222 protein-coding genes, 3 tRNA genes, 1 pseudogene and 1 riboswitch (1 of these 227 cut by a window edge) are annotated in these 224,614 nt (G+C 63.4%); of the genes and pseudogenes, 114 read left to right on the plus strand and 112 right to left on the minus strand.

Annotated features, from left to right (window positions below; translation table 11 throughout):
- Positions 1–208: 208 nt before the first annotated feature.
- Positions 209–1,087: a VOC family protein gene (locus XB14_RS12925; RefSeq protein WP_077962028.1), complete on the plus strand. Its 879-nt coding sequence runs from the start codon at positions 209–211 to the stop codon at positions 1,085–1,087.
- 62 nt (positions 1,088–1,149) lie between these two features.
- Here the strand turns inward: XB14_RS12925 and XB14_RS12930 are convergent, their stop codons facing one another.
- The gene (locus tag XB14_RS12930) at positions 1,150–1,506 is read right to left on the minus strand and encodes a winged helix-turn-helix transcriptional regulator (RefSeq protein WP_077962029.1); all 357 of its coding nucleotides are present in this window, start codon (positions 1,504–1,506) and stop codon (positions 1,150–1,152) included.
- 131 nt (positions 1,507–1,637) lie between these two features.
- Here XB14_RS12930 and XB14_RS12935 point away from each other — a divergent pair, with 131 nt between their 5' ends.
- Positions 1,638–2,477, plus strand: a complete 840-nt coding sequence (locus XB14_RS12935; protein WP_077962030.1) for an SDR family oxidoreductase — start codon at positions 1,638–1,640, stop codon at positions 2,475–2,477.
- A gap of 214 nt (positions 2,478–2,691) precedes the next feature.
- Positions 2,692–4,851: an inverse autotransporter beta domain-containing protein gene (locus XB14_RS12940; RefSeq protein WP_179119582.1), complete on the plus strand. Its 2,160-nt coding sequence runs from the start codon at positions 2,692–2,694 to the stop codon at positions 4,849–4,851.
- A gap of 64 nt (positions 4,852–4,915) precedes the next feature.
- Here the strand turns inward: XB14_RS12940 and XB14_RS12945 are convergent, their stop codons facing one another.
- The 3 genes from XB14_RS12945 to XB14_RS12955 all read right to left on the minus strand — a co-directional run bounded on the left by XB14_RS12945 (position 4,916) and on the right by XB14_RS12955 (position 6,590).
- The gene (locus tag XB14_RS12945; protein WP_077962032.1) at positions 4,916–5,674 is read right to left on the minus strand and encodes a class I SAM-dependent methyltransferase; all 759 of its coding nucleotides are present in this window, start codon (positions 5,672–5,674) and stop codon (positions 4,916–4,918) included.
- 110 nt (positions 5,675–5,784) lie between these two features.
- The gene (locus tag XB14_RS12950; protein WP_143348373.1) at positions 5,785–6,150 is read right to left on the minus strand and encodes an SH3 domain-containing protein; all 366 of its coding nucleotides are present in this window, start codon (positions 6,148–6,150) and stop codon (positions 5,785–5,787) included.
- 167 nt (positions 6,151–6,317) lie between these two features.
- Positions 6,318–6,590 carry a DUF2798 domain-containing protein gene (locus XB14_RS12955; RefSeq protein ID WP_077962033.1) on the minus strand — a complete coding sequence of 91 codons (273 nt, stop codon included), beginning with the start codon at positions 6,588–6,590 and terminating at the stop codon, positions 6,318–6,320.
- A gap of 148 nt (positions 6,591–6,738) precedes the next feature.
- Between XB14_RS12955 and XB14_RS12960 the strand changes: the two genes are divergently transcribed.
- The 3 genes from XB14_RS12960 to XB14_RS12970 all read left to right on the plus strand — a co-directional run bounded on the left by XB14_RS12960 (position 6,739) and on the right by XB14_RS12970 (position 10,478).
- Entirely contained in the window at positions 6,739–7,659 is a 921-nt protein-coding gene (locus XB14_RS12960) for a LysR family transcriptional regulator (RefSeq protein ID WP_077962903.1), read from the plus strand.
- A gap of 122 nt (positions 7,660–7,781) precedes the next feature.
- A complete protein-coding gene (locus tag XB14_RS12965; protein ID WP_077962034.1) occupies positions 7,782–9,890 on the plus strand; it encodes a S9 family peptidase in 2,109 nt (702 codons plus the stop codon).
- Positions 9,891–9,959: 69 nt separating this feature from the next.
- Positions 9,960–10,478, plus strand: a complete 519-nt coding sequence (locus tag XB14_RS12970; RefSeq protein ID WP_077962035.1) for a DUF1697 domain-containing protein — start codon at positions 9,960–9,962, stop codon at positions 10,476–10,478.
- Between the two features lie 114 nt (positions 10,479–10,592).
- Here the strand turns inward: XB14_RS12970 and XB14_RS12975 are convergent, their stop codons facing one another.
- Entirely contained in the window at positions 10,593–11,210 is a 618-nt protein-coding gene (locus XB14_RS12975) for a TetR/AcrR family transcriptional regulator (protein WP_077962036.1), read from the minus strand.
- A gap of 236 nt (positions 11,211–11,446) precedes the next feature.
- Here XB14_RS12975 and XB14_RS12980 point away from each other — a divergent pair, with 236 nt between their 5' ends.
- The 8 genes from XB14_RS12980 to XB14_RS13015 all read left to right on the plus strand — a co-directional run bounded on the left by XB14_RS12980 (position 11,447) and on the right by XB14_RS13015 (position 20,403).
- Entirely contained in the window at positions 11,447–12,403 is a 957-nt protein-coding gene (locus XB14_RS12980; protein ID WP_077962037.1) for a homocysteine S-methyltransferase family protein, read from the plus strand.
- A gap of 153 nt (positions 12,404–12,556) precedes the next feature.
- On the plus strand, positions 12,557–14,062 hold the full coding sequence (locus tag XB14_RS12985; RefSeq protein WP_077962038.1) for a protein adenylyltransferase SelO: 1,506 nt from the start codon (positions 12,557–12,559) through the stop codon (positions 14,060–14,062).
- A gap of 434 nt (positions 14,063–14,496) precedes the next feature.
- Positions 14,497–16,830, plus strand: a complete 2,334-nt coding sequence (locus XB14_RS12990; protein ID WP_077962039.1) for a glucose/quinate/shikimate family membrane-bound PQQ-dependent dehydrogenase — start codon at positions 14,497–14,499, stop codon at positions 16,828–16,830.
- Between the two features lie 104 nt (positions 16,831–16,934).
- Positions 16,935–17,402, plus strand: coding sequence for a hypothetical protein (locus tag XB14_RS12995; RefSeq protein WP_077962040.1), 468 nt, complete (start codon positions 16,935–16,937; stop codon positions 17,400–17,402).
- 255 nt (positions 17,403–17,657) lie between these two features.
- Entirely contained in the window at positions 17,658–18,533 is an 876-nt protein-coding gene (locus tag XB14_RS13000) for an alpha/beta fold hydrolase (protein ID WP_077962041.1), read from the plus strand.
- A 127-nt stretch (positions 18,534–18,660) separates the two neighbouring features.
- A complete protein-coding gene (locus XB14_RS13005; protein WP_077962042.1) occupies positions 18,661–19,074 on the plus strand; it encodes a MerR family transcriptional regulator in 414 nt (137 codons plus the stop codon).
- 227 nt (positions 19,075–19,301) lie between these two features.
- A complete protein-coding gene (locus tag XB14_RS13010) occupies positions 19,302–19,805 on the plus strand; it encodes a GNAT family N-acetyltransferase (RefSeq protein WP_077962043.1) in 504 nt (167 codons plus the stop codon).
- A 10-nt stretch (positions 19,806–19,815) separates the two neighbouring features.
- Positions 19,816–20,403 (plus strand): DJ-1/PfpI family protein, encoded by a 588-nt coding sequence (locus XB14_RS13015; protein WP_077962044.1) that lies wholly within the window; start codon positions 19,816–19,818, stop codon positions 20,401–20,403.
- A 57-nt stretch (positions 20,404–20,460) separates the two neighbouring features.
- On the opposite strand, the gene XB14_RS13020 is transcribed toward XB14_RS13015, so the two are convergent.
- The 4 genes from XB14_RS13020 to XB14_RS13035 all read right to left on the minus strand — a co-directional run bounded on the left by XB14_RS13020 (position 20,461) and on the right by XB14_RS13035 (position 23,530).
- Positions 20,461–21,135 (minus strand): nitroreductase family protein, encoded by a 675-nt coding sequence (locus tag XB14_RS13020; RefSeq protein WP_077962045.1) that lies wholly within the window; start codon positions 21,133–21,135, stop codon positions 20,461–20,463.
- Between the two features lie 59 nt (positions 21,136–21,194).
- Positions 21,195–22,109 carry a c-type cytochrome gene (locus XB14_RS13025; RefSeq protein ID WP_077962046.1) on the minus strand — a complete coding sequence of 305 codons (915 nt, stop codon included), beginning with the start codon at positions 22,107–22,109 and terminating at the stop codon, positions 21,195–21,197.
- Between the two features lie 108 nt (positions 22,110–22,217).
- Positions 22,218–22,664: a c-type cytochrome gene (locus tag XB14_RS13030; protein WP_077962047.1), complete on the minus strand. Its 447-nt coding sequence runs from the start codon at positions 22,662–22,664 to the stop codon at positions 22,218–22,220.
- 230 nt (positions 22,665–22,894) lie between these two features.
- Positions 22,895–23,530, minus strand: a complete 636-nt coding sequence (locus XB14_RS13035; protein ID WP_077962048.1) for a LysE family translocator — start codon at positions 23,528–23,530, stop codon at positions 22,895–22,897.
- 131 nt (positions 23,531–23,661) lie between these two features.
- Here XB14_RS13035 and XB14_RS13040 point away from each other — a divergent pair, with 131 nt between their 5' ends.
- On the plus strand, positions 23,662–24,357 hold the full coding sequence (locus tag XB14_RS13040) for a helix-turn-helix transcriptional regulator (RefSeq protein ID WP_077962049.1): 696 nt from the start codon (positions 23,662–23,664) through the stop codon (positions 24,355–24,357).
- Positions 24,358–24,441: 84 nt separating this feature from the next.
- On the opposite strand, the gene XB14_RS13045 is transcribed toward XB14_RS13040, so the two are convergent.
- A complete protein-coding gene (locus XB14_RS13045; protein ID WP_077962050.1) occupies positions 24,442–25,044 on the minus strand; it encodes a superoxide dismutase in 603 nt (200 codons plus the stop codon).
- Between the two features lie 218 nt (positions 25,045–25,262).
- Here XB14_RS13045 and XB14_RS13050 point away from each other — a divergent pair, with 218 nt between their 5' ends.
- Genes XB14_RS13050 through XB14_RS13060 form a run of 3 tightly spaced genes read left to right on the plus strand, consistent with a single transcriptional unit; the run spans position 25,263 to position 26,763 of the window.
- Positions 25,263–25,601 carry a hypothetical protein gene (locus XB14_RS13050; protein WP_077962904.1) on the plus strand — a complete coding sequence of 113 codons (339 nt, stop codon included), beginning with the start codon at positions 25,263–25,265 and terminating at the stop codon, positions 25,599–25,601.
- A 3-nt stretch (positions 25,602–25,604) separates the two neighbouring features.
- Positions 25,605–25,853, plus strand: a complete 249-nt coding sequence (locus tag XB14_RS13055) for a YdeI/OmpD-associated family protein (protein WP_077962051.1) — start codon at positions 25,605–25,607, stop codon at positions 25,851–25,853.
- A gap of 28 nt (positions 25,854–25,881) precedes the next feature.
- Positions 25,882–26,763, plus strand: coding sequence for a phosphotransferase family protein (locus XB14_RS13060; RefSeq protein WP_077962052.1), 882 nt, complete (start codon positions 25,882–25,884; stop codon positions 26,761–26,763).
- Positions 26,764–26,881: 118 nt separating this feature from the next.
- Here the strand turns inward: XB14_RS13060 and XB14_RS13065 are convergent, their stop codons facing one another.
- A complete protein-coding gene (locus XB14_RS13065; RefSeq protein WP_077962053.1) occupies positions 26,882–27,763 on the minus strand; it encodes a branched-chain amino acid aminotransferase in 882 nt (293 codons plus the stop codon).
- 153 nt (positions 27,764–27,916) lie between these two features.
- Here XB14_RS13065 and XB14_RS13070 point away from each other — a divergent pair, with 153 nt between their 5' ends.
- The 6 genes from XB14_RS13070 to tam all read left to right on the plus strand — a co-directional run bounded on the left by XB14_RS13070 (position 27,917) and on the right by tam (position 32,577).
- Complete coding sequence (locus tag XB14_RS13070; protein ID WP_077962054.1) at positions 27,917–28,444, plus strand: GNAT family N-acetyltransferase; 528 nt, start codon at positions 27,917–27,919, stop codon at positions 28,442–28,444.
- Positions 28,441–29,481: a zinc-dependent alcohol dehydrogenase family protein gene (locus tag XB14_RS13075; RefSeq protein WP_077962055.1), complete on the plus strand. Its 1,041-nt coding sequence runs from the start codon at positions 28,441–28,443 to the stop codon at positions 29,479–29,481. Before XB14_RS13070 ends, XB14_RS13075 begins: the two co-directional genes overlap by 4 nt.
- 109 nt (positions 29,482–29,590) lie before the next feature.
- Entirely contained in the window at positions 29,591–30,274 is a 684-nt protein-coding gene (locus XB14_RS13080) for a YoaK family protein (protein WP_077962056.1), read from the plus strand.
- Positions 30,275–30,380: 106 nt separating this feature from the next.
- Positions 30,381–30,941, plus strand: coding sequence for a phosphatase (locus XB14_RS13085; protein WP_077962057.1), 561 nt, complete (start codon positions 30,381–30,383; stop codon positions 30,939–30,941).
- A gap of 191 nt (positions 30,942–31,132) precedes the next feature.
- Complete coding sequence (locus XB14_RS13090) at positions 31,133–31,795, plus strand: haloacid dehalogenase type II (RefSeq protein WP_077962058.1); 663 nt, start codon at positions 31,133–31,135, stop codon at positions 31,793–31,795.
- 11 nt (positions 31,796–31,806) lie between these two features.
- Entirely contained in the window at positions 31,807–32,577 is a 771-nt protein-coding gene (tam, locus tag XB14_RS13095) for a trans-aconitate 2-methyltransferase (RefSeq protein ID WP_077962059.1), read from the plus strand.
- 12 nt (positions 32,578–32,589) lie between these two features.
- Here tam and XB14_RS13100 read toward each other — a convergent pair whose 3' ends face one another.
- Complete coding sequence (locus XB14_RS13100) at positions 32,590–33,483, minus strand: LysR family transcriptional regulator (RefSeq protein ID WP_077962060.1); 894 nt, start codon at positions 33,481–33,483, stop codon at positions 32,590–32,592.
- A gap of 139 nt (positions 33,484–33,622) precedes the next feature.
- Between XB14_RS13100 and XB14_RS13105 the strand changes: the two genes are divergently transcribed.
- From XB14_RS13105 to XB14_RS13115, 3 genes are all read left to right on the plus strand, one after another.
- Entirely contained in the window at positions 33,623–34,804 is a 1,182-nt protein-coding gene (locus XB14_RS13105) for an MFS transporter (RefSeq protein WP_077962061.1), read from the plus strand.
- Between the two features lie 101 nt (positions 34,805–34,905).
- Positions 34,906–35,742, plus strand: coding sequence for an aldo/keto reductase (locus tag XB14_RS13110; protein ID WP_077962062.1), 837 nt, complete (start codon positions 34,906–34,908; stop codon positions 35,740–35,742).
- A 208-nt stretch (positions 35,743–35,950) separates the two neighbouring features.
- Positions 35,951–37,111, plus strand: coding sequence for an MFS transporter (locus tag XB14_RS13115; RefSeq protein WP_077962063.1), 1,161 nt, complete (start codon positions 35,951–35,953; stop codon positions 37,109–37,111).
- Here XB14_RS13115 and XB14_RS13120 read toward each other — a convergent pair.
- Positions 37,108–38,019, minus strand: coding sequence for a LysR family transcriptional regulator (locus tag XB14_RS13120; RefSeq protein WP_077962905.1), 912 nt, complete (start codon positions 38,017–38,019; stop codon positions 37,108–37,110). The genes XB14_RS13115 and XB14_RS13120 overlap by 4 nt on opposite strands.
- A 101-nt stretch (positions 38,020–38,120) precedes the next feature.
- Here XB14_RS13120 and wrbA point away from each other — a divergent pair, with 101 nt between their 5' ends.
- Positions 38,121–38,753: an NAD(P)H:quinone oxidoreductase gene (wrbA, locus tag XB14_RS13125; RefSeq protein WP_077962064.1), complete on the plus strand. Its 633-nt coding sequence runs from the start codon at positions 38,121–38,123 to the stop codon at positions 38,751–38,753.
- Complete coding sequence (locus XB14_RS13130; protein WP_077962065.1) at positions 38,753–39,955, plus strand: CynX/NimT family MFS transporter; 1,203 nt, start codon at positions 38,753–38,755, stop codon at positions 39,953–39,955. Before wrbA ends, XB14_RS13130 begins: the two co-directional genes overlap by 1 nt.
- A gap of 73 nt (positions 39,956–40,028) precedes the next feature.
- Here XB14_RS13130 and XB14_RS13135 read toward each other — a convergent pair whose 3' ends face one another.
- Entirely contained in the window at positions 40,029–40,421 is a 393-nt protein-coding gene (locus XB14_RS13135) for a hypothetical protein (protein WP_034789243.1), read from the minus strand.
- A gap of 248 nt (positions 40,422–40,669) precedes the next feature.
- On the opposite strand from XB14_RS13135, the gene XB14_RS13140 reads away from it, so the two are divergent.
- Both XB14_RS13140 and XB14_RS13145 read left to right on the plus strand, forming a co-directional pair.
- On the plus strand, positions 40,670–42,244 hold the full coding sequence (locus XB14_RS13140) for a helicase HerA-like C-terminal domain-containing protein (RefSeq protein WP_077962066.1): 1,575 nt from the start codon (positions 40,670–40,672) through the stop codon (positions 42,242–42,244).
- Between the two features lie 86 nt (positions 42,245–42,330).
- A complete protein-coding gene (locus tag XB14_RS13145; protein ID WP_057250526.1) occupies positions 42,331–42,543 on the plus strand; it encodes an alkylphosphonate utilization protein in 213 nt (70 codons plus the stop codon).
- A 59-nt stretch (positions 42,544–42,602) separates the two neighbouring features.
- Here XB14_RS13145 and XB14_RS13150 read toward each other — a convergent pair whose 3' ends face one another.
- Complete coding sequence (locus XB14_RS13150; RefSeq protein ID WP_077962067.1) at positions 42,603–42,845, minus strand: hypothetical protein; 243 nt, start codon at positions 42,843–42,845, stop codon at positions 42,603–42,605.
- Between the two features lie 109 nt (positions 42,846–42,954).
- Here XB14_RS13150 and XB14_RS13155 point away from each other — a divergent pair, with 109 nt between their 5' ends.
- Complete coding sequence (locus XB14_RS13155; protein WP_077962068.1) at positions 42,955–43,242, plus strand: DUF1236 domain-containing protein; 288 nt, start codon at positions 42,955–42,957, stop codon at positions 43,240–43,242.
- Positions 43,243–43,321: 79 nt separating this feature from the next.
- On the opposite strand, the gene XB14_RS13160 is transcribed toward XB14_RS13155, so the two are convergent.
- Positions 43,322–43,744 carry an organic hydroperoxide resistance protein gene (locus tag XB14_RS13160; protein WP_077962069.1) on the minus strand — a complete coding sequence of 141 codons (423 nt, stop codon included), beginning with the start codon at positions 43,742–43,744 and terminating at the stop codon, positions 43,322–43,324.
- Between the two features lie 116 nt (positions 43,745–43,860).
- On the opposite strand from XB14_RS13160, the gene XB14_RS13165 reads away from it, so the two are divergent.
- A complete protein-coding gene (locus XB14_RS13165) occupies positions 43,861–44,337 on the plus strand; it encodes a MarR family winged helix-turn-helix transcriptional regulator (RefSeq protein WP_077962070.1) in 477 nt (158 codons plus the stop codon).
- Positions 44,338–44,410: 73 nt separating this feature from the next.
- Here the strand turns inward: XB14_RS13165 and XB14_RS13170 are convergent, their stop codons facing one another.
- The 4 genes from XB14_RS13170 to XB14_RS13185 form a co-directional block, all read right to left on the minus strand.
- A complete protein-coding gene (locus tag XB14_RS13170; RefSeq protein WP_077962071.1) occupies positions 44,411–45,199 on the minus strand; it encodes a L,D-transpeptidase family protein in 789 nt (262 codons plus the stop codon).
- A 140-nt stretch (positions 45,200–45,339) separates the two neighbouring features.
- The gene (locus XB14_RS13175; RefSeq protein WP_077962072.1) at positions 45,340–47,673 is read right to left on the minus strand and encodes a putative bifunctional diguanylate cyclase/phosphodiesterase; all 2,334 of its coding nucleotides are present in this window, start codon (positions 47,671–47,673) and stop codon (positions 45,340–45,342) included.
- A 175-nt stretch (positions 47,674–47,848) separates the two neighbouring features.
- The gene (locus XB14_RS13180; RefSeq protein ID WP_077962073.1) at positions 47,849–49,219 is read right to left on the minus strand and encodes a PepSY-associated TM helix domain-containing protein; all 1,371 of its coding nucleotides are present in this window, start codon (positions 49,217–49,219) and stop codon (positions 47,849–47,851) included.
- Positions 49,220–49,346: 127 nt separating this feature from the next.
- Positions 49,347–49,742 carry a hypothetical protein gene (locus tag XB14_RS13185; protein ID WP_143348376.1) on the minus strand — a complete coding sequence of 132 codons (396 nt, stop codon included), beginning with the start codon at positions 49,740–49,742 and terminating at the stop codon, positions 49,347–49,349.
- A gap of 173 nt (positions 49,743–49,915) precedes the next feature.
- Here XB14_RS13185 and XB14_RS13190 point away from each other — a divergent pair, with 173 nt between their 5' ends.
- Positions 49,916–50,578 carry a glutathione S-transferase family protein gene (locus XB14_RS13190; protein WP_077962075.1) on the plus strand — a complete coding sequence of 221 codons (663 nt, stop codon included), beginning with the start codon at positions 49,916–49,918 and terminating at the stop codon, positions 50,576–50,578.
- A 25-nt stretch (positions 50,579–50,603) separates the two neighbouring features.
- Here the strand turns inward: XB14_RS13190 and XB14_RS13195 are convergent, their stop codons facing one another.
- Positions 50,604–51,542: a LysR substrate-binding domain-containing protein gene (locus XB14_RS13195; RefSeq protein ID WP_077962076.1), complete on the minus strand. Its 939-nt coding sequence runs from the start codon at positions 51,540–51,542 to the stop codon at positions 50,604–50,606.
- Between the two features lie 89 nt (positions 51,543–51,631).
- On the opposite strand from XB14_RS13195, the gene XB14_RS13200 reads away from it, so the two are divergent.
- Positions 51,632–51,826 (plus strand): hypothetical protein, encoded by a 195-nt coding sequence (locus XB14_RS13200; protein ID WP_077962077.1) that lies wholly within the window; start codon positions 51,632–51,634, stop codon positions 51,824–51,826.
- A gap of 38 nt (positions 51,827–51,864) precedes the next feature.
- On the plus strand, positions 51,865–52,245 hold the full coding sequence (locus XB14_RS13205; RefSeq protein WP_077962078.1) for an MmcQ/YjbR family DNA-binding protein: 381 nt from the start codon (positions 51,865–51,867) through the stop codon (positions 52,243–52,245).
- Here the strand turns inward: XB14_RS13205 and XB14_RS13210 are convergent.
- Positions 52,221–52,805: a dihydrofolate reductase family protein gene (locus XB14_RS13210; protein WP_077962079.1), complete on the minus strand. Its 585-nt coding sequence runs from the start codon at positions 52,803–52,805 to the stop codon at positions 52,221–52,223. The two genes, XB14_RS13205 and XB14_RS13210, sit on opposite strands and share 25 nt — an antisense overlap.
- Positions 52,806–52,977: 172 nt before the next feature.
- On the opposite strand from XB14_RS13210, the gene XB14_RS13215 reads away from it, so the two are divergent.
- The gene (locus XB14_RS13215; protein WP_077962080.1) at positions 52,978–53,904 is read left to right on the plus strand and encodes a bestrophin family protein; all 927 of its coding nucleotides are present in this window, start codon (positions 52,978–52,980) and stop codon (positions 53,902–53,904) included.
- A gap of 16 nt (positions 53,905–53,920) precedes the next feature.
- On the opposite strand, the gene XB14_RS13220 is transcribed toward XB14_RS13215, so the two are convergent.
- Positions 53,921–54,541 (minus strand): glutathione S-transferase family protein, encoded by a 621-nt coding sequence (locus XB14_RS13220; RefSeq protein WP_077962081.1) that lies wholly within the window; start codon positions 54,539–54,541, stop codon positions 53,921–53,923.
- A 265-nt stretch (positions 54,542–54,806) separates the two neighbouring features.
- A complete protein-coding gene (locus tag XB14_RS13225; protein WP_077962082.1) occupies positions 54,807–55,178 on the minus strand; it encodes a DUF4406 domain-containing protein in 372 nt (123 codons plus the stop codon).
- 92 nt (positions 55,179–55,270) lie between these two features.
- On the opposite strand from XB14_RS13225, the gene XB14_RS13230 reads away from it, so the two are divergent.
- Entirely contained in the window at positions 55,271–56,023 is a 753-nt protein-coding gene (locus XB14_RS13230; RefSeq protein WP_077962083.1) for a DeoR/GlpR family DNA-binding transcription regulator, read from the plus strand.
- A gap of 53 nt (positions 56,024–56,076) precedes the next feature.
- Here the strand turns inward: XB14_RS13230 and XB14_RS13235 are convergent, their stop codons facing one another.
- Positions 56,077–57,084: an asparaginase gene (locus XB14_RS13235; RefSeq protein ID WP_077962084.1), complete on the minus strand. Its 1,008-nt coding sequence runs from the start codon at positions 57,082–57,084 to the stop codon at positions 56,077–56,079.
- Positions 57,085–57,155: 71 nt separating this feature from the next.
- Between XB14_RS13235 and XB14_RS13240 the strand changes: the two genes are divergently transcribed.
- The 3 genes from XB14_RS13240 (at position 57,156) to XB14_RS13250 (ending at position 58,801) form a co-directional block, all read left to right on the plus strand.
- On the plus strand, positions 57,156–57,893 hold the full coding sequence (locus tag XB14_RS13240; protein WP_077962085.1) for a DUF3750 domain-containing protein: 738 nt from the start codon (positions 57,156–57,158) through the stop codon (positions 57,891–57,893).
- 87 nt (positions 57,894–57,980) lie between these two features.
- Positions 57,981–58,466 (plus strand): NUDIX hydrolase, encoded by a 486-nt coding sequence (locus tag XB14_RS13245; RefSeq protein ID WP_077962086.1) that lies wholly within the window; start codon positions 57,981–57,983, stop codon positions 58,464–58,466.
- Positions 58,467–58,528: 62 nt separating this feature from the next.
- Positions 58,529–58,801 (plus strand): hypothetical protein, encoded by a 273-nt coding sequence (locus XB14_RS13250; RefSeq protein ID WP_077962087.1) that lies wholly within the window; start codon positions 58,529–58,531, stop codon positions 58,799–58,801.
- Positions 58,802–58,813: 12 nt separating this feature from the next.
- Here XB14_RS13250 and XB14_RS13255 read toward each other — a convergent pair whose 3' ends face one another.
- The 4 genes from XB14_RS13255 to XB14_RS33225 form a co-directional block, all read right to left on the minus strand.
- Entirely contained in the window at positions 58,814–59,812 is a 999-nt protein-coding gene (locus XB14_RS13255; RefSeq protein WP_077962088.1) for an NAD(P)H-quinone oxidoreductase, read from the minus strand.
- Positions 59,813–59,940: 128 nt separating this feature from the next.
- Complete coding sequence (locus tag XB14_RS13260) at positions 59,941–61,737, minus strand: GGDEF domain-containing protein (protein ID WP_077962906.1); 1,797 nt, start codon at positions 61,735–61,737, stop codon at positions 59,941–59,943.
- A gap of 215 nt (positions 61,738–61,952) precedes the next feature.
- Positions 61,953–62,387 (minus strand): DUF3995 domain-containing protein, encoded by a 435-nt coding sequence (locus XB14_RS13265; protein WP_179119583.1) that lies wholly within the window; start codon positions 62,385–62,387, stop codon positions 61,953–61,955.
- 28 nt (positions 62,388–62,415) lie between these two features.
- A complete protein-coding gene (locus XB14_RS33225; RefSeq protein WP_179119584.1) occupies positions 62,416–62,817 on the minus strand; it encodes a hypothetical protein in 402 nt (133 codons plus the stop codon).
- 82 nt (positions 62,818–62,899) lie between these two features.
- Between XB14_RS33225 and XB14_RS13270 the strand changes: the two genes are divergently transcribed.
- Entirely contained in the window at positions 62,900–63,475 is a 576-nt protein-coding gene (locus XB14_RS13270; protein WP_179119585.1) for a TetR/AcrR family transcriptional regulator, read from the plus strand.
- Between the two features lies 1 nt (position 63,476).
- On the opposite strand, the gene XB14_RS13275 is transcribed toward XB14_RS13270, so the two are convergent.
- Positions 63,477–64,025, minus strand: a complete 549-nt coding sequence (locus XB14_RS13275; protein ID WP_077962091.1) for an HdeD family acid-resistance protein — start codon at positions 64,023–64,025, stop codon at positions 63,477–63,479.
- 147 nt (positions 64,026–64,172) lie between these two features.
- Here XB14_RS13275 and betI point away from each other — a divergent pair, with 147 nt between their 5' ends.
- The 4 genes from betI to betA all read left to right on the plus strand — a co-directional run bounded on the left by betI (position 64,173) and on the right by betA (position 69,696).
- On the plus strand, positions 64,173–64,775 hold the full coding sequence (gene betI / locus XB14_RS13280) for a transcriptional regulator BetI (protein ID WP_077962092.1): 603 nt from the start codon (positions 64,173–64,175) through the stop codon (positions 64,773–64,775).
- Positions 64,772–66,307: a choline-sulfatase gene (gene betC / locus XB14_RS13285; RefSeq protein WP_077962093.1), complete on the plus strand. Its 1,536-nt coding sequence runs from the start codon at positions 64,772–64,774 to the stop codon at positions 66,305–66,307. Before betI ends, betC begins: the two co-directional genes overlap by 4 nt.
- A gap of 1 nt (position 66,308) precedes the next feature.
- Positions 66,309–67,772 (plus strand): betaine-aldehyde dehydrogenase, encoded by a 1,464-nt coding sequence (gene betB, locus XB14_RS13290; RefSeq protein ID WP_077962094.1) that lies wholly within the window; start codon positions 66,309–66,311, stop codon positions 67,770–67,772.
- Between the two features lie 274 nt (positions 67,773–68,046).
- On the plus strand, positions 68,047–69,696 hold the full coding sequence (gene betA / locus XB14_RS13295; protein ID WP_077962095.1) for a choline dehydrogenase: 1,650 nt from the start codon (positions 68,047–68,049) through the stop codon (positions 69,694–69,696).
- A 10-nt stretch (positions 69,697–69,706) separates the two neighbouring features.
- Here betA and XB14_RS13300 read toward each other — a convergent pair whose 3' ends face one another.
- Together XB14_RS13300 and XB14_RS13305 are read right to left on the minus strand one after the other, a co-directional pair.
- Positions 69,707–70,189, minus strand: a complete 483-nt coding sequence (locus XB14_RS13300; protein ID WP_077962096.1) for a DUF6644 family protein — start codon at positions 70,187–70,189, stop codon at positions 69,707–69,709.
- On the minus strand, positions 70,186–70,575 hold the full coding sequence (locus XB14_RS13305; RefSeq protein ID WP_077962097.1) for a DUF6152 family protein: 390 nt from the start codon (positions 70,573–70,575) through the stop codon (positions 70,186–70,188). Before XB14_RS13305 ends, XB14_RS13300 begins: the two co-directional genes overlap by 4 nt.
- A gap of 382 nt (positions 70,576–70,957) precedes the next feature.
- On the opposite strand from XB14_RS13305, the gene XB14_RS13310 reads away from it, so the two are divergent.
- The 5 genes from XB14_RS13310 (at position 70,958) to XB14_RS13330 (ending at position 76,708) form a co-directional block, all read left to right on the plus strand.
- The gene (locus XB14_RS13310) at positions 70,958–72,871 is read left to right on the plus strand and encodes a HAMP domain-containing methyl-accepting chemotaxis protein (protein ID WP_077962098.1); all 1,914 of its coding nucleotides are present in this window, start codon (positions 70,958–70,960) and stop codon (positions 72,869–72,871) included.
- A gap of 198 nt (positions 72,872–73,069) precedes the next feature.
- A complete protein-coding gene (locus XB14_RS13315; RefSeq protein ID WP_419178586.1) occupies positions 73,070–73,870 on the plus strand; it encodes a phosphoadenylyl-sulfate reductase in 801 nt (266 codons plus the stop codon).
- A gap of 43 nt (positions 73,871–73,913) precedes the next feature.
- On the plus strand, positions 73,914–74,867 hold the full coding sequence (gene cysD / locus XB14_RS13320; protein ID WP_077962100.1) for a sulfate adenylyltransferase subunit CysD: 954 nt from the start codon (positions 73,914–73,916) through the stop codon (positions 74,865–74,867).
- Complete coding sequence (cysN, locus tag XB14_RS13325; protein ID WP_077962101.1) at positions 74,867–76,372, plus strand: sulfate adenylyltransferase subunit CysN; 1,506 nt, start codon at positions 74,867–74,869, stop codon at positions 76,370–76,372. Before cysD ends, cysN begins: the two co-directional genes overlap by 1 nt.
- A gap of 141 nt (positions 76,373–76,513) precedes the next feature.
- A complete protein-coding gene (locus tag XB14_RS13330; protein ID WP_077962102.1) occupies positions 76,514–76,708 on the plus strand; it encodes a hypothetical protein in 195 nt (64 codons plus the stop codon).
- Between the two features lie 21 nt (positions 76,709–76,729).
- Here the strand turns inward: XB14_RS13330 and XB14_RS33230 are convergent, their stop codons facing one another.
- A complete protein-coding gene (locus tag XB14_RS33230; RefSeq protein WP_179119586.1) occupies positions 76,730–76,873 on the minus strand; it encodes a hypothetical protein in 144 nt (47 codons plus the stop codon).
- Positions 76,874–77,260: 387 nt separating this feature from the next.
- Entirely contained in the window at positions 77,261–78,220 is a 960-nt protein-coding gene (locus tag XB14_RS13335) for a bile acid:sodium symporter family protein (protein WP_077962103.1), read from the minus strand.
- A gap of 208 nt (positions 78,221–78,428) precedes the next feature.
- On the opposite strand from XB14_RS13335, the gene XB14_RS13340 reads away from it, so the two are divergent.
- Positions 78,429–78,608, plus strand: a complete 180-nt coding sequence (locus XB14_RS13340) for a hypothetical protein (RefSeq protein WP_077962104.1) — start codon at positions 78,429–78,431, stop codon at positions 78,606–78,608.
- 62 nt (positions 78,609–78,670) lie between these two features.
- Here the strand turns inward: XB14_RS13340 and XB14_RS13345 are convergent, their stop codons facing one another.
- The 3 genes from XB14_RS13345 to XB14_RS13355 all read right to left on the minus strand — a co-directional run bounded on the left by XB14_RS13345 (position 78,671) and on the right by XB14_RS13355 (position 80,607).
- The gene (locus tag XB14_RS13345) at positions 78,671–79,507 is read right to left on the minus strand and encodes a glycosyltransferase family 8 protein (protein WP_077962105.1); all 837 of its coding nucleotides are present in this window, start codon (positions 79,505–79,507) and stop codon (positions 78,671–78,673) included.
- 360 nt (positions 79,508–79,867) lie between these two features.
- Positions 79,868–80,281, minus strand: a complete 414-nt coding sequence (locus tag XB14_RS13350; RefSeq protein WP_077962907.1) for a hypothetical protein — start codon at positions 80,279–80,281, stop codon at positions 79,868–79,870.
- 249 nt (positions 80,282–80,530) lie between these two features.
- A tRNA-Pro gene (locus tag XB14_RS13355) sits at positions 80,531–80,607 on the minus strand.
- Between the two features lie 319 nt (positions 80,608–80,926).
- Here XB14_RS13355 and XB14_RS13360 point away from each other — a divergent pair.
- Positions 80,927–81,364 (plus strand): hypothetical protein, encoded by a 438-nt coding sequence (locus XB14_RS13360; RefSeq protein ID WP_077962106.1) that lies wholly within the window; start codon positions 80,927–80,929, stop codon positions 81,362–81,364.
- A 65-nt stretch (positions 81,365–81,429) separates the two neighbouring features.
- Here the strand turns inward: XB14_RS13360 and XB14_RS13365 are convergent, their stop codons facing one another.
- Both XB14_RS13365 and XB14_RS13370 read right to left on the minus strand, forming a co-directional pair.
- Positions 81,430–81,612 carry a YegP family protein gene (locus XB14_RS13365; RefSeq protein ID WP_034801332.1) on the minus strand — a complete coding sequence of 61 codons (183 nt, stop codon included), beginning with the start codon at positions 81,610–81,612 and terminating at the stop codon, positions 81,430–81,432.
- 119 nt (positions 81,613–81,731) lie between these two features.
- Positions 81,732–81,806: transfer RNA gene (locus XB14_RS13370), tRNA-Gln, on the minus strand.
- A 214-nt stretch (positions 81,807–82,020) separates the two neighbouring features.
- On the opposite strand from XB14_RS13370, the gene XB14_RS13375 reads away from it, so the two are divergent.
- From XB14_RS13375 to XB14_RS13385, 3 genes are read left to right on the plus strand one after another with little or no spacing between them, the layout of a single operon-like run.
- Positions 82,021–82,317 carry a cupin domain-containing protein gene (locus tag XB14_RS13375; protein ID WP_077962107.1) on the plus strand — a complete coding sequence of 99 codons (297 nt, stop codon included), beginning with the start codon at positions 82,021–82,023 and terminating at the stop codon, positions 82,315–82,317.
- A 17-nt stretch (positions 82,318–82,334) separates the two neighbouring features.
- On the plus strand, positions 82,335–83,258 hold the full coding sequence (locus XB14_RS13380; RefSeq protein ID WP_077962108.1) for an MBL fold metallo-hydrolase: 924 nt from the start codon (positions 82,335–82,337) through the stop codon (positions 83,256–83,258).
- A 2-nt stretch (positions 83,259–83,260) separates the two neighbouring features.
- A complete protein-coding gene (locus XB14_RS13385; RefSeq protein ID WP_077962109.1) occupies positions 83,261–83,713 on the plus strand; it encodes a thiol-disulfide oxidoreductase DCC family protein in 453 nt (150 codons plus the stop codon).
- Positions 83,714–83,725: 12 nt separating this feature from the next.
- On the opposite strand, the gene XB14_RS13390 is transcribed toward XB14_RS13385, so the two are convergent.
- Positions 83,726–84,634, minus strand: coding sequence for a DUF1499 domain-containing protein (locus XB14_RS13390; RefSeq protein ID WP_077962110.1), 909 nt, complete (start codon positions 84,632–84,634; stop codon positions 83,726–83,728).
- 267 nt (positions 84,635–84,901) lie between these two features.
- On the opposite strand from XB14_RS13390, the gene XB14_RS13395 reads away from it, so the two are divergent.
- Both XB14_RS13395 and XB14_RS13400 read left to right on the plus strand, forming a co-directional pair.
- Positions 84,902–85,285: a hypothetical protein gene (locus XB14_RS13395; protein WP_077962111.1), complete on the plus strand. Its 384-nt coding sequence runs from the start codon at positions 84,902–84,904 to the stop codon at positions 85,283–85,285.
- A gap of 299 nt (positions 85,286–85,584) precedes the next feature.
- Complete coding sequence (locus XB14_RS13400) at positions 85,585–85,857, plus strand: hypothetical protein (protein ID WP_077962112.1); 273 nt, start codon at positions 85,585–85,587, stop codon at positions 85,855–85,857.
- A 54-nt stretch (positions 85,858–85,911) separates the two neighbouring features.
- Here the strand turns inward: XB14_RS13400 and ppdK are convergent, their stop codons facing one another.
- On the minus strand, positions 85,912–88,578 hold the full coding sequence (ppdK, locus tag XB14_RS13405; RefSeq protein WP_077962113.1) for a pyruvate, phosphate dikinase: 2,667 nt from the start codon (positions 88,576–88,578) through the stop codon (positions 85,912–85,914).
- Positions 88,579–88,896: 318 nt separating this feature from the next.
- Between ppdK and XB14_RS13410 the strand changes: the two genes are divergently transcribed.
- Positions 88,897–90,726 carry a caspase family protein gene (locus XB14_RS13410; protein ID WP_179119587.1) on the plus strand — a complete coding sequence of 610 codons (1,830 nt, stop codon included), beginning with the start codon at positions 88,897–88,899 and terminating at the stop codon, positions 90,724–90,726.
- A 1-nt stretch (position 90,727) separates the two neighbouring features.
- Here XB14_RS13410 and XB14_RS13415 read toward each other — a convergent pair whose 3' ends face one another.
- The 4 genes from XB14_RS13415 to XB14_RS13435 form a co-directional block, all read right to left on the minus strand.
- Entirely contained in the window at positions 90,728–94,189 is a 3,462-nt protein-coding gene (locus tag XB14_RS13415; RefSeq protein WP_077962115.1) for a chromosome segregation SMC family protein, read from the minus strand.
- A gap of 232 nt (positions 94,190–94,421) precedes the next feature.
- Complete coding sequence (locus tag XB14_RS13425; protein ID WP_077962116.1) at positions 94,422–94,793, minus strand: endonuclease domain-containing protein; 372 nt, start codon at positions 94,791–94,793, stop codon at positions 94,422–94,424.
- Positions 94,794–94,876: 83 nt separating this feature from the next.
- Positions 94,877–95,713, minus strand: a complete 837-nt coding sequence (locus XB14_RS13430; RefSeq protein ID WP_077962117.1) for a DsbA family protein — start codon at positions 95,711–95,713, stop codon at positions 94,877–94,879.
- Positions 95,714–95,932: 219 nt separating this feature from the next.
- Positions 95,933–96,439 (minus strand): DUF721 domain-containing protein, encoded by a 507-nt coding sequence (locus XB14_RS13435; protein ID WP_077962118.1) that lies wholly within the window; start codon positions 96,437–96,439, stop codon positions 95,933–95,935.
- 92 nt (positions 96,440–96,531) lie between these two features.
- Between XB14_RS13435 and mutY the strand changes: the two genes are divergently transcribed.
- The 3 genes from mutY (at position 96,532) to XB14_RS13450 (ending at position 99,332) form a co-directional block, all read left to right on the plus strand.
- On the plus strand, positions 96,532–97,620 hold the full coding sequence (mutY, locus tag XB14_RS13440; RefSeq protein WP_077962119.1) for an A/G-specific adenine glycosylase: 1,089 nt from the start codon (positions 96,532–96,534) through the stop codon (positions 97,618–97,620).
- Between the two features lie 57 nt (positions 97,621–97,677).
- Positions 97,678–98,295, plus strand: coding sequence for an HAD family hydrolase (locus XB14_RS13445; protein WP_077962120.1), 618 nt, complete (start codon positions 97,678–97,680; stop codon positions 98,293–98,295).
- A 98-nt stretch (positions 98,296–98,393) separates the two neighbouring features.
- Positions 98,394–99,332 (plus strand): hypothetical protein, encoded by a 939-nt coding sequence (locus tag XB14_RS13450; protein WP_077962121.1) that lies wholly within the window; start codon positions 98,394–98,396, stop codon positions 99,330–99,332.
- 124 nt (positions 99,333–99,456) lie between these two features.
- Here the strand turns inward: XB14_RS13450 and XB14_RS13455 are convergent, their stop codons facing one another.
- From XB14_RS13455 to XB14_RS13465, 3 genes are all read right to left on the minus strand, one after another.
- A complete protein-coding gene (locus tag XB14_RS13455; RefSeq protein WP_077962122.1) occupies positions 99,457–100,587 on the minus strand; it encodes a site-specific DNA-methyltransferase in 1,131 nt (376 codons plus the stop codon).
- A 191-nt stretch (positions 100,588–100,778) separates the two neighbouring features.
- The gene (locus tag XB14_RS13460; RefSeq protein WP_077962123.1) at positions 100,779–101,129 is read right to left on the minus strand and encodes an antibiotic biosynthesis monooxygenase family protein; all 351 of its coding nucleotides are present in this window, start codon (positions 101,127–101,129) and stop codon (positions 100,779–100,781) included.
- A gap of 3 nt (positions 101,130–101,132) precedes the next feature.
- Positions 101,133–101,453, minus strand: coding sequence for an NIPSNAP family protein (locus XB14_RS13465; RefSeq protein ID WP_077962124.1), 321 nt, complete (start codon positions 101,451–101,453; stop codon positions 101,133–101,135).
- Between the two features lie 95 nt (positions 101,454–101,548).
- Between XB14_RS13465 and XB14_RS13470 the strand changes: the two genes are divergently transcribed.
- Complete coding sequence (locus tag XB14_RS13470) at positions 101,549–102,229, plus strand: ArsR/SmtB family transcription factor (protein WP_077962125.1); 681 nt, start codon at positions 101,549–101,551, stop codon at positions 102,227–102,229.
- A gap of 24 nt (positions 102,230–102,253) precedes the next feature.
- Here the strand turns inward: XB14_RS13470 and XB14_RS13475 are convergent, their stop codons facing one another.
- Positions 102,254–102,922, minus strand: a complete 669-nt coding sequence (locus tag XB14_RS13475) for a GntR family transcriptional regulator (RefSeq protein WP_077962126.1) — start codon at positions 102,920–102,922, stop codon at positions 102,254–102,256.
- 180 nt (positions 102,923–103,102) lie between these two features.
- Here XB14_RS13475 and XB14_RS13480 point away from each other — a divergent pair, with 180 nt between their 5' ends.
- Entirely contained in the window at positions 103,103–103,798 is a 696-nt protein-coding gene (locus XB14_RS13480) for an HAD family hydrolase (RefSeq protein WP_077962127.1), read from the plus strand.
- Between the two features lie 230 nt (positions 103,799–104,028).
- Complete coding sequence (locus tag XB14_RS13485) at positions 104,029–105,135, plus strand: ABC transporter substrate-binding protein (protein ID WP_077962128.1); 1,107 nt, start codon at positions 104,029–104,031, stop codon at positions 105,133–105,135.
- Between the two features lie 69 nt (positions 105,136–105,204).
- Here the strand turns inward: XB14_RS13485 and XB14_RS13490 are convergent, their stop codons facing one another.
- Positions 105,205–105,756, minus strand: a complete 552-nt coding sequence (locus XB14_RS13490) for a hypothetical protein (protein WP_077962908.1) — start codon at positions 105,754–105,756, stop codon at positions 105,205–105,207.
- A gap of 281 nt (positions 105,757–106,037) precedes the next feature.
- Here XB14_RS13490 and thrC point away from each other — a divergent pair, with 281 nt between their 5' ends.
- From thrC to XB14_RS13510, 4 genes are all read left to right on the plus strand, one after another.
- Positions 106,038–107,438 carry a threonine synthase gene (gene thrC / locus XB14_RS13495; RefSeq protein WP_077962129.1) on the plus strand — a complete coding sequence of 467 codons (1,401 nt, stop codon included), beginning with the start codon at positions 106,038–106,040 and terminating at the stop codon, positions 107,436–107,438.
- A gap of 16 nt (positions 107,439–107,454) precedes the next feature.
- Entirely contained in the window at positions 107,455–108,756 is a 1,302-nt protein-coding gene (locus XB14_RS13500; RefSeq protein ID WP_077962130.1) for a M16 family metallopeptidase, read from the plus strand.
- A 305-nt stretch (positions 108,757–109,061) separates the two neighbouring features.
- Entirely contained in the window at positions 109,062–109,673 is a 612-nt protein-coding gene (locus XB14_RS13505; RefSeq protein ID WP_077962131.1) for a GNAT family N-acetyltransferase, read from the plus strand.
- Positions 109,673–112,582, plus strand: coding sequence for an EAL domain-containing protein (locus tag XB14_RS13510; RefSeq protein ID WP_077962132.1), 2,910 nt, complete (start codon positions 109,673–109,675; stop codon positions 112,580–112,582). Before XB14_RS13505 ends, XB14_RS13510 begins: the two co-directional genes overlap by 1 nt.
- A gap of 117 nt (positions 112,583–112,699) precedes the next feature.
- Here XB14_RS13510 and XB14_RS13515 read toward each other — a convergent pair whose 3' ends face one another.
- Positions 112,700–113,305 carry a YqgE/AlgH family protein gene (locus XB14_RS13515; RefSeq protein WP_077962909.1) on the minus strand — a complete coding sequence of 202 codons (606 nt, stop codon included), beginning with the start codon at positions 113,303–113,305 and terminating at the stop codon, positions 112,700–112,702.
- Positions 113,306–113,474: 169 nt separating this feature from the next.
- On the opposite strand from XB14_RS13515, the gene XB14_RS13520 reads away from it, so the two are divergent.
- Positions 113,475–114,317, plus strand: a complete 843-nt coding sequence (locus XB14_RS13520; RefSeq protein ID WP_077962133.1) for a protein-disulfide reductase DsbD domain-containing protein — start codon at positions 113,475–113,477, stop codon at positions 114,315–114,317.
- A gap of 73 nt (positions 114,318–114,390) precedes the next feature.
- A complete protein-coding gene (locus XB14_RS13525) occupies positions 114,391–114,876 on the plus strand; it encodes a peroxiredoxin (RefSeq protein WP_077962134.1) in 486 nt (161 codons plus the stop codon).
- 46 nt (positions 114,877–114,922) lie between these two features.
- Here XB14_RS13525 and rnhA read toward each other — a convergent pair whose 3' ends face one another.
- The 13 genes from rnhA to coxB all read right to left on the minus strand — a co-directional run bounded on the left by rnhA (position 114,923) and on the right by coxB (position 124,877).
- Positions 114,923–115,390: a ribonuclease HI gene (gene rnhA / locus XB14_RS13530; protein ID WP_077962135.1), complete on the minus strand. Its 468-nt coding sequence runs from the start codon at positions 115,388–115,390 to the stop codon at positions 114,923–114,925.
- The gene (locus tag XB14_RS13535) at positions 115,387–116,367 is read right to left on the minus strand and encodes a homoserine kinase (RefSeq protein WP_077962136.1); all 981 of its coding nucleotides are present in this window, start codon (positions 116,365–116,367) and stop codon (positions 115,387–115,389) included. Before XB14_RS13535 ends, rnhA begins: the two co-directional genes overlap by 4 nt.
- 40 nt (positions 116,368–116,407) lie before the next feature.
- On the minus strand, positions 116,408–117,418 hold the full coding sequence (ispH, locus tag XB14_RS13540; RefSeq protein WP_077962137.1) for a 4-hydroxy-3-methylbut-2-enyl diphosphate reductase: 1,011 nt from the start codon (positions 117,416–117,418) through the stop codon (positions 116,408–116,410).
- Between the two features lie 3 nt (positions 117,419–117,421).
- Positions 117,422–117,787: a DUF1304 domain-containing protein gene (locus tag XB14_RS13545; RefSeq protein WP_077962138.1), complete on the minus strand. Its 366-nt coding sequence runs from the start codon at positions 117,785–117,787 to the stop codon at positions 117,422–117,424.
- A gap of 51 nt (positions 117,788–117,838) precedes the next feature.
- Positions 117,839–118,606, minus strand: coding sequence for an SURF1 family protein (locus XB14_RS13550; protein WP_077962139.1), 768 nt, complete (start codon positions 118,604–118,606; stop codon positions 117,839–117,841).
- Positions 118,575–118,958, minus strand: a complete 384-nt coding sequence (locus tag XB14_RS13555; protein WP_077962140.1) for a DUF983 domain-containing protein — start codon at positions 118,956–118,958, stop codon at positions 118,575–118,577. Before XB14_RS13555 ends, XB14_RS13550 begins: the two co-directional genes overlap by 32 nt.
- A complete protein-coding gene (locus XB14_RS13560; protein WP_077962141.1) occupies positions 118,955–119,443 on the minus strand; it encodes a L,D-transpeptidase family protein in 489 nt (162 codons plus the stop codon). The genes XB14_RS13555 and XB14_RS13560 overlap by 4 nt, the downstream gene beginning before the upstream one ends.
- A 100-nt stretch (positions 119,444–119,543) precedes the next feature.
- Positions 119,544–120,422, minus strand: coding sequence for a cytochrome c oxidase subunit 3 (locus XB14_RS13565; RefSeq protein ID WP_077962142.1), 879 nt, complete (start codon positions 120,420–120,422; stop codon positions 119,544–119,546).
- A gap of 64 nt (positions 120,423–120,486) precedes the next feature.
- Positions 120,487–121,080, minus strand: a complete 594-nt coding sequence (locus XB14_RS13570) for a cytochrome c oxidase assembly protein (protein ID WP_077962143.1) — start codon at positions 121,078–121,080, stop codon at positions 120,487–120,489.
- 11 nt (positions 121,081–121,091) lie between these two features.
- Positions 121,092–121,232, minus strand: coding sequence for a hypothetical protein (locus XB14_RS32665; RefSeq protein WP_043619862.1), 141 nt, complete (start codon positions 121,230–121,232; stop codon positions 121,092–121,094).
- On the minus strand, positions 121,232–122,188 hold the full coding sequence (locus XB14_RS13575; protein ID WP_077962144.1) for a heme o synthase: 957 nt from the start codon (positions 122,186–122,188) through the stop codon (positions 121,232–121,234). The genes XB14_RS32665 and XB14_RS13575 overlap by 1 nt, the downstream gene beginning before the upstream one ends.
- Before the next feature lie 98 nt (positions 122,189–122,286).
- Positions 122,287–123,975 carry a cytochrome c oxidase subunit I gene (gene ctaD, locus XB14_RS13580; RefSeq protein ID WP_034801224.1) on the minus strand — a complete coding sequence of 563 codons (1,689 nt, stop codon included), beginning with the start codon at positions 123,973–123,975 and terminating at the stop codon, positions 122,287–122,289.
- Positions 123,976–123,995: 20 nt separating this feature from the next.
- Positions 123,996–124,877: a cytochrome c oxidase subunit II gene (gene coxB, locus XB14_RS13585; RefSeq protein WP_077962145.1), complete on the minus strand. Its 882-nt coding sequence runs from the start codon at positions 124,875–124,877 to the stop codon at positions 123,996–123,998.
- 366 nt (positions 124,878–125,243) lie between these two features.
- Here coxB and XB14_RS13590 point away from each other — a divergent pair, with 366 nt between their 5' ends.
- Positions 125,244–125,774 (plus strand): invasion associated locus B family protein, encoded by a 531-nt coding sequence (locus tag XB14_RS13590; protein ID WP_077962146.1) that lies wholly within the window; start codon positions 125,244–125,246, stop codon positions 125,772–125,774.
- 133 nt (positions 125,775–125,907) lie between these two features.
- On the opposite strand, the gene ribB is transcribed toward XB14_RS13590, so the two are convergent.
- The 3 genes from ribB to XB14_RS13605 form a co-directional block, all read right to left on the minus strand.
- Positions 125,908–127,008, minus strand: a complete 1,101-nt coding sequence (ribB, locus tag XB14_RS13595; RefSeq protein ID WP_077962147.1) for a 3,4-dihydroxy-2-butanone-4-phosphate synthase — start codon at positions 127,006–127,008, stop codon at positions 125,908–125,910.
- Between the two features lie 35 nt (positions 127,009–127,043).
- Positions 127,044–128,141, minus strand: a complete 1,098-nt coding sequence (gene aroC, locus XB14_RS13600; protein WP_077962148.1) for a chorismate synthase — start codon at positions 128,139–128,141, stop codon at positions 127,044–127,046.
- A gap of 114 nt (positions 128,142–128,255) precedes the next feature.
- Positions 128,256–131,435 (minus strand): EAL domain-containing protein, encoded by a 3,180-nt coding sequence (locus tag XB14_RS13605; protein WP_077962149.1) that lies wholly within the window; start codon positions 131,433–131,435, stop codon positions 128,256–128,258.
- A gap of 295 nt (positions 131,436–131,730) precedes the next feature.
- Between XB14_RS13605 and XB14_RS13610 the strand changes: the two genes are divergently transcribed.
- Positions 131,731–131,991, plus strand: a complete 261-nt coding sequence (locus XB14_RS13610; RefSeq protein WP_034801209.1) for a DUF1344 domain-containing protein — start codon at positions 131,731–131,733, stop codon at positions 131,989–131,991.
- Positions 131,992–132,219: 228 nt separating this feature from the next.
- On the opposite strand, the gene XB14_RS13615 is transcribed toward XB14_RS13610, so the two are convergent.
- The 4 genes from XB14_RS13615 to XB14_RS13630 all read right to left on the minus strand — a co-directional run bounded on the left by XB14_RS13615 (position 132,220) and on the right by XB14_RS13630 (position 135,630).
- Complete coding sequence (locus tag XB14_RS13615) at positions 132,220–132,804, minus strand: histidine phosphatase family protein (RefSeq protein ID WP_077962150.1); 585 nt, start codon at positions 132,802–132,804, stop codon at positions 132,220–132,222.
- 47 nt (positions 132,805–132,851) lie between these two features.
- Positions 132,852–133,670 carry an enoyl-ACP reductase FabI gene (fabI, locus tag XB14_RS13620; RefSeq protein WP_077962151.1) on the minus strand — a complete coding sequence of 273 codons (819 nt, stop codon included), beginning with the start codon at positions 133,668–133,670 and terminating at the stop codon, positions 132,852–132,854.
- 208 nt (positions 133,671–133,878) lie between these two features.
- Positions 133,879–134,970: a J domain-containing protein gene (locus XB14_RS13625; RefSeq protein ID WP_077962152.1), complete on the minus strand. Its 1,092-nt coding sequence runs from the start codon at positions 134,968–134,970 to the stop codon at positions 133,879–133,881.
- A 207-nt stretch (positions 134,971–135,177) separates the two neighbouring features.
- A complete protein-coding gene (locus XB14_RS13630; RefSeq protein WP_077962153.1) occupies positions 135,178–135,630 on the minus strand; it encodes an RT0821/Lpp0805 family surface protein in 453 nt (150 codons plus the stop codon).
- 71 nt (positions 135,631–135,701) lie between these two features.
- On the opposite strand from XB14_RS13630, the gene pdxH reads away from it, so the two are divergent.
- On the plus strand, positions 135,702–136,391 hold the full coding sequence (gene pdxH, locus XB14_RS13635) for a pyridoxamine 5'-phosphate oxidase (RefSeq protein WP_077962154.1): 690 nt from the start codon (positions 135,702–135,704) through the stop codon (positions 136,389–136,391).
- Positions 136,392–136,453: 62 nt separating this feature from the next.
- Here pdxH and XB14_RS13640 read toward each other — a convergent pair whose 3' ends face one another.
- On the minus strand, positions 136,454–137,485 hold the full coding sequence (locus XB14_RS13640; RefSeq protein ID WP_077962910.1) for a polysaccharide deacetylase family protein: 1,032 nt from the start codon (positions 137,483–137,485) through the stop codon (positions 136,454–136,456).
- A gap of 247 nt (positions 137,486–137,732) precedes the next feature.
- On the opposite strand from XB14_RS13640, the gene XB14_RS13645 reads away from it, so the two are divergent.
- Positions 137,733–139,010 (plus strand): D-alanyl-D-alanine carboxypeptidase family protein, encoded by a 1,278-nt coding sequence (locus XB14_RS13645; RefSeq protein WP_077962155.1) that lies wholly within the window; start codon positions 137,733–137,735, stop codon positions 139,008–139,010.
- 128 nt (positions 139,011–139,138) lie between these two features.
- Here XB14_RS13645 and tldD read toward each other — a convergent pair whose 3' ends face one another.
- Both tldD and XB14_RS13655 read right to left on the minus strand, forming a co-directional pair.
- Positions 139,139–140,554 (minus strand): metalloprotease TldD, encoded by a 1,416-nt coding sequence (tldD, locus tag XB14_RS13650; protein ID WP_077962156.1) that lies wholly within the window; start codon positions 140,552–140,554, stop codon positions 139,139–139,141.
- A 158-nt stretch (positions 140,555–140,712) separates the two neighbouring features.
- Positions 140,713–141,915 carry a winged helix-turn-helix domain-containing protein gene (locus XB14_RS13655; RefSeq protein WP_077962157.1) on the minus strand — a complete coding sequence of 401 codons (1,203 nt, stop codon included), beginning with the start codon at positions 141,913–141,915 and terminating at the stop codon, positions 140,713–140,715.
- Positions 141,916–142,047: 132 nt separating this feature from the next.
- On the opposite strand from XB14_RS13655, the gene XB14_RS13660 reads away from it, so the two are divergent.
- The 5 genes from XB14_RS13660 to XB14_RS13680 are packed head-to-tail and all read left to right on the plus strand — an operon-like array spanning position 142,048 to position 146,605.
- Positions 142,048–142,728, plus strand: coding sequence for an energy-coupling factor ABC transporter ATP-binding protein (locus XB14_RS13660; protein WP_077962158.1), 681 nt, complete (start codon positions 142,048–142,050; stop codon positions 142,726–142,728).
- The gene (locus tag XB14_RS13665) at positions 142,722–143,327 is read left to right on the plus strand and encodes an energy-coupling factor transporter transmembrane component T family protein (protein ID WP_077962159.1); all 606 of its coding nucleotides are present in this window, start codon (positions 142,722–142,724) and stop codon (positions 143,325–143,327) included. Before XB14_RS13660 ends, XB14_RS13665 begins: the two co-directional genes overlap by 7 nt.
- Before the next feature lie 36 nt (positions 143,328–143,363).
- Positions 143,364–143,927: a biotin transporter BioY gene (locus tag XB14_RS13670; RefSeq protein ID WP_077962160.1), complete on the plus strand. Its 564-nt coding sequence runs from the start codon at positions 143,364–143,366 to the stop codon at positions 143,925–143,927.
- A gap of 4 nt (positions 143,928–143,931) precedes the next feature.
- Positions 143,932–145,434, plus strand: coding sequence for a class I adenylate-forming enzyme family protein (locus XB14_RS13675; RefSeq protein WP_077962161.1), 1,503 nt, complete (start codon positions 143,932–143,934; stop codon positions 145,432–145,434).
- A complete protein-coding gene (locus tag XB14_RS13680) occupies positions 145,412–146,605 on the plus strand; it encodes a thiolase family protein (protein ID WP_077962911.1) in 1,194 nt (397 codons plus the stop codon). Before XB14_RS13675 ends, XB14_RS13680 begins: the two co-directional genes overlap by 23 nt.
- Here the strand turns inward: XB14_RS13680 and XB14_RS13685 are convergent.
- Positions 146,602–147,003 (minus strand): acyl-CoA thioesterase, encoded by a 402-nt coding sequence (locus tag XB14_RS13685; protein WP_077962162.1) that lies wholly within the window; start codon positions 147,001–147,003, stop codon positions 146,602–146,604. The genes XB14_RS13680 and XB14_RS13685 overlap by 4 nt on opposite strands.
- Positions 147,004–147,019: 16 nt before the next feature.
- Here XB14_RS13685 and XB14_RS13690 point away from each other — a divergent pair, with 16 nt between their 5' ends.
- The 5 genes from XB14_RS13690 (at position 147,020) to dxs (ending at position 152,484) form a co-directional block, all read left to right on the plus strand.
- Complete coding sequence (locus XB14_RS13690) at positions 147,020–147,991, plus strand: zinc-dependent alcohol dehydrogenase family protein (RefSeq protein WP_077962163.1); 972 nt, start codon at positions 147,020–147,022, stop codon at positions 147,989–147,991.
- Between the two features lie 62 nt (positions 147,992–148,053).
- Positions 148,054–148,983 carry a histone deacetylase family protein gene (locus tag XB14_RS13695; RefSeq protein WP_077962164.1) on the plus strand — a complete coding sequence of 310 codons (930 nt, stop codon included), beginning with the start codon at positions 148,054–148,056 and terminating at the stop codon, positions 148,981–148,983.
- 2 nt (positions 148,984–148,985) lie between these two features.
- Positions 148,986–149,237, plus strand: coding sequence for an exodeoxyribonuclease VII small subunit (locus XB14_RS13700; protein WP_077962165.1), 252 nt, complete (start codon positions 148,986–148,988; stop codon positions 149,235–149,237).
- A gap of 163 nt (positions 149,238–149,400) precedes the next feature.
- Positions 149,401–150,324 (plus strand): pirin family protein, encoded by a 924-nt coding sequence (locus XB14_RS13705; RefSeq protein ID WP_077962166.1) that lies wholly within the window; start codon positions 149,401–149,403, stop codon positions 150,322–150,324.
- 246 nt (positions 150,325–150,570) lie between these two features.
- Entirely contained in the window at positions 150,571–152,484 is a 1,914-nt protein-coding gene (gene dxs, locus XB14_RS13710) for a 1-deoxy-D-xylulose-5-phosphate synthase (protein WP_077962167.1), read from the plus strand.
- A gap of 71 nt (positions 152,485–152,555) precedes the next feature.
- On the opposite strand, the gene XB14_RS13715 is transcribed toward dxs, so the two are convergent.
- Positions 152,556–154,763 carry a methyl-accepting chemotaxis protein gene (locus XB14_RS13715; protein WP_077962168.1) on the minus strand — a complete coding sequence of 736 codons (2,208 nt, stop codon included), beginning with the start codon at positions 154,761–154,763 and terminating at the stop codon, positions 152,556–152,558.
- A gap of 247 nt (positions 154,764–155,010) precedes the next feature.
- Between XB14_RS13715 and XB14_RS13720 the strand changes: the two genes are divergently transcribed.
- Positions 155,011–155,793 carry a TlyA family RNA methyltransferase gene (locus XB14_RS13720; RefSeq protein ID WP_077962169.1) on the plus strand — a complete coding sequence of 261 codons (783 nt, stop codon included), beginning with the start codon at positions 155,011–155,013 and terminating at the stop codon, positions 155,791–155,793.
- The gene (locus tag XB14_RS13725; protein ID WP_077962170.1) at positions 155,790–157,040 is read left to right on the plus strand and encodes a class I SAM-dependent RNA methyltransferase; all 1,251 of its coding nucleotides are present in this window, start codon (positions 155,790–155,792) and stop codon (positions 157,038–157,040) included. The genes XB14_RS13720 and XB14_RS13725 overlap by 4 nt, the downstream gene beginning before the upstream one ends.
- A 267-nt stretch (positions 157,041–157,307) precedes the next feature.
- Here the strand turns inward: XB14_RS13725 and mcpU are convergent, their stop codons facing one another.
- The 3 genes from mcpU to XB14_RS13740 all read right to left on the minus strand — a co-directional run bounded on the left by mcpU (position 157,308) and on the right by XB14_RS13740 (position 162,303).
- Complete coding sequence (gene mcpU, locus XB14_RS13730) at positions 157,308–159,374, minus strand: methyl-accepting chemotaxis protein McpU (protein ID WP_234804067.1); 2,067 nt, start codon at positions 159,372–159,374, stop codon at positions 157,308–157,310.
- 383 nt (positions 159,375–159,757) lie between these two features.
- Positions 159,758–160,510, minus strand: coding sequence for a crotonase/enoyl-CoA hydratase family protein (locus XB14_RS13735; RefSeq protein ID WP_077962172.1), 753 nt, complete (start codon positions 160,508–160,510; stop codon positions 159,758–159,760).
- 11 nt (positions 160,511–160,521) lie between these two features.
- Positions 160,522–162,303: an acyl-CoA dehydrogenase gene (locus XB14_RS13740; protein ID WP_077962173.1), complete on the minus strand. Its 1,782-nt coding sequence runs from the start codon at positions 162,301–162,303 to the stop codon at positions 160,522–160,524.
- Positions 162,304–162,587: 284 nt separating this feature from the next.
- Between XB14_RS13740 and XB14_RS13745 the strand changes: the two genes are divergently transcribed.
- Together XB14_RS13745 and XB14_RS13750 are read left to right on the plus strand one after the other, a co-directional pair.
- Positions 162,588–163,577 (plus strand): transporter, encoded by a 990-nt coding sequence (locus XB14_RS13745; RefSeq protein WP_077962174.1) that lies wholly within the window; start codon positions 162,588–162,590, stop codon positions 163,575–163,577.
- Positions 163,578–163,685: 108 nt separating this feature from the next.
- Positions 163,686–164,120 carry a VOC family protein gene (locus XB14_RS13750; protein ID WP_077962175.1) on the plus strand — a complete coding sequence of 145 codons (435 nt, stop codon included), beginning with the start codon at positions 163,686–163,688 and terminating at the stop codon, positions 164,118–164,120.
- Positions 164,121–164,229: 109 nt separating this feature from the next.
- Here the strand turns inward: XB14_RS13750 and XB14_RS13755 are convergent, their stop codons facing one another.
- Entirely contained in the window at positions 164,230–164,682 is a 453-nt protein-coding gene (locus XB14_RS13755; RefSeq protein WP_419178589.1) for a BA14K family protein, read from the minus strand.
- A 394-nt stretch (positions 164,683–165,076) separates the two neighbouring features.
- Here XB14_RS13755 and XB14_RS13760 point away from each other — a divergent pair.
- Positions 165,077–166,114 (plus strand): annotated as a pseudogene (locus XB14_RS13760) (glycoside hydrolase family 25 protein); the annotation flags it as partial.
- Positions 166,115–166,321: 207 nt separating this feature from the next.
- On the opposite strand, the gene XB14_RS13765 reads toward XB14_RS13760, so the two are convergent.
- Positions 166,322–167,416, minus strand: coding sequence for a hybrid-cluster NAD(P)-dependent oxidoreductase (locus tag XB14_RS13765; protein ID WP_077962177.1), 1,095 nt, complete (start codon positions 167,414–167,416; stop codon positions 166,322–166,324).
- Between the two features lies 1 nt (position 167,417).
- The gene (locus tag XB14_RS13770) at positions 167,418–168,662 is read right to left on the minus strand and encodes an aromatic ring-hydroxylating oxygenase subunit alpha (RefSeq protein WP_077962178.1); all 1,245 of its coding nucleotides are present in this window, start codon (positions 168,660–168,662) and stop codon (positions 167,418–167,420) included.
- A 103-nt stretch (positions 168,663–168,765) separates the two neighbouring features.
- Positions 168,766–168,966: riboswitch (cobalamin riboswitch) on the minus strand.
- 317 nt (positions 168,967–169,283) lie between these two features.
- Between XB14_RS13770 and XB14_RS13775 the strand changes: the two genes are divergently transcribed.
- The 3 genes from XB14_RS13775 to XB14_RS13785 all read left to right on the plus strand — a co-directional run bounded on the left by XB14_RS13775 (position 169,284) and on the right by XB14_RS13785 (position 172,514).
- On the plus strand, positions 169,284–169,883 hold the full coding sequence (locus XB14_RS13775; RefSeq protein WP_077962179.1) for a DUF6656 family protein: 600 nt from the start codon (positions 169,284–169,286) through the stop codon (positions 169,881–169,883).
- Positions 169,884–169,960: 77 nt separating this feature from the next.
- Positions 169,961–170,935: an L-threonylcarbamoyladenylate synthase gene (locus tag XB14_RS13780; protein WP_077962180.1), complete on the plus strand. Its 975-nt coding sequence runs from the start codon at positions 169,961–169,963 to the stop codon at positions 170,933–170,935.
- A 145-nt stretch (positions 170,936–171,080) separates the two neighbouring features.
- Positions 171,081–172,514: an FAD-binding oxidoreductase gene (locus XB14_RS13785; protein WP_077962181.1), complete on the plus strand. Its 1,434-nt coding sequence runs from the start codon at positions 171,081–171,083 to the stop codon at positions 172,512–172,514.
- Between the two features lie 72 nt (positions 172,515–172,586).
- Here XB14_RS13785 and XB14_RS13790 read toward each other — a convergent pair whose 3' ends face one another.
- Positions 172,587–175,061: a DUF1217 domain-containing protein gene (locus tag XB14_RS13790; RefSeq protein WP_077962182.1), complete on the minus strand. Its 2,475-nt coding sequence runs from the start codon at positions 175,059–175,061 to the stop codon at positions 172,587–172,589.
- Between the two features lie 343 nt (positions 175,062–175,404).
- Between XB14_RS13790 and XB14_RS13795 the strand changes: the two genes are divergently transcribed.
- Positions 175,405–175,971: a DUF6101 family protein gene (locus XB14_RS13795; protein ID WP_034801118.1), complete on the plus strand. Its 567-nt coding sequence runs from the start codon at positions 175,405–175,407 to the stop codon at positions 175,969–175,971.
- Between the two features lie 425 nt (positions 175,972–176,396).
- Here XB14_RS13795 and ubiA read toward each other — a convergent pair whose 3' ends face one another.
- From ubiA to XB14_RS13810, 3 genes are all read right to left on the minus strand, one after another.
- Complete coding sequence (gene ubiA / locus XB14_RS13800; protein WP_077962183.1) at positions 176,397–177,356, minus strand: 4-hydroxybenzoate octaprenyltransferase; 960 nt, start codon at positions 177,354–177,356, stop codon at positions 176,397–176,399.
- 74 nt (positions 177,357–177,430) lie between these two features.
- Positions 177,431–178,237: a MipA/OmpV family protein gene (locus tag XB14_RS13805; RefSeq protein WP_077962184.1), complete on the minus strand. Its 807-nt coding sequence runs from the start codon at positions 178,235–178,237 to the stop codon at positions 177,431–177,433.
- Positions 178,238–178,409: 172 nt separating this feature from the next.
- On the minus strand, positions 178,410–179,225 hold the full coding sequence (locus tag XB14_RS13810) for an AraC family transcriptional regulator (protein ID WP_077962185.1): 816 nt from the start codon (positions 179,223–179,225) through the stop codon (positions 178,410–178,412).
- 108 nt (positions 179,226–179,333) lie between these two features.
- On the opposite strand from XB14_RS13810, the gene XB14_RS13815 reads away from it, so the two are divergent.
- The 5 genes from XB14_RS13815 (at position 179,334) to XB14_RS13835 (ending at position 186,116) form a co-directional block, all read left to right on the plus strand.
- Positions 179,334–180,530: an MFS transporter gene (locus XB14_RS13815; protein ID WP_077962186.1), complete on the plus strand. Its 1,197-nt coding sequence runs from the start codon at positions 179,334–179,336 to the stop codon at positions 180,528–180,530.
- Positions 180,531–180,703: 173 nt separating this feature from the next.
- On the plus strand, positions 180,704–181,744 hold the full coding sequence (locus XB14_RS13820) for an ABC transporter substrate-binding protein (protein WP_077962187.1): 1,041 nt from the start codon (positions 180,704–180,706) through the stop codon (positions 181,742–181,744).
- Positions 181,741–184,110 (plus strand): putative bifunctional diguanylate cyclase/phosphodiesterase, encoded by a 2,370-nt coding sequence (locus XB14_RS13825; RefSeq protein WP_077962188.1) that lies wholly within the window; start codon positions 181,741–181,743, stop codon positions 184,108–184,110. The genes XB14_RS13820 and XB14_RS13825 overlap by 4 nt, the downstream gene beginning before the upstream one ends.
- A gap of 107 nt (positions 184,111–184,217) precedes the next feature.
- Positions 184,218–185,489, plus strand: a complete 1,272-nt coding sequence (gene purD / locus XB14_RS13830; RefSeq protein ID WP_077962189.1) for a phosphoribosylamine--glycine ligase — start codon at positions 184,218–184,220, stop codon at positions 185,487–185,489.
- Between the two features lie 105 nt (positions 185,490–185,594).
- Positions 185,595–186,116, plus strand: a complete 522-nt coding sequence (locus XB14_RS13835) for a plant virulence effector HPE1-like domain-containing protein (protein WP_077962190.1) — start codon at positions 185,595–185,597, stop codon at positions 186,114–186,116.
- Positions 186,117–186,145: 29 nt separating this feature from the next.
- Here the strand turns inward: XB14_RS13835 and XB14_RS13840 are convergent, their stop codons facing one another.
- The 6 genes from XB14_RS13840 to XB14_RS13865 form a co-directional block, all read right to left on the minus strand.
- Entirely contained in the window at positions 186,146–186,736 is a 591-nt protein-coding gene (locus tag XB14_RS13840) for a DUF523 domain-containing protein (protein ID WP_077962191.1), read from the minus strand.
- A gap of 65 nt (positions 186,737–186,801) precedes the next feature.
- Positions 186,802–187,182 carry a cupin domain-containing protein gene (locus XB14_RS13845; RefSeq protein ID WP_077962192.1) on the minus strand — a complete coding sequence of 127 codons (381 nt, stop codon included), beginning with the start codon at positions 187,180–187,182 and terminating at the stop codon, positions 186,802–186,804.
- Between the two features lie 119 nt (positions 187,183–187,301).
- Positions 187,302–189,467: a glycine--tRNA ligase subunit beta gene (gene glyS, locus XB14_RS13850; protein ID WP_077962193.1), complete on the minus strand. Its 2,166-nt coding sequence runs from the start codon at positions 189,465–189,467 to the stop codon at positions 187,302–187,304.
- A gap of 111 nt (positions 189,468–189,578) precedes the next feature.
- Entirely contained in the window at positions 189,579–191,519 is a 1,941-nt protein-coding gene (locus XB14_RS13855) for a DUF2207 domain-containing protein (RefSeq protein WP_077962194.1), read from the minus strand.
- 48 nt (positions 191,520–191,567) lie between these two features.
- Positions 191,568–192,839: a 3-phosphoshikimate 1-carboxyvinyltransferase gene (locus XB14_RS13860; protein ID WP_077962195.1), complete on the minus strand. Its 1,272-nt coding sequence runs from the start codon at positions 192,837–192,839 to the stop codon at positions 191,568–191,570.
- An 80-nt stretch (positions 192,840–192,919) separates the two neighbouring features.
- On the minus strand, positions 192,920–193,468 hold the full coding sequence (locus tag XB14_RS13865) for a LemA family protein (protein ID WP_057250782.1): 549 nt from the start codon (positions 193,466–193,468) through the stop codon (positions 192,920–192,922).
- 246 nt (positions 193,469–193,714) lie between these two features.
- On the opposite strand from XB14_RS13865, the gene XB14_RS13870 reads away from it, so the two are divergent.
- Complete coding sequence (locus XB14_RS13870) at positions 193,715–193,912, plus strand: hypothetical protein (protein ID WP_077962913.1); 198 nt, start codon at positions 193,715–193,717, stop codon at positions 193,910–193,912.
- On the opposite strand, the gene XB14_RS13875 is transcribed toward XB14_RS13870, so the two are convergent.
- The 6 genes from XB14_RS13875 to XB14_RS13900 all read right to left on the minus strand — a co-directional run bounded on the left by XB14_RS13875 (position 193,905) and on the right by XB14_RS13900 (position 197,831).
- Positions 193,905–194,468, minus strand: a complete 564-nt coding sequence (locus XB14_RS13875) for an AAA family ATPase (RefSeq protein ID WP_077962196.1) — start codon at positions 194,466–194,468, stop codon at positions 193,905–193,907. The genes XB14_RS13870 and XB14_RS13875 overlap by 8 nt on opposite strands.
- Positions 194,465–195,421 carry a glycine--tRNA ligase subunit alpha gene (locus tag XB14_RS13880; RefSeq protein WP_060516372.1) on the minus strand — a complete coding sequence of 319 codons (957 nt, stop codon included), beginning with the start codon at positions 195,419–195,421 and terminating at the stop codon, positions 194,465–194,467. Before XB14_RS13880 ends, XB14_RS13875 begins: the two co-directional genes overlap by 4 nt.
- 126 nt (positions 195,422–195,547) lie before the next feature.
- Complete coding sequence (locus XB14_RS13885) at positions 195,548–195,739, minus strand: hypothetical protein (protein WP_077962197.1); 192 nt, start codon at positions 195,737–195,739, stop codon at positions 195,548–195,550.
- Between the two features lie 35 nt (positions 195,740–195,774).
- On the minus strand, positions 195,775–196,641 hold the full coding sequence (locus XB14_RS13890; RefSeq protein WP_077962198.1) for a S49 family peptidase: 867 nt from the start codon (positions 196,639–196,641) through the stop codon (positions 195,775–195,777).
- Between the two features lie 183 nt (positions 196,642–196,824).
- Positions 196,825–197,613 carry a tRNA1(Val) (adenine(37)-N6)-methyltransferase gene (locus tag XB14_RS13895; protein WP_077962199.1) on the minus strand — a complete coding sequence of 263 codons (789 nt, stop codon included), beginning with the start codon at positions 197,611–197,613 and terminating at the stop codon, positions 196,825–196,827.
- Positions 197,610–197,831: a DUF2007 domain-containing protein gene (locus XB14_RS13900; protein ID WP_077962200.1), complete on the minus strand. Its 222-nt coding sequence runs from the start codon at positions 197,829–197,831 to the stop codon at positions 197,610–197,612. The genes XB14_RS13895 and XB14_RS13900 overlap by 4 nt, the downstream gene beginning before the upstream one ends.
- A 107-nt stretch (positions 197,832–197,938) precedes the next feature.
- Between XB14_RS13900 and XB14_RS13905 the strand changes: the two genes are divergently transcribed.
- From XB14_RS13905 to moaB, 4 genes are all read left to right on the plus strand, one after another.
- Entirely contained in the window at positions 197,939–198,955 is a 1,017-nt protein-coding gene (locus XB14_RS13905; RefSeq protein WP_077962201.1) for a polyprenyl synthetase family protein, read from the plus strand.
- Positions 198,956–199,114: 159 nt separating this feature from the next.
- Complete coding sequence (locus tag XB14_RS13910; RefSeq protein WP_077962202.1) at positions 199,115–200,950, plus strand: tetratricopeptide repeat protein; 1,836 nt, start codon at positions 199,115–199,117, stop codon at positions 200,948–200,950.
- A gap of 7 nt (positions 200,951–200,957) precedes the next feature.
- Entirely contained in the window at positions 200,958–201,872 is a 915-nt protein-coding gene (locus tag XB14_RS13915) for a 4-(cytidine 5'-diphospho)-2-C-methyl-D-erythritol kinase (RefSeq protein WP_077962203.1), read from the plus strand.
- A 1-nt stretch (position 201,873) separates the two neighbouring features.
- Complete coding sequence (gene moaB, locus XB14_RS13920; RefSeq protein ID WP_077962204.1) at positions 201,874–202,416, plus strand: molybdenum cofactor biosynthesis protein B; 543 nt, start codon at positions 201,874–201,876, stop codon at positions 202,414–202,416.
- A 291-nt stretch (positions 202,417–202,707) separates the two neighbouring features.
- On the opposite strand, the gene XB14_RS13925 is transcribed toward moaB, so the two are convergent.
- Positions 202,708–203,229, minus strand: coding sequence for a glycosyl transferase (locus XB14_RS13925; protein ID WP_077962205.1), 522 nt, complete (start codon positions 203,227–203,229; stop codon positions 202,708–202,710).
- 172 nt (positions 203,230–203,401) lie between these two features.
- Here XB14_RS13925 and XB14_RS13930 point away from each other — a divergent pair, with 172 nt between their 5' ends.
- Both XB14_RS13930 and XB14_RS13935 read left to right on the plus strand, forming a co-directional pair.
- Complete coding sequence (locus XB14_RS13930; protein WP_077962206.1) at positions 203,402–204,559, plus strand: PA0069 family radical SAM protein; 1,158 nt, start codon at positions 203,402–203,404, stop codon at positions 204,557–204,559.
- A 212-nt stretch (positions 204,560–204,771) separates the two neighbouring features.
- On the plus strand, positions 204,772–205,422 hold the full coding sequence (locus XB14_RS13935) for a ribonuclease HII (protein WP_077962207.1): 651 nt from the start codon (positions 204,772–204,774) through the stop codon (positions 205,420–205,422).
- A gap of 281 nt (positions 205,423–205,703) precedes the next feature.
- On the opposite strand, the gene XB14_RS13940 is transcribed toward XB14_RS13935, so the two are convergent.
- From XB14_RS13940 to XB14_RS13995, 12 genes are all read right to left on the minus strand, one after another.
- Complete coding sequence (locus XB14_RS13940) at positions 205,704–206,189, minus strand: F0F1 ATP synthase subunit B (protein ID WP_077962208.1); 486 nt, start codon at positions 206,187–206,189, stop codon at positions 205,704–205,706.
- A 13-nt stretch (positions 206,190–206,202) separates the two neighbouring features.
- Positions 206,203–206,820 (minus strand): F0F1 ATP synthase subunit B, encoded by a 618-nt coding sequence (locus XB14_RS13945; RefSeq protein ID WP_077962209.1) that lies wholly within the window; start codon positions 206,818–206,820, stop codon positions 206,203–206,205.
- 76 nt (positions 206,821–206,896) lie between these two features.
- Entirely contained in the window at positions 206,897–207,124 is a 228-nt protein-coding gene (locus XB14_RS13950; RefSeq protein ID WP_025426100.1) for a F0F1 ATP synthase subunit C, read from the minus strand.
- Positions 207,125–207,206: 82 nt separating this feature from the next.
- Positions 207,207–207,959, minus strand: a complete 753-nt coding sequence (locus tag XB14_RS13955; RefSeq protein ID WP_077962210.1) for a F0F1 ATP synthase subunit A — start codon at positions 207,957–207,959, stop codon at positions 207,207–207,209.
- Positions 207,960–208,019: 60 nt separating this feature from the next.
- Entirely contained in the window at positions 208,020–208,379 is a 360-nt protein-coding gene (locus XB14_RS13960; protein ID WP_077962211.1) for an AtpZ/AtpI family protein, read from the minus strand.
- A gap of 302 nt (positions 208,380–208,681) precedes the next feature.
- The gene (locus tag XB14_RS13965; RefSeq protein ID WP_077962212.1) at positions 208,682–209,803 is read right to left on the minus strand and encodes a cell wall hydrolase; all 1,122 of its coding nucleotides are present in this window, start codon (positions 209,801–209,803) and stop codon (positions 208,682–208,684) included.
- Positions 209,804–210,145: 342 nt separating this feature from the next.
- Positions 210,146–212,047 carry a potassium transporter Kup gene (locus XB14_RS13970; protein WP_077962213.1) on the minus strand — a complete coding sequence of 634 codons (1,902 nt, stop codon included), beginning with the start codon at positions 212,045–212,047 and terminating at the stop codon, positions 210,146–210,148.
- A gap of 16 nt (positions 212,048–212,063) precedes the next feature.
- Positions 212,064–213,041, minus strand: coding sequence for a magnesium transporter CorA family protein (locus XB14_RS13975; RefSeq protein WP_077962214.1), 978 nt, complete (start codon positions 213,039–213,041; stop codon positions 212,064–212,066).
- Positions 213,042–213,436: 395 nt separating this feature from the next.
- Positions 213,437–214,600 carry an Mrp/NBP35 family ATP-binding protein gene (locus tag XB14_RS13980; RefSeq protein ID WP_077962215.1) on the minus strand — a complete coding sequence of 388 codons (1,164 nt, stop codon included), beginning with the start codon at positions 214,598–214,600 and terminating at the stop codon, positions 213,437–213,439.
- 474 nt (positions 214,601–215,074) lie between these two features.
- Positions 215,075–215,848, minus strand: a complete 774-nt coding sequence (locus XB14_RS13985) for a LuxR family transcriptional regulator (RefSeq protein ID WP_143348379.1) — start codon at positions 215,846–215,848, stop codon at positions 215,075–215,077.
- Between the two features lie 143 nt (positions 215,849–215,991).
- Positions 215,992–216,732, minus strand: coding sequence for a LuxR family transcriptional regulator (locus XB14_RS13990; protein ID WP_077962217.1), 741 nt, complete (start codon positions 216,730–216,732; stop codon positions 215,992–215,994).
- A gap of 194 nt (positions 216,733–216,926) precedes the next feature.
- Entirely contained in the window at positions 216,927–217,712 is a 786-nt protein-coding gene (locus XB14_RS13995) for an IclR family transcriptional regulator (RefSeq protein WP_234804044.1), read from the minus strand.
- 185 nt (positions 217,713–217,897) lie between these two features.
- On the opposite strand from XB14_RS13995, the gene XB14_RS14000 reads away from it, so the two are divergent.
- The 5 genes from XB14_RS14000 to XB14_RS14020 all read left to right on the plus strand — a co-directional run bounded on the left by XB14_RS14000 (position 217,898) and on the right by XB14_RS14020 (position 222,927).
- Positions 217,898–218,668: an SDR family NAD(P)-dependent oxidoreductase gene (locus XB14_RS14000; RefSeq protein ID WP_077962219.1), complete on the plus strand. Its 771-nt coding sequence runs from the start codon at positions 217,898–217,900 to the stop codon at positions 218,666–218,668.
- A complete protein-coding gene (locus XB14_RS14005) occupies positions 218,665–219,585 on the plus strand; it encodes a 2-dehydro-3-deoxygalactonokinase (protein WP_179119588.1) in 921 nt (306 codons plus the stop codon). Before XB14_RS14000 ends, XB14_RS14005 begins: the two co-directional genes overlap by 4 nt.
- Positions 219,586–219,600: 15 nt before the next feature.
- Entirely contained in the window at positions 219,601–220,239 is a 639-nt protein-coding gene (locus tag XB14_RS14010; protein WP_077962221.1) for a 2-dehydro-3-deoxy-6-phosphogalactonate aldolase, read from the plus strand.
- Positions 220,236–221,120: an SMP-30/gluconolactonase/LRE family protein gene (locus XB14_RS14015; RefSeq protein WP_077962222.1), complete on the plus strand. Its 885-nt coding sequence runs from the start codon at positions 220,236–220,238 to the stop codon at positions 221,118–221,120. Before XB14_RS14010 ends, XB14_RS14015 begins: the two co-directional genes overlap by 4 nt.
- An 82-nt stretch (positions 221,121–221,202) precedes the next feature.
- The gene (locus XB14_RS14020; RefSeq protein ID WP_077962223.1) at positions 221,203–222,927 is read left to right on the plus strand and encodes an IlvD/Edd family dehydratase; all 1,725 of its coding nucleotides are present in this window, start codon (positions 221,203–221,205) and stop codon (positions 222,925–222,927) included.
- A gap of 63 nt (positions 222,928–222,990) precedes the next feature.
- On the opposite strand, the gene XB14_RS33235 is transcribed toward XB14_RS14020, so the two are convergent.
- Complete coding sequence (locus XB14_RS33235; protein WP_210190021.1) at positions 222,991–223,347, minus strand: hypothetical protein; 357 nt, start codon at positions 223,345–223,347, stop codon at positions 222,991–222,993.
- 73 nt (positions 223,348–223,420) lie between these two features.
- Between XB14_RS33235 and XB14_RS33240 the strand changes: the two genes are divergently transcribed.
- The 3 genes from XB14_RS33240 to XB14_RS14030 all read left to right on the plus strand — a co-directional run.
- Positions 223,421–223,512, plus strand: a tRNA-OTHER gene (locus tag XB14_RS33240).
- Positions 223,486–224,049 carry a hypothetical protein gene (locus XB14_RS33245; protein ID WP_179119590.1) on the plus strand — a complete coding sequence of 188 codons (564 nt, stop codon included), beginning with the start codon at positions 223,486–223,488 and terminating at the stop codon, positions 224,047–224,049. The genes XB14_RS33240 and XB14_RS33245 overlap by 27 nt, the downstream gene beginning before the upstream one ends.
- 391 nt (positions 224,050–224,440) lie before the next feature.
- Positions 224,441–224,614: the 5' end (the start) of a PRC-barrel domain-containing protein gene (locus XB14_RS14030; protein WP_077962914.1), read on the plus strand. It continues 432 nt past the right edge of the window; the window shows 174 of its 606 coding nt (coding positions 1–174); it begins with the start codon at positions 224,441–224,443; the stop codon falls past the right edge of the window.

Below are 224,614 nucleotides of genomic sequence, written 5' to 3' on the forward strand. Positions count from 1 at the left end.
TTGATTGAAATCAAATCGAAAGCGTTGCGCGCGCATGCCCCACTCGAAATGAGGTAGGGCGAAGACAATCACTGTCAACGCGTGTCGAACACAACATCAAGTGACTGACAGGCTTCCGTGAACGAACGAGGCGGCCCATATTCCCAAGCAGTTTCGACGAAACTGAAACGGCGGACCGGCCGCGGATTCGATGCCAAGGAGACAGTTTATGACGTCGCACGAGACCTTCGACATGCCGACCGACCATGCGCTGGCCATGCCCGCGCATGTCGAGCATGCGCATCTGGTCGTCCAGGATCTGCCGGTTGTTTCCGCCTGGTATCAGAAGATCATGGGCCTGAGCCCGATCGAGAGCAGCCGAAGCGGCGAGACGCTCGGCGTCAATGGCCGCCCGCTGCTAACGCTGACGACCGAGGGCAACGCCGCCCGGGCGCCGCGCAATGCGCCGGGCCTCTTTCACAACGCCTTTCTCGTGCCGAACCGCGGGGAACTCGGCCACTGGCTCGCCCATGTGGCGCACAACAATGTCAGGCTGCAGGGCGCGTCCGACCATCTGGTCAGCGAGGCGATCTACCTTGCCGACCCCGAAGGCAACGGCATCGAAGTTTATCGCGACCGGCCGCGGACCGAATGGAGCTTCATGCCCGACGGCACCGTCGGCATGGATACGCTGCCGTTCGATCTGCAGGCGCTCTACGACGAAGCGCCCAAGGACAATTGGGCCGGCATGGCGGACGGAACGGCCATCGGCCATATCCATCTGCAGGTTTCCAATATTCCCGAAGCGGACGCGTTCTTCCGCGACGTGCTGGGGCTCGGGCTGATGGCGCGCTATCCCGGTGCCAGCTTCTTCGGCGCCGGCAAGTACCACCATCACGTCGCCGCCAATATCTGGAACTCGCGCGGCGCTCCGAAGCGCGAGGGCCACATGACCGGACTTTCGGATTACACGATCGAGTACAAGGCGCCGGCCGAACTCACCGCCGCGCTCGCAAAGCTCGATGCGCTCAACATCGCCGTCAGCCGCAACGGCAATGGCCACAGCCTCGTCGATCCCTGGGGCATCGGCCTCAAGCTGGTCGCCTGAACCCTCTCTCCCGGGCCACGGACATGTTCACGTCCGTGGCAAACTTGCCGGCCGCGGCCGCCTCAGGCGCTGCGGTCGTATTTTTGCTGGGCCGCAAGCACGGCCTCGATATTGTCCTCCGCCCAGCGCGTCAGCGCCGCGACCGTCGAGGTCAGGGTGCGACCGAGCGGCGTGATCGCATATTCGACGGTCACCGGCACGGTCGCAAAGACACTGCGGCTGACGAGACCGTCGCGCTCCAGCTTCTTCAAAATCTGGGACAGCACCTTCTGCGAAATGCCGTCGATCTCGCGCTTCAGCTGGTTGAAGCGCACCGGCTGCCCGTCGAGCTTTCCAAGCACCAGCACGGCCCATTTGTCGGCAAGCCTGTCCAGCACCAGACGGGTCGGGCAGGTCTGGACATAGACGTCGTACTCCATGGGACACCCCACTCGCGGTTTCCCGACGGAAACCATGTCACCAAAAACTGCCTCCTTTACAGCATTTTCAGGGACCAATATCTAGTACCTATTAGCAACATGGTTTCATTTGGATACTAAGGAGAAAAGCGATGGCAGGCAAGATTCTGGTTCTTGGATCGAACGGAACGATCGGCAGCAAGGTGGTACGGGCGTTGGTCGCCCGTGGCGAGGCGGTAAAGGCCGCATCCCGCAAAGCGACGGCCGTCGATGGTGCGGAAGCCGTCGCTTTCGACTACGAGGATGCCGCAACGTTCGGCCCGGCGCTTGATGGCGTCGACCGCCTGTTCGTTCTGACACCGGCGGGATACCTCGACCCGGTCGGGCTGGTCGGACCGATCGTCACTGCCGCTGCCGCGCGCGGCATCAAGATCGTGCTGATGACCGTCATCGGCGTCGATGCGGACGACAGGATCCCCTATCGCCAGCTCGAGCTGCAGCTCGAGAAAACCGGCGCGCCCTTCGTCATCCTGCGGCCGAACTGGTTCTCCGACAACTTCCAGAGCTACTGGATCGAGGGTATCCGCCACGGCGCAATCTCGGTTCCGGCGGCTGAGGGCAAGACGAGCTTCATCGACACCCGCGACATCGCCGAAAGCGTCGTGGCAGCGCTGACGAGCGAGGCCTTCAACGGCCGCGCCTTCAATCTCACCGGGCCGGAAGCGCTGAGCTATGGCGAGGCGGCAGCGATCCTGTCGCGCGTGACCGGCAAGCCGATCGCCTATACGCCCGTCGATGACGAGAGCTTCATCGGCATGCTGGTCGGCGCCGGGGTGCCCGAGGACTACGCGCGCTTCCTCGCGTCGATCTTCCATCCCGTGCGCGAGGGCTGGGTGGCAAACCCCACCGGCGACGTGAAGACGCTGACCGGCCACGCGCCGCGCAGCCTTGAAACCTATGCCCGGGACAATGTCACCGCGCTCACGGCCTAACCGGACCCGGACAATGGTCGCCCGTCGGCGGGCGGCCTGCAGCTTCCGTTCCAGGCGTCCCCGTGGCAGACCAGCCGCTGCCACGGGCCTGCGTCAACACGCCGCTGGATAGTTCCCCGGCAGCCGATCAATAAACTTGAGTATTATACTCACATATTTTAACCGCATGCCCAATCGGCCTCGCCCAAGGTCGCATACATGCGGAGTTAATAATATGAAAAATAAGAGTTTTCTTGCGGCTGCCCTGGCAAGCAGCGCCCTGCTTTCGAGCTCCGCACTGGCGGTCGAATTTCGTCCGCAGGCGGAAATCGAAGGCGGTTTCTACAGCGGCGGATCGGGCGCCGGCGGCGGCTTCTTCCTCCCCTTCGTGCTCGATTCGGGCAATGCGATTTTCATCGACACACGCGGGACCATCGTCAATGACTCGGTTCGCCAGGGCTCGATCGGCGCGGGCTATCGCTTCCGCGCCAATGACCAATGGGTCATCGGCGGCTACGGCTACTACGACTATCTGAAGAGCGACCACGGCAATTCCTTCAGCCAGCTCTCCTTCGGTCTGGAAGCGCTCAGCGGCGACCTCGAGATGCGCAGCAACTTCTACCTGCCGCTGACCGGTGCAAAGACACTCAGCGCCTTCAACGCCGCCTATGTGCGCGACCACGTGCTCGTCTTCCAGGAAGGCAAGGAACGGGGGCGGCGCGGTATCGACACCGAAATCGGCGGGCGGCTGCCGGTGTTTGAGGACGACTCCAACGTCCAGCTCAAGGTCTTCGGTGGCAGCTACTGGTATGGCGGCCGCAATCTCGGCGACATGTTCGGTGCAAAACTGCGCGCGGAACTGACCTTTGCCGATCTGCCCGGCCTTTCCGAGGGCTCGACCGTCTCGCTCGGTGTCACCGGCACCTATGACAACGAGGACAAGCTGAAGGGCGCCGTCATGGCACGGCTGCGCATCCCCTTCGGCGCGACGGGAGCAGCCACCGATGCCTTCGATCCGATGACCCGACGCGTCGAGCGCGTGACCCGGATCCGCACGCATGCCGGCGCCACCGGCGACGTCGAGGCGGCGCAGCTTGGCGGCAGCGGCCGCAACGCCGGCCGGGTCGTTACCCTATCCTCGGCTTCGGGCAACGCCTCCGACATCAACGCCCTGATCGGCGCTGCCGGCACCGACGCGCTGATCCTGACGGATGGGGACCTCGGTCTCGACCGGACGCTGGCGCTCGGCAACGGCCAGACGCTTCTCGGCGGCGGCGGCGCGATTACTGTCCGCGGCACAAGAAGCGGCGCGACCGCGACCTTCGTCAACCAGGGTGCCGCCACCACGATCACCGGCTACAACCCCGCCCAGGATGTCATCGCCATGGCGTCGGGCAGCACCGTCTCGTCGCTTTCGGTGCGCGGCGGCCTCGCCGGCATTTCGGCCACGAACGCCGCAGACGTTACCGTCGGCAATGTCGACATTGGCGCCACCAACCACGACGGCATCCGCTTCACGCACGTCGATGGCGCGCTGGTTCAGGACAGCCGTATCCACGACCTCTACATTTGCGAGAACAACACCAACTGCGAGTTCTCGATCTACAATCCGAACAGGGCGCCCTTTGCCGCGATCAGTTCGGTCGGCGGCCGCAACATCACCGTTCGCGATACCAGGATCGACAATGTCACCTATGGTGTCTTCGCCGGCGGCGAGTTCAGGAAGATCAGCCGTACCGAACATGAACTGATCAAGGGCACGGAGAACGTGACGCTCGATAACGTCACCATCAGCAACTCGCGACGCGAAGGGGTGCTGCTCGTCGCCGGCAAGAATGTCAAACTCGACCGGGTCACCGTCGATAATTCCAAGCAGGACCGGGACATGGATCTCGTGGCACTGCAGGGCACATCGGACGTGGTGATCAACGACATGCGCCTGACCGGCGGGATCAACGGCCTGATGCTCATTGCCAGCCCCAATCTCAACGTGCAGACCACGAATGTGAACGTAAAGGGACTTCAGGTCGACCGCCCGCTCAAGGCCGGCATTTTCTTCAACCCCGTCTCCGGCATTTCGCTGCAGGACGTTACGGTCACCAATGCCGGCACCTATGGAGCCCACATCTACGGCGACGCCTGGGGATCCTTCGGCGGCCCGGTGAACAACATCGTGCTGAAGAACATGTCGGTCGACAAGGCCGGCATCGCGGGACTGCACTTCTCGGGCCCGGCTGAGGACATCACGGGCAATGTCAGCGTCACCAACACGCCGAACGATTGCACGCTCGACAGCGGCTGGTCGGCCGGGACGATCACCCAGTCGCCGGGTTCGGTTCTGACCGTCAACGGCGCCAAGCTCGACCAGAGCAATGCGGCGACCCGTTGCCGCTGACAATTGAAGCCACGCCCGGGCGACTGGGCGTGGCACTTCTGCCCGAATGCCTCCGGCGTCCGATCTATTCCGGGCGGCGGCACTCGAAGGTGACGACGTGGTCACCATCCTGCGGGGTGCGGCCGAAGGCATAATCGCCGGAAACGACGATATCGGCGAAACCGGCTGCCTGCAGCGTCAGCAGCATTTCCTGAACGCCCCACCAGCGCATGGTGAAGAATTCGAGCTCGCTCGACGCCAGCCGCCCCTCCTGCCAGAGCTCGTAGCGTAGGTGCGAAACCGTCGTCTGGCCGATGATGTCGGTCTTGACCCGCTGGCTGGTCAGGGTCAAGAGGTCGCCAGCCTCCGTCCGCCAGCTCCGAATATTGGGTTGCAGGTCCGCGACCATATCGTTCGGGTAGAGATCGAAGATCAACCGGCCACCCGGCACCAGGTGATCGTGAAAGCGCTTCAGCACGGCCGTTGCCACGGCATGCTCGGCGATCAACTGCAAGGAGCCGGCGGGAACGGCGATCACTTCGAAGCGCTGCGCGTAGGTGAAGGTCTCGAAGGTCTGGCGCGACAGGGCCGGGGCAAGGCCGCGCTCTGTGCAGTGGGCGAGGCAATAGTCGAGCATGTCCTGCGAAGCGTCGAAGCCGGTGACATCGAAGCCGGCCTCCAGCAATGGGATCAGCGCCCGCCCGTTGCCGACGGCCGGCTCGAGGATCGGCCCGTGACAGCCAAGAAGCCTCTCTCGGTAATAATCAATATCGCCGAAGGTCTTTCCAATATACTTGTCTAAATTATAAACATGAGAGGCAAGCCTGCCATAGGTATTGTTCACGATATCCGGCTCCCGGCAAAAAACAAAACAATGCCGCTCTTGTACAAGAGCGCCTGATCGCGCGTTGTTGTTTGCCAGCCACGCTCGTGGTTTATCGTCACTGCCAAATATCAGAAGCGCGCCGGGCGAATGAACCTGCCGTAGACCCAGCCTTCCTGCCAGTTTCCGTTGCGCTGCGGATCGTGCCAGATCTGGCACCAGGTCTCGCGCACGGCCCGGCGCTGGGCGGAAGCCGACCAACGGGCGATACGCTGGAGATCGACCCCGTTCATGCAGCGGCCGGTCATCTGCAGCTTCGTGCCATTGGGGTAGCCGGCGCGAACGGCCGAGGATGATGATGGCCAGGCGCGCGCATTGAGCACGTCGTTCCAGTCGACGCCGGAGACTTCCCAGGCGACAAACGTACTTGCACCGGCGGGAAGTGCCGCGGAGATCGACCCGGCCAGGATGGCCGCCGGCACCAGCTTGTTCAACATGCCCATCTCGAATGCCCCCTCGTTCGGGCCGCCCGTTGCTGCGGCAGAATGCAGAATGCGACCCCTCGGCTGAATTGCAGCTGAATGGATTTCACAAGCGATATGGCGTGCCTCACCATCCGGGGAACATGAAGCCGCCCGTCCCGGTTTTCCGGGACGGTGCTTTGTCAGCCCGGCAGGCGGCAGACGGCGCCGGTGAGCCGCGCGACCACGGGGCGGACCATGAGCACGCAGACGAAGGCGACCGGCATGGCGAGCGCGTAGGAGTTGAGCACGCGGGCCGGGTAGCCGGCGTCGATGCCGGTATTGGCGGCGACGATGACGCAGCACATCAGGAACGCCATGATCGCCGACATGAAGAAGGCGAAGGCGACGGGGGCGGCGCGCGGCGGCAGCTTGCGGCTGCGCGCGAGCCGCGGCGGCGATAGGGTATCTTCCATCAGAAGTCTCCTGGGATTGAGCGCGGGGACCATCCCTTTGCTTCGGGCCGCACTATACGGATCGCATCACGGCCAGGTAGGCCATTGCAGCCACCTTCAGAAATAGGCAAAACTATCGAATGATAGAATTTATTCGATGGATGTCATTATGGACACGTTGCGCGGAGTGGAGAGTTTTGTCCGGAGCGTCGAGGAAGGCAGCATCGCTGCGGCCGCGCGAAGGTTGGGGATCACCCCGGCTGCCGCAAGCCAGAACATCGCGCGGCTGGAACGCACGCTCGGAAGCCGGCTGCTCAGCCGCACCACGCGCCAGCTTGGCCTGACCGAGAGCGGCCGGATTTACTACGAACGCGTACGCGGCGTGGTGCATGAGCTGGAGCTTGCGGCCGCGGCCGTTTCGGCGCTGAGCAGCGAGCCGCGCGGCCCGCTCAAGATCGCCTCGTCCGTCGCCTTCGGCCGCCATGTGGTGGCGTCGCTCGTGCCGTCCTTCGCCGCCCGGTACCCTGATGTCTCAATCGAGCTCGTCGTTACCGACCGGGAGATCGATCACATCGGCGAAGGCATCGACATCAGCGTGCGCTTCGGCCTGCAACTGGAACAGGGGCTGATCGCGCGCAAGCTTGCCTCCGTGCCGATGATCATCTGCGCGGCACCTGGCTATCTCGAGCGACACGGCCGTCCGCAACGGCCGGAAGACCTCGCGCACCATGACTGCCTCGTCTACCGCTATGCCGGCCACGGTCGCATCTTTCGCTGGGCATTCAACCGCGACGGCCTGCGTTTCGAGCCGGAACTGAAGGCGACGATCGTCAGCAATGACATCGACACGCTCGCCGAAATGGCGATCGCCGGCGCCGGCATCACCCGGCTCGGCGCCTTCATCGCGGCACCGCTGATCGAACGGGGACTTGTGGTGCCGCTTTTCGGCGGATTGCCGGAGGCTGGCGTGGCCAACACCGACCACGAACCCTTCGATTTCTACGCCTGCTTTGCCGACCGCCAGGCGCAGACCCCGAAAGTGCGGGCGTTCATCGAGCATGCCGCAGAATCGTTGAAAGGGCGCTGGTAGGCGTCACGCAGCGCTGTGCGCGACCGGATCGCGAACCTGATCGTCGGCTCGTTTGCGCTTGATCCCCATCGGCAGGGTCTCTATCTCATTGTCTCCCGCCGCATTGATCCCGGAGACGCATCTTGTCCGTATTCAGCAACCTCCCCGAAGCTCCCGTCGCCGCCAAGAAGCCGGTCAACGACACCCGGCACGGCATCACCCGCACCGACGACTATGCCTGGCTGCGCGCGGACAATTGGCAGGCGATGTTCAAGGATCCCTCGATCCTCGATCCTGATATCCGCAAGCATCTGGAGGCCGAAAACGCCTACATGAACGCGGCGATGGATGACACCAAGGCACTTCAGAAGACGCTGTTTGCCGAGATGCGCGGCCGGATCAAGGAGGACGACAGCTCGATCCCGGTCAAGGACGGTCCCTTCGCCTACGGCCATGCCTATGTCACCGGCGGCGAGCAGCCGCGTTACTTCCGCATTCCCCGTGACGGCGACCACAAGGACGAGGCGATCCGGCAATTGCTGCTCGACGGCGACAAGGAAGCCGAAGGCAAGGCCTATTTCCGCCTTGGCGGGCTCGACCATTCGACCGACCATAGCCTCGGCATCTGGGGTTATGACGACAAGGGTTCGGAATATTTCACGCTTCGGGTGCGCGACCTCGCAACGGGCGAAGACCTGGCAGACGTGATCGAGAACACCGGCGGCGGCGGCGCCTGGGCGCCCGATGGCAAGAGCTTCTTCTACACAGTACTCGACGACAACCACCGCCCGTCGAAGATCTTCCACCATATCCTCGGCACCGCCCAGGCGGACGATCGGTTGGTCTTCGAGGAGACGGATCCGGGCTTCTTCATGTCGGTCGGCGGTTCGCTGCTCGACGACTTCATCTACATCGACATTCACGATCACGAGACCAGCGAGTACCGGCTGCTTTCGACCAAGGATCTCCTGGCTGAGCCGAAGCTCGTCGCCGAGCGCGTCACCGGCCTCGAATACGCGATGACCGAAGGCGGCGACGTCTTCTACATCCTCACCAATGCCGACGGCGCCAAGGACTTCAAGATCGTCGAAGCGCCGGTCGAAGCACCGGGCAAGGAGAACTGGCGCGAGGTCGTGCCACACAAGCCGGGCACGCTGATCCTCAGCCACATGGCCTATGCCCGCCACCTCGTCTGGCTGCAGCGACGCGAAGGCCTGCCGGAGATCGTCATCCGCGACCGCAAGACCGGCGAAGAGCATGCGATCGCCTTTGCGGAAGAAGCCTATTCGCTCGGGCTTTCGGGTGCCGCCGAATACGACACCGACGTCATCCGCTTCTCCTACTCGTCGATGACGACGCCGTCGCAGCTCTTCGACTACGACATGGCGACGCGCGCGCGCACGCTTCTGAAGACCCAGGAAGTGCCCTCCGGCCACAACCCGGACGACTATGTCACCCGCCGCGTCTTTGCGCCTTCCTTCGACGGCACCGGAGTGCCGGTGACGCTGCTTTACCGCAAGGACACACCGCTCGACGGTTCGGCGCCCTGCCTGCTCTATGGCTATGGCGCCTATGGCATCACCATTCCGGCGGGCTTCAACACCAATTGCCTGTCGCTCGCCGACCGCGGCTTCGTCTACGCCATCGCCCATATCCGCGGCGGCAAGGATCGCGGCTTTGCCTGGTACGAAGACGGCAAGATGGCCAAGAAGACCAATACCTTCAAGGATTTCATCGCCGCCGCTGACTATCTGAATCAACAGAAGTTCACGTCCTACGCAAAGATCGTCGCCGAAGGCGGCTCGGCGGGCGGCATGCTGATGGGCGCGATCGCCAACATTGCACCGGAAAAGTTCGCCGGCATCATCGCCGCGGTGCCCTTCGTCGACGTGCTCAACACCATGCTCGACGACACGCTGCCGCTGACCCCGCCGGAATGGCCGGAGTGGGGCAACCCGATCGAGAGCCGCGCGTTCTACGACATCATCGCCGGCTACTCGCCCTACGACAATGTCGGCGCCAAACCCTATCCGGCGATCCTGGCGCTCGGCGGTCTCACCGATCCGCGCGTCACCTATTGGGAACCGGCGAAATGGGTCGCACGGCTGCGCGAGAAGACAACGGGCGGCGAGCCGATCCTGATGAAGACCAACATGGACGCCGGCCATGGCGGCGCCTCGGGACGCTTCCAGCGGCTCGAAGAGATCGCCTTCGAATATGCCTTCGCCATCAAGGTCGCCGGCAAGATGTAATCGGGTCGGGATGAGGAAGGCTGTTCGGTTTTCCCCATCCTGCTCTCATTTGATCTGTGAAAGCCCGCCATGCCCGTTCACGTCGCCCTGCTGCGTGCCGTCAATGTCGGCGGCACTTCCTCGCTTTCGATGGCCGATCTCAAGGCCATCTGCGAGGGGCTCGGCTTTGCCGGCGTGAAGACCTACATTCAGAGCGGCAACGTCCTGTTCCGCTCGGACCTGGCATCGGCGGAAGCAGCCGCGATGCTGGACGACGCGCTTCAGGACAAACTCGGGAAAGCGCCGGGCGTGATGATCCGGACGGGTGCGCAACTGCGGGCGATCGCCGATCGGGCGCCCTTCCCGGACGCAAAGCCCAACCTTCTGCATGTCGTGTTCCTGCGAGATCCGGCGCCGGCCGACGCGCTCGACAGGCTCATCGCCCCCGATGGGGAAGAAGTGCAGATCGCCGGAAGCGAGATCTACATCCACTTCCCGAACGGCTCCGGACGTTCGAAACTCAAACTGCCGGCCGACAAGCCCGGCACCGCCCGCAATCTCAACACGGTGCGCAAGCTCGCCGACCTGGCGCTTGAGATGGAGAGCTGACGCACGGCAATAGCGCAATCCCGGACGGAAAACCGCTCCGCACTTTTCCTGGGACGAGCTTTTGTACGACGCAATCCCGGACGGAAAACCGCTCCGCACTTTTCCTGGGATTGCTCAAGCGGAGGCCGGCTGGAACAGCAGCCGGACGAAGGACCGGAGCACGAGCAGTTGCTGCGGCAGGCTTTCGGGCTGCTTCAGCGCCTTCGACAGGATGATACCGCCTTCGAGCACGGTCGAAACCATGTCGGCAAGCTGGTCGACATCGAGCGCCTCGCGCGGCCGGTAGATGCGCATGATCTCCTCGAACATCGAGCCGAAGCGCCGGCGCCACATCAGCGCGGCCTGCCGGTTGATTTCCTGGATCTCGCGATCGAAGGCGCGCTCCTGGGTGCACATGACGGCGACGAGGCAGCCGGGATGGCCGTTTGGCAGGTCGGCCAGAATCTCCGACAGCATCTTCAGTCCCAGGAGGAAAGCCTGCAACGGATCGTCGGCCAGTTGATGGGCGCGGCCGAAGATCTCGTCGTAAATGCGCTCGTCGTTCTCGATGTAACGTTCGAGCAAGGCGCGCGCGAGTTCGTTCTTGTCCCGGAAATGGTAGAAAAAACCGCTCTTGGTGATGCCGGTCTCGGCGATCAGTTCGTCGATCGAGGTCGCGCCGAAGCCCTTGGCCAGGACCGCAGCCTCGGCAACATCGAGGATTCTCGCCCGCGTTTCCTCACCCTTTCGCATTAGCCGCTCCCTACCATTGGTACGGTTTCCAGCAACAACACGGCGACCAGCCCATAGCGCAGTGACGAGAACTCGACGGTAAGCTACTGATTTTACGACAGTAATTTAGTATATTAGCAATAGTATACCGCAAGTCGCCTAGTTTAGAAGATGATGATAAGGCAGAAATTTACTTGGCTCTGGGGAAAGGAGGCGTCCCCCAGCCCATCAGCAAGACTGAACCGGTGGAGACCGATATGGCCAAGTACAGACGCAGCCTGCCGCTCTTGAAGGGTGGACTGTTCCTGAGTGACGGCGGCATAGAAACGACGCTGATCTTCCATGAGGGCATCGCCCTTCCGCATTTCGCCGCCTTCGTGCTCATTTCGACGGCGGACGGACGCCGACGCCTGCTCGACTACTACAGGCGATACCTCGCGATCGCGCAGCAACACGGCACAGGCTTCGTGCTCGACACACCCACCTGGCGCGCCAGCGCCGACTGGGGCAAGAAGCTCGGCTATGACGCCGCCGCCCTCGCCGAAGTCAACCAGAACGCCATCTACATGCTGGCGGAACTGCGCGCCGAGTACGAACGCCCGCAAGCGCCGATCGTGCTGAGCGGCGCCATCGGGCCACGCGGCGACGGCTATCGCCTGGGCCGCATGGGTGCCGACGAGGCCGAGGATTATCACGCGCCACAGATTTCCGCCTTTGCCGCCAGCGACGCCGATATCGTCGGCGCCTATACGCTGACCAGCATCGACGAGGCGACCGGCATTGCCCGGGCGGCCCAGAGCCACGGCATGCCCTGCTCGATTGCCTTCACGGTGGAAACCGACGGCCGGCTGCCGGACGGCCGCACACTTCAGACCGCGATCGAAACCGTGGATGCGGCGACCGGCGGCTATCCGCACTATTACATGGTCAACTGCGCTCATCCCGACCATTTCGAGGCGAGCCTCGATGCCGAAAGCGCCTGGGTTCAGCGCATCGCCGGCATCCGCGCCAATGCCTCGACCAAGAGCCATGCCGAACTTGACGACAGTGAAACGCTCGATGCCGGGGACCCCATCGACCTCGGCCGGCGCTATCGAACGCTGACGACGCATTTGCCACGATTGCGCATCCTTGGCGGCTGCTGCGGCACCGACCATCGCCACATCGCGGCAATCTGCGAGGCCTGCCTTCCACCGACGGCGCTCAGCGCCTGAGGCGCGTGGCCCCGCCCTCCCAGCCCTCTCGCAAGCAATTGCGGGAGGGCACCCTGCGGTCCCCGCCCTCGCGAAAGCCACACTGCTCGTGTAGACTTACGTCGAAAGGACGGCAGCCGGACCATCCCGGCAGAAGCCGTTGACCGCCCTGTCATGAATTATGTTCCCCCGTCGCCGACCGGAAATGCCGAGGCCTTTGCCTTCGACAACAGCTATGCGCGCCTGCCGCAACAGTTCTTCGCGCGGGTCGAACCGACCCTTGTCGCGGAGCCCTGGCTGATCAAGCTCAACAGGCCGCTCGCCGAGGAACTGGGGCTCGACGTCGCCACGCTCGAGCGCGAGGGTGCAGCGATCTTCTCGGGAAACCGCCTGCCTGCGGGCGCCGACCCGATTGCCATGGCCTATGCCGGCCACCAGTTCGGCACCTTCGTGCCGCAGCTTGGCGACGGCCGGGCGATCCTTATCGGCGAGGTCATCGATCGCAACGGACTGCGGCGCGACATCCAGCTGAAAGGACCGGGCCAGACCCCCTTCTCTCGGCGTGGCGACGGGCGCGCGGCGCTCGGGCCGGTGCTGCGCGAATACATCGTCAGTGAGGCGATGTTTGCGCTCGGCATTCCGACCACGCGGGCGCTTGCCGCCGTCGTTACCGGACAGCCGGTCTATCGCGAACAGATCCTGCCCGGCGCCATCGTGACGCGGGTCGCGGCAAGCCATATGCGCGTCGGCACCTTCCAGTTCTTTGCCGCGCGCGGCGACATGGCGTCGGTAAAGGTCCTTGCCGACTACGCGATCGAGCGCCACTACCCCGACATCAAGAACGATGAACGGCCTTATCTCGCCTTCTTCAAGGCGGTGACTGCGCGCCAGGCGGAGCTGATCGCCCGCTGGCTGCATGTCGGCTTCATCCATGGCGTGATGAACACCGACAACATGACGATTTCGGGCGAAACGATCGACTTCGGCCCTTGCGCCTTCCTCGACGCTTACGACCCGAAGAAGGTCTTCTCCTCGATCGACCAGATCGGCCGTTACGCCTATGCGAGCCAGCCTGCGATCGGGCAGTGGAACCTGGCGCGTCTGGCAGAAACGCTGGTGCCGCTCTTCGACGACAACCAGGACACGGCAGTCGAACTGGCAAACGATGCGCTCGGCGAGTATGGCGCGATCTTCCAGCGCCATTGGCTGGACGGCATGCGGCGCAAGATCGGGGTGGTCACGAACGAGGAAGGCGATCTCGATCTGGTGCAGGCGCTGCTGACGGCCATGCACCAGGGAGAGGCCGATTTCACGCTCACCTTCCGGCGGCTCTGCGACAGCGCCCGCGACCCGGCGACCGACACCGTGCTTGCCTCGACCTTTGCTTCGGCCGAGGCAATCGCGACGTGGCTTCAGGATTGGCGTGAGCGGCTTGGCCGCGAGACGGCGACGCCTGACGAGCGCTCGACAGTCATGAAGAGCGTCAACCCAGCCTATATCCCGCGCAACCACCGGATCGAAGAAGCGATCGTGGCGGCGACCGAGGATGCGGACTTCTCGCTCTTCGAGGCCCTGGTCGAAGTCACCGCCAATCCCTTCGCCGACCAGCCGCAATTTGCCCGCTACCAGGCTCCACCAAGCCCCGAAGAAGAAGTCCAGCGGACCTTCTGCGGTACGTAGGCGCCATCCAGGAACGCGCCGGCACGCCTGCTGCCGGCGGCTCCTGGCCTTTCCACTGAGACAGATTCACCAAACCGCTCTATCCGCCTGTTTTTACAGATGCGCGAGCCGGAGCCCACCCCGGCACGCCCGCGTCACCGGCCGCACGAGCCTCAGCGGAGCCATCCGCCATCGGCTGGCGCATCGCCTTGAGCGCAACCCTATTGCGGGCCTGCGAAAATTGCCGCGGTGCGGAATGTGGCTATTGAAAGGCAGGTGCGGCGCGTTAGGTGCTAACGGGACAGGCGCTCTGCGCCTCCCCGACCGGGCTGCCGCGACATGGCTCGCGACCGCCACTTCCGAAGCCCACCCTGTCTCACGCGGCCCCGGCGAAGGACCGCCGCAATGGAAAAAACCGTGCCACGGCACCGTTCTTCAATGCGGGAGTTCCCACCATGCTCATTCTGACGGTCATCGTCTTTGCTCTCATCGGCCTTGCGCTTGGCGGCGGCGGCGCCAAGCTGCTGATCCTTGGCGGCAGCCCCTATTACCTCGTGATCGGTATCGGCTTCCTGCTGACGGCCGTGCTTCTGTTCATGCGAAAATCGGCGGCGATCTGGCTTTATGCGGTCATGATCCTGGGCTCGCTCGGCTGGGCGATCTCTGAGGTCGGGTTCGACTGGTGGCAGCTTGGCCCGCGCGGCGGCGTCATCGTGCTTTTGGGGCTCTGGCTGCTGTTGCCGGCCGTGCGCCGGCCGCTCGGCTTCGAAAGCCCGACCGGCGCGCGTTATGCCGTGAGTGGCTGGCCGCTCGCCATTTCCGTGCTCGTCGCGATCGGTGTTGCCGGATATGCGATCATGCAGGATCCGCACGATATCCGCGGCGATCTGCCGAGCGATGTGATCGCCGCCAATCCTCCGCTGGGCGGCTCGGTGCCGCCGGGCGAATGGCACCAGTACGGGCGCACCGCCTTCGGCCAGCGCTATTCGCCGCTCGAACAGATCACGCCTGAAAATGTCGCGGGCTTGAGGATTGCCTGGCAATACCAGACCGGCGACGTCAAGCGCCCCGACGACGTGGGCGAGACGACCTATCAGGTGACGCCGCTCAAGATCAAAGATACGCTCTATGCCTGCACGCCGCACAATTGGGCGATCGCACTCGATGCGGCGACCGGCGAAGAGAAATGGAAGTACGATTCCAACTCGGGCATGAACCCGGACCGCCAGCACCAGACCTGCCGCGGCGTCACCTATTGGGCCGACCCGGCCGCCGCCCCCGGCAGCCCCTGCGCCGAGCGGGTCTATCTGCCGACGTCGGATGCGCGCCTGATCGCGCTCGATGCGGCGACCGGTGCGGTCTGCACCAGCTTTGCCGACAACGGCGTGCTGCACCTCGAAACGGGCATGAAGTACAACCCGGCCGGTTATTATTATTCGACGTCGCCGCCGGTTGCGGTTGCCGGCAAGATCATCATCGGCGGTGCCGTCAACGACAACTACTCCACCCAGGAACAGTCCGGCGTTATCCGCGCCTTCGACATCAACACCGGCGCGCTGATCTGGAACTGGGACAGCGGCAACCCTGACGTGACGACGCCGCTCCCCGAAGGCCAGACCTACACCACCAACTCGCCGAACAGCTGGTCGGTCTTCAGCTACGACGAAGGCCTTGGCCTCGTCTACATCCCCATGGGCAATCAGGTACCCGACCAGCTCGGCATGGGCCGCAGCGAGCACGTCGAGAAGTATTCGTCCTCGATCGTCGCGCTCGACATCAACTCGGGCGCGGTGCGCTGGGTGCGCCAGACCGTGCACCACGACCTCTGGGACATGGACGTGCCGGCGCAGCCGGCGCTGCTCGACATCACCAAGGAGGACGGCACTGTCGTGCCGGCGCTGGTCGGACCGACGAAACAGGGCGACATCTACGTGCTCGACCGCAGGAGCGGCGAACCGATCATTCCCGTCGAGGAAGTCCAGGCACCGGGCGGCGCGATCGCGGAGGATTTCACCGCCCCGACACAACCGGTCTCCGGCCTCACCTTCATGCCGGCGCCGCTGCAGGAAAAGGACATGTGGGGCGTCACGCTGTTCGACCAGCTTGCCTGCCGCATCGCGTTCCGGTCGCTGAAGTACGAGGGTCGCTACACGCCGCCGTCGATCGAAGGGACGCTCGTCTATCCCGGCAACTTCGGCACCTTCAACTGGGGATCGGTCGCGGTGGATCCGGAACGGCAAGTGATGTTCGGCATGCCGACCTATCTCGCCTTCACCTCGCGGCTCGTCCCTCGCGACCAGATCCCTCCGAGGGAACAGGACGAGAAGGGTTCGGAGCAAGGCCTCAACCGCAACGACGGCGCACCCTACGGCGTGTTCATGGGCCCTTTCCTCGGGCCGTTCGGTGTTCCCTGCCAGGCGCCGCCCTGGGGTTATGTCGCCGGCGCCGATCTCAGGACCGGCAAGATCGCCTACAAGCACAAGAACGGCACGGTCGAGGACATGACGCCGCTGCCGCTGCCGTTCAAGGTGGGCGTGCCCGGCATCGGCGGGCCGATGATCACCAAGGGCGGCGTCGCCTTCCTCGGTGCGGCGGTCGACGACTATCTGCGCGCCTACGACCTGACGACCGGCCGTCAGCTCTGGGAAGCGCGCCTTCCGGCCGGCGGGCAATCGACGCCGATGAGCTATGCGGTCGGCGACAAGCAATATGTGCTGATCGTTGCCGGCGGCCATGGCTCGGTCGGGACCAGGCCGGGCGACTACATCATCGCCTACACCCTGCCCTGAGGCGCGCGAGGCATCCCTAATTCTCGCTAGGGAGTTGCAACGGCAAGCTCCGCGCAAGCCCGCGACAGCAGCTTCCCCCGGACGACAGATTCCGGGGGATTCCCATGAAGATCGACAACAGCATTTCGAGCTACTATTTCTCCCAACGCCGCCAGCAGGCGGGCACCATCGCGCCGATCGAAGAAAGCGGCGGTGACGCGCGCCCGCGTCAGGCCCCGACGATCGCTCCGCCCTCGACCTCGAACGCGCTTTCCGGCGCGCTTTGGATGACCGCGACCCGCGAAAGCGAAAGCACTGCTTCCATTTCCGAAAAGCAGGGCCCCGCGGCCTCGGATGGCTCGGTCAGCGACGAGTTTCTGCAGGAAGCCAAGAAGAGCCTCGTCGAGAAGATCCGCGAACAGGTCTTGAAGGCGATGGGCCTGACCGAAGGCGAACTCAAGGAGATGGATCCCGAGCAGCGGCAGGCTGTCGAAGAAGAGATCCGCATGGCTGTCGAACGCGCGATGGGTGTCGAGCAGCAGCGCGACGCGGCGACCGCAGATCTCGCCAACGGCGGCGACGACATCCTCTGACAGGGCGGCATGTCCCGGCCGGTTTGTATTGGCCGGCTTGTCTTGGCCGGCTTGTCCCGGTCGAACAATCGATGATATCCAGCAATCCTCAAAGAGGACCAAGATCCGTGCGCCTGATCCGTTAGCGACGTTCATCGCCAGAAAATTCACCGAGCCCGGGCCGCCCTTCGGCGGCTTTTGGCATGGCTTTTTTCCGGCCGCCTGAACGCCTGACATCGGTATGATCGTTCATCGGCCATCGCTGGGATCATCTTCATGACCACCAAAGACGGAATTGTTTCCAAAGCCGGCAGCCTTCGCGCCGGCCCCTTCGACCTTGGTTTTTCGATCGAGGGCAGCGGCATGCCGCTCATCGTCATCGGCAGCGCCATCTACTATCCACGCACATTCTCGAAAGCGCTTCGCGAAAAACTGCGACTGGTCTTCATCGATCACCGTGGCTTCGCGCCGGCCCGAACCGAATATGCCGCCGGCGACATCGGCTTCGACACGGTGCTCGACGATATCGAGCGATTGCGGGCGCATCTCGACCTCGAACATTTTGCGATCCTCGGCCATTCCGGCCATGGCTACATGGCGCTCGAATATGCCAAGCGGCACCCGGAGCGCGTCAGCCACGTGATCATGGTCGGCACCGGCCCGAGCCATTCGGCCCGCCACATGGCGCTCGCCGACCGGATCTGGGAAGAAACCGTTTCGCCCGCGCGCAAGGCGATCTTCGCGCGGGAGATGGCGAGGCTTGGCGACGACATTGCCGCGCGGCCGGAGGAGCGTTTCAAATCGCTGCTGATCCGGCTTGGCGCGAAGAGCTGGCATCAGCCGGACTTCGACGCCGCACCGCTTTGGCAATATGTTACCGTCAACAACCCGGTCTTCGATCATCTCTGGGGAGAGGTCTTTCGCGATATCGATGTCCGCAAGGGTTTGGACAGGCTGGCAGCGCCTGTGCTGCTTGCGCTTGGACGGTCGGACTATCTCGTCGCTCCGGCCTTCGCCTGGGACGACTATCGAGACGATTTCGCGGACCTGACGGTGCGGATCTTCGAGAACAGCGGGCATACGCCGCAGCTGGAAGAAAGCGATCTCTTCGACGAGGTCCTGCTCTCATTCCTCGGCACGGAGCACGGCTAGGCCCGACCGCAATTTGCTTGCGGTTGCATTCGGGAGGGGCCGATACGGCCCCTCCCTCACGCCGGCCATTGACACAGGACAGCACGCAACTATCTATTGCTCCAGAAGCTATAGGTTTGAGGCGAACATGTATTCCATCGGCGATCTCTCCCGGCGCACCGGCGTCAAAATCCCGACGATCCGTTATTACGAGCAGATGGGACTAATCGCAGCGCCTGAGCGTTCGGAAGGCAACCAACGCCGCTACGAAAGAAGCGAACTGGAACGGCTGGCCTTCATCCGCCATGCGCGCGACCTCGGCCTGTCGATCGATTCGATCAAGGACCTGCTCGCCCTCAGCCAGCATCCGGAGCGACCTTGCGGCGAAGCCGACCGCATCGCCAGCGAGCACCTGGCAACGGTGCGCGAGAAGATCGCGCGCCTGAGGAAGCTGGAGCAGGAACTGGAACGCATCGTCGCCTGCGACGGCAACCACACCGTCGGCGACTGCTATGTGATCCGGGCGCTCGCCGACCATTCGATGTGCGAGAGCGAGCACTGAGACTTCGGGCCAAGGAAGGCGTGCTGCGATCGACGGTTAAAAATCCCCGTTGACAAAGTCGCGAAAACGAACAATCTAGCGCCCATGATCAAGAACGCACCCATTTGCCGCGCGTATTTTTGGCTGTTCCGATAGGAGCGGCCTGCTGATCATATTCAACAAGGCCGCCATCAGGCGGCTTTTGTTTTTCCGGCTCCTGATGGCGAGAAAACCCGAGGAGCCGAGACATGCTACAGACCGCCATCCCTTCCCTTCATCCCGTCCCGTCGACGCGGCCGCCGATGGTCACCATCCGATGCGCCAAGCAGCGCGACCTGCCGGAGCTGCGCGACATGATCGCCGAACTCTCGGCCCATCACGGCGACGCAGCACCAATCACGCCGGAACAGCTCGAGCGCGACCTCTTCGGCCGCACGCCCTGGATCACGGCGCTCGTCGCCGAGGCAGGCAACCGGCTGATCGGCTACGCGATCCTGGTGCCGATCTACCGGGCTGCCGAAGGCGCGCGCGGCATGGAACTGCACCACCTCTTCGTTCGCCCTGAAAGCCGGGGCACCGGTATTGGCCGCCACCTCGTTGCCAAGGCGCGCGAGCAGGCGAAGATGGCCGGCTGCGACTTCCTTTCGGTCAGCGCCGCCACGGGCAACTTCCAGGCACACCATTTCTACGAATCCGAACGCTTCGTCCCTCGCCCGGTGACCGGCATGCGCTATATGCAGAAGCTTGGCTGAGGAGTCGCCGATGCGTCTTGCAATCGTACTGTGCGAGGGCTTTGCCGATTGGGAATGTGCGCTGTTGATGGCGGCGGCGCGCACCCATCTCGGCGTCGATATCGAGGTTGCCACCGCCGACGGCGCGCGCGTCACCTCGATGGGCGGCCTTGACGTCTCGGCGCATCTCTCCGTCGATGCCCTCGATCCGGCCGGCTTCGACGGGCTGGTGATCTGCGGCGGCGCGGTCTGGGAGACCAATGAGGCTCCTGATCTCTCCTCGACGATCCGCGCCTTCGACCGCAACAAGCGCGTGGTCGCGGCCATTTGCGGCGGCGTCCATGCTCTTGCAGCATGCGGTATTCTGGATGGTGTCGACCACACCGGCAACAGCGCCGAAAGCCTTGCAGCGCTGCGCGGCTATCGTGGCGGTTCGCACTATCGCAATCAGCCGCAGGCGCTGCGCAGCGGCCATGTCGTTACCGCCGCCGGCACCGCACCGATCAGTTTTACCGGCGAGATCCTGCATGGCCTCGGCCTCGGCTCACCGGAGCTCGACGGTTTTCTCGCGCTCTACGGACGAGAGCATCAGGTGAACGAAAGCGCGAGCATCGGGTAGGCCACCGACCACGAGGGGGCCACTCCGGACAGAAAAAAGCTCCCGGGTTTTCGGCCCCTACAGCCAGTTCGAAATCTGGTCGAGCGGCTTCTTCACCTTGCCGGCAACCGGTACGGTGGCATCAAGCGCCGGATAGCCGACCACCAGGATCAGGAACGGCTTTTCACTGTCCGGCCGGCCGCAGATCTCGTTGAGGAAGTTCATCGGAGCCGGCGTATGGGTCAGTGTCGCAACGCCTGCATGATGCAACGCCGTGATCAGGATGCCGGTGGCGATGCCGACGCTTTCGTTGATGTAGTAGTTCTTTTTCAGATCGCCCGGATTGGGGCCGCCGCGCTTCTGCGAGAAGACGACGATCAGGTAGGGAGCGGTCTCGAGGAAAGGCTTGTCCTCATCGGTGCCGAGCGGCGCCAGCGCGTCGAGCCATTCCTGCGGCGCCTTCTCCCGATAGAAGATGCGCTCTTCCTCCTCCGCCGCGTGACGCACCTCGGCCTTGATCGCGGCGCTCTCGATGACGGTGAAGTGCCACGGCTGATGGTTGGCCCCGCTCGGCGCCGTGCCCGCCGCCTTAAGACAGGTTTCGATTACCCCGCGCGGCACCGGGCGATTGCTGAAATAGCGCGTCGTGCGACGACGATTGACCTCTTCATAGAAGTCGGCGGCGCGGGTCACCATCTCCTCAGGGCTGCGTTCGATCCACTGGTCGTAGGGCACGGTTTCGTGTGGGCGCATTCAAACTCTCTCCTCGCTGTGAAGCCGAGTTGAGCGCGCCTTGCCGAGAAGATCAAGCGTCAGAGTGCCGGCACCGCCTTGAGATAGGCGGCGATCGCCTCGCGGTCGGCAGGCGTCAGCTTCGCCATGTTCTTCTGCACCTCGACCATCGAACCACCGACGGAATCGAATTCCGGCGTAAAGCCGGTCTCCAGATAGGAGGCAATGTCCGAAGCGCTCCAGCCGCCGATGCTCTTGGAGCCCGGCGTGATGTCGGGAATGCGTCCCTCGCCTTCCGGATTCGCAGCGCCCGCCAGCCATTGATCCGGCTCGAAGCCGCCGAGCGCGTTCCTCGGCGTATGGCATTCGCCGCAATGGCCCGGCCCCTCGACGAGATACTGGCCACGGGCGAGTTTCGGGTCGCCGGCGTCCACTGAGGCGCGCGGCTTGTCGGTCAGGAACAGGAGCTTCCAGCCGCCCAGGGCCACGCGCATGTTGTAGGGGAACGGCAGTTCGTGCGGCGGCGCCACCTCGGCGCTCTTCGGCAGGGTTTTCATGAAGCCCCAGAGGTCGTTGATGTCCTTCGCCGTCATGCGCGCATAGGAGCCGTAGGGGAACGACGGGTAGAGATGCTCGCCATTGCGCCCGACGCCGCGGGTCATGGCATTGCCGAATTCGGCGAGCGTCCATGTCCCGATGCCGGCGGTTTCGTCGGAGGAGATGTTCGGCGCGTGGAAGGTACCGAAGGGGCTCTTCAGCGGTGCGCCGCCGGACAACACGAGACGCGCGTCGCCTTCGGCGCCCTTTTTTGCATGACAGCTCACACAGCCGCCCGCCCAGAAGACCTGTTCGCCGTTGGCGAGATCGGGCTCTCCGAGCCCCTCCCAGTGGGACGGGCTCCAGGGTGCCGGCTTCGTCAGCCACCAGAAGGCCGCGCCGCCGACCACGCCCAGCATCACAAGACCCGAAATCAGCTTCCTCGTCCGACGACCCATTGTCACCCTCATGCCCTGCTACAGGCAGGCTGTCCCCAAATACAGATGGAGGCACGCGGCTCGAAGTCGCGTGCCTCCCGTCTCAACGTGACGCGACGTCGCCGCCGCTCAATCCTTCTTCAGGCGGTAGCTCTCATGACAGCTGCCGCAATCCTTGCCGATGCCGCCGAGGGCAGCGCCGACGGCAGCCTGGTCGGCTGGAAGCTGAGCCAGGACCGTCGCGGTATCAGTGCCGAGCTTGGCGGCCTTGGCCTTGAAGTCATCCATGTTTTCCCAGATCTTCGGGCTCGCCTCGGTCTCATGCCCCGCTTCTGATCCGGCCGGGAAATGGTCAGGGAAGGTCTTTATCGTTTCGCTGATCGTCGTCAGCGACGCTTTGACGACCTCGGCGTCATAGGGTTTCTCACCCTTGGCGATGCCGGCAAGCGCGCCGGTCGCCGCACCCACCTTTTTCATCAGTTGCTGACGAACCACCTGCGGCTCGTCGGCTGCGGTCACGGCGGTAACACCCAGACCCGCAAGAGCGGCGGCCAATAGGAGTGCGCGTATTTTCATCAGGATCTCCCGGTCAATGAAATCTATTCGGCGAATCTGCTGCCTGGCCTTCATGCCCAATGCGCCGGCATGATGTCACCTTGAGTATTCGACGGAAGTAACATTTATTTGATGTGCTTGTTAGCACAGAGAAATTTCCGTCGAACACCGCAATTCCGGGATTTCGACAGGCATCGCCTATAACATGACTTTAGTATTCATGTTTATACTTCCCGAAAACCAGGACGGCTTCACTGCATTGTCCAGCCCTGCCACACCGTGAAGGCCGCGACCAGGACGAGCACGGCGCCGGCGGCCCGGCCGATCCATACGGTCGCCCCGGGGCTCCCGACCAGGAAATCGCGGCCGCGGCCGGCGGCAAGGGCAAGGCCACCGTAGACCGCAAGCTGCGTCGTCGCGATCATCGCGGCCATAACCAGGGCCTGCGACCAGATCGGTCCGAACTGCGGCTTGAGGAATTGCGGGTAGACGGCCAGCATGAAAAGATAGGCCTTCGGGTTCATCAGGCTCGTCAGCGCCCCCTGGCGAAAGCTTGCCCAGCGCGACAGCCGCCCTGAGCCTTCGATGCCGCCGATGGTGATCGAGCTTTTGACCAGCGAAAAGCCGATCCAGGCGATATAGGCCGCCCCGGCAATGAGCAGCACATTGAAGAGACCGGGCACCAGATGCAGGATGACGCTGACGCCGAGCGCCGCATAAAGCGTGTGCAGCACGCCGCCCGCCATGATGCCGGCCGTCGCCGACAGCCCGGACGCCCGCCCTCCCGTCAGCGAATTCGCCAGAACGAAGACCATATCCATGCCCGGCACGATGATGATGCCGAATAGAAGGGTGAAGAAGAGCCAGAGATTTTCCGTGTAGGTCATGTCAGTTGTCCGTCGTCCCGGTTTTGATTTCTCAAGACGAATTGCTGTTTTTTCAATCCGTTGGCTGATGGTATAAATCTGGGCAACTGACAAGGTAGTGTCAGGAGCGTTGACGAGGGGAGCGGTTTTCGATGCGCAAGGCGGCACGGCTTTTCGAGATCATCCAGATCCTCAGGCTTGCGCGAAAGCCCGTGACGGGCGCGCAAATGGCCGAGACGCTTGAGGTGACGGTCCGCTCGATCTATCGCGATATCGCAGCGCTGCAGGCGATGCGCGTGCCGATCGAAGGCGGCCGCGGCATCGGCTATATCCTCAGGCCCGGCTTCGACCTGCCGCCGCTGATGTTCTCGATCGAGGAAACGGAGGCGATCGCCGTCGCTTTGGCATTGCTCGCGCGAACCGGCGATGAAGAGCTGAAGGCGGCGGCCGGCCGCGTCAACCAGAAGATCACCGCCGCCGTGCCCGGACCGCTGAGATTGGCCTTTCGTTCGCAGGCCCTGCACGCCTGGGGCACCGTCGCCCCCTCGCCCGCCGGCATCGATCTCGCTTTGGTGCGCCGGGCGATCCGCGACGAGCAGAAGCTCGAACTCGACTATCGTGACGAACTCGGCCGCGCGACGGAACGCATGATCCGCCCGGTGGCGCTGATCTACTATTCGGAAACCGCCAACATCGTTGCCTGGTGCGAACTCAGGCAGGCAATCCGCAACTTCCGGGCCGACCGCGTCGAGCATTGCGAAGCGGCGGACGCCTATTTTCCCGGCGAGGGAAATCACCTCAGGGAACTCTGGGTCAGCGGTTGGCAGACGCCACCGACGGGTGCCTGAGGCCGCGCGTCTCCGTCCGCGCCCCAGACGAAAAGACCCGGCGCAAGCGCCGGGTCCAAAGGTCATGCATCGAATGCAGGCCGCTTACTTGGCAGCCGCTTCGTACATTTCGAGCACGTAGTCCCAGTTGATCAGGCTGTCGACGAAGGCTTCGAGGTACTTCGGACGGGCGTTGCGGTAGTCGATATAGTAGGAGTGTTCCCAGACATCGACACCGAGGATCGGCGAGGCGCCGTGCACCAGCGGGTTTTCGCCGTTCGGGGTCTTGGAGATTTCGAGCTTGCCGTTCTTGACCGAGAGCCAGGCCCAGCCCGAGCCGAACTGGCCGGTGCCGGCGGCGATGAAATCGGCGCGGAACTTGTCGTAGCCGCCGAGGTCGGACTTGATGGCCGCGTCGAGCTTGGCCGGCAGGCTGGTGCCGCCGCCGCCCTTCTTCATCCACTTCCAGAAGTGGATGTGGTTGTAGTGCTGGCCGGCATTGTTGAACAGCGGCTGATTGGTGCCGTAGGACTTCTTGACGACTTCCTCCAGCGACAGGTCGGAGAGGCCGGCCTCTTCAGCAAGCTTGTTGCCGTTGGTCACGTAAGCCAGGTGGTGCTTGTCGTGGTGGTACTCGAGCGTCTCGCGCGACATGTAGGGCGCCAGCGCATCGTAGTCGTAGGGAAGGTTCGGCAATTCGAAAGCCATGTGGGCATCTCCTCTTGGCATGGAATTTCGTCGGGAAATCCGTGAGCGGGAACATAGGCACCGACCCCCATGGAGGCAACCGATGCAATGCCAATTTTTCCTCAACCCACGGAATATACTTTCAACATCATTTTGAAAGCATGACACTTTCGAGCACATTCATGCCACGGTTTGCTTGCAGCTTGGCAATCAATACAACCATGCATAAGGTATCGACCATGACACACCACTTCGCCTCCGCCCTCACCTTCACTGCGGCCACGGTGCTTGTCGCGTCCAGCGCGGCCGCCTCCTCGGGCGATGCATGGGAGACGTTCCGGGCCGAGGTTTCGCAGACGTGCCTGGCAGCCGCCAGCTCACTCGAAAAGGCAAGCGCCGTTGTCGATCCCTTCGGCTCGGAAAGCTTCGGCCTGGCGCTGGTGATCGGCACGCCCAAGGGATCCGACACCGCCGTGACCCAGATCTGCGTCTTCGACAAGCAGAAGAAGACCGTCGAGCTCGGCGGCGAACTGACGCCCGACACGATCAACATCACCGTTCCAACCAAGGCACCGTAGACCATGAACGAAGCGACGAGCCTGACACGTCCGCTGCAACCGATGCCCGAAGAAATCGCGCGGCTCTTGGCCGAGCGCGGCCTCGAAAACGCCTATGCGGCGCGGCCGGCCTATCAGCGCAACGATTATCTTGGCTGGATCAGCAGGGCGAAGAAGCCCGAGACGCGCCAGAAACGCATCCGGCAGATGCTCGACGAACTGGCCGCGGGCGACAGCTATACGCGCATGGCCTATCGCGGCGCGACCGGCTGACCTGCCTGGAGGGAGCATACAAGCGCCGATGGAAAGCCCGCCGCTCGACAGCCTGCGCCAGACGATCATCCGTGTCTATCCAGACCTTGAGGGCGCATCCTTCACGCTCGCAACCGCCGGCTGGCATTCTGTCGCCGTGGATGTCGATGATCGCCTGATCTTCAAGTTTCCACGCCACGACGTTGCCCGTGCGGCGCTGGTCAAGGAGGCGGCCCTGCTTGCACGCATCCGCCCGGCCGTCGCGATGCCGGTGCCGGACCTCACGCTGCACGTCGGGCCGCCGCTGTTTTCCGTGCACGGAAAGCTGAAGGGCGAGCACCTTCCCCCCGATGCCTACGCGGTTCTTCCGGAGGCGGCGCGCGAGCGGCTCGCGCGAAAGCTCGCTCAGTTCTATGCCGAGATCCACGCGCTTGACGATGGGGCGATGACGGCCGCCGGCGCCGGTGCGCTCGAAGCCTGGCTGTCACCTCCGGAGATCACGGCGAAGGCTCTGCCGGTTGTGCCCGCCGAACACCGGCTGCTGGCGGAGACGACGATCGCGGCGTTCGAAGCGTTGCCGCCGGACCCATACGGCTTGACCTACGGCTTCTTCGACGGCCACGGCTGGAACATGGCCTTCGACCATGCCCGGCAAGAGTTGAACGGCATTTACGACTTTGCCGACAGCGGCATCGGCCCGCTGCACCGCGAATTCATCTATTCGAACCTGATCTCAAGCGACCTAACCGAACGGATCGTCACGCATTACGAACGGCTGACCGGGCGGGCGCTCGATCGGAAGCGTATTCTCGTGCTCTGCGGAATCCACCGGCTGACGGAGCTTGCCGAGCTTGCTGATGATCCCGAGCATGCGCCCGAGATGGTCCGTTTCTTCAATCGCTGGGCGGAGACTGCCGGCGCCTTGCTCTAGAGCATCCTGCCTTCAAGTGGAATCACCTACCGCCGGAAAGACGCTCTAGAATCAAAGTGCTAGAGCGTCCTTTGTGCGTTCGTATGAACGCACGGCGCTCTAGCGCCGGCGTTGACGCTCAGATGTCGCGCGCCGCGTGCGCCCACTCCATGTAGAGATCGCGGGCCTTGGCAGCGACCGGACCGGCCTGCAGGTCTCGGCTTTCGAGACGCGTCACGGGCAGCACCTTGGAATAGTTGCCGGACGTGAAGATCTCGTCGGCCGCTTCGAAGTCCGCCATCGTCAGCGTCGCTTCAACGACTTCGAAACCGGCTTCGCGCAGCAGCGTCATCACGCGGAAGCGGGTGATGCCGGCCAGGAAGGTGCGGTTGGCGGCCGGCGTGAAGACGACTCCGTCCTTGACCAGGAAGACGTTGGAGGAGCCGGTTTCGGCGATGTTGCCGAGCATGTCGCGCACAAGCGCATTGTCGAAACCACGGGAACGCGCTTCGGTCAGGATGCGCGCGTTGTTCGGATAGAGGCAGCCGGCCTTGGCGTCGGTCGGCATCGATTCCAGCGTCGGCCGGCGGAAGGGCGACAGCGTCAGCGACGAGCCGCCGTGGCCGTTGCCCATCGGCGCCTCGAACAGGCAGAGCGCGAAGCGTGTCGATTCCGGATCGATGGCGACGACACCGGCCGAGCCGTGCTCTGCCCAGTACATCGGCTTCACATAAAGCGCGGTCTTGCCGTCGAACTTCCTGGCGCCTTCCCAGGTCAGCGCCTCGATCTCTTCCGCCGCCATCGTCGGCTTCAGGCCAAGTGCGGTCGCCGAGCGGTTGACGCGCTGGCAATGCAGGTCGAGGTCGGGAGCGACACCGTCGAACACACGGGCGCCGTCGAACACCGTCGAGCCCAGCCACATCGCGTGCGAGGTCGGGCCGATCAGCGGCGGGTTGCCGGAGAGCCATTCACCATCGACATAGGTCCAGGTCACTGAGCGGGGGGATGTATCGACGGCCATCTGCGTCTCCTTGAAGTTTTTTGTTCTCGTTCTTCGGCATAGCCCGAAAAAACAGCATCGTGGTGAATGGGTATATCAAAAAATGTCATGGGGGCCATTCTGGCACCGGGCCGGCCTCTCGCTTAGTCTCATCCAGACAGAAAGCGAGGAACCGTGCGCATCAAACATCTCGATCCCGATGACGTCGACATCTTCCGCAGCATCAGGCTGGAAGCGCTCACCCGCGAGCCGCAGGCCTTCGCCTCGACCGCGGCCGACTGGGAGCGGCTTTCGACGGAGGAATGGCGGGCGCGGTTGACCGCCAATACCGTCTTTGTCGCGCTCGAAGGCGACCAGCCGCTCGGGATCATGGGGCTGATGCGCGAGCGCGCGAGCCGGTTGGCGCACCGCGGAACGATCATCATGGTCTATGTGCGCGATGAAGCACGTGGGTCGGGTGTTGCGCGGCAGCTTCTCGCACAGCTGACGGATCATGCCCGATCGACCGGCATCCGATTGCTCGAACTCGTCGTTCGCGCCGATAACGAGCCGGCCATCCGCTTCTACGAGCGCGAAGGGTTCCACAGGATCGGCCACGTACCGGGCGGTATGCTCGACGGGGACGAAGAGGTCGACGAATATCTCATGGCGCGGCACATCGACGGCCGCGCCCCACCCGCATTGCAAGGAGCGGCCCGATGAAAGCGATGTATTACGACGCCTTCGAGAAGACGCCGGAAATTCGCACACTTCCAGATCCGACGCCGACGGAAAACGGCGTGGTGATCAAGGTCGAGGCAACGGGGCTCTGCCGGTCAGACTGGCACGGCTGGATGGGCCACGACGCCGATATCCGCCTGCCGCATGTGCCGGGCCACGAACTGGCGGGCGTCGTCACCGCAACCGGCCGCGGCGTCATGCGCTACAAGGTCGGCGAGAGGGTCACCGTGCCCTTCGTTTCCGGCTGCGGTCGCTGCGGCGAGTGCCGCTCGGGCAACCAGCAGGTCTGCGAGGCACAGTTCCAGCCGGGCTTTACCCATTGGGGCTCGTTCGCCGAATATGTGGCGCTCGACTTTGCCGACCAGAACCTCGTGCATCTACCTGAAAGCATGGACTTCACCACGGCTGCGAGCCTCGGTTGTCGCTTCGCAACGTCGTTCCGCGCCATCGCCGACCAGGCCAAGGTCAAGGGCGGCGAGTGGGTGGCGGTGCATGGCTGCGGCGGCGTAGGCCTCTCGGCCATCATGATCGCCGCCGCCCTCGGTGCCCAGCCGATCGCGATCGATATTGCCGAAGACAAGCTCGCCTTCGCGCGGAAAATCGGCGCGGTCGCTGTCATCAATGGCCGCGACGTCGAGGACGTGGCAGCGGCAGTAAAGGACCTCACCGGCGGCGGCGCACATGTGTCGATCGACGCGCTCGGCAATCCCGTCACCTGCTTCAACTCGATCAAGAACTTGCGCCGGCGCGGGCGCCACGTCCAGGTCGGGCTGATGCTCGGCGACCAGGCGACGCCGCAGATCCCGATGGCACAGGTGATCGGCCACGAGCTCGAGATCTATGGCAGTCACGGCATGCAGGCCTGGCGCTACGACGCCATGCTGGCGATGATCGCCGACGGCAAGCTGAAGCCGCAGCAACTGATCGGCCGGGAGATCTCACTCGCAGAGGCCATCCCTGCCCTCACCGCCATGGACCGCGCGACCGACCTCGGCATCAGCGTCATCACGCGGTTCTGAGCGACCGCGGCACGCCGGGAAGACCACGTCCGGCAGGCAATATGACGAGCCCCCATTCCGACTCACCATCCGCATGCGCTAGCCTTGTCCCCAATCGGGGGCAAGGCAGATGACCATTGCGAGACGGCGAAGACTGATCAAGCGGCAGCGCACCGGCACGGCGCTGGCCGTCGCCGCCACGATCTCGTTTCTCGCCGGCATGACCGACGCGATCGGGCTCTTGAGCATCGGCGACTTCGTCTCCTTCATGAGCGGCAACACGACCCGGGCGGCGATCGCGCTCGGCGATGGCGATTTGACCGGCGCCCTGCTGCTCGTCGGCGCGCTCGGCGCGTTCATCATCGGCAACGCGCTCGGCGTGATCGCGGCCGCACGCCTCGGCGTCGTCGGCGTCCTCTCGATGGTCAGTCTCGTCCTGATGCTCTGCGCCGGCTTCGGAACCTCGATGCCGCGGCCCTTCTATTTCTACGGCATCGTGCTTGCCATGGGCCTGGTCAATGCCGCCGTCGAGCACATCGAGGGCCTGCCGATCGGACTCACCTATGTCACCGGCGCCCTTTCTCGTTTCGGGCGCGGCCTCGGCCGCTGGCTGCTCGGCAACACCAACCGTCAATGGCTCATGCAGATCGTGCCCTGGCTCGGCATGTTTTCGGGCGCGGTCGCCGGCGCGGTGCTGCAGCGCCATTTCGGCCCGGCATCGCTCTGGGCGTCCTTCGCACTCAGCACCGGGCTCACGCTGGCCACCATTCTCGTGCCGTCACGCTGGTCGAAGCGCTATATCAACCCGGGCTGATCCCGTTCCAGCCACAGCTTTTCGCCTCTCCGCAAGATTTTGCCCTTAAGCCCGGACAGGTTTCAGGGCAAAATCCGCGCTGAAGAATCACGAGCGAGGTCCCGCCATGGCGCTTGCGGCAGCCGTTACTGCGGATGAACTTTACCATCCCATCCTCAACACCAATCCGGCGCATCCGGCCGGCTGGCCCATCCGGGTCATCGTCAGCTCGCAGACCGAAGCGCGGCACAATCGCGCGCTCTGGGCGCCGACGCATCTGATCTCCATGCGCGCACCCGGCAGCCGGCTTCTGTCGATGATCGAACTGCCGCCGGAGCGTCACCTGGAGCTCTATTTCGGCGACACCACCGATCCGGACGAACCGGATGCGGCCCGCCCGGAGGCGATCGACGCGGCCTTCGCTTTCGTCGACCGCTTGCCGGAAGACGCACATCTGCTCGTCCATTGCTTGCGCGGCATCGGACGGGCGACCGCACTCACCCTCGGCATTCTGGCGCGCTACATGCAGCCGGAAGAGGCGGCCGCGGCTCTGCATGCGCTTCGCCCGGAGGCCAAGCCGAACCGGCACGTCGTCAACCTTTGCGACACGGCGATCGGGCTCAAGGGCAAGCTCGCCAAGCAGGCGCTGCGTTTCCCGGCGAAAGTCTGGAAACCGGCCAAGAGCTGAAGCAAGAAACTTCGGATCGCACGGCCCGCCGTTGTGCGATGCACAAATATTTGACATGATCCGCGTCAAGAACGGTGACAGTGGGCTGCCCGATCGGGCATGATGCTGTAAGCCTTTGTTTTCGGATGGGCTTTGACGAGGCCATGGTGCCGTGTCATGCCAGTACCGAAGACAACAGACGGGAGGAAACGATGTCCCACGCGGCCTATGTGTTTGACGCCTACGGCACGCTCTTCGACGTGCATGCGGCCGTCAGGCGCCACGCCGAGGAGATCGGCCCCGATGGTCAGGCTTTCTCCGAACTCTGGCGGGCCAAGCAACTTGAATATTCCTGGGTGCGCTCGTTGATGGGCAGCTATCAGGATTTCTGGAAACTGACCGAACAGGCACTCGATTACGCTTTCGCGCGTTTTCCATCCGCCGACCCCAAGCTTCGCAAGCGGTTGCTCGACGCCTATTGGACGCTCGACTGCTATCCGGAGGTGCCGGCGGTTCTGAAAGGACTCAAGGAGCGCGGCGCACGGATCGCCATCCTCTCCAACGGCTCGCCGGCGATGCTCGCGTCCGCCGTGCGCAACGCGGCGCTCGATATCGTCATTGACGACGTTTTTTCGGTCGACGCGGTGAAGGCGTTCAAGACGGCGCCCGCCGTCTACGATCTCGTTACCACCAGCTATCGGCTCTACCCGCACGCGGTGTCCTTCCAGTCGTCGAACCGCTGGGACATTGCGGGGGCGACAAAATTCGGCTTCCGCACCGTGTGGATCAATCGGGCAGACATGCCCGACGAATATCGCGATCACGGGCCGGCGTTGATCCTGCGCTCTCTCGAAAGTCTGCAATTCGGTATCTGAAGGAGTTCTCCATGGTCTGGTCGCCCGCGCAGTATCTGAAGTTCGAAGACGAACGCACCCGACCAGCCAGAGACCTCCTCGCCCAAGTGCCCGACCTGCCTGAAGGCGTTGCCTTCGACCTCGGCTGCGGCCCGGGCAACTCCACCGAGCTCATCCGCGACCGGTTTCCCTGGGCCACGCTTTCCGGCCTCGACAGCGACGAGAACATGCTCGTTGCGGCGGCGAAGCGACTGCCCGGCATCACCTTCGAGAAGGCGGATCTCGCGAACTGGGTCCCCCCGGCCGGCGCTTCGCTGTTCTACGGCAACGCCGTCTTCCAATGGCTTCCGAACCACCTCACCATCTTCGAAAGACTGATGGCAGCCCTCGCGTCGGGTGGCACGCTCGCGGTGCAGATGCCCGACAACCTTGGCGAGCCGAGCCATCTGCTGATGGAGGAGACCGCGCGCAGCCCGGCTTTTGCGGACGCCTTCGCGGACAAGACGATCCGCCGCAATGCCATGCCCGGCCCGGCAACCTATGTCGAATGCCTGGCGCCGCGGACGGCCAATATCGAGGTCTGGCATACGATCTACCATCATCGCCTCGCCAATGCAGAAGCAATCGTCGAATGGGTGAAAGGCACGGGCCTGCGTCCCTATCTCGACGCCTTGCCGGACGACAGGCGTGACGCGTTTACAGCCGCCTATACGGAACGGATCCGGGCTGCCTATCCGGCCATGGGCGACGGCAAGGTTCTTCTGCGTTTCCCAAGATTCTTCATCGTCGCCGTAAAGGCGTAGCGCCAGCCGGCGTTACATGCGTTCGGCCAGGAAATCGATGAAAGCGCGGATCCGGGCCGCCAGATGCTCATGGCCGGCATAGACGGCGTAGACCGTCTCGATTTCACCCGACCGATAGTCTTCGAGCAGCGGCACAAGGGTGCCGGCCTCGAAATCCGGCTCGACATGGAACCGCCCGATGCGGCCGATACCGACGCCGGCAAGGCACAGTTGGCGGACGATCGAGCCGCTCGAAACCTGCATGTTGCCGAAGACCGTGCGGTGCTCCACCTGAGACTGACCCGGCCCACGAAACGCCCATTCGTCGACGCTGCGGCGAAAATTGAAGCGAATGCAATTGTGGCCGTCGAGGTCGTCGGGGCTCTGCGGAACCCCATGCTTTTCCAGATAGGCGGGCGAGGCGATCACAACCGGGCGGGTGTCCATCAGCTTGCGCGCCTTCAGCGATGAATCACGCAGCGGTCCTGTGCGGATCGCCACGTCCGTTCGCTCGCCGACGACATCGATCATGCTGTCGGTCAGCGTCAGGTCGAGCTGGACTTCCGGGTAGCGCGCGAGGAACTCCGGCGCGAGCGGCATGATGTAGCGCTCGCCGAAGCCGACGGCGGCGTTCACCCGCAAAAGCCCGCGCGGCGCCATGCGTCCGCCGGCGGCAACGACATGCTCGGTCTCGGCGATGTCTCCGAGGATCCGCTGCGCCCGCTGGAAATAGACCTCACCTTCGGGTGTCAATTGCAGCGTCCGGGTCGAGCGCACGAGCAGGCGCGTGCCCAATCGATCTTCGATACGGGTCACCAGCTTGCTGACGGCAGAAGGCGACAGTTTCAATCGCCGCGCGGCAGCGGAAAAGCTGCTCGTCTCCGAAACGGCCACGAAGACCTCCATCTCTCCCGCCCTGTTGTCCATGCAGCACCTTTGAACTGAATTCACAACCTCTTGTCCGATTATGCGTATTATCTTGCGGAGTGCAAAGGCTCATATTCCGCCCGACTTCAACAACAACCCACACGCCCGGTTCTCCCAGCCGGGTGGGAAAGGTCTTGTCGTGCCCATTGCCATTCTTGCGCTGACGATCGCGGCCTATGCGATCGGAACCACGGAATTCGTGATCGTCGGCCTCTTGCCGACGGTCGCCACCGACCTCAACGTCACCCTGCCGCTCGCCGGCCTGATCGTCAGCGTCTATGCACTCGGCGTCACCTTCGGCGCGCCGGTCTTGACCGCGCTCACCGGCCGGATCGAGCGCAAGCCGCTGCTGATTGGCCTGATGGCGCTGTTCATCGTCGGCAATGCCGCCGCAGCCATGTCACCGAGCTATGAACCGCTGCTCGTCGCCCGCGTCATTTCCGCCTTTGCCCACGGCGTGTTCTTCTCGGTCGGCTCGACCATTGCCGCCGATCTCGTTCCCGAAGACCGCCGGGCCTCGGCCATTGCCATGATGTTCATGGGCCTGACCGTCGCGATCGTCACCGGCGTGCCGCTCGGCACCTGGATCGGGCAGACCTTCGGCTGGCGTGCCACCTTCTGGGCCGTGACCGGTCTCGGCGTCATCGCTCTTGTCGCGATCGCCACCCTTTTGCCGAACACGCTCTCCAAGGCCCCGCCGGCCAGGCTCATCGACCAGGTCCGCGTGCTCGGTTCCGGCCGCCTGCTGATCGTCTTCGCCATGACCGCGCTCGGCTATGGCGGCACCTTCGTCGCCTTTACCTTCCTGGCGCCGATCCTGCAGGACATCACCGGCTTTTCGGAAAGCGCCGTCAGCCTGATCCTGGTGCTCTACGGCGTCGCCATCGCCATCGGCAACATTGCCGGCGGCAAGATCGCCAACCGCGACCCGGTGAAGGCGCTTGTCGGCCTGTTCCTGGCACAGGCGGCCGTGCTCGTGCTCTTCACCTTCACGGCGCCGTCGCCGGTGATGACGCTGGTGACGCTTGCCGCCCTCGGCTTCCTGTCCTTCGCCAATGTGCCGGGCCTGCAGCTCTATGTGGTGCAGCTTGCCAAGCAGCATCGTCCGGGCGCCGTCGATGTCGCCTCGGCGCTCAACATCGCGGCCTTCAACCTCGGCATCGCCGTCGGTGCCTGGCTCGGTGGCGTGATCGTTGCTTCACCGCTCGGCCTTGGCATGACGCCCGTCGTTGGCGCCCTGCTCGTCGCCGCAGCCCTGCTGCTCACGCTCCTGAGCGGTGCCCTTGATCGTCGCGCGGGTGCGTCCTACCAACCGGCTTGAACAGCGGCACTTCAGAGCCACCTATAGGATCATTCCTTTTCGCCCGGCCATGCGGCCGGGCGCGCCACTTACGACATACCCAGTACAAGGAGCTACTCACGATGCATTCCGTCAATTCCAACGGTGCCAACATCCCGGCGCTCGGCTTCGGCACCTTCCGCATGCCCGGCGCCGACGTGCTGCGCGTGCTGCCGGAAGCGCTGAAGCTCGGCTTCCACCACGTCGACACGGCGCAGATCTACGGCAACGAGGCCGAGGTCGGCGAAGCCATCCACGCTTCCGGCGTCGCACGCGCCGACATCTTCCTCACCACCAAGGTCTGGGTCGACAAATATGCGCATCGCGACTTCCTTGCCTCGGTCGACGAAAGCCTGAAAAAGCTGAGGACCGACCATGTCGACCTGCTTCTCCTGCATTGGCCGGGCGGCAGCGACGTACCGATGGCCGAGCGCATCGGCGCCCTCAACGAGGTGCACAAGGCCGGCAAGGTTCGCCACATCGGCGTCAGCAACTTCAACACGGCGCAGATGGAAGAGGCGGTTAAGCTCAGCGACGCGCCTGTTGCCACCAACCAGATCGAGTACCACCCCTATCTCGACCAGACCAAGGTGCTTCAGACCGCGCGCAAGCACGGCATGTCGATCACCGCCTACTATGCGATGGCAAACGGCAAGGTGCCGAACGATCCGCTCTTGAAGGATATCGGCGCCCGCCACGGCAAGACTGCCGCGCAAGTCGCGCTGCGCTGGCTGGTGCAACAGAAGGACGTGATCACGCTATCGAAGACGGCGACGATCGATCGCCTGAAGGAAAACTTCGCGATCTTCGACTTTGCGCTCGGCGACGGCGAGATGGCCGAGATCCACGCGCTTGCCCGCGCCGATGGCCGCATCGTTAACCCGGAAGGCCTTGCACCGGTCTGGGACAAGGCTGCTTAACGAACTCTCTAGGCTGGAGCGGGATGCGGGCGGAAAACCGCGCACACTTTTCCTCATCCCGCCTTCTTGGATTGGAGCGGGATGGGACGGAAAACCGCTTACACTTTTCCTCATCCCGCTCTGTCATTTCGCCGCCGGTCCATTTCCAGCCGGCGGCGGATAGGCTATGGACCTCGCCTTGAGGACACCGATCAGAGGGAGGGGGGCGATGTCATTGCACGAGGCACAGACGAGCGATTTTGCACCCGACTGGCCGGCGATCATCGCCGTCGTCCTCGGTGTCACCGCCTTCTCGGTGGCGCAGGGGCTCACCTATCCGCTGATCTCGCTTTCGCTCGAAAGCCGCGGCGTTTCCGCTGGTATGATCGGCCTCAATGCCATGGGCTTTGCCGCCGGTCTCGGCGTCGCGACCTTGCTCCTCGGCCGGCTGACGCGGCTTGCCTCGGCCGACAAGTTGATCATCGCCAGCCTCGTCGGCTGCTCGGTCTGTCTCGCGACGCTTGCCTCGACCTCGGAGCTTGTCATCTGGTTCGTCGCCCGCTTCGCCCTCGGTTTCTTCGTCAGCATGGTCTTCATGCTGGGAGAAGCCTGGCTGAACACCGCCTGCCCGGACCGGTTGCGCGGGCGCGTCTCCGGCCTCTACGGCGCCGGCATGTGCGGCGGCTTTGCCGCCGGTCCGCTGGCGATCCCGTTGCTCGGCACAAGCGGCGGTCTCGGCTTCGCGCTGCTTGCGATCTATATCGCGCTCGTCGCCTTTCTCACCGGGCTTTTGACGATGGGCGCGCGCACGCGGCCAGAACCATCCTCGACGCGCGACCTCTTCGCCTTCTTCAGCAAGGCACCGATGCTGATTCTCATGGTGCTGATGTTCGGCTTTGCCGATATCGCGGCGATCTCCGCCATGCCCGTCTATTTCGTCAAGACCGGGCATAGCCAGGCCTTTGCTGCGCTGAGCGTCACGGCGCTGGCGATACCGACGGCGCTTGCCCAGCCTTTCATTGGCGTGCTTCTCGACCGGCTGCCGCGCCGCCGGGTGGCGATTTCGGCCGCCGCCGTCGCCGCCACAGGCTATCTGCTCGTGCCGTTCCTGTCGTCCGATATCGCCCTGCTGCTGACCTTCGCCTTTATCGGTGCGGCGAGCTTCGCACTCTACACGGCGGCGCTCACCATGCTCGGAGAAGAGTACCGCGGCGGCATGCTGGTTGCCGGCAGTGCTGCCTTTTCGCTCGCCTACGCCGCCGGCAGCGCCGCTGGCTCCGGCGCAACCGGCGCGCTGATGAACTTCATCAATCCCGTCGCCGGCCCGATGGGCGTGGGCATCGTGCTCGTGATCTTCACGCTTGCCTTCGCACTCAACGGCCGACGCTAGGCCTCGGCGCAGATCCGGGCGAGAGCCTCGCTGAAGACGCGGGCGGCCGGCCCGAGCGGCTCGTCGATCCGGTGAATGAGATAGGCTTCGGCCCCCACCTGGCTGTTGCGGCCAAGGGCCGCCGTCGGCATGCGCACCAGCCGGCCTTCCGCAAGGTCCCGCTCCACCTGCCAGGACGGCAACCGACCCCAGCCGAGGCCCGAGCGGATCATCGCATGTTTCGTATCCTGGCTGCTGACGCGGCAGGTTTGCGGCGAGAGCACGCCGAAGTCGCGACCGACCGTGCGCTGCGACTGATCCGACTGGACGATCTGCAGATGGTCCGCGAGCTCGGCGTTGTCGAGCACGTCACCCCCCGCCAGCAGGCCCAAGGGATGATGGGCGGCAACGACCGCAACGAGCTCGACCGTCGACAGCGCCCGGCGGGCGATCGCCGGATCGCGGAAATCCTCGCCCACGGTGATGCCGAGCGTGAAGCGGCGATCGACCAGGCCGTCGAGCGGACCACCCAGCGGCAGGACCGCGAGCCGGATGGACACATCAGGATAGGCACCCCGCATCTCTTTCAGCGCCAGGCCGACGGTCTCGATCGGAAAGAGCGTATCGACGACCAGCGAAAGCTCAAGCTCGATGCCTTCGCCGAGCCCGCGTGCCCGGGCGCGCATCGCGTCCACCCGCAACAGGATATCGCGGGCGTTGGCAAGCAGCGCCTGCCCCTCCGCAGTCAAGGCCGGCCGATGACCCGAGCGGTCGAACAGGGCGACGCCCAGCTCGGCCTCCATGTTGGCGATGGCGTGGCTGACGGCCGATTGCACCCGTGAAAGCCTGGCGGCGGCGGCGCGGAAGCTCCCGCTTTCGGCGACGGTCACGAAGGTCCGCATCTGGTCAAGGGTGAGCGCATCCAGCATGATCGATTCCATAGATCAACTTGATGAAAATTATATCACTCCAAGAGATCAAGAAAAGCACCCATCTTTTCCCTGAACAGCGATCCAGAAAGGACAGCGGAATGACCAAGGTGCTCGTACTCTACTATTCCTCCTACGGCCATATCGAGACCATGGCGAAGGCCGTGGCCGAGGGCGCTCGCGCCGCCGGCGCCGACGTCGCGTTGAAGCGCGTGCCCGAGATCGTGCCCGAGGCGGTTGCCGTCAAGGCGGGCTACAAGCGCGATCAGGAGGCTCCGGTCGCCACGGTCGCCGAACTGCCCGACTACGATGCGATCATCATCGGCACACCGACGCGGTTCGGCAGCATGGCGGCCCAGATGAAGAACTTTCTCGACCAGGCGGGTGGTATCTGGGCGCAAAATGCTCTGGTCGGACGCGTCGGCGGCGTCTTCACCTCGAGCGGAAGCCAGCATGGCGGCCAGGAAGCGACGATTCTCGCCACCCATACGGTACTGCTGCATCTCGGCATGGTGATCGCCGGCCTGCCCTACACCTTCAAGGACCAGATGCGCATGGACGAAATCACCGGCGGATCTCCCTATGGCGCCACGACGCTTGCCGACAACGGCCATGGCGGCGACCGCCAGCCGAGCGCCAACGAACTGAACGGCGCGCGCTTCCAGGGCCGCCACCTCGCGGAACTGGCAGCGGCGCTTGTCGCCGGTCGCGCGCGCGTACCGGAGCCCGCGTGATGACCATCGCAGCGAGCCTCCTTCGGGAAAGAACCGACTGGGCCGGGGTGATGACCGTCGTTGCTGCCGGCATCGTCGCCGCCATGCAGGTCGGCAAGGGACTGATTGCCGGCCCCATGCTTCAATCCGATCTTGGCCTCGACCTCTCCGCCCTCGGCTGGATCACCTCGGTTTTCGCCGTCGTCGGCGTGGTCGGGGGCATGGCGGCTGGCGCATTCGTCACGGCGGCCGGCGACCGGCGCCTGCTCGGCGCCGGCATGGCGCTGCTGGCGTTCGGCTCCTTTGCCGGTGCGGCCAGCCCCGCGTTTTCGCTGCTTCTTCTGTCACGCATTATCGAGGGCTTCGGCTTCCTGCTCGTCGTCGTCGCCGGTCCCGCCATCCTCATGCGCCTGGTGACGTCGGAGCGCCGGAACCTCGTCTTTGCGCTCTGGAGCTGCTTCATGCCCGCGGGCATGGCGATCGCCATGTTGACAGGGCCCGCTTTTGCCGATTGGCAGGCGATCTGGTGGAGCAACGGGCTGCTCACGCTTGCGAGCCTCGCCTCCATCTTCCTGGCCGTGTCGCCATCCGGGCAAACATCCCGCGTCGCCACCCGCTTCCGGGACGATGCCTCCGAAACGCTGACGAGCCGCGGTCCGGTTCTGCTTTTCGTGCTGTTTTCGCTCTACAGCCTGATGAGCTTCACGCTTTCGAGCTTTCTGCCGATCCTGTTGATCGAGCGGCTGCAGATCTCGCTTGGAACCGTCGGGCTGTTGAGCGCCATCATCACGCTGGTCAACGTCTTCGGCAATCTTGCCGCCGGCCATCTGCTGTCGCGCGGCTTTGCCCGTGGTCGCCTGGTCGCGAGCGCTGCGTTTTTGACGGGCGTGTCGGGGCTGTGGATCTTCCTGATCCCGTCGGGCGGACATCTGGTCCTGGCGCTCTGCATTTTGTTTTCCGCGATCGGCGGGCTCATTCCGGCAACGCTGATTTCGTCGGTTCCGCTCCTGTCGCCACGTCCGGCGCTTGCGCCGATGGCGATGGGCCTGCTGATGCAGGGCAGCAATCTCGGGCAACTCGTCGGCCCCGTTGCGGTCGGAACCGCGATCGAACGCTACGGATGGACATCGGGTGCGGCTTTTATCGGCGCCAGCGCCGTTCTTTGCATCGCGCTGGCGCCCACACTCGGACGGACACTACGGGAAAGCAGGCCGGAACTCTGATGGCGGCTGCAGGCAACAAAAAACCCACCGGCGGACGCCGGTGGGCTTCGTTTTTAGATTCGAGTCGCCGGTATCAGACGAACTGGCTGAGGCCCGGAACCGAGGCGACGACTTCGTCGACCACGTCGGCGCCAGCCTTTTCCTTGGCGAACGCGATGGTTTCCTTGGCAAGCCCGGTGATTTCGCCCATGCCGAGGCCCTGGCTCATCAGCTGCTGGCCGAGCGCCATGACGCCGCCGCCACCGATCGCCGACATCAGGCCGCCGAGAAGGCCACCGCCGCCGGTGCCTTCGCCGTTGTACTGGGCGATCAGCTCAGACGCGCCCGGGATCGCTTCGATCATCTGAGCAACCGGACCGTCAGCGGCTTCGCGCTGCAGAAAGCCGAGGATCATGCCGACTGCCTTTTCGGCCGTTGCCGGCTCGATGCCGACATTCTCAGCAACGCGCGTGACCAGTTCATTCATGGACAAACTCCCTCATTAAATTTTTGACGTTGACGTCAAGGTAAATGATCGCTCAACAAATAACAAGCCGTGAGCAGTGACTATCGGCCCGTCGACGTCGCCGCTTTCCGGCTGCGGACGGACACAGCCTTGTTGCCGGGCGCAACCGCACCACCTATAACAGAAATCCAGGCACATTTCGATGACGGCGCGCCTCCGCGACACTGCGAACCGCCCGCTTTCATTGATGAAACGGAGATGAAGCCCACATGTTGGAAGAAGGCAAGCTCTTTATCGGCACCAGCCGCAAGCCTGATGATTCGATCAACAAGGGCGAGTATCTGGAGCTCAAATTCGGCAACCGCCACGGCCTGATCACCGGCGCCACCGGCACCGGCAAGACGATCACCCTGCAGGTACTTGCCGAAGGATTTTCCAACGCCGGCGTCCCGGTTTTCTGCGCCGACGTCAAGGGCGACCTCTCCGGCATCGGCGCAATCGGCGAGGCCAAGGATTTCATCCTGAAGCGGGCCGAACAGATCGGCCTGCCGACGAACCCCTACGAGTTTCAGGAATTCCCGGTCATCTTCTGGGATCTCTACGGCGAAAAGGGCCATCGCGTTCGCACCACCATGTCGGAAATGGGCCCCCTGCTCCTCTCGCGCCTGATGAACGCGACCGACGCGCAGGAAGGCGTGCTCAATATCGCCTTCAAGATCGCCGACGAGGGTGGACTGCCCCTGCTCGATCTCAAGGACCTGCAGGCGCTGCTCAACTACATGGGCGACAATGCCAGCGCGCTCTCCAACCAGTTCGGCTTCATTTCCAAGTCCTCGGTCGGCTCGATCCAGCGCGAGCTGCTGATCCTCGAACAGCAGGGTGCCGAGCATTTCTTCGGCGAGCCGGCGCTGAAGATCTCCGACATCATGCGCACCACCAATGACGGCCGCGGCGCAATCTCGGTGCTCGCTGCCGACAAGCTGATGATGAACCCGCGGCTCTACGCCACCTTCCTGCTCTGGCTGCTGTCGGAGCTGTTCGAGGAACTGCCTGAAGTCGGCGACCCGGACAAGCCGAAGCTGGTCTTCTTCTTCGACGAGGCGCATCTGCTCTTCAACGATGCGCCGAAGGCGCTGGTCGAACGCGTCGAACAGGTCGTGCGGCTGATCCGCTCCAAGGGCGTCGGCGTCTATTTCGTCACCCAGAACCCGCTCGACGTTCCGGACACGGTTCTCGGCCAGCTCGGCAACCGCGTCCAGCATGCGCTGCGCGCCTATACGCCGCGCGACCAGAAGGCGGTGAAGACCGCCGCCGACACGTTCCGCCCGAACCCGGATTTCGACTGCGCCACCGTCATCACCAATCTCGGCACCGGCGAAGCTCTGGTCTCCACGCTCGAAGCCAAGGGCGCCCCCTCGATGGTCGAGCGTACGCTGGTGCGCCCGCCGCAGTCGCGCGTCGGTCCTCTGACCGAGGCCGAGCGGCAGAAGGTGATGGACGTCAGCCCGGTCCGCGGGCTCTATGACGAAGATTTTGATCGTGAGTCGGCCTACGAACTCCTGTCGGCGCGCGCCAAGAAGGCAGCCGACGCGCAGGCCGAGGCGCAAGCGCAGGCCGAGCAACAGACGACGGAGGCCAATAGCGGCGGCAGCCGCTGGACGCTGCCGGGATTCGGTGACGACGATCAGGCAACGCCGGCCGGCAAGCAGGCACGGCCGCGCAGCTCGGGCTACCAGCGCGAAACGGTCGTGGAAGCCGCGATGAAATCGGTCGCCCGCACGGTCGCGACCCAGGTCGGCCGCGCGCTGGTGCGCGGCATCCTCGGCAGCCTCAGCCGGCGCTAACCAAGGCCGGCCGACGAAGCGGCCAACAATTCTCACGCGCCCTGAGCCCATCGGGGCGCGTCGTCATTTCTGAAAGGAGCATTCCTATGGACGTGAAGGATTCAAACGGCGCCATCCTCCAGGACGGCGACAACGTCACGCTGATCAAGGACTTGAAAGTAAAGGGAACCTCGACGACGCTGAAGCGCGGCACGATGGTCAAGGGCATCCGTCTCACCGACAACCCCGACGAGGTCGAGTGCCGCGTCGAAAAGATCAAGGGTCTGGTGCTGCGTACCGAATTTCTGAAGAAGGCTTAAGGTCGGCGCGGGATGCCGGAACGGCACGGCAAATGGCCTGACGGCCAGTCGTGCCGCCATCAATGCCGTGTCCTGGAGACGGTGACTGCGCTCAAGCGGCGTCTGTCCACCGCAACTCCGGTCCGCTGGGTGGCGGCGTATTCGTCCGTCAGTTCCAGCAGAGCCAAGGCGATCTCGTCCCAATGCCATCCCACCCGCTCGGCGAGATCCGCCAGCAGTTCGAACTCCTCACGCAAAGCGGTTGCGCATTCGATTTCGCGCTGCGCGAGCGTGCAGGTTCTGGTCTTCGGCTTGGCGATCATCCTATCGCACCTCCTGCTCATCAACTCTCAGCCCGCGCTTAGGTTCCAGCGCCGCGCGACTGGAACCAATCGCCTTGCGGGTCGTTGGCTAGGGACAGGAGGTACTGTCATGAAGAAAATCATCCTAGCCAGCTTTGCCGCGAGCCTTGTCTTTTCCGGCGCCGCCCTGGCTCAGACCACGACGGTCGTCGTTCCCGGCGAGGTCAGGACCTATGTCCTTGAGCAAACCAGCCCTTCGGTCACCTATGACGGCAGCATCGTCGTAGGCGAACCCCTCCCCGACACGGTCGAGGTCTACCCAATCCCGCAGCAACAGTCCTACGGCTATGTCGTCGTCAACAAGCAAAGGGTGCTGGTCGATCCGCAGACCAGGCGGGTGATCGAAGTCCTGCAGTAGACCGGCACACAGCGTGCCCGGAAAAAGAAGAAGCCCGGGGGAGACCGCCGGGCTTCTTTCGACAGGGAACTGAGCGAACTCAGGCGACAGTCAGCTTGACGTCGATGTTGCCCTTGGTTGCGTGGCTGTAGGGGCAAACGATATGCGCCTTCTGGACAAGATCTTCGAGCACGGCCTTGTCGACGCCCGGCGACGAGATTTCGAGGGCAGCGTCGATGCCGAAGCCGGTGCCGTCGTCGCGCGGACCGATGCCGACCGTTCCCGTCACCGTGGTGTCTTCCGGAAGCTTTACCTTCTCCTTGCCGGCAACGAACTTCAGCGCACCGAGGAAGCAGGCCGAGTAGCCGGCTGCGAAGAGCTGTTCGGGATTGGTGCCGCGGGCGCCGTCGCCGCCGAGTTCCTTCGGAACGGTGAGCGTGACGTCGAGCACGCCGTCGGCGCTCTTGGCCTGGCCGGCGCGGCCACCGGTTGCGGATGCAGTGGTGCGGTAAAGAATGGGCATTGGCGGGGTCTCCTTTGCGTTTCCGAGTGAATGCGATTTAGATAGCGCAAAATTCAATTGCACGCAAATTAATTTTGCAAATTGCATTTTCGGCGTCTTTTTGCGACAATGACGCCATGGCGAACAAGGCAACACATAGCGACATCATTCCCGAGGAAGCACTCACGCTCGGCAAGCAGCTGTGTTTTGCCGTCTACTCGGCGGCGCATGCGTTCAACCGTGCCTACAAGCCGCTGCTCGATCGTTTCGGCCTCACCTATCCGCAATATCTCGTGCTCCTGGCGCTCTGGCAACAGGACGAGATGACCGTCAAGCGAATCGGCGAGGAGATCGGCCTGGATTCAGGCACGTTGTCGCCGCTGCTCAAACGCCTGGAGGCAGCCGGCTATGTCGGCCGCCAGCGGGATCCGAGCGACGAACGGCAGGTGATCGTGCGCCTGACGGACAAGGGCCAGGAGCTGAAGAGCGAGGCTTTCGGCATCCTGATGGGCATCGGCAAGGCCTCGGGATGCAGCTTGAAGGAAGCGGAAGAAATCCGTGAGACGCTGCACCAACTGACACGGCAGCTCAATTCCGGCCCCGGCGAGGATTGACGGGACCTGCCGCCCGCTCGACGGGCCGGCGCTGCGCAATGTCATCAAGGGCGACGGAAAGCCCCTGCCCCCGTCAGATGACGAGGATCGGCGCCTTGCCGCGGACGCGATCGTAGAGATCCATGACATCCTGGTTGAGCATGCGCACGCAGCCCGACGAGACCGCCTTGCCGATCGACTTCCATTCCGGCGTGCCGTGAACGCGGTAAAGTGTGTCCTGGCCGTTCTGGAAGATGTAGAGCGCGCGCGATCCGAGCGGGTTGTTGAGGCCCGGCGCCATGCCGCCGTTCCTGGCGGAATAGGGTTTTAGCTGCGGCTGGCGGGCGACCATGCTGTCGGGCGGCGTCCAGCGCGGCCACTTCTGCTTCCACTGGATGACGCCACGACCCGACCAGGCGAAACCTTCGCGACCGAGACCGACCCCGTAGCGCAGCGCCCGGCCACCCGGCTGGATCAAATAGAGATAGCGGTCGCCGGTATCGACGACGATCGTGCCCGGCTGCTCGCCGAAGGGATCGCTGACCTCCTGGCGGTAGAAGCGCGCGTCGATCTGGCGATAGGGAATTTCCGGCACCTGGTAGCCGCCATCGGAAACGCTGGCATAGATGTCCGAGACATAGAGGCCCTGCGGCGGAAGCCCGGTCGGCACCGGCCCCGGGCCGTCCTGCCGCTCATAGATGCCTTCGGCGCGCGGATCGGTAAACCGTCCCTCGAGCGCGGGATTGCGGAACACCGGCGCCGTCTCATAGCGAAAGACATCCGTGTTCATCGACGAAGTGCAGCTTGCCAGACCAGCGGAGGCGAGCGCCACACCGGACGAGCGAAGAAACTGGCGGCGGGAGAAAAGGACTGAAGAGGACATCGAACTCTGGGGGCTTGAGTGCGGCATGAGGAGTGCTGCATGAATTTGCTTAACGAAATACTACGCACAGCCCCCACGGTTTGGGGCGATGCTTGCATTTACGGCTGGAACGAAGCTTGCGTCGCGGCGGGCGGCGACGGTCAAACGCTGTGGACGTGGAACCGCGGCTGGCGCATCAGCGTCTCGAAATCCGCTGCGGAGAGCGGCCGACTGAAGAAGTAGCCCTGGATCTCGTCGCAACCGCTCTGGCGGAGGAATTCGACCTGCGCCTGGGTTTCCACCCCTTCGGCAATGACGCGCAGGCCGAGATTCCGGGCGAGCGAAATGATCGCGGCGGTGATCGCGTTGTCGTCGAGATCCGTGGGAATGTCGGCGACGAAGGACCGGTCGATCTTCAAGCGGCGCACCGGGAAACGCTTGAGCGCGCTGAGGCTCGAATAGCCGGTGCCGAAGTCATCGATCGCCAGGTGCACCCCGATCGTCTGCAACTCGTGCATGGTCGCGATCGCGCCCGGAACGTCCTGCATGATCAGGCTCTCGGTCAGTTCGAGTTCGAGGCAGCGTGGATCAAGCCCGGTCTCGGCGAGGATCGCCGCCACGTGACCGGCCCAGTTGCGTTCGCGGAACTGGCGCGCCGAAACGTTGACGCTGATGATCAGTGGCGGGAGGCCGGCATCCTGCCAGGCCCTGGCCTGGCGGCAGGCGGCGTGCAGCACCCAGTCGCCGATCGGCACGATCAGCCCGGTTTCCTCGGCAAGCGGAATGAACTCCGCCGGCGAGACCGTGCCGCGTTCGGGGTGATGCCAGCGCAACAAGGCTTCAGCCGCGAAAACACGGCCATTCGCGAGATTCATCTGCGGCTGGAACTGCAGGAAGAACTCCTCCCGCGCGATCGCCCGGCGCAGCGCTTCCTGCTGCCTGAGCTTCTCATGGGCCTTGGCGGCCATCTCTTCGGTGAAGACCTGCAGGTTGTTGCGGCCGAGCTCCTTGGCCCGGTACATCGACATGTCGGCATTGGCGAGCAATTCGCCGACCGTCTTGCCCTGATTGGGAAAACAGGCGACCCCCATGCTGCAGGTGATCTGCAGGCTACGGCCCTCGATCTGCATCGGCGCGGCAATTGCCCGTCGGATGTCCTCAAGCCTCGCCAGCACGATATCGCGTTCGCAGGGAAGCCCGTTCAAAAGCAGGATGAATTCGTCGCCGCCGACCCGCACGACCATGTCGGACTTGCGCACCGAAGCGCGCATGCGCGAGGCGGTGACCTTCAGCAACTCGTCGCCGGCGGCATGGCCGAGGGTATCGTTGACCAGCTTGAAATTGTCGAGATCGAGAAAGGCGAGCACCGCCCATTGGCCACTGCCGCGCAGAGCTTCCAACGCCTCGGCGACCTGTTCCTCGAACAGCGCGCGGTTCGGCAGGCCGGTCAGCGCGTCGTGGTGCGCCATGAAGCTGATGCGGTCTTCCGCCTGCTTGCGCTCGATCGCGATGCCGGCAAGATGCGCCGCCATTGCGATCAGTTCCCTCTGGGCGTCATCGGGCACGCCGACCGATTCGGAATAGAGCGCAAAGGTGCCGAGCACCTTGCGTTCGCGCGAATGGATCGGGGTCGACCAGCAGGAGCGAAAGCCGTAGGGGCGGACGAACTCGCGATAGTCGTCCCAGAGCGGATCGGTCATAATATCCGACACGATCACCTGCTCGCCGCGCCAGGCGGCCGTGCCGCAGGAGCCCATCCGCGGGCCGATCTCGACGCCGTGGATCGTCGCGCAATAGGCTTCGTCGAGGCTCGGCGCCGCGCCATGGAAGAGATAGCGGCCATCGGCCGACAGCAACAGCACGGACCCCTTGATGCCAGGCATCAATGCTTCGATCAAAAGGATCATGTCGCGGAAGAACGCGTCCAGCGGCCGGCCGTTGGCGATCATTTCAAGCAGGCGTGCCTGCCCTTCGAGCAGCCGTTCGGCCGCCTTGCGGTCGGATATGTCGCGCGATACGCCAACGATGCCGACGATCTTGCCATGCTTGTTGCGCAGCGGCACCTTGGAGGTCATCAGCCAGCGGTCGCGGCCCTTGCTGACGATGGCCCGCTCCTCGATGCCGAAAATCGGCTCGCCGGTTTCAATCACCCGGCGCTCGATGTCTGCAATCGCCTTGGCCATCTGCGGCGGATGGAGATCGAAATCGGTCTTGCCGACGATATCCTTCAGGGTTTCGAGCCCGTTGTCGGCGACGGTCACCTGGTTGGCGATCAAAAATCGGCCATCGACATCCTTGGCATAGATGTAGTCAGGCACGTGGTTGATCATCGTCTCCAACCAGTAGTGGCGGTCGGCGATGTCGGGTTCGCTCGGAAAGATGCGCGCGACCTCCTCGGCCAGCCGCGTGCTGGCATCGATCAGGCGACGCGTTTCCTCGTTGCCGCCGGCATTGAGGGCGGCATATCGCGGATTGCGGGACGTGTTCTTCGCCAAGCAAGGCCTCCCGACGCTTTTCGCCACGTCGCTGGTCGATCTTTCCCCACTTCACGTTAGACGAGCAAGAGTTAGCTCTTCCTAAATAACTTGTAGAAAAATCGTGTAGAGGTTGCAATGACCAAGTTGCTAAAGGCGATAGAAGGGGTGGACGACGCCACCCCCTGATGTCCCTTCAAGACAGCCGCCGGCGCACCGCCGCGATGCGCATCAGCAATTGATCGACGATCACCATGACGACGATCGCAATGCCCGTCAACGGAAACGCCAGTCCGAAGACAATGGCCATGAGCCACAATCCTACATAGACGCTGCGCCGCGGCGGCATCGGCGGTACACCGATCCGCCCGGCCGGGCGCCGCTTCCACCACATGACGACTGCAGAAAGGGAAACAAGCACGATGGCGATGCAAGCACCAAGCATCAGGAGCTGGTTGAAGCGCCCCCACTCCTGCCCCTTGTGCACGTTGATGCTCCATTCGATGGCCTTGCCGAGCGCCGGGTAGTCGCCGAAGGCAATATCGACCAACGGCTTGCCGGAGTATTGATCGATATGGATCGTGCGCTCGCGCGCGAGATCGGAAGGGAAGATCGCGGCGGTATAAACGCCGGACTCCTCCAGCGGGATCGCCAGTTCGTAGCCAGGCAGCATGCCGGCGGCGTCGGCGATCGCGACGGCGCGGTCGACCCCGACCGCCTCGCCCACACCACCGCGCGAGGCTGGAACGGGTGCGTTCTCCATCAGCCAATTCGCCCTGGGCAGCACGTCGGTCGAGACCTTGCTCGAGGTCGGAACCTCGTCCCAAAGCGCTGCCGGATAACCAAGGCCCATCGCCGTCAGCTTGCCGTTGACGGTTGCGCCCCAGTAGCCGGACCACAGAAGACCCGAGAAGGCGAGGAAAACGATCAGCAGGCCCGCACCGATACCGGTCACGGCATGAAGGTCGCGCCAGAAGACGCGGCGCGCCGGCGTTCCGCGCACCGTCAGGACGCCGCCGGTCTGCTGGCGCGGCCACCAGAGATAGATACCGGTGAAGACCAGCAGAATGGCAAAGCCCGCGACGATCTCGATGATCTTTTCGACCGACTTGCCGAAATAGTCGAGGCTGTGCAGGTCCTCGACCACCTGGTTGAACTCCTCCGACGGTGCGACCCGGTCGAGGATGGCGCCGGTGTAGGGATCGACGAAGACCAGCAGGCGGGCCTTGTCGATGCCGACCGTGACCCGCGCGGAGCGGTCCGTGCCAGCGGGCGTGCGGTAGGAGACCGCGGCGCTGCCGGGCACGGACTCGACGGCGGTGGCGACGATGGCCGAGGGCGACATCCGTTCGGCGCCCACAGGCACGACGTTGCGGTAGGCAAAGACGGTATCGTCGATCTCGTCGTTGAAGAGATAAAGCCCGCCGGTCAGCGCCAGGCTGATCATGAACGGGATGACGAGCAGGCCGGCAAAGAAGTGCCAGCGCCAGATGGCGCGGTAGAGGGAAATGCCGCGCTCGGTAGCCACCGGCGGCGCAGCGGCATTGGTGAAGGATGCGGTTGTCATGGTTTTCTCCGGGGAAGGCCGTGTGTGCGGCTTCGCCTCTTGAAGGTCGGAAACGATTGCCGATGGCGGCCGGCGACATCGAAAGATTCGACGCCAACAGGACGAACAGGTGTCGTTCAGGCGAGTTTCAGGCGGAGAAATCCGAAGGTGGCGCTCTTGGTCCAGCGCCGGTGAGAAGTACGGGGCGAGCAAGCACGAGCTCGTTCGCCGGAACGGCCGGCGGGCGCGTCCGGGATGGCGACGGCAGCGAGACCGGGTATGGCGCAGGCAGGTCTACGGGCGCAACCAGGCAGCAGGACTGGCATCCATGTCCCTTCGCACCGCCTTTTCCGTCGGTGTCGTTGTGGCCCGTGAGGCAAAGATCCGCAAGGCTGCCATCCGGAAGGACGTAGCCGGCCACGTCCGGCGTGAGCGGCATGGCAAAGGCGGGCTGCTGGATCAGCGCCGACACGACGAGAACGAGCGCGCAGAGCAAGCGCGCCGCCAGATCCGTCAACCGGTCACCGAGAAACCGTCGTGCCAAAAGTGCCCCCGAAGTTGACTGCGACAGCTAAAGATCAACGGCCGGAAACGCAAGCCGTCAAAGGGCCGCATGGCCCATCAAAAGATTTCATGTGTACTATCAGCGCTGCCCGCTTCCGTCGCTCCCGGCGCGTGCCTAAGACAGACGGCAACGCAGGACGGGAGGAACGTGACATGCTGACGATCTACGGGGTCTATCGCTCGCGCGCATCGCGCAATTACTGGATGGCGCGGGAGCTCGGCATCCCCTTTCAATCGGTGCCGGTCGTCCAGGCGCGCCGGGTTGCCGATCCGCTGGCCGCCGATGCGCCGATCAACACGAAGTCGCCCGCCTTCCTCGCCGTCAATCCGATGGGGCTGATCCCGGCGATCGAAGACGACGGCGTCGTGCTGACGGAATCGCTTGCCAACAATCTCTATCTTGCGCGCAAATATGGCGGTTCGCTCGCGCCTGCCGATATTGCCGAGGAGGGCTTGATCGGCAACTGGACGATGTGGGCGGCGACCGAGGTCGAGCCGCATGCGGTAGAGATCATCCTCACCTACGACTACGGCGCCGAGAATACCGAGGACGGCAAGGCAACGATCGCCAGCTGTGCGAAGTCGCTCGACAAGGTTTTTGCGCTCCTGGAAAGCCACCTGGACGGACGCGACTATCTCGTCGGCGACCGCTTCACCGTGGCCGACCTCAATCTCGCGGAAGTCTTCCGCTACGCGATGAGCCAGAAGCAGCTGTTCGAGAAGAACCCGCGCGTTTCGGCCTGGCTTGGCCGCTGCCATGCCCGCCCGGCGTTCAAGGCAATGATGGAGGAACGGCTGAAGGAGCCGGCGGATTAGGCGATCAACGGGCCGCTTCCGACGATCAGCTCATGGTCGCCGCGTCGAAGCGAGCGCGCGGCGCCTTGATGTCGAGCAGCCTCATGCCTTCCTCCACTTCGTCACGAACCCAGCGCTTGAATACCCTGGCGGCCTTGCTCTCGCGCCGTGACGGCGAACTGACGAAGTAGTGGCCGAAACCCGTCTCCACCCGGATGCCGAACGGCACCACAAGGCTGCCCTGCGCGATCGCGAAACCGGCAAGCGTCTGCCAGGCGAGCATAACCCCCTGCCCGGAGATCGCGGCATCGAGCACCAGCGACGCCTCGTTGAAGGTGTGGCGCACGTTCATTTCCGCGCCCGAGAGCCCGACTTCGCGAAGCCACACCTCCCAGCTGAACATCGAGTGACCGTCGATGACGGCAGGCAGTTTTAGAATATCTGCAGGCTTGCGCAGCCCTTCGGCCATAGCGGGCGAACAGACCGGAAAAACCTCCTGCTGCAACAGCGGCTCGGCCTTCACCCCCGGCCACTCCCCCATGCCGACGCGAATGCCGACATCCACATCGGACGTATCGAGATTGACGAGCTTCGTCGTCGCGTCGATGCGCAGGCGAATGTCGGGATGGCGCTCGGCAAAACGGTTCAGCCGATAGACCAGCCAGCGGGCGGCAAAGACCGGCGCGACCGAAATCGTCAGCACCGACTCGTCGCGTCGCCGTGCCGACGCCACGGCCTCTGCCAGTTCGTGAAATGCGTTGCTGATGCGCGCGAGAAACCGCTGGCCGAAATCGGTCGGCACGAGACCGCGGGGCGTGCGCTCGAACAGGATGCGCCCAAGCTGGGCCTCCGCCTTGGCAATCTGCTGGCTGACGGCGCCCGGGGTCACGCCGAGTTCTTCGGCGGCGGCGGCCAGTGATTCCAGCCGACCGGCAGCTTCGACGGCGCGCAGCCCGTTCAAATGCACGGAATTCAGATCTCTCATATAGTTTTTCTAAACACGTTCTCTGCCATTCTCAATTGAAAAGAAAACCGGACAGGCGGATCATCCAAGCGTGGAAAGGATGAACCGCCATGTTGAAGTTTCTCTCGAAGCTGGCCCTGCTCAAAACATCGGAAGGTCAGAAGGACGATGCGCCGCTCGCCTGGGCACGCGATCCGCTCATGCATCCGGATCTGGAGCGCATGGGCGAGCGCGAACTCGGCGACCTGCCGTTCCCCGGCTGGCCGTGGCCCCGCACAGCCGAGTGCACCGGACGATGCCTCTAGGCCGATGACGGGAAGCTGCGCTGTGGTATGCTGGTGGGATGAGCGAGGATCTTGACAGCAATTTCGCCCGTGTCGTCAGGCTGGCCGAGGCCGCGGGCCTGCCCGAGGTGACGGTTGGCACCTCCTACGGCACACCTGCGCTGCTGGTAAAGGACAAGAGTTTTGTGCGCATGAAGGATGGCGACACGCTCGTCGTCATGTGTGCGCTCGAAGAAAAGGAAATGCTGCTGGAGCTCGACCCGAGGCTCTATTTTCAAACGGATCACTACAAGGGCTGGCCTGCCATGCTCGTGCGGCTTTCGGAGATCGACGACCAAAGCCTCACCGGGCGGCTGGTTGCCGCCTGGCGCGAGAAGGCGCCAAGGCGGCTCGCCGCGAGTTTCCTCGAACCTGGTCAGGCTGCGCCGCCGGCCTTGTAAACCAGGCAGACCTTGCCACCGTCCAGCCGCTTCACGTCATCAAGCTGCACGTAATGGCGCCCGGCGACGGTGTCGAACAGCGCCTTGCCCTTGCCGACCACGAGAGGATGGATGGTGAGACGCAGCTCGTCTATCAGGCCGTGATCCATCAGGCTCGACACCGTGCGCGCGCCGCCGACGACGTAAATGGTTCGGCCCGGCTCACGCTTCAGCCTCTCGATCTCGGAGACATCGCGCACGATCTTGGCATTCGGCCATTCGACGCCGGAGCGGCTCTTCGAGAGCACGTAATGCGGCGTGCCGAGCGCGAAGTCCGCATATTCGATTTCCTCCGGCGTCGGCAGCTGGCCGGTGAACTCCAGCGGCGCTTGTGGATCGCGCTTGATCGCGCTCCAATACTGCTCGTAGCCCGAAAACATGCCGCTCCCGAGGACGCAGGCGTCGATCTCGGGCAAGAGGTCGAACGTATCCGACCAGGAATCGACCCAGTCCGTGTAACCATCCGGCCCATCAATCAGTCCGTCGATGGACATCTGCATGCCTGCAACCACCTTGCGCATCGTCGTTGTCTCCCTGTTGGCGTTACACGCCAAGGACGGGCGACAGACGGGAAGCCCGACATTAGCGGTAAAAAATCGTGGCGCTGCGGGCGGCCTCATCGAACAGACGGCCCTTCCATTTCCAGGCCAGCGCCTATACCGGTGGAGACAACTGCCGGACAGGTGCTCTCCCATGATCGTTCGTGACCGCCCTACCCTCTTGAAACTGTTCTTCATCCTCAGGGGTTCGGTCATCCAGCGAATCTTTCCGCAGGTGCTGTTCGTCTTTGCCCTTTCCGCCTTCGTCGTCTGGGCGCACCGCGTCGATCCCGGCCTGGTGCCGAGCGTCAACAGCGGCCCGTTCGCACTGCTCGGCATCGCGCTTTCCGTCTTCCTCGGCTTCCGCAACAACGCCTGCTACGACCGATGGTGGGAGGCGCGGAAAGACTGGGGACAGTTGATCTTCACCGCCCGCGATCTCGCACGTCAGACGCTGGTCCTGACCGAGACAGGCACCGCTTCGGCTGTGGAGGCGCGGCAGCGGCTACTGAATATCGCGATCGCCTTTGCGCACGCGCTCGTCTGCTACTTGCGCCCAGGCAGCGATGGCTCGAGGCCGCTCGCGCGCCTGCCCGCCGATCTCGTCCCAGATTACCAGACAAGCCGCAACGGGCCGGATTTTCTCTTGCGCGAGATGGGCCGCGCGCTCGCCAGCCTGCGCGCATCAGGGGCGATCAGCGACGTTCAATGGGTGCTCTTCGACGGTACGGTCGGCAAGATGTCGGCGGTGCTTGCCGCCTGCGAGCGCATCCGCAACACGCCGGTGCCGTTCGGCTACACGCTGCTCCTGCACCGCACCGCCTATCTCTTCTGCTTCTTGCTTCCCTTCGGCTTTGCCGATGCGCTTGGCTGGGCGACGCCCTTCGTGACGGCGCTGGTCGCCTATACGTTCTTCGGCCTCGACGCGCTCGGCGACGAGCTGGAGGAGCCGTTCGGCGTGTTGCCGAACGACCTGCCGATTGTCGCGCTTGCCGAGACGATCGAAATCAACCTGCGCGAAGCGCTCGGCGAGACCAACCTTCCGCCCTTGCCGCAGCCCAAGAACTACATCCTGATGTAGCAGCAGGCGCGATGGCTCAGATCTTCAGCGTCGCCAGCACCCGGGCGACGGCCGGACGCGCGGTCATGCGGTTGCGGTGATCGATAATTTTTGGAAAGCGCTTAGGGTCCACGCCGTCCGGCTCAATCCAGCCGGCGACGGTGAAGAGATAAGGATCGGCGACCGAATAGGTGTCGCCAAAGACGAACGGCCCTTCGAACATCCTGCTTTCGATCAGCTCGTAGCAGGCGGCCATGTTGGAGGCGACCTTGGCCTTCATCGCCTCATGCGCCGCCGGATCGTCGGCCCAGCGTGCGCCGCGACGACCATGGGCGTGGGCGACATGCACCGTCGAGCAGAGGTAATTCAGAAAAGACTGCAACTGCGCGAAGGCGAAGGCATCGTTGACCGGAGCCAGCTTCGCAGCCGGAAAGGCCTCAGCGATATAGGTCAGGATGGCCGGCGTTTCGGTGATGACGCCCCGGTCGGTCAGGAGCGCCGGGACCCGTCCCTTCGGGTTCACCGCGAGATAGTCTGGCTTGGTCTGTTCGGCTGTCGAGAAATCGACGCGGCGCGCCTCGTACGCGGCGCCCGCTTCTTCCAGCGCGATATGCGAGGCCAATGAACAGGTTGCGGGGGCGTAGAACAATTTCAACACTTTAAGCTCTCCTCTGCGAACATGCGGATCGGTTGACGTGACGTCGATGGACCGAACCGCCTCTGCCAATGCCCGTGGGCCGAAGCGGAATGCGAACGAAAAAACCGCGCGCTTCCTGCCGTCTCGCCCCCAAAGCAAAGACCGACCGCAGAAGAAAGGATGTCACCTCGATTGACAAGCAGAAGTGGCAAGGGCGCAGCTAATCGCTGCCGCCAGCCATCGCTTGGGGGTGCCCGGCAGGCTACAACTGCCGGGCCCTGCATGTTCACGCGACCAGCGACTCGCCGCAACCGGGCACGTCCTCCAGGCGACAATAGACGGGAATACCGCGCTCGCGGGCAAGGCGCACGTCGTTGTCGGCACCCTTGCTGTCGCCCGGCAGGCGCAACACTGCATCGCAAAGCGCCAGCAGCCGGCCCGCCACGGGATGAAATATCTCCTCGTAAAGGTCGTCACCGATCCGCTCGCCGCCGGCGGCGTGCCAGACCGGCAGGGCGACCCATTCGCCGATCATTGGTACGTGGCCCGCCTTGAACAGCGCATAGGAGGGTTCCTCCAGCCGCTTCAGATTGGCCGCCATCTTCGCCGGATCATCACCGGTTCCGGAGCGATAGGGGCCCGCGATCAAGATCAGCATTTTTCTCTCCCGAGAGGATACGAAAGTTCCAGATTATTCTGGAACAATCGTGATATTTCGTGCAATATCGTGAATAGTCAAGGAGACATTTCATGCTGACCACACAGAGGCGGGCTTTGATTTCGGCGCGGCTGGCGCGTGACGGCGAGATCGTCGCCAAGCGCATGGCGGACGAATTGAGCCTGTCGGAGGACACGATCCGGCGCGACCTTCGCGAGATGGCGGCGGAAGGTTTGCTGAAGCGCGTGCATGGCGGCGCACTGCCCCTGGTACCGCCTTTGCCGAACTTCGCCGCGCGTCAGGAGATCGCCGGCGACGTCAAACGGCGGCTTGGGCGAAACGCCGCGGCAATGATCGAGGCGGGCCAGACGATCTTCCTCGATGGCGGCACCAGCAATGCGGAGATCGCGCGGGCGCTGCCAAGGGAGTTGCAAATCACGGTCATCACCCATAGCCCGACGATTGCCGCCGAACTCGAGCGGCACGAGGCCGAGGTGATCCTGATCGGTGGCCGGCTCTACAAGCATTCCATGGTTGCAACCGGCGCGGCAACCATTGCCGCCATCGCCGGCATTCGCGTCGACCTGTTCTTCCTCGGCGTCACCGCCATTCATCCGGCCCACGGCGTCTCGACCGGCGACTTTGAAGAAGCGGCCGTCAAGCGCGCCATCCTGAAGCAGGCGGCGGATACCTATGTGCTTGCGACAGACGAAAAATTCGGCGCAGTGTCTCCGCACCGGGTGGCCGACATCGTTGACCTCACCGGCTTCATCGTCCCTGAAGAGACTGGAGCCGAAACGCTTGCGCCCTATGCGGACGCAGACATCGCAATCGTCCGCGCCTGATATCACGGAATGCACACGCGGGCGGATCGCGCAGAAGCGCGGCCCGCGACGCCTCAGGCGGCGAAGGCTTCCGTCACCCTGACGTCGCCGACATGGATGCCGTTCCAGTTGTGCATGGAATGGTTTGCCTGCGCCATCAGCGCCGCGTGCAGCTCGGGCTCGTCCCTGAAGAAGTGGGCGAGCGTTGCCGCCACCATCGCTTCGGCGGCCCGGGTCGTCCCGTCCTCGCACTTCAGTGCGATCGCGACGCCTTTTTCCGGAACGGCGGCGCAGAAGACGCCTTCCGCCCCGGTCTTGGCGAAGATGCGGCCGGGCGCCGTCTTCATCAGCCGCGTGCAGGCGCGCTTGGTGCCGGCCACATAGAAGGGTTCGGCCATGCAGGCCTCGATCAGCCGCCTCGACGCACGGGCGCGCCCGGCTTCAAGGCCGACGCCGGTCGCCATCTTCGCGAAACCGTGAGCAAGCCCCTTCAGTGGAACGGCATAGGTCGGGATCGAGCAGCCGTCGACGCCGCAATTGTCCTTGGCGAGGATCGCACCCGTCAGGCTTTCCATCGCACCCCGGATCTCGCGTTGCAGCGGATGGTCGTAGCCGACATAGCCCTTCACTTCCGTGCCCGAATGGCAGCAGGCACAGATGAAGCCGGAATGCTTGCCGGAGCAATTGTTGTGCAGTGCCGTTGGCACCTCCAGGGTGCGGGCCTGCCCGATCAGCGTCTTCTGGTCGGACGACCAGTGGGCGCCGCATTCCAGTGCGGAGACGTCGCGGCCAGCGGCGGCGAGCATCTTTGCGGCCAGTTCCACATGTTCAGGCTCACCGGAATGCGACGAACAGGCAAGCGCGAGTTCCCTGTTTCCGAAGCCATAGGCGTCCGCGGCGCCGCTCTCCATCAAGGGCAGCCCTTGCATCGCCTTGCAGGCGGACCGGGGGAAGACGGCGGTATCGGTATCGCCGAGCGAGAAGACGGTCCGGCCGTCACCGTCGACGGCAATCACGGTGCCGCGGTGGCGACTTTCGACGAGATTGCCCCGGGTGACTTCGACGAGAACGGGATTCGACATGTCTTGCCCTCAAATTTCCGAAATTGCTCCGTGCATTTAGCAGGAATCTATTCGCAGGAAACGGAGTTTTCATGAAATTCGCCCGCAGGCTCGCTGTCGCCTTCCTCATCATCTACCTGCTGCCGGCGCTGGCCTCAGCCGGCTGGTGGTACATGCAGGAGCGACCGCAGAGCTGGCGCGACGCCGATTGGTCCTCGGCCGGCATCCTGCCCAAGCCGGCAGAAAGCCGAGACGCCGCGATCTACATCTTCTCGGCGACGACGGGCGGCATGAAGGGCGCGGTCGCCAGCCACGCCTGGATCGTGACCAAGGATGAGGGCGCCGCCACCTACGATCGTTACGACAAGGTCGGCTGGGGCAAGCCGATCCGCAAGAACGGCTATCCGGCAGACGCCCGCTGGTACTCGAACGAGCCGCGGCTGGTCATCTCGGTGACCGGCGCTGAGGCCACCCGGCTGATCCCGAAGATCGAGGCGGCGATCGGCAGCTATCCCTATGACTCGCCCGGTGGTTACCGGATCTGGCCTGGCCCGAACTCCAACACCTTCGTTGCCCATGTGCTGCGCTCGGTGCCGGAACTCGGCGTCGTGCTGCCGCCGGACGCCGTCGGCCGTGACTATCTGCCGGAGGGCAAGCTGTTCCAGATCGATGCCGATGGGCGCGACCTGCACGCCACACTCTACGGCCTGGCCGGTATCTCGGCGGGGGTCCGCAGCGGTTTGGAGGTGCATTTCTTCGGGCTCGTCGCCGGCTTCGATTTTGCAAGACCCGGCATCAAGATCCCGGCGCTCGGGCGTTTCGGGGTCTAAGTGCGCGACCGAGGCAATCGTCAAAGCGGAGGTTGAAGCGAGGGTCGCCACGTTGCATGGTCCGGCGCCAGACAAAAGGACGCGCCGATGCATGAGATCCCGATCAGAAGTTTCGCCGTTTCGGTGGTCGTTCTCCGCCCCGTCGCAACCGCCTTCGAGGTGCTCCTCCTCAAACGCACGGGAACGCTCGCTGGAACCTGGTGTCAGGTCGCCGGCGCGATCGAAGCCGGTGAAACGGCCTGGCAGGCGGGCGTCCGCGAAGTCGAGGAAGAGACCGGTCTGCGCCTCGACCGCTTCTATTCCGCCGACATCTGCGAGCAGTTCTACGAAGCCGACCGCAACGCCATCAGCCTGCTGCCCGTCTTCGTCGGCTTTGCGCCTAAGGACGCCGCGGTTCGGCTCAATGCCGAACACAGTGACTTTCGCTGGGTGAATTTCGACGAAGCGATCCGCATGGTGCCGTTTGCCGGCCAAAGGAAAGTGCTGAAGCATGTCCGGGACGAATTCGTCGACAACCAACCGAACCCCTGGCTTCTGATCCGGGAAACGGTGCCGGCCGGACCGGCCGGTTAGGCGAGGCTTGAACCTGAGCAAGGTGCCAAAAATGGAAAAGGGCCGCTCGAGGCGACCCTTCCATGAGTTTTGGCCGTGTAAATGGCCCGGGCTTCAGCCCGAAGGAAGGCGGGGATCAGGCCGAGGGCTGCCTCGACACCTTCACCTCTTCCATGCCCTTCACCAAGACCGAAATCTCATTAGACATTGGACCACCTTCCTTTCTGTTCGTTGCTGATGGTTTGAAGGTAAGCGATCCGTCAGCGATTACAAGGGCGACGATGGTCGAAGATCGCATTGCCTCATCGCGCCGCCGATCACAGGGCCAGATGATCGTTCCGATCACAGGGGCCTGATGATCGTTCCGATCACAGCGACATGATGATCTTGCCGATATGGTCGCCCTCCTCCATCTGGCGATGGCCGTCGGCCACAGCACTGAAGGGCAGAACGGAATGGATGACCGGCGCGACCTTGCCTGTCTCCAGCAGCGGCCAAACTTTTTCCGTGAGGCGATCACGGATCGCCTGCTTCTCCGCCGCCGTGCGCGGGCGAAGGGCCGAGCCCATCACATGCAGCCGCTTCGTCAGGATCGGCGCGATGTTCGCCCCTTCGACCTTGGCGCCCCCGAGGAAGGCGATGATCGACAGGCGGCCGTCCTTGGCGAGCGAGGCGATGTTGCGGTCGAAGTAGCGACCGCCGACCATATCGAGGATGACATCGACGCCGCGCCCGCCGGTTTCCCCGAGGATAACGGCCTTGAAGTCCTCATCGCGGTAGTTGATCGCGCGCTTTGCACCAAGCGTCTCGCAGGCTCGGCATTTTTCGGCGCTGCCAGCGGTGACGAAGACCTCGGCGCCGAACGCCCTGGCGAGTTGGATCGCCGTCGTGCCGATACCGCTGGAGCCGCCGTGGATGAGGATGGTCTCGCCCGCTTTCAGCCCGGCCATGTCGAAGACATTGGCCCAGACGGTGAAGAAGGTTTCCGGCAGGGCGGCCGCCTTCACGGCGTCATAGCCCTTCGGCCAGGCGAGTGCCTGAGTGGCGGGCACTGCCGTATATTCCGCATAGCCGCCGCCATTCGCAAGCGCGCAAACCTTGTCGCCGATGCGAAAGCCCTCGGCGTCCTCGCCCAATGCCACCACCTCGCCCGCCACTTCGAGGCCGAGGATCGGGCTTGCGCCCGGTGGAGGCGGATAGTCGCCCTTGCGCTGCAAAACGTCGGGACGATTGATGCCCGATGCTTCGACCCGAATGAGGATGTCGCCGGGCTTCACCTCCGGCAGCGGGCCTTTCGTGAGGGTCATGTTTTCCGGTCCGCCCGGAGACGGAAGGTCGACGAATTGCATTTCAGATGGAAGGGACATGGCGCTACCTCGCGAAATCTTACGCGCCATTACCTAGGGCAATTCCGGGAGAAGTGTGAAATGCTTTTCCGGCATCGCATCGTTTGCGCCGATGGCAAAAACTGATTTGGCCTGGCCGAAAGCGAATTTCAGCCGCCGAGTGCGTCCAACACAAGACCGGCTTCACTGGCCTTGGCGCGGGACTTGATTTCGGCGATGCGGGCGCTGACGGCCTGGGTGTCGGAAAAGACGAACCCCTCCGGCAGGCCCAGAACCGCGATCGAGCAGCGCATCAGCGGAAAATCCTTTGCCGAGCCGTCTCGGCCGTAGCCGCTGATGCGGCCTTCCGCCTGATGCTCCGGCGAATAGAGCTGGCATACGTCAGAGCGGAAATCGTCGAGCAGGCGGTGCAGGACCGTCTCCAGTTCCTCGACAGAACAGCCGCTGACGCCGACGAAGAAATCGTCGCCGCCGACATGGCCGAGGAACTTCTCTTCACCGATGAAGTGACGCCTTAGAAGGGCGGCAAACAGCGTGATCGCCAGATCGCCCTTCTGGAAGCCATAGGTGTCGTTGAACGGCTTGAAGTCGTCGAAGTCGCAATAGCAGAAGTAGCGGGCATGATCGCCGTCGAGGATCGCGTCCTGGACATAGTCGCGGATGGCACGATTACCGGGCAGGCCTGTCAGCGGGTTCTGCTCCTGCGCCATCTTCAACTGCTTCTCGTTGATGATCTTCAAGAGCGACGAAGCCGAGAGCGTACCGGCGTAGCGCATATTCTCCGTCAGGATCAGGCAATCGCTGCCGTCCATGCCGGCGAAGATCTTCAGCATCTCGTCGGCCGGCGTATCGAGATCGGCGATCGGCGCGGGGCTCACGAAATGCGAGATCCGCCGCTGGTAGATCCGGTTCTTCAGGAGGTCGCGGCCGAAGGGATGATAGATCAGTTCCTTGACGTGATATTCGTGCAGGATGCCGCGCGGCTCGCCATTGGCGTTCAGGACCGGGAAGAAGCCCTGGCGCGGGTTCCGCCTGAAGAGATCGAAGACGGAGTCGAGTTCGTCGCTTTCGCGCACGGTCGGCAGTTGCTCGATCTGCTTGCGGATCAGGATGCCGTCGAGCGAGGATGACGAGCGCCTGGCACCGGCGCTCTGGTCGAGATGCGGATAGGCGGGCAGAAGCTCGCTCAGATGCGTCGTCGGCCGGGCAACGTAGTAGCCCTGCACCAGATCGCAACCGAGATCGCGGCAGGTGAGGAATTCCGCTTCCGTCTCCACGCCTTCGGCGATCACGCGCGTGCCGAGCACATGGGCGGTGTTGACCGTGTGACGGACGAGATGACGCTTGCGGGCATCGGCCTCGATGCCGGAGATGAAATGCCTGTCGATCTTCACGTAATCGACCGGCTGGTCGCAGAGCAGCTTCAACCCGTTGAAGCCGGCGCCGAAATCATCGATCGCGAGCTTGAAGCCGGCAAGCCGGAGATCGCGCACCAGCGCGGAGAAATCCGGCATCTTGCCGCCGTCGAAACGCTCGGAAAGCTCGAAGCAGAGCGACGACGGCGCGATGTTGGCGCGTTTCAGATGATTGACAAGGCGCTCGACGATATCGCCCTCGCCGCCGACGAGGCGCGAGTCGAAGTTGAGAAACAGCGTGCGCGCGGCATGGTCGGGCAGCGTCGCAAAGCCGGCGACGGCGCGGCTGTTGATCATATGTTCGAGCGCCAGCAGCTGGCCCGCTTCTTCCGCCTTGTCGAGCAGCTCCAGCGGCGACGCGAAGCCGAGCTTCTGGAAGCCGCGCATCAGCGACTCGTAACCGAACACGGTTCCGGTCGCGGCTTCCGCGATCGGCTGGAAGGCGGTTTCGATCACCAGCTTGGCGAGCGTGACAATCTGGTCATCGCCGAACCGGCGCAACGAGAGAATTTCGGCGGGGGCGGCGGACATGCCGGACTCCAGAGACAGGGGACGGACGGACGCCGGCAGCATGGCCGCCAAGCGTCAACGAAGTCTTTCCCCACTATGAAGCTTTGATGAAAGCTATGTGACAGTCGCAACCGTCCCAAACAGATCAAAACATTCTAATGAAATCAGTGGTTTCATGAGCAAGTCCTGCCAGCGCCCGATGTCCGGCAGAAGGTCGGTCTTCAGCCGAAAGCGGGTCAGGCGACAACTAGCAATGCCAGGTATCCGGCACCGATAATCAGGCAGAGCGGGCCGTAGATGCGGCGGTCGAGCGTCACGAAGGGCTCCGTGCCATGGCGCTGGTGAAAGGCCACGGTGAAGGCCGACAATCCGCGTGCCACGAAGGCGGCAGCAAGCACCGCGAGACCGGAATGGACCAAGATTGGCGGCAGTGCGCCTGCCAAGAAGGGCGTGACGAACAATGGCAGGAGCGCCGCCGCAAGGATGAGCCCCGCGACGACCAGCGTCAGCCAGACCGGCGGCATCGCCGAGCGATGTTTTGTGCCCACGACTGTGCGCACCAGCGATGCCTCGTCGTGACAGGGCCAAAGCCCGCCCATTGCCCAATAACCATGCAACCCGGCGATGCCGGCAAGCACGAGAAAGATCAGGATCGCGATCACCGTCAGCATGAAGGTGTTTCCTTGCCGATCGTCCGTGTCAGACGGATACGTTTGATACAGGCCGGGCGCCCGATTGCGCGCCGATCGCCGCGAGCCCGGCCATGACGACGAAGGCTGCCCATTGCGGCGTGGCCCAGAGAGTGCCGAGATAGCCGAGGCCGTAACCGACAAAGAGTGCCGCATAGGCGAGATATTGTGCGATCACCCCACCTGCCAGGGGTACGCGATAACGTCCATTCACGGCGGCAAACAGCAGGGCGAGACTGTTGATCAGCAGGATGGCGCTGGTCGCGTGCCAGAGAAGCGAGACATAGGTTTGCAAGAGCGGCGACGGGCTGCTTTCAAGCAAGGGCGCGTGCACGTCCGGCCCGCCGGCGAAGAGGTGAATACCCGTTGTCACCAGGGACAGAATGCCCGCTGCAGAAAGCCACCTATTCATGATCCATCTCCAATTTTCACCATACGGCAGCGTATGTACGTCGCGCGATTGCATCCGTCAATACGGTGGCGTATGGATAGCCATGACGACAAAAAGTACCCTGACGAGCGATGATTGGATCAAAGCCGCCTTCCGCGCACTGACGACGGGCGGCGTGCAGGCGATCCGCGCCGAGGCGATTGCCCGCGACCTGAAGGTCAGCAAGGGCTCTTTCTATTGGCATTTCAAGGATGTGCCGGATTTGAAGGCAAAGATGCTTGCCCATTGGGCGAGCGAAGCGACCGACGCCATCATCGCCGAAGTCGAAGCCTCGCAACTGCCTGCGGAAGACCGTTTGCGGCTTCTGGTGCTCGCCGCGACGGATGACCGCACCCTCCCCTATGGCGGGCTGCTTGCCGACAGCGCCGTGCGCGAATGGGCGCGCTTCGACGCCGTGGCCGCAACGACCCTCAAGTCTGTCGACGAACGTCGCCTTGGCTACATCGCCGACCTGCTCGGCCATTGCGGATTTTCAGCAAAGGACGGCCGCAGTGGCGCCAGCGCGCTCTACGGCGCCCTGATCGGTCTTGAGGCGCTCGCCGCAAGCGGCCTGGCCGATCTTCGTGCCGATCTGCTCCGGCTGCTCGAGGCGCTACTCGGCAGCGGCAAATCGCGCTAGCTCAGCCCTTCGCCAGCACGCCGAAGGCGATCAGCGACAGGCCTTGCATGACAAGATCGACGGCGAGAAACAGGCCGAGGATCCAGAGGCTGTTGACCGGCCAGCCGGCGGCGATGATCAGGCCCGCGGCGAGCGTGACCAGACCGCCAAGCGCCACCCAGCCCCAGCCCTGCAGCGGCCGGAGCTTGAGGCCGACCCAGATGCGGAAGCAGCCGGCGATGATCAGGGCGATCGCCATGATGAAGGTGAGGAAGGAGGAGGCGAGCAGCGGGTTGATGAAGGCAAAGAGGCCGGCGATCGTATAGCAGGCGCCGCTCAAGCCCCAGTAGAGCACGCTGTCCCAGCCCTTCACCTGGAAGGCGTGAGCGAGATTGAACAGCCCGCCGACCAGCATGATGATCCCGACATAGTAGACGGACGCGACGGTCGCCATCAGCAGATTACCGAAGGCGAGGCCCCCGCACATGATCAACAGCACGCCAAGGGCGACGAACCATCCCCATTTGCCGGCAACCGCCGCCTTGTCGGCCCGATCGAATGCATGGGTCATTTCAACCTCCAGTCCTTCGGTTTGCAGGATCGCTAACGCGGCGATTGAGCCGGATTTCCGCACAAAAGGAAAGGAAAAACGAGGGCAGATTTTTATTGATTGATGAGTCAATCAAAAATAGACTGATTATCGTCAAGGGAGAGATCAATGCCGAAGGTCGGGATGGAACCGGTGCGCCGCAAAGCGCTGGTCGACGCAGCGCTGCGTGTGATCGGCGACCAGGGCACGCTTTCCGTTACCATGTCCGAGATTGCCCGTCAGGCTGGCGTCTCCCCTGCCCTTGCCCATCACTATTTCGGCAGCAAGGAACAATTGCTGATCGAGACGATCCGCAGCCTTCTACGGCAACTGCGCGACGACACGGTGACGGCGCTTCGCGCCGTGGCAGGCCCGCGCGAAAGGCTGAGCGCGCTGATCCGCGTTTCCTTCCAGGCAAGCCAGTTCGCACCCGACACGATCGCCGCGTGGCTTGCCTTCTACTCCGAAGCGCAGCGTTCGGAGGACGTCCGACGGCTGCTCGTGGTCTATGCGCGGCGCCTGCGCTCCAATCTTCTCGCAAGCCTGAAAGCGCTTTGCACGACCCATGACGCGGAACGCATCGCCGAAGGCGCTGCTGCGATGATCGACGGACTTTATATCCGCCAGAGTCTGCGCTCCGCGCCGATCAGCATCGAAGCCTCAATCGCGCTCACCGAAGACTACGTCACCTCGCACATCGATCGCCTCAAGTACCAGGGAACGGCCGCATGACCGCAAGACCGAACATCCTGATCATCATGGTCGACCAGTTGAACGGAAAGTTCTTTCCGGACGGGCCGGCCGCGTTCCTGCATGCGCCGAACCTCAAGACGCTCGCCGCCCGTTCGGCCCGCTTCCGCAACAATTACACCTCGTCGCCGCTCTGCGCCCCTGCCCGCGCCTCGTTCATGGCCGGGCAGTTGCCAAGCCGCACCCGCGTCTACGACAATGCCGCCGAATATCAGTCGTCGATCCCGACCTATGCGCATCACCTGCGCCGCGCCGGCTACTACACGGCGCTGTCGGGCAAGATGCACTTCGTCGGACCGGACCAGCTACACGGCTTCGAGGAGCGGCTGACGACCGACATCTACCCCGCCGATTTCGGCTGGACGCCCGACTATCGCAAGCCCGGCGAGCGCATCGACTGGTGGTACCACAATCTCGGCTCGGTCACCGGCGCCGGCGTTGCCGAGATCACCAACCAGATGGAATATGACGACGAGGTCGCCTTCCTCGCCAACCAGAAACTCTACCAGCTTTCGCGCGACAACGACGATGCCGACCGCCGTCCCTGGTGCCTGACCGTCTCCTTCACCCATCCGCACGACCCCTATGTGGCGCGCAAGAAATTCTGGGATCTCTACGAGGGTTGCGAACATCTGCTGCCCGAGGTCGGCATGCTGCCGGACGATCAGCAGGATCCGCATTCCAAGCGCATCATGCATTCCTGCGACTACGGCAATTTCGACCTGACGGAAGACAATATCCGCCGCTCGCGCCGCGCCTATTTCGCCAACATCTCCTATCTCGACGAGAAGGTCGGCGAACTCATGGACACGCTGACGCGTACCCGCATGCTCGACGACACGCTGATCCTCTTCTGCTCGGATCATGGTGACATGCTCGGCGAGCGCGGCCTGTGGTTCAAGATGAACTTCTTCGAGGGCTCTGCCCGCGTACCGCTGATGGTCGCCGGACCCGGTGTGACACCCGGCCTGCATCTGGCACCGACGTCCAATCTCGACGTGACGCCGACCCTTGCCGATCTCGCCGGCATCTCGATGGATGAGATAAAACCCTGGACCGACGGCATCAGCCTCGTGCCCATGATCAACGGCGAGGAACGCTCGGAGCCGGTGCTGATGGAATATGCGGCAGAAGCCTCCTACGCGCCGCTCGTCGCCATCCGCGAAGGCAAGTGGAAATATATCCACTGCGCGCTCGACCCGGACCAACTCTACGATCTCGAGGCAGACCCGCTGGAACTGAAGAACCTTGCCGCCAATCCGGAAACGCCGGCGCAGGCAGCGACGCTCGAGGCGTTCCGCGACATGTGCGCCGCCCATTGGGACATGGACGCCTTCGATGCAGCCGTGCGCGAAAGCCAGGCGCGGCGCTGGGTGGTCTACGAGGCGCTGAGGAACGGCGCCTACTACCCATGGGACCACCAGCCGCTGCAGAAGGCATCCGAGCGCTACATGCGCAACCATATGAACCTCGACAATCTCGAGGAATCCAAACGCTATCCGCGGGGAGAATGAGATGAAAGCCCAACCGCAAGCCTCGCACTTCATCGATGGCGAATATGTCGAGGACATCGCCGGCACCGTCATCGAGAGCATCTATCCGGCAACCGGCGAAGTGATCGCACGGCTGCACGCGGCAACGCCGGCAATCGTCGAGAAAGCGATTGCCGCGGCCAAGCGCGCCCAGCCGGAATGGGCGGCGATGAGCCCGACGGCCCGTGGCCGGATCCTGAAGCGCGCCGCCGAGATCATGCGCGAGCGTAACCGCGAGCTCTCCGAGCTCGAAACGCTCGACACCGGCAAGCCGATCCAGGAGACGATCGTTGCCGACCCGACCTCGGGCGCCGACAGTTTCGAGTTCTTCGGCGGCGTCATCGCCACGGCGCTTAACGGCGACTACATCCCGCTCGGTGGCGACTTCGCCTACACCAAGCGCGTGCCGCTCGGCGTCTGCGTCGGCATCGGCGCCTGGAACTATCCGCAGCAGATTGCCTGCTGGAAGGGCGCACCGGCGCTTGCCGCCGGCAACGCCATGGTCTTCAAGCCCTCGGAAAATACACCCCTCGGTGCCTTAAAGATCGCCGAGATCCTGGTCGAAGCCGGCCTGCCGAAGGGCCTCTACAACGTCATCCAGGGCGATCGTTCGACCGGCCCGCTGCTCGTCAATCATCCTGACGTCGCCAAAGTGTCGCTGACCGGCTCGGTGCTGACGGGCAAGAAGGTGGCGGGTGCGGCGGCTGCCGAACTCAAGCATGTGACCATGGAACTCGGCGGCAAGTCGCCGCTGATCGTCTTCGAGGACGCCGATCTCGAAAGCGCCATCGGCGGCGCGATGCTCGGCAATTTCTATTCGACCGGCCAGGTGTGCTCCAACGGCACCCGCGTCTTCGTCCAGAAGGGCATCAAGGAACAGTTCCTGACGCGGCTCAAGGCCCGTACCGAGGCGATCGTAATCGGCGACCCCATGGACGAGGCGACGCAGCTTGGGCCGATGGTTTCGATGCCGCAGCGCGACAAGGTCTTTTCCTACATCGAAAAGGGCAAGGCCGAAGGCGCGCGGCTCTTGACCGGCGGCGGCATCCCGAATGCGGTCAACAGCGAAGGCACGTACATCCAGCCGACCGTCTTTGCCGACGTCACCGACGGCATGACGATCGCGCGTGAGGAGATCTTCGGTCCTGTGATGTGCGTGCTCGACTTCGATGACGAGGCCGAGGTGATCAAGCGCGCCAACGCCACCGAGTTCGGCCTTTCGGCCGGCGTCTTCACCGCCGACATCACCCGCGCCCATCGGGTGGTCGACCAGCTCGAAGCCGGCACGCTCTGGATCAACACCTACAATCTCTGCCCGGTGGAGATCCCCTTTGGCGGCTCGAAGCAATCCGGCTTCGGCCGCGAGAATTCGGTGGCAGCACTCAACCACTACAGCGAGCTGAAGACCGTCTATGTCGGCATGGGGCCGGTACAGGCGCCGTATTGAGATTGGGGGTTGCGGCCGCCCCTCACCCTAACCCTCTCCCCGCAGGCGGGGAGAGGGTACGTGGCAGGACCGCTGCGCCGAGCGAAGGCTGAGCGCAACGGAGACGCCAGAAGGAAACGGGACGTTGCGGCAAGATCCCTTCTCCCCGCATGCGGGGAGAAGGTGGCGGCAGCCGGATGAGGGGCGGATCCCTCACCGTGCGGATGAGGGACGCATCCTCACCCGCGAAGGAGGGGCGTGCCGAGGGCAGCTAGGTAGAAGAAAGACCACGTCTATGCAGGCAGATTACATCATCATCGGCTCCGGCTCCGCCGGTTCGGCGCTCGCCTACCGGCTCTCGGAAGATGGCAAGAACACCGTCCTGGTGCTGGAATATGGCGGGACGGATGCCGGACCCTTCATCCAGATGCCGGCGGCGCTTGCCTGGCCGATGAGCATGAAGCGCTACAATTGGGGCTACCTCTCCGAGCCTGAGCCGAACCTCAACAACCGGCGCATCACCGCGCCGCGCGGCAAGGTGATCGGTGGCTCGTCGTCGATCAACGGTCTTGTCTATGTTCGTGGTCATGCGGAAGACTTCAACCGCTGGGAGGAGCTTGGCGCCCGTGGCTGGGCCTATGCGGACGTGCTGCCCTATTTCAAGCGCATGGAACATTCTGATGGCGGCGAAGCCGGCTGGCGCGGCACTGACGGGCCGCTGCACGTCAAGCGCGGCCCGGTTCACAACCCGCTGTTCCATGCCTTCATCGAGGCGGGCAAACAAGCGGGCTTCGAGGTGACCGACGACTATAACGGTTCGAAGCAGGAAGGCTTCGGGCTGATGGAGCAGACCGTCTGGCAGGGCCGGCGCTGGTCGGCGGCGAATGCCTACCTGAAGCCGGCGATGAAGCGCCAGAACGTTTCGCTGGTGCGCTGCTTCGCCCGCCGCATCATCATCGAGAACGGTAGGGCGACCGGCGTCGAGATCGAGCGCGGCGGAAAGATCGAGATCGTCAAGGCAAACCGCGAGGTCGTCGTCTCGGCTTCCTCGTTCAATTCGCCGAAACTTTTGATGCTTTCGGGTATCGGCCCGGGTGAACACCTGAAGGACATGGGCATCGAGGTGAAGGCCGACCGGCCGGGCGTCGGGGCGAACCTGCAGGACCACATGGAGTTCTATTTCCAGCAGGTCTCGACCAAGCCGGTGTCGCTCTATTCCTGGCTGCCGTGGTTCTGGCAGGGCGTTGCCGGCGCGCAATGGCTGTTCTTCAAGAAGGGCCTTGGCATTTCCAACCAGTTCGAGGCCTGCGCCTTCCTGCGCTCGGCGCCCGGCGTCAAGCAGCCTGATATCCAGTATCACTTCCTGCCGGTGGCGATCAGCTACGACGGCAAGGCCGCGGCCAACACCCACGGCTTCCAGGTGCATGTCGGCTACAATCTCTCGAAGTCGCGCGGTAACGTCACGCTGCGCTCTTCCGACCCGATGGCCGACCCGGTGATCCGTTTCAACTATATGAGCCATCCGGAGGACTGGGAGAAGTTCCGTCACTGCGTGCGCCTCACCCGCGAGATCTTCGGCCAGAAAGCCTTCGACCACTATCGCGGCCCGGAGATCCAGCCGGGAGAGAAAGTACAGTCGGACGACGACATCGATGCCTTCCTGCGTGAACATCTGGAAAGCGCCTATCACCCCTGCGGCACCTGCCGGATGGGCGCCAAGGACGACCCGATGGCGGTGGTCGATCCGGAGACCCGCGTCATCGGCGTCGACGGGCTTCGTGTCGCCGACAGCTCGATCTTCCCGCACGTGACCTACGGCAACCTGAACAGCCCGTCGATCATGACCGGCGAAAAGGCGGCCGACCATATCCTCGGCAAGCAGCCGCTGGCGCGTTCCAACCAGGAGCCCTGGATCAACCCGCGCTGGCAGGTCAGCGACCGGTAAGCCGGCGTCCTTAGCCCACGAAGCCGATCCAGCGACCGGCCAGCACTGCGCCGAGCCATATGGTCAAGGAAGCCAGCGCCTGCACGCGCAGGCGCTGGTCCACCACGCCACTGGTGGCGGCCGCCAACCAGGCCGTACTCAGGCGCACCGACATCGCGTTCAAGGTGCCCAGCGCCAGCAGCACCAGCTTGGTCAGGAAGGCAGGATTGGCGAGATAGGCCGCCGGCCTGACGCTGAAGAGGCAAAGGCCGGTGACGATCGCCATCGCCAGGCCGATCGCAGCCGCCCGCGCCAGAAACGGACCGAGCACGTCGACGGGCGCCTGACCGACGAGCCCGAGCAGCCTCAGATCAAGCGGCACGATCGCGCCGATGAGCAGGCCAATCGCGAGAATATGCGCCGCATTGACCACGAGATAGAGGAGCGCCGAGCGCCTGAGCAACGCCGCTACCGGCCAGCCGGCAATCCATTCGACGAGTTCCGCGCCGCTCATCCACCAGCCCGGATGCGTTCCGGATAGATGTCATAGGTCTTGCCGGCGACCGTGATGCGCACCGCCTTCATGCGCTTTTCGTTCGGGTCGAGCGAGCGGTTGCCGAGAACGGTGATCTCGTCGCCGGCCTTGGCCGAACCCTCCACGAAGCCTGAACGTTCGGTCTGGCGGGGATTGCCGAGCTCGACGTGCCACATCCCATCCGTGGTCGATTCCACTTCAAGGGTCGGGTGCGGCGGCGCCATCGAGATTTCGCGGATGATGCCTTTGAGCTCGATCTGGTCGGCCTCGGCCCAGGACCATCCGTGATGGGCATAGGCGCCGGTGACCAGTAGCCCCGTCAGGATGATTGCGACAACGCCAGGGCGTGAAATGGCATTCAACATCTGCCTGCTCCTTCGCCTGTTTCGGAGAGGTGGCAGCTTGAACCCGAAGAGCGGATTGCGAAAGGACGCGGTCTTCAACACTTCTTGAGCATCGCACCCGGACACCGCCTGTGGTTGCCATGACCGTGGGTTGCGCGAACTTTAATCAACAGCTTAAAATTTAGCCATTCTTAATCTCCGATTGTTATGTCTAGATGAGACGGAGTGAACGCTGGGCGAATGTGCCATGACGGCAGTTTCGCCGCGTGAGATCGCGTGCTCCATCCCATCATCGACATCACTCCCCTGCCAAGGCGAGCTTGCTTACCGATGCCCTTGCGGCGTGTCCGCGGCCATCGGCCGAGGATGATTTTGCCTTGCGGGCAACCGAGGAGCGTTATTCATGACAATCAAAGCACGTCTGCTCGTGTGTTTGTCCCTGCTCGCCGTCGCCATGCTGGTCATGATCGCCACGGCCTTCAATGCGATGACCTCAATCTCCAAGCGGACGGAATCGATCGTCGCGGATCGCCTGCTGCCCGTCGATCATCTGAAAACGGTGTCCGACATGTACGCCGTCGAGATCGTCGACACGACCCACAAGGTCAGAAGCGGCGCTCTCGACTGGGCGGCAGGCAAGCAGGCGATCGACACCGCCCTTGCCACCATCGATATGCAATGGCGCACCTATGAGGCGACACGGCTCACACCCCGGGAAAAGGAGCTCGCCGAAACGTTCGACAAGGCGCGCGTCGCCAGCGACGCCTCGATCCGCAGCCTCGTCGAGATCATGGAGCGCGAGGACAAGCCTGAGCTCGAGCGTTTCGCCGACGGCAAGCTCTACCCCTCCGTCGATCCTCTCGCCGCACCCATCAGCGAACTGATCAAGCTGCAGCTTTCCGAAGCCAATAACGAACTCGAGGCCGCCAAGGCAGAGAAAGCGAGCCTTACGCTTTGGCAAACCGTGATCGCCGGCTTCGCCCTGATCATGCTTGGAGCGACCGTCTGGTTCGTGATCGCCGGCCTGCTGCGTCCCCTGACGAAACTGCGCGAGGCCATGCGCCAGCTTGCCGCCGGCAATCTCAAGGCCGTCATTTTCGGCGAGGGCCGCCGGGATGAAATCGGCCAAATGGCGAGTGCGGTCGCCATCTTCCGCGACAACGCGCTGGAGCGCCAGCGGCTGGAGCAGGAGGCGGAAGCCGGCCGTTCGCTTTCCGAACGGGAGCGCGAACAACGCGAAGCGCAGAAGGCGAAAGAGGCGGCCGAGGTCCAGGCGGCGGTCAGTGCGCTCGGATTTGGCCTCGACCGGCTGGCAGAGGGTGACCTCACCTTCCGGATCGAGCAGCCGCTCGCCGACCGGCTCGACGCCCTGCGTACCAATTTCAACAGCTCCGTCACCAATCTCGAAGAGGCGCTTCGCTCGGTCGGCGAGAACGCCCGCAGCATCAATGCCGGCGCCAGCGAAATCCGCTCGGCGGCGGGCGATCTTTCCAAGCGCACGGAACAGCAGGCCGCCTCGGTCGAGGAGACCGCAGCCGCGCTCGACCAGATCGCCACCACCGTCGCCGATGCCAGCCGGCGGGCGGAAGAGGCCGGCACGCTCGTCACCCGCACCCGAGGTGCTGCCGAGAAATCCGGCGAAATCGTCGGCAATGCCGTCACCGCCATGAGCGGCATCGAAGCCTCGTCGCGGGAGATCTCCAGCATCATAGGCGTGATCGACGACATCGCCTTCCAGACGAACCTCTTGGCGCTCAACGCCGGCGTCGAGGCGGCCCGCGCCGGTGAGGCCGGCAAGGGTTTTGCCGTCGTTGCCCAGGAGGTGCGCGAGCTTGCCCAGCGCTCGGCGCAAGCCGCCAAGGAGATCAAGGTGCTGATCGCCACCTCCGGGCAGCAGGTGAAATCCGGCGTTGCGCTGGTGCGCGAGACCGGCACGGCGCTTGAGAGCATCATCATCGAGGTCAAGGAGATCAGCAGCCACGTCACCGCCATCGTCGAAAGCGCCCGCGAGCAGGCGGCCGGCATCCAGCAGATCAACACCGCCGTGAACGCGATCGACCAAGGCACGCAACAGAACGCAGCCATGGTGGAGCAATCGACCGCCGCCAGCCACAGCCTTGCCCGCGAGGCCGGCGCGCTCAACGACCTCCTCATACGCTTCAAGACCGGCAATGGCTCTTTGGCAGCGCCACGCCTCGTGGCAAGTGGCGCCACGGAAAGTACATCCCCCTCGCCCGCACGGGCCTTGACCCGCAAGCTCGCCGGCGCCTATCGCGGCGGCGCTCGGCCACAGGAGGACGGCTGGGCGGAGTTCTGACCGATCAGACGTAGACCAAGGAGGCGCGAACCTTGTTTCGCGCCTCCAGCTTTTTACGGCCTACCTGCAGCAGGCAATACAGTATTAAATCTAGTAAATTACTAGCTTATATTCGGTTTTTCGCTGCTTTTCGATCTGAGAGGCAGATTTGCTCCAAACAAACAGCATTAGAAACCGCTATTTCTGTCCATTGACCTGTTGGGCTGCGATATTCCGACCAAGTTGGAACAGGACGCAGCCATGACCACGTCACTCCTCGAAACCACCGCCAAGGCTCTGAACGAGAAGCTCGAAAGCCTGGATCTCGCCGGGCGGCTGGCGCTCGTCGTAAGCCTTGAAGGGCGAGCAGTCTTCACGACCTCGCTCGGCATCGAGGACCAGGTGATCACCGCCGCCATCGGCAAGAACAAGCTTGCCGTCGATGTCGTCACGCTCCAGACCGGCCGCCTGTTCAATGAAACCGCCGCCCTCATCGACAAGACGGAAGAAGCCTTCGGCATCCTGATCAAGCGCTACCATCCGGAACAGGCCGACATCGACGCCTATGCGGCGCGTTACGGTCTCAACGGTTTCTACGAGAGCGTCGAAGCCCGTCATGCCTGTTGCGACGTGCGCAAGCTGAAGCCGCTTGCGCGCGCGCTCGAAGGGGCAACCTTCTGGGTTACCGGCCTGCGCCGCGGCCAGTCTGGAAACCGCGCATCGACCCCTTTCGCTGAGGCCGATCTGGAACGCGGGCTGATCAAGGTCAACCCGCTGGTGGATTGGGACATCGAGACCATCAACAGCTTCGTCGCTGCCCATGCCGTTCCGGTCAATCCGCTGCACGCCCGCGGCTACCCCTCGATCGGTTGCGAGCCCTGCACTCGCGCGATCAAGCCCGGCGAGCCGGAGCGCGCCGGCCGCTGGTGGTGGGAGAACGACGAGAAGCGCGAATGTGGTCTGCACGTTCCGGAAGCTGCCGCCAGTTCCATCATCCCGAATTCGAGCAGCGCCGCCTGAGGCTGGCGCGCTCATCCGAAGACAAATCCTCCCGGAGACTGAAATGCCCCATAACCTTCCGGAAACGGAACTGCACAATCCGCAGAGCGCCAAACCGCCGCTCGATCCGCACCTGAAGGCGCTGGAAAACGAGGCGATCCACATCTTCCGCGAAGTGGCGGCCGAGTTCGAACGCCCGGTCATGCTCTATTCGATCGGCAAGGATTCCTCGGTGCTCCTGCACCTCGCCCGCAAGGCCTTCTATCCCGGCCGCGTGCCCTTCCCGCTGCTGCACGTCAACACCGGCTGGAAGTTCGCCGAGATGATCGCGTTTCGCAACGAGATCGTCGAGCGCTACGACCTCGACCTGATCGAGCACGTCAATCCGCGCGGTGCGGCCGAGAACGTCACGCCCTTCACCCACGGCTCGGCGCTCTATACCGACATCATGAAGACCGAAGCCCTGCGCCAGGCGCTCGACGCCGGCCAGTTCGACGCGGCCTTCGGTGGCGCGCGCCGCGACGAGGAGGCGAGCCGCGCCAAGGAGCGCATCTACTCCTTCCGCACGCCCGACCACCGTTGGGATCCGCGCAACCAGCGCCCGGAACTCTGGAACGTCTATAACGGCATGATCCGCAAGGGCGAGAGCGTGCGCGCCTTCCCGCTCTCCAACTGGACCGAGGTCGACATCTGGCGCTACATCCAGGCCGAAGAGATTCCGATCGTGCCGCTCTACTTTGCTGAGAAGCGCCCGATCGTCGAACGCGACGGCATGATGATCCTCGCCGAAGATCCGCGCCTCGAACTGCTACCGGGCGAAACCAAGCGCGAGGAAGTCATCCGCTTCCGCACGCTCGGCTGCTTCCCGCTGACCGGCGCCATCCGCTCGAACGCGACGACGCTCGACGACATCATCTCCGAACTCGAAACCGCGACCGTATCCGAACGCCAGGGCCGCGCCATCGACCGTGACCAGTCCGGCTCGATGGAAAAGAAGAAACGCGAAGGATATTTCTGATGACCGCACCCGCAACCGCGAATGCCGTCGAGCACGTTGCTGCCGGCGAGGTTCTGGCTTTTCCGGCGCAGGAGCCGGCGCGCGCCACCCGTGACAGTCGTCCGCTTCGCCTGATCACCTGCGGCTCGGTCGACGACGGCAAGTCGACGCTGATCGGCCGCCTGCTCTGGGATACCAAGGCGGTCAAGGAAGACCAGGCAGCGACCCTACAGCGTGATTCCAGTGGCAAGCAGAACGATCTCGGCCTGCCCGATTTCGCATTGCTGCTCGACGGCCTGCAGGCCGAGCGCGAACAGGGCATCACCATCGACGTCGCCTATCGCTATTTCTCGACCGACAAGCGCTCCTTCATCGTCGCCGACACCCCCGGCCATGAGCAATATACCCGCAACATGGCGACCGGCGCTTCGACCGCCGATCTCGCCGTGCTCTTGGTCGATGCGCGTGTCGGCCTTTTGGAACAGACCCGCCGGCACGCGACGATCGCGACGCTGATGGGCATCAAGCAGTTCGTGCTCGCCGTCAACAAGATCGACCTCACCGACTACGACCGCGCCCGTTTTGAGGAAATCAGCCACGAGTTCAGGGAATTGGCGCTGTCGCTCGGCGTGCGCCAGGTCACGGCCATCCCGGTTTCGGCGCTGAAGGGCGAAAACGTCGTCTATGACGGCAGCGCCTCCATGCCCTGGTATGACGGCCCGACCTTGATCGAGGTCTTGGAACTGGCAACCACCCGTTCGGCCCAGACGGTGGGCTTCCGCCTGCCGGTGCAGCGCGTCTCGCGTCCGGGCGAGAGCTTCCGCGGCTACCAGGGTACGGTTGCCGGCGGCTCGGTGAAGCCCGGTGACAGCGTCGTGATCCTGCCCTCGGGCATGGTTGCCAACGTCACCAAGATCGTCACCTTCGACCTCGTGCGCAACGCGGCGGTCGCCGGCGACGCGATCACGCTCGTGCTCGACCGTCAGGTGGACGTGTCGCGCGGCGACATGATCGTGGCGATCGACAGCCAGCCGCTGACGGGTCTTTCCTTCGACGCGCAGCTCGTCGCGCTGCAGGCGGAAGGCATCCAGCCCGGCAAGCGCTACTGGCTGAAGAGCGGCAGCCGCCGCCAGCGCGTCCAGGTGCAGCCGGCAAGCCAGCTCGATCTCAAGACCGGCAAGTGGAACCAGGCCGACCAACTGCCAATGAACGCGATCGGCAAGGTGCATCTCGCCTTCGACGAACAGGCGATCTTCGACACCTACGAGCAGAACCGGACCACCGGCGCCTTCATCCTGATCGACCCGGACACCAACAACACGGTGGCCGGCGGCATGATCACGGCCAAGCGCTCGGCGCTCGGGGGCATCCACACCGAGGACGCCCGTGTCATCCTCTCGCTGCCGGCCGATCTTGCCGACAAGCTGATGGCGACGGAGCTTTTCGCCGGCCGCCGCGAGGAAGCCGAGGTCCGCCGCGTGAGTGCCGGAAAGGCCATCGAGATCATCGACGATATCGACGGTTGAACGACAGATACACACCGCAGAAAGGGGCCAGAACGGCCCCTTTTCATTTGCTTGCGGCGACTGAGGTCCAGCCACGATCGCGGCAGATGCCTTTCCAGAAGGGCGCGTTGCACTATCTCCCTGCCACATGGGAGAAGCACCATGAAATCGGAACTTCAAGGCGAGGACGCGAGGCGGCAAGGCATTCGCGGTCGCACGGTATCGATCGAGACATTTGCGTGGAGATACCGGCTCGACACGGAAGAAGCCGAGCGGCTGCAAGACCAGTTCGGTCCGGCCGCTGGCGAGATCGAACTGCTGCAGGCGGCCCGCCGCAACGGCATGCCGGAGGAGTAGACCCAGCCGGCATGATCATCGCTACAGCTGCTGTTCGATCGCAGGCATAACCATTGTCAGCGGCGCGGGATCGGCATGCTGCCACAGCTGATAGCCGACAACGCTGCCGAGGATGGCGGACCATATGGCGATCTCGCGAAAGGTGAAAATCGGTTCCTTCAACATCTGAGCCTCTTTGGGCATGAACAAGTGTTGATGGAAATATCGCGCCGATTGTTCACGCTGATAAGACGCCAATCGGTGAACACGTCGTTTCAATGTGAACAATAAAACGGCACATCGCTGTCGGCATCCGACGCCGCGGAGCCATTCACCGTCCCAAAACGGGACAAGACAGGCAATCGCTTCACCCTGACCCGAAATCGTACGGATCGCGCCTTTTCATCCGTCCGCGCATTCGTAAGTTGGCGCGTCGATCATGAGGATCGATAGGGCTGTTTCACCGTTTCTGGACGTTGTGGGACAGTCCGCCTGACCAAGCAGCCATCCTGGCCCGGCATATAAAAAGGGCCCTTGCGAGCCCTCTCCTGCTACTCATCGCGGGCAACGTGATCAGCGGGTGCTGACCACGGGATCGGCATTGTCTTCCTCCGTGCGGCTCGCGAAATAGTTGGCAAGCAGCGCACCGGAAATGTTGTGCCAGACGCTGAAGATCGCGCTCGGGACCGCAGCCACGGGCGAGAAATAGGCATTGGCGAGCGCAGCACCCAGACCACTGTTCTGCATGCCGACTTCAATGGCAATGGCCTTGCGCTTGGCGAGCGACAGGCCGGCCGCCTTGGCGGCGAAGAAGCCGAGCAGATAGCCGAGACCATTGTGCAGGACAACGACGGCGAAGATCAGCAGTCCGGAGCTTGCAATTGCTCCCTTGCTTGCGCCGACGACGGCGGCAACGATCAGCACGATGCCGGTGACGCTGACCAGCGGCAAAGCCGGCACCGACGCCTTGACCAGACCAGGCAGCAGTTTCTGGAAGAGAAAGCCCAGCGCCAGCGGCAGGAGCACGACCTTGACGATGCTCATGAACATCGCCATCGCATCGACCGGCAGATACTGGCTTGCAAACGTCCATACCAGGAACGGGGTGACGATCGGCGCGAGCAACGTGGTGACGCTGGTGCAGGCGACCGAAAGCGCGACATCGCCCTTGGAAAGATAGGTCATCACATTGCTCGACGTGCCACCGGGGCAGCAACCGACGAGGATGACGCCGGCGGCCACTTCTGGCGACATCGGAATGACGGCGGTCAGCAGAACCGCGAGCAGCGGCATGATCAGAAACTGGGAGACAACGCCGATACCAACCTCGAACGGGCGCTTGGCGACCTCCTTGAAATCGTCAGGCGAAATCGTGAGGCCCATGCCGAACATGATGATGCCGAGAAGCGTGACAATGTAGGGCGTGATCTGCTTGAAAACATCAGGGAAAACGAAGCCGAGAACGGCGAATAGAATGACCCAGAGCGCGAATGTGCGTCCGACGAACTGGGAAAACGATGCGACAGCCTTCAAAATGGTACTCCTTGGCATGATGGCGGCTGTCTAGGCCCGACGGCGTATGGCTTCAACACGCTTCAAACAAAAAACCGCCGGAGATCGCAACTTTATGTCGACGGAGCCGTGGCGACCGACATAAACGCGACGCATATGGACAGAGACCATCTCCTGCGGATATCAGGCAGGTCGTGCATCGCGAGCGCAGCGGCTCAAGGAGATGAAGATGACCTCGGACAAGAAACCGGAAACAAGCGTGTCGGTCGAGAAACGCCAGAACGGCAGATGGTGCTTCGTCATCAAGTTTCGCGGCGTCACCTATCCTGCCCAGGGCAATTTCACGTCGATGCTGGAAGCGCAGGCCAGCGCGCAATCCGTGCTGAAGGGCCTGGAGAAGCAAGGCTGACCGACCATATGGTCAGCAGCAACGTTAAAGTGCTTGAGCCCACACGGCTCCATCATGCGCAGCTAGCGGGCGAAAGCCGCGAACCACTGCCACTTCCTTCTGATCGAACGGAGCAGAGTCCGAATGCGCCGATCGCGCTTCGTGATCAGTCGCGCCGAGCGCCAGGGTGTTTGCTTCCGGTACTCCAGATACGTCGCCTTCTCCGGGTGCTCGCATTCTTTCGTGTTCGGCTTGGCATGCGTGAAGTGCACGATGGAAGCTTCGGAATAGTCTTCCCATCCCTTCTGCGCATTCCAGCAGCCGGCGAGATGAAAGAAGTTCCCTTCGGTCGCGAGATTCAAAACGTCCTGATCCAAGAAATCGAATGAACGACTCTGAAGCAGTTTGTTGATCCGGGCGGTGTAATCCTGTGCGTTCCACGCATCGATATCGACAAGCAGGACTCCCGCATTGAAGTAAGGCGTACTCGCTGCTCGAGCAAGCGGCGGGTTGAAACGCGCCGGATCGTCATAGGGAACCGCCGCAACCGCCTTGCCATCGAGCGCCAAGTCGAACAGGGGCGCGAGGCTTTTCCTGATCAGCGTGTCGGCGTCCAAATAGAGCATGCGACAATGTCGGTCAGCGATCAGCTCCGGCAGATACAGGCGCGCGTAAGTGGCGCGGCTCCAGTAGCTCGTCGTCCTCAGTTTGGAAATCTTGCTGAGGAGATCACCTTCAATATCAATGAAATGCAGCTTTCGCTTTGCACAGGCCTGCAGCATGTCCTTGTCGGAAGCCAGCAATCCGTCGGTCAGGATAACAAGCTGGGCATCCGGTATGCCGCCATTTTCTTCGAGGGAGTAAAGCATGACACCCGCGAGCTCCGCGAAGCGCCTGTCAATCGAGCATGCAACAATCATCTTAATGTCATGTCCAGCAATGCAACGCCGTCCCAAAGGGGCCGCATGCAATGTCCTGGCCAAAGCAAGGCCCTGCTCGACCGGATATCGCCGGGAGCTTTCTCGATTTGCCAAGACTTGGAATAGCGGTGCCTCGCCAAGCGAAGGTCACGCTCACGGTGTCGCGCAATATGCGACAGCAGGATCAGTAAAATTAATAGGCCATCTCTTACCCGAAGACGCGCGAATGCGCTGGTGTGCGATTGTTCATGGCCAATGAATTCGCACACCATGCGCCTGCGTCAAGTGGGCACTACAGATACTGGTTGTTTCTCCGCAGAAGATCGCGCAAATCTTGTAGAAACAACCCGTGCGCAGCACCTATTCGGTCGCGGAGCGGATGATGTTGCAGAGCCCTTCCTGCACCACCTGCTTGGTGGCCACCTGCCCGACCTGGATATCGAACATCGCATCCACCCGCGTGCCTGAGCCGCGCTTGCGGGCAACGACGCGTAAGGTCTGCAGGCGCCCGGAACCGGCCGTATCCTGGTAGGCCTCGATCGTGCCGAGCGACTTGTTGATCTCGATGCCCGAAAACCCTTCGGCCGCCACCCCGCGCGCCATCCGCTGCAACGCGGTCTCGGGTTTCAGCTTCGGAAACTCCTGCCAGGTCTTGAAGAAAACCGGCGTCACCAGCGGCACGCCCGTCGCCTTGAAATTCTTCTCGCAACTCTGCGCCGCCGCCACCGAATGGCCGGCCACAAGCAGAACCGCCGCAATGGAGAGATGCTTGATCGACATTCCCGTTCCTCGTCGTTGATCGAATGACGGGAACCTAGAGGCTTCGCCCGCGCGCCGACAGGTCGCGGCAGGCGTGGGTGCACGGGTTTTCGACCAATGGCTTCGAAGTGGCGACGAACGGCTAAGGAGAAGCGCCAGGGTGGCAACGATTGGCGCGCCGCGCGGCGGCGAGAACAGCAGCTACCGGTCCGGCGCTTGGGCGCCGTGAACAACGGGAAAGATCAGCTAAGGGATTGATTTGGCTGGTCGGAGTGGCAAGATTCGAACTTGCGACCCCCACGTCCCGAACGTGGTGCGCTACCAGACTGCGCTACACTCCGTGACCAGCGGCGCCTCTATAGAACAGGCATTTTGATTTCACAAGCGCCTAGCTCGAAAAACATTGCGCCTTCTTCAAAAAATTTGTGACGGTGGAAAACTCATGCCGGAGTTGCGCTTTGCCTGCGCCCCCCCGATGCCCGCAGGACCGTGCGATAGGGACTTTCTGCAACGCTTCATATTTTCCTGAAACAGGAGCCGCGGCGTGGATTTCCTTTCGTCTCTTTTGGCGCTAGAGGCTCAACGGAAAGCGCGGAAAACCAGGGGATACGGGCTTCCGCACCATGCCTATTTCAGAACGAGAGCCAAAGGGACAGAAACATGAACTTCCGCATGATGACGGTGGCGGGCCTCGCGCTCGTGCTCGCCGGCTGCACGACGACCGGAACGGGGATTTCCAGGAACGCGGTCGAGGCGCGTTGGCTCGGCCAGCCGGCCGGCGGCTTCTTCGCCCAGTACGGTCCGCCGATCTCCGACGTCGAAAGCGGCAGTTCCACGGTCTATAGCTGGAAGGGCGGCTACAAGACCCGCAAGATCCCAGCGCAATACGAAACCACCAAGGACGGCAAGCGCGGCAAGCGCATTTCGTCGGCGCGCACCGAGTATCTGAGCTGCGCGGTGCAGCTTACCGTCTCGTCCGACTACGTCATCCGCTCGATCCACATTGCCGGCGACCGCAAGCGCGCCGAAGGCCCGAGCTGGTGCGAAGAGTTCCTCGGCGCCCCGGCTCAGACCAAGCCGGCCGTGGCCGCGGGCTAAGCTTCAGCAACAAAAAACCCGCCGGTGAAAATCGGCGGGCTTTTTCTAGCGAAATGGCGTCGAACTCAGCCGGCGCTGTTGTCCTCGACGGGCGCGTCGGGACCGTTCTTCTTGATCGAGTCGATGGCGTTCTGCGCGCTGGCCTTGGTCTTGTAGCCCTCGGTCGAGAACATCACTTCGCTGTTGTACTTGAAGCGAACACGGAACTCGCCAGCCTTGTCTTTGTAGATCTCGAATTTGTGAGCCATCTTCTCCCTCGCACAAGTTGGAATCAACGCAACTAGCGTGTCAGTTGCAGCGTGACTTGACAAGAGCGCATGCATATCCGGCGCATGCGCGCTCGCCCGGTCGAATGTTTGGAGAAGTGTGGCTGGGGCGCCAGGATTCGAACCTGGGAATGCCGGTACCAAAAACCGGTGCCTTACCGCTTGGCGACGCCCCAACGGATGTGGCGGGACGATGCGTCCACCAAATCGAGCGCCTGATTATCAAAGCTCGCCGCCCGTCACAATCACTAAGTTGGCACTAAGTTGAAATTTCGGCGGATTTGTTGGCGCCGTGTGCAAAACGCGCTTTACACGCCGCAGCGCGAGCCGCGTTTGCGCCCTTCCCTTCGCTGACCGCACCTCCTATTGTCCCGGCAGATGGAGAATGTCATGAGCCAGTTTCGCGCGCGTCCCCCCGCAGTTCCAAGCGTCCTCGTCGACGATGCGGTCGTCAGGATCACCCGTTGGGATTTCGAGCCCGGCGCCGACACCGGTCACCATGTGCACGGGCTCGGCTATGTGGTCGTGCCGATGACCGACTGCCAGTTCCTGCTCGAAGAGGAAGCCGGCAGCCGCCGGGTCGATATCGCCAAAGGAGCCGCCTATCGCCGTGAGGCGGGCGTGGCGCACAATGTCGTCAATGCCGGAGCCGAGCCGATGTCGTTCATCGAGATCGAATACAAGTGAAATCCAGGAAGAGACGCATGCAGGGCCCGGACTTCGATCTCGATTTCAAGCCGGCCCATGGCGAGGCCGTGACGGTTGCCGACGAAGTGCAGCGCATCACGGTCAACAATCCCGGTCCCTTCACCTTTCACGGCACGAACAGCTACATCGTCGGAAACCGTTCCGTTGCCGTCATCGATCCCGGCCCCGATGACGAGGCGCATTTCCGGGCGTTGATGACGACGCTCGAGGGTCGCGAGGTCACCCATATCGCCGTCAGCCATACGCATCGCGACCACTCGCCGCTTGCACGCCGGCTGAAGGCGGCGACCGGCGCGGTGATCGTCGGCGAAGGCCCGCACCGCTCAGCCCGCCCCTTGCATGCGGGCGAGAGCAATCCGTTCGCCGAGAGTTCGGACATGGAGTTCGCCCCCGATCTCGTGCTTGCCGACGGCGCGCGAATCGAGGGCGACGGCTGGAGCCTGACGGGGCTTGCCACGCCCGGCCATACCGCCAACCACATGGCCTTCGCGCTCGACGGCACCGGTATTCTCTTTTCCGCAGACCATGTCATGGCCTGGGCGACGACGATCGTCGCGCCGCCTGATGGCGCCATGGCCGATTACATGGCCTCGCTCGAAAAGCTGCTTTCCCGCGACGACCGTCTCTACCTGCCCGGCCACGGCGGGCCGGTGAGCGAGCCCGCCGCGTTTTTGCGGGGCTTGCGCGCTCATCGCAAGATGCGCGAGCGCGCGGTGCTCGAACGCATCCGCGCCGGCGACATCAGGATTCCCGAGATGGTCAAGGTCATCTATGCCTCGACTGACGTCCGGCTGCATGGGGCGGCGGCACTTTCGGTGCTCGCCCATCTCGAAGACCTGATCGAGCAGGGGCGGGTCGAGACCGATGGACCGCCCTCGCTTCTCGGCGCCTATCGGCTGGCGCCCGGCGGAGCCGGCTGATCATGCGGCGCGAGGCCTACTGCTATCGCAACGATGCTTCGGTGCCCGCCTTTGCCGACGACAAGCCGGTGATCGTCTTCGACGGCGAATGCATCTTCTGCTCCGGCTGGGTGCGCTTCCTGCTTCGCCATGACCGCCAGGCGCAATATCGCTACCTCACGGCACAGTCGCCGCTTGGCCAGGCGCTCTACCGGCACTACGGGCTTAATACCGTCAGCTTCGAAAGCAACATCCTGATCGAGAATGGCGTCGCCCGCTTCAAATCCGACGGGTCGATCCGGACGCTAGCACGGCTGGGCCTGCCCTGGTCGCTCGTGAACATATGCCGGATCCTGCCTGCTGCCCTTCGCGACCCGCTCTATGACCTCGTGGCGAGAAACCGCTACCGCATCGCCGGCCGCCGCCAGAGCTGCATGGTGCCGACGCCTGAGGAGCGTGGGCGCTTCATCGGCTGACCGCAGACAGGATCAATCGCCGGCAATACCCAACAGCTCGGCATCGAGCGCCCGCAGGAATTGATCGGCGAAGGCGGCGCCCATGCCGAGATCATGAGGCCCGTAACGCGAGGCGACGCGCAGGTCGACGAAGGTGGTCTCCGCCTCTTCGCGCAGCCGGATCAATACATCGAAACGAAAACCCGCGATCAGCGTGCGCCACTCGCCCTGCAGCACGACATCGCTGGCGCGGCGCCCTGCAATCGCGCCTTCGAGAGCCATCTCCGGGCGCGCCGCCGGAACGGGTACATTTTCCGGTTCGGCATTCGTGTCCGCGCCCGCATTCGGCCGAACCGCCAGATCCTCGAGATCGGCGCGGGCATTCTCGACGCCGAGCTCTTCCGTAATGCCGACACGGTTCTGCTCGATGACGTTGCGCACCCCCTGATAGACGCGGTCAAGCGCGCCATCGTAACGCCGGCCGGTCAGGGCCGGATAGGCGAGGATCTGCGCTTCGCGATCCTGAGGCGTCACCGCCGCCTTGCGCTTCAGCCAGCTCTCTTCCGCCTGCGGCACCTTGAGCCACGGCGGCGGCGTCACGGTATCCGTGCTGACATCGTAGATCTCCGGGCGAGTGAGATACTGCACGACGCCGTAGCCGATGAAGCCAAGCGCCGGCGCGGCATAGACGAGGGCTGCGGCCGAGGCGAGACCACCAATCGCAGCAACCTTCCACAGGCGCGCCAGTCCGACGACGGCAAGCAGAACGCCCGAGACGGCAAAGAGGCCGGCCAGGCCAACAAGAGCAAGGAAATGCGGCGTCGTCAGCGGGCCGAAGCGGTGCGCCAGCAGCGATAGCGCGAAGAGCAGGAAGGAGACGCGAGCGAAGCGGCGCGCCCAGTGGGCGGCATAGGAATAGGGGCGCTCGTACCGGACCATCATGTAGTTGAATCAATTCCCTGCCGCGAAACAGACCGCATTCTTAGACCATGCCCCGTGCCGAGGAAACAGGCAATGCAGCAGTCCGACACCGCGCCCGGGCTCCCCCCTCAAGCTTTGCCGCAAAATCGCCATTCTCGTTAACCACCTATCAACACATGGGAATGTGCCCGCGCGCCCGGGATTCGATGGCACGCGGCGTTTCAATCGGAGGCAACGGCCAGCGCGCGACATCAGGCAAGGGCGCTCGGCAATCGACGGAGAACCGACATGGGCGCATCGCAGGCAGCCGTGGCCATCGCCACCCCCTCTGTCCTTCCTGCAGGAGACGGCGGCATCCCCATGGGGCTCATCGAGCTCGAACTCTCCCTCGACGGTTTCTCCGGCAACAATGCCGATTTCACGAGCTTCGTTCACACCGTCGCGGACAAGGCCGGTGGCGAGTTCCTGTTTGCCCTGCCAGCCTCGGATCTGATCGAAGACTGCCTGAGCATTGCCGTTCTGCGTTTGGGTGATGTGGAGGGCGACGCCTCGATCCTGTTTGCGTGCCTCGACGAACAGGGCAGAGCCGTCCGTATCGAGCATCCGAGCGACACTACGCGCGACCTCGAACGCTTCGCCGAATCCTTTGTCGGCGTGCTCGAACGCATGTAACGCGACGGGCCTGCACCGGTAAAACTAGAACCGTTCCCCGTGGGCTTGGCGAGACTGCCATCGGCGGTGAAGCTCGTCCTGATCGACCAGCCCCGACACGTCGGCGGCCAGCAGCGGATGCCCTGGTGTACAACCGGAGCCTGACACACAATTGCCGCCGTTCATTTCGCTTCTAGATACAAGTCCCTATATTGATTGTGATTCGAGGCGTTGAGCGGCGTGCCACTCGATTGCTCACGGCGAGACACCCGCCGGCACGGCTTTACACGACCCGGTTGCGCCCAGGAGGCGCGAGAACCATGACAACCCGACTGTCCATCCTTATCGCAGCCGCGCTTCTCTTGACCGCGTGCCAGACAATGACGCCGGAGGAACGGCGCATCGCCGACGGCAACACCTGCGCCTCCTACGGTTTCCGCCGCGGCACCGATGCGTTTGCCACATGCCTGCAGCGGATCGAACTCGACCGCCGCGCTGAATCGCGCGCCTTCCGCTACCAGAACGACATGATGATGTGGGGCTGGGACCGGCCGGTCATCGTCTCGCGACCGGTGATCGTTCAGGCCAGGTGAAGCAATTACCCATGACGAAGCCAACGCCGCGCGAGCGGCGCTGGCCATAGGACGTCACCCCTTGCCGTTGATCGCGGCTTGCGCGGCGGCAAGCCGGGCGATCGGCACGCGGAAGGGCGAACAGGAGACGTAGTCGAGGCCCGCGTCCTCGCAGAAACGGATCGAAGCCGGGTCGCCGCCGTGCTCGCCGCAGATGCCGAGCTTCAGGCCGTTCTTGGTCCGACGACCGCGCTCGGCGGCGATCTGGATCAGCTCGCCGACGCCGTCGAAATCGAGCGAGACGAAGGGATCCTGCTCGATGATGCCCTTCTGCTGGTAGGTCGCGAGGAATTGCGACGCGTCGTCGCGCGAGATGCCGAAGGTCGTCTGCGTCAGGTCGTTGGTGCCGAAGGAGAAGAAGTCGGCCGCTTCGGCGATCACGCCTGCGCGCAGTGCCGCGCGCGGCAGCTCGATCATCGTGCCGACGAGATAGTCGATGCCGATGCCTGCCTCGCCGATCACCTCCTTGGCGACCGCATCGATGCGCGCCTTGACGTAGTCGAGTTCCGCCTTGAGGCCGACAAGCGGCACCATGATCTCGGGAACGACGGCTGCTCCGGTCTCGTGAGCCGCTTCAACAGCCGCCTCGAAGATCGCGCGCGCCTGCATCTCGGCGATCTCGGGATAGGAGATCGCCAGCCGGCAGCCGCGGTGGCCGAGCATCGGGTTGAACTCGTGCAGTTCATCGACGCGCTGGCGCAGTTCCGACGGGTCGAGCGAGAGTGCACCGGCGACGTCGGCGATTTCCTCGTCCGTCTTCGGCAGGAACTCGTGCAGCGGCGGGTCGAGCAGGCGGATCGTCACCGGCAGGCCGTGCATGATCGAGAACAGCTCGGCGAAATCCGAGCGCTGCATCGGCAAGAGCTTGGCGAGCGCCGAACGGCGACCTTCCTCGTCGTCGGCGAGGATCATCTCGCGCATGACGTTGATGCGGTCGTCCTCGAAGAACATGTGCTCGGTACGGCAAAGGCCGATGCCTTCGGCGCCGAAGGAGCGCGCGGCGCGCGCGTCCGCCGGTGTTTCGGCGTTGGTCCGGACGGTCATGCGGCGCGTGGCATCTGCCCAGGCCATGATCTTGCCGAAGTCGCCGGAAAGCTCCGGCTGCAGCATGGCGATCGCGCCCTTCAGCACCTGGCCGGACGAACCGTCGACGGTGATGACGTCGCCCTTCCTGAGCGTTACGCCGCCGGCGGTCAGCAGTTCGTTGCGAAGGTCGACACGAATGCTGCCGGCGCCGGAAACGCAAGGGGTGCCCATGCCACGGGCAACGACGGCCGCGTGACTGGTCATGCCGCCACGGGTCGTCAGAATGCCTTCGGCAGCGTGCATGCCGTGAATGTCTTCCGGGCTGGTCTCGACGCGCACGAGGATGACCTTGCGGCCTTCCTTGTCGGCCTGCACAGCTTCCTCCGAGGTAAAGACGATCTCGCCTGTCGCCGCCCCCGGCGAGGCCGGCAGGCCGGAGCCGATGATGTCGCGGCGCGCATGCGGATCGATGGTCGGGTGCAGCAACTGGTCGAGCGAGGCGGGATCGATGCGGGCGACGGCCTCCTGCTCGGAGATCAAACTCTCCTCCGCCATATCGACGGCGATCTTCAGCGCGGCCTTCGCGGTGCGCTTGCCCGAGCGCGTCTGCAGCATCCAGAGCGTGCCACGCTCGATGGTGAATTCGAGATCCTGCATGTCGCGATAGTGGCGCTCCAGCGTATCGCAGATCGAGCGAAACTCAGTGAAGGCCTCCGGCATCAGCTTTTCGAGAGACGGCTTTTCCGAGCCTGACGCAAGGCGCGCGGCTTCCGTAATGTTCTGTGGCGTGCGGATGCCGGCAACGACGTCCTCGCCCTGCGCGTTCACCAGAAACTCGCCGTAGAGCTCGTTCTCGCCGGTCGAAGGGTTGCGGGTGAAGGCAACGCCGGTTGCCGAGGAATTACCGAGATTGCCGAAGACCATCGCCTGGACATTGACGGCGGTTCCCCAGGCGGCGGGGATGGCATGCAGGTGGCGATAGGTGATCGCCCGCGGGTTCATCCAGCTGGAGAACACGGCGCCGATCGCGCCCCAAAGCTGCACTTCCGGGTCCTGCGGAAAGGGTTCACCAAGCGCCTCCTCGATCGCCTCCTTGTAGCGGGCAATGACGCTCTGCCACTCCACCGCCGAAAGCTCGGTGTCCTGCTCATGGCCGAGGCGCGCCTTTTCGTCTTCCAGGATCTCCTCGAAGACGTCGTGGTCGACGCCCATGACGACATCGCCATACATCTGGATGAAGCGGCGGTAGCTGTCCCAGGCAAAGCGCGCGTCGCCGGCGTCATGGCCGAGCGCATGCACGGACTGGTCGTTGAGGCCAAGGTTCAGGACCGTGTCCATCATGCCCGGCATCGAGGCACGGGCACCGGAGCGCACGGACAACAGCAGCGGGCGGTTCGTGTCGCCGAAGATGCGACCCGTAACCTCCTCCATCCGGTTGATGCCCTCGCGCACCTGGTCGCGAAGGCCATCCGGCATCTGCCTGTCATTGTCGAAGAAACTGTTGCAGGCGTCGGTGATGATCGTCAGGCCGGGCGGCACCGGCAAGCCGAGGTTGCACATTTCGGCAAGGTTGGCGCCCTTGCCACCCAGGCGCTCGCGATCACCCGCACGTCCCTCGGCCTTGCCCCCACCGAAGGTATAAACCCATTTCGTCATGCCTGCTCTCCACCCAGAAACAGTCTATGATGACGATTTACAGTATATGCTTCAGGCTGAAAATGCACCCGGCGAAGATTTATGCTGCAGCGCATCATATTATGTAACAGGGCAACATACTGGCAAATTTTCCGCCAAGGGCACCGATGCAGCTCGCCATGGCATCGCCGGATGCCGGTATTGCGGGCTTTCGATGGCCGGATGGCCCGATTGCAGGTTAAATGATAATTACCTAATATAAATGCGCGACGTGGCAGCTTCACGGGCAACCCGTCAGCAATCCGTTTCAGTCTTGGAGGCCTCGCCCCGGAGATGGTCATGAAATGGCGCGCATGTCTGCTGTCTCTCATCCTGTCTGCCTTGTCGGTGCTGGCGACCTTGTGTGCCGCAGACAGCGCGCTGGCTGAAGGAAGCGGAAAGCGATTGGCGCTTATCGTCGGCATGTCGAACTACAGCGCGGCCGGCGCTCTGCCGAACGCAGCACGCGATGCCGAAGCCTTCGACGCTTTCCTTAAGGATCAAGGATTTGAAACGGACCTGCTGCTCAATGCCGACCGGAAGGGCCTTGCCGCCGCACTCTCAACCTTTTCCCGAAAGATCCGCCCTGACGATACCGCCCTGTTCTACTATGCCGGACACGGCATGCAGTTGCATGGAGAGAATTTCCTCGTCGGTACCGATGCAAGGCTCGAAAGCGAGTTCGACGTGCCGGCCGAGACCGTGGCGCTGTCGGAGATCATCGGCGCGCTGGAGAAACGTGCGCGGATATCCATGGTCTTCCTCGATGCCTGCCGCAACAATCCGCTCGCCGAGCGGCTGACGCGCGAAGTGGAAGGGGCCACCCGTGGTGCGGCGACAAGAGGGCTGGCGCCGATCGAGACGCAGGGCGGCGGCACGCTCGTTGCCTTCGCAGCGGCGCCCGGGCAAGTGGCGGCCGACGGCACCGACGGGCATTCGCCCTTTACCCGCGCGCTGATCGCCAATCTCTCGGGCGCCGGCCTGGAAGTCGGCACCGCCTTCAAGCGCGTCGTTCGCGACGTGCGCAAGGAAACACAGGGTAAACAGCAGCCACAGATCCTGTCCTCCCTGTCGCTGGAGTTCTATTTCGGGCCGGAAACAGCAGCACCGCAGACTGAAGCGGTCCAGCCCGCCGTTGCAGTACCGGCGATCGACCCAGAGGCCCTTGTAGCGGAAAAGGACTTCAAGAAAGCGCTGAGGGTCGGCACCGCGCGCATCTGGCGCTTCTTCGTCGAAAAACATCGAACAGGCGAATATGCTCAGCTCGGACGACAGATGCTGGCGCAGATGGAGCCGGTTTCCCGCAGTCAAAGCACAACAGCGCAGGCAATCGAAGATCGATTGCTGCCCGGCAAGGACGCGCGCAGGAACGTGCAGTTGGCACTTTCAGCAAAAGGGCTTGAGATCGGCGCGGCCGACGGCGTCTTTGGCGAACAGACCCGTGCTGCCATCCGGCTCTACCAGAGCCAGAACCGGCAACCAATCAGCGGTTTCGTCGGCGAGCACACCGCCAAATCACTCGGCATCAGCTTTTCGCAAAGCATCGACGGCATCTACAGCGCCGCCAAACCCCGCGAGTACAACATCGACGACCTGAAAGGGCTGGAAACCGATGAACGTGTTTTGAAGGCGGTCGGCTGCCTGCCGCACTACCACATGGTTTATGGCATGTTTCAGGGCCATCTCTATGTCGCTGTCCAGTCCCCCGTTTACGTTCAGGCCTCCACGGCACAATTCTGGACGAAGCTCTGCGGCGCACATCTGGCGGCGATCACGTCGGACGCGGAGAACGAATTCGTCGCCTCGCTCTTCAATTCGGACGAGAGCTTCTTCAACACCGGCTACGATCCGCGCGGCACCGTCAGCTACAAGATGGGTCCATGGATCGGCCTCGTTCAGGCGCCTCAGGGAAAAGAACCGCGCGGCGGCTGGAGCTGGGACGATGGTGAACCGATGGTCTATTCGAAGTGGTTCGCCAACATGCCGAACGAAGACAAGAGGGGCGACGACGTCGGCATGTACTATGCCCATCGGGAAGGTAAGGCCGACGTGAGATCTTTGCGGGTCACAACCTGGGACGATATGGGGCCGCTCGACAGCACCAGCAGTTTTGTCCTCGAATTCGAGTGACCTAAACCACTTCGCGCAGACGCTCGGCCGTCTGCAGGTCGACGGAGACGAGCTGGGAGACGCCCTGCTCCGCCATCGTCACGCCGAACAGGCGGTTCATGCGGGCCATGGTGATCGGGTTGTGGGTGATGATGATGAAGCGGGTCTCGGTCGAAGCCGCCATTTCGTCCATCAGGTTGCAGTAGCGCTCGACATTGTGGTCGTCGAGCGGCGCGTCCACTTCGTCGAGCACGCAGATCGGCGCCGGATTGGTGAGGAACACGGCAAAGATGAGCGCCATCGCCGTCAGTGCCTGCTCGCCCCCTGAAAGCAGCGTCATCGTCTGCGGCTTCTTGCCCGGCGGGCGGGCAAGGATTTCAAGGCCCGCTTCCAGCGGATCGTCGCTCTCGATCAGTTGCAGCTCCGCCGTGCCGCCGCCGAAAAGATGCGTGAACAGCCGCTGGAACTGGACATTGACCACATCGAAGGCGGCGATCAGGCGTTCGCGGCCCTCGCGGTTCAGGTTCTGGATGGCGCTTCTGAGCTTGCGGATCGCCTCGATGACGTCGTCGCGCTCTCTGAGCAGGAGGGCGAGCTTTTCGGAAAGCTCCTTCTGCTCTTCTTCTGCGCGCAGGTTGACGGCGCCAAGGCGCTCGCGCTCGATCTTCAGCCGTTCGAGCTCGCGCTCGATGTTGCGCATGTCGGGCAGCGCCTCGTCGACGGCAAGTCCGGTCAGGCGCATGACCTCATGCGGCGCGCAGGAGAGCGCCTCCTGAATGCGTGCCTCGATCTCGACGCGACGTTCGCGGGCGGAGACCAGGCGCTCCTCGGCGCGGCCGCGCTTTTCGCGCGATTCCGCCAGCTCGGAAAGTGCTGTTGCCGCAAGGCGATCTGCATCGCGCTGCCGGTTTTCGGCCTCCGCGAGAAGGTCGGCCGCCTCGCGACGAGCCTGCTCCGCCTTCTGCAATTCGTTCATCAGCGCCCGGCGCTTGTCCTCGAACTCGTCGGGCGCATCGATCAGTTCCTCAACCTCGTCGCGGGCTTCCGCCTCGCGGTCGCGCAGCGTCGCAATATGCTCCTCGGCGCTTACCGCGCGCGCTTTCCAGGTCTGCCGCTCATTGGCAATCGCGGCGATGCGCCGCTGGCGGGCCTCGTTCTCGCGCGCGAGGCCATCATGAGCCGCACGGAACTCGGCAACGGACGCGCGATCCGCAGCCACATCTGCCGTCTGGGTGCGCAGCTTCAATTCCAGTTCCGAGAGATCCGGCGCATCCGCCAGCGCGTCGTTGGCCGTTTCGATCTGCTCGGCCACTTCCTCGACCTGGGCCTCGATCTGGCTGCGCGTTTCGGCGAGCACCGCGCGCCTGCGGGCAAGATCGCCGGAGGCACGCTCGGCAGCGGCAAGCGCGTCGCGTGCTTCGGCGAGTTGCCGGGTGATCATGCGTTGCGCCTCGCGAGAGAGCCGCAGCCTCTCGTCTTCGGCGCGGATGCGGGTTCCTGCAGCGGCAAGTTCCGCCTCGGCGCGGCGCAGGGCCTCCGCGGCACCGTCGGCCTCAGCGTCGAGCTCGGCCAGCCGGTTCTTCTGCGCCAGCCGCAAGGCGGCAGCACTTGGCGCCTCGGAGCCGGTGACGTGGCCATCCCAGCGCCAGACCGAACCCTGCTTGGTGACGAGGCTCTGGCCGGGCTTCAGCAGCGGCAGTAACCGCTCCGCATCCGCCTCGCTTGCGACGATACCGATCTGCTTCAGCGCGCGGGTCAAGGCATCCGGCGCCTTCACATGGGCAATCAGCGGGCTCACGCCTTCCGGCAATTCGTCGTCCCCGACATGATCCCCCGGCGCGCGCCAATGGGCCGGCGCGTCGGTTTCGAGCGGTGAGTCGAGATCGTCGCCCAACGCGGCACCGAGCGCGGTTTCGAAGCCACGATCGACCTTCATCTCCTCGACGACGGCGGGATAGGCGCCGCCCGACGCCGCTTCCAGCATGCGCCGGATGGTGCGTGCCTCGGTCTCGATGCCGTTCAACACGGCGCGCGCGCGATCGACGGGCTGACGCGCCTCGGCTTCCATGCGCCGCGCTTCGGCGAGCGATTCTTCGATCGCGATTACATTGCTCTCGGCTTCTTCCAGCGCGGCTTCGGCGACCTCGACCTGGCCCTGCTTTTCGTGCGGATCAGGAAGGGCGGCCATCTGGCGGTCGAGCTCATCGAGGTCGCGCGACTGGTCGCTGAACTGGCGGGCAAGCCGCGCCTGGCGCTCCGAGAGATCACGGAGAGTGCGTTCAAGCTGGTTGCGGCCTGCCTGTGCCTCGGCGCGTTCGGCCGTCAGCCGGGCCAGCACCACTTCGCTGTCGGCAAGCTTTTCATTTGCTTCTTCCAGCCGCTCGCACGCTTCGATCGCACGGTCGTCGGCCTCGGCCAACATGTCGCTCAGTTCGGCCTCTTCCTCGTCGAGGCGCGCAAGAATGCCGGCATTGTCGACGACAAGCCTCTCTTCGCGGGCGATGTCTTCGGCAAGTTGCGCCAGCCGGCGCTGCAATTCGTCACGCCGCCTCAGGATGCGACCCGCATCCTCTTCGAGCTGCGAGCGGGCGATCTGCAGACGCTGAAGGGCGGCCGCGAACTTCGCTTCGTTCTCGCGCAGCTCCGGCAGCTTCAGACTGGCGATCGCCTGGTCCTTGGCCGCCTGCATCTGCTGCTGCGCCTTTTCGGCGACAAGAGCGGTCACCTGATTGAGCTGGCTCGTCGCCTCGGCTTCCGCTTCCTTGGCCTGCACCCAGCGGATATGGAACAGGATCGCCTCGTGCTTGCGGATATCGGCCGAAAGCATCTTGAAGCGGTTGGCCTGGCGCGACTGGCGCTTGAGGCTCTCGATCTGGCTTTCGAGCTGCGAGGTGACGTCGTCGAGACGCTCGAGATTGGTCTCGGCGGCGCGCAGGCGCAATTCTGCTTCGTGGCGGCGAGAGTGCAGGCCGGAGATGCCGGCCGCCTCTTCCAGGAGCTGGCGACGGGCCTGCGGCTTGGCGGCGATCAGTTCGCCGATGCGCCCCTGCCCGACCATCGACGGCGAGCGCGCGCCAGTCGAGGCGTCAGCGAAAAGAAGCTGCACGTCCTTGGCGCGCGCTTCCTTGCCGTTGATCCGGTAGACCGAACCCTGCTCGCGCTCGATGCGGCGGCTGACCTGGATCTCGTCGCTATCGTTGAAGGCGGCAGGTGCCGTGCGGTCGCTGTTGTCGAGATAGAGACCGACCTCGGCCGTATTGCGTGCCGGTCGGTTGCCGGATCCGGAGAAGATCACGTCGTCCATGCCGGAGGCGCGCATGTTCTTGTAGGAGTTCTCCCCCATCACCCAGCGCAACGCTTCGACAAGGTTCGACTTACCGCAGCCGTTCGGCCCGACGACGCCGGTCAGTCCGCGCTCGATGATGAACTCGGTCGGTTCAACGAAGGATTTGAAGCCAAGCAGGCGAAGCTTGTTGAACTTCATGGGGTGTCATACCCCCCTCTGCCCTGCCGGGCATCTCCCCCACAAGGGGGGAGATTAGCAAGTGGCCATGTCTCATTCAGCCCGCGAGCATCGAGCGGCGGCAAAAGCGTGATCGACATCGGTCTTGATACGGCTACTAAGGAAACGAGCGGCGGCCCCAACCGATCTCCCCCCTTGTGGGGGAGATGCCCGGCAGGGCAGAGGGGGGTAAGCCACGTAACCGACGAGCGCTTCATTCAAACGCCCCCTTCCCGATCACACGCACGATATGTTCGCAGACATTGTCGATGTCCCGCAGCACATCGTCATTCCAGAATCGCAAAACGGTCCAGCCGCCAGCTTGCAGCCGTTGGGTACGTTGCAGGTCGTAGCCGGCATCGCCCGCCCTCGCATGCTGCGAACCGTCGACCTCGACGATCAAACGATGCGTCGAGCACGCGAAATCTACGATGTAGCCAGCAATCGGAACCTGGCGCCGGAAGCCGAGCCCCATCAGACGATGCGCCCGCAATTCATTCCAGAGCTTGAGTTCTGCGTCCGTCATCGCACTCCGCATGCGGCGCGCATTTGAACGGGCTTGCTTGGATATGTCAGCGTGAGGCATTTCGTAACCTCACTTGCAGCCTCAAAGACGAAAAAACGGGCGCACGGCTGCTGCCGTCGCCCGTTTTCAGGAAAAGCGAAGGATCAGAGCTTGCTGTCGATGAGGGCCGACATAACGTCAACCGACATGTCCCCCGAATAGTGCTCGCCATTGACAAAGAAGGTCGGCGTCGACTGCACACCGAATTCCTTGGCGCCCCGTTGCATAACAGAGTTCACATCATCCAGAAGTTTTTGGTTCGTCAAGCAGGCCTCGAAGCTCTCCTGTGTAAAACCGGCGAGTTTGGACATTTGCAGCAGAGCATCGCGGCCATTCTGGGCGGCAGCCCACTGCTGCTGCTGCTTGAACAACATCGAGATCATCGGGAAATACTGGCCTTCCGGAGCGCAGCGCGCCAGCATGAAGGCAGCCGCCGCACGCGGATCGAACGGGAATTCGCGCAGCACGAAGCGAACCTTGCCGCTATCGACATACTTCGTCTTGATCGCTTCGAAGGTGTTGTTGTGGAAGGCCGCGCAATGCGGGCAGGTCATCGACATGTATTCGACGATCGTCACCGGCGCGTTGGCGTCGCCGATCGCCATCTCCGGCAGCGCGCCCGGCTCCATCAGCTTGGCGACGTCGACGGAGCCTTCCGATGAGGGAAGCTCGACCTTGACGGGGGCGGCCGTCGTCTGAGCGACTTCGGTGCCGGCGGCCGGCTTGGCCTCGGTGGTTGCCGGCGTCGCGGTCGTCGATGCGGTGGTGGTCGCGTCCGTTGCCGGCTTGGTTTCAGCCTTGGTGGCTTCGGTCGTCGCGGCCGGGGCGGTCGATGCCGTTTCCTTCTTTTCGTCGCTGCAGGCAGCGAGCACCAGGGCGACGGTTGCGATGGCGGCACCGCTGAGCAGGCGTTTGGTAAGGTTCATTGCGGAAGCGGACATGATTTGACCCGTGTTCGGAGGGAATTGCAGTGCGGATTCGATATCTTGCCGCGCGCAGGGCGGCAAGTGGCGCGGCGTCAACAGAATTCAAAGAATTGTGACCGACCGATGGCTGCGCTGAAGTGCGTCGCGACCTTTCCGATTCGCTGCTTGCGCTTTAGGCCTCTGGTTTTCGCGTATGATGTCTCAAAGCCACCGCACACTTTTGCGCGACATGCTTTAGCGGCGGCGTGGATTGAGGACAGCCGTGCCCAGCCGACGCAGGGCCGCCTTCAGCTCCTCGCTTTCGATGCCTTCGACCATCGTCTCCAGCCGCCGCGCGGGCTCGCCCGAAAGCGGCTTCGGCTTGCCCCGGTGTTTCGGCTGCTGCGAGACGGGCTTTTGAACGATGCGCAGCTGTCCGATCGCATAGAAGCCGAAGAAGCCGTTGATGCGCTGGATCAATTCGCCCTGGGCATGGGTCAAAAACAGAGCGCGCGCGCCCTCGCAGGCGACAGTCAGGACGCCCGGCTGGTGCCCACCCTCGCCCATGATCTCGGAGGCCCGGCGCGGCCAGGCGATCTTTTCGGGCCGCGTGCAATCGGCAAAGTCCTCGCCGGCGATTTCGTCCCAGGAGCCGAGCAGCATGGTGTTGATGCCCGCCCGCTTGGCGAGCACCGGATCGATCAGGCCGTTCGCGACTTCGCTGATCTGGACGACGCCCTTCCGGGTCTTCTGCTCGCTCACGTATGGACTTTCTGTAGGCAATGTCGATTGAGCCTTGATGCCGCGGCTCCGCTCCGCCAAGTATAGGCCGGAAACGGAACTCCCGGCAAATCATGCACGATACGATACCGGCGGCGGACGCCGCGCCCCTGCTTTTGGAATGGTACGACAGGCACCATCGCGACCTGCCCTGGCGAGTTTCGCCGCCCATGGCGCGCCGAGGCATCGTCGCCGATCCCTACCATGTCTGGCTTTCCGAAGTGATGCTGCAGCAGACGACGGTGCAGGCGGTAAAGGCCTATTTCGAAAAATTCCTGTCGCTGTGGCCGACCGTCGAGGACCTTGCACGCGCCGACAACGAAGACGTAATGAAGGCCTGGGCGGGGCTCGGCTACTATGCCCGCGCCCGCAACCTGAAGAAATGCGCCGAGGCCGTCGCGAAGGATCATGGCGGCCGCTTCCCGGACACGGAGGACGGCCTGAAGTCCCTTCCCGGCATTGGCGACTATACCGCTGCCGCGATCGCGGCGATCGCCTTCAACCGCAGGAGCGCCGTGCTCGACGGCAATGTCGAGCGGGTGATCTCGCGTCTCTATGCGATCGAAACGCCGCTGCCGGCGGCAAAGCCCGAGATGCGGGCCCGCGTCGCCACCCTCACCCCCGGCGACCGGCCGGGCGACTTCGCCCAAGCGATGATGGATCTCGGCGCGACGATCTGCACGCCGAAACGGCCCGCCTGCTCGCTCTGTCCCTTTCGCGCCCACTGTCGCGCGCTTGTCGTCGCCGATCCGGAAACCTTTCCGCGCAAGGCACAGAAGAAGGGCAAGCCGCTTCGGCGCGGCGCGGCCTTTGTCGCGATCGACGCCGACAATGCCGTCTATCTGCGCAAGCGGGCCGAGACGGGCCTGCTTGGCGGCATGACCGAAGTGCCCGGCACCGACTGGACGTCGCGGCAGGATGGCGACACCTCGCTTGCCTCGCAGCCCTTTGCGGCAGCCTGGGAAGACTGCGGGACCATCACCCACGTCTTCACGCATTTCGAGTTGCGTCTCTCCGTCTATCGCGCCAATGTCGCGCGCGCCGGAACGCAGGCCAACGGCTGGTGGGAGCCGGTTCACTCGCTGAAGGCCCAGGCGCTGCCGACGGTGATGAAGAAGGCGATCGCCCAGGCGATCCCGCATGCCTTCAAGGCGGAACGCTAGCGCGGTACGGGCCCACCCGTCCCGCCCACTCCGAAAATTCAAGCAGGGAATTCGTTCATGAGCAGCATCGAAATCCGTCACATCGTCTTCGACATCGGCAAGGTGCTGATCCACTACGATCCCAACCTGCCCTATAGCCGCATCATACCGGACGAGGCCGAGCGCGAGTGGTTCTTTGCCAATGTCTGCACCCACGACTGGAACATCGAGCAGGACCGCGGCCGTTCCTGGGAAGAAGCCGAAGCGCTGCTGATCAAGGACTTCCCCGAGCGCGAAGAACAGATCCGAGCCTTCCGCAAATATTGGCAGGAGATGGTGCCGCACGCCTATGTCGAGACTGTCTCGCTGCTGGAGCGACTGATCGCCGAAGGGCGTGACGTGACGATGCTGACCAACTTCGCCTCCGATACGTTCCGCGAGGCCCAGGTCCTTTATCCCTTCCTGACATTGCCGCGCGGCGTCACCGTTTCGGGCGACGTCAAGCTGATCAAGCCCGATATCGCGATCTATGAGACGCACACGCGGACATTCGACCTCGACCCGTCGGCGACCCTCTTCATCGACGACAGCGTTGCCAACGTTGAAGCCGCCCGGCTTGCCGGCTGGCATGCGATCCACTTCGTCGATCCGGAGAAGCTGAAGGTCGACCTGGCAGCCTACGGCATCCATCCGTAGCCGGAATTGCTGACGCACGATGGTTGCTGTTCGTGACGGCCCGATTCCGCCACGAATCATCGTCACTACCTGTGATTGCTTAATCGCAGGAGTAATATATGAATAGTTTAGAATTTTCCGTAGTTCGTGATGGCACCGCCAAGGATGCACTCATCGACGAACTCTACGCGACGACCGAGGCCAGCTTTCGCGACGTGACCTCCCCGGAAGAGTTTGGAGAACAGTTTTCAGATACCCGTTTCGTCGTCGCCAGACGCGATGCCAAACTGGCGGGCTGGCTCAGCCTTCGGCCACCGACTGAAGGCGGCGACAAGAGAGCAGCCGATCCAGGTTGGCTGGCCATGCCGCCGCACGACCTGCACGACGCCGAAGTTCTGGCGCAGCTCCTTCGGCTTGCAGCCACGGAGGTCGGTCCAGAGGGCATTATCTGGCACTCCCGAACAACCGCCTTCAACCAGCAGGTCGTCGAGATGACCGGCGCGGTCGCGCTTCGGGACCTGTTCAGGACCTGGCAGGCGCCGCGCGAGCGCTGGCCGGCCGCAATCGCAAAACCAACGGATGGTGCCGTCGTTCACGCGGTCCATACGCCCCTTCCAGAAGATCTCCTCGCAAAGTTCTTGGACTTCCTCACCCGTGCGGGGATATCGAACTGCAGTGGAGAGACCTGCACCACGGCCTGGGACGCGGACGCCGTCGCCCAACGCTTCGCTGACTGGGATGAGGGCGGGCTGCTCATGCAGGTGCTGGAACATCGGCACCTCGTCGTCGCCGAGGCCTATGCCTTCGTCTGGAGCGACGAGATGATGATCAACATCACCGAGCACCAGGCCCCCGCTTCCGGGCTGGTTGCCCTGGTTGCCGCCCTGCTTCAGCGCTTTCCTAGCGCTCATCCCGAGATTGGTATCGCCACAGTCGAGTTGCAGGAAGACGAAAGAAAGCATCTCGAGCCTGTACTCGCCAGCTGCGGCTTTGAAGACAAAGGCCCGCGCACGCTCTTCCAGTTGCGGTCAGGAAACGAGGCATCAGGCAGCAACTGAGGCGAAATACAAACGCCCGGAATCCCCTTTTTTAGGATTCCGGGCGTTTAAAGCTCTCCTTCCGGGACTGAAGGTACAAAAACCGGTCGGAGCGCTTTTCGAAGGATCAGGCGGAACTGGTTGATCAGTTCAGTTTTGCCAGATCATTTCGAATGACGGTTCTGAGTTCGTCGATGGGCTTCAGGGTGTTCCCCTCTTCGAAGTGCCAGAATGTCCATCCGTTGCATGCATCAAGTCCCTGGACCTTGGCGCCCAGGCGATGAATTGAACCGGCCTCGCCGCCGGAAGCGACCGTGCCGTCGGCCCGAACGATGGCGCTGTAGCGGCGCTTGGCGTCCGTCAGAACCGTGCCGGGCTTGATCAGGCCGCTTTCGATCAACGTGTTGAAGGCGACGCGCGGCTCGGCCTTCTTGCCGGTCATGACCGAGAGCATCGCCTTGCCGAGCGGTTCGACCGCGTCAATGCGTGCCGATGCCGCGTCGATGTAATCCTGTTCGCGCTCGATGCCGACGAAGTGGCGGCCGAGGCGCTTGGCGACGGCGCCGGTCGTGCCGGAGCCGAAGAAGGGATCGAGAATGACGTCGCCCGGCTTGGTCGAGGCCATCATGATGCGGGCAAGCAGCGCCTCCGGCTTCTGGGTCGGATGCACCTTCTTGCCGTCGTCGCCTTTCAGGCGCTCGTGACCGGAGCAGATCGGGAACAGCCAATCGGAGCGCATCTGCACGTCGTCATTGGCCGCCTTCATCGCATCGTAGTTGAAGGTGTAGCCCTTGGCATTGGCGTTCGGCGTCGCCCAGATCAGAGTTTCATGGGCGTTCTGGAAGCGGCGGCCCTTGAAGTTCGGCATCGGGTTGGTCTTGCGCCAGATGATGTCGTTGAGGATCCAGAAGTGCAGGTCCTGCAGGATGGCGCCGACGCGGAAGATGTTGTGGTAGGAGCCGATGACCCAGAGGGTGCCAGTCGGCTTCAGGACGCGGCGGCAGGCGAGCAGCCAGGCGCGGGTGAAGGCGTCATAGGCTTCGAACGAGGCAAACTGGTCCCATTCGTCGTCGACGGCATCGACGACCGACTGGTCGGGACGGGTCAGCATGCCGCCGAGCTGGAGGTTGTAGGGCGGGTCGGCGAAAACGACGTCGACCGAATTGTCGGGAAGCGCATTGAGCGCCGCAACACAGTCACCCTTGATGATGCTGTCGAGCCAGCCCAGCGGACGGGTGGAACGGGAGACTTCGGCAAGCGAAACAACTGAAGACATGGACAACTCGCAAATACGCTTACTCGGAACGGACTATGGAGCTTATGGTTACCGAAGATGGTTACCAAAGCCTGAAGGCCGTTCCGAAAAAGTGCGTAGTCACGCTATGTTAGAGAGGTCTTCTGGAATGGACGGGAAAACGGCACGCGGCGTCGCGACCGTTTCGCGCTCCGTCTTGCGGACATCGAATTTCACGCAGCGTCGTGAACGGCGCGGCTGTCGGCCGGCGCTTCCTGGCGCTCGTTCATCCCGTAATCGCGGACGACCGAAGCGATACGCAGGCGATAGTCCGCAAAGACGCCGTGGCGCCCGGCATCCTGGGCGGCACGATGTTCGGCGCCGTTGCGCCAGGCCCTCACCGCCTCCTCGTCGCGCCAGAAGGACAGGGACAGCACCTTGTCGGGATTGGTCAGACTCTGGAACCGCTCGATCGAGATGAAACCATCGATGTCGTCAAGCAGCGGGCGCAGGTCGGCGGCGATGCCGAGATAGGCGTCCCGTCGGCCCTCAGCCGGCAGGACTTCGAAAATGACGGCAATCATGGTTCACTTTCCTCCGTGAGGCGACGAGACGTTCTTCAGGAAGATCCGGTCCTCCTTCAGGATAAACCGTTCGCGGCGGGAAAAGGCATAATTCTCCCGACCGAGCGGATCGGCGGAAAGCCTTGCGCGATAGGCCTCGTAGGCCGCAAGGTTCTCGATGTTGTAGACACCGTAGGCCGTCGTCGCCGAACCCTCATGCGGACCGAAATAGCCGATAAGATCGGCGCCGCAGCGCGGGATGACCTCGCCCCAGTTGCGCGAATAGGTGGCGAACTCGTCTTTCTTGAAGGGGTCGATTTTGTAGCGGATGAAGCAGGTGATCATCGTCGTCTCCAGGTCTTTTAGGGCCTTTCGCCCGGTCTTCGATGGAGTGACTATGCCCGCTTGTCTGTCGGGGATGCTTCGATTACCATCGAAGTATGAAAGAAGGTCCTGACATCGCTCTCATCGGTTCGCTGATCGGCGATCCCGCCCGCGCCAACATGCTGACCGCGCTGATGGGCGGCCGCGCCCTGACCGCAACCGAGCTTGCGACCCATGCCGGCATCACGCTGCAGACTGCCAGCTCCCACCTCTCCAAGCTCGAAGCCGGGGGCTTGCTCAGCCAGCGCAAGCAGGGCCGGCACCGCTACTACCAGCTCGCCGAAGACGAAGTCGGCCTGATGCTCGAGAACCTGATGGGCTTTGCCGCAAGCCGCGGCATGAACCGGCACCGGCCGGGGCCGAAGGATCCGGCGCTCCGCAAGGCGCGCGTCTGCTACAATCATCTCGCCGGCGACTATGGCGTGCGCATGTATGACAGCCTGATTGCCGAAAAGCAGATCGAGATCAACGGCGACGACCTGGCGCTGACGCCGGCCGGCCAGAGCCGGATCGAGGCGCTCGGCATCGACTATTCAGCCTTAACGAAGTCCCGACGCCCGATCTGCCGCACCTGTCTCGACTGGAGCGAGCGCCGCTCGCATCTGGCCGGCTCGCTCGGGGAAGCGTTGCTGACGCTGTTCATCGACAAGGGCTGGGCGAAGCGAGAGGCCAACAGCCGCGCCATCCGCTTTACCGCAAACGGCGAGAAGGCTTTCTCCGAGCTGTTTCCGCAATAGGCGGTCGTCCGCGCGAGGCGGACCTTATCCGACGATCGAGAAGGCTTCGCGGGTTTCGCCGGCGGCGGTTCTCACCGGCGTCTTGCCGATCCAGCCGACATGGCGTTCGAGGATCTTGGCGGCCTCGTCTCCTCGGCCCTCCCGCAACGCGGCGAGGATGGCGCGGTGGTCGTGGTCCGTGCGCGCCTCCCAGCTGGTGCGCCAGGCCGAAAACAGGAAGCGTGCGCTTGCCGCATGCAGGTCGTCGATCGCCGCCAGCAGCCGCGGCATGCCGCAAGGCTCGAGGATCAGCCTGTGGAACGCGCGGTTCGCCGCCTCCCAGGAGCGCACGTCGCGCGAGGTGTCGGCGGCGGCCGTCGCCGCTTCGGCCCGGTCGAGGATCGCCGCTGTCAGATGCGGGATGGCATGGCGAAGCGCCAGAACCTCCAGCACGGCGCGCATTTCGGCGACCTCCCTCACCTCCTTCAAGTCGAAGGAGGCGACGCGAACGCCGCGGCGCGGTTCGCTGACGGCAAGGCCCTGGGCCTCCAGCCGTCGAAAGGCTTCGCGAACGGGAACGTGGCTCGCACCGAATTCCTCGGCGATATGATCCTGCCGCAAGCGCTCCCCGGGCATCAGCAAACCGGAGATGATCCGCTCGGCCAGGGCCTTGCTGATGCGACTTGCGAGCGTATCGTCCTGCTGCTTTTCCATCGCCTACTGATAGAGCCGCGAAACAATGCTGTCGAGCAAGCGCACGGGCGGTTTCGATAATTTCCAATGGTTGAGCTTTGGCGTGCCATCGTATAAAAGCTCTGCCGTACGAAAGCCCCGCGCCGCGCGAACATTCCTCCCCCCGCCTGCGGCGCCTCTCCTCCCAGGGAACTGTTCCATATGACCGGTATCGATCTCATCATTTTTGATTGCGACGGCGTTCTCGTCGATTCCGAAATCATCGCATCGGAAGTCGAAGCAGCACTGCTGACAGAAGCGGGTTACCCGATCAGCGTCGAGGAAATGGCGGAGCGTTTTGCCGGCATGACCTGGCACAACACGCTGCTACAAATCGAGAAGGAAGCGAGCATCCCGCTTTCGGCCCAGCTCATCAGCAAGGTCGACGTCATCCTCGACGAGCGCCTTTCCCGCGACGTCCAGATCATCGAGGGCGTCAAGCCGATGCTGGCGCAACTGACGCTGCCGCACTGCATCTGCTCCAACTCGACCTCGGCGCGGCTTGCCATGATGCTCGGCAAGGTCGGCATCAAGGACCATTTCGGCCGCCACATCTATTCTGCACGCGACCTCGGTCCCGATCGCGTCAAGCCGAAGCCGGACATCTTCCTGCATGGCGCCAAGCAGATGGGCGTAGCCCCGTCGCGCGTGCTGGTGATCGAGGATTCGGTGCACGGCATCCACGGCGCACGCGCAGCCGGCATGCGCGTCATCGGCTTCACCGGCGGTTCGCACACCCATCCCTCGCATGCCGACCAGCTGACCGAAGCCGGTGCGGAAACGGTGATTTCGCGCATGACGGCGCTGCCGGGCGTGATCGCAGCACTTTCCGAATGGTCGGAGTCGTTGACGGCCTGAGTGGCCGCAGGCGGCCGAGAACCGCCCCACCCCTTTCGCCCCGGCTTTCTCGGCCGGAGCGGGAAAGAAGCCTTCGGCCAGCAGGGCAGACGTCCAATTAGACGCCGCGGGACATGATGACACATTGCAGTGGCGTCACGTCCCCTGGAAAATCTTCCCGGTTTTCGAGAAGCCGCGCACGAGGGCCATACCAAGCAAGCCCCATCGGGGTATTTTTAGGAGGAAACACAATGCGTCTTTCAATGTTGACCGGGCTGACCCTGGCGGCCAGCGTCGCCTTCGGCCCGCGTGCCTTCGCCGATATCACCATTGGCGTGATCACGCCGCTCACCGGCCCGGTCGCGGCCTATGGCGAGCAGGTGAAGAACGGCGCGGAAACGGCCGCAGACGAGATCAACAAGGCTGGCGGCATCAACGGCGAGAAGATCGTGCTGAAGCTGCTCGACGACGCCGGTGACCCGAAGCAGGCCGTTTCGGTTGCCAACCAGGCAGCCGGTGAAGGCATTCGCTTCGTCGTCGGTCCGGTTCTGTCGGGCACGTCGATGGCGGCTTCCGACGTTCTTGCCGAGAACGGCATCCTGATGGTGACGCCGACCGCAACCACGCCCGACCTCACCACCCGCGGTCTCTGGAACGTTCTGCGCACCTGCGGCCGCGACGACCAGCAGGCCGAAGTCGCCGCTGCCTATGTGGTCAAGAACCTCAAGGACAAGAAGGTCGCCGTACTGCACGACAAGGCGCCCTACGGCAAGGGCCTCGCTGACGGCTTCAAGAAGTCGATCAACGCCGGCGGCATCACCGAAGTCGTCTATGAAGGCCTGAACCCGGGCGACAAGGACTTCAGCGCCATCGTTACCCGTTTGAAGTCCGAAAACGTCGAAGTCGTCTACTTCGGTGGCTACCATCCGGAGGGCGGCCTGCTCGCACGCCAGATGCACGACCAGGGCGTGAAGGCACAGATCTTCGGCGGCGACGGCCTGTCGAACACCGAGTTCTGGGCAATCGGCGGCGAAGCTGCGACCGGCACGGTCTACACCAACGCCAGCGACGCGACGAGCAACCCGGCGTCGGCGCCTGCCGTCGAAGCGCTGAAGGCGAAGAACATCCCCGCCGAAGCCTTCACGCTCAACGCCTATGCTGCCGTTCAGGTGCTGAAGGCCGGCATCGAAAAGGCCGGCTCGGCCGAAGACGCGACCGCGGTTGCAACCGCGATCAAGTCGGGCGAAGGGATCGACACGGTTCTCGGCAAGCTGACCTACAGCGAAGCCGGCGACCTCACCTCTCAGGCTTTCTCGCTCTACAAGTGGGAAGGCGGCAAGAGCGTTCCGGCCGAGTAAGCCGAACGTGACGGAAATGAAAACGCCGGGGCTAGCCCCGGCGTTTTCTTGTGCGGCACAGGCCGCAGCTTACTTCTTCTTGCCCTTGGCTGGCGGGCCTTCGTCGAAGCCGACATAGACGGTGACGTTGGAGCCGGCGCCGGCCGGCAGCGTCACGTTCGCCTTGGTGAAGACGAACTGCCCGGATCCGGTCGAGGGGATTTCCGCGGAATGTTGCGTCAGCTCGGAATAGAGCGTCTTGTCTTCGTCCGTCGCCGCAACGCGGATCGGCATCGTGACCTTGCCGGGACCGCCCGCCGGTCCGCTGACCACCCGTCCCTGGACCACGACGGTCATCGTCAATGCGCCTTCACTCTGCACGCATTGGCGCGTGGTATCGGCGAGAGAGGCCTGGTAGACGACCTTGGTCGGGTCGTTCTTGGCGCCCTTGGCGTAGCTGGTGAACACCGAAGTGCCGTCGCGCAGGACGACCTGCGGGCACGCGGCCTGGATGACGGCGGGCGTCGGAGCGGCGGCACTGCCGCCTGCATCGATCGCACCGCCGGATTGCGTCTTGTTGCAGCCGGCGAGGACCGCGAGAAAAGATATTGCGAGAACAGGCCGGGATACTTTGCCAAACACGTTGAACAACCTCTGCTGGACCGGTTGAAACTCCTTGACCGAAATCTCGGCCGGAAGACCTTTCATGGCCTTCGGGCATCGTCTATAGCAGCGACAATCTGAAAAATCGATTGGGTCAGTCCGTCCCTCCTGATTTTTCCGAAGCTAGATTTGCGACCGGAAATTGGGTCGGTGACAAGAATAGATGCAGACTTTGTCAAGGACTGACGCAATAAGACGAGCATGTCGCGACGACGTTTCCCAGGGTCGCCGCAATCCTTGAGGTGGGACGAAGGACAATCATGGTGAAGTATATATCGACGCGCGGCGAAGCCGCTCCTCTCGGCTTCTGCGACGCGCTGCTTGCCGGTCTCGCGCGCGATGGCGGTCTCTATCTCCCCAAGGAATGGCCGAAGTTTTCCAAGAAGGACATCCGAGGCTTGCGCGGCAAGTCCTATCAGGAGATCGCCTTTGCCGTGCTCGAACCCTTCACCAACGGCGAGATCCCGGCGGCGAAGTTTCGCGAAATGATCGACGAGGCCTACGCCACCTTCCGCCACCCGGCGGTGGCGCCGCTCGTCCAGACGGGGCCGAACGCCTTCGTCATGGAGCTTTTCCACGGCTCGACGCTCGCCTTCAAGGACGTGGCGATGCAACTGCTCGCCCGGCTGATGGACTATGTGCTGACGGAGCGCGGCGAGCGCGCCACGATCGTCGGCGCAACCTCGGGCGACACGGGCGGTGCAGCGATCGACGCCTTTGCCGGGCGCGAGAGCACCGATATCTTCATCCTCTTTCCGCACGGCAAGGTGTCGCCGGTGCAGCAGCGGCAGATGACCACCTCGAAGGCACCGAACGTCCATGCCATCGCCGTCAAAGGCAACTTCGACGATTGCCAGAACCTCGTCAAATCGATGTTCAACGACGCTGCCTTCCGCGATCGCGTCAAGCTTTCGGGCGTGAATTCGATTAACTGGGCACGCATCATGGCCCAGATCGTCTATTACTTCACGACCGCGGTCGCCCTCGGCGGGCCGGACCGCAAGATCTCCTTCACGGTCCCGACCGGCAATTTCGGCGACATCTTCGCCGGTTACGTCGCCAAGCGCATGGGCCTGCCGATCGACAAGCTGGTGATCGCCACCAACGAGAACGACATCCTCGCCCGCACGCTGAAGACCGGCCGCTACGAGATGCGCGACGTCAAGGCGACCACCGCACCGTCGATGGACATTCAGATTTCGTCGAACTTCGAACGGCTCCTGTTCGAGGCGAACGATCGCGACCCCGGCGAAATCCGCTCGGCGATGGACGGGCTGAAACAGTCCGGCTCCTTCACCATTCGCGAAAAGGCGCTGAAGGCGATCCGCAAGGAGTTCCGCGCCGGGCGCGCCTCGGAAAAGGAAGTTGCCAAGACCATCGCAAAGACGCTTGCAGACACCGGCTATCTGCTCGATCCGCACAGCGCCGTCGGCGTCTTCGTCGCCGCCAAACACGAGAAGGCGTCCGCTCCTATGGTGACGCTTGCCACCGCCCATCCGGCGAAATTCCCGGACGCGGTAAAATCGGCAAGTGGTATTGACCCGGCGCTTCCGACGTGGCTTGCTGACCTGATGAACAGGGAGGAGCGTTTCGATATCCTGGATCCGGACCTGAAAACCGTCGAGAACTTTATCGGCGAGCGTACCCGCCTCCGGGGGTAAGAACGAGAAGAAACGTATGATGAAAGTTGAGTGCACCCGGCTCCCTTCCGGGTTGACGGTGGTAACCGAGCAGATGCCGCATCTCGAAAGTGTGGCGCTCGGCGTGTGGATCAAGTCCGGTTCGCGCAATGAAACCCTCGGCGAACATGGCATTGCCCACCTGCTGGAGCACATGGCTTTCAAGGGCACCGCGCGGCGCACTGCCCGCCAGATTGCCGAAGAGATCGAAAACGTCGGTGGCGAGGTCAATGCTGCGACCTCGACCGAAACGACCTCCTATTATGCCCGGGTTCTCAAGGATCACGTCCCGCTCGCGGTCGACATCCTCGCCGACATTCTGACGGAATCGACGTTCGACGACGAGGAACTGCGCCGCGAGAAGCACGTGATCCTGCAGGAGATCGGCGCTGCCGACGACACGCCCGACGATGTCGTCTTCGACCGCTTCGCCGAGACCGCCTATCGCAATCAGACCGTCGGCCGGCCGATCCTCGGCACGCCGGACACGGTCATGTCGTTCTCCGCCGACCAGATCCGGCACTATCTCGGCCGCAACTACACGACCGACCGCATGTTCGTGGTCGCCGCCGGCGCCGTCGAACACGAATCCTTTGTTCGCCAGGTCGAAGAACGCTTCTCGTCATTGCCGCGCACACCGATCGCAACGCCCGTGCTCGAAACTGCCCTCTACACCGGCGGCGAGAGCCGCGAAACCCGCGACCTAATGGACGCGCAGGTGCTGCTCGGCTTCGAAGGCAAGGCCTATCACGCCCGCGACTTTTACTGCTCGCAGATCCTCGCCAACATCCTCGGCGGCGGCATGTCCTCGCGCCTCTTCCAGGAAGTGCGCGAGCATCGCGGCCTCTGTTACTCCGTCTATGCCTTCCACTGGGGCTTCTCCGACACGGGCATTTTCGGCGTGCACGCGGCGACCGGCGGCGAAAACCTGCCGGAACTCATGCCCGTCATCGTCGACGAGCTCAGGAAATCCTCGATGAACATCGAGCAACAGGAAATCGAGCGCGCCCGCGCCCAGATCCGCGCACAGCTCCTGATGGGCCAGGAAAGCCCGGCCGCGCGCGCCGGCCAGATCGCCCGCCAGATGATGCTCTACGGCCGTCCGATCCCGAACGAAGAACTGATGGAGCGCCTTTCCGGCATCACCATCGAACGCCTGACCGACCTTGCCGGCCGGCTGTTCTTCGATACAACGCCGACGCTTTCGGCGATCGGTCCGTTGGAACAGCTTGCCCCGATGAACGACATCCTGTCGTCCCTGACCGGCAAGGCCACCGTCCCGCACGCCGTCGCAAGCTAGGCCGGTTCTTAAGGGTCGGGCGTCGTTTCATCAAAACGGTGACGTGATCCCGGCCTCCCGAACATCGAGCAATTTCGGACCGGAGGCCCTTTCACGCGCCGCCCGGAGATTGCTCTCGGCCGACCGACCCACCGCGGATGACGACAGCGTGTCCGAATAGTGAAGTCTTTGCACCTTTTCGCAAAATCGGATTCGATTTGCGCGCAAAGTTGTGCAACGTTTCGCTTTGTGACAGCGCAAGCACGCGCTGCCGGGCGGATGATAAAAGGTTCCCGCGCGTAAACTGGACGGCCTTGGAGGCAGCTATGACACGATCGGTTTTTCGGTTCCTGTCGCGGCAGCCGGAGACGATCGAAATTGCCGACCAGAACTACCTTCTGCGCCTCCCCCGCTACTCCGACTATCGCCAGTGGTATCAGCTCCGGAGCGACAGTCGCGCCTTCCTGGAACCGTGGGAGCCGACCTGGCGCACCGACGAAATGACCGAGAGCGCTTTTCGCGGAAGGGTCATCCGCAACGAGCAGGAATATGCCTCCGGCCAGGCGGTGCCGCTCTTCCTTTTCCACAAGCCAGGCGAGGTGCTGCTCGGCGGACTGACGATCGGCCATATCCGCCGTGGCGCCGGGCAAAACTGCATGATCGGCTACTGGATGGGCGCGCGCCACGCCGGCAACGGCCACATGTTTGCGGCCCTCAAGCTCGCGATCCCCTACATCTTTTCGACCCTTGAGTTGCACCGTATTGAAGCAGCCTGTATTCCGGACAACTCAAGAAGCATCCGGCTCCTTGAAAAGGCCGGTTTTGAGCGTGAAGGCTACTTAAGACAGTACTTGAGAATCAACGGCCAGTGGCGGGACCACGTGCTCTTTTCTCTCCTGTCCGACGATGCCCTACCGAACAGGAATATGCCCCTTTGATGCCTCTAGCCCGCTCGCCCTTCGCCTGGTCAGCCTTAAAGCTGGCAGCGTTTCTGATAACGCTCACGACGATTTTCTGTGCGCTCGGCGGCGCGGCCCAGGCCCTTGAGCCGGTCAAGATCTCCCGCGAGGACACGGCACTCGATCTGACGGCGACCACCGAAATCTACAGCGGCCGCAACGAAGCTTTCCAGGTTTCGACAGCACCTGGAACCGACGGCATCGTGCGCCGCATCGAAGTGCGTTCGAACAGCCCGGACCATCAAGGCGACTGGGCCGTGTTCGCGCTCGCCAACGTTTCGGCCGAACCGCTCGACCGCGTGATCGTCGCGCCGCATTTCCGACTGGTGAATTCCAAGCTCTTCTGGCCGGACCTCGGCTCCAAGCGCATTCTTTCGATCACGCCCAGCGAAGGCTCCGCGCTCAGCCGCGAACCGAGCGACGAGGCGGACGTCTTCCGCATCACGCTGGCGCCGGGCGTCATCATCACTTTCGTCGCCGAACTCGCGACGCCGGAGCTGCCGCAGATCTACCTCTGGGAGCCGGACTCCTACAAGGATACGGTCAACGCCTTCACGCTCTATCGCGGCATCGTGCTCGGCATTGCCGGCCTGCTTGCGGTGTTCTTGACCATCCTTTTCGTCGTCAAGGGAACCTCGATGCTGCCGGCAACGGCAGCGCTTGCCTGGGCCGTTCTCGCCTATATCTGCGTCGACTTCGGCTTCTTGTCGAAGCTGATCAGCGTAACGGCGGGGGACGAGCGAATATGGCGAGCGGGCACCGAGGTATTCCTCGCGGCCGGCCTCGTCATCTTCCTGTTCACCTATCTCAACCTCAACCGCTGGCACCAGCATCTGGGCTACGCAACGCTTGCATGGATCCTCGGCCTCGGCCTGCTGTTCGGCGTCGCCGTCTACGACCCGGCGATCGCCGCCGGCATCGCCCGTCTTTCCTTCGCGCTGACCGGCACGGTCGGCATCGTGCTGATCGCCTATCTCGGTTTCAACCGCTACGACCGCGCGATCCTTCTCGTTCCCGCCTGGCTGCTCATTCTCGTCTGGCTGTTCGGCGCCTGGCTGACGGTCACCGGCCAGCTCGCCAACGACATAGTGCAGCCCGCGCTCGGCGGCGGCCTGGTGCTCATCGTGCTGCTGATCGGCTTCACCGTCATGCAGCATGCGGTCGCCGGCAGCGGCTACCAGCAGGGCCTGTTCTCCGATCTCGAGCGCCAGTCTCTGGCGCTCACCGGCTCCGGCGATACCGTCTGGGACTGGGACGTCGCACGCGACCGGGTGGTGACCATGCCCGATATCTCCACCCAGCTCGGGCTCTCGCTCGGCAGCATGCACGGCCCCTTGCGCAACTGGTTGCCGCGGCTCCACCCTGATGATCGCGACCGCTTCCGCGCCACGCTCGACGTGCTTCTCGAGCGCCGCCGCGGCAAGCTCAACCACGAATTCCGCGTGCGCGCCGAGGACGGCCACTATCACTGGCTCTCGATCCGTGCCCGGCCGGTGCTTGGCGCCAACGGCGAAATCATCCGCTGCGTCGGCACGATCATCGACATCACCGAACAGCGCAATTCGGTCGAGCGGCTGCTGCACAATGCGCTTCTCGACAATCTCACCGGCCTTCCGAACCGCCAGGTGTTCCTCGACCGGCTGCAGGCGATGCTTTTGATGGCCGACGGCAGCAATTCCGTGCGCCCGACGGTTCTCGCCATCGACATCGATCGCTACAAGCAGGTCAACGATCTGCTCGGCATTGCCGCCGGCGACAACATCCTGATCGCGCTGACGCGGCGCCTGCGCCGGCTGCTGCGGCCGCAGGATACTCTGGCGCGTCTCGGCGGCGACCAGTTCGGCCTGATCCTTATGTCCGAGCGCGATCCCGCCAAGGTCGCCGATTTCGCCGATGCGGTCAGCAAGGCGATCATGGTGCCGCTCAACTACGGCAACCGCGAAATCAACCTGACGGCATCGATCGGTCTCGTTTCCTGGCTCGATCAGGAGCAGAGTGCAGCCGGCCTGCTCGACGATGCCGAACTCGCCATGTTCCGCGCCAAGAAGGAAGGCGGCAACCGCGTCGAGCCGTTCCGCCCGGCCTTCCGCACCTCAGGGTCGGACCGGATGCAGCTCGAAGCCGATCTCAAGAAGGCGATCGAGCGCAAGGAGCTTTCGCTCGTTTACCAGCCGATCGTGCGGCTGAACGACGCCGAGATTGCCGGCTTTGAGGCCTTGATGCGCTGGGACCACCCCAAGCGCGGCAATATCTCGCCGACAGAGTTCATCCCGATCGCCGAGAACTCCGACCTCATCAACCAACTCGGCATGTTCGCCTTCGACCGGGCGACGAGCGACCTGACGGAATGGCAGTTGCAAACCGGCGACCTGCCGATCTTCGTCTCGATCAATCTTTCGAGCGCGCAGCTGCTCAACAACGAGCTCTATGACGACGTTCGCGCCATCCTCACCAAGAACCGTTGTGACCCGGGCAAGGTGAAGATGGAGCTGACGGAATCGCTCGTGATGGAAAATCCCGAGCAGGCCCGCCTCGTACTCGAAAAGCTGAAGGAAGCCGGCCTCAAGCTGGCGCTCGACGACTTCGGTACGGGCCATTCGTCTCTCTCCTACCTCACCCGCTTCCCCTTCGACACGATCAAGATCGACAAGGCGCTGGTGCGTGACCCGAGCGACAAGCGCGGCATTCTGTTGCGCTCGGTGATCACCATGGCGCGCGAGCTCGACATGCAGGTGGTGGCCGAGGGTATCGAATCCGAGGACGATGCGATCCAGCTGTCGCAGATGGGCTGCGATTATGGACAGAGCTTCCTCTTCGGTCCGCCGATCGGTTCGGAATCGATCCAGCGGCTGCTGAAAGAACGCTTTCCGCTGATGAAGCGGGCGTGAGTTCGCCGAGGCGGCGCCGCTCAGCGCGCAGGCCATCTTCTCCAAGCCCGTCGGTCACAGCCCGACGGGCTTTTCATTTCTGCATCAAGGATCTGGAAAAGGTCGGCTAACCGCCAGTCAGGCGTGGCCGGCATCCATGGAGAGCATCGCCGCCGAGACGCCCATCAGCGCCAGTGCCCGGTCGTATTTGTCGTCGAGCGCCTTGTCGAAGATCAGCTCATCGCGTGCCGGGCATGTGAGCCAGCCATTCTGGGTAATTTCCGATTCGAGCTGGCCCGGTCCCCACCCGGCATAACCAAGCATCATCGTCGCCCGGACAGGGCCTTCCCCGCGCGAAATGGCGCGGACGATGTCGAGCGTTGCCGTCAGGCAGATATCGTCGCTGACGGGAATGCTTGAGTCACTCAGGTAATCGTCGGAATGAAGCACGAAACCGCGCCCGGTCTCGACCGGGCCGCCCGCCTGAATCTGGAAATCCCGCGTGATCTGCGGAAGCCGGATAGCCTCATCCTCGTCGAGCAGATCGAGATGAAGCAGCACGTCGGGGAAGGTCAGCTGCTGCGGCCGGTTGAGCACGAAGCCCATGGCGCCATCGTCCGAATGGGCGCAAATGAAGATGACGGTGCGGGCGAAATTGGCGTCAAACATTCCGGGCATGGCGATCAGAAACTGACCGTCAAGAAAGCCTCGCTCGCGTCTTTTTTGCGCCATCGGAGTTGCCATCATACGAACAGCCTACCAATTCGCCGCGAAATGAAAAGCGCCTCAGCGTCGCGGCCTTCAAATATTGCACGCACGGCGTTCACCTCTGCGTGTGCGATCAAGCAATTATGATCATTGCTTGCCCTGGAGCGTCTGGAGCGCTTTCGGCAAAAGCGATATTGCTTCCGGCATGTTTCAGCGCTCCACACACCACAACATGGCCCAGCTCATCGGCGCGGCAAGTCTCATGGCTGCATTTTTTCTGCCGATACCGACCAAGGCGGCCACCAGCGAGTGGGTCGCCTCGCCAGGCGGCATGATCCGGCTGGTGGCAGCGCCACCAAAGGCGAATGGCACCATACCGGCGACGCTTGAGATCAAGCTCAACCCCGGCTGGAAGACCTATTGGCGGGAGCCCGGCGCAAGCGGCATTCCCCCGCAGGTGACGCTCGATCCCGCAGGCGGCGTCGTGCTCGAGAAGATCGGCTTCCCGGTGCCGAAAACATTCGATGACGGCGTCGTGCGCTATGTCGGCTACGACAAGTCGGTCGCCTTTCCCCTGACGCTGAAACGGGTCAGCGGCAAGGGCGACGTCACCATTCGCGCTTCCGTGTTTCTCGGAATCTGCGAGGACATCTGCATCCCGGTTCAAGGGGAGCTGACGCTGGCCTTGAAGCAGGATGGCTTCGACAATCCGCTCGACGGCGCGCGCATCGAAGATGCCGTGGCCGCGCTGCCGGAAGCGCCGTCGGCTGATTTTTCCGTGACGTCGAGCCGATACGACGCGGACAAGGCCACGCTGCATCTGTCCGTGCGCCTGCCCGCCGACGGCCACGATCCGGAACTCTTTCTCGCCGGGCCTCCCGGGTTTTCGTTCGGCAGACCTGAGGTCCAGCCCGCCAGGGACAGAGAGGTAAACGCAGCCGTGCCGATCAAGCTCACGGGCAAGGACAGGGAACTGAAAGGCAAGCCGATCGTTTTGACTGTGCGCGCCCAAGGCCGCAGCATGGAGACGACGCTTGCCTTTGATTAGCGCGCATCTATAGTCCGCCGAGTTCTCCGACATGCGCGGAGAAACGAGACGCAAGCAACGCAAGGAGAGTGCCGTGACCATTGCCGTCGGAGACAAGCTGCCAGCCGCAACCTTCAAGGAAAAGACCGCCGACGGTCCGGTCGAGGTCACCACCGACCAGCTCTTTGCCGGCAAGCGTGTCGTCCTCTTCGCCGTTCCCGGCGCGTTCACACCCACCTGCTCGCTCAACCATCTGCCCGGTTACCTCGAAAACCGCGACGCGATCCTTTCCCGCGGCATCGATGACATCGCCGTCGTCTCCGTCAACGACCTGCATGTCATGGGCGCCTGGGCGACCACCTCGGGCGGCATGGGTAAGATCCACTTCCTCTCGGACTGGAACGCAGCTTTCACCAAAGCGCTCGGCATGGACATCGATCTGTCGGCCGGCACGCTCGGCGTGCGTTCGAAGCGCTATTCGATGCTGGTCGAGGACGGCGTGGTAAAGACGCTCAACCTCGAAGAAAGCCCCGGCCAGGCGACCGTTTCGGGCGCCGCTGCGATGCTCGAACAGCTCTGAGCGCAGAAGTAAATGCAAATGGAAACGGGCCTCAGCGGCCCGTTTTTCATTTCACGAGAAGAGAATCGGACCGGCGGCCCTTCTTGTAGGGCTCCATGCCCTTGCGGGCGAGTTCGTCGGCGCGCTCGTTTTCGGGATGGCCGGCATGGCCCTTGACCCAGTGCCAGGTCACCTTGTGCCGCCGGTTGGCTTCGTCCAAGCGCTGCCAGAGTTCGCCGTTCTTCACCGGCTTCTTGTCCGCGGTCTTCCAGCCGTTCTTCTTCCAGCCGTGGATCCACTTGGAGATGCCGTCCATCACATATTTGCTGTCGGTGTAGAGATCGACCTCGCAGGCGCTCTTCAGCGCGTCGAGCGCCGAGATCGCCGCCAGCAGCTCCATGCGGTTGTTGGTGGTCTCGGCCTCGCCACCGGAGAGGTCCTTTTCCACCTCGCCATAGCGCAGCACCGCGCCCCAGCCGCCCGGACCCGGATTGCCCGAGCAGGCACCGTCGGTGAAGATATCGACATGTTTCATGCCTGCCCCCCGTCGCGGCGCAGGCCATATTCGGCGCTGGAAGCGATTGCCCGGTGGAAGCGGATCTTCGTCAGATATTCGAGCGGATCCTTCTTGACCACGAGCGCCCCGGCAGGTGTCGTAAGCCAGTCGTAGAGGCGCGTCAGGAAGAAACGCAGCGCCGAGCCGCGGCAAAGCAGCGGCAGGGCGTCGACCTCGGCCGGCGTCAGCTTGCGCACGCTCTCGTAGCCCGAAAGCATCGCCATGCCCTTGGTGATGTTGTAGGAGCCGTTCTTCTCGAAGCACCAGGAATTGAGGCAGACGGCAACGTCATAGGCGAGGTAGTCGTTGCAGGCGAAATAGAAGTCGATCAGGCCGGAAAGCTGGTCGCCGAGGAAGAAGACGTTGTCCGGGAAGAGATCGGCGTGGATGACGCCGTCCGGAAGCGATTTCGGCCAGTGGCGCTCCAGGTGCTCAAGCTCCGCCGATATCTCGTCCTTGAGACCTGCCTGCACCTCGTCGGCGCGCGCCTCGGAATTGACCCAGAGCGGCCGCCAGCCGCCGACGGACAGCGCATTGGCGCGCTTCAGCGCGAAGCCCTCGCCGGCGAGATGCATGGCGGCGAGCGCCTTGCCGACTTCATGGCAATGCCTGGCTTCGGGCTTCCGGAGCCACATACCCTCGAGGAAAGAGATGACGGCGGCAGGGCGGCCGGAGAGCTCGCCAAGCAGTTCGCCATCGGCGCGCGGCAAGGGCAGCGGGCAGGACAGTCCGCCCTCGGCCAGGTGATGCATCAGCCCCAGGAAGAACGGCAGGTCATCGGCATTCACGCGCTTTTCGTAGAGCGTGAGGATGTAGGAACCCTTGGTCGTGTGCAGCAGGAAATTGGAATTCTCGACCCCCTCGGCAATCCCCTTGTAGGAGGTCAGCTGGCCGACGTCATAGGCGGCGAGAAAACGGGCGAGATCGTCTTCCGTGATATCGGTGTAAACGGCCAAGGTTGTCCACTCTCAAGAAAATGCGGGCAGGAAATACGGCTTATTCGCCGTTGACGAAGGCCATGTCGGCTGAAGTCAGCGGCACGTGACGGATCTCGCGGTTGACGAGGAAGTTCTCGTTTTCCTCGACCGTATCGGCAAGTTCCACCTTCGCGTCGTAGCGTTCGCGAAACGCCTCGATGATCTCGTTGACGATCACCTCAGGCGCCGACGCTCCGGCCGATAGGCCGACGGTAGCGATATCGCCGATCTCGTCCCAGTCGATTTCCGACGCGCGCTGGACCAGCACGGATTTCTTCGCGCCGGCCCGCAGCGCCACTTCGACGAGGCGCTTGGAATTGGATGAGTTGGGCGCGCCGACGACCAGGAACAGGTCGCAGCCGGGTGCAGCCTGCTTCACCGCCTCCTGGCGGTTGGTGGTGGCATAGCAGATCGAATCGGCGGCCGGCGCCGTCAGGTTCGGGAAGCGCTCGTGCAGCCGCTTGATGACGCCGGCCGTGTCGTCGACCGACAGCGTCGTCTGGGTGACGAAACCGAGATTGTCCGGATCCGGCGGCTGGTAGACGTCGGCGTCCTCGACGGTCTCGACCAGCGAGACCGCGCCCTCCGGCAATTGGCCCATGGTGCCGATCACTTCGGGATGACCCGCATGGCCGATCAAGACGACGTGGCGGCCGAGACGGTTGTGGCGCATCGCCTGCTTGTGGACCTTGGAGACCAGCGGACAGGTGGCATCGAGATAGAAGAGGTTGCGGGCATCCGCATCGGCGGGCACCGATTTCGGCACGCCATGGGCGGAGAAGACCACCGGCTGCTTGCGGTGTTCCGGCGGGATTTCGTCGAGCTCCTCGACGAAGATTGCGCCCTTGGCTTCGAGGCCTTCGACGACGTAGCGATTGTGGACGATCTCATGGCGGACATAGACCGGTGCGCCGAATTCCTTCAGCGCCAGGACGACGATCTGGATCGCGCGGTCGACGCCGGCGCAGAAGCCGCGCGGGCCGCAAAGGCGGATGGTGATCGGGGATTTTTCTGCCGCTGATGATGCCATGGATCAGGATGCCATTAGTAGGAAAACGAGCGCTGCAATCGCCGGGCCGCCCTGGATGAGGAGGATGCGCGGCTTGACCGACCACGCGCCATATATAGCGGCAACGACCACGCACACAAGAAAGAACACCTTCAGCTGAAAGGCAAAGGAGGCTTCCGCCTGGATCAACGACCAGAACACGCCGGCGGCAAGAAAGCCGTTATAGAGCCCCTGATTGGCGGCGAGCACCCGTGTCGTCTCGGCCTGTTCCGGTGTCATGCGGAAGACCGCCCTTCCCTTCGGACCGGTCCACAGGAACATTTCCAGCACCAGAAAGCCGACATGCAGCAAGCCGGTCAAGGCAATCAGTGTGTTCGCGATGATCGTCATCGTTGCCCTCGCGGTCGTCACACCAGCGTTACCATGACGGCAAGCGCGCGGCTATCGCCCCCGCCGAAACGCGTAGACGCCGCTGACCAGAACCAGCGCGCCTGCCAACCCATACCAGGTCAGGGCATATTGCAGGTGGTTGTTGGGCAGGTCGAACTGGGTGACGCCGCCGATCGGGAGACCACCGGGATTGGGCGCCGCATCGGCATCGACGAAAAACGGCACGACCTTGTCGGTGGGAAGGCCGACCGAAGACGCCATCGTGTCGAGATCCTTCCAGTAGAAGATGTTCTTGGCGAGGTCGTTGTCGGGAACGAGCGACGACGGCTTTCCGTCAAGCTTCGGCCTTGCAAGACCATGAACGCCAACGAACGCGGGAAGCTCGCCGGCAAGCCGGGTCGATGCATCCTTCTGCTCGAAAGGCACGAAACCGCGATTGACGAAGAGAAAACGGTCGTCGTCCAGCCGTAGCGGCGTGAAGACGTAATAGCCGGTGCGGCCATTGAACGTCGCGAAGAAATGCCGCTCCTTGGTGTGGTCGAACCCACCGGTCACCGAAACCGTGCGGTAGTCGATGTCGCCACCATCAGCGAGGATCTTCTCGATCTCGGCAAGCGTCGCCGGCGGCGCAGACCTGCGCTCGGCCATGGCTGAAAGCAGGCCTTCCTTCCAGTGCAGCCGCTGCATCTGCCAGGTACCGAGAGAGACAAGAATGGCAAATGTCGCGACGAGCAGCAGCAACGTGCCGATGCGGCCGATCAGGCCACGCTTTTTGCTGGTCGCGATCTCAGCCACGGTCGATCTCGCCGGGACGCGCATTGTTGCGATATTGCAGGTTGATCAGGATACCCTTCAGCATCCGCGTCAGGCCGAGGCTGAAAATCACCGCAAGCGGGATCCACAAGATGAAATGCAGCCAGAGCGGCGGGTTGAAGTTGACCTCCGCCCAGAGCGCCGCGCCGACGACAATGAAACCGACGATCAGGATCACGAAGACCACCGGACCGTCGCCGGCATCGGCGAAACGGTAATCGAGGTCGCAGCTTGCGCAGGCGGGCTTCACCTTGAGGAAGCCATCGAAGAGCTTGCCCTGGCCGCAGCGTGGGCAGAGCCCCTTGATCCCGGTCATCACCGGATCCACCGGCGGGAAATGTGCCTTGTCTTCACTCACGGCTTGATCTCGATTGGCGTGTTGTTGGGGACCAGTGCCCAGATTTCATCCATTTCGGCATTGGTAACGGCAACGCAGCCATTCGTCCAATCGAAGCGCTGCGTCAAAAAGGCCAGCCAGCCGAAATAATTGGGCTGGCCATGGATCATGATCATGCCGCCCGGATCGACACCGTTCGCGGCAGCGGCAGAGACATCGGCCGGCGCCGGATAAGAGACGTGGATGGACTTGTAGTAACCGCTGCCGGGATTGCGCCAGTCGAGAGAATAGAGCCCTTCCGGCGTCCTCTGGTCTCCCTCCTGACGCTTGTGACCGATGGGGTTGCCGCCGAGCGCAACCGTGTATTCACGGATCACCTGGTCACCTTGGAAGAGCTGCAACAGCCGCCGCTCCTTGTGCACGACAACCCTGTCCGCGCTATCGGCCGCCGCAGCGGGAAAGCCGCCGGATACCACTAGCGTCGCAGCCACCAAGGCCAACCTCATTTCCGTCTCCCCTCAAGCCGATCTGCGGGCACACCACCAAAAGAACAAGGCGGCTGCATGACTGCAACCGCCTTGTTCCTTGACTTAGATGCTCGCGCTATCAGCCGTGCGCGATCGGCGCGCCCCAGCTTCCCCAGATGTAGATGGAGAAGAACAGGAACAGCCAGACGACGTCAACGAAGTGCCAGTACCAGGCGGCGGCTTCGAAACCGAAGTGCTGCTTCGGCGTGAAATCGCCACGCAGCGCACGAACCAGGCAGACAAGCAGGAAGATCGTGCCGACCAGAACGTGGAAGCCGTGGAAACCGGTCGCCATGAAGAAGGTCGCGCCGTAGATCGAGTCCTTGAAGGCGAACGGAGCGTGAGCGTACTCGTAGCCCTGGACGAAGGAGAACAGCACGCCGAGAACGACCGTCAGCGTCAGGCCGTTGACGAGGCCCTTGCGGTCATTGTGCAGCAGTGCGTGGTGTGCCCAGGTGACCGTCGTACCCGAAAGCAGCAGGATGACGGTGTTGTAGAGCGGCAGGTGCCACGGATCGAGCACTTCGATGCCCTTCGGCGGCCAGACGCCGCCGGTGAAGGTGGCGCGGGTTGCCTGGATGGCTTCGCCAGGGAACAGGCTCGCATCGAAGAAGGCCCAGAACCAGGCCGCGAAGAACATCACTTCCGAAGCGATGAACATGATCATGCCGTAGCGCAGGTGCAGCGAGACGACGCGGGTGTGGTGACCCTCGTGCGCTTCCTTCACCGTGTCCGACCACCAGCCATACATGGTGTAGAGGACGATGATGAGGCCTGCGAGCAGGATCCAGACGTTGGCGAGCTCGAAGCCGAAGATCTTCAGCGAGCTGCCCGACAGGTAGCGCATGTAGCAGATGCCGCCGAACGCCATGACGAAGGCGCCGATCGAGGCAAGCAGCGGCCAGGGGCTCGGGTCGATGATGTGGTAGTCGTGATTCTTCTGATGCGCACCGGCCATGTCAGTAATCCCCGATATGTCTCTCTCTTGTCGCCTTTCCGGCATAGCCGAAAAGGACCTCCAGTCAAAGTTTGTTCTCTTCCGTCTTCACCTGTGCGACCGGTTTCGACGGTTCGCGCGGATAGAAGGTGTAGGAAAGCGTCAACGTCTTGATGTCCTTGGTTTCCACCGCCTTGACGATGTCCGGATCGACGAAGAACACCACCGGCATCTCCATCTCCTCTCCCGGCTGCAGCGTCGTCTCGGTGAAGCAGAAGCATTGCACCTTGTTGAAATAGGCGCCCGCCTGCATCGGCGTGACGTTGAAGGTCGCCTGACCTGTCGTCGGCTTAGACGACAGGTTCTTCGCCTTGTACATCACCTGCACGGTCTCGCCGATGCGGATGTCGATGTCACGCTGGACCGGCTTGAACTCCCAGGGCAGGCCGCCCGAGGTGTTGGCGTCGAAAGTAACCTTCACCTTTTCGTCCAGGATGACGTCGGATGCCTGCTCGACGCGCTGCGTCGTGCCGTTGTAACCGGTGACGCGGCAGAACATGTCGTAAAGCGGCACCGCCGCATAGGCCATGCCGACCATGCCGCCGACAAAGGCCAGGCAGGTGCCGACGACGACGCGGTTGGAGCGCTGCTTGGAGGCCGTTTCCGGTGAATTCGTCATGCCAGTTTGCCTCAGTTGACCATGCCGTTGCCGAACTTGATCAGCGTGACGATGTAGAAGAGGACGACGAGGCCGAAGAGCACGAAGCCGAGCGCGATGTTGCGGCCGCGGCGCGATTTCTTCTGGGCATCAGTGAGCTTGACGGTTTCCATCAGGCAATACTCCCGGCGTTCAGCCAGACATTGACGATCAGGTGATCCGCCATCAGGGCGGAGAAGATCACGAAAAGGTACATGATCGAGAAGGCGAATAGCTTCTTGGCTGGCAGCATGCGCTCGTCCGATTCCGGCATGCGCAGCACGCCGATCGAGTACCAGACGAAGCCGAGGCCGAGGGCCGTTGCGAAGATGCCGTAACCGATGCTCGCGAAACCGAGCAAGGTGGGACAGATGCCAATGAGAGCGGTCAGAACCGCATAGATGACGATCTGCTTCTTGGTGGTCGCCTGGCCGCAGACGTTCGGCATCATCGGCACGCCGACGGCGCCGTAGTCGCCCATCTTGAACAGCGCCAGCGCCCAGAAATGCGCCGGGGTCCACAGGAAGGTGATGAGGAACAGCACGATGCTTTCGATCGATACCGCGCCGGTCACGCAGGCCCAGCCGATCATCGGCGGGAAGGCGCCGGCAGCACCGCCGATGACGATGTTCTGCGGCGTCGAGCGCTTCAGCCACATCGTGTAGATGACCACGTAGAAGAAGATGGTGAAGGCGAGCAACCCGGCTGCGAGCCAATTGACGGCGAGCCCGAGGATGATCACGGAAAAGGCAGACAGCGTCAGACCGAAGGCCAGCGCTTCCTGCGGCAGGATCTTGCCGGCCGGGATCGGGCGCTTGGCGGTACGGCTCATGACCGCGTCGATGTCGGCGTCATACCACATGTTGAGCGCGCCGGAGGCGCCTGCACCGACGGCGATGCAGAGGATGGCGATGAAACCGATGAAGGGATTGATGTGTCCTGGTGCCAGCACCAGTCCGGCGAATGCCGTGAAGACGACGAGGGACATGACACGCGGCTTCAAAAGCTCGAAATAATCGCGCGCAGAGGCTTCGGACAGGCGCGCTACGCCTTCCATGCCGACTGCTTCGTGATTGTCGATGACCGTCATGTCCTGTCCCTGCTTTAGTCCCGGCCGCAAGGGCCGTGTGTCGCCGGTTTCCCGGCGGGGTGAAGCCGCCGGAACCGGCGGCTTCTGTTGGTTGCCCGTCACTTGATGCGCGGGAGCTGTTCCCACTGGTGGAACGGCGGCGGCGAAGACAGCTGCCATTCCAGAGTGTTCGCGCCCTCGCCCCACGGGTTGTCGCCAGCGACGCGCTTCTTGGCGAAGGCTTCGAAGACGCCGAAGAGGAAGATCAGCACGCCGACGGCTGCGATGTACGAGCCGTAGGACGAAACCATGTTCCAGCCGGCATAGGCATCCGGATAGTCGATGTAGCGGCGCGGCATGCCGGCGAGGCCGAGGAAATGCTGCGGGAAGAAGATCAGGTTCACGCCGATGAACATGACCCAGAAGTGCAGCTTGCCGACGAACTCGGAGTACATGTAGCCGGTCATCTTCGGGAACCAGTAGTACCAGGCAGCGAAGATCGCGAACACGGCGCCGAGCGACAGAACGTAGTGGAAGTGCGCAACCACGTAGTAGGTGTCGTGCAGCGAGCGGTCGAGGCCGGCGTTGGCGAGCTGAACGCCCGTGACGCCACCGACGGTGAACAGGAAGATGAAGCCGATCGCCCAGACCATCGGGGTCGTGAAGCGGATCGAACCACCCCACATCGTCGCGATCCACGAGAAGATCTTAACGCCGGTCGGAACAGCGATGACCATCGTCGCGAAGACGAAGTAGCGCTGCGTGTCGAGCGACATGCCGACGGTGTACATGTGGTGTGCCCACACGATGAAGCCGACGGCGCCGATCGCGACCATGGCGTAGGCCATGCCGAGGTAGCCGAAGATCGGCTTGCGCGAGAAGGTGGAAACGATGTGGCTGACGATGCCGAAGCCCGGCAGGATCAGGATGTAAACTTCCGGGTGACCGAAGAACCAGAACAGGTGCTGGAACAGGATCGGGTCGCCGCCGCCTTCAGGCGCGAAGAAGGCCGTGCCGAAGTTGCGGTCGGTGAGCAGCATGGTGATGCCGCCTGCCAGAACCGGCAGCGAGAGCAGAAGCAGGAAGGCGGTGATCAGAACCGACCAGGCAAAGAGCGGCATCTTGTGCAGCGTCATGCCCGGAGCGCGCATGTTCAGGATCGTGGTGATGAAGTTGATCGCACCGAGGATCGAGGACGCGCCGGCAATGTGCAGGCCGAGGATGACGAAGTCCATCGCCGGTCCTGGCATACCCGATGTCGAGAATGGCGGATAGATCGTCCAGCCGCCTCCCGCGCCATAGGCACCGGCCGGGCCCTCGACGAACATCGAAAGCAGCACCAGCAGGAAGGCCGGAATGATCAGCCAGAAAGAGATGTTGTTCATGCGCGGGAACGCCATGTCCGGCGCACCGATCATGATCGGAACCATCCAGTTGGCGAAGCCACCGATCAGCGCCGGCATGACCATGAAGAAGATCATGATGAGCGCGTGCGCGGTCGTGAACACGTTGAACATGTGCTTGCCGCCATCGATGGCAGCATCGCCCTCGAAGCCGTAAACCATCTGCGCCAGACCGTGGAAGATCTGGATGCCCGGCTCCTGCAACTCGGCGCGCATGAAGATCGACAGCGTGCCGCCGATGATGCCCGCGAAAATCGCGAAGATCAGGTAAAGCGTGCCGATGTCCTTGTGGTTGGTCGACAGGAACCAGCGCTGGAAGAAGCTCAAAGGCTTGTGCGCATGGTCTGCGTGACCATGATCGGAGTGATCATGGCGTTGATCGTGATGAACGGCTGTTCCAGCCATGGGTCGAGCTCCCCTTCCGATTACTGTGCGGCGTTGGCGGCGACGTCGACGGTCTTTGCCGCGTCGATGGACGCCATGAGCGCCTTGTTCGCATCGCCGATATTCGTTGCGGCGGCAGCGAGCCAGGTGTCGTATTTTTCCTGCGAAACCACGCGGATGGCGATCGGCATGTAAGCGTGGTCCTTACCGCAGAGCTCGGAACACTGGCCGTAGTAGAGACCTTCGCGCTCGGCCTTGAACCAGGTTTCGTTCAGGCGGCCGGGAACGGCGTCGATCTTCACGCCAAAGGCAGGCATTGCAAAGGCATGGATCACGTCGGCAGCGGTGACGAGGACACGAACCGTCTTGCCGACCGGCACGACGACTTCGTTGTCGACGGCGAGCAGGCGCGGATATTCCTTCTTGTCTTCCTTGCCGAGGTTGGCGCGATCTTCTTCCTTCATCATGATGCTGTCGAAGGTGAGCGGGCTTTCGCCAACTTCATACTCATAGGACCAGTACCACTGGTTGCCGGTCGCCTTGAGCGTCAGATCCGGATTGGCCGGCGGCGTCAGCTGTGCAGTCAGGAGCTGGAACGACGGAATGGCGAGGAAGAGAAGAACGACGACGGGACCGACGGTCCAGACGACTTCGATCGCGGTGTTGTGGCTGGTCTTGGAGGGAACCGGGTTCGCGCTTTCGCGGAACTTGACCACGACGATGATCAAAAGGAGGAGAACGAAAAGAGTAATCGGAATGATGAACCACAGGGTATAATGTTCAAACCACGTGATTTCTTCCATAATGCCCGTAGCGGCCGACTGAAAATTCGTCTGCCAATCGACAGGCTTGTCAGCAAAGGCGCTCGAAGCAAAAAGCAGACAGGCAAGCGCTGCCAGAACTGCATAAGCCTTGTTTTTCACAATGTGTCTCCCCAATGCGCTTGATCAGGATCAAACCGGAACGCAGAATCCCTGCGATACTGCTGCGCTTCAAACCACAGTTTGTCCGATGCCGCAACATCTGACCAATCAACCCCATGCGGCATTTTTGCACAAACGTTGCTTTTCACACAGGCACCCCTCGAAACCCGTGGTGAAACAACCTATAGAGGCTCCTCTGCGTGCTCAGCGACGCGATTATGCAGCGCTCGAGCGGCAACGCAGCGGACAGGGCGCCCAACCCGCCCAATTTCCGCCATATGGCGCTGGAATGTGCCCCGAAGGGCTTTTCATTTAATCCAGCGCGCTTCAAGAATAGCCCTGATGATTCGACGTTTTGAGGTTTACATGGGCCTGCCCCTCTTTTCCCGACTGTCGGCCTTCGCCGCCTTCGGCCTTGCCCTTATCGCTCTGCCCGCCGCAAGCATGGCCCAGCAGCCCGCCGGCACGCCCGGCACGGTCAAGTCCAACCATGGCGCGTGGTCGATCGTCTGCGATCAGCCGCCGGGCGCTTCTGCCGACCAGTGCGCCCTGATGCAGAACGTCATTGCCGAGGACCGGCCGGAAGTCGGCCTGTCCGTGGTGGTACTGAAGACAGCCGACCGCAAGGCGAAGATCCTGCGCGTGCTTGCCCCGCTCGGCGTGCTCCTGCCGAACGGCCTCGGCCTCAATGTCGACGGCAAGGATATCGGCCGCGCCTATTTCGTTCGCTGTTTCTCCGACGGCTGCTACGCCGAGGTCGTACTCGAGGACGAACTCCTGAAGACCTTCCGCTCCGGCGCGCAGGCGACCTTCATCGTCTTCCAGTCGCCCGAAGAAGGCATCGGCATCCCGGTCGACCTCAAGGGCTTCGGCGAAGGCTACGACGCGCTGCCCTGATCGGCAGCTACCAGCAGGTTCAATTGGAGAAAGCCGCGCCTCGCACGCGGCTTTTTTGTTGGCAGAGACCGAGCACAAAAGACAAGGCCCGGGTCGATGACCCGGGCCTGATGCGTTGCGATTGCGTCGCGTCTCAGATGATGTCGGTCCCGACGATCTTGATGCCGAAGCCTTCGAGGCCGACATAGTGGCGTTCGCGCGAGGCGAGCAGCCGGATGGAGCTGATGCCGAGATCCTTCAGGATCTGCGCGCCGAGGCCGATTTCCAGCCACTCGTTTTCGCGCGCCTGGGCCTCGTCATGCGCCTCGCGGTCATGCTTGCCCTTGCGCGCCGTCTGCGACACGCCGACGCCGACCGAGCCTTCGCGCAGGTAGACGATGACACCCCTGCCCTCGTCGGCAATGCGCTTCATGATGCGATCGATCTGGCAGTCCTTGCCGAAGACGTCGGCGCCGACATCTTCGAGATGCAGGCGGACCGGGATATCGACACCATCACGGATATCGCCGAAGACGACGGCGAGATGCTGCATCGGATCCCAGGGCAGAGAATAGGAATGCCCCTTGGCCGGACCGTAGGGCGTTTCGATGTCGAAGGAACCGCCCTGCTCGATCAGCGTTTCCTTGCGCTGGCGATAGGCGATGAGATCGGCGACCGAAACCTGCTTCAGACCGTGGGTCTCGGCGAAGCTCGCCACCTGGGGTCCGCGCATCACAGTGCCGTCGTCGTTGACGAGTTCGCAGATCACGCCGATCGGCGGCAGGCTGGCAAGCTTGCAGAGGTCGACGGCCGCTTCCGTGTGGCCGGAGCGCATGAGAACGCCGCCTTCGCGCGCCACCAGCGGGAAGATGTGGCCGGGGCGAACGAAGTCCGTCGGTCCGACATTGGGATTGGCGAGGTTGCGCACCGTCAGCGTGCGGTCGTCGGCGGAAATGCCCGTCGTCGTGCCGTGCTTGAAATCGACCGAGACGGTGAAGGCGGTCGTGTGGGCGGAATCGTTTTCCGCCACCATGGCGTTGAGGTTGAGGCGTTTCGCCTCCTCGCGCGGCATCGGTGTGCAGACGATGCCCGAGGTGTGGCGCACGATGAAGGCCATCTTTTCCGGCGTGCAATGCACCGCCGCGACGATCAAATCGCCTTCGTTCTCGCGGCCGTCATCATCGGTCACGACGACGATTTCGCCGGCCTCGAAGGCGCGGATGGCATCGACGACACGCTTCTGGTCATAGGACATGGTGTTCTTCCCGAATTTGCTGGACCGCTTGCTATTTACTTGAGACGGCCGGTCTGGCCGCGGTCACGCAGGTAGTGATCGGCGATCGTGCAGGCAAGCATCGCCTCGCCGATCGGCACCGCGCGAATGCCGACGCACGGATCGTGGCGACCCTTGGTGCGCACATCGACCTCGTTGCCGTCGCTGTCGACCGAGCGGCGCTCGGTGAGGATCGACGAGGTCGGCTTGATGGCGAAACGCGCGATCACCGGCTCGCCGGTCGCGATACCACCGAGAATACCGCCGGCATGATTGGAGAGGAAGACCGGCTTGCCGTCGGCGCCGATGCGCATCTCGTCGGCGTTTTCCTCGCCGGTGATCTCAGCCGCGCCGAAGCCGTTACCGATCTCCACGCCCTTGACGGCGTTGATCGACATCAGGTTCGAGGCGATGTCCTGGTCGAGCTTGGCATAGATCGGCGCGCCGATACCGGCGGGCACGCCCTCGGCGACCACTTCGACGACGGCACCGATCGAAGATCCGGCCTTTCGGATGCCGTCGAGATACTCTTCCCAGACCGGCACGATCTCCGGATCCGGCGCGAAGAACGGGTTGTTGCCAACCTCGGCCCAATCCCAGTTGGCGCGGTTGATCTTGTGCTTGCCGATCTGCACGAGGGCGCCACGGACAACGAGCCCCGGAACGACCTTGCGGGCGATGCCGCCGGCAGCCACGCGCGCCGCCGTCTCGCGCGCCGACGAGCGGCCGCCGCCGCGATAGTCGCGGATGCCGTACTTCAGATCATAGGTGTAGTCGGCGTGGCCCGGGCGGTAGCGCTTGGCGATCTCGGAATAATCCTTCGAGCGCTGGTCGGTGTTTTCGATCAGCATCGAGATCGGCGTGCCGGTCGAGATCATCGTCTCGCCGTCCTCGTCGAACATCACGCCGGAGAGAACCTTGACCAGATCGTCCTCGCGGCGCTGCGTCACGAAACGCGACTGGCCGGGTTTCCGCTTGTCGAGCCAGGCCTGGAGTTCGGCGAGCGTGAAGCGGATGCCGGGCGGGCAGCCGTCGACGACGCAGCCAAGCGCCGGCCCATGGCTTTCGCCCCAGGTGGTGACACGGAAAAGGTGACCAAAGGTGTTATGCGACATGAAGGCTACCGGACCTTAAACAAGCAACGGCGGTACGTTTCGTACGCGGATGCCCTCTCTTAGTTCAAAGCCGGTTAAGGGGAAAGACTTTTGCGCCGGGCGAGGCAGGCTTCGTCACGAAGCCAGGCGCAGGCCGCGTTCGGTTGCAAAGGCGAGAAACTTCTCTGAGCTCAAGGGCCGGGAAAACGCGTAGCCCTGCAGGACGTCGCAGCCGAGGATGCCGAGCATTTCGGCATGCGCCATCGTCTCCACCCCCTCGGCCACGGTCTCGATATTGAGCGAGCGGGCGATCTCGATGATCGAACGGATCAGCGCCTGCTCGCGGCGGGCGCTCAGTATCGGGACCACCAACTGGCGATCGATCTTCAGCCGCTTCGGCTTGATCTTCAAAAGGCTGACGATCGAGGTATGGCCGGTGCCGAAATCGTCGAGCTCGATATCGATGCAGAGCTTCTTGATCCCCTCGATGTTGGCGGCGACGATATCGTCGCTCTCATCGAGGAAGATCGATTCCACCAGCTCGAAGCAGATCTGGCCGGGCGCGATGCTCAGACCTTCAAGCGAGGACAGAAGGTCATCGTCCTGCAGCCGCTTGGCCGAGACATTGACAGAGATCTTGGGAACGCGAACGCCGGCAGCAGCCCATCGCATCTGATCGGTGAGCGATTTTTCCAGAACGAGACGATCGAGCATCGCCGTGACGTTGAGTTCATCGGCGATCCCGAGAAAACGATCCGGCGTCAGGATGCCTTCGCGGGGATGCTTCCAGCGTACCAGCGCCTCGACGCCGCAAAGCGCAAGCGTGGTCGCATCGAACTGTGGCTGATACCAGGGCTCGAACTCGTCGCGCTCGATGCCTTCCAGGATCTCGTCGGCGGTGCGCTTGGCGGTCACGACTTCCGCCTGCAGCAGCTCGGTAAAGAACTGGTAGCGGTTGCGGCCGGCTTCCTTGGCGCGGTAAAGCGCAATGTCCGCGTTGACGAGCAGCTTGCGCGCGTCGATCTCCGCCCCCTGTCCGACTGCGACGCCGATGCTGACGCCGAAGCGGCAGGGAAATCCGTTGTAGTCGACCGGCTGCCGCATCGCCGCGATGATGCGATCGCAACGCGCCGCAAGTGCCGCCTCGCCGGCAGCACCGGTAACGGCGACCACGAATTCGTCGCCGCCGATGCGGGCGATGATATCGCCCGGCGAGGTGTTCGCCCTCAGGATCTCGGAGGCATGGATCAGCATGGCATCGCCGGCGGCATGTCCGAGCGTGTCGTTGATCTGCTTGAACCTGTCGAGGTCGATGTGAAGGATGGCGATGTCTTCCCGATCGCTACGCGCCGTCGTCGTCAGGCGCTCCAGCGCCTTGTCGAGCATGCGGCGGTTGCCGAGTCCGGTCAGCGGATCATGAAGCGCATTGTGCTCGATGCGCACGCGCGCCTGCTCCAGTTCGGCGTTCTTGGCGTCCGCCATCGCCTTTGCTGCGCGCAGTTGCTCGGTCATCAGCACATCGTCGGTGACATCGAGCGCCATGCCCACGAACTTGCGCGCGCCATCCGGCGCGACATGGAGCTTGCCGACCGAGCGAATATGGCGCTCGCTTCCGGCCGACAGCACCACCCGCGCCTGATGCACATAGGTTTCGTCCGCAGCGATGGCGCGATTGACCGCTTCCAGAGCGGCCTGGCGATCATCGGGATGAAGTGTCGTGAGCCATATTTCCTCGTTCGTAGCGCCGTCGGTGTAGACCAGGCCATAGAGCTGGTGCATGCGCTCATCCCAGTAGGCGACGTTGTTGTCGAGATCCGCTTCCCACATGCCGCAGCGATAGGAATCGAGCGCCAGGTCGAGCCGGCGCGAAAGCAATTCCAGATCCTGTTCGCGCTCGTAAAGCCCCTTCAGGGCCTGTTCGAGTTCGAGGTTCTGCTGGTCGACCTGCGCCTTGGCCGCGCTCAGCCGCTCGTTCTTCAGCACGTCGTCGCTGACATCCCAGCTGATGCCGGTAACCTTTGCGCGGCCATCGGGCCCGCGGTAGCTCGATCCGACATTGCGGATATGGCGTATGCTTCCGTCCGACAGGACGACGCGATATTGCGACCGGTACTCAAGCCCATCGTCCAGGCTGCGGAAGAGCGCGTTGGCGGCAATGCCGACATCGTCAGGATGCACCGTTGCGCGCCACTCGTCGTATGTCGGCTCCTCCAGGTGAACCTGCAGCCCGTGCAGATCGAACATCCGGTCGTCCCAGGAGCGCTGCTGCGTCTCGACGTCGATCTCCCATATCCCGATCTTCGACGCGTCGAGCGCCAGGTTCAGGCGATGGGACAGCGTCATCACCTCCCCTTCCCGCGCCTTCAGCTTGGCGATGTTGCGCTGCCGTTCGTTGACGAGGCCACCGGCCAGCAGGATCGGAATGACGACCACGGTGACAGCGGCCGCGATCGCCAATTGGATGAAGCCGCTGTTTTCGGGAAGCTGCCGCCAGCCGCCGACCGGCATGGCCGCAAGCTCCCAAACGCCGCCCGCGAGCTCGAGCCGGCGCGTGACCGGCGCGGCGCGAAAGAGAGCGTCGTCGCCATAGAACGCATCCTGTATGCGCTCCGGCTCGGAGATGTCGCGGATCGCCAGGTGAACGTCGATGTGGCGGTGATCCCGCGCCAGTTCCGGCGCCTCGCCGCCCGACTCGAGCAGGCGCGCCGCGCGGTAAAGCGCCTTCTCGTCGATGATCGCCTCGACATACCCCCAGCGCTCCATGCGTCCCTGGATTTTCGAGAACACCGGCAGGAACAGTTCAAAACCGCTGCGGCCGCTCGGCAGACGAATCGGACCGATCATCACCGGCCTCACCGTCGACGAAGCGCGCTCGACGGCATGCCGCGTGGCGCCGAATCTGTTGAAATCACTGCCGACGAACCATTGCTGGCTCTCGCGCGGGAAGGCGATCCGCACCACCCCGCCGGGCGCGGCCGAGGCCCGCGCCATCTGCGGATTCTGCAAAAGCAGTTTCGTAGCCATGACGGTGAAATCGTCAGGCGTCATGGCCGGGTGAACGCCAATGCTGTTGGCAAAGCCGTTCAGCGCCGCGATGTTGGTGTTTACCTCCGATTGCAGCCGGTTGGCGATGAGGTTCAGCTCATTCTCCGCGTCGATCCTGAGGTCGTTCTGGAAGTTTTCCCGATTCTGCCGCTCGTAAGTGTGCCCGCCGGTAAAGACGACAAGGCCGGCGATCGCTGCCGGTATGAGCGATGGTCTCGCAAACCTGGCGGCCGCCCGAATACGGTGGCGCAGAACGTCAATGATTTTCAATGTAATTCCCTCAGTCCCCAACCAAAGGTAGCGGCCGAGTCTTAAGATTGGCTTTCGTCACAAATCCTTGGAAAACCCCACAATTCATGGGGAAACTTTGCCGCGATCGATCCGTCGGCAGCGCTCACCCGCTTGAAAAATACGGTATCGCCGTCCAGTCTTCCCGTGTCGGCCAGACCATCAAAAATGCGGGGTTGCCCGGCCAAAAGCCAAGTAGCAGGGCAATTTTTGCCACAATCGGGGATCAAAGGAAGTGACAAGAATGTTCGCAGTTTCGTTGAAGAGGGCAAGAAGAATGCGTTTTGTTATTGCCGCGCTCATGGCCACCGCAGGCCTGCTCTCGCCCTTGTCAGCCCTGGCCGAAAGCGCCGATGTGGAAGCTACCATTACGGGTGTCGATACCGAACGCCTGAGCCTGTCCCTCGACGACGGCAAGAACTATCAGGCACCCGAGGAGTTCAACTTCGAAGGCCTGAAGGCCGGCGTGAAGGTTCTCGTCTTCTATACGGAAGTGGACGGCAAGCGGGTGATCAACGATCTCGAAATCGTCCAGTAGGAAAAGGCACCCCGTCCTTCTGGCTGCCGGACAAAAACCGCGCTTCGTTTTATCGGAACTCTTCTATACTCGGATGCCTCTGGCACAGGCATCCCTTGAGAGCGCGTGGCGCTCTGCGGCGCTGATCTAAGCACCACGTCCTAAAGCGCCTCGCGAACTTGCAGATTCGCGCCTTGAGTTTCTGACGTTTCGCAAGTCGTACCGGCAGCCGCTGCGCGTATCAGGCCGTCAGATCCAGCCGATGGCACTACCGGAGATACGCAGGAGGCGGTCCTGCGGGATCGCCGCCGTCGCGGCCTCCTCCGCTTCCATTTCCCCGAAAAGCTTGAAGAGCACGCGGATGACGCCGCCATGGCTGACGCAGACCGTCGGCTTCGTCACGTCCCTGAGCCAGGCGGCGATACGCCAGGACAGAATTTCGTAGCTCTCGGCGTCCTCGCCGGGCGGAATGAAATCCCATTTCACCGCACGCCTTTCGGCAATCCTCTGAGGCGCCGAGCGCTTGAGCTCCGGCAGCGTATGCCCTTCCCAGTCGCCGAAGGAAACTTCCTTGAGCCGCTCGTCGGTCCGGTAGGATTCGGGCGCGAGCCCCATGGCCAGCCTGACGCGCTCCATGGTCTCGCGCGTGCGGCCGAGCGGACTGGCGACGAAGTCGAAATGCCGGGCATCGGCGCCGAGGATGCCTGCAAGCGCCACGCCGTTGCCGGTCGCCTGCTGGCGACCGAAGTCATTGAGAGGGATATCCTTTTGCCCCTGGAGCCGGCTTTCGGCATTCCAGTCGGTCTGTCCGTGACGGATCACATAGATCAGCACAACATGTCTCCGGGCAGCAGGCTGCCGAACCGGTCCCTACGGTTCGGTCAGTCCTTGATCACGGAGATATCGGGCGCGTCCACGGCCTTCATGCCGACGACATGATAGCCGCTGTCGGCATGATGCACTTCGCCGGTAACCGAGCGCGAAAGATCCGAGAGCATGTAGAGGCCGACGTCGCCGACTTCCTCGATGGTCACGGTGCGACGCAGCGGCGCGTTGTACTCGTTCCACTTGAGGATATAGCGGAAGTCGCCGATGCCGGAGGCGGCCAGTGTCTTGATCGGACCGGCGGAAATCGCGTTGACGCGGATGTTCTTCGGGCCGAGGTCGACGGCCAGGTACTTGACGCTGGCTTCGAGAGCCGCCTTGGCGACACCCATGACGTTGTAGTTCGGCATGACCTTCTCGGCGCCGTAATAGGTCAGCGTCAGCATCGAGCCACCGTCGGTCATCAGCTTTTCAGCGCGACGGGCAACCGAGGTGAAGGAGTAGACCGAGATCTGCATCGTCTTGGCGAAGTTGTCGGGCGTCGTGTCGACGTAGCGGCCGGTCAGTTCGTCCTTATCGGAGAAACCGATCGCGTGCACCACGAAGTCGATCTTGCCCCACTTCTTCTCGAGCGTGTCGAAGACCGCGTCGATAGTGGCTTCGTCGCTGACGTCGCAATGGCCGGCCATGAAGCCGTCGATTTCCGCGAGCAGCGGCTCGACGCGCTTCTTCAGGGCGTCGCCCTGATAGGTCAACGCAACTTCACCACCCTGCGCGTGGATGGCCTTGGCAATGCCCCATGCGATGGAACGGTTGTTTGCGACGCCCATGATGACGCCGCGCTTGCCCTTCATCAGACCGGATGCCTGAGCCATGGTAAGTCCCCAATACTATTCCAGCATCGGCCGTCGCCGGTGCCAAAGATCAAAAATGTCACAGACGCCCCACGAGAACGGGTGCGGCAAAATGTCGAGAATTGCCTATGGCATAGCCGCAAGGGTGGTTCAAGCACGGCTGAGATCAGGAACTGTTAGTCCCCGTAATATTGGTTCAGTGTGTCAGCGAACTGTCACAAACGGCCTATCACAGATAGAGACCGTCGCGCTGCGACTTCATCAGATCGGTGATCTTATCGTCGGGCGCCTCGGGCAGGACCAGCCGCAGTTCGACCAGCAGGTCGCCATGCGTTCCGTAGGCCCCGGGCATTCCCCTGCCCGCAAGACGGATGACCTTGTCCGAACCGGACCAGGCGGGCACGACCACCGTAACTTGCCCAACCGGTGTCTCGATGACCTGCTCGCAACCGAGAACCGCGCCCTGCAGATCGATCGGCAAGGTGGTCATGAGGTCGAGACCACGGGTTCGAAAGGCCCCGCCCTGATCGACCCTGAGCGTGACGACGACGTCGCCACGGGTCATGCCGGTCACCCGATAGCCCTGCTCCGCCAGACGAATGCTCTGACCGTCGACGGCGCCCGGAGGGATCTGCACCTTCAGGCTTTCGCCGTCGGGAAGCTCGACGCTGAGGCGCTGGCGATTGATCAGGTCGTCAACGCTGACGGCGAGATCAATGGGAAGATCCGGGACCTTCTCGGCAGTCTTTGCCGCGCGACCCCGGATCCGCCGGACGATTGCGGCCACAAGCTCGGCTGCCGGTGCGGCTGCACGCTGCATCAGCGGCGTCTCTGTCTTGAGAGCGCTTTCCTGCTGCGGTTCGGGGGCTGGTTCCGGCTTGCTTTCGGAAGCCTGGGCCGGGCGCTCCGGCTCCTTTGCTGCCGCAGCCGGCTTCGGTGCCGGCTTGGGTGCCGGCTTCGGCGACGGACGGGCCGACTTGGCGCGGACCTCCGCACCAAAAATCTGTGAAATGGCATCCTCGGCGGTTTCAGCGTCGACCGGCGGCTCCTCCTGAGGCCGCATCTTCGCCTTCATCGCCTCCATGCGGCGAAGCTCGGCCTCGCGGCGGGCATAGTCGTAGCGGCTTCTGAGCTTCGGATCGCGCAGGAGTTCATAGGCCTTTCCGGCCTCGGCAAAACGCTCGGCGGCGTTTGGATCGTCCTGGTTATGGTCCGGATGCACGGCCTTTGCCAGCGAACGCCAGGCCGCCTTGATTTCGTCCTGCCCGGCGTTGCGCCGGACCCCGAGGATCACATAGGGATCACGCATGGTTTCTACCATCTTCTCTGATCGGCGGCCTCTCCCTGACGCCCGCCGCTGCCCCGATTGCAGGCGTCATCGCCGCCCGTCCATTGAACGCCGATGATCCGGAGAAGTTGCTAAATAGTGGTTAGCCACGAGACCGCCGGCGGCCATAGAAGCGGCATCGCCGGCCGTCATGCGCGCATTTGCCGAATCGTGGTTAATCGTGAATTTCCGAGGCTGACCTCAGGCGCGCGGGCCGAAGCTCGTCAGATACCAGGCGCCGTCGCCGCCTTGGCACGTGCTGCCGTCGAACTTGGCGATGCCTTCGTAGGAATGACGCGTCGTGGTGAAACGGCGGCAGAGCATGCCGCTCGCACGGTCTTCCTGAATAGTGCTGATGACACCGGCGCTACCGGAGGTCGCATTGGCCCAGGGAATAGGATTGATGGCGCCGCTGTTGAGCTCGGCCGATGTGACGGCGTTGCGAACCATCACCGCATCGGAAAGACCATCGGAAGTCTTGGCGACGGGAACGGTGCCTGTCGAGACCGTGCGGTCGACGCCGCTACCGAAAAGGTCGAGCCCGGCTCCCATGCAGCCGGACAGTGCCAGAACCGGCAGGCAAATTGCCGCGCTACGCAGCAAGGCGAAGGAATACCCCTTCTTGGCATCGATCCACTTTGCTATGTCTTGCACGGCAATCCTGTCAGACTCGCTGGAGCCGCACGTTTCTCGACAAGGTCAACATACAGGCTCCGACATTTTCGATGCGGAAACACCGGTCGGGCTCATCCCGAAGCATTTCCGCGCCAGACATCACGGCATTGGAACGCAATATGGCGGCGAATGAGTTAACAAGCGGTGACTTCACCGAATCAAATGAACCCTTTTCCCTGTTTGGCACATGGCTGAAGGACGCGGAAGGCAGCGAGATCAACGACCCGAACGCGGTCGCGCTTGCCACTGTCGATGCGGACGGGCTGCCGAATGTGCGTATGGTCCTGCTGAAAGGCTTCGACGAACGCGGCTTCGTTTTCTACACGAATTTCGAAAGCCAGAAGGGCCAGGAGATCCTTGGCGCCCGCAAGGCCGCCATGTGCTTCCACTGGAAATCGCTTCGGCGGCAGGTGCGCGTGCGCGGCCCGGTCGAGATCGTCACCGACGAGGAAGCCGACGAATATTTCAAGAGCCGTCCGCGCGGCAGCCGCATCGGCGCCTGGGCCTCGAAGCAGTCGCGGCCGCTCGAAGGCCGTTTCGCGCTGGAAAAGGCCGTTGCCGAATACACGGCCCGCCACGCGCTCGGCGAGATCCCGCGCCCGAGCTACTGGTCCGGCTTCCGCATTCGCCCGACGTCGATCGAGTTCTGGCACGACCGCCCGTTCCGCCTGCACGACCGCATGGAGTTTCGCCGCGAAGCTCCCGAAGGCGGCTGGGAAAAGGTGCGCATGTACCCCTAAGGGTGCGGCGGCCTGCCTCTCCAGGGGTTAGACACCAATGCAGTCGCAATGTTCGGCCATTCCTAACCAGCCGCCAGGCGGAAGGGGATGCCCGATGCCAGCGCCGAGACGTAGCGTGCACGCTGGAAATGGCCGTTCAGCGAAATGCGCGGCAACGCATTGAGGCTGCATTGCGTCCGCGCGGCGAGCGTGCCGGGTTGGGTCGTGACCGCCAGGGTAAAGCCGAGATCGGCGATGATGCGATGGTCGCGTGCCGAAACCGCCGGCGCGTCGCCATAGGGATAGGCAAAGGTCAGAGGCCGGCGACCGGTGATCGCCTCGACGCGCTGCAGCGATTCCTCAATCTCCCGCCTCGCCTCGGCATCCGTCAGACGCGCGACGGACCGGTGGCTGATCGTGTGGGCGCCGAGGCTTGCGAGAGGACTTTCCACCAGGCGCCGCAATCCGGCCTCATCCAGCGTCAGCCGGTCGGTGATGGCCAGGGGATCGATGCCGCGGTCAAGCGCTGCGGCATTCAGGGAAGCGATCGCCTTCGCCTCGTCGTGGCTGTGAATGAAAGCCGCGATGCGATTGAAGGCGGCCTGCCTTTCTACCGCAGCACGGAGCTGCAGCGTCTCCAGACCGCGGCCGAAGTCAAAGCGCAGCGTCTCGTTCGTTGCGAGCATGTCGGCAAGCGTCTCCCACCAAAGCGTATGGGTGCGATCGACGAAACCACCCGCAACGAACACCGTGAACGGCGCCTGATGGCGCTCGAAGACCGGCAGCGCATGTTCGAGATTGTTCCTGTAGCCGTCGTCGAGGGTAAGGCAGGCGACCGGTCCGCCTTTGGCGGCCAGCGCATCCGGCAATTGTTCGAGCGGGACGAAGCGATAGCCGTCGCGCTTCAGCGTCCGCAGCGCTACGTCGAGAAAATCCGGCGTGATCTCCAGATGCGCATTCGGATCGAACGCACGGGCAGGTTTCGGCCGGACATGGTGCAGGGTAAAGATCGCCCCCTGCCCGCGCGCGCCGGCCATCAGCCCGGCGCGGCTCAAGCCACCGGAGACTTCCAGCCCGCCGGCGATCACGGCGCGGCGCACAATTGTCCTGATCATGCTGTTGATGGTCGGCCCCCAAAATCTGGCCCGCAAGTTTCCTGCGCGGCGTACGAGTCTGGAAAGTTAACGACAGGGGCGTTAAACCTTGTTGAATGCGGAGGGCGTTCACCGGCCATTTACCACAACCCCGAAAACAAGGTCGAATCGCCACATTCCGCCCTAAAGTTGCAACAAAGACACGGATCTTGTCACAAAACGAAACAGCTTTGCGCCTGGGCGACGGCGCTCTTCGACGGGGATCGACATGAAAACTCTGCGCTGCCTCCTGCTGGCGACCTTTGCTCTGGCGCTCGGGACCGCGACGGCCGTCGCCGGAAGCGCGTCGCTGGTGCTCGACGCGCGCACCGGCAAAGTCCTTTCGGCCGAAAATCCTGACGTCCTCAACCATCCGGCATCTCTGACGAAGATGATGACGGTCTACATGGCCTTCGAGGCGCTGAAGAGCGGCAAGCTTTCCTGGGACAGCAAGATCAAGGTTTCGAAGGCGGCGGCGGCGAAACCGCCGATGCGCCTCGGCCTCAGGTCCGGCATGACGATCACGGTTCGTGAGGCCGTGCTCGGCATGATCGTGCGCTCCGGCAACGACGCGGCGGCGGCCATGGCCGAGAAGCTTGGTGGTTCGGAGGCGAACTTCGCCCGGATGATGACCGCCAAGGCGCGGCAACTGGGGATGCGCAAGACCGTCTTCATCAACTCCTCCGGTCTGCCGGCAAGCAGGCAGGTGACGACCGCGCGCGAAATGTCGACGCTCGCCGTTGCGCTGATGCGCGATTTTCCGCGGGAGTACCGGCTGTTTGCGACCGAGAGCTTCAATTTCCGCGGCCGCAAGGTCCGCGGCCACAATAACCTGATGTATCGCTACGACGGCATGGACGGCATCAAGACCGGCTACACCAATGCCTCCGGCTTCAACCTCGTCAGCGCCGTCAAGGACGGCAATCGCCGGGTCGTCGGCGTCGTTCTCGGCGGCAAGACGGCGCGCAGCCGCGACGCCAAGATGGCAGCACTACTCGACCGCCATGTCGGCAAGGCGGCCAAGGGCGGCCGCCAGCTCGTGGCGTCGACGCGCGGCGGCAAGGCGGTCGAAGCGCCGGTCGAGGTTGCAGCGGTCGCAACATCAGACGTCCCGATGCCCTATGCAGCACCTCAGCGGGCCAGGCAGGATTCGGTTGCTGCCTTGATTGCGGCGACGTCCACGGCGGCCATCCCCGCGGAACGCCCGACGGAGGTTGCCGAGATCGAGACGACGACAGCGGTGCCGGTTGCGGGCGGCGGCTGGCAGATCCAGATTTCCGCCGCGCCGTCCGCTGAGGCTGCCCGCATGCTGCTCGCCCAGGCGCGCTCGGAAGCCGGTGCACCGCTCGCAGGCGCCACACCTTATACGGAAGCGGTCGGCAAGGGCGCCAAGGCGATCTACCGCGCCCGCTTCGTCGGTTTTTCGACCCGCGATGCGGCAGCCGCGGCATGCGACGCGCTCAAAGAGCGGTCCTATGACTGCATGATGCTGCCGTCGCGCGGCTGAGCCTTAGAAGCCCCGTGCTACTTCGTGCTTTGAACGAGGGCTGACTGCGATCAGGACAAAACAGCAGGCGAGAGAACTTCGCCTGCCAATAGCAGGGCCGTAGCGCACAGGATCAACAGCAACGCCTCTTACGCCTGCGTGCCGCCGACCGTGATCTGGTCCATGCGCAGATGCGGCTGGCCGACGCCGACAGGCACCCATTGGCCGGCCTTGCCGCAATTGCCGATGCCGGTGTCGAGCTTGGTGTCGTTGCCGACCATGGTCACGCGCTTCATCGCATCCGGGCCGTTGCCGATCAGCATAGCGCCCTTGACCGGCGCGCCGATCTTGCCGTTCTCGATCAGGTAGGCCTCGGTGCAGCCGAAGACGAACTTTCCGGAGGTGATGTCCACCTGTCCGCCGCCGAAGGAAACGGCATAGATACCCTTCTTGACCGAGGCGATGATTTCCTCCGGCGTCTTGTCGCCCGAGAGCATGTAGGTGTTGGTCATGCGCGGCATCGGCACATGGGCATAGCCCTGGCGGCGGCCGTTGCCGGTGGGCTGCATGCCCATGAGACGGGCGTTCTGGCGGTCCTGCATGTAGCCGACCAGCTTACCGTCTTCGATCAGCACGTTGTAGCCGGAGGGCGTGCCTTCGTCGTCGATGGAAATGGAACCACGGCGCGCCTCGATGGTACCGTCGTCGACGACGGTGACGCCCTTGGCGGCGACCTGCTCGCCCAGCAGCCCGGCAAAGGCCGAGGTCTTCTTGCGGTTGAAATCGCCTTCGAGGCCGTGGCCGACAGCCTCATGCAGCATGACGCCCGGCCAGCCGGAAGCAAGCACCACGTCCATGGTGCCGGCCGGCGCATCGATCGCTTCGAGATTGACCAGCGCCTGGCGCAGCGCCTCGTCGGCGCCCTGCTTCCAGTTTTCCGCGGTGACAAAGTCGCCGAAGCCGCGACGGCCGCCGGTGCCGAAGGAGCCGCTTTCCTGGCGGTCGCCATCGCCGGTAACGACGGAGATGTTGATGCGGGTCATCGGTCGGACATCATGCACCCGATGGCCATCGGCCCTGAGGATATCGACGACCTGCCAGCTTGCGGCGATCGTGGCGGTGACCTGGCGGACCTTCGGGTCCTTGGCGCGCAGATAGGCGTCGATCTCTTGCAGAAGAGCCACCTTCGCCTCGAAGCTCGGCTCGCCGATCGGGTTCTCGTCGCCGTAAAGCTTCTTGTTGGTGCGCTGCGGGGCTGCGGCGTAGGAGCCGGCATAGCCGCGCGTGACCTGCGCGACCGCATCGGAGGCGCGGCGCAGAGCCGACAGCGAAAGCTCGCCGGAATGGGCATAGCCGACCGCTTCGCCGGCCACGGCACGGAGGCCAAAGCCCTGGTCGGTGTTGAAGCTGCCGCCCTTCAGACGGCCGTTATCGAAGGACAGCACCTCGGCTTGCGCATGTTCGAGGAACAGTTCGCCATCGTCGGCGCCGGCGAGCGTTTCCGAGAGAACCTTGCGGACCGTTGCCTCGTCGGCATCGAAGAGGCTCATCAGATCGGTGTTCATAGTGGCACGCTCCCGCGTCAGGAATTTCTATCGCCTCCATTTAGGAAGGCGGCGGGTTCAAGCCAAGGAAAATATCACGTGCGACAGGATTCCGGTGAGCAGGATCGACCTGCGGAACTGTGCTGCGCCACGACGCACCATGGTGATGTCAGCGGGCATCAGGCCTTAAGCGATGCGTTCCACCCTTCGAGACGCTCGACGCTTTCGACACCGGCGAAACGGGCAATCCGTTCGAGCTCGGCGTCGATGCGCTCAAGGCGGCCAGCCGATGCCCTGACACCCTTTTCGAGCCAGAGCCTGCGGACATCGAGGCTGCCGCGCTTGCGATCCGCCTTCATGTCGATGCGGCCAATCAGCCGGTCGCCCTCGATCAATGGAAAGACGTAGTAGCCGTACTCGCGCTTGGCCTCGGGCACGAAGACCTCGATGCGATAATAAAACCCGAACAGGCGCTCGGTGCGGTTGCGGTCGCGCAGGAGCGGATCGAAGGGGCTGAGGACCCGGACCCGGCCCGGGGGCTCAGGGATTTCGCCGAGAGCCCCCGGAAATCCGGCAAAGGCATAGGCGACGCGCGGGCGCCCACCATCGATCGCCTCGATCGCAACTTCTTCCAGTTCGTCGCGATGCTCGGCCACCCAGGACTTCGCCTCATCCGGGGACACCAGATCCCAGAACGCGGCGATCTCACCATGGGTAGCAAAACCCAGTCGCTCCAGCGCGCTGCGACAGGCCCAGTCAACGAACTCCGGGTGGCTGACATCGCCCTCGTGGTGATGCGACGGGATCACTCTTTCGGTGAGATCGTAGACCTTCTGGAAATTCTCGCGGCGCGCGATCGCGAGCTTGCCGGTACGCCACAGCACCTCCAGCGCCGTCTTCGACGGATGCCAGTTCCACCAGCCACCGGATTCGTGCTCGGCTTCCTTGAGATCGCGGGCGAGTACCGGTCCGCCCTCGGCAATGCGCTGATAGGTGTCGTCGCAACCCTTTTCGAAGCCCTCGCCGCGCCACGCCTTCCAGCGCTCGACGATCGTCTCGCCTTCCCATTTGAAGCGGTGCTTCCAGTAGCGAAAGAAGCTGCTCGGAATGATCGAGGCGTCGTGCGTCCAATGTTCGAAGAGGTCGCGGTCGTCCTCCAGCAGCGCCGTCAGATGTTCGCGGCGGTAAGTCTGGTTGCGGGAAAACAGGATCTGGTGATGGGCGCGCTCCACCGTCGAGATGCTGTCGACCTGCACGAAACCGATGTCATGGATGAGCTTCAGGAGCCCTTCCTTGCCGAGCGCGCGGTTGGGCGCGCCTGAAAGGCCCTGCTTGGCGAGGAAGATGCGACGGGCGTCGCTGTTGGAAAGGCGAATCGTCATGGCGACAAGAGTAGGCTTTTATTCCCATAATTCAAATAGAGCATCGGTTCGCGGAGCGCATTGCTCTTGTCGTTGCTCTTGGCCTATAGAGCAACGCGAAAACGGCGCGGGCCGAAGACAACGAGGAACGGAATGGACATCCGCTTTACCGATTGCGCGGTCCGCTTCGGCGAGCGGGTGGCCTTGCAGCCTCTGACGCTGACCCTCAACGAAAAGCGCATCGGCATCATCGGCCTCAACGGTTCCGGCAAGACCACCTTTGCCCGACTGATCAACGGTCTGGTCAAACCTTCAACCGGCAGCGTTACCGTCAACGGCCTCGACACCGTCAAGGACGATCGCGCCGTGCTTTCCGAGGCCGGCTTCATCTTCCAGAACCCGCAGCACCAGCTGATCATGCCCGTGGTCGCCGAAGACATTGCCTTCGGCCTGAAGAACCGCGGCCTTTCGCGCGATGAGATCGACCGCCGCATGCAGGCGGCACTCTCGCGCTTCGGCATCGAACATCTGGCAAGGCGCCGCGTGCATGAGCTTTCGGGCGGCGAAACCCAGCTCGTCGCCATGGCAAGCGTCGTCGTCACCGACCCAAAGATCCTGATCCTCGACGAGCCGACGAACCAGCTCGACCTGAAGAACCGCCGCCGCGTCGCCGGGGCTATCGATGACCTGCCCGAGGATACGGTGGTCATCACCCACGATCTCGCCCTTGTCGAAAACGTCGAGCGGCTGCTGCTCTTCCACGAGGGCCGACTTGCCTTTGATGGCAACCCGCAAGGCGCGATCCACCGCTATCACGAGATCGCCGGATGCTGACGAGCCTGCACATCGAGGGCAACAGCCTGCTCCACCGGCTGTCGGTGAGAGCCAAGCTGATTGCGCTTGTGGCGTCGAGCATTGGGCTTTTTCTCAGCGGCTCGCTCGCGGTTCAGGCAATCGCCTTCGTGATCGCTGCCGCTCTCTATCTCTCCGTCGGTCTCTCACCGAAGGAAGCGCTGAAGCGCGTCGGCTTCGTCTTCCTGACGATCTTCTTCCTGGCCGCCGTCAATCTCTTCTACCTGTCCGTTGCCGAGGTCGCGACTTTGACCTTGCGGCTGATGGCGCTGGTGACGTTTGCAGCCGCCGTCACCGCGACGACGACGATCAGCGCCTTCATGGACGAGATCACAATCCTTTTGCTGCCGCTCGAACGGCTTGGCTGGCTGAAGGCGGCCGATGTCAGCCTGGCGCTCGGGCTGGTACTGCGCTTCGTCCCGGATATCTTTGCGCGATATCAGGCAATCCGCGAAGCCCATCGGGCGCGCGGCCTGCCGGTCCGGCCGTTGACGATCATCGGGCCGCTGATCATCCTGACGCTGAAGGATGCCGATACGATTGCTGCCGCGATTGACACGCGCGGATTTCGCCGTCAATAAATTCGCGAACTCTAATAGACAGGGAACCGGAAGCACATGAACACCAGAGATCTCGTCCTCATCGCCCTCTTTGCCGCGATCGTCGTCGTGCTCGGCCTCATCCCGCCGATCACGCTCGGCTTCATTCCGGTGCCGATCACTGCGCAGTCCATGGGTGTGATGCTTGCCGGCTGCATTCTCGGCGCCAAGCGCGGCGCGCTCGCCTTTCTCCTGTTCCTGCTGCTTGTCGCAATCGGCCTGCCGGTGCTTTCGGGCGGCCGCGGTGGTCTCGCCGTCCTTGCCGGCCCGTCGGGCGGCTTCATCATCGGCTGGGTCGTTGCCACCTTCGTCACGGGCCTGATTGCCGAACGCACTGTGCGCGAGAGCCAGGCGGAAATGCGCCAGTTCATCGGCTTCTTCCTCGCCTCCGTCCTAGGCGGCATCGTCGTGCTCTATGCGATCGGCATGCCCTGGGTTTCCGCCGTTACCGGCACGCCGCTCCTGACGGTCGCCACCGGTTCGCTCGCCTTCATCCCGGGCGACCTCCTGAAGGCGGCGATCGCGACGCTGGCCGCGCGCGCCGTCTACGCCGGCTACCCGCTGCTCCCGGCCCGCGCCTGAGCCGATGCCCTTTGCCGCCGCGATCCATCGCCACGCGGAAGACCATCCGCATGCCCCGGCCTTCCGAATCGAGGGCCGGGTTTTCACTTTCGGTGAACTCGCGCACATTGCTGGCGCACTTGCCAAAGCTTTCGACGATTTGGCCGGACGCGCCGGGCATCGTAGCGCGCTTGGCGATCGTGCGCGCCTGATCGCGCTGGAAGCGGGCAATCATCCGCTCTTTGCCGCCGCTTTTCTCGCAGCTACCAACGGCGGCAACTGTGTCGCGCTGATCGACCCGCACCTTCCGGAAGCGACACGCAAGACCATGCGCGATCGCCTGTCTCCCGATCTCATCATCAGTGCCAACAGCGATGGACTTACGCTCCATGCCCCGGCAAACGGCGAGACCCGGTCCTTCCATGCGAGCGATGACGCGGAGCACGCGCCACTCGCAATTGGAGATGACAGCGAGCCGTTTCTGGTCGTCTTCACCTCAGGCACGACGGGAACGCCAAAGGCGATCATCCGCAATCGCGGCTCGTGGCGGAGGAGCCTTGCCACCGGCGAGCGCTTCTTCGGCATCGACCGCAACACCCGCACCTTCGCGCCCGGTCCGCTGGCGCACGGGCTGACGCTCTACGCGCTTGCCGAAGTGCTCGTCGCCGGCGCCGAGTTCATCGGGGCCGCGCATTTCGAGGCGAACCGGGCGATTTCCATCATCGAGACGGAGAAGGTCCAACGTCTGGTGCTCGTGCCGACGATGCTCAGGCGGCTCTGCACGGCAGCCACCGGCCGGCCGCAAACATCGGTCACGCAGATCACCGTTGCAGGCGCCAAGCTGACGACGAGCGACCGCGCCCGCGCCGCGCTTGCTTTTCCGCGAGCCGATATCATCGAGTATTACGGCGCCTCGGAACTGGGCTTCATCAGCGTTGCGACCAAGACCGACACCGCTTCGGCAACTGCCGTCGGCCGCGCCTTTCCGGGCGTCACGCTCAGCGTTCGCGACGACAAAGGACGCGAAATGCCCACCGGCGAGACGGGGACGATCTTCGTCGACAGCGCGCTCATCTCCGACGGCTATGTCGGCACCGCGGATGGCGCCGGCTTCCGCCGCCTTGGCGAACTCGCGACGGTCGGCGATCTCGGCTTTCTCGGCGAAGACGGCACGCTGCACCTGCTTGGCCGCGCCGGTGGCATGGTGCTCTCGGGCGGCAACAACATCTACCCGCAGGAGGTGGAAGCGGTGCTCATCGCCGATGCGAGCGTGCACGCAGCTCTCGTCCTCGGCCTCGATCACCCCGATCTCGGCAGCGAACTCGTCGCCGTCATCGAGCTTGAGGGCAGCGATTTTGACCGGGAAACGCTTTACCGTCATCTCGCCGCCCATCTGCCGCGCTACAAGCATCCGCGCCGCATCTGGCTTTGCGGAAAAATACCCATGACGCAGTCGGGCAAGGTAGCGGCCGGCACGCTCAGGCAATGGATCGCAGATGGAAACGATGCTCTCGAACGCCTCGACTGACCCAGCACGCACGCCTGTCATCATCGCCGCGCTCCGGACGCCGATCGGCCGGGTCAACGGCGTGCTTCGGGACATCGAGCCCTCGCAACTCGCGGCACCGCTGATCGCCCGTATTCTTGCCAACATTGGGCTGGAGCCGACCGAGATCGACGACGTCATTCTCGGCAATGCCGCCAACAGCGCCGGCAATCTTGCCCGACTCGCGGCCCTCGAGGCAGGCCTGCCGGTCTCGACGCCGGGTGTCACGGTTGACCGACAATGCGGCTCGGGGCTCGAGGCGATCACGCTTGCGGCGCGCATGATCCAGGCAGGCGCCGGCCGCTTCTATCTTGCCGGCGGCACGGAGAGCGCCAGCCGTGCCCATATCCGTCTGAGGCCGCCACTGGAACGCGGTGGTGAGCTCGCGCCGGTCAAGCGCGCCCGCATGGCGCCCGACGAGATCGGCGATCCGGACATGGGCGTTGCCGCCGAAAACGTCGCGACGGCCTGCGGGATCTCTCGTGAACGGCAGGATGCCTTTGCGCTTCAAAGCCATCGCCGCGCGGTCGAGGCCGCGCTTGCCGGCCGCTTCTCCCGCGAAATCGTGCCGATCGAAACGGCGGCGGGCCCCGTCCTGCAAGACGAATGCCCTCGCGCCAATGCCTCGATGGAAACGCTGCAGCGGCTGAAGCCGGTGTTCGTCGAGGGCGGCACGGTGACCGCCGGCAACGCCTGCCCGATCAACGACGGCGCGGCGGTGGTGCTGGTGACGAGCCTTGCAGAAGCGCGGCTGCGTGGCGTTCCCTCCGCGCTCGAATTCGTCGACGCGGCGACGGCGGGCTTCGATCCCAATCTGCTCGGCCTCGGCCCGGTTCCGGCAATGCAGAAGCTCAAAAGCCGGCAACCCACGCTCGACCCTCAGAAAGTCGATTTCATCGAATTCAATGAAGCCTTCGCCTCGCAGGTGCTCGGCAGTCTCGACGAGTTGGACATTCGCGCGGAGAAGGTCAATCTCGACGGCGGCGCTATTGCGCTCGGCCATCCCTATGGCGCCTCCGGGGCGATCCTCGCCGTCAGGCTGTTCTCGCAGATGTCGAGCGCGCCTGCCGGCACGGAAGGACTGGCGATGATGGGCGTCGGCGGTGGCATGGGCATTGTCGCGCTGTTTCGCACGGTTCGCGTGCCTGGTTAAACAGAATAGGCCGCCAGCCACTCCCGCGTCGCCGTCGGCAGCGGCAGTGGCGTGTGGCGTTGCGGATCGACGGCGACCCAGACGACCTCTACCTCCGCCGCCAATTGGCCGCGCGCTTCGACCTTCACGGCAAAGCTGATCGAGCTGCCGCCGACCTTCGCCACATTGACCGTGAAACGAGCCGGCTCGTCGTAGCGCAGGCCCCGGTGATAGACGCAAGCCGAACGGCGGACGAGGTAGCTCGGCTCGTTGACCACATGCGGACGGTGGCGCCAAAGGGTGGAAAGTGCGGCTTCCGCATGGGCATAATAGGCGGCATTGTGCATGTGGCCGTGCATGTCTATATCGCGAAACGGAATACGGATTTCCGTGACGTTCTCCAGCTCCCTGCCGTCCATGCGAGGCTCCCTGACGATGCGCTCCACCCTCGTTAGCCAGTTCGGCGATCCCCGGCAAGCGATTGCGCTCGTCGACGCGGATCGCGTTGCGCCCGGCCCCGGCGAAGTCGAGGTGGCGGTGGCGCTCACCGCGATCAACCCGTCCGATCTGATCCCGGTGACCGGGGCCTATAGCGCCCGCACAACGCTGCCCTTCGTGCCAGGCTTTGAAGGTTTCGGCACGGTGACGCGCATCGGCGCCGGCGTCATATCGCTGAAGCCCGGAGACCGTGTGGTGCCGATCGGCGCCAGCGGCCTGTGGCAGGAATATCTGATCAGGCCGGCCGAATGGTGCTTCATCCTACCCGATGAAATCGGCGAAACCGATGCGGCGACCTGCTACGTCAATCCGCTGACGGCGTTGCAACTGATCGAGGCGCTGCGCCAACATTTCGGCCTGCTCGCACGGCGCCGTATCGGCGTCACCGCCGCAGGATCGGCCATCGGCGGCATGCTGATGAAGCTGCTTGCCGGCGAAGGGGCCGATGCCACCGGCATCGTGCGCAGTCAGCGCAGCGCCGAGCGCCTGTCGCTCGAATTTCCCGGCCGGGTCGCACTCGGCGACGAACGCCATCCGCCGGGGCTCCGCGTCGATGCGATCATCGACGCGGTTGGCGGTCCATTTGCCGGAGATCTTATCGTTCGCACGCTCGAGCCCGGTGGCACCTTCATCCAGTATGGGGCGCTGAGCGGTGTTCCCGTCTCGCAAGCGGCGATCCAGGCGCGGGCGGATATCCACTTCTCCTTCCTGTGGCTGCGTACCTGGGTGCATTCGGCCGGGCGGTCATCGATCGAAGCGGCCTTTGCGAAGAGTTTCGACGGCCTGCGATCCGGCCTCTTTTCCAGCCGGATTGCCGAAATCTACCCCTTGAGCCGGCTCGACGCGGCGCTCGCGCACCAGGCGGATCCGGGCCGCGACGGCAAGCTGCTTATCGATCCGCGCTGTTGAAAGTTCCGCCTTTCAGCGGCCTCGCCATGGACCTTCAGGGGTGGGCGCACTAGGTTTGCGGCATGACCACGTTCCTCTACGAAAATCCGGTCTTTCTGGAACACGAGGTTCCGGAAGGGCATCCCGAACGGCCGGACCGGCTGAAGGCGCTGAACCTTGCGCTAGAGCATCCGAACTTCGCCGATCTCAAACGGATCGAGGCCAAGAAGGCGAGCGAAGATCTGGTTCTGCTTGTGCACCCGGAAGAACACTTGCGCGACGTCAAGCGCGCCATTCCGGAGGAAGGGCTCAACCATTTCGAGGCGGATACCTATGCGAGCCCCTTGAGCCTCGACGCTGCGCTGACCGGCATCGGCGGGGCGACCGCTGCGGTCGACGCTGTCTTTACCGGCGAGACGGACAACGCCTTCGTCGCGGCCCGGCCGCCGGGACACCACGCCGAGAAGAACAAGGCGATGGGCTTCTGTCTTTTCAACACGGTGGCGATCGCCGCGCGATATGCCCAGAAGGTCCACGGCGCCGAACGCGTCGCGATCGTCGACTGGGACGTGCACCACGGCAACGGCACGCAGGACATCTTTTGGGACGACCCGTCCGTGCTCTTCTGCTCGACCCATCAGATGCCGCTCTATCCCGGCACCGGCGCCAAGGACGAGACAGGCGTCAAGGGCAACATCGTCAACGCGCCGCTGTCGCCGAACATGGGCAGCGACCATTTCCGCGAAGCGTTTCGCTCTCGCGTGCTTACGGCACTCACCAACTTCCGGCCCGACTTCATCCTGATCTCCGCCGGCTTCGACGCGCACCACCGCGATCCGCTGGCGCAGATCAATCTCGTCGCCGAGGATTTCGACTGGGCGACCGGGCGGCTGCACGAGATCGCCGACCGCAGCGCCGGCAACCGCATGGTCAGCCTGCTCGAAGGCGGCTATGACCTTCAGGGGCTCGCCGAATCGGCCGGTCTGCACATCTTGAGACTGATGAGAGGGTAGACATGAACACCACCACGCAACCGGACGTTTCCGCCCTCTCCTTCGAGCAGGCCGTCGAAGAGCTGGAGCGGATCGTTTCGGCGCTGGAGCGCGGCGACGTTGCCCTCGACAAGTCGATCGAGATCTACGAGCGCGGCGAAGCCCTGAAGAAACATTGCGAGGCGCTGTTGAAGGCGGCCGAAGATCGCATCGAAAAGATCCGGCTCGACCGCGCCGGCAGGCTGCAGGGCGTGGAGCCGCTCGACGCCGACTAGATCATTTCATTGCAATTCCGGACAGAAAGCCGCTTAAAGCTTTTCCCGGAATTGACGTCGGATTGATCGCCGCGCGGAAACACTGCGTCTTTGCCTCGCCTCTACCCGCCTGATGTCTTAGGCTTTAGTACTTGATGCGACAGCATAAACGGGAGCACGCGCCATGTCTTTCTTTCCAGGCCCCGACCCGCTCGCCGGCGACAAGCCCGCCTGCGACGCCATCGAACATCTGATCGTTCCACGCACCAGCGATATCGGCGGGCTGCAGGTTCGCCGTGCCTTGCCGACGGCCAAGCGCCGCCTGGTCGGCCCCTTCATCTTCTTCGATCGCATGGGTCCGGCGCTGCTTCGCGCCGGCGAGGCGATCGACGTGCGCCCGCACCCGCATATCGGCCTTTCGACGGTCACCTATCTCTTCGACGGCGAGATCAAGCACCGCGACAGCCTCGGCACCGAGATGGTCATCCGCCCCGGCGACGTGAACCTGATGACCGCCGGCCGCGGCATCGTGCATTCCGAGCGTTCGCCCGAAAACCAGCGCGGCCACGACCGCTCGATCTCGGGTCTGCAGACCTGGCTGGCACTGCCCGACCACAAGGAAGAAATCGACCCGATCTTCAGCCACACCGAAGAACGCATTCTGCCGCATATGAGCGACGACGGCATCAAGGCGCGGGTGGTGATCGGCAACTTCGAAGGCGCGAAGTCGCCCGTCTCGGTCTTCACCGACACGATCTACGTCGATCTCAACATCGCCCCGGGCAAAAGCGCGCCCTTCGCCGCCCAATGGGAAGAGCGTGCCCTCTATATCCTCTCGGGCGAGGCGATCATTGCCGGCGACCATTTTGCCGACAACCAACTGCTCGTCTTCCGCGCCGGCGACGAGATCACGGTGACGGCGGGGCCTCAGGGCTGTCATGTCATGCTCTTCGGCGGTGCGGCCCTCGGGTCTGCCCGCCACATCTGGTGGAACTTCGTCTCCTCTTCCAAGGAGCGTATCGACAAGGCGAAGGAAGAGTGGCGCACAGGCCGCTTCGACATCGTGCCCGGCGACGAGGAAGAGTTCGTTCCACTGCCCGAAGGGTAATTCGACCTAAAGTGGAACAGAATGCCCCAGGAAAACCGCGCAACATTGCCTCATGGCGCTTGAATCGATTTCGATTCACAGAATCATGCGCTAGTCTCTTGGTCTGTGACGCAGGAATGCCTAGTTTTGCATTCAGCAACGATTGCGTCTAAAGAGCCGCTTCGACGGTACCCACCAACTATCGCGCGCCCGACCTTCTGGGGCGCGCATGAGGCATGCAGCGTGACACAACTGCCAACCAATCCGATGCCGGCTACTCCCTTGCTCGACAAGGTGACCTATCCCGACGATCTGAAGAAGGTCGACGACAAGGATCTGCCGCAGCTTGCCGGAGAAGTCCGGGCGGAAATGATCGACGCAGTGTCGCGCACCGGCGGCCATCTCGGCGCGGGCCTCGGCGTCGTCGAGCTGACGATTGCCATCCACAAGGTCTTCAACACGCCGCATGACCGGCTGATCTTCGACGTCGGCCACCAGTGCTATCCGCACAAAATCCTGACCGGCCGCCGCGACCGCATCCGCACGCTGCGCCAGGAAGGCGGCCTCTCGGGCTTCACCCGCCGCGCCGAGAGCGAATACGACCCCTTTGGCGCCGCACACTCTTCGACCTCGATTTCCGCCGGCCTCGGCATGGCGGTTGCAGCCGATCTCGACGGCAAGAACCGCAATGTCATCGCCGTCATCGGCGACGGCGCGCTTTCGGCCGGCATGGCCTATGAGGCGCTGAACAATGCCGGCGCGCTCGACGCCCGGCTGATCGTCATCCTCAATGACAACGACATGTCGATCGCGCCGCCGACCGGGGCCATGAGCGCCTATCTGGCCCGCCTTGCGTCCGGCCGCACCTATATGGGCATCCGCGAAGTCGGCAAGAAGCTGACCGCCTATCTCGGCAAGACCGTCGACCGGGCGATCACCCGCGCGGTCGAGCATGCCCGTGGCTACGTCACCGGCGGCACGCTTTTCGAAGAGATGGGCTTTTACCATATCGGCCCGATCGACGGGCATTCCTTCGACCATCTTCTGCCGGTGCTGCGCAATGTGCGCGACAACGCCAAGGGACCGGTGCTGATCCATGTGGTGACGCAGAAGGGCAAGGGCTATCCGCCGGCCGAGGCCGCCGCCGACAAATACCACGGCGTCAACAAGTTCGACGTCATTACCGGCGCGCAGGCGAAAGCCAAGCCGAATGCGCCGGCCTATACCTCGGTCTTTGCCGACGCGCTGACGCAGGAAGCCGGCTTCGACGACAAGATCGTCGCCGTCACCGCCGCCATGCCTTCGGGCACCGGGCTCGACAGGTTCGCCAAGGTGCACCCGTCGCGCTGCTTCGATGTCGGCATTGCCGAACAGCACGCGGTGACTTTCGCCGCCGGCCTTGCCGCCGAGGGCTACAAACCTTTCGCAGCGCTCTATTCGACCTTCCTGCAGCGCGGCTACGACCAGGTGGTGCATGACGTGGCAATCCAGGGCCTGCCGGTGCGCTTCCCGATCGACCGCGCCGGCTTCGTCGGTGCCGACGGTCCGACCCATGCGGGTTCCTTCGACACGACCTATCTTGCGACGCTTCCCGGCTTCGTGGTGATGGCAGCGGCCGACGAGGCGGAACTGAAGCACATGGTGCGCACCGCCGCTGCCTATGACGCCGGACCGATCTCGTTCCGCTATCCGCGCGGCGAAGGGGTTGGCGTCGAGATGCCGGAACGCGGTGAAATTCTCGAAATCGGCAAGGGCCGCGTCGTCAAGCAAGGCTCCAAGGTGGCGCTGCTCTCCTTCGGCACCCGCCTTGCCGACTGTCTGGCGGCTGCCGAAGACCTCGACGCCGCCGGGCTTTCGACCACCGTTGCCGACGCCCGTTTCGCCAAACCGCTCGACCACGACCTTATCCGTGAGCTTGCGCGCAACCACGAAGTGCTGATCACCATCGAGGAAGGTGCGGTCGGCGGCTTTGCCAGCCACGTGCTGCAGTTCCTGGCCGAAGAGGGCCTGCTCGACGGCGGCCTCAAGGTCCGCCCGATGGTCATGCCCGATGTCTGGATGGAACAGGCAAAGCCCGAAGCGATGTACGCCGCCGCCGGCCTCGACCGCGCCGGCATCGTCTCGACCGTTTTCAAGGCGCTCGGCCAGAAGCAGGATATCGATATCGGCGCCGCCGGCTGAGGCTGCACGCGCATCGATCACAAAAGAAAACCCCGGCTCATCACCGGGGTTTTTCGTGTCAGCGGTATCGATCAGAATTCCTGCCAGTCGTCCTGCGCCACCGCCGTATTGCCGCGAGACACGGAACGGGCCGGGCTCATCCGCTGCGCCGGTCCGGCCGGTGTAGCCATGGCGCGGGCGGCGCTGCGCAGATCCGCAGTCGTTACGGCGCGAGCCTGGCCTGGAAGCGTGAAGCCCGTGATCAGCTCGCGCAGGCGGACCGCTTCGTTGGCAAGCTGGGCGCTTGCGGCATTGGCTTCCTCGACCATGGCCGCGTTCTTCTGGGTCACCTGGTCCATCTGGTTGACGGCCGTGTTGACTTCGCTCAAGCCCACCGACTGTTCGCGGGCCGAGACGGCGATCGCGCTCATATGCTCGTTGATGGTCACCACATGATCCCCAATCGCCTGCAAGGCGGTACCGGTTTCGCGCACCAGCCGGACGCCGCCTTCGACCTCGACGCTCGAATTGCGGATCAGCGCCTTGATTTCCTTGGCGGCCTGCGCCGAACGCTGGGCAAGCTCGCGCACCTCCTGCGCAACGACCGCAAAGCCCTTGCCGGCTTCACCGGCGCGCGCCGCTTCGACCCCGGCGTTGAGCGCCAGCAGGTTCGTCTGGAAGGCAATCTCGTCGATGACGCCGATGATGTTGGAGATCTGGCCGGAGGAATGCTCGATCCGGCGCATCGCCTCGACCGCATCGGCAACGACGGCGCCCGACTTGGCGGCGCTGGCATTGGCTTCGGCCGCGACGTGACGGGCTTCCTCCGCCCGCTTCGTCGAGTTCGTGACGTTTGCGGTGATCTCGTCGAGCGCGGCGGCGGTCTGTTCGAGGGCGGCCGCCTGCTGTTCGGTCCGGCGCGACAGATCATCGGCGCTCTCGCTGATTTCGCGCGAGCCGCCGTCGATCGAGCGGCTGCTATCGGCGACCGCCGACAAGGCGTCGCCGAGCTGGGCGACGGCCGAGTTCAAGTCGTGGCGCAACTGTTCGAAATCCGGCGCGAAGGGTTCGGTGAGCTGGAAGGCGAGATCGCCGGCAGCAAGCCGCTTGAGACCGCCGGCAAGGCCGGAAGTCGCCTGGATCAGGCGTGTTTGCGCCGCGGCTTCGGCTTCCTGCTGCAGGCGAATGCGTTCCGCTTCGGCGCGGCTGCGGTTTTCGGCTGCTTCCGCCTCGAGCCTCTGGTTGGCGATCGCTGCCTGACGGAAGATTTCGACGGCACCCGCCATTTCGCCGATCTCGTCCCTGCGGCCGGCATAGGGGATCGACGAGGCGACATCGCCTTCGGCAAGCCGCGTCATGGAACGGGTCGTGGCGACGATCGGCCGCGAAATCGTGCGACCGACCAGGAACACCGTCGCCGCGATTACAGCTATTGCGGCAAGTACGGCTGCGAGCGCGATCGCCTCGATCGATTTCTGCGTGGCAACGCTTTCCGTCTCGGCCTCGGCTGTCTCGGCCTCGATGGCGCCCGACATCTGTTCGAACACCGGCTCGACATCGGCGAAGGCGTTCGACATCGCGGCCCTCAGCTCGGTCTCGCCTTCGGCAAGCGCTGCATAGTCGTTGAAGGCCGTCGCATAGTCGTTGAGCGCCGCCAGGACCTTGGCCTGAACGTCAGCCCCGCCGAACGCCTCGGCCGGTGTCCCGGCAAAGGCCTTCACTTCGGCGGCGTGCTTCTCCACGTATTTGTGGTCGCGCCGCATGATGAAGTCCTTCTCGTGGCGGCGCATCGTCAGCATGCTCGCCTGCAGGCCCTTGTCCTTCACCGACTTCAGCAGTTCTTCGATTGCATGCACGGCGGCGCGCATTGCGCCTTCCTTGCCGTTTGAGGGATCGAGGCCGAGCGTGCGATTGGCCTCGGCGACAGTGCCGAAGGCCTTCAGGTAGCTGGCGTAACCCTCGGAGATCACCTGAAGCTGCTGACGGGTCGAAGAGCTATCGAGCAGTTTGCCAAGGGCTGCCATCGTCTCCTGGGCCTTGGCAGCGGTCTCGGCGTGAGAGGCTACATATTTGTCGTCCCGGCGCAGCAGAAAGTCCTTTTCCGCGCGGCGGATCTGCAGGAACTGAACTTCCAGCGTCAGCAAGGTGCGCTCGGCGTCGCGATGCACCTGGACCTGCCGGCGATAATCCTCCTCGATCCCCTTCTCCACGACGAAGATTGCGACGATCGCGAGGATGCCGGCGACGGCGATCGGCACGAGCAGGCCGATGCGATGGGAAAGCCTGAGGTGAAAGCGCATGCAACAACTCCTTGCGCCTGGAGGCGTCAGGTGAGGAAAAGACCAGGTTTTGTCGGGAGATTCCGGTTTGCGGCGGAGGTCCTGCATCATGCAGGTGCGACATTGCCGCAAATTCGCATCCATCATTTAAGGATGGATGAATATTCAGTTTCTTTTTAGGGTTTCCGCATTGTTGAGCCCGGATGCAACGGCGCTGCGAGCGCGGGGGGGGCTTGCCATTGCGCCGGCAAGTCGCCATGAGAAACACATGTCAGAAGATCGCCAGAATGAAGAACACAAGAACCGGGTCCGCCTTGATCAGTTGCTGCTGAACTCGGGGCTGGTCGCAAGCCGCGCGCGTGCCCGTGACGCAATCCAGCGCGGCACCGTCAAGGTCGACGGCCGCACGGTCACCAAGGCAGCGTCGATGTTTGCCGAGAGCGTCACGATCACCATCGATGACCCGGCACAGGACTATGTCTCCCGCGCAGCATTGAAGCTTGTCGCGGCACTCGACCATTTCGCGCTCGATCCCTCAGGAGACAGCTGTCTCGATATCGGCGCCTCGACCGGCGGCTTCACCGAAGTGCTGTTGAAGCGTGGCGCCGAGCACGTGGTTGCGATCGACGTCGGCCATGGCCAGATCCATCCGCGCATCGCCGGCGACGAGCGGGTCACCAGCATCGAGGGCCTCAACGCCCGGGCGATGACAGAGGACGACATCGACAACCGCGAGGTCACCTTCGTCGTCTCCGACGTTTCCTTCATCTCGCTGAAACTCGCGCTGCCCCCGGCGCTCGACATGGCGCTTCCCGGTGCCCACTGCATCCTGCTGGTAAAGCCGCAGTTCGAGGCGGGGCGCGACGCGATCAGCAAGGCCGGGCTGCTCAAGGATCCCGACAGCGCACCTGATGTCGCCGCCGAGCTCGAGCGCTGGCTTACCGAGGACATGGGCTGGCAGAGCCTCGGTCTCATCCCCTCCCCGATTGCGGGCGGCGACGGCAATGTCGAATTCCTGCTGGCGGGCAAGAAGCCCGAGGAAGAGCAATGAGCACCCAGACGGTTACGATCGCCCGTCTTGGCGCCCAGGGCGACGGCATTGCCGAAGGCGACGAAGGCCCGATCTATGCACCGTTCACCCTGCCCGGCGAAAGCGTGGCTCTGGCCGTCAACAAGTCGCACGGCACCCTGATATCTTTGAAGGAGCCGTCGGCCGAGCGCGCCGAGCCACTCTGTCGGCATTTCGGGCCTGACGGTATCAACGGCACCTGTGGCGGCTGCACGCTTCAGCACGCGTCGGACACGCTCTATCACGGCTTCAAGCGCGATCTCGTCATCGCCGCTTTGAAGTCGAAGGGGCTGAAGCCAGAGGTCGCTCCGCTCATCACCGCGGAACCCGGCCAGCGCCGGCGTGCGGTCTTCACCGCCCGCAAGACCGAGAAGGACCTGCTTCTCGGCTTCAACCAGGCGGAAAGCCACCACATCGTCGCGATCTCGGAATGTACGATCGCGAGCCCGGGCATCGTCTCGAAGCTCGCGACCATCGCCAGGATCGGCGCGGCCATGGCGGTCAATGCCGAGCCTTTCCGCATTACTGTGCTCGAAACGCTCTCCGGGCTCGATCTCAACGTCGACGGCATCAAGAAGCTGGACGACCGCGAACGTCGGCGTACGGTCGAAGCCGTGCTCGGCGAGCGTGGCATCGCCCGCGTCAGCCTCAACGGCGAGATCATCGTCGAGCCGGTAAAGCCGGTGATCGACTTCGGCGGCGTCTCGGTCTCGCCGCCCCCCGGCAGCTTTACCCAGGCGACGGCGCAAGCCGAGGAGGCGATGGCGAAGCTGGTGCTCGACCATCTCGGCAAGTCCAAGCGTGTGGCCGATCTCTTTGCCGGCTGCGGCACATTCGCGCTGCGCATCGCCCGCAAGGCGCGGGTGCACGCGGTCGAGGGCGAAGACAAGGCGCTGAAGGCGCTCGATCTCGCCGCGCGCAACACGCAAGGGCTGAAACCGGTGACGGTCGAGAAACGCGACCTCTTCCGCCGTCCCGTCATGGCGCAGGAACTGAAGGTCTTTGACGCCATCGTCTTCGATCCGCCGCGCGCCGGCGCCGAGGCGCAATGTCACGAGATCGCCCGCTCGGGCGTGAAGAAGATCGTGGCCGTTTCCTGCAATCCGGTCACGCTCGCGCGCGACCTCTCGATCCTGACCGCCGCCGGCTACCGCATCATCTCGGTCACGCCGATCGACCAGTTCCTCTGGTCCGCCCATGTCGAGGCGGTGGCAACGCTGGAGAAATGAGGAGGCTCGGGAGCCGCTACCTCCTCCCTCCATGCTCGCGCTCGACCCGAGCATCCATCTCCGGGCCTCGACCTCCACGCACTGGATCCTCGGGCCGAGCCCGAGGACGACCGGCGGATAACGCGGCGGACGAAGAACAAGTATCCCAATGACAAAGGCCCGGTTTCCCGGGCCTTTGTCATCTCAAGCTTGAAGCACTTGCCATCCTGATTCACGGCGGCGGCCTTATCGCCTTGTTATTACAGTGTTCTGTCGATCCGCACGCGTCTAAGCCGCGCGACGACGACCACCGCCAGCGACCTGAACTTCGCCGAGGTTGAACTGGGCGAGCAGCGCGTTGAGCGAGGCGGCCTCCGAAGCCAAGCCATGGCTTGCAGCGGTCTGCTCCTCGACCATCGCCGCGTTCTGCTGCGTGCCCTGGTCCATGGTGTTGACTGCCGTGTTGATCTCCTGGAGACCGGTCGACTGTTCGCGCGTCGCCGTCACGATCGCGCTCACATGCTTGTTGATCTCCTGAACTTCGGAAACGATCGTCTGCAGCGCCTTGCCGGTATCGCCGACGAGCGTCACGCCGTTCCTCACCTGGTTGCCCGAGGTGGTGATCAGCGCCTTGATCTCCTTGGCGGCATTGGCCGAGCGCTGCGCCAGTTCGCGCACTTCCTGGGCGACGACGGCAAAGCCCTTGCCGGCTTCACCGGCGCGGGCGGCTTCCACGCCGGCATTCAGCGCCAGCAAGTTCGTCTGGAAGGCGATGTCGTCGATGACGCCGATGATGTTGGAGATTTCGCCCGACGACTTCTCGATCGCATGCATCGCATCGACGGCGTTGGCCACGACTTCGCCGGACTTCTCGGCGCCAGCGCGGGTGCGGGCGACGAGCGCGCCCACTTCCTCGGCCCGGCGGGCGGAGTCCTTGACGGTCGTGGTGATCTCTTCGAGCGCTGCGGCCGTCTCCTCGACCGAAGCTGCCTGTTGCTCGGTGCGGCGGGCGAGATCGTCGGCGGCCGAACGGATTTCCGTCGCGCCGGCATCGATGCCGCGGGCGTTGGCGCCGACGGCGCAGAGCGTGTCGTGCAGCTTGGCGACCGAGTTGTTGAAGTCGGCGCGCAGGCGGTCGAGACGATCGGCGAACGGATTGTCGATACGGTAGGCGAGATCGCCATCGGCCAGGCGGCCGAGGCCGGACGCCAAGCCATCGACGGCCTGTTGGATTTCGGCCGCGTCGCGGGCCTTCTGCGCCTCGCGCTCCAGACGCTCGCGCTCCGACAGCGAGCGGTTCGCGTCCGCTTCGCTTTCGAGGCGGGCACGTTCGACGGCGTTCGCCTTGAACACGGCGACGGCAGCAGCCATCGAGCCGATCTGGTCGGTGCGGTCTTCACCGGGGATTTCGACGTTGTGGTTGCCCGAAGCGAGCTTTTCCATCGCGCCCGTCATGTCGGTGACCGGACGGATGACCAGACGGTTGAGGAAGGTCGCGAGGAAGACGAGCATCACGCCGACCGCGAGGATCGTCGCGATGGTGGCTGCGATGCGGAACTGGTCGATCGCGGAATAAGCGGCATCGGCGTCGATGACGAAGCCGACATACCATTCGACCGAGGGCAGCCCCTGGACCGGAACGAAGCTTACCAGCATCGGCTTGCCGCCGAGTTCCGTGTTCATGATGCCGGAGCCGATTGCCGGCGTGTCGATCGGGAAGGCGTCGGCGAGCGACTTGGTGACGAGCTTGGAATCGGGGTGAACGAGGATCTGGCCGTCCTTGCTGGCGAGGAAGGCAAAGCCTTCGCCGCCGACGTCGACGCCCTTGATCATCGTGACCAGCGTATCGAGCGAGAAGTCGCTGGCCGCAACGCCATAGAGCTTGCCTTCACGCTTGACCGGAACGGCCGCACTGATGATCAGCGCGCCACTGGAGGCATCGACATAGGGCTCGGTCAGCACGCGGGCATCGGCCTTTACGGCCTGCTGGTACCAGGGACGCTGGCGCGGATCGTAGCCGGCCGGCATCGGGTTGTCCGGCCAGGTGATGAACTTGCCGCTCTCGTTGCCGACATAGGTCGACATGAACTCGCTGGTCAGAACGTCGTTCTTCAGGATCGGCTGGATGGCGCTGTCGTCTGCGACGTTGCCGGTGGCGTCACTCACCATCGCCGTCAGCGTGACGCGGCCGTTCAGCCACTTGGCAACGCTCTGGGCGGCCTGGGTGCCGGAGGAAGCAATGTTCTCCTCGACGGCCCTGGTGGTCGTGTCGCGCTGCAGGCTGTCGATGTAAACGGAAAAGCCGGCGAAGGCGCCGACGACGACACAGGACGCGGCAACCAGGATGCGCGTCATGAGGTTCGATCGCTTGGACAAGATGGGCTCCCAAAAGGTGCCGGCGCTCTTTCGCCGGACATGAGCTCTTAATGATTTTCGCGCAGCATCCTTCGTCCGTCGGAGGGACGGAGCGGTTACGCTTACGGGAAAACGTTGAACATGCCAGAAGGCGGGGCCAGCCATGCTTCATGCGGCCGGGGCCATCCGAAAATGAGGATAGGCCTATCGCGCCGCACGCTAGCGAGCGCTATTTAAGAAGCAATTAAAATTGGCCTATGCAAGTTCGCGATGCCGGCGGCAACGGGATCTTTACCGCCGGGCGGCTAGGAGCTTGCCCCCGAACGCAAAACGGGCGCCATGCGGCACCCGTTTCTCACCTCAGGCTGCATAGGGCGAACGCGTTAGCGGCGCATGAAAGCCTCGAAGGCGGCGCGCGCTTCGGCGCTCTTCAACTGTGCTGCGAAGTGCTTTGCCTCTTCGTCGATGCGCGCCAGGACGTCGCTACGGTCGCCGCGCACGAGATCGCGGGCGATGCGCAGCGCCTCCGGCGGCTTCTTGGCAAGACGAGCGGCAAGCGCCAGGGTTTCACTTTCAACGGCATCCGCGCCGACGACTTTCCAGATCAACCCGGCGTCGAGTGCGCCCTTGGCATCGAGCGGCTCGCCGGCGGCGAGCAGCGCGAAGGCGCGCTGGTGACCCATGATGCGCGGAGCGATGAGGCTGGAGGCGGCTTCCGGCACCAGGGCCAGGTCGACGAAGGGGGTCTTGAACACCGAGCGCTCGGACGAGATCGTCAGGTCACAGTGGAGATGGATCGTCGTGCCGATGCCGATCGCCAGGCCATCGACGCCCGAGACGATGGGCTTGGTCGCGGTCGCGAGCGCCTTCAGGAATTCGATGACCTCCATCCCCATGGAGCCGCCCATGGCGAAGGCGAGGAAATCCGCCATGTCGTTGCCGGCGGAAAAGCAGCCATCCGTGCCGAGAAAGGCGGTGGCGCGCACGGCCGGGTCGCTTGAGGCGACGGTCAGCGCATGGGTCATCTTCGCATACATGTCGCGGGTGATGGCGTTCTTCTTTTCCGGCCGGTTGAAGCGGATCACCTGGACGCCGGGATGGGCCTCCGGCCGTTCGATGAGCACGTGGTCGGTCATGATGGGTCCTTTCAAGCGAGAACGGCGCGGGCGACGGCGAGGCTGTCGGCGCCGTTGACGACACGATCCTTAAGCGCCGCGGTCTCCGCCAGCAGGTTTTCGGCGGTAAAGCGGCAGAGCGCGATGCGCTGATCTTCCTTGCCGTCGGTCACCTCAGCCAAGCCGCCCTTCGCCAGATAGGCACCGGTCAGGGCCAGGCCGAAGAGGCGCTGGTAGGCGGTGGCGCCGGCGAGCGCTTCGGCGAGCTTGCCACCGGCGACGGCCGCGATCAGCCACTCGGTCGCGGCCGCAAGATCGTCCAGCGCCGCATCGAGCCGCGCCGCCGTCTCGCCGAAACCGTTGCGGTTCGAGGCGCGCACGGCCGAGGCGATTTCGCGCAACTCGCCGATGAAGCCGCGCACATGCCCACCGTCTGAGAGCGGCAGCTTGCGGGTGACGAGATCGATCGCCTGGATGCCGTTGGTGCCCTCGTAGATCGGCGCGATGCGGGCGTCGCGCAGGTAGCGGGCGGCACCGGTTTCCTCGATGAAGCCCATGCCGCCATGGACCTGGATGCCGAGCGAGGCGACGTCGACGCCGGCGTCGGTCGAGAAGGACTTGGCGATCGGCGTCAGCAGGCTGGAGCGTTCCTGCCAGAACTTCGCCTTTTCGCCTTCGGCTGCATGCCCCATGTCGACGGCGTGGGCGCAGGCGTAGGAAATCGCGCGCGAGCCCTGCGTCAGCGCCTTCATCGTCAGGAGCATGCGGGCAACATCCGGGTGCTCGATGATCGGGCTCATGCCCTGCCCCGTCCAGCCAGGCGCCTTACCCTGAGTGCGCTCCTTGGCAAAGGCGATCGCCTTCTGCGTCGCGGCGTCGGCAATGGCCACGCCCTGCATGCCGACGGCCAGACGGGCGTTGTTCATCATCGTGAACATGCAGGCGAGGCCGCGGTTCTCCTCGCCGATCAGATAGCCGATCGCGCCCTTTTCAGCGCCGAACTTGCCGTCGCCATAGATCATCGTGCAGGTCGGCGAGCCATGGATGCCGAGCTTGTGTTCGAGCGAATGGCAGAAGAGATCGTTGTGCGCGCCGAGCGAACCATCCGAATTGACCAGGAACTTCGGCACCAGGAAAAGCGAGATGCCGCGGGTGCCCGCCGGCGCATCGGGAAGGCGCGCCAGCACGAGATGGATGATGTTATCGGTAAAATCGTGTTCGCCCCAGGTGATGAAGATCTTCTGGCCGAGGATGCGGTAGCTGCCGTCATCGCGGCGCTCAGCGCGGGCCTTGAGCACACCGAGGTCGGAGCCGGCATGCGGCTCCGTCAAGTTCATCGTGCCGGTCCATTCGCCGGAGACCATCTTCGGCAGATAGGTGGCCTTGAGCTCATCGGAGCCGTGTTTTTCCAGCGCCTCGACGGCGCCCATGGTGAGCGTGGGCCCGAGCGCGAAGGCCATGGAGCCGGCATTCCACATCTCCATGGCGGCGACGTGCAGCATATGTGGCAGGTTCTGGCCGCCGAATTCCTCCGGCGCAGTCAGGCCGTTCCAGCCGCCGGCGATCCAGTTGTGGTAAAGGTCGCGCCAGCCGTCCGGGGTCTCGACCTTGCCTTCGACAAGACGCGAACCCTGCTTGTCGCCGATGTCGCCAAGCGGCGCCACCTCTTCCGTCGCGAACCGGCCAGCCTCCGAAAGGATGGCATCGACCAGGTCTTCACCGAGATCGCCCAGCGCGCCCGATTGCAGCGCGTCGCCCATGCCTGCCACGTGTTTCAGCGTGAACGCGATCTCGTCGACGGGTGCCTTGTACATGATAATCCTCCCAGAATAGCCAGGTCGCGCAGGGCGCAGCCGCGTTGCGCCGAACACTATTGATTTTTACGTAAACGTCAACGTCAATTGCCGCATGCGTCCCGAACGTCAGGCTGCCGCCGCCTGTAACAAAACTGTCATCAACGGCGCATAGAAGCCAAGACAGACAGCGCTGCGCGCAGGGCGCGCGAAGGTCAATGTAGCACTTTGAATGGCTGCATGTTCCTCCCTCCATCCCAACCGATGGAAGGGAGCATGCGGCCGCCCCTTGCCAAGGCGTTCGGATGAACCTGATTTCCCCCGAAATACCCGGCATCGTCTGGGCCTATCGTTTCCTGCCGGGCGAAAGCCGCTGCCAGCGCATCGCCACCGACGCTTCGATCGACAGCCTGCTTGAAGGGGAAGGATGGGTCTGGGTGCATCTGGCGCTTTCCGATGCGCGAACGCCCGCGCTCATCGAGCGCATCGGCAAGCTGCCACCCCACGCCGTCGCCACGCTCACCAGCCACGACACGCAGGCGGCCATCACCGTCTCCGACGATATCGTGCACGGCACGCTCGTCGACTTCGAGCGCACCTTCGACGCCGTGACCAAGACGATCGGCTGGCTGCATTTCGCCGTCAGCGACCGGATCATCATCACCACCCGCCTGCACCCCTTGCGCAGCATCGACCGCGTCAAGGCGGCGGTGGAAAAGAGCGCCAAGTGCAGTCGCCCGATCGACCTCTTCGAAATGATCGTGGTCGAATTCCAGCGCACGCTGATCTCGCTGGTTCTGGAACTGACCGAGGATCTGAACGTCATCGAGGACCATGTCTACGGCGAGGCCGGGCACCGCCAGCAGCCGGGGCTCGCGCCGCTCCGCCGGACGGTGGTGCGGCTGCACCGGCACCTGCGCACGACCCTTGCCCTGCTCAGACGCGCGGGCGCATCGGATGAGGATGAAGTGCCGCCCGGTTTCATCGATGCCGCCGAGCGGCTGTCCGACCGGCTCGAAGCGGTCGATCGCGACGTTTTCGCGCTGCAGGAACGGGCGCGGCTGCTGCATGAGGAGATCGACAGCAAGATCTCGTCCGAGACCAACCGGCATCTCTACATCCTGTCGCTGATGACCGCCTTCCTCTTGCCGCCGACACTCGTCACCGGTTTTTTCGGCATGAACACCGGGGCTCTGCCTTTTGCCGACGGCACCGGTACGCTCTACGCGGCGCTGTTCATCGCACTCTCGATGGGGCTTGCCTGGTGGATTCTCAGGCGGATCGGCATCCTCTGAGACGATATCGGAACGGATGGCCAAGCGCCCAGGTGGTTCTCGCCTCGGTTGTTCAAGGATAGGACAGCCTGTAGACTGGCCTGCAACGACACCTCAGGGATCGGAACCATGGCGCTCAAGCGAATGGACAATGTCGGGATCGTTGTCGAAGACCTCGTAGGCACGATTGAGTTCTTTCGCGAACTCGGCCTCGAGCTCGAAGGGCGGGCGACGATCGAGGGGGAATGGGCCGGGCGTGTCACCGGGCTTAGCGATCAGCGTGTGGAGATTGCCATGATGCGCACACCGGATGGCCACAGCAGGCTCGAGCTTTCCCGCTTCCTCGCGCCGAAGGTGATCGCCGATCACCGCAATGCCCCGGTCAACGCGCTTGGCTACCTTCGCGTGATGTTTGCCGTAGATGACGTCGACGAGACGCTTGAGCGGCTGCGCAAACGCGGCGCGCAGCTTGTTGGCGAAGTGGTCGAATACAAGGACGCCTATCGGCTTTGCTACATCCGCGGGCCCGAACGTCTTCTCATCGGGCTCGCCCAAGAACTTTAGCCAATGCAAGACAGCTTCTCGCCCGGCCGGTGGCCCGCAGCAATGACATTCTCAGACGAACCCAAACGTAAAAGGGCCGGAAGCGAAGGCGTCCGGCCCTGCCCGGCCCTTAGCTATAGGGCGAATAGCATTGCTGGCGCGGGCCGCCATAGGGCTGATAGGTGTTGTCGTAGGCCCGGTACGAGCGATAGCGGTCGTAGCACCACTGCACATGGCGGCTGCCATAGACAGGGGCAGGACGCGTGTAGCGCGGCGGCTGGGCAATCGCCCCACCGATGATCACCCCGGTTCCGAAGGCTGCCATCGGATACCACCAGCCATTGTAGTAGCGATAGCCCGGGCGGCGATAGTTATAACCGCGGTAGCCGTTGTAATAGTAATAGCCGCCGCGTCGCTCCATGCCAGGCCGGCGATACTGGACGTTCTGCGCGTCGCTCTGCCGCTCGACGCGCGGCGGCGTCGGCGTGAAGGCCTGTGACGGGGCGGCCGACGTCACCAGCACCGCCGCGGCGACGGCCACGGAAAACCACCTGATCATCCCGGACTGCAGAAATTTCTTCATCAAATCCCTCCATCACCGAAAGCATGTTGCACGGCCCCGGTCTCGAGCAGCCGCGACATTTCAACCTCTGCATGATTTCACCCGAACCGAGGCCGATACGGGGATGTCCCTCAGCCGGGAGATCCGAAATCGCCCGATAACGCATAAGTCACCGGTTTTGTTCCATCTTCTGGCTCAGGTTGCCCCGGGGTTGCGCAGCCGACGATCGTTGCTACGGAATGCGTTGTGGCATCGCCGATCATTTTTCAGCGCGACGGTCGTCACAGCGGGAACAAGAAAGCGATTGCTTATATACAGCCGCAGGTCGGTATACATTCACGCGCCGCTCCCGCACAGTCCCGCACGGGGGCTGGGATTTACGATGCGTTAACGATACAGTCGGCAATCTCAGAGAATGGCAAAGCGGTGTATCTCCACGACAGGGATGATTCTGCGCCTCGCGACCTTCATCGGTCTGGCTTTCGCGGCGGCGATCGCACGCGCCGGTGAGCTGGAGCCCTGGAAGACCAAGGCGAACGCCATCATTGTCGATGCCTATGAGATGAACAGCATCGACTGGGAAACGATGCTTGCAGACAAGCGCGTTTCCGGCTTCATCGCCAAGGCCTCGGACGGCCTGCCCGAGAGCTTCTCCTGCACCGGCGACCACAACGGCGACACCTTCGCCCACTGCAAGACGATGTGGCGCAAATACGCCGTCAGCCGCGAGCTCTACCAGACACGCCGGATGCTCGCCCGCTCGCATGGGCTGCTCTGGGGCGCCTATCATCTTGCCCGTCCGGGCAATCCCGTCGACCAGGCAAACCATTTTCTCGACTATGCGGAGCCGCGCGACGACGAACTGATGGTGCTCGATATCGAGGGTATCGACCCGGAAAAATACATGTCGCTCGAGGATGCCGCCATCTTCGCTGGGCACATCAAGACCAGGACCGGGCGCTACCCGATCCTCTATACCAACCACATCACCGCCAAATACATCGCGACGCACCGCGCCAAGCACCGGCTGCTGTCGCGCCTGCCGCTCTGGTACGCCCGCTACAAGCCGGATATCCGCCAGGTCTTCCCCATGGGCAACTGGGACAGCTACGCGCTGTGGCAGTTCTCCTCCGGCATCAACTGCGGTAAGCGCCGCTGCCCATATCGCGTGCCGGGAACACTCGACGACATCGACGTGAATGTGGCCGCAAAGTCGCCGCTGGCGCTGAAGGCGACCTGGGCGCAGGGCGCATTGCTGCCAGAAAAGCCATTGCCGCTCACGCTCGTCGCTCAGGCCGAGCGGGGAACCGGCATGCACGCGGTCGCACGGGCGACGGCAATCTTCAGCGCGCCGCTGCTCGTCAGCCGGGCCGACGCCACGAGCGCCGCCGGCAGCGGCGTCGACATGCTGGTGACCGGCTCGATCGATTTCGCCCGTCAGGAGCGTGCCCTGCAGGTGGCGATTGCAGGCAAGGAGGCCGCGCAGGGCGCATGCCCGAAAGCGGCTGCCGGTACCGATGCGCCCGGAGGCGTTTCGGCCAATCCGATCGCCTGCAACGCGCCTTAAAGCGCACCGCGATTGGCGCGCTTCAAGTTATTGATTTGTCGCATGTCGTAAGCGCAAACCGCAGCGCACTTTCGCGCGACTTGCATTCGCTCCTCACGCTTCGATCTGGACGTCACCGAGCGGCCGCGAGCAGCAGGCGAGGATGTAGCCCTCGTCAATCTCGTCGTCGAGAATGCCGCCATTGTGGTTCATCTCCACCTCGCCTGCGACCTTCATCACCCGACAGGTGCCGCAGATGCCGCCCTCGCAGGCCGCGCCGATGCGCACCCCGTTTGCGCGCGCCGCCTGCAGGATCGTCTGGCCGGGCTTGGCCTCGATTTCCTTGCCGCTCATGGTGAAGGCGATCTTGGCGGCCTGGACCTCGCCGTCGTCGCCACCGCCGGCGCGCACGGCGATCTCTTCCGCGGCGGGTGCTGCCGCCGGCTGGAAGCTCTCTTCGTGGTAGCGGCTCATGTCGAAGCCGGCCGATATCAGCATCTCGCGCACGCCACGCATGAAGGGCTCCGGACCGCAGCAGAAGACGGTGCGCTCCAGGAAATCGGGCGCGAGCAGCGGCAGCTTGGCGCCGTCGATGCGGCCGCGAAGCCCGTGCCAGCCATGGCGCGCCTCGTGCCCCTCGACGATGAAGCCAAGGTTCAGTCCGGTCATTTGCGTCGCCAGAACCTCCAACTCCGAGCGGAAGAGCAGATCCTCCGGCCGACGCGCGCAGGAGATGAAGGTGACATCGGTTTCCGGCACGCAATCGGCCATCCAGCGCGTCATCGACATCATCGGCGTAATGCCGGAGCCGGCCGAGATGAACAGGTACTTGTCGCCGGGGTGGCGCACGAAGCTGAAATCGCCGAGTGGGCCGAAGGCGCGGAGCTTCATGCCCGGCTTCAGATGATCGAACATCCAGCGGGTGCCGATGCTGTCGGCCTGCGCCTTCACCGTCACGGCGATCGAAAGCGGCCGCGATGGCGTCGATGAAAGCGTATAGGTGCGCATGACCGGCTCGTCGGCGGTCGGCAGTTCGAGGGTCACGAATTGCCCGGGCAGATAGCGGAACCAGGCCGGCTTTTCGGCCCGGAAGGTGAAGGTCATGACATCGGCGGTTTCGACGACCGCGGACGTGCATTCGAGCATCTGCTGCCGGTCGATCCAGACATGCAGCGCATCGAAGTGATGGAAGGAGGATGCCATCTGCATGTCAGGCGACCCTTGAAAGCGGAGCCGCATCGCCCTGCAGGCGCTGCTCCATGAACTTGCAGTACCATTCGACGAACTGCATCACGCCACCCTCGTGCTCGGGCGAATAGGGTCCGGGCTGATAGGCAGGCGAGCGGATGCCGAAGGCATTCTCCTCGACGATCTGGCGATCCTGGTCGTTGGTCTCGGTCCAGACATGCGTCAGTTCTTCAAGATTGTAGTCGACCCCCTCGACCGCATCCTTGTTGACCAGCCACTTCGTCGTTACCTGCGTCAGCTCGGGGCCGAGCGGCAGCACACGGAAGGTGATTGCGTGGTCGGCGAGCACGTGGTTCCAGGTGGTGGGATAATGGAACATCAAGAGCGTGCCGATCTGCTTTTGATGCACGTCGGCCGACAGCGCCTGCCTGACGGCGCGCGCGCCCGACATGGTGTAGCTCTCGGCATTGTCGACGAGCGGCATGCGCGCGGCGCGGAACTGGCCGGTCGGTGACATCCGGAATTCGCTCGGCAGGCCCTCCGCCTCGCACTTCGCCCAATGCTCGGCGATGACGGGATCGTCCTTGGCGCCCTGTACGCCGGTCGCGGTCGGAGCTTCCGGATAGGTGCGGCAGAGTTCCGGATGATTGGCGGCGCAATGGTAGCACTCGCGGTTGTTTTCCCAGACGAGCTTCCAGTTGCCCTTTTCGACGATCGTGCTTTCGAAGGCGACCTTGGTTTCGCCGAGGCGATGCGGCGCCAGATAGGGCGTGACCAGCTCACGAAACGCCGCGAAGTCCGCGGGCTTGTCCGACAGATTGATGAAGATATAGCCGCCGACCGTCTCGCAATGGATCGGCTTCAGGCTATGGGCCGCCTTGTCGAAATCCTCGCCCATCTGGCGGGCAAAGAGCAGCGAGCCGTCGAGCTCGTAGGTCCACTGGTGATAGGGACAGACGAGTTTCGCCGACGAGCCCTTTGCTTGCGTGCAGACGCGGGAGCCGCGGTGGCGGCAGGAATTGTGCAAGGCGCGGATCGTGCCCTGGCGATCACGGGTAATGACGACGGGATAGTCGCCGACCTGGGCGGTGAAGTAATTGCCGGCCCGCGGGATCTCGCAGTCATGGCCGATGAACAGCCAGTCCTTGTACCAGATGTTTTCCAGATCCTGCCGATAGAAGTCGGGGTCGATGTAGAAGGCCCGATCGAGACTGTAACCGTCGCGGCGGCCCTTCAGCCTGCGAAGCATATCGTTTCTGGTGTCCATGTCCTGTCCTCATGCGCCATGTTTCGGAGAGGCAGGACAGGAACCCGCACGGGCGCACGCCCATACGTTGTCGGCTCCGATCCGGCTGCCCGCCGCAACCCGTTACGGTTATGTCCGTCAAGGCTGGTTTCCGGGCTCAGGAGCCGTCCTTTCGGACCAGCCCGGCGCCTTCCCGGACGAACCGTCCAGTGGCCTTGCCGAGGCTTTCGCTCCACCACCGTTGCGGGGGCAGCGCCGGGATTTGACCGGCTTCCCAATTCTCCGCCTCCTCTTCGAAGACGGCACCTTGAGTAAGGATATGTAAGCTTGGAACCCCGCTCGGGAGCTGCCGAATAGCGACATCCAATTCCAGAATGACGACACGGATAATTCGGATGATAACGATCCGTCTTTGCAATTTTATGCATTACAAACAAATGGATAGTTTAAATATTGGGCATTTGCCGTCTTTTGCGCCCCGTCTGTCGCCGGCGCGTGAAGACTTCGCCCGTTTGCGACATCCGCTTCGACCGCCGGCCTGGGGTCCCGCATCGGATCGAAATCTTTCGTTAACCATGAGGCGTTAGCCTTGCGCGGCGGACGACAGGTCCGGCAAGGCAGGCAGATGGCGCGCTGACGATCATGGCAAAGCTCAGATATTACGACGCGGCGGCCGAGAAGCCGCCGGCGATGCCGCCGAAGGCGGCAGTTCATACCGAATTCCTGCGCACCGGCCGGATCAATCGCCGGCAATGGGTGCCGAGCGAGCGCCGCTATCTCAGCTATGAAGAAGTGGCGGAACGGACGGCCAAGAAGCTTACCACCGCCGGCGATACCACGCACAAGAGGATCAACGGCTTTCACGCGTCGATCCAGTTTCCGAAGATGATCTTCCACCGCACACTCGTCGGCAGGCCGCATCTTGGCTACTGTCACGTGACGGCGGCGCGCACGCCGGTGGCACCATCCAGGGACATTACCTGGTCGTTCTACTTCGCCAATTTCTTTTGCGACCTCGGCGACGAGACGCATTTCTTCGAGCGCATCCAGACCGGCTACTCCCGCATGTATTTCGCCGTGGCCATCGAGCCGAACAGCGACGACGGACAAATGGTCATCAACCGCAATGTGAGCGACAACGGGCTGCTCTTTCGCACCGAAGATCCCAAGGTCGCGTTGAAGAACGTCCTGATGCTCGGCGCCAAGGACAACGCCTTGCGTCGCATCATCCGCAGCCTCTGAGCCGTATCCGGTTCCACAAAGAAAATCGTTCTGTTTTGCCGGCGCGTCCGTTAAGGAAGCGTCGGAAAGGAAACGGCATGGCTGAGATCATTGACACGGACAAGGAACCGGACCGCGCGATCGAACGCGCCTGCGCCGTTCTCGCCGAAGGCGAGCCGGTCGCCATTCCGACCGAAACCGTCTATGGCCTTGCTGCCGACGCCACCAATCCCGATGCGATCAGCCGCATCTACGAGATGAAGGGGCGGCCGCGCTTCAATCCGCTGATCTCGCATGTCTCGGACACGGCGATGGCCGAAGCGCATGTGACCTTCGACCCTCTGTCCCGACGCCTGGCCGAAGCTTTCTGGCCCGGACCGCTGACGCTGATCCTGCCGCAGCGGCGCGACAGCACCGTGCATGCGCTGGCGTCTGCCGGCCTCGACACGCTTGGCATCCGCATGCCCGACGGCTTCTCGCGCCGGGTGATCGCCCGCTTCGGCCGGCCGCTCGCCGCACCCAGCGCCAACACCTCGGGCAAGATCAGCCCCACCAGTGCGGCCCATGTGGAGGCCGATCTCGGGGACAAGCTGAAACTGATCCTCGATGCCGGCCCGGCGCAAATCGGCCTGGAGTCGACGATCATCAAGGTCGATGGCGACGAGATCCGTCTGCTTCGGCCGGGTGGCCTCGATGCCGCCGCGATCGAACGCCTGCTTGATCGTCCGGTGATCCGGCTGGAGAGCGCGGGGGCGACGATCGAGGCTCCGGGAATGCTCGCCTCGCACTATGCGCCCGGCGCCGCCGTCCGGCTCGATGCCGCCGAGGTGCACGCGGGCGAAGCCTTGATCCGTTTCGGCGGCGGCCGGATCCTCGGCGAGGAACAGGCGGCCATCGTTCTAGACCTTTCCCCGGCCGGAAATCTGCGCGAAGCAGCCGCCAATCTCTTCGACTACATGAAGCGGGCGGACGCCAGCGGCGCTCAGACGATCGCCTTCGGCCCGATCCCTTCGGAAGGATTGGGAGAAGCCATCATCGACCGGCTGCAGCGGGCAGCGGCACCGCGAGCATGAGATGGCGGTGCGGCATCTTCTCCGCACTCTCCCTTCACCGAACGGCAGCAATTGCGATTATGATCGCAGCCGACACGAACCGAGGATCGCGTCCTCCGATCGACCGATCCGATAGCGCGCGCGAGCGCATTGCGAAGTGGGGCCCATGACCATCCTTCCCTCTCCCGAACTCATCGCTTCCTTCATCGAGATCGTCGGCAGCGCCAATGTGCTGACGGCCGAAGCGGACAAGGCGCGCTACCTCGTCGAATCCCGCGGGCTTTACCGTGGCACGACGCCGATGGTGCTGCGCCCCGGCTCGGTCGACGAGGTCTCGCGCATCATGAAGCTCGCAAGCGCCACCCGCACGGCGATCGTGCCGCAGGGCGGCAACACCGGCCACGTCGCCGGGCAGATCCCGCGGGAGGGTAAGGCTGATATCGTGCTTTCACTGGAACGACTCACCCGCATTCGCGACGTCGATCCGGTCGGCAACGTGATCGTGGCCGACGCCGGCTGCATTCTCGCCGACATCCAGAAGGCGGCGGACGATCACAACAGGCTGTTCCCGCTGTCGCTCGGATCGGAAGGCTCGGCCCGCATCGGCGGAAATCTCTCCACCAATGCCGGGGGCACGGCCGTGCTTGCCTATGGCAACATGCGCCAGCTCTGCCTCGGGCTTGAAGTGGTGCTGCCGACCGGCGAGATCTGGGACGGCCTGCGCCGGCTGAAGAAGGACAATACCGGCTACGATCTGCGCGATCTCTTCATCGGCGCGGAAGGCACGCTCGGCGTCATCACCGGCGCCGTGCTCAAGCTGTTTCCGAAGCCGCTCGGGCATCAGGTCGCTTTCGCCGGCGTCGGCAGCGTCGAGCATGCGCTCGCCCTGTTCGAAAAGGCGTCCAGCCTCTGCGGCCCGGCACTGACCGGCTTCGAACTGATGCCGCGGCTCGGCGTCGAGTTCACCACCAGACACATTCCCGGTGTTCGCGACCCGATGGAAACGGTTCATCCCTGGTACGCGCTGATCGATATCTCGACCTCGGATTCGGCCGAAAGCGCCGAGCGCATGGTCAACGATCTCCTGGAACAGGGTTTTGCCGCCGGTCTCGTCGAAAATGCCGTGATCGCCGCCAACGAGACGCAGGCCAAGGGGCTGTGGCACATGCGCGAGAGCATGTCGCCAGCGCAAAAACCCGAGGGCGGCTCCATCAAGCACGATGTCTCCGTGCCCGTTTCCAGCATTCCGGCCTTCATGAAGGAGGCGGATGCCGCCGTCATGAAGGCGATCCCTGGCGCGCGCATCTGCTCGTTCGGCCACATGGGCGACGGCAACATTCACTACAACATCTCGCAGCCGGTTGGCGCCGACAAACAGGCGTTCCTTGACCGCTGGCGCGAAATCAACGCGATCGTCCACGGCATCGTCCTGCGCTACAACGGCTCGATCTCAGCCGAACACGGCATCGGCCAGCTGAAGCGCGACGAGCTCGCCGAGGTGCGGTCGCCCATCGAGATCGAGCTGATGCAACGGATCAAACACGCGTTCGATCCCGCAGGCATCATGAATCCGGACAAGGTTCTGCGCACGGAAGAGTGATGGCGGTCGGCCTTGTGCGATCAGCTACGGTCTCGCCGGGCGCGATCGAGTTCAACCATTGGGTAGCCTGGGTCAGCGGCCACCCGATCGCAACTGCGAGAGCGACATCAGCGTCTCGGCACTGACGCCGCCACCGCCGCCGCCGGTGAGGATAGCAAGACCGGCCGAGACATCCGTGTTGTTTTCGACGTCATAGAGCGCCGTGAAGCGCTGCAGGAGCTTTTCGAGCTGCCCGGGCTCCTGCAGCTCCTTGATGTTGACGGTGCGCTCGATATAGGCCGCCTGCGCTTCGATCTTGGCGTTCTGCAGGCCTTCCGGCATGCTGTAGGCCGTCTTGATGACCTCGGACAAGGCGCGGTCGGCCAGGATGTCGTAGGCCGTATTGATTTCCGGGGCCTTGCGCTTGAAGTAGAGCGCCAGGCGAACGCCGCCGTTATCGGCGCCTTCCTTCTCCTCGAGCGACTGGTTGAGGAACAGATCTACCGTGGTGATGAGACCGCGGCGGGTCTGGATCTGCCCTGCCTCGCCCCGGACGATCTTGCCCTCCTTGTCGAAATTGAAGGAAGCGACGATCTCGCGATACTTCAGCCCGTTCGGATCCTTGTTGATGAAGCTCTTCGGATCGTCGAGGTCCGACGTAAACATATCCCTGAGATAATCGGTCTTGACCGTCGCCGGATCGATGCCCGAGCCGACAAGAACAAGGTCGACCAGCCGCCGGTTTTTGAGGAAGTCATCCAGCGTTTCGATCTTTGCGATCTCGGCGGTGTAATATTTGGCTTCGTCCTGGGCCTTTTCCTTGGCGACCTTCTTCTCCTCGTCCGTGCCGAAGCGGGACTTGGCGATGATATAATCCCTCGCCGTGCTCATGATGTCGGCGTCGCTTTGTGCGAGCTTCGGCGCGCCGAGCGTTCCGTCCGGATTGAAGTTGAATGCCTTCACGAGCTTGACGTAGCGCTCGTCGCGCAGCGTGTTGGCGTAGCTCCTGGGATCGTTGAGATCGCTGGTCAGGATGCGCTTCAGTTCGCGCGCGCTCAGGTCCTCGCCTTCGAGCCCGAAGGCGCTCAGCGTGAATTCCAGTACGCCCTTGTCGGCGAGCAGCTTGTCGACCGACTCCATCGAATTGACCAGAAGCTTGAATCTCCTGACCACGGCTTCGTCTTCGGCATCGCCCTTGTCGTTGTAGCGCACCATGTAGCTGTCGGACGTCTTCTTCAACTGATCGGCGTCCTGGGCCGTCTTGCCCGGCTGCAGCGTGCCGTCAGGCTGGAAGTTGAAAGCCTTGTGCAGTTCCTTAAAGGCGGCATTGTACTCGCCGCCCTGTGTGTTGACGTAGCTGTTCGGGTCGTTGATGTCACTCGTGAGGATGTTTTCAATCGTCGACGGCATCGTCGTCGATGCCTTGAGACCGAAGGCCGTGACGATGTAATTGAACAGCCGGGTTTCGCTTGTCAGCTCGGCGATGGTGGTGATGCCGGCGATCTTCTGTTCGTAGTATTCCTTGTTGAGCAGCGCCCCGGCGCCCGTCAGGCGCGCGCCCCCCAATGGCGTCTCCCCGGGTTTCTTGAAGACGTAGATATTGTTGAGTTCCGTCTTCTTTGCGTCGCTGATCGCCTTCCCGCCAGCCGGCACGCTACCGTCGGGGTTGAAGTTGAAGAAATTCTTCATGGCGATATAGGTGTCGAGATTGCGGATGCGTCCGTTCAGCGTGTTCAATTCCTGTCCGAGCGACGTCATCAGCGCCGGCGCCTGGTCGCGTGGCGGCAGCTTGGCATCGAGATCGGCGACGATCGCGTTCTGTTCGTCGATCTTCGCCTGAATCGCCGGCTTGTCGGCAGCGGGCGCCGCCGCCAGTTCGGCGGTCAGCTTGTCGATCGCCCCGAGAGTCTTGATCCGCGTGTCGAGATCCGTATACAGCTTGAGCGCTTCATCCCGTCTCGTCGCTGCGGCGAGCCTGGCGTTGCCCAGGTCCGCAGAACTGGTGGTCAGCCCGTCGCGAACTTCCGTGTAGTTGAATGTCTTCGGGTCCAGGTCGAAAACCGTAAACGCAAACGAGCGCAGCCTTTCGTTGCCGAGGAATTGATCGACATCGGTGACGAGGTCCATGGCCGCGCCAAAATAGGCCATCTCGCCCCGCATGACCGTGTCGAGACTGGCGATGCGCTCGTTGTAGAGACCGATCAGTGCATCCTGCTGTGCGTTGGTTTGAGCCATCGGCTTCGACGAACTGAAGCTGAAGGCCTGCGCGAAGTTGCGATAGCGTTCATCGGTGAGACGGTTGGCAAAGCTGTTTTCGTCGGAAAGATCGCTTTCCAGGACCTTGCGCATGAAGGCCTTGGCATAGGTCATGTCCTCGAGGCCATGCGCCTTCATCGCGTAGGAGTAGAGACGATAGTCGCCCAGAAACTCCTCGACAGTTTTCACGTTGCCGATGTTCTCTTTATAATACTCGGCTTCACGGGCGATCTGCGGCTGCTGGGCGACGCGGTTTAGGCTGCTCCTCATGTCCCGCGTAATGCGACTGTAGTCGAGATAGGTCGATACCATGCCCTGGCGCCTCGTCGGTTACCCAAGGGGAAAGGCCGGACCCGATCCCCGAAACAGAATTCTGACGCGTCATGATTGCAGGAGTGGCTTGCGTGTGGCTTTTGCCAGCAACCCGAGCGTCAGCGCAGTTGCGCCTGATCGGAACGAACCCGCCGGCGGCGTTGACGAAACGGAAACCCTGACCGGTCGGCTTTTGCTAACCATCGAAAAACGCAAAGTTTTCTTAACCGCGAATTTTAAGTCGTTCGGAAAGGGCGCCGCCTATTCTCCCGCACATAGAGGACGAAAAGTCCCGACGAGAAGACCGGAAACCGGCTCTCAAGGAAAAACAAGGGCGATTGAAATGCGCAACACACTCTCTCAACCCGCATGGGTCGAAAACACGCTCCGTCTTGATCCGCAGCGCTTTCCACAGCAGGCAAGCTACGCGTTGCGTGGTCACACGGGTAATGTCACGATCAGCCTGGACGAGCGTGGCGCAGTTCTGCGCAAGGTGCTACCATCGAGCGGCCTGCCGCTTTCGATCGCACTGCCGGCGCGGGCATTCAAGGGGGTCGCGGCTCGCGCGATCGATCACGGCGACGGAGACGTTACAGTGACGCTGGAACTTCATCACGACGACCCGGACCTCTGCGTCCCGCTGCTCGTCGCACACGACCTGTCCGACATCGCGGCCGACTGGCGCGCCTGGGCAGAAGCTTACCGCATTCCGATGCTGATGGTCGAAGCGGATGGCGTGGCAAGGCCGCTCGAAGAACACCTCGGCGACGTGCGCACGGCGCCCGTCAAGCCGCGCCGCCGCCATTCCTTCTTCGCAGAGCGCCGGCCGCGCTTCCTCGTGCGCCGCTCCACCGGCACGCTTGGCGTTCACATGAAGATCGACGGCCGCGAAATCATCGCCCGCAGCTAATTCCCAAGCATACCTCCAGCACAACAGCCGGCCGTTCCCTGCGGCCGGCTGTTGGCGTTTGGCACGCCGGCGCCAGATCTGTCGCAGAAGCCATGCCTGGCGTATCGCGCATTACCTTCGCGCTCTCGTGCCATTGGGGCTGCAAGCTTCCCGGAGAATTATCGGGATGTTCCCACGGAAACAGCCGCATCGCCTTCTTCGTGCCATATCGGGTTCATAGCCAAGACCACGAAGAAGGAGAAACCCGATGCGCAAGCACATCGCCTCAGCCGTTGCCGCCGTCCTGTCCAGCTTCCGTGCACGTCACGAGGCGAAGAAGCGCAAGGCCGCTCGCGAGATCAGCTGGGCCTGAGCCTTCGCGGCCCGCCAAGGGCGACACCGACGGTATAGCATGAAGACGATCCTCCGCCGCGACGGAGGATTTTTCATATCAGGCGCAGCACAAGCGCCAGCACGAGCCCGCCAAAGATAATCAGACCGACGATGCCGTTGAACTTGAACAGCGCCAGGCACTGCGCGGGATCGTGGATGTTCAACACGAGGATCTGATAGGTCAGCATCGCGGCTGCAATCAGAAGGCCGAGATAGGCAACGGCCCCTGCCCCGGCTGCAAGAAACGACAAAAGGACGAGCAGCGTCGCAATGCCGTAGAGGCCTATCAGCCATGGCCGCGGATTTTCCCCGAACCGACGCGCCGTCGAGCGCACGCCGATCAACTCGTCATCCTCCTTGTCCTGGTAGGCATAGATCGTGTCGTAACCGATCGTCCAGGCGATGGCCGCGCCGTAGAGCGGAACGGCGGCAAGCGACAGCGTGCCGAATTCGGCGGCCCATCCCATCAACGCCCCCCAGGAAAAGGCGAGCCCCAGGAAGAACTGCGGCCAATCGGTGAACCGCTTGGCGAAGGGATAGATCGCGACGATTGCCAGCGACAGGATGCCGAGCACGATCGAGAAAGTGTTGAACTGCAGCAGCACGACGAGCCCGACGAGCGCCTGAAGCACCATGAACACCTTGGCCTGCAAGCGCGAGACGCGGCCCGACGGCAGCGGCCGCGAGCGCGTGCGGGCCACTTCCATATCGATGTCGTGATCGACGATGTCGTTGTAGGTGCAGCCAGCGCCGCGCATGGCGATGGCGCCGACAGTGAACAGGAAACAATGGAACAGCAAGCGGCCGAACGAGAAGGTACCGGCGCTTGCCGCCGCACCCGACGCCAGAGCCACGGACCAGAGGCAGGGCAACAGCAGCAGTTGCCATCCGATCGGGCGGTCCCAGCGGGCAAGCTGCGCATAGGGCCAAAGCGCCCGCGGCAGCACGCGATAGACCCAATTGTTGGACGGCGCGTCCTGAACGCGGCCGGAATCGGCAGAGATTGTGTTCATATCCCTGTTTGACCCCGCAGGCCCGGCCGGTCAAGCGGCGAGATCGCCGCAGACCGTGGGGGCCAAGCGCCAAATCAGGGGAGTGTGAAGTCGAAGCGGTAGGTGGCCGACAGCCCGACGAGAACCTGGTTGCGGCTGCCGCGCTCGCGAACGAGGCTGGAATCGGCCGCCGGGCCAAGCAGGCGCTTGTACTCGGCATAAGCGCTCGTCTCGAGCTTTTCCGTCGCCTGCCAGGTGATCGCGGCACCGACGCCGGCGGAGCCGATGCCGCCATGCGGCGAGTATTCGTTGAGGCCCGAGGCTGCAGCCTCGCGGCCATTCACGCCGTAATAGGCCGTGTAGTAGCCGCTGGTAGCCGCCGATAGGCGCGGGCCGCCGGAAATGCGCACATTGCTGCTGACGTCGGTGAAGGCGTCCGCCGCAACGTCGGCAACGACGCCGTGATGGCTGCGAATGCCCTGTCGAACCTCGGCGCGCACACGCAACCAGTCGGTCGGATAGACCTCGGCAAAGCCGCCGGCTTCGCCGCCGAACTTGACCGGATCAAGTCCCTTGAGATCGCTGGACGTGCCGGCATCGCGCTCGAAAATCAGCTTGCCGACGAGACCGGCGCGGAAGCTGCCCTGGTCGACCAGCGCATAGGACATGTTGTCGTTGCGCGAGGAGAAGCGGACCGTGCTGCCAGCTTTTCCGAGCGAGATCAGCGGCGCCGCCTGGAACATGCGCTTGGAAGCGCCTTCGTATTTCGGGCCGTAGAAGCCGGTGGCACCGACCTTCAGATACCAGTCACCGGACCAGAAATGTTGGCCGTCGCCGGCGGAGGCGGCATTTGCCGACAGCAAAAGGGTTCCAGAAAGGAGAACAAGAGAACGGATACGCAAGAAACAACTCCGGAAGAATCATTCGCCGGGGCGAAGTTTTGAACGTGCCGACAGGCCGAGGGAGGGCAATGGACTGGAACGGCACAGGGCGACTTATTGCGGCTTGTTCCTACGATTCCGTTAACCAGGTCAATTCAGCGTTCCTTTGCCATACCCGGTTGCCCGGCGCGGATCACTGGCCGAGATAGGTCTTCAGATAGACGCTCGGCGGGCTTCCGAGCATGCGGCGAAACATCGTCGTAAAGGCAGCAACGTTCTCATAGCCGGCATCGAGCGCAACGTTGATGATCGGCTCGCCGTCGGCCAGAAGCGGCAGCGAGGCGAAGATGCAGGCCTGCTGGCGCCAGGTGACGAAACTGACGCCCGTCTCGTTGCGAAACAGCCGCGTGAACGACCGCCGGCTAAGGCTGAGCCTGTCCGCCCATTGATCGATGCTCGCCGCCGCCGAGGGCCTCTGCAGGAACTGGCGGCAGAGCGCCGCCAGCCGCTCGTCGCGCGGAAACGGCAAGCCGAGCGGCCGCTCCTTCAGCCGCCCGATTTCTTCCAGCAGCAGATCGGTGACCAGTTGTTCGCGCCGCTCTGACATCGTCTCGTTTTCGACGCTGACGAGCGCATCGACGAGGCTGCCGGCAAGCGGGTTGATTTCCATCACCATCGGCCGTTCGGCGCGCAACAGATCCGGGGCGAAATAGATCGAGTGCATGCGCACGTCGCTGATCATCTCGGCAGAATGTTCCATGCCCGCCGGGATCAGCAGGGCGTGACCGGGCGGAACCATCCAGCGTCCGCGCTCGGTGCGCATCAGTACAACGCCGCCGCGCGCCCACCAGAGCTGGGTGCGGGTGTGTTTGTGGAACGGCACCAGAAGGCCGGCATTGTAGTCCCGGCCGAGTGCGAGCACCGGGGCGTTTCCCGTCTCGACCCAGTCGAGATTGCGGAAATGGTCCTCGTCGGGAAGCTGCGGCAGCGGAAATCGGCGGATCGGCATTTGGCCCACTCACGAAAGAATTCGACCAGATCACAAAAGCAGGCCAATCGCAACCTCAGTACAGATAGCCATGCCGCACACAACCTCCGAGACGGCAAGGAATCACCCATGTCTACCGTGACCTCAACTTCCGGGATCTCCCCGGAGAAGACGGCCTTCTCCGTCATCCTGGCCGTCAGCTTCTGCCATATGCTGAACGACATCATGCAGTCGCTGCTGACCGCGCTCTATCCGCTGCTGAAAGCGAACTATTCGCTCGACTTCGTGCAGATCGGCCTTTTGACCTTTACCTTCCAGCTGACGGCATCGATGCTGCAGCCGGCCGTCGGCATCGTTACCGACCGCTGGGCGCTGCCCTATTCGCTGCCGCTTGCCATGCTGTCGACCTGCAGCGGCCTGATCCTGCTCGCCAACGCCCATGATTTCTGGGTGCTGCTCGTGGCAGCAAGCCTGATCGGCGTCGGCTCGGCGATCTTCCATCCGGAATCCTCGCGCATCGCCCGGCTCGCCTCCGGCGGCCGCCACGGGCTCGCGCAGTCGCTGTTCCAGGTGGGCGGCAATGCCGGTAGCGCCATGGGCCCGCTGCTTGCCGCCTTCATCGTCATTCCCTTCGGCCAGGGCAGCCTCAGCTGGTTCTCGATCGTCGCGATCATCGGCTTCTTCGTGCTCTCCTGGGTCAGCACCTGGTATGTGCGCCATCGCCGCACGACCATGAGCCGCGCAGCGCCGAGCCGCGCCCTGCCGCTGCCGAAGGGCCGGGTGATGTGGGCCGTTGCCGTGCTCGTGCTTTTGACGGCCACCAAGAACGTCTACATGGCGAGCATCTCCAGCTACTTCACCTTCTTCGTCATCGAGAAGTTCGGTGTCGACGTGCAGCAGGCGCAGCTGATGCTGTTCCTGTTCCTTGGTGCTGCCGCTGCCGGCACTTTCCTCGGCGGTCCGATCGGCGACCGCTACGGTGCCCGCTTCGTCATCTGGTTCTCGATCCTCGGCGTCATCCCCTTCGCGCTGATCCTGCCCTATGCGAACCTCTTCTGGACCGGCGTACTCTCCGTCGTCATCGGCCTGATCTTCTCCTCGGCCTTCTCGGCGATCGTCGTCTTCGCCCAGGAACTGGTGCCGGGCCGCGTCGGACTGATTGCCGGCGTCTTCTTCGGTTTCGCCTTCGGGTTCGGTGGCATGGGAGCTGCCGTGCTCGGCATCTTTGCCGACCGGCAGGGCATCGAGTTCGTCTATACGATCTGCTCCTATCTGCCGCTGCTCGGCATCCTCACGATCCTGTTGCCGAAGATTCCGGCGCGATAGCCGATCCGGCAGAAAAACTCAGGAAATCGGACCGGGCGCCGCCCTGCGGCGCCCGGTTTTCGTCTGCGCGGCAATCGGCACGCGGCACCCCGGCCACTCGTCGCAGCCCTACGTAATCATTCATCAATTTTTGCGCGCTACGGTCGTCTGCAGGGCTTGGGCAGGGGTATACAATGCAGGGGCGAACGGCGATTCCGGCCTTACTGGCGACGTTGCTATTCGCAACGGCGGTAAAGGCCGAGACCCTGAACCTCCTCATCTGGGAATCCTATATCGACCAGAAGATCCTCGACCGCTGGACGTCGATCACCGGCGTCGCGGTGCATCAGGTCTATTACGACAGCGGCGATACCCGCGACGAGGTGCTGGCCGATCCGAACAGCCGGGTCGATCTGGTGGTGACCGGCGAAAACAGTGCTGCCCTCTTCGGCCGCAAGGGCGTGCTCGAAAAGCTCGACGAGAGCAACGTCGCCTCGCTCAGGGACTATGACGAAAGCTGGCGCAAGCGCTGCTCTGGCCGGGGTCTTCCCTATCTCTGGGGCACGATGGGCATTCTCTACCGCTCGGATGTCGTGCCCGCAGCGCCGACCTCCTGGCAGGATCTGATGCACCCCGCCCCTGCACTCGCCAAGCATGTGGCCATGTACGACGACCACAACGAGGCCTTCGTCGCCCCGTTGATGCTGCTCGGCCAATCGATCAATACCAACGACAGCAGCACGCTGAAGGCCGCCTTCACGCTGATGAAGGAACAGGCCCCTTCGGTGCTCACTTACGAATACATCATCAGCGCGATCCAGAACCCTGCAGTCAGCAAAGACATCTACATGGCGCTCGGCTACAGCGGCGACCAGCACGTCCTGAACGACAAGGTTGGAACGCCGGGCGTGTGGCGCTACGCCGTCCCAAAGGAAGGCACGCTTTCCTGGCTCGACTGCATGTCCGTCGTCGCCAATTCGCAAAACAAGGATCGGGCGCTGGCGCTGCTCGACTATCTCGGTTCGCCGGGAAGCGCTGCCGCCAACGCGCTCGCGCTCAACATGCCGACGGCAAGCCGGGCGGCCCACGCACTGCTGCCGGAAGAGGTCCGCTCCGATCCGGCAATCTACCCCTCGCCCGACATTCTGGCCAGGAGCCAGTATCAACAGGAACTGTCCACAGAGTCGGTGCAGCTGCGCCGGCGCATCATCAGCACATTGGCGAATTTCCAGTGAACCTCGGCAAACGCGCGCTCATCCTGATCTTTCCCGTGGTGCTTGCCGGCTATCTGCTGGCGGCCGTCTCGGTCCACGTCACGCAGAGCCGCTCGATCCGCGCGCTCGAACATGCCAAGCTGTCGCAGCGTCTCGAACATGCGGCCGCCGTCTTCCAGAACGAGATCGGCCGCAGCAAAGGCTTCCTCAATGCGCTCTTGAACGGCAATTCGCTGCGCCAGTACGTTTCAGAAACCGATGCAAGCTACCGCGCCAATGCGCTCGGCGTCCGGCTGCAGGAAAGCGTCAAGTCGCTGCTCGACGATCCGACGGGCTACGTCTCGCTCGCGCTTTTGAGTTCGGAACTCAAGTCCGAATACTATTTCGAAAACAGCTGGGATCCGTTCGCCGAGATCGACGAGGCGCAGCTCAACCTCGCCCGCCGGCTGATCCGGGAAGACAAGCTCGCCGACTGGACCTATCTTTACGAAGCCGGCCAGAGACCGCGCATCGTCTACTCCTTCTTCCTCGATCCCATCGCGTTTACCCGGCCGCTGCCGAGCAAGAAGTCGAACGCCCTGCTCGTCCAGGTCGCGATCCAGCCCGATCGTTTCCTCGACATGCAGCAGGCGCTGAAGAAGGAATACGGCTCCGACATCGTTCTCCAGCCCTGGCCGCAGGCGATTACCGACGACCTTTCGGCCAGCGTGCATCTCGGGCCGTCGCTCTATGCGACGCTGACGGTTTCGAGCGAGCATTTCGACGCGCTGATGGCGCGGCAGAAGTTCCTGCTGGCGCTCGGCGCCGTCGCCATGAGCCTGTTCTCGATCTGGCTGATCATCATGCTGATCCGCCGCTTCATCACCGATCCGATCGCCACCCTCGACGCCAACGTGATGGCGGTCATGGTGGGGGCGCGCGACGAAATCCGCGACATGGACGAAAAGGGCGAGATCGGGCGGCTCACCGAAAACATCCGCGAACTGCACCGCCAGTCGGTGCAATCGCTGAAGCTCGTGCAGCGCAGCTCCTGGACCGATACGCTGACCGGGATCAGCAACCGCGGCCATTTCAATGCACTCGCCGCCGGCGTCGTGCGCGAGGCGATCGCGGCCGGCGAGAAGTGCAGCCTGCTGTTCATCGACATCGACAACTTCAAGTTCGTCAACGACAAGCATGGTCACGAGATCGGCGACGAACTCCTGAAGACCTTGGCAACCCGCATCGCCGAGCGGGTCGACGCCATCACCGAGCGCCGTGGCCAGAAGCCTGCCATCCTTGCGCGCCTCTCGGGCGACGAGTTTGCCGTGCTGGTGCGCTCACGGCCGGGCGACGGGACGGTCCGGGAGATTTCGGCAGCCATTCTTGCCCTGTTCGAGGATGGCTTCGAGGTGTCGGACAAGCGCTATCCGGTGACCGCGAGCATCGGGGCCGCGATCTGCCCGGATGACGCCACCAATCTCGCCGAACTGATCTCGAATGCCGATGCCGCGATGTACCAGGCCAAGACCAGCGGCAAGAACCGCTCGGCCCGCTACTCGCGCGCGCTTCACGACAAGCGCACGCGGCTGCGCCAGATCCAGGACGAGCTGCGCTCGCTCGATCCGGACGAGCAGTTCCATCTCGTCTATATGCCGATGGTGGACACTGAGGGGCGGGTGACGGGTTGCGAGGCGCTGCTGCGCTGGTACTCGCCGGTGCTGGGCAACGTTACCCCGGACGAATTCGTGCCTATCGCCGAAAGCTCGGGGCTCTTTACCAAGATCGACTGGTGGGTGATCAACAAGGCGATGTCCGACTGCGGCCAGCTGAAGGCCCTGTTCGGCCCCGAAACCGTGCTCGCCATCAACATTTCCTCGGCCGAACTGCATTCCAAGGCGATCGCCGACCACTTCGCCGACTGCCTGGAGCGGCATGGGCTGGAGGCACGCTCGATCGAGATCGAACTTACCGAAACCTTCGCCGTCAAGTTCAGCGACCAGCTTCGCCGCAACATCGACGCGCTGCGCCAGAACGGCTTCCGGCTTTCGATCGACGATTTCGGCGCCGGCTACACGTCCGTGCAGCAGATCATCGAATACACCGCCGATACCATCAAGCTCGACCGGGCGCTGGTGTCGAACCTCACCGCATCGCACTCGCTGCCGGTCTTGAAGGCGCTGATCGCGCTCTGCCACGCCAAGGACGTCGCGGTCGTCGGCGAAGGTATCGACACGCCGGAGAAGCTCGCCATGCTGACGGCGGCCGGCTGCGACCTGTTCCAGGGCTACCTCATCAGCAAGCCGCTGCCGATCGAGGATCTGGCGATCTGGGCGCTGACACGCACCGCCCGCTACGCGCACGGCGAAGCGCTGGACGACCAACAGGGCCGCCAGGCCATCGCCTGAGAGGTGGCGATTGCGAGAATCGCCACCCGTACTCCCGTTTTCCCTTGACCTTGCCGCCCTGCCGTCCTAACCGCAGCGCAACATTTTTCGGGATATCGGGGGCTCAAATGAAGGTTCTTCTGATCGGATCGGGTGGGCGCGAACACGCCCTTGCATGGAAGATCGCGCAGTCGCCGAAACTGACGAAACTCTACGCTGCGCCGGGCAATCCGGGCATCGCCGAAGAAGCTGAAATCGTCGCCCTCGACACGGACGACCATGCGGCCGTCGCCGACTTCTGCCGCAAGGAGAAGATCGATTTCGTCGTGGTCGGCCCCGAAGGACCGCTGGTTGCCGGCCTTGCTGACGTCCTGCGCGCAGCCGGCATCGCCGTCTTCGGTCCCTCGGCCGCTGCCGCCCAGCTCGAAGGCTCCAAGGGATTCACCAAGGATCTCTGCGCACGCTACGACATCCCGACCGGCGCCTATGGCCGCTTCACCGATGCAGAGAGCGCCAAGGCCTATGTGCGCGAACAGGGCGCGCCGATCGTCATCAAGGCCGATGGCCTGGCTGCCGGCAAGGGTGTCACCGTCGCCATGACGCTCGACGAGGCGCTTGACGCCGTCGAGGATTGCTTTGCCGGCGCCTTTGGCGCTGCCGGCGCCGAAGTCGTGGTGGAGGCCTATCTCGACGGCGAAGAGGCGAGCTTCTTCTGCCTCTCAGACGGCAAGACGGCGCTGGCGCTCGCGTCCGCCCAGGACCACAAGCGCGTCGGCGACGGCGACACCGGACCAAACACCGGCGGCATGGGCGCCTACTCGCCGGCCCCGGTCATGACATCAGAGATGATCGAGCGCACGATGAAGGAAATCATCGAGCCGACGATGCGCGGCATGGCGGAAAGCGGCCATCCCTTCTCCGGCGTGTTCTTCGCCGGCCTGATGATCACCGCCAAGGGGCCGGAACTCATCGAATACAACGTCCGCTTCGGCGACCCGGAATGCCAGGTATTGATGATGCGGATGAAGAGCGATCTTCTGCCGCTGCTCTACGCCGCGGCGACGGGCACGCTCGCCGGCATGACCGTGGAGTGGCGCGACGAGACGGCGCTGACTGTCGTGATGGCCTCCAAGGGCTATCCGGGCAGCTACGCGAAGAACACGCCGATCGCCGCCCTTCCCGCGGCCGCGGCCACCACCAAGGTGTTCCATGCCGGCACAGCGATGAAGGACGGAAGCCTGGTCGCAACCGGCGGCCGCGTGCTCAACATCACGGCAACGGGGGCAAGCGCCGGCGCTGCCAAGGATGGGGCCTATGCCGCCGTTTCCGCGGTCGCCTGGGACAACGGCTTCTACCGTCACGATATCGGCTGGCGCGCGGTCGCCCGCGAGAAGGCGTAACCGGCGACAGGTCCAATTCGCGGATCATTCTATTTTTACCAATTCTCCTGACGGGAAAGTAAGGGAGAGCGCATATTCTTGCCGGCAACGATCCGGGAGGAAACAATGCGCCTGTTGCTGATCACTACCGTGCTTGGGCTTGCCGCAGGCAACGCGGCAGCGTCATCGATCGAAGCGATCGCATCCGGCACGACCGACAATGCCAGTGTTTCCACGGTTTCCTGCGCCGATTGCCCGCCGTTGCAGTCGCGGAAGAAGGTCACCTATGTCGTCCCCACGATCGCGGCGGGCGACGAAACGGTCGAGCTCAAGAAGATCAACGGCGAGATGAAGATGGTGCGCACCGAGGCCTGGCTCGGGGGCTCGCCGGTGGTGTTCGTCAGCAAACCGTCTCATGAGATGATCAAGACGGCCGATGCCGAAACCGACGATGCTGCAACGGTGACCGTCTCGAACATCGCGAACGACCAGAACCCGCAGGACGACAACGCGGAGCTTATTTCGATCGACGAGACGGCACAGACCGCGGCGGTAACGCCGATCGGCGCCTCCATGGCGGCTTCGCCCGCGGCCGACGAGGGCTCACAGCATTTTGATCCGGCCACGCTCGAACTTCGGCTAAACTGAGCGCCTACCGGGAAAGTTCCCTGCCCCGTTCAGCCGTCCCCTGCATCTAAAGGCTGACGGGCGTTTCGCTGCATAGCGAGAGATTGCGCCCCTGAGAGAAGCAGGGGCGTAGTCTTTTGTCGCGGCTCTTCCAACGCTTCGATCCGCGCGATCAGCGCGTCGATCTGCCTGTCCGAATAGACTTCGACACCGTTGGCGGCGAGCAATGCGGCCGTAACGCCCTCACCCGGATGGCGCGCGCCGGAAAAGCTGCCGTCATAGACGAAACCGGAACCGCAGGACGGGCTGCCGTCGATCAGCAGCGCGAAGCGACAGTCGGTTTCCTTCGCCAGCGAGAGCGCGTTTTCGGCGGCCCGCAAGAAACCGTCGGTGACGTCGCGGCCGTTGTTCTCGACCACCCTTGCCTTGCCGGCCAGCACGTCCTTGCCGACCGCTCCGGCGGCGATTTCGGCCGGCGGACGCGGCACCGGCATGCCGGCCGACATTTCCGGACAGATGGTCACGAGACGGCCCTCGGCCCGCCAGCGCTCGATCGCCGGATGAACAAGCGGTTTTGACTGACCATCATAACGAACGGCATGGCCCATGAGACAGGCGCTGACGAGGATTTTTGCGGGCATGTCTCCCTCTACCCCGAGGCCATGCCGGTCAGCAAGCGCGATCATGACACCACCAGCCCGGCACCTCAGATCCAGCGGTCGTTTTCCGCGGTGCGTTCGCCGCCCTCGTGACCGGTGTTGAGCGTGCCGCGCGGCTCGATCAAGAGCATCTTCACCTCGCGCTCCGCATAGGGCTTGTGCTCGACGCCCTTCGGCACGACGTACATTTCGCCGGTGCCGAGCGTCACGGACCCGTCGCGAAAATCGATCCGCAACGTGCCTTCGAGCACGATGAAGGCCTCGTCGGTATCCTTGTGATCGTGCCAGACGAAGTCGCCCTCGATGCGCACGATCTTGAACTGGTAGTCGTTGAGTTCGGCAATGACCCGCGGCTGCCATTGGTCGCTGAACAGCGAGAGCTTCTCAGTGAAACTGATCGGCTTGTAGGTCTTCGTCGCGATATTCATCGGCTGTCTCCATCTTGATGATGGAGACAGGATATAGGGCGCCCGCTCGCAACCAGCTTGAACGTTTGTGCGCGAGGGACCGACGGGGCCGCCAGAGAGCCGGCGGCAGGCAGGTCGGCTTAGCCGGCGATCTTTGAAAAGTCGGCGACCGTGCCGGTGGCCGAGCGGATGAGCCCCAGCAACGCCAGGCGGTTGGCCCGGATCGCGGCGTCGTCGTCATTGACCAGCACATCATTAAAGAACTGGTCGACCGGCTGGCGCAGCTTTGCGAGGGCCTCCATGGCCGAGCGGAAGTCTTCCTTGGCGATCGCGTCGCGCGCCTCGCCCGAGCCGGCTTCGACGGCTTGGTGCAGCGCCTTTTCGGCGTCAAGGCGGAAGAGGCCGGCGTCAACGGCGTCGGCGACGGTCGTTCCCTTCTTCTCTTCAGCCGCCAGGATCTGCGTCGCGCGCTTGGTGCCGGCGAGCAGGTTCCTGCCCTCTTCGTCGGTGATGAAGGCCGTCAACGCCTCGACCCGGCGGGCGACCATCAGCAGATCGTCCGCATCCGGCGTTACCACCGCGTCGATCAGGTCGTGACGGGCGCCGAGATCGCGCAGATAGACCTTGAGGCGATCATGGAAGAAGGACAGCAGGTCCGCAGAAACGTCGGCCGACAGTGCCGGCTTTTGCGCCCGAAGCGCGACGAGCGCTGCCTCGAAGGCCGGCAACAGCGCGAGGCGCGCCTTGCCTTCCAGAATCAGGCGGATGACACCGAGTGCTGCACGGCGCAGCGCGTAGGGGTCCTTCGAACCGGTCGGCTTCTCGTCGATCGCCCAGAAGCCGACGAGCGTGTCGAGCTTGTCGGCAAGTGCGACGGTCACCGCCACAGGATCGGTTGGCGCGCGGTCCGAGGGACCGTTCGGCTTCCAGTGGTCTTCGATCGCCGTGGCGACGGAATCGTTCTCGCCCTGAAGCAGGGCATACTTGCGGCCCATGATGCCCTGAAGCTCGGGGAATTCGCCGACGGCCTCGGTGCGCAGGTCCGCCTTGGCAAGCACCACGGCGCGGTCGACGAGCTTGGCGTCGGCGCCAGTCACCTTGGCAAGTTCGGCAGCCAGCGCCCGGAGGCGGGCGACGCGCTCGCCCTGGGTGCCGAGCTTGGCGTGGAAGGTGACGTTCAGCGCATCGAGCTTGGCCATGCGCTGGTCGAGCGGCTTGTTGAGGTCCAGATCGAACTTCGTCGCCGACGCTTCCAGCGTTTCGAGGTCCGGCAGGTTACCTTGGTCGCGGTGCCAGAAATGGGCGGCGTCCGAAAGGCGGGCGCGCACGACCTTGCCGTTGCCGTGCACGATCTCCTTGCCGCCATCCTTCGCTTCGATGTTCGAGACGAGGATGAACTTGTTGGAGAGCGTTTCGGCGCCCGGCGCACGGGTCACGAAGCACTTCTGGTTGGTCTTGATGGTCAAGCGGATGATTTCCGAGGGGATTTCGAGATAGGCGTCCTCGAAGCTGCCCATCAGGACCTGCGGCCATTCGACGAGGCCGGAGACCTCTTCGAGCAGGCCTTCGTCTTCGACGAGCTCCAGCCCGTTGGCGAAGGCGACGTTGCGCGCATCGGCAAGGATCATTTCCTTGCGGCGCTCGCCGTCGAGAACGACCTTCGCCTTTTCGAGCTTTTCGGCATAGTCGGCAAAGCGGCGAACCGTGATCGCTTCCGGCGCGTGGAAGCGGTGACCATAGGTGACGTTCGAGGCGACGATGCCATCGACCTCAAACGGGATCACATGGGTTTCCTCGGTTTCCGAACCGAAGGTGCAGACGATCGACTGCAGCGGACGCACCCAGCGCAGCGCGCCGGGCTTGGCCGAGGCCACGCCGGAGCGCATCGGCTTCGGCCAGGGGAAGTTGCGGATGATGTCGGGCATCGCTTCGGCGACGATCTCTTCGGCGGGACGGCCCGGCTTGACGATGTGGGCGACGTAGAAGTCGCCCTTCTTCGGATCGCTGTGGACATGCGCCTCGCTGATCGAGGAAAGCCCGGCGCCGCGCAGGAAGCCTTCGATCGCCTTCTCGTTGGCGTCGGTGCGCGGGCCCTTGCGCTCTTCGCGAATGTCGGCGGAGCGCGCGTTGAGGCCACGGATGTCGAGCGTCAGCCGGCGCGGCGTCCAGTATTCGCGCGCACCCTCATAGGTCAGACCCGCTTCGACCAGGGCATCGGTCAGCAGCTTCTTGAGGTCGCCGGCCGCCTTGCGCTGCAGGCGGGCAGGAATTTCCTCGGAGCGGAGTTCGATAAGAAGATCGGGCATGGGAGTGACTTTTTCTGTTCCTGACGGTTGCGGCGGACTTAGCAATCTCTGGCAAGAATGTCACCAAGCCCGTCGATGAATTTGGCTGTCGAGGCGCGGACGCGCGGGCGGTTACCAGCCGCCGCCACCCCCGCCGCCTCCGCCGCCGCCGGAAAAGCCGCCGCCGGAAGAAAAGCCCGACGAGGACGATTTGGGCGGAGGCGGCAGCGACGAGGTCATCGTATCGGCCATCGAGCCGGCGAAGCCGCCGATGCGGTCGCCGAAGGTGCTGGAGCCAAAACCGTCGCCCTGATACCAGCCCGGCTGATAGGCCGCCGCCGCAGCAGCCCCGGCCGCAGCGGCGAGCAGCCAGCGATCGAAGGTCGCGGTCCAGGGCTTCTCGACGCCGAGCGCCACCGCATAGGGCAGCAGCGTCTCGAAATGCCGGGGCGACATCTCGGGCGCCCCTTGCATGTTCATCCGGTCCTTCTCGGCGAGCGTCATATATTGCCTGAGCCCGTCGACGCCATCCATCATCCGCGTTCCGAGCGGCGTTGGTGCGCCCATCAGGAAGAAGAACAGCACATTGACGAGAACGATGGCGCCGATCACGAAGAGCAGCGGCAGTTCGTCCGTTTCGGCTGCAGAATAGAAGACGGCGGCGAGGATGGTCGAGAAGATCGTGAAGGCGACGAAGCCGATGAAGGCAACCACCACGATCGACATGATCCGGCTCATCAGGCTCCTTTCGCGCCGCAGCGACTTGCCGAAGGAGACGGCAAGGATCGATACGAAAAAGGCGATGAAGACGGGAACGATCACCAGCGGCAGGCTGTCCTCGCTCAGATCGCCGAACAGGAATACCGCCACGACAGAAAGCACCGAAAGAATGACGCCGGCGACAATGTAGCCGCTGTTGGCTTGGTAATATTTGCCGCGATGCTCGCGCTCCATGGCGTTGCGGAAATCGGCGCCGGTCGCCTGCACCCGCGTGCCGTGGGCACGGTCGATGGTGAGCTTGCCGCCAGCGGCATTGACCGCCTTCATGACGGCCGCCTCGCCGGTGGGCAGTTTTTCGTCGCCCTTCTTGCCGGTCGCGGCAATGACGATGGCGTTCTTCAGGTCTTCGAGGACGACGTGGCCCTTGACCGCAAGATTGAGTGCCGCCGCCGACAGCGCCGTCCAGCCCTCGCCGGAAAAGCCCTTGTTGTCGATATAGTTGACGAGCGCCGGCGAGATGCCGTCCGGCGGGTCCCAGCGCGGCACCATGACGCCGCGGTCCGGGTCACGCCCGACCCTGAGCCAGGCCTGGCCATAGTAGAGCAGGACGAGCGCGAGTCCGGCACCGGCGATGACGAGGGCCAGATGGTCACGCAGCCACCAGGCATTCTCCTGGCTCGAGGACGGCCTGATGATGCTGCCCTTCGGCATCTTGATGGCAATCGTCAGCCCTTCGCGCGGGGCAAGGCGGCGGGTGGTGGCAAAGAAGATTTCGCTGCCGTCGCGAGACGCGCGGGCGTTCTTACCGGTCGCGCCATAGCTGCCAGTGAAGAAATCCAGCGCTTCGGCCCGCACACCCTCCGGCAGCGTCACCGTCGCGCTCGCCTCGTCGATCGGGAAGTCCCACTCCGTGCCGGTCACGTTCCAGTGGAGTTCGTCATGATCGTCGAAGAAGCGGATCTGCCGGCCGGTCTCGTAGGTGAACTGGAAGGTATGTTCGCCCGGCTCCAGGAAAACCTCGGCCGAGCCGGTGTAGATGCGGATGCCACCGCTGATCGTCTCCGTGCGGTAGGGCTCCTCCTCACCGTCGCGCTCGACCGAGAGCAGCTTGAAATCGACCTTACTGCGCTTGCCCTTCGCATCGGTGAAGGTCAAAGGCATGTCGCGATAGATGCCGCGGCGGATCCTGTTGCCTTCAACCGTCGCCGTGATCGTCTCGGTGACCGTCATCGTGCCGTCCTTGGCGACATCGATGACGGAGCGATAGGCGGAGAAGACCTCCTCCGCCCGACCGATGCCCGCCGTTGCCAGCAAGAAGACCAGGATGGCAAATGCGGCAGCGAGACGGACCATGCGGATCAAGCTTTCCTGTCGTTGACGTTCAAGGCACAGCGCCGTGCGTCAGGGCCGATCGCCGGTGAATTCGACGCCGAGCGAGGCGAGCGCGTCCCAATAGGCCGGGTAGGTTTTGGCAACGCAGCCGGGATCCTCGATGGTAATGCCGTGGATCTTCAGGCCGGCAAGCGCGAAGCTCATGGCAATACGATGATCGGCGAAAGTGTCGATCGATGCCGGCAGGGTCTGTCCGGCAAGCGTGGGATCGGAAGAGACGATCAGGTCGTCACCCTCCTCATGCGCCAGATCCGGACGGATCGCCGTCAGGCCAAGCGAAAGCGCGCGCACGCGGTCGCACTCCTTGACGCGCAGGTTGGCAAGACCAACGAAGCGCACCGGCGTGTTGTTGAAGGCGGCGAGCACGGCGATCGTCGGGATCGCGTCCTGCATCTGCGAACCGTCGATGACGGCGGGCAGGTTCGGAAAGCTTGCGATCACCTGATGGGCACGCGCATCCGGCTGGGAGAAGGCGTTCGCCGGAACGCCGAGATCGATGGCGCCGCCGGTCAGCACTTCCGCCGCCCAGAGATAGGTGGCAGCCGAAGCGTCCGGCTCGATGACGTACTCCGCCGCGCGGTAGCCGGTTGGGGCGACCTGCCAGACCGACGGGCTCAGCTGCTCGACTTCGGCGCCGAAGGCGCGCATGGCGGCGACCGTCAGGTCGATATAGCCGCGTGCGCCGATCTCGTCGCCGGCAAGCTCGATGCTGACCGGGCCCTTGGCGCCGGGCGCTGCCATCAGCAAGGCAGAGACATACTGGCTGGAGAGGCCGGCATCGATGACGACACGGCCGGCAGGGAACCCGCCCGTACCCTTGACGGTGACCGGCGGGCAGCCGGTTTCGGCGGTAACCTCGACGCCGAGCGTGCCGAGCGCTTCCACCAACGGCTTGATCGGCCGCTTGCGCATATGCTGGTCGCCGTCGACGACGACAGTGCCATCGACGAGGGCGGCTGCGGCCGTCAGGAAGCGTGTCGCGGTTCCGGCGTTGCCGAGGAACAGGGGGGCTTCCGGCGGAAGCAGCTTCCCAGTGCTGGTGACGACGAAGGTCGTTTCATCCGGCTCGCTGACTTCGACGCCCATCGCGCGCAAGGCTTCCGCCATGTAGCGGGTGTCGTCGCTCTTCAAGGCACCCGTCAGCCGGCTCGTGCCCTTGGCAAGGCCAGCAAGCAACAGCGCGCGGTTGGTGATCGACTTCGAACCCGGCGGGCGGACATGGCCGCTGAGCGGATGATCGGTCGGCAGGATGGTCAGCTTTTTCATGCTATCGGTGGTCATCGAATGGGTCTCTTGATGCGAATGGCGCCGCGGCGGGATCCCGCGACGAGGAATGTTCGGGGAAGCGTCCGCGTCGAGGGTCAGAACTTGACCTGCGGCACCGCGCGATCGGCTTCGTTGGTGATCTCGAAGTAGCCGGCTTTCACGAAGCGGAAGGCATTGGCGATGAGGTTCGAGGGGAAGCTCTCGACCTTGACGTTCAGGTCGCGGGCAGCGCCGTTGTAGTAGCGGCGCGACATCTGGATCTCGCCCTCGATCGTCTCCAGCGAGCGCTGCAACTCGGCGAAATTCTCGTTGGCCTTCAGGTCCGGATAGGCTTCGGCCAGCGCAAACAGCTTGCCGAGCGCCTGGGAGAGAGCGCCTTCCGCCTGGGCGCGGCCCTCGACATCGCCTGCCGGTACCGCCTGCGCCCGGTTGCGCATGGCGATCACCTCTTCGAGCGTCGACTTCTCGTGCGCGGCGTAGCCCTTCACCGTCTCGATCAGGTTCGGGATCAGATCGGCGCGGCGCTTCAACTGCACATCGATACCGGACCACGCCTCCTCGGCGATCTGCCGCGCCTTGACGAGGCCGTTATAGACGAAAACCAGATACAGGATCACGACGACGGCGATTGCCAGGCCGATCATAGGGCACCCTCCAAAAAACTCGCGCAGAGATTAGCATTCGCTTCTCAGCTTCATAGCGCTTTCTGCAGCATTCGGGCCGAGAAACACACTCCTCCCCAATTGCCATTGCCGCGTGAACACACTGTTCACCGCATCGACACCCCGTCAGGCGAAAACCTCCCGGTTCCTGTTCCAACGGTAACGGCGATCCCGCCGGCGATCGGCGATAGTCGGCTCATCGAACAACCCGGAACCGAAGTGAAGACCATGAAAACGCTCGCAACTCTCATCAACGTGATCGCCTTTACGGCGCTCTTCGTTGCCTATGCGAGCGCTCACTCGCCCGAACGGCCGACCGGTGTTCGCCGCGCCCTGCAGACCTATTCGGGTCAGGTCTATACCGGTGCCTATCCGACGATGAAGCCGTACTGCAAGAACGACTTCAGCGCCACCCGGATCATCTGACAGCAGGAGCGGCAATCGCGGCCACGATCGCTTCGGCCGCCTCATTCGCGCCGAGCGTCGTCACGTCGATCTCGACCAGCAGATCGCTGTTGCCGCGCAACAGTCTGTGGGCGCGACGCAATCCCAAAAGCACTTCCGGATCGGTCAGCTTGTGCAGCTTGCTGCGACCGGCGCGTGTGAGACGCTTGAGATTTTCCTCGACGGCGCAATCGATGACGACCGCGACGAAGCGGGCGCCGCGCCTGCGTGCAAGCGCGGCACAGTCCTCGAACACGTGCGCGTCGACGGCGTCATCCGAGAGCGCATCGGTGAAGACGAAGGATTGCGCCCCCGGCGCCTTTTCCAGGTGTTCGAAAACACTCTTGCGGACCTCGGCACGCAGCGAGCGATAGAGCGGGTCGCTGCGTGCAAACAGTGCCTCGGCCGGATTGATCAGCGTGTGATTATCGGCGAGCCGCGCGCCGAGCCGTTCGGCGAGGTGGCGCGCGATCGTCAGCTTGCCGGAGCCTGGCCAGCCGTTGATGTGAACGACAAGGCCGGACGGTTCTACACTCAAGCGGCGTCCCGATTTAGGTTCGCGCCACCGGCGTCGGTCAACAGGAAGGCTTCGCCGCAGGCCTTGGCGAGCGTGCGCACGCGCAAGATGTAGCTCTGGCGCTCGGTGACCGAAATCACCCCGCGGGCATCGAGCAGGTTGAACACATGGCTCGCCTTGATGCACTGGTCATAGGCCGGGAACACGCATTTGTGCAGGTGGTTGTTGCTGTGGTCGCCGGGGGCGCCGGCTGCCAGCAGCGCCTGGCACTCGGCTTCCGCGTCGATGAAGTGCTGGTGCAGCATCGCGGTGTTGGCGTATTCGAAATTGTAGCGCGAATACTCCTGCTCGGCCTGCAGGAAGACGTCGCCATAGCTGATCTTCTCGGCGCCTTCGCGGCCGTTGAAGTTCAGGTCGTAGACGTTGTCGACGCCCTGCACATACATGGCGAGACGCTCGAGACCATAGGTCAGTTCGCCCGAAACCGGCGAGCATTCGATACCGCAGACCTGCTGGAAATACGTGAACTGCGACACTTCCATGCCGTCGCACCAGCACTCCCAGCCGAGGCCCCAGGCGCCGAGCGTCGGGCTTTCCCAGTCGTCCTCGACGAAACGGATATCGTGCAGCAGCGGGTCGAGGCCGATCGCCTCGAGCGAGCCGAGATAGAGCTCCTGCAGGTTCGACGGGTTCGGCTTCAGGATCACCTGGTACTGATAGTAATGCTGCAGGCGGTTCGGGTTTTCGCCGTAGCGGCCATCGGTCGGGCGGCGCGACGGCTGCACATAGGCCGCGCGCCAGGGACGGGGCCCGAGCGCCCGCAGGGTCGTTGCCGGATGGAAGGTACCGGCGCCCACTTCCATGTCGTAGGGCTGCAGAACGGCGCAACCCTTGTCGGCCCAGTAATTGTGCAAAGTCAGGATCAGGGCCTGAAACGAGCGCTTCGGGTTCATATGATCGGGCAGAGTGGTCATGGATCGCGTCCGGATTTCTTGCGGAAAATGTGCCGGACAGGTGCCACGCCTGATGACAGGGGTCAAGCGCTACGGCAACCAGCGGGTAAATAGACCGCCGTCACGTCTTCGTGCCCTGAATGCCCCTTACTCGCCGTCGCGCTTCAGCCTGTACTCACCGGTTTCCGGATCCTGCACCAATGTTCCCTGGGCCCCGGTCCGCTCCTCGCGGCGAGCCTGTTCGCGCTGGCGCGTCAGCTTTTGTGCGTCGGCCACGAATTTGCGATAGCCGAGCCAGAAGACGAAACCTGCGATCAGAAGCAGGATGAGTTGCGGCATTGTTCCTCCAACGGCATTTCACGCAGGGACGGGCGTCATAGTCCGTACCGCGCCCACAATGCCCTTTCCTCGATGACTTCGGCAAGTCCCGCCGCTGCGGAAGCCGCCAGGGGTGCGGCGAGCGCGCCGGCAACGGCAGCGCCTGTCTGGCGGCGACCGAAAAGGCTGCGCGCCGGCTGGATGAGTTCGAGGCGCGCCTTCTCGCCGTAGCGCTTCTTTATCTCGCCGCGCAGGTCGCCAAGACCGTCGATCAGACCCAGTTCCAGTCCGCGCCGTCCGGTCCAGAAAAGGCCGGAGAAAATATCGGGATCGTCGGCGAGCAACTGCCCGCGACGGGCCTTGACCATCTGGATGAAGGTGTCGTGGATATCGAGCTGCAGGTTCTTCAGGAAAGCGATGTCACCTTCCTTTTCCGGCTGGAACGGATCGAGCATCACCTTGTTTTCGCCGGCGGTATAGACGCGCCGCTCGACGCCGATCTTCTTCAGGAGTTCCGGAAAACCAAAGCCGCCGGAGACAACACCGATCGAGCCGACGATAGAGGTCGGATCGGCGATGATCTCGTCGCCGGCAAGCGCGATCATGTAGCCGCCGGATGCGGCAACGTCCTCGACGAAGATCAGCACACGCTTCTTTTTCTCAAGAGCGAGATCCCGGATGCGCTGATAGATCAGCCGTGACTGCACCGGCGAGCCGCCGGGCGAATTGACGGAGATCGCGACGGCCTGCGCTTCTTTCACCGCGAAGGCCTTTTCGAGAAGCGGGGCCGCCGTCGCCAGGTTGAGCGCCGGCCGGAATTGCCCGCCGCCGGCCATGATCGCGCCGTGGAGGCGGACGACGGGGATCGTCACGCCTTCCTTGCGAAAACGCTTGGGCAACAACCGTCTCAGGAACGCCTTCATTTCAACTCCTGCCTGCTAGGCCATGTCCACGATCTTGGGCCGAAACAGCTGCAAATCATAGACGCGACCGCGTCTCTTCGGCGAAAGCGGAATGCTTCGCCGCACCTCTTCGAACCGCCCACCAAGGGGCATTTCATGCCATGTATGCACTGACGCGGCGAACGCAATGCCGCATACGGTAAATCAGCGACGGCGATAGGCGGCGCGCCCATTGTTGAGATCGTCGACATGGTCGGCGAAGCGATGCCCCTCCTCGTGCATGACGAGCGGCGCGCGCAGAACCAGCCGCTTGCGGCTCTGCTTGATCGCCGTCACCAGGATGCGCACGGCGTTCTCGCCGACCCTCGGATGCAGCGCCGTCACCTCGATGCCGCCGAAGCGGCGGCCGCAGGCGGCGATGATCTCGGCAATCGATTCCGGTCGCGCGATCAACGACAATTGCCCGCCCGGCTTCATGATCGCGCCTGATGTCTTCACCCAGACCTCGAACAGCCCGTCGCTCATCGCATGCGCCTCGGCCTTGAGGCTATCAGGCGTCTTGCGGTCGGATGCATCGTTGAAGGGCGGGTTCATGATCACGTGGTCGAAGCTGTCATCGGCGAGGCCGGCCGCAACACGCGCCTTGCCGGCGAGCGAAACGTCTGCCTCGATGACCGAGACGCGCTGCGCAAAGCGGGCGTTTTCGGCCAGCGCCAGGCTGCGACGGGCAAACTCCGCCATAACCGGCGAGCGCTCGACGAGAACCACCTCCGCGCCCTCCATGCGCGAGGCGACGGCCATGCCGGCTGCACCGGCGCCCGCACCGAGATCGGCGACCCGGCAGGGACGATCCGATGCCACCAGCGACGCAAGCAGCATGGCGTCCATGCCGGACCGGTGCCCCTGTCCGAGCGGCTGGACGACATGGAACTTGCCGCGGTGAAAGGCGTCGACGGTCTCGGTTGCGGCCGCCGGAACCGGCGCGGAACTCACGATCGCAACTCCGCTTCGAGCCCGGCGTCGATCAGGATCCGCCGCGCCGCTTCCGCGTCTTCCTCCGCGACCAGAAAACGACGGGGCAAAAGGCCAAGCGAACCCTCGAGAATGCTCATCCCCTGGTCGGCGATGAGGCTTGCGATACCGGCGTCCTTCATCAGGCTCTCGGCAAAGGAGAGCACGACGGCATCGTTGGTACGGATCAATTCCTTCATCCGGCGGTTTTTCCTGTCCTATTTCAGCAAGCGGGACAATTCGCCTCTTGCCGCACGGGACACCCCTTCCTATTGTCGAAAGCGACAATGAAAACAGGAGTCCCGGTGTGGGCGTAGTGATACCGCTGGAAGACAGCAAAAACAAACAGGCGTCCGTAAAGCCGCTCGTTGACCTGACCGCTGCGGACATGGAGCGCGTCAACCAGCTCATCCTGTCGAAGGCCGGCTCCGACGTTCAGATGATTCCCGAGGTCGCCAACCACCTGATTTCTTCGGGCGGCAAGCGCCTGCGTCCGATGCTGACGCTCGCCTCCGCTTCGATGTTCGGCTACGAGGGCGATGCCCATGTCAAGCTCGCGACCAGCGTCGAGTTCATGCACACGGCAACGCTGCTGCACGACGATGTCGTCGACGAAAGCGACCTTCGCCGCGGCAAGTCGACGGCGCGCACCATCTGGGGCAACCAGGCGAGCGTTCTGGTCGGCGACTTCCTGCTCGGCCAGGCCTTCCGCATGATGGTCGACGTCGGCTCGCTCGATGCCCTCGACGTCCTGTCGACCGCTGCTTCGGTCATTGCCGAAGGCGAAGTGCTGCAGCTGTCCGTCGCCAAGAACATGGAAACGACCGAGGACGATTACCTTCAGGTCATCCGCGCCAAGACCGCAGCCCTCTTTGCCGCCGCCGCCGAAGTCGGGCCGATCGTTGCCCAGACCAGCAAGTCCGATCGCAACGCGCTGAAATCCTACGGCATGAACCTCGGCCTCGCCTTCCAGCTCGTCGACGACGTGCTTGACTATGGTGGCTCGTCGAGCGACCTCGGCAAGAATGTCGGCGACGATTTCCGCGAGGGCAAGATCACCCTTCCGGTAATCCTCTCCTACCGTCGCGGCACGGCGGAAGACCGCGCCTTCTGGCGCGAGGCAATCGAAGGCGGCGACAGCAGCGATCAGAACCTGGACAAGGCGCTCGGCCTGATCAAGCGCTATGGCGGCTTGAGCGACACCATCGCACGCGCCCAGCATTACGGCACGATCGCCCGCGACGCGCTGGCGCCGCTGCCGGCTTCTCCCTGGAAATCGGCGCTGACCGAAGTCATCGACTTCTGCATCGATCGCGTCAGCTGACAGGCTCCGGATAGGCCCGAACGAACGACAGGATTTTCTTGCCGCGCTGCGCCAAAAAAGCCATTCTGTTCCTCAAGAGTTGCGTTGGGCTATCTGTGGCTGACTCCGAAACAACCCTTAGTGGTGCGAAGACCGAGCAATCGGCGCGAAAGGTTTGACATGCGGCAAAAGACGATTCTCCGCCTCCTCAGCGGCGCAGCACTGCTGGCTCTCGCTGCAGTCAGCGGCGGCAACCAGGCATTTGCCGAGGAGAAGGCCGCAGGCGTCGAAGAAACCGAACCTTTCGACATCAAGTCGGTCAACACGTTTTCCGGCGCCTTTCTGGCTGCCCGCACCGCCGATACCGATCGCGACTTCGCTTCCGCCACCGAACTCTACCGCATCGCGCTGCAGTTCGAGCCGAACAACAACGACGTCAAGCAACGGCTGATGATCACGCTTCTGATGGCCGGCCAGTTCGACGAAGGCGCGAAGATTGCCGAGCAGCTGAAGTCCGACCCGGCCGTCGAGCGCATCACGACGGTCATTCGCGCCATCGAAGCGATCCGCAAGCGCGAGTATCGTAATGCGCAGAAGCTTCTGAACTACCAGGGCCCGAACGATCTCGACCGGCTGATGAACGGCCTGCTTTCAGCCTGGGCGAAGTTCGGCCAGGGCAAGCCGAAGGAAGCGCTCGCCCAGATCAACGGCCTCGACGGTCCTGAATGGTTCCGCGTGTTCAAGAACTACCATGCGGGCGCGATCGCGGTTGCCGCGGGTGACAAGCAGACCGCGCGCACCAGGCTCAACGATGCCATCCTCGACCGCGAGGGTGGAAGTGCTGCCCCCGACACCTTCATGCGCGCGGTGGAAGCGCTCGCCCGTTTCGAGGCGCGCGAAGGCAACAAGCAGAAAGCGCTCGACACCGTCGCCGTCGGCGAAAACATGGTCAACAACTACACGCCGCTGCAGGCGCTGAGGACCGATATCGAGAATGGTGTTCCGCAGGAACAGCAGGTCAAGAACGCCACCCAGGGTGCTGCGGCCGTGCTCTTCTCGATCGGCGCTGCGCTCAACCGCGAGGGCGCCGAGGATATCGTCTCGCTCTATCTGCAGACCGCGCGCCGGCTCGACCCCGATAGCGCCGATATCCTGGTCATGCTCGGCGGTATCGCCGAAAACCTGAAGAAGCCGAACGAGGCAATCGAGCTCTACAAGGCCATTCCCGAGGCATCGCCGATGCGGCGCGTCTCGGAATTGCAGCTCGGCCTCAGCCTCGCCAGCATCGGCAAGGTCGATGAAGCGAAGAAGCACCTGAAGGCGCTGATCGACGTCGATCCGAAGAACATCCGCAACTACCTCGCCTATGGCAGCGTGCTTTCCGACGCCAAGGACTACAAGGAGATGGGCGAGCTCTACGATCGGGCGGTCGACCAGATCGGCCCCGTGCCGAAGCGCAGCGACTGGACCGTGTTCTTCCAGCGCGGCATCGCCTACGAGCGCCAGAAGCTGTGGGACAAGGCCGAACCGAACTTCCGCAAGGCGCTGGAGCTCAACCCGGACCAGCCGCAGGTGCTGAACTACCTCGGCTATTCCTGGGTCGACATGAACATCAACCTCGACGAAGGCCTGGAGATGATCCGCAAGGCCGTCGATCTGAAACCGGATGACGGCTATATCGTCGATTCGCTCGGTTGGGCCTATTTCCGGATGAACCGCTTCGACGAAGCGGTCGTGGAACTGGAAAAGGCGGCCGAACTGATGGCCGGCGATCCGACGATCAACGATCACCTCGGCGACGCCTACTGGCGCGTCGGACGCAAGCTCGAGGCCGTGTTCCAGTGGACGCAGACGCTTGAGCTGAAGCCCGAGGAAGCCGAGATCCCGAAGATCAAGGCGAAGATCGAAAACGGCCTGCCACCGCTCAAGGAAACGGTCCCAGCCTCGGCCGATGCCAAGGAAACCGCGCCGAAGAAGGTGACCCCGGAAGCGCCGGCTCCGGACAAGAAGTCCTGATCGTTCCATGTCGGAAGACGGCATTGCGGGCTTTGCGCTGACGCGCGCGGCCCCCGCCAAGATCAATCTGGCGCTCCACATCGTCGGCCAGCGGGCCGACGGACATCATCTCCTCGAAAGCCTCGTCACCTTTGCCGATCGCGGCGACCGGATCGGCCTCTCGCCGGCGGAAGCGGATCGTTTCACGGTCTCGGGCGTATTTGCCGGTGCGCTGCCGATGGATGCCGACGCGCAAGGCGGCAACCTGGTCCTGAAGGCGCGGGACCTCTTGCGCCACGAACTGCAATCACTCAATCCCGATGCGGCCGGCCCCGCCCATCTGCATCTCGAAAAGAACCTGCCGCTCGCCTCGGGCATCGGCGGCGGATCGGCCGATGCTGCCGCAACGCTCCTTGGGCTTCTCGATCTTTGGGGCGCCACGATCACGCCGTCCCGTCTTGGCGCCATCGCCTTGCGGCTCGGGGCGGACGTGCCGATGTGCCTTGCCGGCACGCCTCTGCTGGCGAAAGGGATCGGCGAGGACATCACGCCGCTTGAGGATTTCCCCGCCCTGCCGATCGTGCTGGTCAATCCGCTGGTCGCCGTCTCGACGCCGGTCGTCTTCCGCACGCTCGCCAACAAGACGAACCCGCCGCTCGCTCTCCCCCTGAGAGCCGATAGCGCGGCCGAATGGATTTCCGCCATCGCGACGATGCGCAACGATCTGCAGCCACCGGCGGCAAGGCTTGAGCCCGTGATCGACGCGGTCTGCCAAGCACTGACGGAAGCCGGATCGGCACTCACGCGCATGTCGGGCTCGGGCGCCACATGCTTCGGCCTTTTCGACAGCGACGAACGCGCGGCTGCGACAGCGCGTGCTCTTTCGGACGCCTACCCCGGATGGTACGTTCTTGCCTGCAGGACGGTGGGCAGAGGGAAATAGCATGGCCGGTATCGACGAAAAGCGTCCCTTCATTCCTGTCGGGATCGCCATCCTCACAGTCTCCGACACGCGCACGCTCGCCGACGACAAGTCGGGCGACACATTGGAAGCCCGGGTACGTGACGCCGGCCACCGCCTGGAAGCGCGCGCCATCGTTCAGGATGACCGGACGAAGATCTTCGACCAGGTGAAGGCCTGGACGCTCGAGCCGACCATCGACGTGGTGATCACAGCAGGCGGAACGGGCTTCACCGGCAGGGACGTGACGCCCGAGGCGCTCGAGCCCCTGTTCGAAAAGCGGATGGACGGGTTCTCGGAGATCTTTCATCGCATCTCCTACGAGAAGATCGGCACGTCGACGATCCAGTCACGCGCGACCGGCGGCGTTGCCAACGCCACCTTCATCTTCGTTCTTCCAGGTTCGCCGGGCGCCTGCCGCGACGCGTGGGACGGTATCCTCAAGCAGCAGCTCGATTACAGGCACTTGCCCTGCAATTTCGTGGAAATCATGCCGCGGCTGGACGAGCACCTGAAACGCGGCTGAACAGCATGGACCGTTCCGGCACGGCCAACCTGTTACCTTAGTAACTGACAGTCGCTTCTCCTCTCGTTAGGTTTCAAGCGTTGACACAGCGAGGAACGACCGCCGCACGTTCCGCTCCTCGCTCCGCAAGACCCTTCCGCCTCTGTCCCCCAGGCGGAGTGAAATGTTGTATACGACGTGCAGCCAGAATGCTGCCCGGACAGAAATCTGCCAAACAAGGTCATTTGAGAGCCGCTTGGAGGTGCCGTCCCCCCGGACTGGCACCTTTCATTTTGCGCGCTTGAACGGGCATCACCGCCTGGATTCGATCGCGACCCAGGCCGGAACGAGTTCGGTCGAAAGCTTGCGGACGGACCGCACATTCGTCATGGCGTCCAGGCCCGTGTTGCCGCGGGCAACGGCAAGCGCATCGTTCTTGCGCAGGAGAAAACCCGTCTCCAGCGGCTTTCCCCGCCGGGTCAGCCGGCTGAAGAAGGGCTTGCGATGCAGTCTCGAACCGGAGAAACGGGCGGGCTCTCTGTTCAACGATACATACTCGGCCAGTTCATCGATCCAGCGGCCGATCGGACGGGCGCCCGGCTCCAGCAACATCAGCCATTCGCCGCGCGCCGACCCCACCACTTCCGCGAGATCCCAATCCCGGCAGAAACGGCATCCGGCCGCATCGGCCACGTCGGACGAGCCATCCTTCGAGCCGTGATCGAGAATGATCACATCGCTGACGAGGCCCTCCACGGCGCCGGCCACCAGTACAGAAAGCGTCTGGGCCAGTTCGGCTTCGTTGTCGCGGGTTTCCATGATGATCGTGAGCATGGTTCCTCGTAACGCATCGCCACGGCAATTGCTACATCTCGGACACGAGCCGCAGCGGCGCCTTGATCGACAAAATCGAAACTCCATTTTTGTTCTTGAATTGTTCACGCATTCGCGATAGGAAAATAATCAGAACAAAACGGGATCAAAATCTGATTCCGGGGAGATTCCAATGACCGAGCTGTCTCAGATCAGGCAGGGTGCGCTTGCGCCCGCCAATACGGCAGATGTGGCCGAAGCGATGATGAGCGCTTCTGGCCTGCGGATCGACATCGATCGCCGCCGGGGACGTGGTGCCGGGATCAACATGTCCGGCCGGTTCGAACCGAGTAGCCGGGAGACGTTCGATGACGGCTGGGAAAGTCTGGAGGATCTGCCGCCTTTCAAGACCGAGGTTCAGGTCGAGAAGCCGCGCACGGTGATCACGAGGAACGAGTCTCCCGACATCTCCTTCGACCGCTCCATCAATCCCTATCGTGGATGCGAGCACGGTTGCATCTATTGCTTCGCCCGCCCCACACACGCCTATATGGGCCTGTCGGCTGGGCTCGACTTCGAGGCGAAGCTCTTTGCCAAGCCGGATGCGCCGCGACTTCTGGAGCGCGAGCTGGCGCGGCAGGACTACAAGGTCAGGCCGATTGCCATCGGCACCAACACCGACCCCTATCAGCCGATCGAGAAGGAGTGGCGCATCATGCGCCAGATCCTCGAGGTACTGCGCGACGCCAACCATCCGGTCATGATCGTCACCAAATCGGCGATGGTCACGCGCGACATCGATATCCTGGCGCCGATGGCGGAAAAGGGACTTGTGCGCGTCGGCATCTCCGTCACGACGCTCGACCGCAAGCTGGCGCGGACGATGGAGCCGCGGGCGTCGACCCCGAGCAAGCGGCTGGAGGCGATACGGATGCTTGCGGAAGCCGGTATCCCGGCCGGCGTTCTCGTTTCTCCGATCATTCCGGCGCTGAACGATCACGAGATAGAACGAGTGCTTGAAGCTGCAAGGACGGCAGGCGCAACCGAAGCAAGCTATGTCCTCTTGCGGTTGCCGCTCGAGGTCAGCCCGCTCTTTCGCGACTGGTTGCTGCGCAATTACCCGGACCGCTACCGGCATGTGATGTCCCTCATCCGCTCCATGCGGGGCGGCAAGGACTATGATGCCGAATTCGGCAAGCGCATGAAGGGCGCCGGCCCCTATGCGTGGCAGATCGGCCGCCGCTTCGACCTGGCGGTGAAGCGCCTCGGCTTCAACCCGACGCGTCGGCAGTTGCGCGACGACCTCTTCGTGCCGCCGCTCGGAACGGGGGTGCAGCTCTCGCTTCTTTGAAGGCTTTCCAGTCACCTCGGTAGCCATCCGTATATAATGCGTGTGGCGGGGATGATCGGCCCGCCCTATCGGGCGACCGGCCCGCAGACGCCTAAGATCGCATAGCAGTTCCGGTGCCCCCTACCCGCCGTGGGCCCCGGTAATCCCCCGTCCGCCGCCGCACTCGGACCTGGGGGCTTGAAGAGAATCGGTCGATCATGCGAATGAGACTTATGTCTCGCAGATCGTCCGATTCTCCCCTTTTTCCCGATATCATCGAAGCGCCCGATTTCAGTTTCGAGCTTTCGGCCAAGGGCGATGGTTTCTGGCCGGTCGCAGGCGCCGATGAGGCCGGCCGCGGGCCGCTCGCGGGGCCGGTGGTCGCCGCCGCCGTCATTCTCGATCCGGACGCCATTCCAGCAGGGCTTGACGACAGCAAGAAGCTGACGGCCCAGGCGCGCGAAAAACTGTTCGAAGAAATCCTCGCCACATCCGACGTGTCGATCGCCTCCGCCTCGGCCGGCACGATCGATGCAACGGACATTCGAAAGGCGAGCCTCGAGGCGATGCGGCGCGCGGTCGCCGGCCTGCCCTCGACTGCGCGTTTCGTGCTCGTCGATGGCCGTGACGTTCCACCCGGCCTCTCCTGCCACGCCAAGGCGGTGGTGAAGGGCGACGCCCGGTCCTTGTCGATCGCAGCCGCTTCGATCGTCGCAAAGGTCACCCGCGACCGCATGATGGCCCGTGCCGACCTCGCGCATCCCGGCTACGGCTTCGCGCTCCATGCCGGCTACGCGACGGTGACCCACCGCCGCGCCATCGAGGCCCACGGCCCCTGCCCCTTGCACCGCATGAGCTTCCGGCCACTGCGCCAGGACGAATAGCCTCCGGGCAATCGCGCGAAGATGGCTGGTCCAGCGCGAACGGTTCCGACACGCAGCGCTGAAACGCTGCGAACCTTCAGATTCGCTCTCCGCGCTTTAGGTTTTGATTTCGCCGGTGTTTCAACGCGCTGTCCGGCCGCCATCCGAGGCGAGCCATACGTCGACGGAAATCTCCGGCCCGAACGGGCGTCACACTAGGTCCCGGGCAAAGAGACTCGGCACACGGGCATAAAAAAGCCCCGCACGAGGCGGGGCTTTTTTCAATCGAATTGTCCGAACGCTCAGTTCAGGCGCGCCTTAACTTCGCCAAGTGCCTTCTTGAAAAGGTCGCTCTGGGCGCCGGCGTCGGCCTTGGCGGCAACGACCTTCTCGGCAGCGGCAATCGCGAGATCGACAGCAGCGGAACGGACCGCATTGATCGCGTCGCTTTCGGCCTGCTTGATCTTCTGTTCCGAAAGAGCCGTGCGACGAGCGACGTATTCCTCGGTCTTCTGCTTGGCTTCGGCGGTCAGCATTTCGGCTTCGCGCTGAGCGGCAGCGACAATACCGGCAGCTTCCGCTTCGGCATCCTTGCGCTTGCGCTGGTACTCGGCGACGAGGCCCTGTGCTTCTTCGCGCAGGCGCTTGGCTTCGGTCAGCTCATTGCCGATCTTTTCGGCGCGGGCGTCGAGCGCCTTGCCGATCATGCCCGGAACCTTGAGATAGGCGATCAGGACGAAGAACAGGATCAGGCCAACCAAGGCATAGAAAGTTGCATCAAGATGCATGGTTCAGTGCTCCTCAGTTACCAGCCGATGCCTTGACGGCAGCGGTGATCTCGGCCTTGGTGACGGTTCCGCCGATCAGCTGCTTGACGACAGCCGTTGCGGTTTCCTCGGCGATGGCGCCAACGTCGGCCAGTGCCTTTGCCTTGATGTCGGCGATGCGGTCTTCCGCAGCCGAGATCTTCTTGGCAAGGTCGGCTTCAACGGCGGTGCGGTCAGCATTGGCCTTGGCCTTTGCGGATTCGCGGGCGTCGTCGGCGATCTTGTGACCCTTGGACTTGGCGGCTGCCAGATCCTGCTCGTAGGAGGCGATGGCCGCGTCGGCTTCGCCCTTGAGGCGGGACGCTTCATCGAGATCCTGAGCGATCCGATCGTGACGGGTTTCCAGAATTCCGCCGATGCGCGGAATGATGACCTTCGACATCAGGAGATAGAAGAGGCCGAACGTGATCGCGAGCCAGAGCAGCTGCGATGCGAAATGGGTCGAATCGAAGGGCGGGAACACGCCGGAGCCAGCCTCGCCTTCGTGGGCCACACCCGTTTCGGTGTGCACCTCACCGGCCGCAGCGGCATCGTGTGCTTCGGCGCCTTCAGTGGTGGTTGACTGCTGGGCATAGGCCGCGGTCACAAACATGCTCACCTCCAGGTGCACTCAAGAATATGCGCGGCCGCGACCTTTTGACGGGCCGCGGCCGAAACTCCAGCCGTTATTAGACGGCGAACAGGAGGAGCAGAGCTACGAGCAGCGAGAAGATGCCCAGAGCTTCCGTAACGGCGAAGCCGAATACGAGGCGGCCGAACTGACCGTCAGCTGCCGACGGGTTGCGCAGTGCGCCGGACAGGTAGCTGCCGAAGATGTTGCCGAGGCCGAGAGCCGTGCCGGCCATACCGAGGCAAGCGAGACCTGCGCCGATGTACTTTGCTGCTTCCGCTTCCATGTTTGAACTCCTTCGAATGGTGTTGCGGCTTAGGATTGTGCTTCCGGCGGAGGGCCGGCCGAAAGCAAGCGACTGTTATTCCTTAGTGGCTTCCGGGATGGACAGCGTCGTTGAGGTACATGCAGGTCAGTACCGCGAAGACATAGGCCTGGAGGAAGCAGACGAGGAACTCAAGACCGGTAATGGCGACGGTCATGATAAGCGGCAGGATCGCGCCACCGATGCCGACTGCGCCAAGAGCGCTCAGCGAGGTGACGAAGCCTGCGAAAACCTTCAGCGTGATGTGGCCGGCCAGCATGTTGGCGAACAGACGGACCGAGAGGCTGATGGGACGGGAAAGGAACGAGATGATTTCGATCGCGACGACGAGCGGCAGAAGCACGCCGGGAACGCCGTGCGGCACGAACAGCTTCAGGAAGCCGAGGCCATGCTTGTAGAAACCATAGAGAATGACGGTGCCGATGACGAACAACGCCAGCGCGAAGGTGACGATGATCTGGCTGGTGATCGTGAAGAAGTATGGGAACATGCCGAGCAGGTTCGCCGTCAGAATGAACATGAACAGCGAGAACACCATCGGAAAGAACTTCATGCCGCCGCTGCCGGCACCTTCGCGCAGCATCGAGGCAATGAATTCGTAGGACATTTCGGAGACCGACTGCAGGCGGGTCGGGATCAGACCGCGCTGCGACGTCGTCAGGTAAAGGAAGCCCGCGGCAACACCCACGGTCGCAACCATGAACAGCGACGCATTGGTGAAGGAAAAGTCAATTCCACCAATTTCGATCGGGACAATCTTATTGACCAGGAACTGGTGGGTCGGATCGTTTGACACCGCGCTACTCTTTCGTTCTATCCGCTCGGGAGCGGAAACCGTTTCCTTCGGGGCAACGCCTCAGTGGGCGTTTCCGTCCTTCTTGTCATTCTCAGCGCCGCTTTTTCCGGCTTCCAGTGTCGCCACCATACCGGCCGAGCGCAGCACATTCAGCACGCCAGCGCAGAAGCCGAGAAGCAGGAAGACAATCATGCCCCACGGCCCTGTACCCGCAAAGTGGTCCAAAAGATAGCCCAGAAACGCCCCGACAACGATGCCGGCGATGAACTCGCTCGAGAGCTTCATCGCCGCCGCATAGCCCTTACGGCTTTCGGCGGCCCTGGCTTCCGCTGCATCAGGCGCATTGGGCCTCTTGGCCTCAATCTTGTCGCCGAGCTGCTTCAGCCGCGCTTCCAGACTTTCCTCAGGTTTCTCCGCCACGTGGCTACTCCCTTGTCGTCCTTATCGGGTCTCAGACCGCGATTTCGGTCATACAATAGGCCTTCGCACAAGCCACGTTTCGGCCCCATTTGAAGTCGCGCGCAACATAGTTTTAGGCTCCCGCATAGTCAAGGCATGCAGGCCGCTTGATCGTGGACAATATTTTCCATTAAATTCAATGAATTAAGGCCGCGGCGACCGATCTGCGACAAGGCAGCTGCAGGATTCCTGCCGGAGAGCGGGGGGAATCTCCCCTTTCTGCCCGTGAGCATGAAAGACGGCGGAATCGCGTCAGATGCCGATCAGCTCCAGCCGCCGCCATAGGTGCGGTAGAAGATATGCATGCCGATCTTGCCGACCCGCTTCATTGTCTTTGCCCACGGCGGATTGACGTAAGTCGCATGGTAATGGGTGGCAGAGCCCACTTCCGGCAGCCAGATCTTGCCGGCGGTGACGGCCATCGCGACTTCCTTGGCGGTCTTCCAGTGCGAGCGGGAATAAATGAGGTCGCGGATCATGTCGCAGGCGAAGGAAAACTGGCAACGGTTGCGCCAGGCCTTGTTCTGATAGACGACGCCGCAGATGGTCTTCGGATAGGTGGGATTGCGCACGCGATTGAGAATCACCTGCGCGACGGCGGCTTGTCCCTTGAGCGGCTCGCTGCGCGCTTCGAAATAGATGCCCTCGGCAAGGCAGGCCTGTTCTTCCTTGCTGAAAACCGACCCCGGCAGTGCGGTTGCAGCCCAGGCGTGGTCGCCCGGCGCGATCTCGGGAATGAAGCGGCCGGCGTTCTTGTCTTCACGCAGGATCGAATCGAAGGGCGATTCACGCGCATAGTCCGGCTCGGGCCGGACGTAAGCAGTCGCAAGAATGTCGGGGCGATCGTTGGTAACGAGCTTGGCCAGCATCGGTGAAACGCCGGGCTCCGCCTTTGGTGGCTTGTTCCGGTAGAAGGCGGTGGCGATCTCGATCTCCTTGCCTTCGATGCGGGATTTGGCGAAGACCATCTTCTCCCCCTCCCCCAGACTGGGCTCCATCAGGGAGCTGGTGCGCTGCAGGATGGAGCCGGCGGAGAAGTCCTTGGGCGGCGTCACGGGGGTCACGGCGACGACACGCCCCTTCTTGGCCCGGCGGTTGACGCGCTCCTCGTCCGGTGTGCCCGAATGCTTGGCCTCCGCGGTCAGGGCGACGCGGCTGCCGTCGGGCATGGTGACACCGGCGCCGCCGTCGAGCGCGCCCGTGGTGACCGGATCGGCAAACACCATCTCGGCTTCGTGGATCGAGCCTGCCGGTGACGGCGTCATGTACATGCGCCAGCGCTCGCCGCCCCGATTGATGCCGGAGAGGAAGGTCGCAAGATCGGCATAGGCCGCAGCGGAGGGAAAGCCGAGATAAAGCGCAAGACCGATGATCGCGGGCGCCATCCAGGCGGAGGGGTTCAGGCGAGACTTTCGACGCAGGTTCCGACTCTTACGCACCAACCGACTCCACGCAACGCTAACAGGCGGCACGGCTTCGCCCGCGCCGGCAATGCGCCAGCGTCGAGAATTCCGCGCGGGAAGATTAGACAATCGAGCAGCCGGACACTTCGCCGGCACCGCTCCGTTCGTGCTTTGAAAATGAAGCATTAACCTTGATGTTTGGTTAATGCGCGATCGCTGAAAGGCCGATATCCCACAACGCAACGAAGCCGCCTCCATCGGAAGGCGGCTTCGTTGGCTGCGTATCAGGGCTCCGCCCCTCTCCGGTGAGGCGCCGGGCAAGCGTCAGATGATGACGTGCGAGCCGAGTTCAACGACACGGTTGGTCGGCAGGCGGAAATAATCCGAAGGGTCGATCGCCGCATTGGCAAGCGCGATGAACAATCGGTCCTGCCAGTGCGGCATGCCGCTCTCGGCATCGGGCACGAGCTTGCGGCGGCCGAGATAGAACGAGGTCGACATGATGTCGAACTTCAGGCCCGACTTGCGGAAGAGGCCGAGCGCCTGCGAGACGTTCTGCGTTTCCATGAAACCGAAGCGAATTTCGAGCAATGTGAAGCGGTCCGACAGAGGCTGCATGCTTACCCGTTCCGACTTCGGCACCTTCGGCGTATTGGCCGTGCGGATCGTCAGGATGAAGTTCTGATTGTGCAGCACGTGGTTGTGCTTGATGTTGTGAAGCAGCGCTGCAGGCGTCGATTCCGGATCGCTCGTCAGGAACACGGCAGTGCCGGGCACGGCGACCGGCGCGTGCTCGCTCTTGCGCTCGATCGACTTGATGAAGCTTGCGAGCGGAATGTCGATATGGCGCGTCTTGGCGTGCAGGATCTCGGTGCCGCGCCGCCAGGTCCACATGATGATGATGAAGGTGGCGGCAATCAGCACCGGAACATAACCGCCGTCGTGGACCTTCAGCATGTTGGCGCCGAGGAAGATGAACTCCAGAGCGAAAAGCGGCACCAGCACGGCGGCCGCCGCCAGCGCCGACCAGTTCCAGCGCATGCGCAGGAACTCGAAGGAAAGCACTGTCGTCACCACCATCGCGCCGGTCACCGAGATGCCATAGGCGGTGGCAAGCGATTCGGACGAACCGAAGACAAAGACCAGCGCCATGACGCCGAACATCAGCAGCGTGTTGACGTTCGGCAGGTAGATCTGGCCCGTATGAGTTTCGGACGTATGGAAGATCGCCATGCGTGGCAGGAAACCGAGATGGATCGCCTGTCGCGTCAGCGAAAAGGCGCCCGTAATCACGGCCTGGCTGGCAATGATGGTGGCCGCCGTCGCCAGAATGACCACCGGCAGCAGCGCCCATTTCGGGAACATCAGGAAGAACGGATCGGACATGGCTTCCGGATTCTGCAATACGAAGGCGCCCTGTCCGAGATAGTTGAGCGTCAGCGCCGGAAAGACGATCAGGAACCAGGCCCACTGGATCGGGCGGCGCCCGAAATGGCCAAGGTCGGCGTAGAGCGCTTCAGCGCCCGTCACCGTCAGGAAGACGGCGCCAAGAACGATGATGCCGACATAGCCTTCGTTCAGCATGAAGCTCACGGCATAGTAGGGATTGAAGGCCTTGAAGATCGACAGATCGTCGGAGATGTGCACGAGGCCGATGCCGCCCATCACCAGGAACCAGACGAGGGTGATCGGCCCGAAGAAATTCGAGACTGCGGCTGTGCCCTTCGATTGCACGGCGAAGAGCATGAGCAGAATGACGACGGCGATCGGCACGACATATTCCGACAGCGCCGGCGTCACCAGCTTCAGGCCCTCGACCGCCGAGAGAACCGACAGGGCGGGCGTGATCATCGCGTCACCGATGAAGAGTGCTGCGCCGGCGATGCCCATGAAGAAGAGAATGGACGCGTGGCCGTTGGCAGACTTCATCAACAGCGCGAGCAGCGACAGCGTGCCGCCCTCCCCCTGGTTGTCGGCGCGCAACAGGAACAGCACGTACTTGATCGTGACGATGATCGTCAGCGTCCAGATCATCAGCGAGATCAGGCCGATGATCTCCGCGTCGGTCACACCGTCATGGGAAACCGGGCGCAGCGCTTCGCGGAAGGCATAGAGCGGGCTGGTGCCGATATCGCCATAGACGACACCGATCGAGCCAAGCCCGAGGACCAGCAGGCGGCGCAGATCCTTCGGCTCGTGGGTGGAAGGGGCATGCGATTGGGTCATGCAAACCTACTGGCGGTCAAAGCCAGCCTTTCCAGCGGAAAAAGAAAAAGGGGATCACGGCCGATATCACCATCGCCGCGATCGCCCAGGGATAGCCGAACTGCCATTCCAACTCCGGCATGACCCGAAAGTTCATGCCGTAGACCGAGGCGACCAGCGTCGGCGGCAGGAGCACGACCGACGCGATCGAGAAGATCTTGATGATCGCGTTCTGCTCGACGTTGATGAGTCCGAGCGATGCATCGAGCAGGAAAGTAATGTTGCCGGAAATGAAGCCGGCATGCTCGGACAGCGATTGGATGTCACGCGAGATCGAGCGGCAGAGCTCACGCGTTTCCTTGTCGTCCTGGACCTGCGGCACCGTGTAGACGAATGTCAGCAGGCGCGAGAGCGAGGCGAGGCTGTCGCGGGTCTTGGCGACCAGACGATGATGCCCGGCGACGTCGCGCAGGCGCGCTTCGAGAAAATGCGGCGGGCGGCGCCTGCCGGCCGCCTTGTCGCCGAAGACGGCGATCGACAGATCGTCGATCTTCGTCACGGCCTCTTCGAGGATCTCGGCCGTGCGGTCGGCGATCGTTTCCAGGAGCCGCGTCAGAACAACCGCGCCGTCGCGGCAGTTTCCGGGGAAACGATGCATCGACGCCTTGAACAGCACGAAGGAACGAGGTTCGGCATAGCGGATGGTGACGAGCCGGCCGCCCGACAGAATGAAGCCGACATCCGTCAGGCCGGGTATCTCCGTGTCCGTACGAAAAACCAGCGACGCCGTCATGAACACGGCGTTCTCCTCGATGTAAAGGCGGCTCGAAGGCTCAATGTCCTTGAGGTCATCGCGCGTCGGAATGGAGATGCCGAGCAGCTTCTCCATCATCAGGTCTTCCGTCTTGCTCGGCTCGACCAGATCCAGCCAGATGATGTCGGGACGCAGTGTCGCGGGTGGTTCGGCCGGCGTCAGGACGACGGCCGTGCCATCGGCGCAATAGCCGGTGATCATGCAACCGTCCTCGCCGGGCAAGCGTCAGTGCACCGCGCGTCTTCCAGCGCGTGATCCAAGGAACCGTGCAGTGTGCCGATCAGCGAAAGCGAAAGGTCGTGCGCCACAAAATACCCACAATAGAGATCCATCGGATCGAACGTTCCGCCAGTCAGGACAAAGTCTTCAACTCAGTCATCGCGAGAGGCCAAGATCTCCGGCGAGAGGGCGTCAAGTTGGGCACCTTCGCAATTGCGGCAAGGCATATGGCGCAACGCAAACGCAAAATCAATGCCCCTTGCAATCCGGCACGCCGGCGTGCGCCGCCACGCTATAGCATGTCTGCTTAAATCAAAACCGAATCAAGGGCAAAACGATTCGTGCCCGGCAGCCGGGCAGAACCGCGTCGGCACGAACTACTCGAAGACGATGGTCGGCGCGGCGCGGCTCTTGTCCTCTCGCGTGGCAGAGACCTGTTCCCAGACCTTGGTCGCGATATCGCGATAGACACGCGCAATCTCGCCGGCCGGCTCGGAGGCGACCAGCGGCGTTCCTGCATCCGACGTCTCACGAATGCCCATCGTCAGCGGCACTTCGCCGAGGAACGGCACACCGATGCGCTCTGCCTCCTTGCGGGCGCCGCCATGGCCGAAGATGTCGTAGCGTTTCCCCGTGTCGGGCGCGATGAAGTAGCTCATGTTCTCGACGATGCCGAGCACCGGGACTTCCACCTTGCGGAACATGGCGAGCCCCTTGCGCGCATCGATCAGCGCCAGGTCCTGCGGCGTCGAGACGATGACGGCACCGGCAAGCGGCACCTGCTGGGCCATCGTGAGCTGGGCGTCGCCGGTGCCCGGCGGCATGTCGACGACGAGAACGTCGAGATCGCCCCAGGCGACCTCGCGCAACATCTGCAGAAGCGCCGACTGGATCATCGGTCCGCGCCAGATCATCGCCACTTCCTCATCGACGAGGAAACCCATGGACATGACCTTGAGGCCGTAATTTTCCATCGGGCGGATGAGCCGGCCCTCGATCTGCTGCGGCCGGCCGGAGATCTTGAGGAGCCGGGGCATCGACGGACCGTAGATATCGGCGTCGAGCAGGCCGACCTTCAGGCCGTTGGCCTTGAGCGCCAGCGCCAGATTGACCGAGGTGGTCGACTTGCCGACACCGCCCTTGCCCGAGGCAACGGCGATAATCGCACCGACGCCAGGGATCCCGGCCTTGGCAGGCGGTCCGCCGGCGGGACGCGGCGCGTGGGCATGGCCTGCATGGGAGGGTGCCTGCGGCTGCGGGCGCTGCACCGGCGCGCTGCCGGCAGCTGCCTTGCGGTCGGCCGTGAGCGCGACCATTGCCGCCGTGATCCCGGGAATGTCGCGCACCACGCGCTCGGCTGCAGCCCGCATCGGCTCCAGCTCCTTGGCGCGTTCGGCCGGAACGGTGATCGAGAAATAGGCTTTGCCGTCGGAGATGAAGACGTCAGAGACGAGCCCGAGGTCGACGATGTTGCCTTCCATGCCTGGACCACGCACTGTGCGCAGCTTTTCAAGCACCACTTCTTTCGTGACTTCCGGCATCGCGCCCTCTCATTCTTTTGTTATCCCTTAGATAGTCGAGGCCGGGCGCTTCGCCAATGCGACATAACGGAAAAAGCAAGGGCCACCGCCCGCCCTTGGTGTCCGTACATCCGGGATCACCTTTCAGGCGGGCAGTGGCCCTTTCGGTCGCGACCTTCGTGGGCGCTGTCTTCTTTTTAGTCCCCTCTGGACATGCCAGTAGAAATGCAGGATGCGTGCCAGATTCAAACCTGACGGAAATAGACAGCAATTTCAAATAGATAAACTCAGACGCCACTCATCGGCCGGCGATGGCATATGCCCAGTTTCTGAGCAACCGTCTGCAAATCGTCCAAGGATGGAGCAGTTCGCCGGGATGATGGCGACCTCAGTGACAAACATATCGGGCTTACCCGAGCTCATCGCTTCTTGCGATCGCACCGGGGCGGCAGGCGGACATGCGGGAATGGACTGCGGCGTAGGGCCGGCTTGGGGCTAGCTGATGTAGCCCTTCTTCATCGCCTTCACGACCGCCTGGGTGCGGTTAACGGCGTCGAGCTTCTTGGTCACGTGGTTGAGGTAGTGGTTGACCGTATGTTCGGAGAGCCCGAGGATGCCGGCGATCTCGGCGCTGGTCTTTCCGGCAGCGGTCCAACTCAAACATTGGATCTCGCGCTCGGAAAGTGCTGCGCCGCTGCTCTTCCATACGGAACCGATTTCAGCCAGGCGATTGTAGACATGGATCGCAATCATCTGCAGCTCCATGGTCATCGTCATCGGCAGCTCGACCAGCGGGCCCATGAGGATGACCGCGCCGCGTCCGCCCTCGGCGTCATGAACCGGGAAGTAGCTTGCCTGGAAGATCCCGTTTTCGCGCAGCATCGCGATGTATTCGGCAGCCGATTCCGGCTTGCCGCCCTCGCCTTCCCAGTCCGCGAGCGTGACCTGAAACGGTGTCGTCGTTTCGCGCAGGCGGCGCACGCCGGTGCTGAAGCGCAGCATCGACAGGCTGTCGTACTTGTTCAGCAGCTCGGCCGGCATGTTGGAAATGACGGTGCTCGCAGCGAGGCGCTCCACGTCGATCGAGGGGATCGAGCAGATCAGAAACGTCTTGAAGCCAAAGACCTGCGTGATCCGCCGCATATAGCGGATGATATCGAACTGGGTCTCTAGCTTTGCGATCTCGGACGCGAAATCGCCGCCCCGGGGCAGATCTGCGTCAGTCATCCCGGTCGTCATCGTATCCTGCATTCGCGCGTTCCATGGCATTCATCACGTATCAAATAGACCGAGCCGCCTGCCAATGCCAACAGATGATCGAAATTCCCTGCCGCCTCGACCCAAAAGTCTGTGTATTTCCCCTCTTTACGGCCGATGTGGCCATCAGCCTCGCGCACAACGCGTGCCGGCGATCAATTGATCAACCCGGCGCGCATGGCTTTTGCAACGGTCTGAACGCGATTGACCGAATCCAGCTTGCGCGTTGCCCGGTTGAGGTAGTGGTTGACCGTGTACTCGGACAGCGCCAGAATTTTTGCCATTTCACTGGTTGTCTTGCCGGCCGCCGCCCAGCGCAGGCACTCGACCTCGCGGCGTGAAAGGCTTCCCGCGCCGCGCTTGTCGCGGTCACGGACTTCCATGTACTTGCTGTAGAGCAGGCCGGCCCAAAGGTTGAGCTCCTGAAGTTCGTCACTGGAAACTACGGGGCGGTCGCCGCCAAAGGCGATCGCGGCGCGATGACCACCCGCATCGTGAACCGGCAGATAGAGGCCGCGCGGCATATTCGCCTGCTCGAAGACACAGATCGCCGCATCGCCCTTGCCGTCGGACCGGCGGCGCGCGAGCTGGTGCGCATCGTAGGTAAAGGGGATGGTGCTGCGCCGCAGTCGCTGGATCACCGGGCTGCCGTTGATCAGGCCGGCGCTGTCATAGCCCTTGAGAAAGGCGGCCGGGTAGTTCGTCATCAGCGCGTTGACCGACAGGCTGTTGCTGTCGGTTTCCGGAATGGCAAGCACCAGGAAACCGCGAAAGCCATAGGCATCCGCGACCTGGGCGATCACGCGCCGGAGGTCCTCTTCGCAACAGATAGGCCCACGGATGGTTCGCCCATCCGGAAGCGCCAACGCCGACAAATTCGCGCTGAAATCGATCATCTTCCGCCCTTCTTCACATCCGGTTCCATGCGGGAACCGGCCGCTGACGCCGCATGAAGATCACGTCAAAAATTTATACCAATACCAAAACGAACCAGACTAAGACCATCCACGAACCTGAGTCTGATATATTAAAGCTATCGAGCGAGACGCGCCACGTCCAGTCGATGTTTCTAATTTACCGTAAAGTGAATTCAAGGTCCACCGCGGCCGGGCCCGAGACGGATCGCCGCGTCCTCGCCAACCGCCTGGGCGGCCGCCCGAACGGCCGCCGCCCAGGCCGACAATTGCTCCATCGTCACCCGATAGGCGGGCCCGGTCACCGACAGGCCGGCCGCCAGTTCGCTGCCGGGAATGAGGATAGGTGCTGCAACGCAGCGGATCTCGGCTTCGTGTTCCTCGCGGTCGAAGGCATGCCCGTCGCGCCGGATGTCTTCGATCTCCGCCAGCAAGGTGGCCGCCGAACGATGGGTGTGCGGGGTGAAGACGTGAAACTCGGTTCGAGCCAGAATACGCTCCAGCTCCGCCGGCCCCAGCAGCGATAGCGCCGCCTTGCCGATGCCGGTGCAATAGGCCGGCGACGCCTTGCCGATCTGCGAGCTCATGCGCACCGTCTGGCGGCTCTCGACCTTGTCGACATAGACGATCTCGGTTTCGCGCAGGATGCCGAGATGCACGGTCTCGCCCGTGAGCTCGTGCAGGCGCCTGAGATGGGGCTCGGCAATGTCGCGAAACCGGTTGGCAGACCAGGAACGATAGGCCAGCGTCAGCAGCCGCAGACCGGGCTCGTAGGAAAGATCGCGGCGCTGCACGAGCAGACCTTCCTCTACGAGATGGCTCAGCAACCGGTGCAGCGTTCCACGCGGCTGACCGGACCGGGCGAGTATGTCGGTAAAACGCTGCGGCCCATCGGCGGTAACAACCGCCTCCAGCACCGCCATCGCCTTGCCGAGCGTGCCTGTTCCGGCTTCCGCACGCATCTCATCCACTCCGCCTGCCACTTCACTGGTCATCGTCGCTCGCTTGTTTTCGACAGCTGTCACGCGATCGGACGCGCGACCTTGACAAGGTAGACGCTTCGACGCGATAATTCCATATAGTAAAATACAGTTCCAAATAATGGAATACGTTATCTGCCACGCGGCCTGACGGGGAATGCAGCGATATGCCGGTGCCCAAGGCACAGTTTCATGATCTCAGGGACCGCTCGGTGCTGATAACGGGCGGCGGTTCCGGCATTGGCGCAACGCTTGTCGAGGCTTTCGCCCACCAGGGCGCACGGGTGGCTTTCGTCGACATCGACGAGCGAGCAGGACACGACCTCGTCGAGAGGCTGGCCGCCAAGGCAGGTGCTGCACCGCTCTTTATCCCGGCCGATTTGCGCGACATCGAGACGGTAAGAAAAGCCGCACAGACGGCGGCGACCGCGCTCGGCGGGCTCCACGTGCTCGTCAACAACGCGGCGCGCGACGATCGCCAGCCGCTCGAAAGCGTCACCGAAGAGAGTTGGGACGAGAGCCAGGCGGTCAACCTCAGGCATTTCTTCTTCATGAGTCAGGCGGTCGCGCCGCATTTGCGGCAGGCGGGCGGCGGGTCGATCATCAATTTCTCGTCGATCGCCTATCTGCTCAACATGGCCGAAATCCCGGCCTATGCGACGGCGAAGGCCGGGATCGTCGGCCTGACCAAATCGCTCGCCGGAAAGCTCGGCCCCGACAACATCCGCGTCAATGCGATCCTGCCCGGCATGATCGTCACCGAACGGCAGAAACGCCTGTGGCTCAGCGACGCGGCAATCGCCGGCATGCAGGAACGGCAATGCCTGAAGCGCAGCCTCACCGCCGACGACCTCGTCGGCCCTTGCCTATATCTCGCGTCGGCGTGCTCGTCGGGCATGACGGCGCAAACAATGATCATCGATGGAGGCGCACTGTGATGACGGCAGCCTATTATGCCGCGGCCGACTGGGGAACCACAAGTTTCCGGCTGTGGATCATCGGCGAGGACGGCGCGGTGCTCGCCGAGCGCCGAAGCGGCGAAGGCATGACGACGGCGAACAAGGCCGGCTTCCACGCGATCCTGGAAAAGCACCTGGCCGCCGTCGATGCCCCGGGCCACCTGCCGGCGATCATCTGCGGCATGGCCGGCGCCAAGCAGGGCTGGGTCGAGGCCGGCTATCTCGACACGCCGGCCGCACTCGCCGACATCGCCTCCCATGCCGTGGCCGTTCCGGACCTCGATCGTGACATCCGCATCCTGCCGGGTCTGGCGCAACGGGACAAACGCCACCCGGACGTCATGCGCGGCGAGGAGACGCAATTGCTCGGCGCGGCAAGCGACCTCGGTCGCGGTCGGCATCTCGTCTGCATGCCGGGCACGCACAGCAAATGGGTGCGGCTCGAAGACGGCGCCGTCAGCGGCTTTTCCACCTTCATGACCGGCGAACTGTTCGACGTGATCTCCAAGCACTCGATCCTCAGCCATTCGATCGCCGACGCCCATGCCTTTTCCGGCGACCACCCCGCCTTTGCGGCGGCGGTGGCAGAGGCACGCACCAATCCGGCACTGGCCACCAGCCTGATCTTCGGCGCGCGCTCAGGCCAATTGCTGCACGGCACGAGCGCGACCGACGCCAAGGCGTTGCTGTCGGGCACGCTCATCGGCCTTGAGATCGCCGGAGCGCTGGCTTCAGCCACGACGATCGACAGCATCTGTCTCGTCGCCTCCGGTTCCCTCGGCACGCTCTATCACGCCGCGCTCGAAAGCCTCGACTGCCCGCTTCAGGTGGTCGATGCCGACACGGCCGTCCGCTCCGGCCTTTCGACCGCCGCCCAGGCGATCTGGCCCCTCTGAACGAAAGACAAGCTCATGACCCGCATTCCCTTTCCGTCGATGAAATATCCGCTGATCGCAATTCTGCGCGGCCTCAAGCCCGAGGAAACCGCAGGCGTCGTCGGCGCGCTGATCGAAACCGGCTTCACGGCGATCGAGATCCCGCTGAACTCTCCCGATCCGTTCCGCTCGATCGAGACCGCCGTGAAAATGGCGCCCGAGGGCTGCCTGATCGGCGCCGGCACGGTGTTGACGACGGCGCAGGTCGAGCAGCTCTCGGATGTCGGCGGCCGCCTGATGGTGAGCCCGAACGTCGAGCCGGCGGTGATTTCGCTGGCAGCGAAGAAAGGCATGATCACCATGCCCGGCGTGCTGACCCCGACCGAGGCGCTTTCTGCCGCGGCAGCGGGCGCAACCGGCCTCAAGTTCTTCCCGGCTAGCGTGCTTGGGCCATCGGGCATCACCGCGATCCGCGCGATCCTGCCGCCGGAGCTGGAAATCGCCGCCGTCGGCGGTGTCTCCGATGCAAACTTCGGCGACTATGCCAAGGCCGGCATCCGCAGCTTCGGTCTCGGCTCCAGCCTCTACAAGCCTGGCATGAGTGCCGCTGAAGTGCGCGAGCGCGCCGTTGCCACCACCAAGGCCTACGACGCCGTCTACGGAGCACGAGGATGAGCGATAAGATTGCTTTTTCGGGCAGCATCCTATGCGAGGAACCCTCGCTTCTCGGGGAAGGCCCAACCTATGACCCGGCCACCGGCACCGCCTGGTGGTTCAACATCAAGGGCCAGGAACTGCATGAGCTGCACCTCGAAAGCGGGCGCAAGTCCGTGCATGCCCTGCCGTTCCTCGGCAGCGTGCTGGCCGTCATCGACCCGGCCCGGCACCTGATCGCGACCGACCAGGGGCTGTTTGTCCGTGATACGCAGACCGGCGCCTTCAGCCTGCTTGTCACGCTCGAGGACAAGCCCGGCAATCGCTCGAACGACGGCCGCGTTCATGCCTCCGGTTCGCTCTGGATCGGCACCATGGGCCGCAGCGCCGAAAAGGGCGCCGGCGCGATCTATCACGTGGCCGGCACCAAGGTGACGAAGCTCTACGACAGGGTCACCATTCCCAACAGCATCTGCTTCTCGCCGGACGGAACCGTCGCCTACTTCGTCGACACCGATATCAATCACCTGATGCGCGTGGACATCGATGCGCAGACGGGGTTGCCCAAGGGTGAACCGAGCCTGCTCGTCGACGGCAGCGGCGAAGCTGGCGGTATCGACGGCTCGGTATGCGATGCCGACGGCCTGATCTGGAACGCCCGCTGGGGCAGCGGCACGGTCGACGTCTATCGGCCCGATGGCGCGCGAATCGCCCGCTACACCATGCCGACGACGCAGCCGAGCTGCACGGCCTTCATCGGGCCGAAGGCCGACCGCATGCTGGTGACGTCCGCCTGGCAGGACCTGGATGATGCGGCCCGCGCCGCCGATCCCCATGCCGGCAAGACCTTCGACCTCGGCGTCAGCGTCAAGGGCCGGTTCGAGCCGTCTTTCCGTCTCTGAGCGGAAACGGCTTGGCGAAGCGCCAATAAAAAGTCATACAATTCAGCCACGCGTTTGATCGCATGGTGAGGAGGAAGCTCGCATGAGCGACAAGAAGAAAGAACTGCGCAGCCGCCATTGGTATGGAGGCACCGGCAAGGATGGCTTCATCCACCGGTCCTGGATGAAGAACCAGGGCTTTCCGGACCACGTCTTCGACGGCCGTCCGATCATCGGCATCTGCAACACCTGGTCGGAACTGACTCCCTGCAACAGCCACCTGCGCATCCTCGCCGAAGGCGTGAAGCGCGGCGTCTGGGAAGCCGGCGGCTTTCCGGTCGAGTTCCCGGTGTCCTCGCTCGGCGAGACCCAGATGCGCCCGACCGCCATGCTGTTTCGCAACCTGCTCGCCATGGATGTCGAAGAGGCGATCCGCGCCTATGGCATCGACGGCGTCGTTCTGCTCGGCGGCTGCGACAAGACCACACCCGGCCAGCTGATGGGTGCGGCCTCCGTCGACCTGCCGACGATCGTCGTTTCCTCCGGCCCGATGCTGAACGGCAAATGGAAGGGCAAGGATATCGGCTCCGGCACGGATGTCTGGAAGTTCTCCGAAGCCGTGCGCGCCGGCGAAATGAGCATGCAGGAATTCATGGCGGCGGAAAGCGGCATGTCGCGCTCGCCGGGTGTATGCATGACCATGGGCACCGCCACCACCATGGCCTCCATCGTCGAGGCGATGGGCCTGTCCCTGCCGACCAACGCCGCACTTCCGGCCGTCGACGCCCGCCGCATGGCGCTGTCGCACATGACCGGAAAACGCATCGTCGAGATGGTGCATGAAGACCTGCGCCTGTCGAAGGTGCTGACCAGGAAGAACTTCGAGAACGGCATCATCGCCAACGCTGCCGTCGGCGGCTCGACCAACGCGGTCGTGCACATGCTGGCGATCGCCGGCCGTGCCGGCGTCGATCTCTGTCTTGAGGATTTCGACCGCGTCGGCAGCCAGGTGCCCTGCATCGTCAACTGCATGCCGTCGGGCAAGTACCTGATCGAAGATCTCGCCTATGCCGGCGGCCTGCCGGCGGTGATGAACCGCATCCAGCACCTGCTGCATGCCGATGCGCCGACGGTCTTCGGCGTCCCGATCAGCAAATACTGGGAAGATGCCGAGGTCTACAACGACGACGTCATCCGTCCGCTCGACAACCCGCTGCGGGCGGCCGCCGGCATTCGCGTGCTCAAGGGCAACCTTGCCCCGAACGGCGCCGTCATCAAGCCGTCGGCGGCCAGCGAGCATCTGCTGGTGCACGAAGGGCCGGCCTATGTCTTCGAAACGATCGAAGAACTGAAGGCGAAGATCGACGACCCGGACCTGCCGGTGACGGAAGACACGATCCTCGTGCTCAAGGGCTGCGGCCCCAAGGGCTACCCGGGCATGGCCGAAGTCGGCAACATGCCGATCCCGCGCCGGCTGGTCGAAAAGGGCGTGCGCGACATGGTGCGCGTTTCCGACGCCCGCATGTCGGGTACGGCCTTCGGCACCGTGGTTCTGCATGTCAGCCCGGAATCGAATGCCGGCGGGCCGCTCGCCATCGTCAAGACCGGCGACCGCATCCGCCTCGACGCGATGAAGGGCGAACTCAACCTGATAATCAGCGACGAAGAATTTGCGACGCGCATGGCCGCCTGGCAGGCGCCGCCGCAGAAATGGACCCGCGGCTACTACAAGCTCTACCAGGACACGGTGCTGCAGGCCGACAAGGGCGCGGACCTCGACTTCCTCGTCGGCGGCAGCGGCAGCGAAGTGCTGCGCGAAAGCCACTGACGGCTTCGGACGCAGTTCGAGGCAGACGCGTTTCAAATACCCCGCCCGTCAGGCGGGGTATTTTTATCCGGCCAGGGGACGGGAGCCCAACGGCGAAAGCCTTGCGGCCGGCGAACGCAGCCGCGACCAGGTTTCAAAGCCGTAGATGGCGAGCCCGAGCGCAATGAAAAACTCCTTGTACTCGGTCGGGTCCCAAAGGCGCACGAGCGTGGAAGCCTGGAGAATGAACAGCTCCTGGATGGCGACGATCAGAATGGCGCCGGCAGTCAGGACGACGAACTCGCGCCAGTGCCCAGCCCTCAGCGCGATATCCGCGATCACCAAAAGTATGATCACGGTCATCATCACCATCATCTGCGTCGGCAGCATGCTCCAGTTGTCGCTGTTGAAGGCGGCCATCGGGGCGCTGGCCACCAGCACCAGCACGCTTGGCGCGAAGGCGTCGAGCCTGCCGAGGCTGATGCTCTTGCGAAGATAGAGCCAGATGAACGGCGCAAGCGTCAGCAGGAAGAAGCTGCCGGTATAATAGAGCAGCTCCGAAAAGCCGGTGGAGATGTTGTGCAGGTTCAATTCCTGCTGCTTGTTGAGCGCGAGCAGCCCGTCCGGCGTGGCGATACCGAAAACGCGCTGCATCCAGGATACTTCCTCCATACCGATCACGAAGAAAACGAAGGCGAAAAGCACGGCAAAACCCGCCGCAACCCAAGCCGAACGTTCCGTGCCCGAGCGAGCGGCCCTGATCTGGCCAACCGACACTGCAGCGAAAAATCCGCTCGCCGCGAAGATCAGGAGCGCCGACAGCCATTCGACCAGGCCGTCTTCGCGCGCAAGGAGGCTGAAGCCAAGCGGGTCGAGCGCGAAAGCCAAGGCCATCGACGTCGCAAGTGTCCATGTCGCGGCGCAAACCCACAGTTCGCGACGCGATGCCAATCGCAGCACCGGCGCGCCCAACCCAGCCACATCGCGGGTAAGTCCCTGAACTGCCGCGAGCGAGAGGCTGAGCGCAACCCAGGCATGCCACAGATTGTAGGGCTCCACCTGAGGCGCCCGTTCGGAGAAGTAGCTAACCCCGAAAAGATTGCGCTCGATGGAAACGAGACCGGCCAGCGCGAGCGCGGATAGCAAGGAGACGGAGAGAAAGCGATGCGGAAATACCATCATGAAACATCCTGATAACAGGATGAAAGAAGCTGAACGCTATTCCTGTCTCTCCCGTAAGTATCGGCAAGAACAATCAAGAATCCATGAATGATTAGAAGCTGATTATAAATTACTAATATAAGTGGCCGGAGAATAAAAATACAAATCTGCCGGAAGAAACAAATCTTCAGCCGAATTTTTCCAGCGTGGCCCACCATTGAACGTGCGCGTGCACCTGCCGCCGACAATTCGACTATTTTTTCCGGAACTGTTTGGACGCCCGGGCGTTGACTTGGCATCACCGGGCGCGGCGAAATCTGGCAAATGCCAGGCCCGTGCCTTGATTGAAAACGTCAAGGAAAGGCAGTTTGACATGACTAAGAAACTCGTAACAACCGTCGCGGCTGGCGCGCTTCTCGCGGGTCTTGCTGTCGCCCCGGTCGCTTACGCGCAGGATGCAACCAAGCCGATGGATCAGCCGCAAACGATGCAGCCGGCCCCGACGACCGAGGCTCCGGCAACCGAAGCTCAGACGACGACTCCTCCG

Origin of the sequence: Ensifer adhaerens (assembly GCF_002007205.1) — a bacterium.
GTDB lineage: Bacteria > Pseudomonadota > Alphaproteobacteria > Rhizobiales > Rhizobiaceae > Ensifer > Ensifer adhaerens_D.

Bases quoted from the DNA above. Each gene is read 5' to 3' on its own strand.
- XB14_RS12925 (WP_077962028.1), top strand. From the start codon at position 209: ATGACGTCGCACGAGACCTTCGACATGCCGACCGACCATGCGCTGGCC.
- XB14_RS12930 (WP_077962029.1), bottom strand. From the start codon at position 1,506: ATGGAGTACGACGTCTATGTCCAGACCTGCCCGACCCGTCTGGTGCTG.
- XB14_RS12935 (WP_077962030.1), top strand. From the start codon at position 1,638: ATGGCAGGCAAGATTCTGGTTCTTGGATCGAACGGAACGATCGGCAGC.
- XB14_RS12940 (WP_179119582.1), top strand. From the start codon at position 2,692: ATGAAAAATAAGAGTTTTCTTGCGGCTGCCCTGGCAAGCAGCGCCCTG.
- XB14_RS12950 (WP_143348373.1), bottom strand. From the start codon at position 6,150: ATGTTGAACAAGCTGGTGCCGGCGGCCATCCTGGCCGGGTCGATCTCC.
- XB14_RS12955 (WP_077962033.1), bottom strand. From the start codon at position 6,590: ATGGAAGATACCCTATCGCCGCCGCGGCTCGCGCGCAGCCGCAAGCTG.
- XB14_RS12960 (WP_077962903.1), top strand. From the start codon at position 6,739: ATGGACACGTTGCGCGGAGTGGAGAGTTTTGTCCGGAGCGTCGAGGAA.
- XB14_RS12970 (WP_077962035.1), top strand. From the start codon at position 9,960: ATGCCCGTTCACGTCGCCCTGCTGCGTGCCGTCAATGTCGGCGGCACT.
- XB14_RS12975 (WP_077962036.1), bottom strand. From the start codon at position 11,210: ATGCGAAAGGGTGAGGAAACGCGGGCGAGAATCCTCGATGTTGCCGAG.
- XB14_RS12980 (WP_077962037.1), top strand. From the start codon at position 11,447: ATGGCCAAGTACAGACGCAGCCTGCCGCTCTTGAAGGGTGGACTGTTC.
- XB14_RS12985 (WP_077962038.1), top strand. From the start codon at position 12,557: ATGAATTATGTTCCCCCGTCGCCGACCGGAAATGCCGAGGCCTTTGCC.
- XB14_RS12990 (WP_077962039.1), top strand. From the start codon at position 14,497: ATGCTCATTCTGACGGTCATCGTCTTTGCTCTCATCGGCCTTGCGCTT.
- XB14_RS12995 (WP_077962040.1), top strand. From the start codon at position 16,935: ATGAAGATCGACAACAGCATTTCGAGCTACTATTTCTCCCAACGCCGC.
- XB14_RS13000 (WP_077962041.1), top strand. From the start codon at position 17,658: ATGACCACCAAAGACGGAATTGTTTCCAAAGCCGGCAGCCTTCGCGCC.
- XB14_RS13005 (WP_077962042.1), top strand. From the start codon at position 18,661: ATGTATTCCATCGGCGATCTCTCCCGGCGCACCGGCGTCAAAATCCCG.
- XB14_RS13010 (WP_077962043.1), top strand. From the start codon at position 19,302: ATGCTACAGACCGCCATCCCTTCCCTTCATCCCGTCCCGTCGACGCGG.
- XB14_RS13015 (WP_077962044.1), top strand. From the start codon at position 19,816: ATGCGTCTTGCAATCGTACTGTGCGAGGGCTTTGCCGATTGGGAATGT.
- XB14_RS13020 (WP_077962045.1), bottom strand. From the start codon at position 21,135: ATGCGCCCACACGAAACCGTGCCCTACGACCAGTGGATCGAACGCAGC.
- XB14_RS13025 (WP_077962046.1), bottom strand. From the start codon at position 22,109: ATGGGTCGTCGGACGAGGAAGCTGATTTCGGGTCTTGTGATGCTGGGC.
- XB14_RS13030 (WP_077962047.1), bottom strand. From the start codon at position 22,664: ATGAAAATACGCGCACTCCTATTGGCCGCCGCTCTTGCGGGTCTGGGT.
- XB14_RS13035 (WP_077962048.1), bottom strand. From the start codon at position 23,530: ATGACCTACACGGAAAATCTCTGGCTCTTCTTCACCCTTCTATTCGGC.
- XB14_RS13040 (WP_077962049.1), top strand. From the start codon at position 23,662: ATGCGCAAGGCGGCACGGCTTTTCGAGATCATCCAGATCCTCAGGCTT.
- XB14_RS13045 (WP_077962050.1), bottom strand. From the start codon at position 25,044: ATGGCTTTCGAATTGCCGAACCTTCCCTACGACTACGATGCGCTGGCG.
- XB14_RS13050 (WP_077962904.1), top strand. From the start codon at position 25,263: ATGACACACCACTTCGCCTCCGCCCTCACCTTCACTGCGGCCACGGTG.
- XB14_RS13055 (WP_077962051.1), top strand. From the start codon at position 25,605: ATGAACGAAGCGACGAGCCTGACACGTCCGCTGCAACCGATGCCCGAA.
- XB14_RS13060 (WP_077962052.1), top strand. From the start codon at position 25,882: ATGGAAAGCCCGCCGCTCGACAGCCTGCGCCAGACGATCATCCGTGTC.
- XB14_RS13065 (WP_077962053.1), bottom strand. From the start codon at position 27,763: ATGGCCGTCGATACATCCCCCCGCTCAGTGACCTGGACCTATGTCGAT.
- XB14_RS13075 (WP_077962055.1), top strand. From the start codon at position 28,441: ATGAAAGCGATGTATTACGACGCCTTCGAGAAGACGCCGGAAATTCGC.
- XB14_RS13080 (WP_077962056.1), top strand. From the start codon at position 29,591: ATGACCATTGCGAGACGGCGAAGACTGATCAAGCGGCAGCGCACCGGC.
- XB14_RS13085 (WP_077962057.1), top strand. From the start codon at position 30,381: ATGGCGCTTGCGGCAGCCGTTACTGCGGATGAACTTTACCATCCCATC.
- XB14_RS13090 (WP_077962058.1), top strand. From the start codon at position 31,133: ATGTCCCACGCGGCCTATGTGTTTGACGCCTACGGCACGCTCTTCGAC.
- tam (WP_077962059.1), top strand. From the start codon at position 31,807: ATGGTCTGGTCGCCCGCGCAGTATCTGAAGTTCGAAGACGAACGCACC.
- XB14_RS13100 (WP_077962060.1), bottom strand. From the start codon at position 33,483: ATGGACAACAGGGCGGGAGAGATGGAGGTCTTCGTGGCCGTTTCGGAG.
- XB14_RS13110 (WP_077962062.1), top strand. From the start codon at position 34,906: ATGCATTCCGTCAATTCCAACGGTGCCAACATCCCGGCGCTCGGCTTC.
- XB14_RS13115 (WP_077962063.1), top strand. From the start codon at position 35,951: ATGTCATTGCACGAGGCACAGACGAGCGATTTTGCACCCGACTGGCCG.
- XB14_RS13120 (WP_077962905.1), bottom strand. From the start codon at position 38,019: ATGCTGGATGCGCTCACCCTTGACCAGATGCGGACCTTCGTGACCGTC.
- wrbA (WP_077962064.1), top strand. From the start codon at position 38,121: ATGACCAAGGTGCTCGTACTCTACTATTCCTCCTACGGCCATATCGAG.
- XB14_RS13130 (WP_077962065.1), top strand. From the start codon at position 38,753: ATGACCATCGCAGCGAGCCTCCTTCGGGAAAGAACCGACTGGGCCGGG.
- XB14_RS13135 (WP_034789243.1), bottom strand. From the start codon at position 40,421: ATGAATGAACTGGTCACGCGCGTTGCTGAGAATGTCGGCATCGAGCCG.
- XB14_RS13140 (WP_077962066.1), top strand. From the start codon at position 40,670: ATGTTGGAAGAAGGCAAGCTCTTTATCGGCACCAGCCGCAAGCCTGAT.
- XB14_RS13145 (WP_057250526.1), top strand. From the start codon at position 42,331: ATGGACGTGAAGGATTCAAACGGCGCCATCCTCCAGGACGGCGACAAC.
- XB14_RS13150 (WP_077962067.1), bottom strand. From the start codon at position 42,845: ATGATCGCCAAGCCGAAGACCAGAACCTGCACGCTCGCGCAGCGCGAA.
- XB14_RS13155 (WP_077962068.1), top strand. From the start codon at position 42,955: ATGAAGAAAATCATCCTAGCCAGCTTTGCCGCGAGCCTTGTCTTTTCC.
- XB14_RS13160 (WP_077962069.1), bottom strand. From the start codon at position 43,744: ATGCCCATTCTTTACCGCACCACTGCATCCGCAACCGGTGGCCGCGCC.
- XB14_RS13165 (WP_077962070.1), top strand. From the start codon at position 43,861: ATGGCGAACAAGGCAACACATAGCGACATCATTCCCGAGGAAGCACTC.
- XB14_RS13170 (WP_077962071.1), bottom strand. From the start codon at position 45,199: ATGTCCTCTTCAGTCCTTTTCTCCCGCCGCCAGTTTCTTCGCTCGTCC.
- XB14_RS13180 (WP_077962073.1), bottom strand. From the start codon at position 49,219: ATGACAACCGCATCCTTCACCAATGCCGCTGCGCCGCCGGTGGCTACC.
- XB14_RS13190 (WP_077962075.1), top strand. From the start codon at position 49,916: ATGCTGACGATCTACGGGGTCTATCGCTCGCGCGCATCGCGCAATTAC.
- XB14_RS13195 (WP_077962076.1), bottom strand. From the start codon at position 51,542: ATGAGAGATCTGAATTCCGTGCATTTGAACGGGCTGCGCGCCGTCGAA.
- XB14_RS13200 (WP_077962077.1), top strand. From the start codon at position 51,632: ATGTTGAAGTTTCTCTCGAAGCTGGCCCTGCTCAAAACATCGGAAGGT.
- XB14_RS13205 (WP_077962078.1), top strand. From the start codon at position 51,865: ATGAGCGAGGATCTTGACAGCAATTTCGCCCGTGTCGTCAGGCTGGCC.
- XB14_RS13210 (WP_077962079.1), bottom strand. From the start codon at position 52,805: ATGCGCAAGGTGGTTGCAGGCATGCAGATGTCCATCGACGGACTGATT.
- XB14_RS13215 (WP_077962080.1), top strand. From the start codon at position 52,978: ATGATCGTTCGTGACCGCCCTACCCTCTTGAAACTGTTCTTCATCCTC.
- XB14_RS13225 (WP_077962082.1), bottom strand. From the start codon at position 55,178: ATGCTGATCTTGATCGCGGGCCCCTATCGCTCCGGAACCGGTGATGAT.
- XB14_RS13230 (WP_077962083.1), top strand. From the start codon at position 55,271: ATGCTGACCACACAGAGGCGGGCTTTGATTTCGGCGCGGCTGGCGCGT.
- XB14_RS13235 (WP_077962084.1), bottom strand. From the start codon at position 57,084: ATGTCGAATCCCGTTCTCGTCGAAGTCACCCGGGGCAATCTCGTCGAA.
- XB14_RS13240 (WP_077962085.1), top strand. From the start codon at position 57,156: ATGAAATTCGCCCGCAGGCTCGCTGTCGCCTTCCTCATCATCTACCTG.
- XB14_RS13245 (WP_077962086.1), top strand. From the start codon at position 57,981: ATGCATGAGATCCCGATCAGAAGTTTCGCCGTTTCGGTGGTCGTTCTC.
- XB14_RS13250 (WP_077962087.1), top strand. From the start codon at position 58,529: ATGAGTTTTGGCCGTGTAAATGGCCCGGGCTTCAGCCCGAAGGAAGGC.
- XB14_RS13255 (WP_077962088.1), bottom strand. From the start codon at position 59,812: ATGTCCCTTCCATCTGAAATGCAATTCGTCGACCTTCCGTCTCCGGGC.
- XB14_RS13260 (WP_077962906.1), bottom strand. From the start codon at position 61,737: ATGTCCGCCGCCCCCGCCGAAATTCTCTCGTTGCGCCGGTTCGGCGAT.
- XB14_RS13265 (WP_179119583.1), bottom strand. From the start codon at position 62,387: ATGCTGACGGTGATCGCGATCCTGATCTTTCTCGTGCTTGCCGGCATC.
- XB14_RS33225 (WP_179119584.1), bottom strand. From the start codon at position 62,817: ATGAATAGGTGGCTTTCTGCAGCGGGCATTCTGTCCCTGGTGACAACG.
- XB14_RS13270 (WP_179119585.1), top strand. From the start codon at position 62,900: ATGACGACAAAAAGTACCCTGACGAGCGATGATTGGATCAAAGCCGCC.
- XB14_RS13275 (WP_077962091.1), bottom strand. From the start codon at position 64,025: ATGACCCATGCATTCGATCGGGCCGACAAGGCGGCGGTTGCCGGCAAA.
- betI (WP_077962092.1), top strand. From the start codon at position 64,173: ATGCCGAAGGTCGGGATGGAACCGGTGCGCCGCAAAGCGCTGGTCGAC.
- betC (WP_077962093.1), top strand. From the start codon at position 64,772: ATGACCGCAAGACCGAACATCCTGATCATCATGGTCGACCAGTTGAAC.
- betB (WP_077962094.1), top strand. From the start codon at position 66,309: ATGAAAGCCCAACCGCAAGCCTCGCACTTCATCGATGGCGAATATGTC.
- betA (WP_077962095.1), top strand. From the start codon at position 68,047: ATGCAGGCAGATTACATCATCATCGGCTCCGGCTCCGCCGGTTCGGCG.
- XB14_RS13300 (WP_077962096.1), bottom strand. From the start codon at position 70,189: ATGAGCGGCGCGGAACTCGTCGAATGGATTGCCGGCTGGCCGGTAGCG.
- XB14_RS13305 (WP_077962097.1), bottom strand. From the start codon at position 70,575: ATGTTGAATGCCATTTCACGCCCTGGCGTTGTCGCAATCATCCTGACG.
- XB14_RS13310 (WP_077962098.1), top strand. From the start codon at position 70,958: ATGACAATCAAAGCACGTCTGCTCGTGTGTTTGTCCCTGCTCGCCGTC.
- cysD (WP_077962100.1), top strand. From the start codon at position 73,914: ATGCCCCATAACCTTCCGGAAACGGAACTGCACAATCCGCAGAGCGCC.
- cysN (WP_077962101.1), top strand. From the start codon at position 74,867: ATGACCGCACCCGCAACCGCGAATGCCGTCGAGCACGTTGCTGCCGGC.
- XB14_RS13330 (WP_077962102.1), top strand. From the start codon at position 76,514: ATGAAATCGGAACTTCAAGGCGAGGACGCGAGGCGGCAAGGCATTCGC.
- XB14_RS33230 (WP_179119586.1), bottom strand. From the start codon at position 76,873: ATGTTGAAGGAACCGATTTTCACCTTTCGCGAGATCGCCATATGGTCC.
- XB14_RS13340 (WP_077962104.1), top strand. From the start codon at position 78,429: ATGACCTCGGACAAGAAACCGGAAACAAGCGTGTCGGTCGAGAAACGC.
- XB14_RS13345 (WP_077962105.1), bottom strand. From the start codon at position 79,507: ATGATTGTTGCATGCTCGATTGACAGGCGCTTCGCGGAGCTCGCGGGT.
- XB14_RS13360 (WP_077962106.1), top strand. From the start codon at position 80,927: ATGAACTTCCGCATGATGACGGTGGCGGGCCTCGCGCTCGTGCTCGCC.
- XB14_RS13365 (WP_034801332.1), bottom strand. From the start codon at position 81,612: ATGGCTCACAAATTCGAGATCTACAAAGACAAGGCTGGCGAGTTCCGT.
- XB14_RS13375 (WP_077962107.1), top strand. From the start codon at position 82,021: ATGAGCCAGTTTCGCGCGCGTCCCCCCGCAGTTCCAAGCGTCCTCGTC.
- XB14_RS13380 (WP_077962108.1), top strand. From the start codon at position 82,335: ATGCAGGGCCCGGACTTCGATCTCGATTTCAAGCCGGCCCATGGCGAG.
- XB14_RS13385 (WP_077962109.1), top strand. From the start codon at position 83,261: ATGCGGCGCGAGGCCTACTGCTATCGCAACGATGCTTCGGTGCCCGCC.
- XB14_RS13390 (WP_077962110.1), bottom strand. From the start codon at position 84,634: ATGATGGTCCGGTACGAGCGCCCCTATTCCTATGCCGCCCACTGGGCG.
- XB14_RS13395 (WP_077962111.1), top strand. From the start codon at position 84,902: ATGGGCGCATCGCAGGCAGCCGTGGCCATCGCCACCCCCTCTGTCCTT.
- XB14_RS13400 (WP_077962112.1), top strand. From the start codon at position 85,585: ATGACAACCCGACTGTCCATCCTTATCGCAGCCGCGCTTCTCTTGACC.
- ppdK (WP_077962113.1), bottom strand. From the start codon at position 88,578: ATGACGAAATGGGTTTATACCTTCGGTGGGGGCAAGGCCGAGGGACGT.
- XB14_RS13410 (WP_179119587.1), top strand. From the start codon at position 88,897: ATGAAATGGCGCGCATGTCTGCTGTCTCTCATCCTGTCTGCCTTGTCG.
- XB14_RS13415 (WP_077962115.1), bottom strand. From the start codon at position 94,189: ATGAAGTTCAACAAGCTTCGCCTGCTTGGCTTCAAATCCTTCGTTGAA.
- XB14_RS13425 (WP_077962116.1), bottom strand. From the start codon at position 94,793: ATGCCTCACGCTGACATATCCAAGCAAGCCCGTTCAAATGCGCGCCGC.
- XB14_RS13430 (WP_077962117.1), bottom strand. From the start codon at position 95,713: ATGTCCGCTTCCGCAATGAACCTTACCAAACGCCTGCTCAGCGGTGCC.
- mutY (WP_077962119.1), top strand. From the start codon at position 96,532: ATGCACGATACGATACCGGCGGCGGACGCCGCGCCCCTGCTTTTGGAA.
- XB14_RS13445 (WP_077962120.1), top strand. From the start codon at position 97,678: ATGAGCAGCATCGAAATCCGTCACATCGTCTTCGACATCGGCAAGGTG.
- XB14_RS13450 (WP_077962121.1), top strand. From the start codon at position 98,394: ATGAATAGTTTAGAATTTTCCGTAGTTCGTGATGGCACCGCCAAGGAT.
- XB14_RS13455 (WP_077962122.1), bottom strand. From the start codon at position 100,587: ATGTCTTCAGTTGTTTCGCTTGCCGAAGTCTCCCGTTCCACCCGTCCG.
- XB14_RS13460 (WP_077962123.1), bottom strand. From the start codon at position 101,129: ATGATTGCCGTCATTTTCGAAGTCCTGCCGGCTGAGGGCCGACGGGAC.
- XB14_RS13465 (WP_077962124.1), bottom strand. From the start codon at position 101,453: ATGATCACCTGCTTCATCCGCTACAAAATCGACCCCTTCAAGAAAGAC.
- XB14_RS13470 (WP_077962125.1), top strand. From the start codon at position 101,549: ATGAAAGAAGGTCCTGACATCGCTCTCATCGGTTCGCTGATCGGCGAT.
- XB14_RS13475 (WP_077962126.1), bottom strand. From the start codon at position 102,922: ATGGAAAAGCAGCAGGACGATACGCTCGCAAGTCGCATCAGCAAGGCC.
- XB14_RS13480 (WP_077962127.1), top strand. From the start codon at position 103,103: ATGACCGGTATCGATCTCATCATTTTTGATTGCGACGGCGTTCTCGTC.
- XB14_RS13485 (WP_077962128.1), top strand. From the start codon at position 104,029: ATGCGTCTTTCAATGTTGACCGGGCTGACCCTGGCGGCCAGCGTCGCC.
- thrC (WP_077962129.1), top strand. From the start codon at position 106,038: ATGGTGAAGTATATATCGACGCGCGGCGAAGCCGCTCCTCTCGGCTTC.
- XB14_RS13500 (WP_077962130.1), top strand. From the start codon at position 107,455: ATGATGAAAGTTGAGTGCACCCGGCTCCCTTCCGGGTTGACGGTGGTA.
- XB14_RS13505 (WP_077962131.1), top strand. From the start codon at position 109,062: ATGACACGATCGGTTTTTCGGTTCCTGTCGCGGCAGCCGGAGACGATC.
- XB14_RS13510 (WP_077962132.1), top strand. From the start codon at position 109,673: ATGCCTCTAGCCCGCTCGCCCTTCGCCTGGTCAGCCTTAAAGCTGGCA.
- XB14_RS13515 (WP_077962909.1), bottom strand. From the start codon at position 113,305: ATGGCAACTCCGATGGCGCAAAAAAGACGCGAGCGAGGCTTTCTTGAC.
- XB14_RS13520 (WP_077962133.1), top strand. From the start codon at position 113,475: ATGTTTCAGCGCTCCACACACCACAACATGGCCCAGCTCATCGGCGCG.
- rnhA (WP_077962135.1), bottom strand. From the start codon at position 115,390: ATGAAACATGTCGATATCTTCACCGACGGTGCCTGCTCGGGCAATCCG.
- ispH (WP_077962137.1), bottom strand. From the start codon at position 117,418: ATGGCATCATCAGCGGCAGAAAAATCCCCGATCACCATCCGCCTTTGC.
- XB14_RS13545 (WP_077962138.1), bottom strand. From the start codon at position 117,787: ATGACGATCATCGCGAACACACTGATTGCCTTGACCGGCTTGCTGCAT.
- XB14_RS13550 (WP_077962139.1), bottom strand. From the start codon at position 118,606: ATGCGCGTCCCGGCGAGATCGACCGTGGCTGAGATCGCGACCAGCAAA.
- XB14_RS13560 (WP_077962141.1), bottom strand. From the start codon at position 119,443: ATGAGGTTGGCCTTGGTGGCTGCGACGCTAGTGGTATCCGGCGGCTTT.
- XB14_RS13565 (WP_077962142.1), bottom strand. From the start codon at position 120,422: ATGGCCGGTGCGCATCAGAAGAATCACGACTACCACATCATCGACCCG.
- XB14_RS13570 (WP_077962143.1), bottom strand. From the start codon at position 121,080: ATGACGAATTCACCGGAAACGGCCTCCAAGCAGCGCTCCAACCGCGTC.
- XB14_RS32665 (WP_043619862.1), bottom strand. From the start codon at position 121,232: ATGGAAACCGTCAAGCTCACTGATGCCCAGAAGAAATCGCGCCGCGGC.
- XB14_RS13575 (WP_077962144.1), bottom strand. From the start codon at position 122,188: ATGACGGTCATCGACAATCACGAAGCAGTCGGCATGGAAGGCGTAGCG.
- ctaD (WP_034801224.1), bottom strand. From the start codon at position 123,975: ATGGCTGGAACAGCCGTTCATCACGATCAACGCCATGATCACTCCGAT.
- XB14_RS13590 (WP_077962146.1), top strand. From the start codon at position 125,244: ATGGGCCTGCCCCTCTTTTCCCGACTGTCGGCCTTCGCCGCCTTCGGC.
- ribB (WP_077962147.1), bottom strand. From the start codon at position 127,008: ATGTCCTATGACCAGAAGCGTGTCGTCGATGCCATCCGCGCCTTCGAG.
- aroC (WP_077962148.1), bottom strand. From the start codon at position 128,141: ATGTCGCATAACACCTTTGGTCACCTTTTCCGTGTCACCACCTGGGGC.
- XB14_RS13610 (WP_034801209.1), top strand. From the start codon at position 131,731: ATGCGTTTTGTTATTGCCGCGCTCATGGCCACCGCAGGCCTGCTCTCG.
- fabI (WP_077962151.1), bottom strand. From the start codon at position 133,670: ATGGCTCAGGCATCCGGTCTGATGAAGGGCAAGCGCGGCGTCATCATG.
- XB14_RS13625 (WP_077962152.1), bottom strand. From the start codon at position 134,970: ATGGTAGAAACCATGCGTGATCCCTATGTGATCCTCGGGGTCCGGCGC.
- pdxH (WP_077962154.1), top strand. From the start codon at position 135,702: ATGCGGAAACACCGGTCGGGCTCATCCCGAAGCATTTCCGCGCCAGAC.
- XB14_RS13640 (WP_077962910.1), bottom strand. From the start codon at position 137,485: ATGATCAGGACAATTGTGCGCCGCGCCGTGATCGCCGGCGGGCTGGAA.
- XB14_RS13645 (WP_077962155.1), top strand. From the start codon at position 137,733: ATGAAAACTCTGCGCTGCCTCCTGCTGGCGACCTTTGCTCTGGCGCTC.
- tldD (WP_077962156.1), bottom strand. From the start codon at position 140,554: ATGAACACCGATCTGATGAGCCTCTTCGATGCCGACGAGGCAACGGTC.
- XB14_RS13655 (WP_077962157.1), bottom strand. From the start codon at position 141,915: ATGACGATTCGCCTTTCCAACAGCGACGCCCGTCGCATCTTCCTCGCC.
- XB14_RS13660 (WP_077962158.1), top strand. From the start codon at position 142,048: ATGGACATCCGCTTTACCGATTGCGCGGTCCGCTTCGGCGAGCGGGTG.
- XB14_RS13665 (WP_077962159.1), top strand. From the start codon at position 142,722: ATGCTGACGAGCCTGCACATCGAGGGCAACAGCCTGCTCCACCGGCTG.
- XB14_RS13670 (WP_077962160.1), top strand. From the start codon at position 143,364: ATGAACACCAGAGATCTCGTCCTCATCGCCCTCTTTGCCGCGATCGTC.
- XB14_RS13675 (WP_077962161.1), top strand. From the start codon at position 143,932: ATGCCCTTTGCCGCCGCGATCCATCGCCACGCGGAAGACCATCCGCAT.
- XB14_RS13680 (WP_077962911.1), top strand. From the start codon at position 145,412: ATGCTCTCGAACGCCTCGACTGACCCAGCACGCACGCCTGTCATCATC.
- XB14_RS13685 (WP_077962162.1), bottom strand. From the start codon at position 147,003: ATGGACGGCAGGGAGCTGGAGAACGTCACGGAAATCCGTATTCCGTTT.
- XB14_RS13690 (WP_077962163.1), top strand. From the start codon at position 147,020: ATGCGCTCCACCCTCGTTAGCCAGTTCGGCGATCCCCGGCAAGCGATT.
- XB14_RS13695 (WP_077962164.1), top strand. From the start codon at position 148,054: ATGACCACGTTCCTCTACGAAAATCCGGTCTTTCTGGAACACGAGGTT.
- XB14_RS13700 (WP_077962165.1), top strand. From the start codon at position 148,986: ATGAACACCACCACGCAACCGGACGTTTCCGCCCTCTCCTTCGAGCAG.
- XB14_RS13705 (WP_077962166.1), top strand. From the start codon at position 149,401: ATGTCTTTCTTTCCAGGCCCCGACCCGCTCGCCGGCGACAAGCCCGCC.
- dxs (WP_077962167.1), top strand. From the start codon at position 150,571: ATGCCGGCTACTCCCTTGCTCGACAAGGTGACCTATCCCGACGATCTG.
- XB14_RS13715 (WP_077962168.1), bottom strand. From the start codon at position 154,763: ATGCGCTTTCACCTCAGGCTTTCCCATCGCATCGGCCTGCTCGTGCCG.
- XB14_RS13720 (WP_077962169.1), top strand. From the start codon at position 155,011: ATGTCAGAAGATCGCCAGAATGAAGAACACAAGAACCGGGTCCGCCTT.
- XB14_RS13725 (WP_077962170.1), top strand. From the start codon at position 155,790: ATGAGCACCCAGACGGTTACGATCGCCCGTCTTGGCGCCCAGGGCGAC.
- mcpU (WP_234804067.1), bottom strand. From the start codon at position 159,374: ATGACGCGCATCCTGGTTGCCGCGTCCTGTGTCGTCGTCGGCGCCTTC.
- XB14_RS13735 (WP_077962172.1), bottom strand. From the start codon at position 160,510: ATGACCGACCACGTGCTCATCGAACGGCCGGAGGCCCATCCCGGCGTC.
- XB14_RS13740 (WP_077962173.1), bottom strand. From the start codon at position 162,303: ATGTACAAGGCACCCGTCGACGAGATCGCGTTCACGCTGAAACACGTG.
- XB14_RS13745 (WP_077962174.1), top strand. From the start codon at position 162,588: ATGAACCTGATTTCCCCCGAAATACCCGGCATCGTCTGGGCCTATCGT.
- XB14_RS13750 (WP_077962175.1), top strand. From the start codon at position 163,686: ATGGCGCTCAAGCGAATGGACAATGTCGGGATCGTTGTCGAAGACCTC.
- XB14_RS13755 (WP_419178589.1), bottom strand. From the start codon at position 164,682: ATGAAGAAATTTCTGCAGTCCGGGATGATCAGGTGGTTTTCCGTGGCC.
- XB14_RS13765 (WP_077962177.1), bottom strand. From the start codon at position 167,416: ATGCAGATGGCATCCTCCTTCCATCACTTCGATGCGCTGCATGTCTGG.
- XB14_RS13770 (WP_077962178.1), bottom strand. From the start codon at position 168,662: ATGGACACCAGAAACGATATGCTTCGCAGGCTGAAGGGCCGCCGCGAC.
- XB14_RS13775 (WP_077962179.1), top strand. From the start codon at position 169,284: ATGGCAAAGCTCAGATATTACGACGCGGCGGCCGAGAAGCCGCCGGCG.
- XB14_RS13780 (WP_077962180.1), top strand. From the start codon at position 169,961: ATGGCTGAGATCATTGACACGGACAAGGAACCGGACCGCGCGATCGAA.
- XB14_RS13785 (WP_077962181.1), top strand. From the start codon at position 171,081: ATGACCATCCTTCCCTCTCCCGAACTCATCGCTTCCTTCATCGAGATC.
- XB14_RS13790 (WP_077962182.1), bottom strand. From the start codon at position 175,061: ATGGTATCGACCTATCTCGACTACAGTCGCATTACGCGGGACATGAGG.
- XB14_RS13795 (WP_034801118.1), top strand. From the start codon at position 175,405: ATGCGCAACACACTCTCTCAACCCGCATGGGTCGAAAACACGCTCCGT.
- ubiA (WP_077962183.1), bottom strand. From the start codon at position 177,356: ATGAACACAATCTCTGCCGATTCCGGCCGCGTTCAGGACGCGCCGTCC.
- XB14_RS13810 (WP_077962185.1), bottom strand. From the start codon at position 179,225: ATGCCGATCCGCCGATTTCCGCTGCCGCAGCTTCCCGACGAGGACCAT.
- XB14_RS13815 (WP_077962186.1), top strand. From the start codon at position 179,334: ATGTCTACCGTGACCTCAACTTCCGGGATCTCCCCGGAGAAGACGGCC.
- XB14_RS13820 (WP_077962187.1), top strand. From the start codon at position 180,704: ATGCAGGGGCGAACGGCGATTCCGGCCTTACTGGCGACGTTGCTATTC.
- purD (WP_077962189.1), top strand. From the start codon at position 184,218: ATGAAGGTTCTTCTGATCGGATCGGGTGGGCGCGAACACGCCCTTGCA.
- XB14_RS13835 (WP_077962190.1), top strand. From the start codon at position 185,595: ATGCGCCTGTTGCTGATCACTACCGTGCTTGGGCTTGCCGCAGGCAAC.
- XB14_RS13840 (WP_077962191.1), bottom strand. From the start codon at position 186,736: ATGCCCGCAAAAATCCTCGTCAGCGCCTGTCTCATGGGCCATGCCGTT.
- XB14_RS13845 (WP_077962192.1), bottom strand. From the start codon at position 187,182: ATGAATATCGCGACGAAGACCTACAAGCCGATCAGTTTCACTGAGAAG.
- glyS (WP_077962193.1), bottom strand. From the start codon at position 189,467: ATGCCCGATCTTCTTATCGAACTCCGCTCCGAGGAAATTCCTGCCCGC.
- XB14_RS13855 (WP_077962194.1), bottom strand. From the start codon at position 191,519: ATGGTCCGTCTCGCTGCCGCATTTGCCATCCTGGTCTTCTTGCTGGCA.
- XB14_RS13860 (WP_077962195.1), bottom strand. From the start codon at position 192,839: ATGACCACCGATAGCATGAAAAAGCTGACCATCCTGCCGACCGATCAT.
- XB14_RS13865 (WP_057250782.1), bottom strand. From the start codon at position 193,468: ATGATCGGCCTGGCAATCGCCGTCGTCGTGATCCTGTATCTGGTTTTC.
- XB14_RS13870 (WP_077962913.1), top strand. From the start codon at position 193,715: ATGAAAACGCTCGCAACTCTCATCAACGTGATCGCCTTTACGGCGCTC.
- XB14_RS13880 (WP_060516372.1), bottom strand. From the start codon at position 195,421: ATGACCACTCTGCCCGATCATATGAACCCGAAGCGCTCGTTTCAGGCC.
- XB14_RS13885 (WP_077962197.1), bottom strand. From the start codon at position 195,739: ATGCCGCAACTCATCCTGCTTCTGATCGCAGGTTTCGTCTTCTGGCTC.
- XB14_RS13890 (WP_077962198.1), bottom strand. From the start codon at position 196,641: ATGAAGGCGTTCCTGAGACGGTTGTTGCCCAAGCGTTTTCGCAAGGAA.
- XB14_RS13900 (WP_077962200.1), bottom strand. From the start codon at position 197,831: ATGAAGGAATTGATCCGTACCAACGATGCCGTCGTGCTCTCCTTTGCC.
- XB14_RS13910 (WP_077962202.1), top strand. From the start codon at position 199,115: ATGCGGCAAAAGACGATTCTCCGCCTCCTCAGCGGCGCAGCACTGCTG.
- XB14_RS13915 (WP_077962203.1), top strand. From the start codon at position 200,958: ATGTCGGAAGACGGCATTGCGGGCTTTGCGCTGACGCGCGCGGCCCCC.
- moaB (WP_077962204.1), top strand. From the start codon at position 201,874: ATGGCCGGTATCGACGAAAAGCGTCCCTTCATTCCTGTCGGGATCGCC.
- XB14_RS13925 (WP_077962205.1), bottom strand. From the start codon at position 203,229: ATGCTCACGATCATCATGGAAACCCGCGACAACGAAGCCGAACTGGCC.
- XB14_RS13930 (WP_077962206.1), top strand. From the start codon at position 203,402: ATGACCGAGCTGTCTCAGATCAGGCAGGGTGCGCTTGCGCCCGCCAAT.
- XB14_RS13935 (WP_077962207.1), top strand. From the start codon at position 204,772: ATGTCTCGCAGATCGTCCGATTCTCCCCTTTTTCCCGATATCATCGAA.
- XB14_RS13940 (WP_077962208.1), bottom strand. From the start codon at position 206,189: ATGCATCTTGATGCAACTTTCTATGCCTTGGTTGGCCTGATCCTGTTC.
- XB14_RS13945 (WP_077962209.1), bottom strand. From the start codon at position 206,820: ATGTTTGTGACCGCGGCCTATGCCCAGCAGTCAACCACCACTGAAGGC.
- XB14_RS13950 (WP_025426100.1), bottom strand. From the start codon at position 207,124: ATGGAAGCGGAAGCAGCAAAGTACATCGGCGCAGGTCTCGCTTGCCTC.
- XB14_RS13965 (WP_077962212.1), bottom strand. From the start codon at position 209,803: ATGGCGCCCGCGATCATCGGTCTTGCGCTTTATCTCGGCTTTCCCTCC.
- XB14_RS13970 (WP_077962213.1), bottom strand. From the start codon at position 212,047: ATGACCCAATCGCATGCCCCTTCCACCCACGAGCCGAAGGATCTGCGC.
- XB14_RS13975 (WP_077962214.1), bottom strand. From the start codon at position 213,041: ATGATCACCGGCTATTGCGCCGATGGCACGGCCGTCGTCCTGACGCCG.
- XB14_RS13980 (WP_077962215.1), bottom strand. From the start codon at position 214,600: ATGCCGGAAGTCACGAAAGAAGTGGTGCTTGAAAAGCTGCGCACAGTG.
- XB14_RS13985 (WP_143348379.1), bottom strand. From the start codon at position 215,848: ATGCCATGGAACGCGCGAATGCAGGATACGATGACGACCGGGATGACT.
- XB14_RS13990 (WP_077962217.1), bottom strand. From the start codon at position 216,732: ATGATCGATTTCAGCGCGAATTTGTCGGCGTTGGCGCTTCCGGATGGG.
- XB14_RS13995 (WP_234804044.1), bottom strand. From the start codon at position 217,712: ATGCGTGCGGAAGCCGGAACAGGCACGCTCGGCAAGGCGATGGCGGTG.
- XB14_RS14000 (WP_077962219.1), top strand. From the start codon at position 217,898: ATGCCGGTGCCCAAGGCACAGTTTCATGATCTCAGGGACCGCTCGGTG.
- XB14_RS14010 (WP_077962221.1), top strand. From the start codon at position 219,601: ATGACCCGCATTCCCTTTCCGTCGATGAAATATCCGCTGATCGCAATT.
- XB14_RS14015 (WP_077962222.1), top strand. From the start codon at position 220,236: ATGAGCGATAAGATTGCTTTTTCGGGCAGCATCCTATGCGAGGAACCC.
- XB14_RS14020 (WP_077962223.1), top strand. From the start codon at position 221,203: ATGAGCGACAAGAAGAAAGAACTGCGCAGCCGCCATTGGTATGGAGGC.